At 46.8% G+C, this 189,018-nt stretch carries 173 protein-coding genes, 7 tRNA genes, 1 rRNA gene and 2 riboswitches; of the genes, 116 read left to right on the forward strand and 65 right to left on the reverse strand.

Annotated features, from left to right (window positions below; translation table 11 throughout):
- Positions 1-416 precede the first annotated feature (416 nt).
- Entirely contained in the window at positions 417-632 is a 216-nt protein-coding gene (locus C6Y45_RS02760) for a hypothetical protein (protein WP_107583507.1), read from the reverse strand.
- Between the two features lie 459 nt (positions 633-1,091).
- Positions 1,092-2,402 carry a lysine N(6)-hydroxylase/L-ornithine N(5)-oxygenase family protein gene (locus C6Y45_RS02770; protein ID WP_245922501.1) on the reverse strand — a complete coding sequence of 437 codons (1,311 nt, stop codon included), beginning with the start codon at positions 2,400-2,402 and terminating at the stop codon, positions 1,092-1,094.
- A gap of 196 nt (positions 2,403-2,598) precedes the next feature.
- Between C6Y45_RS02770 and C6Y45_RS02775 the strand changes: the two genes are divergently transcribed.
- Positions 2,599-3,528 carry an AEC family transporter gene (locus tag C6Y45_RS02775; RefSeq protein ID WP_107583510.1) on the forward strand — a complete coding sequence of 310 codons (930 nt, stop codon included), beginning with the start codon at positions 2,599-2,601 and terminating at the stop codon, positions 3,526-3,528.
- A 99-nt stretch (positions 3,529-3,627) separates the two neighbouring features.
- Here the strand turns inward: C6Y45_RS02775 and C6Y45_RS02780 are convergent, their stop codons facing one another.
- Both C6Y45_RS02780 and C6Y45_RS02790 read right to left on the reverse strand, forming a co-directional pair.
- Positions 3,628-4,248 carry a cell wall hydrolase gene (locus C6Y45_RS02780; protein WP_245922503.1) on the reverse strand — a complete coding sequence of 207 codons (621 nt, stop codon included), beginning with the start codon at positions 4,246-4,248 and terminating at the stop codon, positions 3,628-3,630.
- A gap of 638 nt (positions 4,249-4,886) precedes the next feature.
- Positions 4,887-5,861 (reverse strand): quinone oxidoreductase family protein, encoded by a 975-nt coding sequence (locus C6Y45_RS02790; protein WP_107583513.1) that lies wholly within the window; start codon positions 5,859-5,861, stop codon positions 4,887-4,889.
- A 324-nt stretch (positions 5,862-6,185) separates the two neighbouring features.
- Between C6Y45_RS02790 and C6Y45_RS02795 the strand changes: the two genes are divergently transcribed.
- The gene (locus C6Y45_RS02795) at positions 6,186-7,574 is read left to right on the forward strand and encodes an LVIVD repeat-containing protein (protein WP_107583514.1); all 1,389 of its coding nucleotides are present in this window, start codon (positions 6,186-6,188) and stop codon (positions 7,572-7,574) included.
- 136 nt (positions 7,575-7,710) lie between these two features.
- On the opposite strand, the gene C6Y45_RS02800 is transcribed toward C6Y45_RS02795, so the two are convergent.
- Entirely contained in the window at positions 7,711-8,733 is a 1,023-nt protein-coding gene (locus C6Y45_RS02800) for an AbrB family transcriptional regulator (RefSeq protein ID WP_107583515.1), read from the reverse strand.
- Between the two features lie 231 nt (positions 8,734-8,964).
- Here C6Y45_RS02800 and C6Y45_RS02805 point away from each other — a divergent pair, with 231 nt between their 5' ends.
- The 11 genes from C6Y45_RS02805 to pruA all read left to right on the forward strand — a co-directional run bounded on the left by C6Y45_RS02805 (position 8,965) and on the right by pruA (position 20,194).
- Entirely contained in the window at positions 8,965-10,026 is a 1,062-nt protein-coding gene (locus tag C6Y45_RS02805) for a hypothetical protein (RefSeq protein WP_107583516.1), read from the forward strand.
- Between the two features lie 94 nt (positions 10,027-10,120).
- Positions 10,121-11,254, forward strand: a complete 1,134-nt coding sequence (locus tag C6Y45_RS02810) for an alcohol dehydrogenase catalytic domain-containing protein (protein WP_107583517.1) — start codon at positions 10,121-10,123, stop codon at positions 11,252-11,254.
- 110 nt (positions 11,255-11,364) lie between these two features.
- Positions 11,365-11,553 carry a hypothetical protein gene (locus C6Y45_RS02815; protein ID WP_107583518.1) on the forward strand — a complete coding sequence of 63 codons (189 nt, stop codon included), beginning with the start codon at positions 11,365-11,367 and terminating at the stop codon, positions 11,551-11,553.
- A 108-nt stretch (positions 11,554-11,661) separates the two neighbouring features.
- Positions 11,662-12,222: a hypothetical protein gene (locus C6Y45_RS02820; RefSeq protein ID WP_107583519.1), complete on the forward strand. Its 561-nt coding sequence runs from the start codon at positions 11,662-11,664 to the stop codon at positions 12,220-12,222.
- A 202-nt stretch (positions 12,223-12,424) separates the two neighbouring features.
- The gene (locus C6Y45_RS02825; RefSeq protein WP_107583520.1) at positions 12,425-13,924 is read left to right on the forward strand and encodes a sensor histidine kinase; all 1,500 of its coding nucleotides are present in this window, start codon (positions 12,425-12,427) and stop codon (positions 13,922-13,924) included.
- Positions 13,925-13,926: 2 nt separating this feature from the next.
- Entirely contained in the window at positions 13,927-14,556 is a 630-nt protein-coding gene (locus tag C6Y45_RS02830) for a response regulator (RefSeq protein WP_245922505.1), read from the forward strand.
- A 15-nt stretch (positions 14,557-14,571) separates the two neighbouring features.
- Positions 14,572-15,723: an HD-GYP domain-containing protein gene (locus tag C6Y45_RS02835; RefSeq protein WP_107583521.1), complete on the forward strand. Its 1,152-nt coding sequence runs from the start codon at positions 14,572-14,574 to the stop codon at positions 15,721-15,723.
- Between the two features lie 157 nt (positions 15,724-15,880).
- Positions 15,881-17,017 (forward strand): NADH-dependent flavin oxidoreductase, encoded by a 1,137-nt coding sequence (locus C6Y45_RS02840; RefSeq protein WP_107583522.1) that lies wholly within the window; start codon positions 15,881-15,883, stop codon positions 17,015-17,017.
- A gap of 71 nt (positions 17,018-17,088) precedes the next feature.
- Positions 17,089-17,223 (forward strand): hypothetical protein, encoded by a 135-nt coding sequence (locus tag C6Y45_RS18045; RefSeq protein WP_281260574.1) that lies wholly within the window; start codon positions 17,089-17,091, stop codon positions 17,221-17,223.
- 193 nt (positions 17,224-17,416) lie between these two features.
- Positions 17,417-18,619, forward strand: a complete 1,203-nt coding sequence (locus C6Y45_RS02845; protein WP_107583523.1) for an ornithine--oxo-acid transaminase — start codon at positions 17,417-17,419, stop codon at positions 18,617-18,619.
- 27 nt (positions 18,620-18,646) lie between these two features.
- Entirely contained in the window at positions 18,647-20,194 is a 1,548-nt protein-coding gene (gene pruA, locus C6Y45_RS02850; RefSeq protein WP_107583524.1) for an L-glutamate gamma-semialdehyde dehydrogenase, read from the forward strand.
- Here the strand turns inward: pruA and C6Y45_RS17820 are convergent, their stop codons facing one another.
- The 3 genes from C6Y45_RS17820 to C6Y45_RS17290 form a co-directional block, all read right to left on the reverse strand.
- Positions 20,195-20,518 carry a hypothetical protein gene (locus C6Y45_RS17820; protein WP_107583525.1) on the reverse strand — a complete coding sequence of 108 codons (324 nt, stop codon included), beginning with the start codon at positions 20,516-20,518 and terminating at the stop codon, positions 20,195-20,197.
- 172 nt (positions 20,519-20,690) lie between these two features.
- A complete protein-coding gene (locus C6Y45_RS02860; protein ID WP_107583526.1) occupies positions 20,691-23,093 on the reverse strand; it encodes a S8 family peptidase in 2,403 nt (800 codons plus the stop codon).
- A 304-nt stretch (positions 23,094-23,397) separates the two neighbouring features.
- Positions 23,398-23,574 carry a YuzK family famiily protein gene (locus C6Y45_RS17290; protein ID WP_160058086.1) on the reverse strand — a complete coding sequence of 59 codons (177 nt, stop codon included), beginning with the start codon at positions 23,572-23,574 and terminating at the stop codon, positions 23,398-23,400.
- Between the two features lie 637 nt (positions 23,575-24,211).
- On the opposite strand from C6Y45_RS17290, the gene lepB reads away from it, so the two are divergent.
- The 3 genes from lepB (at position 24,212) to C6Y45_RS17300 (ending at position 25,250) form a co-directional block, all read left to right on the forward strand.
- Positions 24,212-24,733 (forward strand): signal peptidase I, encoded by a 522-nt coding sequence (gene lepB / locus C6Y45_RS02865; protein ID WP_245922507.1) that lies wholly within the window; start codon positions 24,212-24,214, stop codon positions 24,731-24,733.
- Between the two features lie 101 nt (positions 24,734-24,834).
- Positions 24,835-25,005: a hypothetical protein gene (locus C6Y45_RS17295; RefSeq protein WP_160058088.1), complete on the forward strand. Its 171-nt coding sequence runs from the start codon at positions 24,835-24,837 to the stop codon at positions 25,003-25,005.
- 5 nt (positions 25,006-25,010) lie between these two features.
- Positions 25,011-25,250 carry a hypothetical protein gene (locus tag C6Y45_RS17300; RefSeq protein WP_107583528.1) on the forward strand — a complete coding sequence of 80 codons (240 nt, stop codon included), beginning with the start codon at positions 25,011-25,013 and terminating at the stop codon, positions 25,248-25,250.
- 86 nt (positions 25,251-25,336) lie between these two features.
- Here the strand turns inward: C6Y45_RS17300 and tatC are convergent, their stop codons facing one another.
- Genes tatC through C6Y45_RS02890 form a run of 4 tightly spaced genes read right to left on the reverse strand, consistent with a single transcriptional unit; the run spans position 25,337 to position 28,878 of the window.
- Complete coding sequence (gene tatC, locus C6Y45_RS02875; RefSeq protein ID WP_107583663.1) at positions 25,337-26,080, reverse strand: twin-arginine translocase subunit TatC; 744 nt, start codon at positions 26,078-26,080, stop codon at positions 25,337-25,339.
- Positions 26,067-26,312 (reverse strand): twin-arginine translocase TatA/TatE family subunit, encoded by a 246-nt coding sequence (gene tatA / locus C6Y45_RS02880; RefSeq protein ID WP_107583529.1) that lies wholly within the window; start codon positions 26,310-26,312, stop codon positions 26,067-26,069. Before tatA ends, tatC begins: the two co-directional genes overlap by 14 nt.
- Positions 26,313-26,334: 22 nt before the next feature.
- On the reverse strand, positions 26,335-28,083 hold the full coding sequence (locus C6Y45_RS02885) for a GMC family oxidoreductase (protein ID WP_107583530.1): 1,749 nt from the start codon (positions 28,081-28,083) through the stop codon (positions 26,335-26,337).
- A 15-nt stretch (positions 28,084-28,098) separates the two neighbouring features.
- The gene (locus C6Y45_RS02890; RefSeq protein ID WP_107583531.1) at positions 28,099-28,878 is read right to left on the reverse strand and encodes a gluconate 2-dehydrogenase subunit 3 family protein; all 780 of its coding nucleotides are present in this window, start codon (positions 28,876-28,878) and stop codon (positions 28,099-28,101) included.
- Positions 28,879-29,275: 397 nt separating this feature from the next.
- Here C6Y45_RS02890 and C6Y45_RS02895 point away from each other — a divergent pair, with 397 nt between their 5' ends.
- The 9 genes from C6Y45_RS02895 (at position 29,276) to C6Y45_RS02935 (ending at position 33,620) form a co-directional block, all read left to right on the forward strand.
- On the forward strand, positions 29,276-30,325 hold the full coding sequence (locus C6Y45_RS02895) for a P-loop NTPase (protein ID WP_107583532.1): 1,050 nt from the start codon (positions 29,276-29,278) through the stop codon (positions 30,323-30,325).
- 229 nt (positions 30,326-30,554) lie between these two features.
- A complete protein-coding gene (locus C6Y45_RS02900) occupies positions 30,555-31,247 on the forward strand; it encodes a KinB-signaling pathway activation protein (RefSeq protein ID WP_107583533.1) in 693 nt (230 codons plus the stop codon).
- Between the two features lie 203 nt (positions 31,248-31,450).
- Positions 31,451-31,567 (forward strand): 5S ribosomal RNA (rrf, locus tag C6Y45_RS02905).
- A gap of 56 nt (positions 31,568-31,623) precedes the next feature.
- Positions 31,624-31,698: transfer RNA gene (locus tag C6Y45_RS02910), tRNA-Asn, on the forward strand.
- Positions 31,699-31,701: 3 nt separating this feature from the next.
- Positions 31,702-31,777: transfer RNA gene (locus C6Y45_RS02915), tRNA-Thr, on the forward strand.
- 290 nt (positions 31,778-32,067) lie between these two features.
- Positions 32,068-32,325: a DUF1883 domain-containing protein gene (locus C6Y45_RS02920; protein ID WP_160058090.1), complete on the forward strand. Its 258-nt coding sequence runs from the start codon at positions 32,068-32,070 to the stop codon at positions 32,323-32,325.
- Between the two features lie 1,022 nt (positions 32,326-33,347).
- Positions 33,348-33,422, forward strand: a tRNA-Glu gene (locus C6Y45_RS02925).
- 42 nt (positions 33,423-33,464) lie between these two features.
- Positions 33,465-33,540 (forward strand) — tRNA-Thr (locus C6Y45_RS02930).
- A gap of 5 nt (positions 33,541-33,545) precedes the next feature.
- A tRNA-Gln gene (locus tag C6Y45_RS02935) sits at positions 33,546-33,620 on the forward strand.
- Here C6Y45_RS02935 and C6Y45_RS17180 read toward each other — a convergent pair.
- Positions 33,609-33,902, reverse strand: a complete 294-nt coding sequence (locus C6Y45_RS17180; protein ID WP_146159143.1) for a hypothetical protein — start codon at positions 33,900-33,902, stop codon at positions 33,609-33,611. The two genes, C6Y45_RS02935 and C6Y45_RS17180, sit on opposite strands and share 12 nt — an antisense overlap.
- A gap of 8 nt (positions 33,903-33,910) precedes the next feature.
- Here C6Y45_RS17180 and C6Y45_RS02940 point away from each other — a divergent pair.
- From C6Y45_RS02940 to glmM, 7 genes are all read left to right on the forward strand, one after another.
- Positions 33,911-33,986, forward strand: a tRNA-Lys gene (locus tag C6Y45_RS02940).
- A gap of 22 nt (positions 33,987-34,008) precedes the next feature.
- Positions 34,009-34,084: transfer RNA gene (locus C6Y45_RS02945), tRNA-Ala, on the forward strand.
- A gap of 194 nt (positions 34,085-34,278) precedes the next feature.
- Entirely contained in the window at positions 34,279-34,842 is a 564-nt protein-coding gene (sigW, locus tag C6Y45_RS02950; protein WP_107583535.1) for an RNA polymerase sigma factor SigW, read from the forward strand.
- A 26-nt stretch (positions 34,843-34,868) separates the two neighbouring features.
- On the forward strand, positions 34,869-35,501 hold the full coding sequence (locus tag C6Y45_RS02955) for a zf-HC2 domain-containing protein (protein ID WP_107583536.1): 633 nt from the start codon (positions 34,869-34,871) through the stop codon (positions 35,499-35,501).
- A 799-nt stretch (positions 35,502-36,300) separates the two neighbouring features.
- Positions 36,301-37,119: a diadenylate cyclase CdaA gene (gene cdaA, locus C6Y45_RS02960; RefSeq protein ID WP_107583537.1), complete on the forward strand. Its 819-nt coding sequence runs from the start codon at positions 36,301-36,303 to the stop codon at positions 37,117-37,119.
- Positions 37,112-38,620, forward strand: coding sequence for a CdaR family protein (locus tag C6Y45_RS02965; RefSeq protein ID WP_160058092.1), 1,509 nt, complete (start codon positions 37,112-37,114; stop codon positions 38,618-38,620). The genes cdaA and C6Y45_RS02965 overlap by 8 nt, the downstream gene beginning before the upstream one ends.
- A gap of 12 nt (positions 38,621-38,632) precedes the next feature.
- Positions 38,633-40,000, forward strand: coding sequence for a phosphoglucosamine mutase (gene glmM / locus C6Y45_RS02970; RefSeq protein ID WP_107583539.1), 1,368 nt, complete (start codon positions 38,633-38,635; stop codon positions 39,998-40,000).
- Positions 40,001-40,701: 701 nt separating this feature from the next.
- On the opposite strand, the gene C6Y45_RS02980 is transcribed toward glmM, so the two are convergent.
- The 4 genes from C6Y45_RS02980 to C6Y45_RS02995 are packed head-to-tail and all read right to left on the reverse strand — an operon-like array spanning position 40,702 to position 45,834.
- Positions 40,702-41,841, reverse strand: coding sequence for a mannitol-1-phosphate 5-dehydrogenase (locus C6Y45_RS02980; protein WP_245922509.1), 1,140 nt, complete (start codon positions 41,839-41,841; stop codon positions 40,702-40,704).
- Positions 41,841-42,278 carry a PTS mannitol transporter subunit IIA gene (locus C6Y45_RS02985; protein ID WP_107583541.1) on the reverse strand — a complete coding sequence of 146 codons (438 nt, stop codon included), beginning with the start codon at positions 42,276-42,278 and terminating at the stop codon, positions 41,841-41,843. Before C6Y45_RS02985 ends, C6Y45_RS02980 begins: the two co-directional genes overlap by 1 nt.
- A 21-nt stretch (positions 42,279-42,299) precedes the next feature.
- On the reverse strand, positions 42,300-44,369 hold the full coding sequence (locus tag C6Y45_RS02990; protein ID WP_107583542.1) for a BglG family transcription antiterminator: 2,070 nt from the start codon (positions 44,367-44,369) through the stop codon (positions 42,300-42,302).
- Positions 44,370-44,397: 28 nt separating this feature from the next.
- A complete protein-coding gene (locus C6Y45_RS02995; protein WP_107583543.1) occupies positions 44,398-45,834 on the reverse strand; it encodes a PTS mannitol transporter subunit IIBC in 1,437 nt (478 codons plus the stop codon).
- Positions 45,835-46,692: 858 nt separating this feature from the next.
- Between C6Y45_RS02995 and glmS the strand changes: the two genes are divergently transcribed.
- Complete coding sequence (gene glmS / locus C6Y45_RS03000) at positions 46,693-48,495, forward strand: glutamine--fructose-6-phosphate transaminase (isomerizing) (RefSeq protein ID WP_107583544.1); 1,803 nt, start codon at positions 46,693-46,695, stop codon at positions 48,493-48,495.
- A gap of 558 nt (positions 48,496-49,053) precedes the next feature.
- Positions 49,054-49,488 (forward strand): RDD family protein, encoded by a 435-nt coding sequence (locus C6Y45_RS03005; RefSeq protein ID WP_107583545.1) that lies wholly within the window; start codon positions 49,054-49,056, stop codon positions 49,486-49,488.
- A gap of 80 nt (positions 49,489-49,568) precedes the next feature.
- Here the strand turns inward: C6Y45_RS03005 and katG are convergent, their stop codons facing one another.
- Positions 49,569-51,752 (reverse strand): catalase/peroxidase HPI, encoded by a 2,184-nt coding sequence (katG, locus tag C6Y45_RS03010; protein ID WP_107583546.1) that lies wholly within the window; start codon positions 51,750-51,752, stop codon positions 49,569-49,571.
- Between the two features lie 430 nt (positions 51,753-52,182).
- Here katG and zupT point away from each other — a divergent pair, with 430 nt between their 5' ends.
- From zupT to C6Y45_RS03025, 3 genes are all read left to right on the forward strand, one after another.
- Complete coding sequence (gene zupT / locus C6Y45_RS03015; protein WP_107583547.1) at positions 52,183-52,986, forward strand: zinc transporter ZupT; 804 nt, start codon at positions 52,183-52,185, stop codon at positions 52,984-52,986.
- Positions 52,987-53,105: 119 nt separating this feature from the next.
- On the forward strand, positions 53,106-53,741 hold the full coding sequence (locus tag C6Y45_RS03020) for a uracil-DNA glycosylase (protein ID WP_107583548.1): 636 nt from the start codon (positions 53,106-53,108) through the stop codon (positions 53,739-53,741).
- Positions 53,742-54,128: 387 nt separating this feature from the next.
- On the forward strand, positions 54,129-55,148 hold the full coding sequence (locus tag C6Y45_RS03025) for an STAS domain-containing protein (protein ID WP_107583549.1): 1,020 nt from the start codon (positions 54,129-54,131) through the stop codon (positions 55,146-55,148).
- Positions 55,149-55,154: 6 nt separating this feature from the next.
- Here C6Y45_RS03025 and C6Y45_RS03030 read toward each other — a convergent pair whose 3' ends face one another.
- A complete protein-coding gene (locus tag C6Y45_RS03030) occupies positions 55,155-55,694 on the reverse strand; it encodes a hydrolase (protein ID WP_107583550.1) in 540 nt (179 codons plus the stop codon).
- Positions 55,695-55,945: 251 nt separating this feature from the next.
- Here C6Y45_RS03030 and C6Y45_RS03035 point away from each other — a divergent pair, with 251 nt between their 5' ends.
- The 6 genes from C6Y45_RS03035 (at position 55,946) to C6Y45_RS03060 (ending at position 63,480) form a co-directional block, all read left to right on the forward strand.
- A complete protein-coding gene (locus C6Y45_RS03035) occupies positions 55,946-56,185 on the forward strand; it encodes a hypothetical protein (protein ID WP_107583551.1) in 240 nt (79 codons plus the stop codon).
- A 217-nt stretch (positions 56,186-56,402) separates the two neighbouring features.
- Entirely contained in the window at positions 56,403-58,058 is a 1,656-nt protein-coding gene (locus C6Y45_RS03040; RefSeq protein WP_425427845.1) for an SLC13 family permease, read from the forward strand.
- A gap of 174 nt (positions 58,059-58,232) precedes the next feature.
- On the forward strand, positions 58,233-58,751 hold the full coding sequence (locus C6Y45_RS03045) for a hypothetical protein (protein ID WP_107583553.1): 519 nt from the start codon (positions 58,233-58,235) through the stop codon (positions 58,749-58,751).
- Positions 58,752-59,031: 280 nt separating this feature from the next.
- Positions 59,032-60,534, forward strand: a complete 1,503-nt coding sequence (locus C6Y45_RS03050; protein ID WP_245922511.1) for an alkaline phosphatase — start codon at positions 59,032-59,034, stop codon at positions 60,532-60,534.
- A gap of 107 nt (positions 60,535-60,641) precedes the next feature.
- A complete protein-coding gene (locus C6Y45_RS03055; RefSeq protein WP_107583554.1) occupies positions 60,642-61,880 on the forward strand; it encodes an Nramp family divalent metal transporter in 1,239 nt (412 codons plus the stop codon).
- Between the two features lie 76 nt (positions 61,881-61,956).
- The gene (locus C6Y45_RS03060) at positions 61,957-63,480 is read left to right on the forward strand and encodes an NAD(P)H-hydrate dehydratase (RefSeq protein ID WP_107583555.1); all 1,524 of its coding nucleotides are present in this window, start codon (positions 61,957-61,959) and stop codon (positions 63,478-63,480) included.
- A 94-nt stretch (positions 63,481-63,574) separates the two neighbouring features.
- On the opposite strand, the gene C6Y45_RS03065 is transcribed toward C6Y45_RS03060, so the two are convergent.
- Both C6Y45_RS03065 and C6Y45_RS03070 read right to left on the reverse strand, forming a co-directional pair.
- Complete coding sequence (locus C6Y45_RS03065) at positions 63,575-64,366, reverse strand: SDR family oxidoreductase (protein ID WP_107583556.1); 792 nt, start codon at positions 64,364-64,366, stop codon at positions 63,575-63,577.
- A gap of 95 nt (positions 64,367-64,461) precedes the next feature.
- Positions 64,462-66,009 carry a BCCT family transporter gene (locus tag C6Y45_RS03070; protein WP_107583557.1) on the reverse strand — a complete coding sequence of 516 codons (1,548 nt, stop codon included), beginning with the start codon at positions 66,007-66,009 and terminating at the stop codon, positions 64,462-64,464.
- Positions 66,010-66,232: 223 nt separating this feature from the next.
- Here C6Y45_RS03070 and C6Y45_RS03075 point away from each other — a divergent pair, with 223 nt between their 5' ends.
- Positions 66,233-67,069 carry a YihY/virulence factor BrkB family protein gene (locus C6Y45_RS03075; protein ID WP_107583558.1) on the forward strand — a complete coding sequence of 279 codons (837 nt, stop codon included), beginning with the start codon at positions 66,233-66,235 and terminating at the stop codon, positions 67,067-67,069.
- A gap of 244 nt (positions 67,070-67,313) precedes the next feature.
- Here the strand turns inward: C6Y45_RS03075 and C6Y45_RS03085 are convergent, their stop codons facing one another.
- Entirely contained in the window at positions 67,314-68,402 is a 1,089-nt protein-coding gene (locus C6Y45_RS03085) for a YsnF/AvaK domain-containing protein (RefSeq protein WP_107583560.1), read from the reverse strand.
- Positions 68,403-68,640: 238 nt separating this feature from the next.
- Between C6Y45_RS03085 and C6Y45_RS17775 the strand changes: the two genes are divergently transcribed.
- From C6Y45_RS17775 to asnB, 5 genes are all read left to right on the forward strand, one after another.
- Positions 68,641-68,817 (forward strand): hypothetical protein, encoded by a 177-nt coding sequence (locus C6Y45_RS17775; protein WP_170098705.1) that lies wholly within the window; start codon positions 68,641-68,643, stop codon positions 68,815-68,817.
- Positions 68,818-69,106: 289 nt separating this feature from the next.
- Positions 69,107-71,680 carry a penicillin acylase family protein gene (locus tag C6Y45_RS03090; protein WP_107583561.1) on the forward strand — a complete coding sequence of 858 codons (2,574 nt, stop codon included), beginning with the start codon at positions 69,107-69,109 and terminating at the stop codon, positions 71,678-71,680.
- A gap of 59 nt (positions 71,681-71,739) precedes the next feature.
- Positions 71,740-72,948 carry a DUF418 domain-containing protein gene (locus C6Y45_RS03095; RefSeq protein ID WP_107583562.1) on the forward strand — a complete coding sequence of 403 codons (1,209 nt, stop codon included), beginning with the start codon at positions 71,740-71,742 and terminating at the stop codon, positions 72,946-72,948.
- Between the two features lie 199 nt (positions 72,949-73,147).
- Entirely contained in the window at positions 73,148-74,497 is a 1,350-nt protein-coding gene (locus C6Y45_RS03100) for a sodium/glutamate symporter (protein ID WP_107583666.1), read from the forward strand.
- Between the two features lie 161 nt (positions 74,498-74,658).
- Positions 74,659-76,164: an asparagine synthase B gene (asnB, locus tag C6Y45_RS03105; RefSeq protein ID WP_107583563.1), complete on the forward strand. Its 1,506-nt coding sequence runs from the start codon at positions 74,659-74,661 to the stop codon at positions 76,162-76,164.
- A gap of 64 nt (positions 76,165-76,228) precedes the next feature.
- Here the strand turns inward: asnB and C6Y45_RS03110 are convergent, their stop codons facing one another.
- The gene (locus C6Y45_RS03110) at positions 76,229-76,471 is read right to left on the reverse strand and encodes a helix-turn-helix domain-containing protein (RefSeq protein WP_107583564.1); all 243 of its coding nucleotides are present in this window, start codon (positions 76,469-76,471) and stop codon (positions 76,229-76,231) included.
- 253 nt (positions 76,472-76,724) lie between these two features.
- On the opposite strand from C6Y45_RS03110, the gene C6Y45_RS03115 reads away from it, so the two are divergent.
- The 3 genes from C6Y45_RS03115 (at position 76,725) to C6Y45_RS03130 (ending at position 79,655) form a co-directional block, all read left to right on the forward strand.
- The gene (locus C6Y45_RS03115; RefSeq protein ID WP_160058096.1) at positions 76,725-77,117 is read left to right on the forward strand and encodes a GerW family sporulation protein; all 393 of its coding nucleotides are present in this window, start codon (positions 76,725-76,727) and stop codon (positions 77,115-77,117) included.
- 363 nt (positions 77,118-77,480) lie between these two features.
- The gene (locus tag C6Y45_RS03120; protein ID WP_107583566.1) at positions 77,481-78,521 is read left to right on the forward strand and encodes a metal ABC transporter solute-binding protein, Zn/Mn family; all 1,041 of its coding nucleotides are present in this window, start codon (positions 77,481-77,483) and stop codon (positions 78,519-78,521) included.
- Positions 78,522-79,328: 807 nt separating this feature from the next.
- Positions 79,329-79,655, forward strand: coding sequence for a hypothetical protein (locus C6Y45_RS03130; RefSeq protein ID WP_107583568.1), 327 nt, complete (start codon positions 79,329-79,331; stop codon positions 79,653-79,655).
- 135 nt (positions 79,656-79,790) lie between these two features.
- Here C6Y45_RS03130 and C6Y45_RS03135 read toward each other — a convergent pair whose 3' ends face one another.
- On the reverse strand, positions 79,791-81,197 hold the full coding sequence (locus C6Y45_RS03135; protein ID WP_107583569.1) for a sodium/glutamate symporter: 1,407 nt from the start codon (positions 81,195-81,197) through the stop codon (positions 79,791-79,793).
- A gap of 316 nt (positions 81,198-81,513) precedes the next feature.
- Between C6Y45_RS03135 and C6Y45_RS03140 the strand changes: the two genes are divergently transcribed.
- The 5 genes from C6Y45_RS03140 to C6Y45_RS03160 all read left to right on the forward strand — a co-directional run bounded on the left by C6Y45_RS03140 (position 81,514) and on the right by C6Y45_RS03160 (position 85,992).
- On the forward strand, positions 81,514-82,224 hold the full coding sequence (locus C6Y45_RS03140) for a hypothetical protein (RefSeq protein WP_107583570.1): 711 nt from the start codon (positions 81,514-81,516) through the stop codon (positions 82,222-82,224).
- Positions 82,225-82,464: 240 nt separating this feature from the next.
- On the forward strand, positions 82,465-83,652 hold the full coding sequence (locus C6Y45_RS03145) for an NRAMP family divalent metal transporter (RefSeq protein ID WP_107583667.1): 1,188 nt from the start codon (positions 82,465-82,467) through the stop codon (positions 83,650-83,652).
- 69 nt (positions 83,653-83,721) lie between these two features.
- Positions 83,722-83,901 (forward strand): CsbD family protein, encoded by a 180-nt coding sequence (locus C6Y45_RS03150; RefSeq protein ID WP_107583571.1) that lies wholly within the window; start codon positions 83,722-83,724, stop codon positions 83,899-83,901.
- Positions 83,902-84,150: 249 nt separating this feature from the next.
- The gene (locus tag C6Y45_RS03155; protein WP_245922513.1) at positions 84,151-85,185 is read left to right on the forward strand and encodes a zinc-binding alcohol dehydrogenase family protein; all 1,035 of its coding nucleotides are present in this window, start codon (positions 84,151-84,153) and stop codon (positions 85,183-85,185) included.
- Between the two features lie 135 nt (positions 85,186-85,320).
- Complete coding sequence (locus tag C6Y45_RS03160) at positions 85,321-85,992, forward strand: lytic transglycosylase domain-containing protein (protein ID WP_107583572.1); 672 nt, start codon at positions 85,321-85,323, stop codon at positions 85,990-85,992.
- Positions 85,993-86,064: 72 nt separating this feature from the next.
- Here C6Y45_RS03160 and C6Y45_RS03165 read toward each other — a convergent pair whose 3' ends face one another.
- The gene (locus tag C6Y45_RS03165; RefSeq protein ID WP_107583573.1) at positions 86,065-86,481 is read right to left on the reverse strand and encodes a hypothetical protein; all 417 of its coding nucleotides are present in this window, start codon (positions 86,479-86,481) and stop codon (positions 86,065-86,067) included.
- Positions 86,482-86,797: 316 nt separating this feature from the next.
- On the opposite strand from C6Y45_RS03165, the gene pepF reads away from it, so the two are divergent.
- From pepF to C6Y45_RS03180, 3 genes are all read left to right on the forward strand, one after another.
- Positions 86,798-88,594, forward strand: a complete 1,797-nt coding sequence (gene pepF, locus C6Y45_RS03170; RefSeq protein ID WP_245922515.1) for an oligoendopeptidase F — start codon at positions 86,798-86,800, stop codon at positions 88,592-88,594.
- 271 nt (positions 88,595-88,865) lie between these two features.
- Positions 88,866-90,044, forward strand: coding sequence for a YbfB/YjiJ family MFS transporter (locus tag C6Y45_RS03175; protein ID WP_160058098.1), 1,179 nt, complete (start codon positions 88,866-88,868; stop codon positions 90,042-90,044).
- Positions 90,031-90,240 carry a 2-hydroxymuconate tautomerase family protein gene (locus tag C6Y45_RS03180; RefSeq protein WP_107583576.1) on the forward strand — a complete coding sequence of 70 codons (210 nt, stop codon included), beginning with the start codon at positions 90,031-90,033 and terminating at the stop codon, positions 90,238-90,240. Before C6Y45_RS03175 ends, C6Y45_RS03180 begins: the two co-directional genes overlap by 14 nt.
- A gap of 359 nt (positions 90,241-90,599) precedes the next feature.
- Here the strand turns inward: C6Y45_RS03180 and thpD are convergent, their stop codons facing one another.
- Positions 90,600-91,532, reverse strand: a complete 933-nt coding sequence (gene thpD, locus C6Y45_RS03190; protein WP_107583578.1) for an ectoine hydroxylase — start codon at positions 91,530-91,532, stop codon at positions 90,600-90,602.
- Positions 91,533-92,087: 555 nt separating this feature from the next.
- Here thpD and C6Y45_RS03195 point away from each other — a divergent pair.
- Entirely contained in the window at positions 92,088-92,987 is a 900-nt protein-coding gene (locus C6Y45_RS03195; protein ID WP_107583579.1) for a hypothetical protein, read from the forward strand.
- A gap of 147 nt (positions 92,988-93,134) precedes the next feature.
- On the opposite strand, the gene C6Y45_RS03200 is transcribed toward C6Y45_RS03195, so the two are convergent.
- Both C6Y45_RS03200 and C6Y45_RS03205 read right to left on the reverse strand, forming a co-directional pair.
- A complete protein-coding gene (locus C6Y45_RS03200) occupies positions 93,135-93,839 on the reverse strand; it encodes a hypothetical protein (RefSeq protein ID WP_107583580.1) in 705 nt (234 codons plus the stop codon).
- Positions 93,826-94,713, reverse strand: a complete 888-nt coding sequence (locus C6Y45_RS03205; protein ID WP_107583581.1) for an ATP-binding cassette domain-containing protein — start codon at positions 94,711-94,713, stop codon at positions 93,826-93,828. The genes C6Y45_RS03200 and C6Y45_RS03205 overlap by 14 nt, the downstream gene beginning before the upstream one ends.
- Before the next feature lie 173 nt (positions 94,714-94,886).
- Here C6Y45_RS03205 and C6Y45_RS03210 point away from each other — a divergent pair, with 173 nt between their 5' ends.
- On the forward strand, positions 94,887-95,216 hold the full coding sequence (locus tag C6Y45_RS03210; protein WP_160058100.1) for a hypothetical protein: 330 nt from the start codon (positions 94,887-94,889) through the stop codon (positions 95,214-95,216).
- A 231-nt stretch (positions 95,217-95,447) separates the two neighbouring features.
- The gene (gene arcA, locus C6Y45_RS03215) at positions 95,448-96,671 is read left to right on the forward strand and encodes an arginine deiminase (RefSeq protein WP_107583583.1); all 1,224 of its coding nucleotides are present in this window, start codon (positions 95,448-95,450) and stop codon (positions 96,669-96,671) included.
- Positions 96,672-96,846: 175 nt separating this feature from the next.
- Here arcA and C6Y45_RS03220 read toward each other — a convergent pair whose 3' ends face one another.
- The gene (locus tag C6Y45_RS03220; protein ID WP_107583584.1) at positions 96,847-97,986 is read right to left on the reverse strand and encodes a S8 family peptidase; all 1,140 of its coding nucleotides are present in this window, start codon (positions 97,984-97,986) and stop codon (positions 96,847-96,849) included.
- 213 nt (positions 97,987-98,199) lie between these two features.
- Between C6Y45_RS03220 and C6Y45_RS03225 the strand changes: the two genes are divergently transcribed.
- Entirely contained in the window at positions 98,200-99,090 is an 891-nt protein-coding gene (locus C6Y45_RS03225; protein WP_160058102.1) for a helix-turn-helix domain-containing protein, read from the forward strand.
- Positions 99,091-99,416: 326 nt separating this feature from the next.
- Here C6Y45_RS03225 and C6Y45_RS03230 read toward each other — a convergent pair whose 3' ends face one another.
- Positions 99,417-100,130, reverse strand: coding sequence for a 3-ketoacyl-ACP reductase (locus C6Y45_RS03230; protein WP_107583586.1), 714 nt, complete (start codon positions 100,128-100,130; stop codon positions 99,417-99,419).
- Between the two features lie 215 nt (positions 100,131-100,345).
- Here C6Y45_RS03230 and C6Y45_RS03235 point away from each other — a divergent pair, with 215 nt between their 5' ends.
- Both C6Y45_RS03235 and htpX read left to right on the forward strand, forming a co-directional pair.
- Complete coding sequence (locus C6Y45_RS03235) at positions 100,346-101,749, forward strand: MBL fold metallo-hydrolase (protein ID WP_107583587.1); 1,404 nt, start codon at positions 100,346-100,348, stop codon at positions 101,747-101,749.
- A gap of 925 nt (positions 101,750-102,674) precedes the next feature.
- A complete protein-coding gene (gene htpX / locus C6Y45_RS03245; RefSeq protein ID WP_107583589.1) occupies positions 102,675-103,592 on the forward strand; it encodes a protease HtpX in 918 nt (305 codons plus the stop codon).
- Between the two features lie 83 nt (positions 103,593-103,675).
- On the opposite strand, the gene C6Y45_RS03250 is transcribed toward htpX, so the two are convergent.
- Both C6Y45_RS03250 and C6Y45_RS03255 read right to left on the reverse strand, forming a co-directional pair.
- Complete coding sequence (locus C6Y45_RS03250) at positions 103,676-105,316, reverse strand: thiamine pyrophosphate-binding protein (protein ID WP_107583590.1); 1,641 nt, start codon at positions 105,314-105,316, stop codon at positions 103,676-103,678.
- 192 nt (positions 105,317-105,508) lie between these two features.
- Positions 105,509-107,752, reverse strand: a complete 2,244-nt coding sequence (locus C6Y45_RS03255) for an EAL domain-containing protein (RefSeq protein ID WP_107583591.1) — start codon at positions 107,750-107,752, stop codon at positions 105,509-105,511.
- 113 nt (positions 107,753-107,865) lie between these two features.
- Here C6Y45_RS03255 and C6Y45_RS03260 point away from each other — a divergent pair, with 113 nt between their 5' ends.
- From C6Y45_RS03260 to C6Y45_RS17310, 4 genes are all read left to right on the forward strand, one after another.
- Positions 107,866-108,276, forward strand: coding sequence for a hypothetical protein (locus tag C6Y45_RS03260; RefSeq protein ID WP_107583592.1), 411 nt, complete (start codon positions 107,866-107,868; stop codon positions 108,274-108,276).
- 25 nt (positions 108,277-108,301) lie between these two features.
- Positions 108,302-108,787 (forward strand): GNAT family N-acetyltransferase, encoded by a 486-nt coding sequence (locus C6Y45_RS03265; protein WP_342752414.1) that lies wholly within the window; start codon positions 108,302-108,304, stop codon positions 108,785-108,787.
- Positions 108,788-108,871: 84 nt separating this feature from the next.
- Positions 108,872-109,549 carry a haloacid dehalogenase type II gene (locus C6Y45_RS03270; protein ID WP_107583593.1) on the forward strand — a complete coding sequence of 226 codons (678 nt, stop codon included), beginning with the start codon at positions 108,872-108,874 and terminating at the stop codon, positions 109,547-109,549.
- A gap of 39 nt (positions 109,550-109,588) precedes the next feature.
- A complete protein-coding gene (locus tag C6Y45_RS17310; RefSeq protein WP_107583594.1) occupies positions 109,589-110,014 on the forward strand; it encodes a hypothetical protein in 426 nt (141 codons plus the stop codon).
- Positions 110,015-110,048: 34 nt separating this feature from the next.
- Here the strand turns inward: C6Y45_RS17310 and C6Y45_RS03280 are convergent, their stop codons facing one another.
- From C6Y45_RS03280 to C6Y45_RS03315, 8 genes are all read right to left on the reverse strand, one after another.
- Positions 110,049-110,702 (reverse strand): YesL family protein, encoded by a 654-nt coding sequence (locus tag C6Y45_RS03280; protein WP_107583595.1) that lies wholly within the window; start codon positions 110,700-110,702, stop codon positions 110,049-110,051.
- Between the two features lie 2 nt (positions 110,703-110,704).
- On the reverse strand, positions 110,705-112,288 hold the full coding sequence (locus C6Y45_RS03285) for a glycoside hydrolase family 43 protein (protein ID WP_107583596.1): 1,584 nt from the start codon (positions 112,286-112,288) through the stop codon (positions 110,705-110,707).
- Positions 112,289-112,337: 49 nt separating this feature from the next.
- Entirely contained in the window at positions 112,338-113,159 is an 822-nt protein-coding gene (locus C6Y45_RS03290; protein ID WP_245922531.1) for a carbohydrate ABC transporter permease, read from the reverse strand.
- 73 nt (positions 113,160-113,232) lie between these two features.
- Positions 113,233-114,114 carry a carbohydrate ABC transporter permease gene (locus C6Y45_RS03295; RefSeq protein ID WP_107583598.1) on the reverse strand — a complete coding sequence of 294 codons (882 nt, stop codon included), beginning with the start codon at positions 114,112-114,114 and terminating at the stop codon, positions 113,233-113,235.
- A 78-nt stretch (positions 114,115-114,192) separates the two neighbouring features.
- Positions 114,193-115,533 (reverse strand): extracellular solute-binding protein, encoded by a 1,341-nt coding sequence (locus tag C6Y45_RS03300; protein ID WP_174703865.1) that lies wholly within the window; start codon positions 115,531-115,533, stop codon positions 114,193-114,195.
- Positions 115,534-115,662: 129 nt separating this feature from the next.
- Positions 115,663-116,436, reverse strand: coding sequence for a response regulator transcription factor (locus tag C6Y45_RS03305; RefSeq protein WP_107583600.1), 774 nt, complete (start codon positions 116,434-116,436; stop codon positions 115,663-115,665).
- Positions 116,408-118,186, reverse strand: coding sequence for a cache domain-containing sensor histidine kinase (locus tag C6Y45_RS03310; RefSeq protein WP_107583601.1), 1,779 nt, complete (start codon positions 118,184-118,186; stop codon positions 116,408-116,410). Before C6Y45_RS03310 ends, C6Y45_RS03305 begins: the two co-directional genes overlap by 29 nt.
- 23 nt (positions 118,187-118,209) lie before the next feature.
- On the reverse strand, positions 118,210-119,379 hold the full coding sequence (locus C6Y45_RS03315) for an ROK family transcriptional regulator (protein ID WP_107583602.1): 1,170 nt from the start codon (positions 119,377-119,379) through the stop codon (positions 118,210-118,212).
- A 238-nt stretch (positions 119,380-119,617) separates the two neighbouring features.
- Here C6Y45_RS03315 and xylA point away from each other — a divergent pair, with 238 nt between their 5' ends.
- From xylA to C6Y45_RS03340, 5 genes are all read left to right on the forward strand, one after another.
- Positions 119,618-120,955, forward strand: a complete 1,338-nt coding sequence (xylA, locus tag C6Y45_RS03320; RefSeq protein WP_107583603.1) for a xylose isomerase — start codon at positions 119,618-119,620, stop codon at positions 120,953-120,955.
- Between the two features lie 255 nt (positions 120,956-121,210).
- Positions 121,211-122,704, forward strand: coding sequence for a xylulokinase (gene xylB / locus C6Y45_RS03325; RefSeq protein WP_107583604.1), 1,494 nt, complete (start codon positions 121,211-121,213; stop codon positions 122,702-122,704).
- A gap of 140 nt (positions 122,705-122,844) precedes the next feature.
- Positions 122,845-123,198, forward strand: coding sequence for a PH domain-containing protein (locus tag C6Y45_RS03330; RefSeq protein ID WP_107583605.1), 354 nt, complete (start codon positions 122,845-122,847; stop codon positions 123,196-123,198).
- 30 nt (positions 123,199-123,228) lie between these two features.
- Positions 123,229-123,753, forward strand: coding sequence for a GrpB family protein (locus tag C6Y45_RS03335; RefSeq protein ID WP_107583606.1), 525 nt, complete (start codon positions 123,229-123,231; stop codon positions 123,751-123,753).
- 23 nt (positions 123,754-123,776) lie between these two features.
- Complete coding sequence (locus C6Y45_RS03340) at positions 123,777-124,421, forward strand: SDR family oxidoreductase (RefSeq protein ID WP_107583607.1); 645 nt, start codon at positions 123,777-123,779, stop codon at positions 124,419-124,421.
- Positions 124,422-124,743: 322 nt separating this feature from the next.
- Here C6Y45_RS03340 and C6Y45_RS03345 read toward each other — a convergent pair whose 3' ends face one another.
- The gene (locus tag C6Y45_RS03345; RefSeq protein ID WP_107583608.1) at positions 124,744-126,048 is read right to left on the reverse strand and encodes a Na+/H+ antiporter NhaC family protein; all 1,305 of its coding nucleotides are present in this window, start codon (positions 126,046-126,048) and stop codon (positions 124,744-124,746) included.
- A 139-nt stretch (positions 126,049-126,187) separates the two neighbouring features.
- A complete protein-coding gene (locus C6Y45_RS03350) occupies positions 126,188-126,634 on the reverse strand; it encodes a DUF4385 domain-containing protein (protein ID WP_107583670.1) in 447 nt (148 codons plus the stop codon).
- 245 nt (positions 126,635-126,879) lie between these two features.
- On the opposite strand from C6Y45_RS03350, the gene C6Y45_RS03355 reads away from it, so the two are divergent.
- Positions 126,880-127,749 carry a methyltransferase domain-containing protein gene (locus C6Y45_RS03355; RefSeq protein WP_160058104.1) on the forward strand — a complete coding sequence of 290 codons (870 nt, stop codon included), beginning with the start codon at positions 126,880-126,882 and terminating at the stop codon, positions 127,747-127,749.
- 74 nt (positions 127,750-127,823) lie between these two features.
- On the opposite strand, the gene C6Y45_RS03360 is transcribed toward C6Y45_RS03355, so the two are convergent.
- Together C6Y45_RS03360 and hmpA are read right to left on the reverse strand one after the other, a co-directional pair.
- Positions 127,824-128,306 carry a glutathione peroxidase gene (locus tag C6Y45_RS03360; RefSeq protein WP_107583610.1) on the reverse strand — a complete coding sequence of 161 codons (483 nt, stop codon included), beginning with the start codon at positions 128,304-128,306 and terminating at the stop codon, positions 127,824-127,826.
- A gap of 205 nt (positions 128,307-128,511) precedes the next feature.
- The gene (hmpA, locus tag C6Y45_RS03365; protein ID WP_107583611.1) at positions 128,512-129,693 is read right to left on the reverse strand and encodes an NO-inducible flavohemoprotein; all 1,182 of its coding nucleotides are present in this window, start codon (positions 129,691-129,693) and stop codon (positions 128,512-128,514) included.
- Between the two features lie 154 nt (positions 129,694-129,847).
- Here hmpA and C6Y45_RS03370 point away from each other — a divergent pair, with 154 nt between their 5' ends.
- The 19 genes from C6Y45_RS03370 (at position 129,848) to C6Y45_RS03460 (ending at position 148,138) form a co-directional block, all read left to right on the forward strand.
- Entirely contained in the window at positions 129,848-130,276 is a 429-nt protein-coding gene (locus tag C6Y45_RS03370; RefSeq protein ID WP_107583612.1) for an RrF2 family transcriptional regulator, read from the forward strand.
- Between the two features lie 66 nt (positions 130,277-130,342).
- The gene (locus C6Y45_RS03375; RefSeq protein WP_425427846.1) at positions 130,343-131,854 is read left to right on the forward strand and encodes a potassium/proton antiporter; all 1,512 of its coding nucleotides are present in this window, start codon (positions 130,343-130,345) and stop codon (positions 131,852-131,854) included.
- 153 nt (positions 131,855-132,007) lie between these two features.
- Positions 132,008-132,547, forward strand: a complete 540-nt coding sequence (gene cobO / locus C6Y45_RS03380; protein ID WP_107583672.1) for a cob(I)yrinic acid a,c-diamide adenosyltransferase — start codon at positions 132,008-132,010, stop codon at positions 132,545-132,547.
- Positions 132,547-134,082, forward strand: a complete 1,536-nt coding sequence (locus C6Y45_RS03385) for a cobyric acid synthase (RefSeq protein WP_245922517.1) — start codon at positions 132,547-132,549, stop codon at positions 134,080-134,082. Before cobO ends, C6Y45_RS03385 begins: the two co-directional genes overlap by 1 nt.
- The gene (gene cobT, locus C6Y45_RS03390; protein ID WP_107583614.1) at positions 134,036-135,064 is read left to right on the forward strand and encodes a nicotinate-nucleotide--dimethylbenzimidazole phosphoribosyltransferase; all 1,029 of its coding nucleotides are present in this window, start codon (positions 134,036-134,038) and stop codon (positions 135,062-135,064) included. The genes C6Y45_RS03385 and cobT overlap by 47 nt, the downstream gene beginning before the upstream one ends.
- 60 nt (positions 135,065-135,124) lie before the next feature.
- A riboswitch (cobalamin riboswitch) is annotated at positions 135,125-135,311 on the forward strand.
- A 155-nt stretch (positions 135,312-135,466) separates the two neighbouring features.
- A complete protein-coding gene (locus tag C6Y45_RS03395; protein WP_107583615.1) occupies positions 135,467-136,501 on the forward strand; it encodes an ABC transporter substrate-binding protein in 1,035 nt (344 codons plus the stop codon).
- A complete protein-coding gene (locus C6Y45_RS03400) occupies positions 136,488-137,534 on the forward strand; it encodes a FecCD family ABC transporter permease (RefSeq protein ID WP_107583616.1) in 1,047 nt (348 codons plus the stop codon). The genes C6Y45_RS03395 and C6Y45_RS03400 overlap by 14 nt, the downstream gene beginning before the upstream one ends.
- The gene (locus C6Y45_RS03405) at positions 137,531-139,003 is read left to right on the forward strand and encodes an adenosylcobinamide amidohydrolase (RefSeq protein ID WP_107583617.1); all 1,473 of its coding nucleotides are present in this window, start codon (positions 137,531-137,533) and stop codon (positions 139,001-139,003) included. Before C6Y45_RS03400 ends, C6Y45_RS03405 begins: the two co-directional genes overlap by 4 nt.
- Positions 139,000-139,989, forward strand: a complete 990-nt coding sequence (gene cbiB, locus C6Y45_RS03410) for an adenosylcobinamide-phosphate synthase CbiB (RefSeq protein ID WP_245922521.1) — start codon at positions 139,000-139,002, stop codon at positions 139,987-139,989. Before C6Y45_RS03405 ends, cbiB begins: the two co-directional genes overlap by 4 nt.
- A 68-nt stretch (positions 139,990-140,057) precedes the next feature.
- Positions 140,058-141,125, forward strand: coding sequence for a pyridoxal phosphate-dependent aminotransferase (locus C6Y45_RS03415; RefSeq protein ID WP_160058106.1), 1,068 nt, complete (start codon positions 140,058-140,060; stop codon positions 141,123-141,125).
- A complete protein-coding gene (locus C6Y45_RS03420; RefSeq protein ID WP_160058108.1) occupies positions 141,125-141,652 on the forward strand; it encodes a bifunctional adenosylcobinamide kinase/adenosylcobinamide-phosphate guanylyltransferase in 528 nt (175 codons plus the stop codon). The genes C6Y45_RS03415 and C6Y45_RS03420 overlap by 1 nt, the downstream gene beginning before the upstream one ends.
- Positions 141,649-142,410, forward strand: coding sequence for an adenosylcobinamide-GDP ribazoletransferase (gene cobS / locus C6Y45_RS03425; protein WP_107583620.1), 762 nt, complete (start codon positions 141,649-141,651; stop codon positions 142,408-142,410). Before C6Y45_RS03420 ends, cobS begins: the two co-directional genes overlap by 4 nt.
- Positions 142,362-143,012 (forward strand): alpha-ribazole phosphatase, encoded by a 651-nt coding sequence (gene cobC / locus C6Y45_RS03430; RefSeq protein ID WP_107583621.1) that lies wholly within the window; start codon positions 142,362-142,364, stop codon positions 143,010-143,012. Before cobS ends, cobC begins: the two co-directional genes overlap by 49 nt.
- Positions 142,934-143,329: a P-loop NTPase family protein gene (locus C6Y45_RS03435; RefSeq protein WP_107583622.1), complete on the forward strand. Its 396-nt coding sequence runs from the start codon at positions 142,934-142,936 to the stop codon at positions 143,327-143,329. Before cobC ends, C6Y45_RS03435 begins: the two co-directional genes overlap by 79 nt.
- Before the next feature lie 81 nt (positions 143,330-143,410).
- On the forward strand, positions 143,411-143,878 hold the full coding sequence (locus C6Y45_RS03440) for an S-ribosylhomocysteine lyase (RefSeq protein ID WP_174703866.1): 468 nt from the start codon (positions 143,411-143,413) through the stop codon (positions 143,876-143,878).
- A 283-nt stretch (positions 143,879-144,161) separates the two neighbouring features.
- Positions 144,162-144,872: a GntR family transcriptional regulator gene (locus C6Y45_RS03445; RefSeq protein ID WP_107583624.1), complete on the forward strand. Its 711-nt coding sequence runs from the start codon at positions 144,162-144,164 to the stop codon at positions 144,870-144,872.
- Between the two features lie 162 nt (positions 144,873-145,034).
- Positions 145,035-146,027: a YndJ family transporter gene (locus tag C6Y45_RS03450; RefSeq protein ID WP_107583625.1), complete on the forward strand. Its 993-nt coding sequence runs from the start codon at positions 145,035-145,037 to the stop codon at positions 146,025-146,027.
- Entirely contained in the window at positions 146,024-146,584 is a 561-nt protein-coding gene (locus C6Y45_RS03455) for a UbiX family flavin prenyltransferase (protein WP_107583626.1), read from the forward strand. Before C6Y45_RS03450 ends, C6Y45_RS03455 begins: the two co-directional genes overlap by 4 nt.
- Before the next feature lie 150 nt (positions 146,585-146,734).
- On the forward strand, positions 146,735-148,138 hold the full coding sequence (locus tag C6Y45_RS03460; RefSeq protein ID WP_107583627.1) for a Glu/Leu/Phe/Val family dehydrogenase: 1,404 nt from the start codon (positions 146,735-146,737) through the stop codon (positions 148,136-148,138).
- A gap of 509 nt (positions 148,139-148,647) precedes the next feature.
- Here the strand turns inward: C6Y45_RS03460 and C6Y45_RS03470 are convergent.
- Entirely contained in the window at positions 148,648-149,052 is a 405-nt protein-coding gene (locus C6Y45_RS03470) for a VOC family protein (RefSeq protein WP_107583629.1), read from the reverse strand.
- An 88-nt stretch (positions 149,053-149,140) separates the two neighbouring features.
- Between C6Y45_RS03470 and C6Y45_RS17315 the strand changes: the two genes are divergently transcribed.
- The 5 genes from C6Y45_RS17315 (at position 149,141) to C6Y45_RS03490 (ending at position 152,779) form a co-directional block, all read left to right on the forward strand.
- Positions 149,141-149,290, forward strand: coding sequence for a hypothetical protein (locus tag C6Y45_RS17315; RefSeq protein WP_160058110.1), 150 nt, complete (start codon positions 149,141-149,143; stop codon positions 149,288-149,290).
- 72 nt (positions 149,291-149,362) lie between these two features.
- Entirely contained in the window at positions 149,363-149,872 is a 510-nt protein-coding gene (locus C6Y45_RS03475; RefSeq protein ID WP_107583630.1) for a type 1 glutamine amidotransferase domain-containing protein, read from the forward strand.
- A gap of 44 nt (positions 149,873-149,916) precedes the next feature.
- Complete coding sequence (locus C6Y45_RS17320) at positions 149,917-150,135, forward strand: hypothetical protein (RefSeq protein WP_107583631.1); 219 nt, start codon at positions 149,917-149,919, stop codon at positions 150,133-150,135.
- 286 nt (positions 150,136-150,421) lie between these two features.
- The gene (locus C6Y45_RS03485) at positions 150,422-151,810 is read left to right on the forward strand and encodes an amidohydrolase family protein (RefSeq protein WP_245922523.1); all 1,389 of its coding nucleotides are present in this window, start codon (positions 150,422-150,424) and stop codon (positions 151,808-151,810) included.
- A 360-nt stretch (positions 151,811-152,170) separates the two neighbouring features.
- Positions 152,171-152,779 carry a trimeric intracellular cation channel family protein gene (locus tag C6Y45_RS03490; RefSeq protein ID WP_107583632.1) on the forward strand — a complete coding sequence of 203 codons (609 nt, stop codon included), beginning with the start codon at positions 152,171-152,173 and terminating at the stop codon, positions 152,777-152,779.
- 45 nt (positions 152,780-152,824) lie between these two features.
- Here C6Y45_RS03490 and C6Y45_RS03495 read toward each other — a convergent pair whose 3' ends face one another.
- Both C6Y45_RS03495 and C6Y45_RS03500 read right to left on the reverse strand, forming a co-directional pair.
- Positions 152,825-153,175: a YflT domain-containing protein gene (locus C6Y45_RS03495; RefSeq protein ID WP_342752415.1), complete on the reverse strand. Its 351-nt coding sequence runs from the start codon at positions 153,173-153,175 to the stop codon at positions 152,825-152,827.
- Between the two features lie 121 nt (positions 153,176-153,296).
- Positions 153,297-153,851 carry a DUF1836 domain-containing protein gene (locus tag C6Y45_RS03500; protein WP_160058112.1) on the reverse strand — a complete coding sequence of 185 codons (555 nt, stop codon included), beginning with the start codon at positions 153,849-153,851 and terminating at the stop codon, positions 153,297-153,299.
- 128 nt (positions 153,852-153,979) lie between these two features.
- Between C6Y45_RS03500 and trhA the strand changes: the two genes are divergently transcribed.
- Positions 153,980-154,618 carry a PAQR family membrane homeostasis protein TrhA gene (gene trhA, locus C6Y45_RS03505; protein ID WP_107583634.1) on the forward strand — a complete coding sequence of 213 codons (639 nt, stop codon included), beginning with the start codon at positions 153,980-153,982 and terminating at the stop codon, positions 154,616-154,618.
- 276 nt (positions 154,619-154,894) lie between these two features.
- Here trhA and C6Y45_RS03510 read toward each other — a convergent pair whose 3' ends face one another.
- Positions 154,895-155,698 (reverse strand): YihY/virulence factor BrkB family protein, encoded by an 804-nt coding sequence (locus tag C6Y45_RS03510; RefSeq protein WP_107583635.1) that lies wholly within the window; start codon positions 155,696-155,698, stop codon positions 154,895-154,897.
- A 21-nt stretch (positions 155,699-155,719) separates the two neighbouring features.
- A complete protein-coding gene (locus C6Y45_RS03515) occupies positions 155,720-156,892 on the reverse strand; it encodes a MalY/PatB family protein (RefSeq protein WP_218017793.1) in 1,173 nt (390 codons plus the stop codon).
- A 139-nt stretch (positions 156,893-157,031) separates the two neighbouring features.
- Between C6Y45_RS03515 and C6Y45_RS03520 the strand changes: the two genes are divergently transcribed.
- Both C6Y45_RS03520 and C6Y45_RS17325 read left to right on the forward strand, forming a co-directional pair.
- A complete protein-coding gene (locus C6Y45_RS03520) occupies positions 157,032-157,373 on the forward strand; it encodes a hypothetical protein (protein ID WP_107583636.1) in 342 nt (113 codons plus the stop codon).
- On the forward strand, positions 157,351-157,770 hold the full coding sequence (locus tag C6Y45_RS17325) for a hypothetical protein (protein ID WP_160058114.1): 420 nt from the start codon (positions 157,351-157,353) through the stop codon (positions 157,768-157,770). Before C6Y45_RS03520 ends, C6Y45_RS17325 begins: the two co-directional genes overlap by 23 nt.
- A gap of 3 nt (positions 157,771-157,773) precedes the next feature.
- On the opposite strand, the gene C6Y45_RS03525 is transcribed toward C6Y45_RS17325, so the two are convergent.
- The 4 genes from C6Y45_RS03525 to pgsB form a co-directional block, all read right to left on the reverse strand.
- Positions 157,774-159,576, reverse strand: coding sequence for a gamma-glutamyltransferase family protein (locus C6Y45_RS03525; protein ID WP_107583637.1), 1,803 nt, complete (start codon positions 159,574-159,576; stop codon positions 157,774-157,776).
- Complete coding sequence (locus C6Y45_RS03530) at positions 159,573-160,919, reverse strand: CapA family protein (RefSeq protein WP_107583638.1); 1,347 nt, start codon at positions 160,917-160,919, stop codon at positions 159,573-159,575. The genes C6Y45_RS03525 and C6Y45_RS03530 overlap by 4 nt, the downstream gene beginning before the upstream one ends.
- 19 nt (positions 160,920-160,938) lie before the next feature.
- Positions 160,939-161,388: a poly-gamma-glutamate biosynthesis protein PgsC gene (gene pgsC, locus C6Y45_RS03535; protein ID WP_107583639.1), complete on the reverse strand. Its 450-nt coding sequence runs from the start codon at positions 161,386-161,388 to the stop codon at positions 160,939-160,941.
- Between the two features lie 117 nt (positions 161,389-161,505).
- On the reverse strand, positions 161,506-162,771 hold the full coding sequence (gene pgsB, locus C6Y45_RS03540; RefSeq protein WP_107583640.1) for a poly-gamma-glutamate synthase PgsB: 1,266 nt from the start codon (positions 162,769-162,771) through the stop codon (positions 161,506-161,508).
- Between the two features lie 275 nt (positions 162,772-163,046).
- Here pgsB and C6Y45_RS03545 point away from each other — a divergent pair, with 275 nt between their 5' ends.
- From C6Y45_RS03545 to C6Y45_RS03555, 3 genes are all read left to right on the forward strand, one after another.
- Positions 163,047-163,679, forward strand: coding sequence for a futalosine hydrolase (locus C6Y45_RS03545; protein WP_107583641.1), 633 nt, complete (start codon positions 163,047-163,049; stop codon positions 163,677-163,679).
- Positions 163,676-164,539 (forward strand): 1,4-dihydroxy-6-naphtoate synthase, encoded by an 864-nt coding sequence (locus tag C6Y45_RS03550; RefSeq protein WP_107583642.1) that lies wholly within the window; start codon positions 163,676-163,678, stop codon positions 164,537-164,539. Before C6Y45_RS03545 ends, C6Y45_RS03550 begins: the two co-directional genes overlap by 4 nt.
- 88 nt (positions 164,540-164,627) lie before the next feature.
- Entirely contained in the window at positions 164,628-164,960 is a 333-nt protein-coding gene (locus C6Y45_RS03555; protein ID WP_107583643.1) for a four-helix bundle copper-binding protein, read from the forward strand.
- A 187-nt stretch (positions 164,961-165,147) separates the two neighbouring features.
- Here C6Y45_RS03555 and thiW read toward each other — a convergent pair whose 3' ends face one another.
- The 3 genes from thiW to C6Y45_RS03570 form a co-directional block, all read right to left on the reverse strand.
- Positions 165,148-165,639 carry an energy coupling factor transporter S component ThiW gene (gene thiW, locus C6Y45_RS03560; RefSeq protein ID WP_107583644.1) on the reverse strand — a complete coding sequence of 164 codons (492 nt, stop codon included), beginning with the start codon at positions 165,637-165,639 and terminating at the stop codon, positions 165,148-165,150.
- An 88-nt stretch (positions 165,640-165,727) separates the two neighbouring features.
- A complete protein-coding gene (locus C6Y45_RS03565; protein WP_146159146.1) occupies positions 165,728-166,324 on the reverse strand; it encodes a class F sortase in 597 nt (198 codons plus the stop codon).
- 64 nt (positions 166,325-166,388) lie between these two features.
- The gene (locus C6Y45_RS03570) at positions 166,389-167,204 is read right to left on the reverse strand and encodes a DUF4397 domain-containing protein (RefSeq protein WP_245922525.1); all 816 of its coding nucleotides are present in this window, start codon (positions 167,202-167,204) and stop codon (positions 166,389-166,391) included.
- A gap of 488 nt (positions 167,205-167,692) precedes the next feature.
- Positions 167,693-167,791, forward strand: a riboswitch (SAM riboswitch).
- Positions 167,792-167,910: 119 nt separating this feature from the next.
- Between C6Y45_RS03570 and C6Y45_RS03575 the strand changes: the two genes are divergently transcribed.
- From C6Y45_RS03575 to metH, 4 genes are read left to right on the forward strand one after another with little or no spacing between them, the layout of a single operon-like run.
- On the forward strand, positions 167,911-169,041 hold the full coding sequence (locus C6Y45_RS03575) for a methionine biosynthesis PLP-dependent protein (protein ID WP_107583646.1): 1,131 nt from the start codon (positions 167,911-167,913) through the stop codon (positions 169,039-169,041).
- Positions 169,038-170,204: a cystathionine beta-lyase gene (gene metC, locus C6Y45_RS03580; RefSeq protein ID WP_107583647.1), complete on the forward strand. Its 1,167-nt coding sequence runs from the start codon at positions 169,038-169,040 to the stop codon at positions 170,202-170,204. Before C6Y45_RS03575 ends, metC begins: the two co-directional genes overlap by 4 nt.
- Entirely contained in the window at positions 170,201-172,039 is a 1,839-nt protein-coding gene (locus C6Y45_RS03585) for a bifunctional homocysteine S-methyltransferase/methylenetetrahydrofolate reductase (RefSeq protein WP_107583648.1), read from the forward strand. Before metC ends, C6Y45_RS03585 begins: the two co-directional genes overlap by 4 nt.
- Before the next feature lie 22 nt (positions 172,040-172,061).
- Positions 172,062-175,517, forward strand: coding sequence for a methionine synthase (metH, locus tag C6Y45_RS03590; protein WP_107583649.1), 3,456 nt, complete (start codon positions 172,062-172,064; stop codon positions 175,515-175,517).
- 118 nt (positions 175,518-175,635) lie between these two features.
- Here metH and C6Y45_RS03595 read toward each other — a convergent pair whose 3' ends face one another.
- The 4 genes from C6Y45_RS03595 to C6Y45_RS03610 all read right to left on the reverse strand — a co-directional run bounded on the left by C6Y45_RS03595 (position 175,636) and on the right by C6Y45_RS03610 (position 178,664).
- Positions 175,636-176,508 carry a VOC family protein gene (locus C6Y45_RS03595; RefSeq protein WP_107583650.1) on the reverse strand — a complete coding sequence of 291 codons (873 nt, stop codon included), beginning with the start codon at positions 176,506-176,508 and terminating at the stop codon, positions 175,636-175,638.
- A gap of 207 nt (positions 176,509-176,715) precedes the next feature.
- The gene (locus C6Y45_RS03600; RefSeq protein ID WP_107583651.1) at positions 176,716-177,330 is read right to left on the reverse strand and encodes a flavodoxin family protein; all 615 of its coding nucleotides are present in this window, start codon (positions 177,328-177,330) and stop codon (positions 176,716-176,718) included.
- Positions 177,331-177,364: 34 nt separating this feature from the next.
- Positions 177,365-177,805: an OsmC family protein gene (locus C6Y45_RS03605; RefSeq protein ID WP_107583652.1), complete on the reverse strand. Its 441-nt coding sequence runs from the start codon at positions 177,803-177,805 to the stop codon at positions 177,365-177,367.
- A gap of 199 nt (positions 177,806-178,004) precedes the next feature.
- A complete protein-coding gene (locus tag C6Y45_RS03610; protein WP_107583653.1) occupies positions 178,005-178,664 on the reverse strand; it encodes a class D sortase in 660 nt (219 codons plus the stop codon).
- 513 nt (positions 178,665-179,177) lie between these two features.
- Between C6Y45_RS03610 and C6Y45_RS03615 the strand changes: the two genes are divergently transcribed.
- Positions 179,178-180,110: a manganese-dependent inorganic pyrophosphatase gene (locus C6Y45_RS03615; RefSeq protein WP_107583654.1), complete on the forward strand. Its 933-nt coding sequence runs from the start codon at positions 179,178-179,180 to the stop codon at positions 180,108-180,110.
- A 140-nt stretch (positions 180,111-180,250) separates the two neighbouring features.
- Here C6Y45_RS03615 and C6Y45_RS03620 read toward each other — a convergent pair whose 3' ends face one another.
- A complete protein-coding gene (locus C6Y45_RS03620) occupies positions 180,251-180,934 on the reverse strand; it encodes an amino acid ABC transporter permease (RefSeq protein ID WP_107583655.1) in 684 nt (227 codons plus the stop codon).
- A 557-nt stretch (positions 180,935-181,491) separates the two neighbouring features.
- Positions 181,492-182,334: a transporter substrate-binding domain-containing protein gene (locus C6Y45_RS03625; protein WP_107583656.1), complete on the reverse strand. Its 843-nt coding sequence runs from the start codon at positions 182,332-182,334 to the stop codon at positions 181,492-181,494.
- 216 nt (positions 182,335-182,550) lie between these two features.
- On the opposite strand from C6Y45_RS03625, the gene C6Y45_RS03630 reads away from it, so the two are divergent.
- The 3 genes from C6Y45_RS03630 to C6Y45_RS18050 all read left to right on the forward strand — a co-directional run bounded on the left by C6Y45_RS03630 (position 182,551) and on the right by C6Y45_RS18050 (position 186,556).
- Positions 182,551-183,108 carry a TetR/AcrR family transcriptional regulator gene (locus C6Y45_RS03630; protein WP_107583657.1) on the forward strand — a complete coding sequence of 186 codons (558 nt, stop codon included), beginning with the start codon at positions 182,551-182,553 and terminating at the stop codon, positions 183,106-183,108.
- 67 nt (positions 183,109-183,175) lie between these two features.
- Positions 183,176-186,253 carry an efflux RND transporter permease subunit gene (locus C6Y45_RS03635; RefSeq protein ID WP_107583658.1) on the forward strand — a complete coding sequence of 1,026 codons (3,078 nt, stop codon included), beginning with the start codon at positions 183,176-183,178 and terminating at the stop codon, positions 186,251-186,253.
- A gap of 174 nt (positions 186,254-186,427) precedes the next feature.
- On the forward strand, positions 186,428-186,556 hold the full coding sequence (locus C6Y45_RS18050) for a hypothetical protein (RefSeq protein WP_281260577.1): 129 nt from the start codon (positions 186,428-186,430) through the stop codon (positions 186,554-186,556).
- Positions 186,557-186,609: 53 nt separating this feature from the next.
- Here the strand turns inward: C6Y45_RS18050 and C6Y45_RS03640 are convergent, their stop codons facing one another.
- Together C6Y45_RS03640 and C6Y45_RS03645 are read right to left on the reverse strand one after the other, a co-directional pair.
- Positions 186,610-186,960, reverse strand: a complete 351-nt coding sequence (locus C6Y45_RS03640) for a hypothetical protein (protein ID WP_107583659.1) — start codon at positions 186,958-186,960, stop codon at positions 186,610-186,612.
- Positions 186,957-187,262, reverse strand: coding sequence for an antibiotic biosynthesis monooxygenase family protein (locus tag C6Y45_RS03645; protein WP_107583660.1), 306 nt, complete (start codon positions 187,260-187,262; stop codon positions 186,957-186,959). Before C6Y45_RS03645 ends, C6Y45_RS03640 begins: the two co-directional genes overlap by 4 nt.
- A gap of 382 nt (positions 187,263-187,644) precedes the next feature.
- Between C6Y45_RS03645 and murB the strand changes: the two genes are divergently transcribed.
- Entirely contained in the window at positions 187,645-188,571 is a 927-nt protein-coding gene (gene murB / locus C6Y45_RS03650) for a UDP-N-acetylmuramate dehydrogenase (RefSeq protein ID WP_107583661.1), read from the forward strand.
- Positions 188,572-188,635: 64 nt separating this feature from the next.
- A complete protein-coding gene (locus C6Y45_RS17330; RefSeq protein ID WP_160058116.1) occupies positions 188,636-188,908 on the forward strand; it encodes a hypothetical protein in 273 nt (90 codons plus the stop codon).
- A 19-nt stretch (positions 188,909-188,927) separates the two neighbouring features.
- On the opposite strand, the gene C6Y45_RS18170 is transcribed toward C6Y45_RS17330, so the two are convergent.
- On the reverse strand, positions 188,928-189,017 hold the full coding sequence (locus C6Y45_RS18170; protein ID WP_425427847.1) for an IS3 family transposase: 90 nt from the start codon (positions 189,015-189,017) through the stop codon (positions 188,928-188,930).
- Position 189,018 lies beyond the last annotated feature (1 nt).

Here is a 189,018-nt window from a genome sequence, read left to right on the forward strand (position 1 = left end):
TCAGGGACCTTTCTCATCTCTCTTTGCAGGCTTCGTAACCCAGTCCGGCTTCATCCCTTGATTTCGTAAGAAAACAATACAGGCAGAGAGAACCGGCAAAAAGGCGACGTTCGACGGCTAATCCTTTGGTCAGTCCATCTCGGAGTAAACGTCCGGCTCTGCATCAGGGTAGATCCAACGAAGGAATGTGGGCACACGATGCCAAGAGACATGGGAGGGTGCGTTCCCCTGATACCAGGAGAGATACCTCCTGCGAATACAGGAAGAATTGGAAGTATTTTAACAGACTTCCTACGCAGCGCGTCTCTGACTTATCCATTATTTTCATCAAATGGTTATTTGTGTTCTGCTTCATAAAGGAGGAAAGCTCAAAAAAATTTTTTGAATAGAAAAAATAGGTCTTAAACCCTGCCATATCAATCTTTCCCGAGGGAGTAGACCCCCGTGGCTTCAAAGACAAGGTGCGGCTCCCGGCCGTCCTGGTGGGTGACCGCCTCGATCTGTTTCTTCAAGAACCGGAACCCGGCCGGTGTATGCGTGACTTCGCCTTCCCACACACAGTGCTGGTGCCGGTCGTAGATCACCATGGCACTTTTGCCCATACTGACATCGAATGCGATGACGTGGTTCATCGATTTCCTCCTTTGTTCTTTTTTTTTCGTAGAAGACCTTCCCAGCGCCTTAGCGATTCTACTTTCTTAAACACGGTCTCGAAGACCCAACATACTAAACAGATTCTCCTAAGGGTGGGAAGGGAGCCGGTTTCCATTTGCGGATTCAACGATCCAGGCGTCCCGACGACTTCCCTTCCCTTCTACAAAAAAAAGCGTAGCACAAACCATGGCCTTGGTTTGTGCTACTAATGTTAGTATGTTTCCGGGCGGGCGGGCTTCAGCTCCAGCAGGAAAATAAAAAGAAGGTTTCTCTTCTGAAAAACGTGTTGATTCCGCCGGGGAGTGTAGGAGAAAGCTATACATTCAGAATAATTAAGTTCCTGCTGCGCCGAGCAACGGGGCTTAGCGTCAGCTGTTTGGCCTCCGGATTTTAAAAAGGATTTGCCGACATCACAGCTGGCTGATGCAGGGAAAATTCTATTTCGGAGGGCTGAACTGCTGAAAGACTGTATTACGCGGATCTTTGTAAATTTCCTTATCTGCAGCTGTGTTAATAATCGTGACGTTTCGGTGAACGGCGAGTGCCAGATTGGTAGCTCCGGCACCGTGGGAGTGCACGAGGTCAGTCAAAGAATATAAGTTTTCTTTCCGATCGTCCGGGAAGGCAATGGAGAAATCTCTGTTAACTTTCAAGTAGTCTTTTTCCCGCAGTGCTTCACTCGTAAGAGCGGAAAACCATTCCGGTATTTCGGGCTTATAACCGGTACCGAGAATCACTTTATCCACCTCGACTGTAAAAAAGGTATCTTCCTGGTGCTGACGGCAGGTCACCCGGTAGCTTCCGTCCTCCAGCTGAGCAATATCCTCCACCTCGGTATTCGCCTGAATAACGGCTCCTTTTTCCACACCTCCAACCGTACGGTGGTACAGAAGTTCGTAAATTTTATGAAGAGTCGCTTCTTCCACACCATTTCGAAGCTGCGTCAGGCTGGGGAGTTCCTCGAGCCTTTTTTCAAGCGGCAGACGGTGAAAGTAGTCAATGTAGTCCGGCGAAAATATTTCCTGACCGAGCTTGCCGGATTCCAGCTGAAAAAAGCCAGGGGAACGGGTGAACCAGTGAATTTCCGGCCGGCCGCCCCGCTGCATCTGGAGCTGTTCCAGGAAGATTTCGGCGGCACTCTGCCCGGAACCGACGACTAGTATCCGTTCTGCGTCGAGAACAAATTTTTCCTGATACAAGTACTGGCTCGTATGAAGAATGTCTTCCGGAGGATAGCCGGTTAAGGATTCCGGTATAAGTGGTTTCGTACCGGTACCGACAACGAGATAGCGGCACGTATAAATAGTTTCTGTTTTTGTTTCCTGATCGAGCACGGTAACCCGGTAATACGGTTCTTCTTCTTTTATGTAGTCGGCATCAATGACTTTTTTGCCGAAAAGGCAGTTTTCAAGGGAATCGGCTGCCCAGCGTGCGTAGTTGTTGTATTCACGTCTCGGAATATCAAAGCGGTTAAAAAAGAAAAACTGATGCAGACGATCCTGGGATGCAAGGTAATTTAAAAAAGAATATGTACTTGTCGGATCAGCCAGAGTTACCAGATCGGCCAGGAAAGGAACCTGAAGATCCGCTCCTTCGATCAGCATCCCCGGATGCCACTGAAATTCAGAATTTTCATCAAAAAAGACCGCTCTAAGCGGCTGTGCTTTTTCCAGAAGGGCGGCAAGTCCGAGATTCGCCGGGCCGATACCGACTCCGATCAAATCATATTGAATGCTTGATGTCATCATTTCTACCTCATTTCGTCAAATGTGTTACTTATCCTATACAAAACTTCTTCTTTCATTGTACCGTTTATTTTATTGTCAGCAATCAAAGTGTCTCATTTTATCGAAGAAAGTACCGGATAAAGGAAAGGAAGGAGGAGCTTGTTTCCCGCAGGGAGTAAAGGTACGATAGGAAAAGAAAGGAAGAAGGGGGGATTTGATGGGGGAGTTTCTGGCCATTGTGCAGAGCATTATCCTGCCGGTATTCGTTATTATGGCCATCGGATACGTCATGCAGATAAAATTTCAGATGAATCTGCAGACACTTGCAAAGCTGAATATTTATTTTCTCGTGCCTGGTTTTATTTTCGTACAGCTTTACGAAACAGAGGTTGCAGCATCGCTATTTGGTTATGTACTGCTGTTTTTTATTGTGTACAGTCTGCTTCTCTATGGACTCGGTGAAGGAATCGCCAGGGCACTTGGACTGAAAAAAGAAAAGAAGACGACCTTTACGAACAGTCTGATGTTTTTCAATTCCGGCAATTACGGTGTGCCGGTGAACGATCTCGTTTTCCGCGGGGATCCTTTCGCGATGTCCATCCAGGTTATTATGCTGACACTTCAAAACGTATTTTTGTTTTCCTACGGCATTTTTTCTCTTCAGGCCGCAAATATCGGACGATGGAAAGCGGCAGCCGGCTATTTTAAAATGCCGGTGCTCTATGCGATGCTTCTTGGGGTCACGTTGAACTACGGAAACGTCGGTATTCCGGAATTTATCTGGATTCCTGCAAACTACACAGCTGATGCTATGATTGCGATGGCACTGATTACGCTCGGAGCCCAGGTGGCTCAGTTTAAAATTACTACATATCTTGCTTCTATTTACTGGAGCATTGGTTCGCGTCTTATTGTTGGACCGGCCGCTGCCTTCGTTATTATCTGGCTGCTTCCGGTGGAAGGAGTGATGGCCCAGGCGCTGTTTATTGCTTCGGCAATGCCGACTTCGGTCAACAGTGCAGTCATCGCCCAGGAATATAAAATTCATCCGGAATACGCTTCCCAGGTCGTTCTGTTTTCCACGCTGTTCAGTGCGCTGACTGTTTCAGTAGTTATTTATCTGTCCGGAATCTTTTTTGGAGGGTAGGCATCCATTAAAACAACGCAGCTGTTTTATTAGAAGGAGATAATTCTGGTCATACAAAAAAGACTGCTGCTTCTTTTAAAGAAGAGCAGTCTTTTTAGGCTAATCGGCAAATGTGTGTTTTCCAATCGAAAATTTCACAGGGCGGGTGAAGATCCATTCTGATGTGGCAGTGGCAGCATTGTAGTAGTAAAGCGCTCCCTGAGAAGGATCCCATCCCTGCCAGGCTTCCTTGACAGCCTGGTAGGAAGAAGCATCAGGCTGAAGATAATACTGCCCGTCATCCACAGCTGTAAACTGGCGCTGCTGATGAACGACTTCGCTGATAGCAGAAGGAAACTCAGAGGAGTTCACACGGTTTTTAATTACCCCGGCTACGGCTACCTGGCCTTCAAACGATTCACCGCGTGCTTCACCATGCACGGTTCTTGCAGCGGCTTCAACTTCATTCAGTTTATGCATTGTTGCAGGGCCGGCTACTCCGTCAGCGGCGAGGTTAAAATCCCGTTGGAAATTTTGTACTGCCTCGTTAGTAAGGGGACCATAATATCCTGTTGCCTCACTATGTAAGTAATCCATTTTGATCAATTTCTGCTGCAGTTCCACAACAGCTTCTCCGCGGTCCTCCTGCTGCAGGGCAGCTTCTGCGGACTGTGGCTGAGCGGCTGTCAGGATAACAGCTGTACATAAAGCAGCGATAAGCGTCAAGAGCGATTTCAACAATACCTACCTCCTTTTCCTTTATAATACAATTTCTTTATAGTGAATTAAATCACCTTAGTGAACTTCAGGAAAGAAGTTGTGAAAATTCACGCAAATGATTTGGATTCATGAGTCTTTTGTTGGCAATTACCAAAGCTGCCCCGGAGATTTATTCCGGGGCAGCTTTATTTTGTTGATTAAATGATCGATAAAGAATATGTATTCCAGTTGTTGTATAAGCTCTTTCTCTTACCGACCTTGCCGTGGCGCTGGTCTGCAGCTGTTAGGCCTGCGCCGTGGTCTGACTGCGCTTATCCCCACCGGTGTCTCCGCCGTTACGGAGGAAAACCGTTTTTTTATTGGAGAAAACGGCTTGAAAAGAAAGATTTTTTATAGCGAAAACCTTTTTTTACTTTCCCTGCAGCAGCCGCAGGGACGACTCCTGGGCGATCAAGGACGAGGCGAAGATCCATTCCTTTCAACCTATGGGCGAAAGGAATTAGCAGAGGCCGGCCCGCCCGGAAAGCGTCCCGGAAGGCGAATGCAGGGCAGCGTATACCTATACAAATAAAAATACTTTATCAACAGCATCAAGCTGCCCCAAAGTTTTATTCCGGGGCAGCTTTGTTTTCATTTATTTTATTTTCTGCAGAAGGCTGTTAAGGGGTAAGAATGAGTTTCCCGCTCGTCTTTCGGTTTTCCATGTCTTCGTGAAGGCGGGCAGCTTCCTCCAGACGATAGACACCGCCGATTTCAAGTTTCAGCTCTCCACGGGCAGCTAGTGTCATGATTTCTTCCAGGCTTTGTTGGAAAAGCTCCGGTTTGGCCATCATCTGTGGCAGGAAGAAGCCGATGACCGACTGATTTTTCTCCATAAGGCGGAACGGCGTCAATTCCGGCAGTTCCCCGCTTGCTGCACCATAAACGACAAGGCGGCCGAAAGGAGCAAGGCAGTCGAGCGTCTGCTCGAAAATTTTTCCGCCGGCCATTTCAAGGGCAACGTCCACGCCGTGACCGTCTGTTAACGCTGTTACTTCTTTCTCCCAGCCGTCTTTCGTGTAATCCACTGTTTGGTCGGCACCAAATTTAAGCGCAAGTTCCCGTTTTTCCGGGGTGCTCGCCGTAGCAATAATGTTTCCGGCACCAAAGTGTTTTGCAAGCTGGACAGCAAGGGTTCCGACACCACCCGCAGCAGCATGAATAAGAATAGATTCTCCCTTTTCCATACGGCCCATCGTTTTAATAATGTGGTAGGCACTTAATCCCTGAAGCGGAAGCGCCGCTGCTTCCTGATCGCTCATGCTTTCCGGGATGGGAATAAGGTTGTCTGCTTTTACGCTTACGTATTCTGCGTAGCCTTTTTCTCCGACGAGCGCGACGACACGATCCCCTTTGCTGAGGCCGTTCGTATTTTCTCCGAGGGCCTCCACTGTACCGGCAACTTCCGATCCCGGTATAAACGGAAGAGGGGTGGGAACGACATAGTGATCCTGGCGCCGCATCGTATCGGCATAGTTTGCGCCGATTGCCGTTACTTTGACAAGCGCTTCTCCATTTTCAGGGTTCGGGGTTTCCACATCTTCGTAGGACAGCACTTCCGGCCCGCCGAACTGGTGAATCTGCACAGCTTTCATAGTAATAAAACCTCCTTCAAAATGCGTACTGATTTTATCCTAACACAGGAAACATGCTGGAAAATAACGAAGCGTTTCATGGAGTTTAGAGACGTTAAAATATGGGATATCGGGTACATAGACTCAATTTACAAATTTAGAACGCTATATTCGAGTAAATATTACAAATATCGACATAGAAATAAGTAATTAAATAAGTATATAAACCTAATCCTGCACCAAATATTTCGAATTATCTAAATTTAGTATGGCGAAAGGGTTCACTATGTTTTATACTTTGAAAAGGAATAATTAACAAAAAATAACAAAGGGAGGCGTTTTTATTTGAAGAAAAAAACGTTTTTAACTTCTGTACTGGCAGGAAGTCTCATATTGACCGCGGTAGCACCAACAAGTTTTGCCCATGATGCGATGGAGGGCGGCTCCAAAGAATCCGGACTGCCATTTGATCACGACGCACTGGAAGATCTTGGTGAACCAGAGATAGATGGAAACAAAAACCTGAAGTTCCTTCACGAGGCTGCATCAGAGCAGATTCAGGAAATCGACGGGGTGCAGAATAATACTGCAGACGTTTACGCCCACAAAGGTTTTGCCTACTTAGGAACACATACAGCTAACGGAGCAAACGGCGGGGTGAGAATATTTGATCTGAAGGATCCGGAAAACCCGCAGGAAATCGGACAGATCGCAGAGGATATTCCTCAGACCTGGCAGGAAAAAGTAATCGTTAAAAGGGTGAATACTCCGGAATTCAAAGGAGATCTTGCAGTTGTCAGCCTTCAGCAGACAGATAGAAGCAACGAAGATACGAAAGGGGGAGCTCTTCTCTACGATGTGAGTGATCCTTATAACCCGGAACGCCTCGGTTTTTATGAACTGGACCAGAGAATCACCGGCACGCACGAGCTGTACTTAACGACGCAGGGGAACAGAGCGCTGATGCTTCTTTCCAATCCATACGCTGATTTCTACACGGGCGGGGAGCAGAAAGATTTTGAAATAGTGGATGTGAGTGATCCGGCTAATCCTGAGAAACTGTCGGATTTTGATCCGAGAATACTCGATGAGGTAGCAGACGACTTTAACGGCTATCACTGGGACTCCCCGGACGGGAAAACACGCCCGGTATTTAACCACAGCGTAATTACAGATAATAACGCCCAGTATGCCTATGTTTCCATGTGGGATCTCGGAACAGTTATTCTTGATATCCGCAATCCGGAAGATCCGAAGTACGTCGGCCGCACAGATTTTGCGGATGATCAAAAAGGAGCTGCCCACTCTGCCGCGCTGGCAAGAGGAGGCAACGTGCTGATTGAAACAAGGGAAGTTGCCAACCCTCATGGAGAAGGCTACGAAGATGCCTACGGTTACACGCGCATTTTTGATATTTCCGATAAATCCAATCCGGAGCTTCTCAGCGAGTTTACAACAGACCTGACGTATGACTTTATCGGCCCTACTTTTGCGAATACCGTTCATGACCCGAAAGTACGCGGAAATACGCTGTATCTTTCTTATTATTCCGGAGGGGTGATTTCGGTGGACATTACCGATCCGTCCAACCCGCAGGAAATCAGCCGCTATACGCCGGATGAGTCAGACGTATGGGGTGTATTCGTAGACCGCAACTACATTCTCGCTTCCGATATGGGGCAGGGACTGAAAGTTCTTTTGAAAAATAACAGCAATAACGGAAACAACAACTAATAAAGGAATAAAACCGCAGGAGCCCGTCATGACTATTTTGTCGTGACGGGCTCCTGTTTGTTGGCCAAGTTCTACTATGAGGCTGATTATTCTATTAATTGGATACATACCGCCTGGCAGTAAGGGTTTGAGGATGTTAACCGATTTTCTGAATAAACTTCAGGAGAAACGGAAGAGCCAGGAAAATGCAGATGACCCGGAGAATTTGAATGCTTGCGACGAGCGTCGGTTCCAGTCCGAGTCCAAAGGCTGTCGCCGCCATTTCTGCAGCACCGGCCGGTACGATGCTGAGCAGGCTGACGGCGTAGGGAGCACCGCTTAATAAAGCAAAGACGAGAGCAAGAAGAAAGCCCATGACAAGAAAAAGAAAAATGATGCGGGCACTGATAAACCCGACCGCCCGCAGCCTCAGAAAGGTACTTTTATCAAAACGGACACCGACCATTACTCCAATCAGACCCTGACCGATGCCGCCTATATAAGAAGGTACCTCCTCCACGTAAAAAACGAACTCTCCGAGAATAAATCCGAAAAGAATAGAATATAAAAGCGCTCCTGCAGGAATTTTGAGCCGGCTGTTCAATAAAAGCGCAGCAGTAATTACGATAACAAAAACGAAAAGCTGCTCGATGGTCGGCAGAATATTTCCTGCGGCGTGGGGAAGTGCCTCTGCTTCCCGGCCGAAACCGGCTGCAAGTGGTATAAGCAGGACAAAAAAAGTAATTCTTGCCGTGTGGAAGGCGGCGACAATCCGCCGGTCAGCCCCGTATTCTCCACTCACGCTGATAATTTCCGACGCTCCTCCCGGTATGCAGCAGAAAAAGGCGGTTTTTTTATCAAGTTCCGGAGCCCACCTGTAAAGGAGCCACCCTAAAAAAAGACTGCCGGCAAACGTCAGCAGCAGGCTGATAAGGAGCGGAAAAAAATATAAGCCGAGTACGTTGAACAGCTCCCGGTCCATCAGAAGTCCAATGTTTGTGCCGACAAGTGTCAGGGCCAGCTTGAACGGCCAGCCGTCGTAGGAAAGACCGGTGCCAAAAAGCCCGTAAAATATACCGAACAGCAGGGAGCCGAGGAGCCAGCCTGCAGGTACATTGAGCAGGTCAAATAATAAACCGGCTGATAAACCTCCTATAAGAATCACGAGTGCGCGGACCATAGTATCGACTCCGTTTCGAAAAGGGTGCCGGACAGAAGAAAGAAACTGAAGCGTTTTTCTGCTCAGTAGGAAAAGCAAGGTAATTTACACATTATGCCACAACCGTGGTAACTTATAAATAACAAAACATTTTCATTAAGGCCTGAAGGCACTATTACATGCTCCCGGAGGAAATGAATACGTTTATCAGAAGCCGGTGCTTTGGAACGAGACATTTAAGGAGGGTTCGTGATGATGAAAACAGGTGAGACAGTCGTACTTCCTTTTCCAATCGCTTATATTCCGATTAAAAAGCTCGCACTGATTAATTTTGAGAAGGAGCCGGATAAAGAGTACACGGGTCTGGAACTTCAATATTTATCCGGAGAAGCCTTCGGCAGCGGCTACCGTATTATCGCCTGGCGCATAGACGGATATGTAGATGTGTATGATGAATTCACTTTAACAAAGCCGGATCCAAAAAGTTTTCAGGTCGCAGGGCGGGGACTGAAGGAATATTATCAGGTGGCCATACAGAAGGTCAGATTTGAAAAAGGGAAGCTGTCTTTTAAGTTTACGGATAAACGAGGACGAAGGATCAGTGTTTTCATTGAGGAGCATACATCCAGGAAAACAAAAGGGATTTCTCTTCTGGCCCCGGTGGGCAGCTCCTCTGAAAACCCGGTTTATCTGCCGCTTATTTATTTAGTTGAATTTGACTTTCTGCGGAAAAAAGGAACAGAAGCGGAGGTGAAGATTGCCGGAAAGAAAATGAAGCTGGATTCCTTTCCGTTTCCATCCCCTAAAGACTGGCAGTGGCGGTTTTATACCCGTTGGACGATGGAAAGTTTTATTATTGAATTCGCAGAGGAAAAAGAAGCAGTACTGAAAGAATGGTCACTGAACTCTTCAGGGAAAGTAGTGGATGGAAGCTTTATCTACCACTTTCATGAAAACAAACTGACGGAAATCAGTTTTCAGGAAGATCACCCACTGCACGTACAGTTTCAAGAAGGTATACCGGACATCCGGACGATGCAGCCGGGAACTTCTGCACATGGCGTGTTTTCTATTACGGCTGGAGATGGAATGGGGAAGATCGAAGGAACCTATTCTGTAGAACGACACGAAGAAACTGTGGAACTGGAAATGGTTCCGGACGGCGGATGGGTACCGGAACCAAAGACACTGCTTACAAAAATTCTTTTTCACAAAAAATCCATGTTCTGCAGCTGGCCAAAGACTTACCGGTACAGGCAGACCGTCCATTTATCCTCTCTTTTTTCCAAAAGCGTCTGGAAAAGAATTACGTAGGGCGAAATAATCATTGTTGCTGTAAAACGTTTACTCACCCGTCTTATGGTCTATCTAGTAATAAAAGGATGATCTAAAAAGAAAGGGTGAAAGCATGAAAGCAGTAACGTATCAAGGCAAAGAAAACATGCAGGTGAAAGATGTTCAGGCTCCTTCCATTGAAAAAGACACGGATATGATTGTCAAAATTACGGCAACCGGTATATGCGGATCGGATCTCCATTTGTATAAAGGAGGGATTCCGGCACCGGAAGACTATATTATTGGACATGAACCGATGGGAATTGTAGAAGAAACCGGTCCAGGAGTTAAGCATTTGAAGAAAGGCGACCGGGTGGTTATTCCATTTAACATCGGGTGCGGTGACTGTCATTTCTGTAACAATAAGATGGAGAGCCAGTGTGATAATTCCAATCCCCACGCAGAAATGGGAGGACTATTCGGCTTCTCAGAAGACTTCGGCAGCTACCCGGGAGGCCAGGCAGAATACCTGCGGGTGCCATATGCTGACTTTACATCGTTCAAAGTCCCGGAAAACAGTGAACTGGATGATGAGAGTGTTTTATTTCTCTCTGACGTGATTCCAACAGCTTTCTGGAGCGTGGAAAACAGCGGGGTAACCTACGGAGATACGGTTATTGTTCTCGGGTGCGGACCAATCGGTCTCATGACGCAGAAATTTGCATGGATGAAAGGTGCCGAGAGAGTCATTGCAGTGGACCATCTTCCATACCGGCTGGAACATGCCCGCCGTACAAACAACGTCGAAACGTATAATTTTGAAAATAATCCGGAAATCGGAAAGCTGCTTCACGAAGATACAAAAGGCCGGGCACGGGTTGTTATTGACTGTGTCGGCATGGACGGTACGGTGCCTTCGAACGAAGAATTTGGTTCAGAAGGAGATAATCAATTTGGTACGATTCATCCTATCGTTACTGCCGCCCAGGCAGTACAGAAGTTCGGTGTCGTACAGCTGACCGGAGTTTACGGTACAGAAGCTAACAATTTCCCAATCGGAGATTTCTTCACCCGTAACGTAGCGCTTACGATGGGGCAGGCTCCAGTCATTCATATGATGCCGGCTCTTTATAAAATGGTGGAAAACAAGCAGATCGATCCGACAGATATCATTACTCATCCAATGAAATTGGATGACGCAGCGAAAGCTTACAGTATGTTTGATAAAAAAGAAGAGGAAAGCATTAAATTCGTTCTAAAACCATAAACCATCAGGGCAGCACTGATCGCTGCCTCTGAAGCTCTCACTGAAAGTAAAAAACAGCTTTCAGCAGAGAGCTTTTCTGCCTCTTAATGAGATGGAAAGGAGGAAAGCACATGGCTGAGAAAATTCTTCATTCCTATATCGGGCAGCAGTGTAAAATCACAACGCTTTTAGGTGAAAAGGTGTCAGGGGAAATTAAATCCATCGAAGGAAAATGGATTGAGCTCCAGGTAGGGAAAGCAAAAGAGTTTGTTAATACAGAATACGTGGAACGGATAAAACTGACAGACCCGGACGCCTGAAGGAGCCGGCATTTCCTCTGCAGAAGCTGGAAGAGCAGCGGATGTAAAGAAGCATAGTCTGCACAAAAAACGTTAATAAAATAATAAAGGACATCTGAGGAGGTTTTTATGAAACGAGGGCTTTTTTTAACGGCAGGTGCCGGTCTGCTGTTTGCTGCAGGATGCGGCGATGGTAACGTAAACCCGGACAATGAAAACATGGAGTGGGAGGACGAAGCTTCTGATGAACTCGGAGCGGACGTGTTCATTCCTGAATCCGAAAATTATCCTATTACGCTCGCTTACCTTGAAGACAGCGGGGGCGGGGACGATCATGATACAGTAGTTGTTCATTACCATGAAGGCTTCGATGGCGGAGAAGAAGCGATGACAGAGGAAGCGCAGGAAGCATGGGAAGAAGAAAATGATGCCCAGCTTCTCTATGAACGGGGCGCCGACGGAAATCAAGTCATCGACTTGACTTTCACAACCGCTGAAGCCGTTTCTTCTGAAGGTGAAGAAGTGGAGATTAATGGAGAAGAAGTGATGAGAGAAGAAGATAACGACATCCTTCATTATATGATTCCGGTGGAAGAAGGAACGTATATTGTATCCTATATGCCGGGACCTGATGCGGGAGAAGAAGAAGCTGAAAGCTTTGTTGGAGATATAATCGATGAAACAGGCTGATAAATAAAAGTCCTAAAATATATCCTGCCGGGCTCACATGTCCGGCAGTTTTTTTGTGGATGCGCAGTTATAAAGTAGCGGTGTTTTCATTTTTTGAGCGGGACTATCCCCTCTCTCGCAGTCCGGCGGTTGTGGTTTCCTTCTTTTGCCGATAAAATAGGATAAAGAATGACAATTGCAGGTAAATGAAAGGGTTAAGTAGATGCAGCGCTGGATGAATTATTTAATAGGAGCAGGCATCGGTCTGTCTGCGGGTTACATAGTAGTTCACGGAATATCGCTTCACCATGCATGGCTTCCGATGTTACAGCTGCTGCTTCTCGGCAGTGCCGCCTTTTTCGGAAAACGGTATGCACTGAGGTGGATTTCTTTTCTGTTTCACCTCGGGCTTTTTATATTCCTTCTTTATCAAGGAATGCCTGCGGATTATACATTTATTTATCTGCTTCTTCATACGGCCGCAGTCGGGCTGAAACAGAAAAGTTCCAGGACGGACAAAAAATTCAATTTAGTGGAAAAATGGAGTCTGAGATTAATTTTTCTTCTCACTTTACTTCTTTTAATGTTCCAGGCGGGTGCTTCGATGCTGATCTTCTCTTTTTATGCTTTCCTGGGGGCAGTTTTAGTATGGCCTGCAGAAACATATTTCAGATGGAAAAAACAGATGAAAAAAAAGGCAGACGAAGCGGTAAAAGAGATGGAGAAAATGGAAGAACCCCAAGAACTTCGGAGGATTTTCCTGAATTATCTGCACACCGTATTTCAGGAAAATACAGTCTGGCTTTTTATGCCGTCCAACTTTCCGCAGGGAACTTCGCAGGAGCATCGGTACATGAAAGAACAGCTGGAGAAACTAAGCCCTGCAAAGAAAAAGGAAGGGCCGTTTTTTTATACATCGATGGAAGGCGTGATCAAACAGGCCCAGGCGGTAGAGGCCGGGGAATGTTTTATTCTTCTGGAAAAACCGGTTTTACCGTATGTAGTAAAAGCAAAAAAAGCTTATATTAAATATGTTTTATGGCATATGCAGTTTATTCACAAATTTCTTGAACGCCGTATGGAGAGAGAAAAAGAAGTGAGGGCAGGTCTTTCCCGTCATATTTCCCAGGGGATACATGACAGTCTCGCTCAGCAGCTGTTTTTTCTTTCCGCCCAGACGTTCGGCTTGAAGATGGCGCTGCCTTCAGCAGCAAAGGCTGATCAAAAATTTATGAAACAGCTTGAAAAAATGGAAGAAGCGGTGCAGGAAGTGCAGACAGATACGAGGAATTACATTGCTTACCTCCGGGGGGACAGGCAGGAAAGAGAACTGCACGAGTCACTGCGGGAAATGCTTTCGCGTCGGCTCGATCCACAGGGGATTCAATGGGAATTCCGGACGAAAGGCGAGGTTGTCAAAGAGAAGCTGCAGGTGGAAGAAACTATTTATCACGTGGTGGAAGAACTTGTGAGCAATGCGTTGAAACACGGCCGAATCTCCAGTCTGGAACTGGATCTGGATGTTAATACAGTACAGTGGGAAATTAAAATGAGTGATGACAGCAAAAATGTTCCTAAAGAAATAAATGCCAAGAAACACAGCTACGGAATCGAAGGCATCAGACAGAGAACAGCCGAAGTAAACGGCGACATTTCATTTCATCCGGACGAAGGAAAAGGTCTGCTTGTGAAATGTGTGATACCAAGAGGAGGAGAAGGATAATTATGATACGAATTTTACTTGCAGATGATCACCAGATTGTCAGAGATGGGCTGCGGATTATTTTTCAGACTATCGATTCCATGGAAATAATAGATGAAGCGGAAAACGGGGACGAACTGCTTGAAAAAGCACTGCATACGAAACCGGATTTGATACTTTCAGATTTGAAAATGCCTGGTATCTCTATTGTAGACAGCACGTTGAAGATTAAGGCTGCTTCTCCCGAAACACGTATTATCGTACTGACAGCCTACGACGATCATGGGGACATTTACCGTGCCATGAAAAACAATATCGACGGATATATTATGAAGGACACTCCTCCAGAGCAGGTGATGGAAGCAATCCGGACGGTAATGAGCGGAGAGGTTTATTACCAGCAGGATGTTAAAAAACAGCTGGAGGAAGCGCTGGAAGCAGTGAGACTTACTCCGAGGGAACAGGAAGTATTTGATTGCATGGGAGAAGAACTGAGTAATCAGGAAATTGCAGACCGCCTCCATGTTTCAGAAACAACGGTTAAAAGTCATGTCAGTCAAATACTCCGAAAGACGAGTCAGCCGAACCGTACGCAGGCAGTGCTTTACGGAGTGGATCACGGACTGCTGAATAAAGATAATGTTCCGAAATAAGGAGGAGCGGAGCGGATGCTGGATATTGAAAAAGTAACACTCCGGGAAGGAACAATTTTTTGGGCGGCGGTGACAACTACCGCTGCTGCTTTCCTTCTTCTTGCAGAAAGATGGTTTATGGAGGGAGCGGCGGAACAGGCGGCCGCGGCTTCTGCCGTTTTTGTCGGTGCCTGCTGGACAGTTTACGGAATTTACAGGCTGGTAAGCCGCTATTCCAAGTATTCCATGCACATGTACGCTCCGGCGCTTGCTGCTTTTTTTCTGCTTTTAATATTGATAAATCCTTTCTCGGGGGAAAATATTCATATATATATGCTGTTGTTTCCCCCGGCTCTCGCTCTTGGTGTGACACTTCTTCTTTATTCCGTGTGGACGGGGATATTTTTAATGGCGTATACCGCCTGCATAGTAAGCAGTCCCGGCTTTCAGGAGGCAGCAGGAGAAAGTCTTTTAACTTATTTTCTTCTGCCGGGACTGAGTGTCTTTATTGGGGGACTGATCGTCATTCACCTCAGGTCACTGCTTCAGAAGTTTCATACAGATATTATATACGAAAAAAACGCATACCTGCTGCAGGTTTTCCGCACGCTGATTCCGACGGTTGAAGCCCGTACCCAGATCAAGAAAAATGAAATAGATGACATGAGCATTCTGATGAGCCGGACGGAAAAGTATATGGAGAAACCTCTGTTTGAAAAATGGGAAATAGAGCTTATCTCTATGGCTCATTACGTCAGCCGTATTCAGCTGCCGGACTACCTTTATGAAAAAAAAGGGGAACTGAGCAAGTACGAACAGCGGACAGTCCAGGAGCACTGCCGCTTTGCAGCTGATCTTATCCCACAGGACGAAGAAATGAAGCGTATAAAACAGACACTGGAACAGCATCATGAGCGGAAAGATGGAAGCGGCTATCCTCATGGACTGCAGGGTAAGGCGATTACTCCGGGGGCCCAGCTTCTTGGACTGACGGAGTCCTATCTCTCCTTAACTCAGGACCGGATTTACCGGGGAGCTTTTTCACCGGAGGATGCAGCAGCGAAGCTGGAAGAGGAGGCTGAAAGCCTGTTCGAGAAAAATCTCGTGGACGCTTTCCTGCAATGCCTGAAGACAGAAAAATACCTGCAGTCTTCCGGAGAAAATCAAAACAGCACTGGGAATTTTTAAGGTGGAAGAGCAGCTGGGTACCGGCCGGAAATAACTGATGAAACTTTTCTGAAAGATGCTTTCGGAAAGTATTTACGCTGATTTGAGCAGTTTAGTAGCTCCTGAGAAGAATATTTTCTACACTGGAAAAGCAGGAAATAAACTCAGGAGGCAAAAAATGCGAAAATTTCTCGAACCATATACATTTGCAAATGGAATGAATGTAAAAAACAGAATTATGCTCGCTCCGATGACAAACTTTTCTTCAGATGAAAAAGGACAAGTGACGCCGGAAGAGCTTGCTTACTACCGGGAAAGATCCCGTGGAGCCGGAACCGTTATTACAGCATGTGCGAACGTAACAGCCGGTGGAAAAGGATTTCCGGGACAGATAGGAATTGACAGGGACGAACTGGACAGCAGTCTGCGGGAGCTCGCTTCAACAATACAGGAAGAAGGAGCGAAAGCAGTAGTCCAGATCTATCATGGAGGAAGAATGTCTCCGCCTGACCTGCTCCCGGACAAGCAGCCGGTCAGTGCCAGTGCTGTAGCTCCTGTACGGGAGGGAGCTGTCACTCCGCGTGAGCTGACCGAAGAAGAAATCGCACATATTATTAAAGCTTTTGGACAGGCTGCTCAAAGAGCTGTCCGCGCAGGATTTGACGGTGTGGAAATTCACGGAGCGAACACGTATTTAATACAGCAGTTCTTTTCTCCACATTCCAACCGCCGTACGGATAAATGGGGAGGCTCTGTAGAAGATCGCATGCGTTTTCCGCTGGCCGTTGTGAAAGAAGTACTCCAGTCGGTAAAAGAAGCAGGCGCAGATGAAACGTTTCTCATCGGTTACCGGTTTTCCCCGGAAGAAAAAGAAGAGCCGGGTATTACGATGGAAGATACGATGAAGCTGATAAATCGCCTGGCAGAAGAAAAGCTGGATTATCTCCACGTATCGGTGCAGGATTTTTCTGCAGGGTCCATGAGGAATAAAGAGGACGAACGTTCACGTGTGGAGATCGTGCAGGAGGCCGTGGGAGAGAAGATTCCGGTTGTCGGCGTTGGTTCCCTGTATACTCCAGATGAAGCAGAAAAGGCAATGGAAAGCGGTGTGCCGTTCCTTGCTCTCGGGAGAGAACTTATTGTTGACCCGCAGTGGGTCGAAAAAGTAGAGTCCGGCCGGGAAGCGGAAATCCGCACTGAACTTTCCACCGAAGACCGTGAAAAACTCGTTGTACCAAAGCCTCTCTGGAAAGCAATCGTCAATACACCGGGATGGTTCCCGGTGGCAGAGCATAAGCAAAAATCTGCAGAATAGCGGGACCTTATCAGAAATTTAAATGGTCCCCGGAAGTTGGACAAGCTGGTCTGACTTCCGGGGCATTTTTTATGTACAAACTTATGAGAAATAACCTCTACGTTTTAGAAGCATTGCCGGAAAGCTTTTCTGGAAACGCTGAAAAGCAGAACGGAATAGTTATAGAAGAACTGCTGACGGGTAAAGGAGCAGTAGAGGCGATGTAAGGGCATGTTTAAACAAAAGGATTGTATTTATAGTGAAAGGTGCAAAAAATTCAAGCCAAATAATTTTTCTGGTGACAAATTATTTGGCACACAGTTTGTTGAAAACCTTTTCATGAAGCTTTTTAATAATTGGCATCATTTTTGCATTTCTAGATAGTGGAGCAGAAATTGTAATTGTAAAGGAGGAAAAGCAATGGCGATAAAGCAGAAAACTTCATCTATTATCGAGCAGACGGAAAAGCACGGCGCAAGAAATTATCATCCGCTGCCGATTGTTATTTCCAAAGCCGAAGGTGTTTGGGTGGAAGATCCGGAAGGAAACCGCTATGTTGATATGCTGAGCGCTTATTCAGCACTGAACCAGGGCCACCGTCATCCAAAGATCGTCCAGGCTTTAAAAGATCAGGCTGATAAAGTAACATTAACATCAAGAGCCTTTCATAACGACCAGCTTGGAATCTTTTATGATAAAGTAAGCAATCTCACCGGCAAGGACCTTGTCCTTCCGATGAACACCGGAGCGGAAGCGGTGGAAACAGCAGTAAAAGCCGCCAGAAGATGGGCCTACCATCGTAAAGGTGTTGAAAAAAACCGGGCGGAAATTATCGGCTGCCACGGTAACTTTCACGGACGGACGATGACAGCTGTTTCCCTTGCAGAAGGAGAAAATGATACAAGCGGCTTTGGTCCAATGCTCCCGGGAATTAAAACGATTCCTTACGGGGATGCAGAAGCTTTGAAACAGGCGATTACGCCTGAGACCGCAGCATTTCTTTTTGAGCCGATCCAGGGAGAAGGCGGCGTAGTAATGCCTCCGGAAGGATTCCTCCGTGAAGCGCAGCAAATATGCCGGGATAACAACGTTCTCTTTATTGCCGACGAAATTCAGACCGGCCTCTGCCGAACGGGGCACACGTTTGCCTGTGACTGGGAGGACGTGGTACCTGACATGTATATTCTCGGAAAGGCACTCGGAGGCGGAGTGTTCCCAATTTCCTGCGTAGCTGCAGACGAAGATGTTCTCGGAGTGTTTGATCCGGGATCGCACGGCTCCACATTCGGTGGAAATCCACTTGGAGCAGCTGTAGCTGTGGCCGCTCTGGAAGTACTCGAAGAAGAAAAGCTGGCCGACCGGTCGCACCGTCTCGGAGAGTATTTCCGTGACCGCCTTAGAAAAATTGAGAACGACAAAATTAAAGAAATCCGCGGCAAAGGGTTATTTATCGGTGTGGAACTGACTGTCCCTGCCCGTTCCTACTGTGAACAGCTGAAAGAAGAAGGGCTGCTCTGCAAGGAAACGAGGGAGAATGTTATCCGTTTTGCTCCTCCGCTCATTATTTCTGAAGAGGATCTTGACTGGGCACTGAATAAGATCGACAAGGTACTTTCCAAATAATTTTACTAATTTAAAGGAGTGACATGAATGTATACAGTTTACCAGCATGAAAAATTCACTGATTTCACAAAGGAAGAAAACAGAAAAGAATTTCTCGAAGCTCTGCAGATTGTAAAAAAAGATATTGGAAAAGAATACCCGCTCGTTATCGACGGGAAGGAAGTAACAACAAAGGATAAGCTTGTCAGCTATAATCCGTGCAATACGTCTGAAGTAATTGGCAGTGTTTCCAAAGCGACACCGAAGCACATTGACGATGCGTTTGAAGCAGCACAGCGTGCTTTCCCGGCGTGGAGCCAGACGGACGCTGTCGCCCGGGCGGAAGTGCTTTTCCGTGGTGCGGCTATTATGCGCCGCCGCAAGCATGAGCTTTCTGCAACGGTTGTGAAAGAAGCAGGGAAGCCATGGAAGGAAGCGGACATTGAAGTTGCTGAAGCAATCGACTTCCTTGAATACTACGGCCGTCAGATGGTCGAGCTGAAAGACGGGAAGAAAATCGAAAGCCGCGACGGTGAATCCAACCAGTACATTTATCAGGGTGTTGGTGTAGCGGTTACGATTCCACCGTGGAACTTCTCGGCAGCCATTATGGCAGGAACAACGGTGGCACCGCTTGTGGCAGGAAACACAGTGCTGCTGAAGCCGGCAGAGCCTACACCAATTATCGCTGCAAAATTTGTAGACATTATGCGTGAAGCAGGAGTGCCGGACGGCGTACTGAACTTCGTTCCCGGTGAGCCGCACGAAATCGGTGACTATCTTGTGGATCATCCAACAACAGCGCTCATTACCTTCACTGGTTCAAAAGCGACAGGTCTTCGTATTCTTGAGCGTGCAGCAAAAGTGCAGGAAGGCCAGCAGCACCTGAAAACGGTCCTTGCAGAAATGGGCGGTAAAGATACAGTAGTCGTCGATAAAGAAGCGGACGTACAGACAGCGATAGAAGCGATCGTGCAGGGAGCGTTCAACTTCTCCGGTCAGAAATGTTCCGCCGGTTCCCGTGCGGTCATCCACGAAGATCTTTACGATGAAGTAGTGGAAGGCGTCACAGCGGAAACGAAAAAGCTGACGCTCGGCGATTCCGAGTACTACGAAAACTATCTCGGACCGGTTATTAACCAGAAAGCATTTGATAAAATCACCGGATATATCGACATCGGTAAAAAAGAAGGCCGTCTCATGACGGGCGGCGGATCCGACAGCTCAAAAGGTTACTTTATTGAGCCGACTGTGTTTGCAGATGTGGATCCGGAAGCGGTTATCAACAAAGAAGAAATTTTCGGACCGGTACTTGCCCTGACTAAAGTTAAGAGCTACAAAGAAGCAATCGATGTAGCCAACAACACGGAATACGGTTTGACAGGCGCAGTAATTTCCAGAAACGTAGAAAACCTGGAATACGCCAAAAAGAATTTCCACGTCGGAAATCTGTACTTCAACCGTAACTGTACAGGAGCGATCGTCGGATACCACCCATTCGGCGGATTCAAACTTTCCGGAACAGACTCCAAAGCGGGCGGACCGGATTACCTTCTGCAGTACCTCCAGCCTAAGTCCATCAGCCAGTGGCTGTAATTAGTAAATAAAGGATGAAGAAAGCCCGGCGGATTTTCCGTCGGGCTTTTCAGTCTGTTTATGAAGTGTTTTTGTGCATAGGTAGGCAATTCCCTGCTTGCGCCTCCGTGGAACTCTTTCCGGGGGGCCCTCAGCTAATTTCTTCCTAAACGGATCTTCGGCTCGTCCTCTTTCGCCCAGGAGTAGTCCCCTGCGGCTCCTGCAGGGGTATAAAAATGAAAATCTCTTTTTTAAAACTATTTTTTTCGATAAAGAGAGGGTTTTTTCTCCGAAACGTCGGAGGCGCCGGTGGGAATTGCGCTTAGTCAGAAGATCCTTTTCCAAGGCGCAGACCAAAACAGCTGCTGGCCAGCCCCCTGGCTCGGTATGAGAAGGAACTCATTCAACGACTGAAATAACTATTCTTCAGCGATCATTTAATCAGCAAACGGAGAGCCCGGCAGAATTTTTCCGCCGGGCTCTCCGTATAATTTTAAGCGATACTGTCTTCGTACAATCAGTCTTCCTCGATAGTTAAGACGCCGCCTGAAAGTTCGAATTCCTGATCACCTAGGGAAGCATAGGCGTTGATTTGGTAACCTCCTGAAGTCAGTGGTTCTCCATCAATTGTCATGTCCCATGAGAAGGCATGCAGACCGCTGTCGAGGTTTTCTGCTTCTGCAGTTTCTTCGAGCAGGTCTCCAGTAGCTGCATCACGGATGCGGAGGCTGAACTGATCCGCGCCGCCCGGGATATTAACGGTCCCTACAAGGTTGCCATCTGCCAGTCCGAGAGAAAGAGAAGAAAGAAGTGGGAAGTCCGGATCCTGAACGAATAGAATAGTCGGCACTTCGATTGTGCTGTCGCCTTCGCTCAGAAGGAAAGTTCCTTCGTAGTATCCCGGTTCAACACTGGAAGCATCCACCTGTACTCCAAAATTCAGCTCCTTCGTACTGCCCGGCTGTACCTGCAGGCTGTTGCTTGTCTGCACTCTAATACCATCGTGACCGGTAAAGTCAATCGAGTAGCGCTTGCGTTCGTCAGACAGGTTGTGCACCGTAAACTTCTGGCGCTGCACTTCTCTTCCGTTATCTTTATCGAAAATACCGAAGGAATGACTGCCCGGTACGGCGAGAACATCGGCATTAATAGCATCAAGAACGCGGATGCTACCGGCTCCCTGCGTGTTATGCGGATAGAGGTTTCCGTCGGCATCGTAAAGCGTTTCTGCAGTGTTCATGAGTGCTGATTTCACAAAGTCGACATTCCAGTCAGGGTTTGCTTCCAGAATTAAAGCAGCAGCCCCTGCAACGTGCGGAGCAGACATGCTTGTGCCCTGCATAGAAGCGTAGTCATGCGGGTCATCAGAGTTGTGTGTTGGCACTGTACTTACAATTCCGACACCCGGTGCGGAAACGTCCGGCTTGATCATCCACGTGTCCATTGCAGGACCTCTGGAAGAAAAGTCAGCGACTGTTTCACCGATTTCCCGGTCGAATTCGATATCAAAGGAAATAGTATTGTTCCCTTCTTCCAGCTCCTCAAGAAGCTGCTGCCCATCTGACTGATCAGTCATAATAGTAGGGACAGACATACCTGGAATTACCGGCATGGATCCCTCGACGTTATTGTAGAGAACGGCACCTTCTGCTCCTGCTGCTGCGACATTTGCTGCTTTATCAACAAAAGCAAATTCGCCCCGTTCGATCAGAGCAATCTGACCTTCCAGGTCTTCATCGCGTACTTCTTCTCCGGCCAGTCCAACGTCAACAAACTCATGTTCTTCATCATTTAAAGCGAGAAGGTCATCCACCTCAGGGAATCCCATTACCTCGGCTGATGGGTAGTCAAAATCGCCCGGCGTTGAAATTTCTGCGCTGTAGGCGTCATATGGAAGCTGTGTAGCACCGACAGAGATTGCATCGCGGGAAGTTCCCGGGGATCCTACTGTCCAGTTGGCCGGTCCGCTGTTTCCGTTGGAGCTGACAGCTACGACACCGTCTTCCATCGCTGTATCCAGTGCAAGACTCGTAGCGAAATCCGGGTCGTTCGTCGCGTTGCCGAGAGACAGGTTCATTACGTCCGCGCCGTCTTCCACGGCGCGTTCAATACCGGCAATCACATTTTCCGTTGTGCCGCTGCCGCCCGGCCCGAGTACACGGTAGGCAAGCAGGTCAGCGTCCGGTGCTACGCCTTTAATTTCACCGTTGGCAGCGACTGTACCTGCTACGTGCGTTCCGTGGTTAGTGGAGTCACCGCGCGGATCATCAGTAGGCGTTTCCTGGGGGTCTTCATTGTTGTCTACAAAATCATAACCTTTATAGTTGCCGAATGCGTGCTCCAGGTCAGGATGGGTGTAATCCACGCCTGTATCAAGCACGGCTACTGTCACTCCTTCGCCCGTATAGCCGCTTTCCCATGCGTCATCGGCACCGATAAACGGCGCACTTTCCATCATGGCGGGGCTGAATGATTCCTCATCGATCAGTTCAGCTTCGTTGTCAAAAGTATTTACTTCGTATGTTTCATCCGGGTAAACAGCCTTAATGCCGGGAACCTTGAGAAGTTCCGGGATATTATTCTGAGCTACTTCAGCTGAAAAACCGGAAAACACATAGTCGTATTCCTGGTTTGCTGATACCCCTGCCGCTTCTTCTGCAGCCTGGATCACTTCATTTCGAATTTGTTCGAGTTCTCCTTGGGACTGACTATCTCCGGCGTGTTCTGCTGCCAGAATGGAGGCTTCCTCCAGTTCAACAATAACGGTTATTTTCTCTGTAGAGGACGAATCGAAATCAACATGTACTTCTGACAGCTGGGCGGACTGGTTACTTTCGGCAAAACCGGTGCCGGTGAAACCGCTGAACGCCAGAACAGCTGTCAAAGAAAAGATAAAAGGCGATTTAACTTTCTGCTGCATAAAAAAGCTCCTTTGAGTTAAGTATTTTTTAAGTACCAGGTGTAATAGAGCAGCTAAATGGTATGTATTTCACCTCCTGGAAAGTTTTTCTGCTCTGATATTAGAATTTTACAATTTTTTTGACATTATTGCCATTCAACTTGAAAAAATAAGTCGATATCCCCATATATTCCGATAGGCGAAATATTTCGCTCATAAATCATTAAAAGACTCATTAATATTTTCGCGACCAGTCACTTACGATAGAGACGGCAGCTTTTACAGCACAATAAAACCGGCCCCGAGAGTTCGGGACCGGTTCAGTTTACTTATGCACTTGGGAGTTGGCTTCCTTGGATACTTCTTTTGATTTTTCGTACTCCTTTTCCCTTTTCTTTTCTACGGTGATTTTCTTGTCCAGAGATCGTTCATAGCCTTCCATACTATATCCGTGGTTATTGTGCATGCTTTTTTCAATAATCTCGTTCGATTTCGAACCCAATGCTGTGTCCTCCTTAGGATATTTGTTAATTGATGGTGTTATCCTCCGTAATCCCCGCTGATTAAGTAGTTAAAACGTTACCAGTAGAATTTGAGTCTATTGACTTACGATAGTAATGAATGCTGAGAAATTTGTCCTTCTAATCATTCGGGTCTCTTTTCCTAAAAAAAGAAAAATCAGCTGAGTGGAAGTGAAATCTATTAATAAAAGCAGTTCAATGAAAAGAATTAATATTCAAGATAGAGGTTTATTGAAGAACAAAAAGAGGAACTGAAATACATAATACTAAAGAGAGGGGGCATTCTTCATGCTTCGGACAATTTTAATGGTGATCGGCGCGCTCGTAGTGATTAGTTTAATCATTAGCCTGCTATAATATATTTTAATTTTCAGGGTGTTCCTCAACAGGAGGGACATCCTTTATTCGTTTCCGGGGTAAACTTATACAGGCTCCTTTATCAATGAGATGAAATGATTTTTCTACTTTATCTGCAGGTGGAGTTTCTGTGGATTTTCAAACCTATGCTTCAGCCGGAAGTACACCGGTCTGCGAAAAGTAAGTTATGCGGTGAATCCTCATGGAAGATATGCTATGATAGCATGGAAGTACAAGGGTAGAATCAAAGGAGGATGCCGGGTGGCAGAAGAACAAAAGAAAAAGAAAGGCTCATGGCTGGTCCCTATCATTGCAGCAGTCGCAGTAGCTTTCATTGTACGTTCATTTATTGCGGCGCCTTATGTAGTCGAGGGAGCCTCTATGGAACCTTCCCTATATGATAACGACAGAATACTGGTGAACAAAACAACTTCCTGGATGGGAGAGTTTGATCGCGGGGACGTTGTAATTATTGAAGGTGAGAACAACAGGCACTACGTTAAACGTATAATCGGTCTTCCAGGTGAAACGGTTGAAATGCAGGAAGGCGAATTGTATATAGATGGAGAACAGATTGAAGAGCCATACGTCAACGAACTGGCAGACTACGCGGAACAGATTGAGGAAACATCTGTAGAAGAGGAAGAGTACTATGTGATGGGAGATAACCGGGGGAACAGTCTGGACAGCCGAAATGGACTCGGCCACATCCCGGAAGAGTACATTGTAGGCCGCTCTATGGTTGTATTTTTCCCTTTCGGCAATATGCAGATTACCAATTAAATGCTGTTCCTTGAACTATTATAAATATCAGAAAAAGCTGAAAGCCCCGCTTTAAATTATAAAGCGGGGCTTCAGGCTGTTTATAAAGTGTTTTTTTATACATGCCTATGCAATTTCCTGCTTTCGCCTCCTCAGGACGCTTTCCGGGCGGGCCGGCTTCAGCTAATTTCTTCCTCCCACTGTTCGGAAGAAATGGATCTTCTGCTCGTCCTATCTCGCCTCTCGCCTGCTGCAGCTCCAGCAGGAAAATAAAAAGAAGGTTCTTCTTCTAAAAAATGTGTTAATTCCGCCCTTTCTTCCATTCAGGAGAGGCTTTTTCCTCCGGAACGACCGGCGGGGACGCCGGTGGGATAAAGCGAAGTCGGAAGATCCTTTTCCATGGCCGAAGGGCTGGAAAATAGCTGATGACGAGCCCCACGGCAAGCTTCCGCCGGGGAGTGTAGGAGAAAGCTATACGCTCAGAAGAATAATTATTCTGAAACCAAGACTTAATCAACACTCTGAAGCCCCGCTTTAAATTATAAAGCGGGGCTTCTTGAGTGTGTACAGGATATTTTAAAATAACTGAATTGCTGCTTCGTTTTGAAAACGGCCTGTTCATTTTCAGGCAGAATCGGCCAGCTCTTTTTCTTCCCGTTTATTGTGGGCTCTTTTGGATAAAACCACACCGATTTCGTATAATGCTACAAGCGGTACAATCAATAATATGTCCGACACGAAATCAGGAGGAGTAATCACTACGGAAATAACAATAAGCATAAAATAGGCATAGCGCCGGGATTTTTTTAATATTTCCGGAGTCAGCACACCGAGAGTAGTCAAAAACATAATAACGAGCGGCAGTTCAAAGATAAAACCGATCGGAAGGGTAGACATCAATAGGAAATGAAAATACTCCCGGGCGGTTATCATCATGTCAAAATGAATATTTCCGATACCGAGCAGGAATTGATAGGCGAGAGGGAAAATAACCATATAGCCGAATGTAATACCTATAATAAAGCAGAGAAACACGGCTGGAATGTAGGTGAGTGTGACTTTACTTTCCCGCTCCGTCAGGCCCGGCCTGACAAAACGCCAGATTTCAAAAGCAAGGTAAGGGACGGATAAACCAAGCGCAATAGAAAAAGCAACAATAAAATAAATACCGAGGACGTCCATCGGCCCGAGCATTACGAGCCGATCGTCCACGATTAATGAAGGGATAAGCTGATGTACAAAAACGAGTGTTACAAGAAATAAAACGCCGAACACGGAAAGTGAACGGATAATCATGCTGCGCAGAGCAGTGTAATGCTCCAGAGCTGACTGCTGGGGCAGCTCTTCAACAGTTTTAGGCCCCGGCATTTTTGTCACTTCTTTCCTCCGTTTTCTTATCCTTCGGTTCCGTTGTTTCTTTTGTGTCCGTTGTTTCTTCAGAGTCGTCACTCATAATTTCTTTTGTCGACTTCTTGAATTCTGCAAGTGTCTGGCCGAAAGCTGATCCGATTTCCGGAAGCTTTTTCGGGCCGAAAATAATCAGGGCAATGACGAGAATCAATATTAGTCCCGGAATGCCGATAGAGCCGATAGAACCCATGTTTTTTTCCTCCCTTCCTTAATTACGTACGCATTTTCCGTGATGGTTTTTTTGCTTCTACAAGCTGTCCGCCGCCGTTGTCGAGGAATTCCTGAATTCCTTCGGCACAGCGGTAGGCAAGTGCTCCCACTGTTCCGGTCGGATTATAGCCGCTGTTGTGGGCGAACGCAGATGCGCCTGTTACGAAGAGGTTATCATAATCCCACATCTGATTGTAGTTATTGACCGCGGATGTTTCCGGATCTTCTCCCATAATAACCCCGCCGGTATTGTGCGTGGTCTGGTAAGGGACGATATCGTAGTTGCCGATTTCGTTATCGACATCCACGTGGTCGGCCCCCATCTCTTCCAGCATCTCTCCCAGTACCTGACCGCAGTATTGTGCCATGTTGCGGTCCTGGTCGGTGAAGTCGTAAGTCATGCGGAGGAGCGGGTCTCCATAACGGTCGGTGTAGGTTGGATCCAAATCCAGATAGTTATTTTGGGAAGGAAGGGAAGACCCCTGCAGACGAAGGTTCAGGGAACGGTTGAAGTATTTTAAAGACTGTTCCTTGAATTCGCTACCCCAGGATGCGGTGCCGTCCGGTACAGGATTGCTGTTGATCGGCCGACGCCCGGTCTGGGTAATGGCAATTTCTCCGCCGTGGAGAAAATCGAGATCGCTGTGATCAAAATTGTCCCCATTGTAGTCGTCAAAAGCAGCGCCAAGCGCTCCGGCTCCCATAAACGTATTAAATTTCTCGTCTTCGAAAAATCCGTTGGCAGAGCCCATCACCTGATAGCAGTAATTTTTGCCGATCACACCTTCTCCGGTTTCCGGGTCATACGGTGTTCCGACTTCCGAAGTCAGAAGAAGACGCACATTATTCAATACGTAACTGGTCACTGCGACGACATCCGCCGGCTGAATGAATTCCTCCCCGGTTTTTGTATCCACAAAAAGAACACCTGTAGCTTCACCGTTCTCTGTTAAAATCCGTGTGACATTGGAATTAGTGCGAATTTCAAAGTTACCTGTTTCCTGGGCTGTCGGGAGTACAGTGACGATCGGATCGGCCTTGGCGCCGTAGTCACAGCCAAAACGCTCACAAAAAGCACAGTACTGGCACTCATAAAGCTGCTGGCCGTCCGGATTCTCGTAATTTTCCGTCAGGTTGGCGGAGGGCATGTGGAAAGGGTGATAGCCAAGATTTGTAGCGGCTTCCTTAAACATACGGATCATTTTTGTTTCTGCCATTGGAGGAAGAGGGTAGCTGTCAGATCTTGGTCCTCCAAGGGGGTTTTCTTCTCCTGCAATACCGCACGTTTTTTCAAAGCGGTCATAATAGGGTTCGAGCTCATCGTACGTAATGCCCCAGTCCTGAAGGGTCATGTAGTCGGGAATTTTGTCCTCTCCGTAGCGTTCTTCCGTCTGGGAGCGGATTTCAAAGTCGTAGGGAAGGAAACGGTAAGTCTGTCCGTTCCAGTGCACCCCGGAGCCTCCCAGGTCCGTCCCGAGAAGGAAGGAGCCGTGTCTTCTCATCGGCAGCGCATTCATATCGCTGTTGTTTCTGAAAGTAATAGTTTCTTTGGAAAGGTCCTGCATCATTTCATAACGGAGAGCATAACGGAGTTCATCTTTTTGGTGAAGATAATCTTCCAGCGTTTTTTCTTCTCCCCGCTCCAGGCCTTTCACTGTGTACCCGGCTTTTGTCAGCTCTGCAGCGATGATCCCTGCTGTCCAGCCGACACCGACGGTTACTACATCCACGCGATCTAATTCTGTAGGCATATATTATTCATCTCCTTAACTGCTGTGGTGGTCATGAAGGCTCACAGGGTCCATTTCATGAAATTCCTCGTCTTCGATTACATCGGCATAAGCCATCTGGGCTCCCGGAAATTCTTTCATCTGCCATCCGCGCATACCACGGTTTCCGCCGTAAACAGGATCGCAGTAAGCCCCTTCCATCGTTGCCACCACAAGCGTGGAGAAAAATTCACTGGAGGAGAAGCCGTTCATATTTACATCGTCATTTTCGAGTGCGCTAAGTATTTCGTTCTGCTGACCGGTATCTTCTAAGTCAAAAAAGTTTTCGCCGAACTGATCCTGGCTGATAGCATTGACTCTGCGGACGCCCTGAAGGAACATGTCGCCGCGCGGTACGCGTGTCTGTGATCCCTGGGTATCTGCCCCTTCTTCAAATGGTCCGTCCATGTATTCTTTTGCGTTCATCCCCCACGGGCCTGCAAGCTGCCGGTCGATATAATATGGGACGCCGAGCTCGATGGCTCCGGGGCCATTGTCATCCTCCGGGAAAATGCGCTCAGTCATAGACCGCAGTACATTAAAGTCCTGCTGCCGCTTAAAAAATACACGGGCTTCCATTCTGTTTTCCGTGTCACCATTCGTCCCATTGGTATTTTCGGCGTTCTGCTGGTTAGTATTGGCTGTTTCATCACCCGTCTGATTACCAATCACACCGCCCAGGAGACCGCCGCCTAAAGCACCAGCTGCAACAAGGCCGGTATTTTGAATAAATTTCCGCCTCGTCATGCCATCCTGATTATTGGAATCCTCTGCCATTTTCACTCCCCCTTTTCAAAAGTTAATGATTGAAAAATAAAAAATAGGGTAGTACCCTATTTCCTAATACCATTTCCTTTATAAGTCCTTAGTAAACGTAAAAATGAAATAATGTAACAAAATCTCTATTTTTATGAGGAGGTTAACGGGTGTATGGCAGTGAAAAAGCAGAAAGTCTCAAAAAATTCAGCTCCACTCTCGTTTGAATTAATCAAAATTTTAAAAGTGAAGAAACAGAAACAATTTTAACTGTGGAAAAAACGAAAGTTGAGGAAGAAAATCTTCGTTGAAACACTTGATCAAAATCCACCTGTTCTAATCCCTCTTAACAGCCGGGGATGTGTGTTATAATTACAATCGTTGTAATCGAATTCACTTGTTAAAGGACGGTGTCAGAATGATCACGGAAGAACAAGTAAAGAAAGTACTCGAGGACATTAACGATCCTCATTTGCATACATCGCTGACAGATCTTGACGCGATTAAAGAAGTGAAAATCAAAGAAAATCTTCTCAGCCTGAAGCTCGCTATTGCCCAGCCGGGAACGGCGGAGCAGATGCAGCTGCAGCAGGAAGTCGTGACTGCACTGAAAGAAGCAGGGGCGGAATCAGTCGGTCTCCGTTTTGAGAAGCTGCCGGACAGTGTCATTGCAGAACACGGATCTGCCGAAGAGGAAGAGGGAGGATCTCTTCTTGACCGGACAGATAAGACGACGTTCATCTCCGTTACGAGTGGTAAAGGTGGTGTAGGTAAATCAACAGTGTCGGTTAACCTGGCTATTTCCCTTGCGCGCCAGGGAAAAAAGGTAGGTATTATCGATGCAGATATCTACGGCTTCAGCGTGCCGGATATGATGGGAATCGAAGAGCGGCCGCGTGTAGTCGGAGAGCGCATTTACCCTGTAGACCGCTTCGGCGTTCAGGTAATTTCCATGGGCTTTTTCGTAGAAGACAACTCACCTATTATCTGGCGCGGCCCGATGCTCGGTAAAATGCTCAACAACTTCTTCAATGAAGTCGAGTGGGACGATCTTGACTATCTCATTCTTGACCTTCCTCCGGGAACAGGGGACGTCGCGCTTGATATTCACTCCATGCTTCCGCATTCCAAAGAAATTATCGTAACGACTCCTCACGCTACGGCTGCTTTCGTTGCGGCGCGTGCCGGAGCGATGGCTCTGAAAACAGAACATGAAATTCTCGGGGTTATTGAAAACATGGCCTACTTTGAAAGTGAAGTGACAGGCGAAAAAGAGTATGTATTCGGTAAAGGAGGCGGCCAGAAGCTTGCAGAAGAGCTTAAAACAGAAGTGCTAGCGCAGGTGCCGCTCGGTCAGCCGGATTATGACGAAGAAGTGTTTGCGCCTTCCGTATACGCCGAAGATCATAAAATCGGTAAAATCTATACGGATATTGCTTCAAAAGTCATCGAGAAAACTAAAAAGTAATTATGGGAAGGCAGGGGCCCCGGTATAGATTACCGGGGCACTTTTTTTAGGTTCTTTAGTAGAAATAACCTTCTGTATAATATTTCATCGGAAACACGGTGCTGGCATTTGGAAAAATCCTCTCCGGGTTCAGAAAAGGAGTTGTGACAGGGCGGTGAAAACAGTAGCCTCAAAGAGGACCGCTCTGCTACAATGGAGAATGGATAAATGCGTGTTAGGAGGAAAAAGCGTGAACACTAGAAAAGTTGTTTTTTTGTTTAATTCCACGCTGCTGATTGGAACAACATTCGGTTTCATTATGGGATTCGTTCTTGATCTGCAGACACATATAAATGACCTTGCCAACCTGCGCTTCGGCGGGGTCGCTATGATTGCAATTACTGCGGCAATTTGGACAGTTATCGCTCAAATGGGATTTTTCGCCTATTTGACAATACACCGGTTCGGTCTCGGGATGTTTAAGAGTGTATCTCTATGGAATAAAGTTCAGATTGTACTTATCGCCTTTGCCTTATTTGACTTAATGTTTTTCCGCTACCTGCTGTTTGCTGAAGATGGAGAAACAATACTGCACTTTGCGGTCATGCCGGCAATGCTGCTTATTTACGGATGGATCGTAGCTAAAATAAAAGCAAAAGATACAAATCAATCTGCTTTTGTTCCGGCACTCTTTTTTATGATCGTCGTGACGACAATCGAATGGATTCCGGCACTCCGGGAAAATGATTTGACGTTTATTTTGAATGCCATTGTTCCACTGCTTGTAGCAAATACGTGGCAGATCCTTGTGCTTCACCGGCTTCACGCTCAGCCTAACGGAAGACAGCCGACGGTGGAAATGGAACAGAAGCGGGATAAGCAGACAACAAAACGTACTAATGAGCAGAGAAATAAACAGGGAAAGAAGAAGAAAGCAAAATAGTCTTCTATGGGGGAGTACAACCCCGCCTCTGGAAGGCCGCCGGTTCCTGCATGCCAGGTGGAGGGAGCGGCGGGCTCTTCAATAAGGTCACCCGATTTCAAGAGGTTACAAAAAAATAAAAAGAAATTTGGGTTTTCCTCTTGTCAAAAGGCAGAATGATATAGTAGTATATAAAATGTCTTCAAAAGACGGAAATAACATAACCTAGTGACGAAAGCGGAGAGGTCACACCCGTTCCCATGCCGAACACGGAAGTTAAGCTCTCCAGCGCCAATGATAGTTGGGGGCTCTCCCCCTGCAAAAGTAGGACGTCGCTGGGTTATTTTTTCTTTTATGCACTTTACTCTGTCAAAGCGGACAGGAGATTTGAAACTATTCCACAGTAGCTCAGTGGTAGAGCAATCGGCTGTTAACCGATCGGTCGTAGGTTCGAATCCTACCTGTGGAGCCATATGCTTCCTTAGCTCAGCTGGTAGAGCGCATCCATGGTAAGGATGAGGTCAGCGGTTCAAGCCCGCTAGGAAGCTCCATCATACAATTACGTTTAAGCCCTCTGCATCTGCAGAGGGCTTTTTTGCTTTAAAACGATGAAATTAAGAAGGCGGACTTAAGGAGTTACAGGATTCACTGAAAGGGAAACGAGTTACGGAATAGGGGATTTGGGGTATTCTGGTAATAAACGTATTCGTCAGCTGGATCTCTTTGGCGAAAGGTAAAAAAAGGATTACAGGTGGGAGCTGTAGAAGTTTTATTGTACAGGCAGACAGGACGTTCTTTCATACTGCACGATGTAGTCATAGCATAAGAAAGGAGTATGATCATGAAGTATCGTTACGTTGAGCGCTACCTGTACAAAGGGCAGCGTGTGGAAGTTTACCTGGACGGTGAAGCAAAAGTACTGATGATGGATATTACGAATTTCAGAAAGTACCGTGAGGAAAAGCCGTGCGATTACTATGGCGGGAAGGTGAAAATTTCACCGGCTCATTTGAAAGTGCCTCACAACGGGTTCTGGTATATCGTCGTGGAAAGTCCGGTGAAGAAGGAAACTATTCATTACACAGTCAGTATTTATTAAACCCGGTTAAATATCGTTTGAAAAAGATTGAAATAGAGGAAATAGGATAAATTAAACTTCTATTAGTTTTTCAGAGAGGAGGAGCTGTTTCTTGAATAGGAAGGGATATTGGTACTGTTATTAATGCTGTTCATCGAATGGAGAAGATAACTAAGGCATCAGTAAATGAACCAGCCGGTCGAGTCGGGGTCGTTCCTCCTATCAGACTGCTCTGAAAAGTTTTTAATATTAAACACTTTCTGTACTGGGGAGAAATTTGCTCCTGCAGAGAGTGTTTTTTATTTAGAGAAGTTAATGATCTGATTACTGGAAGAGTTTTCGTTTATTATGAAACAATTTTATAGTATATTTTTTAAGTTATTTTAGCGAACGTTTTGTCAATTTATAACGTAACTATTCATATGTATATAATCAGATGATTGAAACGGCAGACGGTGACTCCGGCGGGATGAAGTGAAGTCTGAAAATCCATTCTTCCAGGGTTCTACACTGGAAGAATTAGTTGAAGACGAGCCCCGCGGAAAGCGTCCGTCTGAAGTGGAAATCATTCACAACGTTCGGAAATCCCTGTTTTAAAGCGATTTATGAAATTGATTCTTATAAGTGAATTTTAACAGTCATCAAACGGGCATGTCCCATAAGGGATGGAGCACGGCTTCGAATGGACCAAACCCTGTCAGATAAATCGCGGTCTGACAGGGTTTTAAAACTTCGGGCCGGCTCCAATCGTACTTTTCAGGCGGTCTCTATGAACCTTTTGAGTCAGCCTCTTAACATCATTTCAGCAACATTCAGGAAGTACGTGAACCAATGAAGTGCAGATGGACTGTGAAAAGAATAACCAACGGAAAATTCGTAATTGAAAGACTTTATTTTTGAAGGGAAAATCTTTAAAAAACCTATTGTCAAAGCGAAGTCTTTTTGATAATATCTATTCTTGTTGAAGGTTGCTGATGCAGGCAGAACCCTTGAAAAAAGGTGAAAAATACATTACCTTATAAGTAAGTAAAATCCTTTTGCACGGCCCGTTGGTCAAGTGGTTAAGACACCGCCCTTTCACGGCGGTAACACGGGTTCGAATCCCGTACGGGTCACCATTTGCAGACTGCTGCTTTCAGGCAGTTTTATATAGATGATGTGCTGGCCTAGCTCAATTGGTAGAGCAACTGACTTGTAATCAGTAGGTTGGGGGTTCAAGTCCTCTGGCCAGCACCATAGATAGGGCTATAGCCAAGCGGTAAGGCATCGGATTTTGATTCCGTGACTCGCAGGTTCGAATCCTGCTAGCCCTGCCATTTTTTCTCGTCACTTAAAAGGAAAGCGCCGTTTATCCAGTCGGTTGATTGGGGAGAAACAAGCAGTTCGAGGATGCGGCGGAAAGAACGAGTGAGCGTACAAAAGTACGTGACAGGAGAGAAGGACGGAAGCAGACGAAGAAAAGCGCGGTTTATCCAGTCGGTTGATTGGAGAGAAACAAGCAGTTCGAGGATGCGACGGAAAGAACGAGTGAGCGTACAAAAGTACGTGACAGGAGAGAAGGACGGAAGCAGACGAAGAAAAGCGCCGTTTATCTCCAATCAAACAGGAGCCATTAGCTCAGCTGGCAGAGCATCTGACTTTTAATCAGAGGGTCGGAGGTTCGAATCCTCCATGGCTCACCATTTTCAAAGAAACAAAGGCAAAGGGGCCTTAGCTCAGCTGGGAGAGCGCCTGCTTTGCACGCAGGAGGTCAGCGGTTCGATCCCGCTAGGCTCCACCATACATAAGTGCTGCACTCCGGATATGTTCCGGGGTGTTTTTTGCTGCAGCGGGAATTTTCACTGAAAATCATCTGAATAAAGGTTGTATCCTGTTTTTTCCTCTGTGGAATGCTAAAATAAATCCAGAAGAGTTGAAACCTTGAAGGAAGCGGCTGCGTATAGAAAATAACCGCAGTGAAGCGGGGGGAAAGCCATGGATGCTGTAGTGAAAAGAATAGTCCGTGAAGTGAAGCGGGGCAACCAGGAGGCTTTTGCGGAGCTGGTGGAGCTGTATAAAGACAAAGTCTACCATATTGCCTACCGGATGCTCGGTAATGCGCACGAAGCTCAGGATGTATCCCAGGAAGCTTTTCTTCGGGCTTATACGAATATTCATTCCTATGATGAAAACCGGAAATTTTCTACTTGGATTTTCCGGATTGCAACAAATCTTGCTATTGACCGGCTGCGTAAAAAAAAGCCGGATTTTCACCTGGAGGATAAAGTTGGAGGGACAGAGAATCTCGATTATTATTCCCAGTTCGCTTCAGAGGAAGCGCTGCCTGAAGAGCAGGTTGTTAAACTGGAAATGCAGGAGTGGATACAGCAGGAGATTATGCAGCTTCCGCCTAAATATCGCTCTGCAGTTATTTTGAAATATCTGGAAGACCTTTCACTGAAAGAAATCAGTGAGATTCTGAACCTCCCTGTGCCTACTGTGAAAACAAGGATTCACCGGGGAAGAGAAGCATTGAGAAAAAAGCTCGGGGACGTGTAGCGTTGAGAGAAAGGAGTCACGGGATAATGGCATGCTCACATGAATATTATAAATTAATGCATGAATACCTGGATGAAAACATGCCGCTCACTGAAGCAAAAAAGTTTGAAGCGCACATGCAGGAATGCCCTGCGTGTGAGCAGCATCTGAAAGAACTGAAAAAAACAGTTGCTATTGTCCAGAGTGCTTCCCATTTTGAGGCTCCGGAAGGATTGACGAGGGAAGTGATGAATCAGCTTCCTAAGCAGAATCAATCGCAGAAATGGCAGAATTGGCTCCGCCGTCATCCATTTTTGGTTACAGCAGCTGCCTTTTTTCTCGTCTTTCTTCTCAGCCTGTCAGCGGGTTTTGACGGCGAAGAAGAAATTATGGTGAAAGGCGACGGTCATTTTATTGTGGATGAATCGAGAAAAGTTGTCATTATTCCGGAGGACAGCACGATTCAGGGAGATCTTCTGATCCGGAATGGAAACGTGGAAGTGAATGGGGAAATTGAAGGAGATATTACAGTGATCCACGGAGAACATCTGCAGGCCTCGACTGCCAGAATAGCCGGAGATATAGAAGAAGTTAACAATACGATGGAATGGATATGGTATGAAATAAAAGAATTCAGCCGGGAAGTCCTCCCTTTTTCCTCTAATGGAGAAGAGGAGTAGTAAAACGGATATTTTAATATAAAGTTACCTTGAAAATAGCTCGTTTATGAGATGGACATAACGCTGATGCGCTGGCGGGGCTTACCCGAGGGCTTGTCCCCGCCTTTGTTACACAGCGTTGGATATTTTCATGGTGTAGTTTTTAACTGCATCAGTGTCTCCGTTAAAGAATTCCTGTAGAGTGTTAATTTCCACTTTGAAAAACAAGAGCCCCTCGCTAAGATAATAATAGAGACACGACTCTGCTATTTTAAACCTTAAGGAGGGACCCTGCTGGGAAGTTTAAAATGCAGGACTGCTGCCCTTGATGGATGAAAATAACTTTCTCTCCAGATGGAACGCAGCCTATTATATAAGGTGCTTCTTACTAAGCAGAAGGCTGAAAAAAACCTTTCCAGAAAGTCTGAAGGGCTAGAGGGCGGCTCCGGAAGACCCACTCCGACAGACCAAAGTCTGAGGCCCATCGGCCCGGAAAGCATCCCCATGGAAACAAAGGCGCTCCTCTTACCCACATTTTATTTTCAGGGGAGTCAAATATAAAGACTGTTTCCTCGCAGGAAAACCGTTCCTGGAAAAGCCTCTTAAACTGCATTGACCCCAAAAAAAGTTAGAATAACTAATCTAACTTTCCGGGGCCGGTTCAGGGTGAGAGGTTTTTTGATGACGTTACTTCTTCTTTCATTTTTTGAGAGAAATTACTCACTGATTTACTCAATGAGTAGTAAACAACTGTGATATAATTGGGACGTTGGTAAAAGCAAAATGATATCCGCCAAATATATACTATGGGGGAACAAGTATGTTTCAAGATATGAGCTTATTAAGAGCAATAGCGATCGTAGTTGATATTTCGCTCGTTGCTTTCGTCATTTATAAATTAATTATGGTTATACGCGGTACCCGGGCAGTGCAGCTCGTCAAAGGGATCACCGTCATTCTTGCTGTCTGGTTCGTGAGTGGTTATCTTGGACTGAATACACTGCAGTGGATTATGCAGCAGGCAGTTACATACGGGCTCCTCGCTATTATTATTATTTTTCAGCCGGAGCTTCGACGGGCGCTGGAACAGCTTGGAAGGGGACGTTTTTTTCAGTCCACTTCCATGGAAAACGAAGATGAGGTACAGGAAGTCATCGCAGCTATTGTGAAATCCACCCAGTATATGAGCAAGCGCCGGATCGGTGCACTCATTTCTCTAGAGCGGGGGACGGGGATGACTGATTATATTGAAACAGGAGTACCTATGAATGCGCGTCTCACATCTGAGCTTTTAACAAATATTTTTATACCGAATGCCCCACTTCACGACGGGGCAGTAATCATTAAGCATAACGAAATTATGGCAGCGGGATGCTACCTGCCGCTTTCAGAAAATCCATTCATATCGAAGGAACTTGGTACAAGGCATCGGGCAGCTCTCGGTGTGAGTGAGGTGACGGATGCTGTAACCATTGCTGTCTCGGAAGAAACCGGAGCTGTTTCTGTAACGAAAAATGGGGAACTGCACCGCAGTCTGGACGAGGAAGCACTTCGCAGGATGCTGGAAAAGGAACTGCTGTCGAGCGAGAAAAATGGTTCTTCTTCACGCTGGCAGTGGGGAGGGAAGAAAGATGGATAAGCTTTTTAATAAAGGTTGGTTCATTAAGCTCATCTCGATACTTATTGCGGTGATGCTTTTCCTCATGGTGAATGTTGGAAATCAGCCGAACCAGGCTGGAGGAATCCCCGGTATTACAGACGGCAGCCGGGTACTGGAGGATGTGCCGCTGAACGTATATTACGATGAAGAAAACTATGTGCTGACAGAAGCCCCCGAAACGGTCCAGGTGACAATGCGGGGCCCGCAGAATGTACTGACTCTTTCCCAGATCACAAGTGGACAGCAGGAAGTGTATGTAGATCTGGAAGAAATGGAAGCCGGTTCCCACTATGAAAGAGTGCAGCACCGCGGTTTTCCCAGCGATCTAAATATTTCTATTGCACCAATGACAGTAAGCCTCACGCTCGAAGAAAGAGCGACGGCTTCTTTTCCAGTGGAAGTAAATCTGGAAAATGTGGAAGAAGGAATGGATGCAGGACAACCTGTAGTTGAACCTTCTTCAGTGACAGTAACGTCCGGCGGCGAAACCGTGGAAGAAATTGATTCTGCGCAGGTTACGATAGACATGTCCGGTCGTACAGAAGGCTTCACAGAAACAGCTGATGTGGTACTATATGATGAGTCTGGAAATGCTCTGGACATTGTTCCCGACCCGGGCGAAGTGGAAGTGCGGGTGCCTCTCGACAGTCCGCATACTGAAGTACCGCTCCAGGTAAATCCTCCGGATGAAACAGGAAGCGGAAGAGTGATCAGCTCAGTTACCTTGATTCCGGACACAGCTGCTGTATATGGAGCGCCTGATGTTCTGGATGGAATTTCGTCTATTGAAATTGAAGATATAAACTGGAGCGACATGGACGGTGATACTACTGTGGAGCTTGAAGTGCCGGTCCCGGAAGGCGCTGACCGTGTAGAGCCGGGGAGTGTAACGATGGAAGTAAACACCGAAAATGGTGAGGCTTCGCAAAGAGAATTCAGTGGATTTTCAATAGAAGTGCAGGGGCTTGCTTCAGGACTGAATGCAGAGTTCCCGACACTTGAAAATAATCAATTTACGCTTGAACTGCAGGGGGAAGAAGAGGTAGTCGAATCGGTCTCCCGGTCAGATATACGCGCCGTTGTTAACTTGTCCGGACTCAGTGCCGGGGAACATCAGGCAGCTCTTCAGATCACCGGGCCTTCAGGGATACAGTTCCCGCAAAATGGCACGGAACTTCCGGTCGAGCTGACAGACGGAACGAGACCTTCGGAAGAACCAGAAGAGGAAGACGACGAGGAACCGGAAAACGGCCAGGAACCGGAAAACGACCAGGAACCGGAAAATGAACCGGCAGAGGAACCACAGCAGAACGGGGAAGACGAAAACAACGAAGAACTGCCGGAACCGGATCCTCAGGAAGAGCAGGAAAATAATGAGGAGCCGGAAGAGAATATGGACGAACCTGATGAGGAAAACGAAAACGAGCTCGAAGATCAAAATAACCTCGACGAAGACAATAACAATGAGGAAAGTGCTTAAGGAGAGATTATGATGGGGAAATTTTTTGGGACAGACGGTGTACGGGGAATTGCAAACAAAGAGCTGACACCGGAACTGGCATTTAAGCTCGGACGCTTCGGCGGATACGTGCTGACAAAATCTACAGAAAAAGACAAACCGAAAATTCTGATCGGGCGTGATACAAGAATATCCGGAACAATGCTGGAAAGCGCTCTGGTAGCCGGACTTCTTTCAATGGGAGCGGAAGTAATGCGTCTCGGTGTTATTACTACTCCGGGTGTCGCCTATTTAACCAGAGCTCTCAGTGCAGACGCAGGCGTAATGATTTCAGCTTCCCACAACCCGGTGGAAGATAACGGTATTAAGTTTTTTGGGTCAGATGGGTATAAACTTCTGGACAAACAGGAAGAAGAAATTGAAGAACTCCTCAAGACAGAAGATGATATGGAAGATGATCTTCCGAGGCCGACAGGGGGGCAGATCGGTACTGTCAATGATTACTTTGAAGGTGGACAGAAATACCTGCGCTATCTTAAGCAGACAGTAGAAAACGATTTTTCCGGTCTTCATATCGCTCTCGACTGTGCACACGGGGCAGCCTCTCCGCTGGCTAACCACCTTTTTGCCGATCTGGAAGCCGATAACATTTCGTGTATTGGATCGTCACCGGACGGGGTGAATATTAATAAAAACGTAGGATCTACTCATCCGGAAGCGCTTGTGGAGCTCGTAAAAGATAAAGGAGCCGATGTTGGTCTTGCATTCGACGGGGACGCAGACCGTCTGATTGCAGTAGATGAAAAAGGAGAAATTGTGGACGGAGACCAGATCATGTATATATGCGCCAAATACATGAAAGAAAAAGGGAATCTTAACTATAAAACACTCGTAACCACGGTCATGAGCAACCTCGGACTGTATAAAGCTCTCGAAAGAGAAGGAATCGACACAAAGCAGACAGGCGTCGGTGACCGCTACGTAATGGAAGAAATGCGTAAAGGAAATTACAATCTTGGCGGAGAGCAGTCCGGACACATTATTTTTCTGGATTACAATACAACAGGAGATGGACTGCTCTCAGCACTGCAGCTCGTGCAGATTGTTAAAGAAAGCGGCAGAAAGCTTTCCGAGCTTGCAGGCGAAGTTCCGAAATATCCCCAAAAGCTTGTCAATGTGCGGGTGCAGGATAAGCATCAGCTGCACACGAGCGAAGCTATTTCCCGGGAAATTGAGTCAGTGGAAGAAGAAATGCAGGGCGAAGGGCGCATTCTTGTCCGTCCGTCCGGCACAGAGCCTCTTGTCCGCGTAATGGCAGAAGCACCGACGAGAGAAATCTGCGACAAGTACGTTGGAAAAGTAGTAGATATTGTGAAGCAGGAGCTCGGTTCTCTTAATTAGCAGTACTGATGCTCCAGGGAAGGCGGAAATTAATACTACCCGTCTCCCTGATATATACGTAAAAATAGTGAAAGGCTCATGGCTCCTGCCATGAGCCTTTCAGGCTGTTTATAAAGTCTTTTTTATACAGGTGTATATATCTCCCTGCTTTCGCCTCCACAGGAAGCTTTCCGGGCGGGCCGGCTTCAGCTAATTTCTTCCTCTCCATGCTCGGAAGAAATGGATCTTCTGCTCGTCCTATCTCGCCCCGGAGTCGCCTGCTGCAGCTCCAGCAGGAAAATAGAAAGAAGGTTTCTCTTCTAAAAACGTGTTGATTCCGCCCTTTCTTCCATTCAGGAGAGGCTTTTTCCTCCGGAACGACCGGCGGGGACGCCGGTGGGAGAAAGCGAAGTCGGAAGATCCTTTTCAACGCCGGCAGGCATTGAAAATAGCTGACGACGAGCCCCACGGCAAGCTTCCGCCGGGGAGTGGAGGAGAAAGCTATACGTTTAGAAGAATAATTATTCTTAAATCAAGACTTAATCAACACACTGAAAGGCTCATGGCTCCTGCCCTGAGCTTTTCAGTGTTCTATCTTAAACACAGCTGGATGGTTTCTTTCCTACCCATCTTTATTTTCAGAGATACGGAATAAAAATCCCTTCTGCACCATCATAATATGCAGAAGGGGATATCAATTGGAAGGTTGTTTCAAACCTTTATTATGAGGAAAAAACTGCTGCAATTTTCTGATGCAGAAGGTGATTCGCAGGAAGCCCGGTGATCTGGTGGAGAGCTTCTTTAATCGGATGCTTGTGCAGCAGCTTTTGGAGCTGTACAGCTTCTTCGTCGGAATCCTCATCATAGCGGAGGGCGGAAGCGATGACTCCGGTGAGGCCGGGAGCTTCCTTACCCTGGGAAAGGAGCTGCAGGGCCGGGCTGATGAGACGTTCCCCGGCTCCAAGTTTTTTCAGCGGTTGCCGGGCAACACGGGTAATCTGATCTGTCAGCATAGGATTTTGAAAACGGCTGAGTGTAGTATCGATATATGCTTCGTGCTCCTGTACATCAAAACCATACTTTTCTATAAGGAGATCTCCGGTTTCCTGGAGTACCTGCTTCAGATCTATACGGATTTTCTCGTCCGCCATAGCTTCCTGTACAGTTTTGTACCCTTTTTCATATCCATAATAAGCCGCAGCTGCATGACCGGTGTTGACAGTAAAAAGCTTACGTTCAATATAGGCATCCAGGTTATCCACGTAGTGCGCTTCTTTAATAGCAGGAATGTCTCCCACAAACCCCGTACGGTCAATCGTCCATTCATAAAATGGTTCTACGAGCACGTCCAGTGGATTTTCCAGTGATTGAACGGGGACGATACGGTCCACAGCAGCATTAGGAAAGCTTACAAACGAAGTGATTGTTTTCCATTCGTCTTCTGAAAAGAACGCCTCTATATGAGATTTCAGCTGATCTGTTCCATTCACAGCATTTTCACAGGCAATGACAGCTGCTGGTTTTTTTGAATTGAGCCGCCGGCGGAGTCCTTCGGCAATTGCAGGAGCTATATGTTTTAATACCGGGGCACCGACGGCTGTTGTAATGATATCAGCGTCCGCCAGCTCTTTTTCCAGAGCCTCTTTTTCTTCCAGAGAATGAAGGCCGGTGTATCCGCTGATTTCCTCTGACCGCTGCGGCTCTTCTGCATAGTGGATATGATAGCTTCCGCTGCGTTTCAAAAGATCAATAATATCCTTGTTTACATCTGCAAAGATAAGTTCGAAACCGGAATGGAAGAGAAGCTGGCCGATAAATCCCCGACCTATGTTCCCGGCTCCAAAGTGTACGGCTTTCATCATTATTCCACCTCTTGGAACATATCGAGGAGTTCCTGCTTGGAGGAAGCGTTGATCATGCGGTCTACGTTTTCTTCTTCTGAGCAGAGAATCGCGATTTTGGATAGAATTTCCAGATGTTCGTTGTTTTTACCGGCAATCCCGAAAATCAGTTTAGCTGTGTTGCCATCACCGTAATCCACTCCCTCCGGTGCCTGGATAACAGAGAGGCCGGAATAGTGGACGCTGTCTTTAGCGTCATCGGTGCCGTGGGGGATCGCTACGAAGTTCCCCATGAAGGTCGTAGTAATTTCTTCCCGTTCAAACATTTTGTCGATGTAGGAAGCATCTGTATATCCTCCATCAACGAGAAGCTGACCTGCGCGGCGGATAGCTTCCTCCTGGTTATTCAGGCTGACGTTCAGTTCAATATTTTCTTCCGGTAAAATTGCTTTTGACATATAGATCACTCCTTAAATAATTTAACTTCGGTAAAGAGATAAAAATTCTTCACTCATAAATTGTTTTATTTGTTCTTCGGTACCTTCAGCAAACAGCTTTTTACTTTTTTCATCTTTGACCATCATGCCGCTGATATGACTCAGCATTACTGCTTCCTGCTCGTTCATATTTTCGGGGGCGAGCATAATGCAGATGCGTCGGGCCTGAATGACAGAACCGTCCATAGCGGCTGCCGGCTCGGCGTTCCGGCGTTCCAGAATGAGAAAGAGTGGTTCATTAACAGCGGGGCTTCTTGCATGATGAAGGGTAAAGGTCGTACCAGGAATTCCCACTCCGGAAAGCTTTTCCCGTTTGTGAAGCTCCTCTGCTGTTTTTCCGGCATCGGTAATCAAATTTTCCCCTTCAAGAAACTTCATCGTATTATACATGCTTGTCCGGAAATCACTGCTCGTCGTTTCCTGAACGATAGTGACATGCTGCATCAGGCGGATCGTTGTTTCCAGCTGGGACTGTAAAGACTCAAGCGTCGTTTTTTCCGGATGGTTCCCGGAAGAAGGTCTGGAAACATGAACAGATGCCGCGGTTTTTAATCCGATATAATGTTCAATTTTCTTTGTGTCTTCTGCTGTCAAAAAAGGATTGACCTGAATGTAGTCGAGGCCCGGGTTATCGAGCGCAATAGTCGACAGGACTAAATCGTCCGCTGCGGGGGCAGTTTCTGTGAGCTCAAAAAGAGAGAGCTGGTGAATTTCCTTGATCTGCGGAAACTCTTTTCTCAGTCTTGTACTCATCATTTTGGAGGAGCCTATCCCGCTGGAGCAAATGACGAATGCCCTGAAGGTTTTGTGTTCGTTCCCGGTTTCCAGTGCCGAACCGAAATGCATCACTAGAAAGCCGATTTCGTCTTCCGGAACGTCAAGATCTTCAAATATATGCCCGGCAGCTTCCTGGACAGCTGCAAAAAGATCCGGGAAATTTTCTTTGACGGCGGAGGCGAGAGGGTTATGAATTTTCATCTGCTGTTCAAGCCTGTAAAGGGCGGGGCTGATATGGGCTGTCAGCCCCTGTTCAAGCGATGGATTGCTGGAAAAATCAATGCCGTAGTTAAGGCTTACGTGTCTGACGAGACGCTTAACGAGAAGTACAGCGTCCATGTGATCGGCGGTCTGAAGAAGTTCTTCCGATTGCAGCTTCGCTCCGCGGAGGTGCATCGTAATATAACCGATTTCAGCTTCTGGAATATCTGCCTGGAAGATACGTGCGAGCTGCCTGGCAAGTTCGGCTGCTTTTTTATATTCTGGTGTCGGGCGCAGACGGTCCAGCAGTTCTTCTTTCATCTGTACGTTTTCTCCCTGCTGGATTCTTTCCATAGCGAGAGCGAGGTGAACGACGAGTGCAATGTAGGAAGAATCAGCTATCGGACGTGTCAGCGTATGATTCAACTTTTCCACAGCCGTTTCAATCTGCTCCAGCCGCTCTGTCTGGACAAAACCGAGAAGCTGGTCGGAGATGGACTGGGTTCGGGGAGTCCCCCCCGGTACCGTATGCCTGCGAATAAAGCGGAGAAGCTCCGTTTCACCGAGGTGGTCGGAGAGAAGACCGCGGATTGCCCGTCGTTTTGCTGCTTCATCCCCGGCTATCTGAATACCTGAACCCCGGCGGCGGAGCAGGGAAAGCTGATAGCTTTCCAGCCACTCCGCTGCTTTATCAAGGTCTGTACTGACAGTTGCATTTGTAACGTGCAGATCGGATGCAAGCGCCTGCAGTTTCACGGGCTCCGTTGCTGTGAGAAGCTTATGGGTAAGCAGAAGCTGGCGCTGTTCCGGAAGAAAATCAAAGTGCTTTGCCTGTTCCAGGTCTTCCCGGAACTGCTGCAGCCGGGTTTTTGATCCTGTCAGCCGGAGACCGCGTCCGGCTTTTTTTTCGAGAAACAGTTCGTAAGGGTGCAGCAGATTGTCAAATGAGGCAAGGTCCCGGTGTATCGTTCTTTCACTGACGTCGAGCACTTCTGCTAGATGTCCGATCGTCACGCCTTCCGGATAAGCTAACAGCTCATCCAGAATGCGCCGGTCCCTGGCAGATACATACAAAGCGGTCCCCTCCTTTTCAAGAAGACTGTTATGACTTCAGTCTCTCCACAAGCTTGTCGTATTCCGGGCTGTTCAGGAAATTTTCTACGGAAATATGTTCCGCATCCGGACGTTTTTCTTTCGCCCGCGGCGTAAGATCTTTATGCGTGATAATAATGTCTACGTCGTCGGGAAGGTTACTAATGGAAGTATTCGATACATCAATATCGAGTCCTGCTTTTTTAACTTTATTCTTTAAAATCGAAGAGCCCATCGCGCTGGAGCCCATTCCTGCATCACAGGCGAAAATGATCTTGTTGACTTCCGCAGCGTCCTTCGTTGTTTCATCATCTGCTGCAGCTCCGGTACTTCCTGCTGCAAAAGCAGAAGAGACACTGCTCTTTTTACCTTTCATTTCTTCCATCTTTGTTGCTGCTCCTTCAAGGTCTTCCTCCGCTGGAGCTTTCGTCGTTTTCAGGATAAGTCCGCCGACAAGGAAGGAAACAAGTGCTGCGATAAATACTCCGCCGAATACACCGACATAATCCGTCGCAGGGGTCATCGCTGCATAGGCAAAAATACTACCAGGTGCAGGAGTGGCACGAAGACCGACGTCGAATAAAGTGAATGTGAAAATTCCGCTCATACCGCCGGCAATGGCTGCAAGAATAAGCATCGGTCTCATAAGAATATACGGGAAGTAAATTTCGTGAATACCTCCGAAGAATTGAATGATAATCGCACCCGGTGCCGTACGTTTAGCTGTACCGCTGCCAAAAATCATTACTGCAAGCAGTACTCCAAGTCCGGGACCTGGGTTTGTTTCAAGCATAAACAGGATCGATTTACCCTGCTCGGCCGCCTGATCCAGACCAATAGGGCTGAGAATACCGTGGTTAATCGCGTTGTTTAAGAAAAGCACTTTCGCCGGTTCAATGATGATACTTGCAAATGGAAGAAGTCCGGCGGAAACAATTACTTCAACTCCTGCTGCAAGCGTCTGGTTCAATCCTTCCACTACCGGACCGATACCAACCAAAGCGAGCAGCGTCAGAATCATAGCGAGAATACCTGCTGTAAAGTTGTTGACGAGCATTTCGAATCCGGGTTTGATCTTACCGTCGAGGGATTCGTCAATCTTTTTAATAAGAAAGCCGCCGAGAGGACCCATGATCATCGCTCCGATGAACATCGGGATATCGGCTCCGACAATGACACCCATCGTTGCAGTGGCACCTACGACACCGCCTCGTCCGCCGTAGACAATTTTACCGCCGGTATAACCGATAAGCAGCGGCAGCAGGAAGAGAATCATCGGGTCCACAAGCTGTACAAAATTTTCGTTAGGAATCCACCCATCCGGAATGAATAATGCTGTAATCAGCCCCCAGGCAATAAAAGCCCCGATGTTCGGCATAATCATACCGCTCAAAAAAGTACCGAATCGCTGAATTTTCGTGCGGAACGATGATTTTTGTTCTGCCATAGTTATTTCCTCCTTTAAATTTGGCCGCTTCGAAGCGGCTTGTTAACTTTAATAGTAAAGCGCTCTCATCGTTGTCACAATACAATCTAAATCCAAATAAGTCAGAAGCATTCCTGACATTATTGTGTTTGAAGGAAAAGATATTATATAGAAGAAACATGACCCTGCATAGAAAGAAAGCTGAGCAGCTGATTTGTAGGAACACCCGACTTTTTTGAACCGATAAAGTCGTTTCAGAAAGAAACGTAATTTGGCTTTCGTTTACTTATGCAAGACCAAAAGTACCTGATGTGCGAGTATCGGCAGAAAATTGTTTTCGTGACGATGGCAAAGCAAAAATAGTGACGCAACCGTTCCACCGGCACTAAAAATCTGTTATTATCAATAGTTGCTGCTGTTTTTCTGTAACGTTGTTGATGAAGTTGGCGACAAGTACAGGGGAAGGAGGAAGGCATGGAACAGGAAGGCAGGTTAGTGCAACAGACGAAGCGGGAGCCCCGTGACAGAAATTTTAATTTATTTTCCAAATATGGGAAAATAGATTGACCAAGAAAGGTCCTATGTAGTATGATAGTGCTATTCAAATACATGAAAGGAGGATAGTGGAAACGACTGATTTTAAAGCGCCTGAACTGCCTGCGGGGCAGTTGACGAGGAGGAGGTTATCGAGCAAGTCGGCGGATGCCTCCCGGCTGACGGTCACAGCCGCAAAGAAGTGCTAAAACAGTGAGGCGACTCCCTGGACAAAAGCTCTTCTGATGGCCGCTGAATCCAACAAAAATACAAGTAAATGATAAAGAGTGGGGCAGAGCATGCCCCTTGTGTGTTCCTGCCCCATTCAAGGGAGGATATTTAATTATGTGCGGAATTGTAGGTTATATCGGAACAGAGGATGCAAAAGAGATTCTTTTACGAGGCCTGGAAAAGCTCGAATACCGGGGTTATGATTCAGCAGGGATTGCTGTAGCCAACGAACGGGGTGTGCACGTCTATAAAGAGAAAGGGCGTATTGCCGAGCTTCGGGACGCGGTGGACGAAACGGAAAACAGCGTGGTCGGAATCGGTCATACACGCTGGGCTACGCACGGCGTACCGAGCCGTTTAAACGCGCACCCGCATCAGAGTGAAACATCCCGCTTCACCATCGTCCATAATGGAGTTATAGAGAACTACGAGCAGCTCCGCCGGGAACACCTGCCGAATGCCGCAATGGTTTCTGATACGGATACAGAAATCATCGTACAGCTTGTTGACACGTTCGTAAAACAGGGTATGTCGACAGAAGAAGCATTCAGCAGAACTCTCAGCCTGCTTGAAGGTTCCTACGCTACGGCTCTTCTGGACAACGAGGACCGGGAGACGATTTACGTCGGTAAAAATAAAAGCCCGCTTCTGATCGGACTTTCTGACGGCGTTAATGTAATCGCAAGTGACGCGATGGCGATGCTTCAGGTAACGAATGAATTTATGGAGATTGAAGACGAAGAAGTCGTCATCGTCACCCGGGACAGTGTGCAGGTGAAAAAGCTGGACGGAGAAGAAATTGTCCGCGGCTCCTACATTGCAGAGCTCGATTCCACAGACATTGAAAAAGGGACGTACCCGCATTTCATGCTGAAGGAAATCGATGAGCAGCCTTTCGTTATGCGGAATATCATCACGAAGTACAAGGACGATAATGACAACATTAAGCTGGAGGAACCTATCCGTCAGGCAGTAACGGATGCCGACCGCATTTATATTATCGCTGCAGGTACAAGCTATCATTCCGGTCTCGTCGGAAAAGAACTCATCGAAAAAATCGCACAGATTCCAGTGGAAACCCACATTGCCAGTGAGTTTCTGTACAATATGCCATTACTAAGCAAAAAACCACTCTTTATATTTATTTCACAGAGCGGGGAAACCGCTGATCTCCGCGGAGTACTTGTGAACGTGAAAAAACTGGGTCATACATCCTTGACGATTACTAACGTACCGGGCTCCACGCTTTCCCGTGAAGCGGACTATACACTTCATACTTACGGAGGTCCGGAAATCGCTGTCGCTTCCACAAAAGCGTATACAGCCCAGATGGCAGTCATGGCTATTCTGGCTGTGGATGCCGCCCGTGCCGGAGGAGTGGAAATCGATTTCGATCCACTGCAGGAGCTTGGAATTGTAGCAAACGCGATGGAAATTTTCACAAACAAAAAAGAAGAGCTGGAGGAAGTTGCCCGCAACTATCTCAGCGTTTCCCGCAACTGCTTCTTTATCGGCCGCTCAATGGACTACTACGTCTGTCTGGAAGGCGCGCTGAAGCTGAAAGAAATTTCCTACATTCAGGCGGAAGGATTTGCCGGCGGCGAACTGAAGCACGGCACCATCGCTTTGATTGAAGAAGGGACGCCGGTTATCGGACTTGCTACACAGAAGGATGTCAATCTGAACATCCGCGGAAACATGAAAGAAGTGGTAGCACGTGGTGCTAACCCTTGCTTTATCAGCATGGAAGGGTGCGAGCACGAAGAAGATAAAATTGTTATGCCGGCTGTGCATGAATATTTAACGCCGCTTGTAAGCGTTCTGCCGATGCAGCTCATTTCCTACTACGCAGCACTGCACCGCGGCTGTGATGTAGACAAGCCGAGAAACCTGGCGAAAAGTGTAACAGTAGAGTAAAACCTGTGCTCTCATTTAAAACAAAATTGATAAAAACACACGCTGCTAATTACGATTCAGGTAATTCAGCGTGTGTTTTTTAATAAGTAGAGGATGTTCTTCAATAACGGAGTAACAGCTCCGGATAAAATGAAACCCGGCACTGCATCGAACGTATTTTTCATGGAGGAGAGAAAAATGACAAAATCGGATCTGATTTTATCTCTCATAATGTTAGTTGTAAGCATTACCTTTTTAATTCTTTCAATCTTCTTCCCGGACGACATACAAATTGGGGCCTTTACCGCTTCTTTATTTATCTCTCTATTTTTCTATGGCAGACATAAAAAAAGTGATGACAATAATTAAATTACCCGGAAGTATTGTGTCAGAAGGATAACTTTATGAAAAATACTTTTTTATCCTGGCAGCGTCGAATGTTAGTATGAAGGAAGTGAGCGGTTCCCTGCTGTTTCCACTGAAACGAATGAGAGTTTTAAAAAGAAGTTTTTTAGGGTACATACCGATGAAGGAATATTACTGAACATAAAGTATAAACAAGAGAAAGAGGTGGGGGTTTTGACTAATCCTGGAGGTTTCTGGAGAAGATTTTTCAGCCTTTTCCTGGACGGGCTTCTTATAAGTGCCATCGTGTCGGCCGCTATTTTTATTTTCGGTCTCGATACATCTGAAAGGACCGTACAGGCTGGAGAAGGAATTGCGAGTCTTCTGTATTTTGTTCTCGTACCGGTCTTCTGGTATGGCTATACAGTCGGCAAGAAGCTGCTTGGAGTGCGTATCGTAAAAACAGATAACACGAACGTAACGCTTTTGACAATGATTCTGCGCTACATAGTGGGAGGTCTCATTTATGCTTTTTCTTTCGGGCTCGCCTTTATCGCGTCAGTATTAATGGTAATCTTTCGCAAAGATAAGCGTTCTGTCCACGATTTTGTTGCAGGCACTTATGTTACGAGGAATACACCGGACACGAACGGTAAAGCTTATCAATAGCAGCGCATATAAAAACCATCCAGCGACCGTAACGGACGCTGGATGGTTTTTTTGTACCGGAAAAAACCCGGTTCTTTTACTTATTTCACGTCAAAGCGGTCTGCATCCATAACTTTTACCCATGCAGAAACGAAGTCGTTGACGAACTTCTCTTTGCTGTCATCCTGTGCATACACTTCGGAAAGGGCACGGAGAACGGAGTGGGAACCGAATACGAGGTCCACTCTTGAAGCTTTCCGGACAACGTTTCCGGACTGACGGTCACGTGCTTCATAAAGGTTGTGATCGACAGGCTGCCATTCAACGCCCATATCCAGAAGGTTTACGAAGAAGTCGTTCGTAAGTGCACCTGGACGGTTTGTGAAGACACCATGATCAGTACCACCGTGGTTAGCGCCGAGTACGCGCATACCACCGACAAGAACGGTCATTTCAGGTGGTGTCAGATTGAGCAGCTGTGCTTTATCCACGAGCAGCTCTTCCGGGCTTACAGAAAATTCCTGCTTCAAGTAGTTGCGGAAACCGTCTGCCTGAGGCTCCAGTACTTCGAAGCTTTCCTCATCCGTCTGCTCCTGGGAAGCGTCCCCGCGTCCTGGAGTAAATGGAACTTTCACCTCAACGCCTGCGTCTTTAGCTGCTTTTTCTACAGCGGCGCTTCCGCCGAGAACAATCAGGTCGGCCAGGCTTACTTCTTTACTGTAGTTTTCTTTAATTTCCTCGAGCTTGGAAAGAACTTTCTGCAGTTCCTGAGGCTCGTTTGCTTCCCAGTCTTTCTGAGGCGAAAGACGGACGCGCGCTCCGTTGGCACCGCCGCGCATGTCCGAGCCGCGGAATGTGTTTGCAGAAGCCCATGCAGCTTTTACTAGTTCGCTTACTGTCAGACCGGAATCAAGAATTTCGGCCTTCAGGTCAGCAATGTCGGATGCCATCAGGTCATAGTTGCCCTGTGGAACCGGATCCTGCCATACAAACTCTTCATCCGGTACTTCTGGACCGAGGTAGCGTTCACGAGGGCCCATGTCACGGTGAAGAAGTTTGAACCATGCACGTGCAAATGCATCTTTAAATTCTTCCGGATTTTCGTGGAAACGCTTGGAGATCTTCGCGTATTCCGGATCCATTTTCATTGCCATGTCAGCGGTAGTCATCATAAGCTTCCGCTTCTTGGATGGATCACCTGCATCCGGCGCGTGATCTTCTTCCTTCAGATCTTTTGCTTCCCACTGGTAAGCACCGGCAGGGCTCTTCGTAAGTTCCCATTCATAGCCGAAAAGAACGTCAAAGTAAGTCATATCCCACTTTGTAGGAGTCGGTGTCCAGGCACCTTCAAGTCCGCTTGTAATGGTGTAAGGGCCGTGGCCTGTTTCATAGGAGCTCTTCCAGCCTAACCCCTGTGATTCAATTGGAGAACCTTCAGGCTCCGTGCTGACGTGTTCTGCATCTCCTGCACCGTGCGTCTTACCGAACGTGTGGCCGCCGGCTGTCAAAGCTACTGTTTCTTCATCGTTCATTCCCATACGTTTGAAAGTTTCGCGGATATCCCGTCCACTTCCGAGTGGATCAGGTTCGCCGTCCGGACCTTCCGGATTAACGTAGATAAGACCCATCTGAACGGCTGCAAGCGGATTTTCCAGCTCGCGGTCACCGGAATAACGGCGGTTATCAAGCCATTCTGTTTCCGGTCCCCAGTTAACGTCCGCTTCCGGATGCCAGATATCTTCGCGTCCTGCACCGAATCCGATCGTTTTACCGCCCATAGATTCAATTGCTACGTTTCCTGCGAGCACGATCAGGTCGGCCCAGGAAATTTTATTGCCGTATTTCTGCTTTACCGGCCATAGAAGACGGCGGGCTTTATCAAGGTTTCCGTTATCCGGCCAGCTGTTAAGTGGTGCAAAGCGCTGGGAACCGCTTCCGCCGCCTCCGCGGCCGTCGCCGATACGGTATGTTCCTGCAGCGTGCCAGGACATACGGATAAAGAACGGACCGTAATGACCGTAGTCTGCAGGCCACCAGTCCTGGCTTTCTGTCATGACCTTGTGAAGATCTTCTTTCATTGCGTCGTAATCAAGCTTCTGGAATTCTTCCTTGTAGTCAAAATCGGACCCGAGCGGGTTCGTTTTTGTGTCGTGCTGGGCAAGAATGTCCAGATTCAGCAGGCCTGGCCACCAATCTTCATTAGTAGGGCCTTTGTTTGACTGGCTCGGCATCCCTTGGTGAGTTACCGGGCATTTGTCCATGTTTTCGTTTCCGTTGCTAGACATGTGTTATTCCCCTTTCCGTTTGTAAAAAGAGTAAAGAGCAGACAAATATTACTTTCATTACCGCAGAGCGGAATAAAAGTGATATTTATTCTCACTTTGTAATTATAATAAATAATTACGAAAACCAAAAGCAAAACGCAGTGAATAATTAAAATTTTTATCTTTAAGTACTAAAAAAGCACACTGATTTTATGCTGAGGCCTATTTTACGAGCTTCTCTCCTGCCAAAATTAGTCGAGAACAATGTCCCTATGAAAATGCAGCAGCGTTATGTTCGTTTCATAAACGAGCTGTTTTCAAGGGAGCCTTTATTTTTAATCCTGAACTGTTGCAGCTTCTGCATGTAGGAATTGTTTCTTCGTAGGGCTCTGCCGGGCGAATTTAGTAAGTCATGTGGTAAAATATAGAAAAAACGGTGGAGGAAAGGGACATGGAAGAAAATGTGATACTTGCCTTCGGACTGACACTTTTCGCAGGGCTTGCCACCGGAATCGGAAGCCTCCTGGCGTTCTTCACTTCTCAGACTAATACCAAATTTTTGTCGGGTGCTCTCGGATTTTCAGCAGGAGTAATGATTTATGTTTCCATGGTGGAAATATTCCCGAAATCTCAGGAAGCTCTGGTGGAGGCTCTCGGAAAAAATGCAGGGAGCTGGGCGACAGCAGGAGGTTTTTTTGGAGGAATCTTATTCATTGCGCTGATCGACCGGCTTCTGCCAAAAGATAAAAATCCACATGAAGTAAAAAAAGTGGAGGAAATGGATAAGGACCCTTCCAGAGATCCGGCGCTTTTGAAAATGGGAACTTTCACAGCCGCAGCCATTGCAATTCACAATTTCCCGGAAGGAATTGCAACTTTTACAGCTGTACTTTATGATCCGGCTGTCGGGGTGGCGGTCGCTGTAGCAGTGGCGATTCATAACATACCCGAAGGAATTGCTGTTTCTGTACCGGTTTACTATGCAACCGGGAGCAGGTGGAAAGCGCTGAAACTTTCTTTTTTATCCGGGCTCGCCGAACCGCTCGGAGCGGTCGCAGCTTTCTTGATTTTGATGCCTTATTTAAATGACGTTATGTTTGGCCTTGTTTTTTCTTCGGTAGCTGGAATTATGATGTTTATTTCGCTGGATGAGCTGCTTCCTGCCGCAAAAAAATACGACCAGGCCCATGCCTCGATCTATGGATTGATTGCCGGCATGGCAGTTATGGCACTCAGCCTGCTTCTTTTTATTTAGCTTTTCCTGCGCGGAGAGAATTGTGTTTTAATTCGTTTTGCCTTCTGAAAAAAAGCGTTTGGAGTAGTACGGGGGGAAGGAAATAATACAGCAGAGGAAGAAAGGGGAGGGGTACATTTATGAAATTACCGGATGAATTGGCAGAAGAAGGGAAAAAGCGGGTAGAGGGGTTCCCATTGGAAGGATTCGTCTACGGCAGCGGTCCGCAGTCTCCGGCACTCATGCTTGTGGGAGAAGCACCGGGTGAAACAGAAATTCATAATGGGATACCTTTCAGCGGCAGAGCAGGAAAAGAGCTGATGAAATTTCTTGAAAAACTCGGCCTCTCAAGAGAAGAAGTGTATATTACGGCTGCAGTTAGAAGCAGGCCCTACCGCTGGGGAGAAAAAAAGGAACGGGACGGAACTGTAACGAAAAGAAAGTATAACCGTCCGCCGACAAAAAAAGAAATCATGGCTCATGCTCTTCTCCTGGATTATGAAATCGAACATGTAACAACCCCTGTTATTGTCACACTCGGAAATATTGGACTTAAACGGCTCGCCGGTAACGGATATAAAATTACAGATTACCATGGAACATTTATAAAAGGACCCATACAGAAATTTGATAATGATACTTATTCCTGGACGGAGAAAGAATATTTAATATTTCCTACTTTTCATCCAGCCTCTATTTTCTATAATCCCCGTCTCGCAGAATTGATTGAAGAAGATATAAGTACATTAAAGAAATTTTTGAAAGAGCACCAGTAAACTTCTACGCTTTGTTTCAAATGCAGCAGCGGGACATCTGCAAAAACATATTAAACTATGCAGCCATCAGAATACATGAAGGGCAGAACAATAATCCGCTAAAACAAAGCATTTTGAAAAGCACAGAAGTCTTGTAACGTGTGAAAATCCGGACTTTTTCCTGAATGAAGTCCTGGGAAAAAAGCGAAAGCGGTTTACAGGGCTTTTATGTATAATAATAAGTGCTTTGATTACTACGGAAGCACCAGCTTTAAAATCTAAGCGGTACTGTTTGTTAGAAATTCTGCAGCAGTTATTTTTCACTGCAGGAAACGACCGTTTACAGCAGTGCGAGTCGTCAATTAAGTACTTAAATAAAAGAGATAACTATTATAAGGAGAAGTGGATATGGACAATAAATCGTCGATTAATGTGGGCGGATTGAATTTTGGATGGGATTTGGAGGAAGGAAGATTTTCCTTTGAAGGAAGAGATGCGGTACTGTTTTGGATAGATACTGCCATGAAGGAATTTTTTGATACGATTGAAGAAATTTCCGGCCATGAAGCAGCCGAAGTTGTCATGGAAACCGCCGGATTCCGCCAGGGGCTGGTGGTCGGGGAGTATTTTATGGGACTGAAAGAGGTTTCTGCGGAAGAAGCGTCCAGACTTATTACTAATACATATGCTTCGGCGGGGTGGGGGCTTGCAGAAATTCGGCATCTGAACCTCGAGAAAAAAACCTTGGAAGTGCATTTAAAAGACAGCTGGGAGCATAAAATTAATCAGGCGCAGGAGAAGAAGCATGGAGGAGATTTTCTTTCCGCTCACTATGCCGGTATTTTCACCGGACTGTTTGAACAAAACATCTGGTATGAAGTAAAACATTACCAGGTGGAGGGACACGATGCCACGGTGATCCGTTATTTTCCATCGGAGGAAACGGTAGAAAAAAATATTCACCGGATGGTCCGGCTGAAAGAACGGCAGGAAATCGAAAAGCTTGAACGGCTTGTGGAAGAACAGACAGCGGAATTAAATGAAATGATCCGTGAAATTTCCACACCTATTATCCCCGTACTCGAAGATATTGTCGTTATGCCTCTGCTTGGCAGTTATGATGAGAACCGGACAAAGGAGCTTTTAGAGAAAACACTGGAAAACCTGCCGAAACATAAAGCTGAATATTTGATTCTTGATCTGACGGGACTGAACGATAACTTTTCGGAGCACGCAGCCCTGCTTATCGAGCAGCTTGGAGCAGCTTCTGCTCTTATAGGAACTGAAACAATTCTCGTAGGTATTACGCCAAAAGTAAGTATGACAATTACCTCCACAGGAATCAATCTTTCTTCCTTCAATTGTTTTCAGACCCTTCAGCACGGCATTCATTACGCATTAGCTCAAAATGGAAGGAGCATCACGTAACAAAATTTACTTTAGAAGCTGAATAACCTTTTTAAATTCCCGGCTTTCGGCCGTTTCCAGCAGTTCAAATACAGCAGTTTCCACGCCGGTGATTATAATGCCGGCGTTTTTCATACGTTCGAGACCGATATTTTTATTTTCCGGGGTACGGGAAGAGACGGCATCTACAGGAACGTGAACTTCATAGCCGGCTTTTTTTAAACCAAGAGATGTCTGGCAGACACAGACGTGGGCTTCAATTCCGCCGACGATTATCTGCTGACGCCCCTGATCCTCTGTTTTTTTCATGAATTCGGGATTATAACAACCGTTGAAAGTCATTTTTTTAATCGGTTCGAGTCCGTTTAAATGGACAGCGACAGCCGGAGAAGTTGGTCCAAGGCCCTCTGGATACTGTTCCAGCCATACAATCGGTACGTCAAGAATTTTCAATGCCCGGATTAGTTTCACCAGGTTCTGCTCCATCCGGCTGCTTTCGTGGACAATTTCAGCGAGTCTGCCCTGAACGTCCACAAGCACAAACGTTGACTGATGTTTGTTCAGCATACATTTCCCTCCGTTTCTATTGAACAAGTTTTCTTTTTCATTATATGTGCTGGAAAATAAAATGAAAACAGATTATTCTGAATAATATAGGGGTATAGAATAACAAAACAAAAACTCCATTCCATGATGCCTGAAGGGCGACTGCTCCGAAAAGGTTACAAAACTGCAGACGAGCTTTACACGGGGAATGAAAGTTGGCAGCTGATAATTCAACTGGTCAGTATGAAAAAACTTTCCGGGAGGGGAACACCTTGAACAGGGAGACGAAGTTTACAACAGCTCTTGTCTTTAGTTTTCTGTTTTTGATGATTGGCGCACTTCATATGTTCCGTGCTGGTACAGAGGCTGAATACCTCTTTTATTACCTTCTTACCGTCAGCAGTGCTGTCATTTCCATTATACTGATTCATCGGATGCGGATGGGAAAAAATGAAAAAATGAAAGAGGCAGTAAATAATGGCCTGGAATATCGGGACAGCAGGAAACTGTGATCGTGTAAAACAGGAGCAGGAAAAGACACATAGTGAAAAGGCTTTCTTGTGTGTGAGGAAAAATCATGCAATAATGGGCTTGGCTCCTTGGGAGGGGGGGCAGAGCCCGGCTCTGGTATTTTTCTTTATTATAACTTTTTATTCCTGCCCCCCCCCCCCCCGTTGATAAGCTTTCGTACCATACCAAAACTAAATAGAGAGGAGAAAAAATGTGACTATACTTAAAAATTTCTGGGAGACTGCGTGGCAGAGCCACGACCGGATTAAGTCAATGATTGCTTTTATGGCATTTCAGCCTGGAGGAGGACCTCCCAGTGATGATAGTGGAAGAATGGAAAAAGCCTCAGGGAAAATGACCGGTACATACCGAAAGCCGTCACCGGACGGCCGTGATTATACACCGAAGCAGGTCGTAGGTTTATTTCTGGGTCCGCTTTTATTTTTTTCAGTTCTGCTTTTCTTCCAGCCGGAAGGACTGAATCCGGAAGCACGCGGCGTACTTGCAGCTACACTCTGGATCGCTGCGTGGTGGATTACAGAAGCGATTCCGATACCGGTGACTTCGCTCCTCCCGATTATTTTATTTCCGCTCGTTACACAGCTCGAGGCAGGGGAAGTAACGCCGAATTATGGAGACGGAATTGTTTTCCTCTTTCTTGGGGGCTTTATTATTGCTCTGGCTCTTGAAAGGTGGAACCTGCACCGGAGGATTGCCTTATTCATTATTAATATGGTTGGAACAAGTACGAAGCGTCTGATGCTTGGATTTATGATCGCTACCGGTTTTCTTTCCATGTGGATTTCGAATACGGCGACCGCGATGATGATGGTGCCAATCGGAACAGCGATTATCTTTCAGTTTTCCGAGCTGCTTCAGGACAGTGATATAGACGATATCGAAGGGCAGAAAAAGCAGTTTTCCAAAGGCCTGATGATAGCGATTGCATTTTCCGCGTCGATCGGCGGTCTGGGAACAATTATTGGAACGCCGCCTAATACGATTCTCGCCGGTCAGCTTGGGGAAATATTTGATTATGATCTTTCCTTTGCCCAATGGATGATGTTCGGAGTTCCACTGGCAGTCGTATTAATTTTTATCGCCTGGATTTATTTAGTAACATTCGCCTTCCCGATGAAGTTGAAAGAAATTCCGGGAAGCAAACGCATTATCTCTGACGAACGGTCTGCCCTCGGGAAAATGAGTCCGGAGGAGAAACTTGTAATGACCGTTTTTTCCATGACAGCTATTGCTTGGATACTCCGGTCTTTTGTCCTCCAGGAGTATGTTCATCCACGGATTGATGATACGATGATTGCGATAACCGGGGCAGCAGTGCTTTTCCTTATCCCATCGGTCCGCTATCAGGGGACAAAGCTGATGAACTGGGATACAGCAAGAAACGTCCCTTGGGGTATACTCATACTGTTCGGGGGCGGGCTTGCGATTGCCGGAGCCTTCGGAGATACCGGCCTTGATGTATGGATCGGTGAACAGCTGACGGTTCTTGTCGGCGTTCAGTTCCTGTTGATTGTACTCGCTGTGGCAGTGCTTGTGGTTTTCCTGACAGAGATTACTTCCAACACCGCTTCTGCGACGATGCTGATGCCGATTATGGCCGCCTTGTCGAGTGCCATCGACGTTCATCCATTTGCAATGATGGTACCTGCAGCTGTAGCGGCCTCGTGTGCCTTTATGCTTCCGGTTGCCACACCGCCAAACGCCGTTGTATTCGGTTCCGGTTACTTAAGGATGGGGGACATGATTAAAGCCGGTTTCTGGATGAACCTCATAGCAATTGCAGCACTCGTCACCTTCGTGATGCTTCTGCTTCCGGTAGTATTTGGAATTGACCTGACAAGCTTTCCGGGATAAACTTTAATACGGGAGCTGTTCCTCCTGAGTGGCAGGAACAGCTCCGCCTTTATTAATCCTCCAATGTTCAAGGAAGGACTAATTAAAGAAATTGAGGGTATAGAATGAAAAGAGCACTTTGAAAAGCACGGAGCACATAAAGAAACGGAATATTATTAACAGGGAGGGATGCTCATGCCTTTAACCGTCACATCGCTGATATTCGTATTAATTTTAGGCGGGATTATTCTGTTTATTGCCTCCCGCGGGCTGCCGGAACCACAGGGCCCCCCGGAGGATGCTTCTTCAAAGAAACGTAAAACAGAAGAAGAGGATACTGCTGATAGAGAAACGTTCCTCCCGGAAGACAAAGAGCTCAATGCGCTGGGGAAAATAGTGAAAGCTTTGGAAACAGCTGTTTTTGTGCTCATAATCAATCCACTCAGGAAGCTCAGTAAAAAACTCCGCTATAAAAAACTTAGCACCGAACAGCTGAAAGCAGGGAAGGATACGTATGAACTCGATATTTATATGCTTAGAAACTATAAGTATGCAGAGGAATCGGCCAAGCTGAAAACGGTGATAAAACCGATACAGGCAGTAGTACGTGCGGACACGTATCAGGATCTGAAAGAAGTAGCTTTATCGGAAATCCGCCTGCATGAAAATCGTAAAACGGAAAAAGATGTCTTTAAAAAAACATCAGACGTGTAAAACGTTAAGCTGCCCCGGGTCTTTGACTCCAGATTCCGGGCAGCTTTTTTATTTGAAGAACGAGGGAGAGATTGGATGGGGAGCGGAACAAAATGATTGGATTTTTTAATGAAAGGAAGGGTGTCTAAATACATATTAAATTTCAAAATTTAAGAAAAAACAAGTTCTGTAGTTCGAATTAGTGAAAAAATTATCCTCCAATTGGTGAAATAAGATATAGTCCGTGCTACAATGAAACCGCTTTACTATACATAAGCAGCCTAATTGAGGGGGAAACAGAATGAAAAAATCACGGATGATAAAATCAACGGCAATTATCAGCATGGCTGCCGTTTTAATGACAGCCTGCAGCGAAGCGGAAGGCAGTGAAACGGCGCCGGGTGGGAACGACACCGAAAACAATGAGAGCAATGAAGAAGAAAACGAGGAAAATAATTCGGAAGAAACTGTAAAAGGCGGGAGTGAAGTGCCGGACAGCGACGCACCGAAAAACGTAATTATGATGATCGGTGACGGAATGGGAGTCGGGCAGATTGAAATAGCACGGCTGCTTGAACATGGGAAAGAAGGTATTTTAAACATGGAAGAGCTGGAACATACCGCTCTGATGCGTACATATTCTGCAAATAACTGGGTAACAGATTCCGGGGCTGCAGGGACCGGAATAGCGACTTCAACGAAAACCGACAACGGTATGATAAGCGTTACACCGGACGGGGAAGAACTGGACAGCATTCTGGAGCTTTTCCAGGCACACGATAAAAAAGTCGGGGTAGTTTCCAACAATACTGTAACTGATGCTACGCCGGCGGCCTTTGTATCAAGTGTTGAAAACCGTTCCGATTCGGAGGAAATAGCCCGTCAGATGTACGAAGCAGAATATGATGTGATGCTCGGAGGTGGAGAAGATGATTTTCTGCCGGAAGCACAGGATGGAAATAATCTGATGGAAATGTTTGAAGAGAAAGGGTATCCAGTCGTGACAGACCGGGACGAACTTCTCGATGCCGGTACGCCGGATAAACTGCTCGGCCTGTTTCATCCTTCCTATATGAATTACAAAGTGGATTATGATCTCTATGACTCAAATGAACCGTCCTTGAATGAAATGTCCGAAGCTGCTATTGATGTCCTTTCACAGGACGATGATGGGTTCTTCCTAATGGTGGAAGGCGCACGTATCGATCACGTGTCCCATGCGGCGGACTTCACAGGGATCTGGCAGGAAACGATTGAGTTTGACAATACGGTATCAGACGTAATGGAATGGGCGGACGACCGGGATGACACACTTGTCGTAGTCCTTGCTGACCACGAAACGATGGGGGTAGCAGCTTCTGAAGTAATGGATAAAGAAGGCCTTCGCAATGTCACTGCTTCTCCGGAATATATGGTAACTCAGTTTGAGTTTGATGAAGGTGAAGGAGTTTATACTACAGAATCGGTACAAAGCGTTTTTGAAGAACATACAGGTATTGCACTGACTGAAGAAGAAGTAGATATGTTTAACGAATATATTTACGATGATGAAGGAGAGCTTCTTGCGACTCATCGCCAGGGGTGGGAAGTAGGAAGCGTGATAGCTTCTCATTTTGGGGCGGGGATCATGGATCGTGAAATCCGTTCCGAAGGTGAAACCGGCGGACATACCGGCAATATGGTACCGGTATTTGCAGAAGGTGTTGGTGCAGAACGTTTTAACGGTACGCTGGACAACACAGACATAACACAGATTATAGCCGAACTCGCAGAAATGGATTACGAGCCGGGTGAAATTCAATAAACGAAAAAACGTCCGGCTTTATGCCGGACGTTTTTTAACGTAAGATCCAGGGAAGTCCTCCTGTAAATAAGGAAATATATTTCCAATGTAAAAGGGGGCCATCATTTATGGGAGAGGGGACGCCTTGGCAGCAGGTGAAAAATAAACTAAGGGTAATTGGGCCAGGAGCAATTATAGCTGCTTCATTTATCGGCCCCGGGACGATATCCACCGCAACAGAGGCGGGGGCTTCGTTTGGTTATTCACTCGTATGGGCTATCGTTTTTGCAGTCATTACGACAATGATTCTCCAGGAGATGGCCTCGCGTTTAGGTGTTGTCACCGGCGGAGGGCTCGGTGAAGCAATCAGGGAACAGTTTCAAAAACCGTTTCTGAAATACAGTATCATGTCTCTGATCGGTTTTTCTATTGCTCTTGGCTGTGCTGCCTATATGGCAGGGGATTTAACAGGCGGAGCACTCGGGATTTCTCTTCTGACAGGTATTCCCCAAAACTATATAGCCCCGGTGATCGGGGGGATTATACTTACTATCGGACTGCTCGGAACGTATAAAAAACTGGAAAAGATTTTTATTACTCTTGTAGTAATTATGAGTATTACGTTCATAACGACCATGATAGTAGTGCAGCCGGACGTGACAGAAGTGTTTGCAGGGGCTTTTGTTCCTTCAATACCTGCCGGGTCCATCGTTGTGATCGTGGCACTGATAGGGACAACGGTCGTTCCATATAATCTTTTCCTGCATGCGTCCAGTGCCGGGGAAAGGTGGAAAGATCCCGCCAATTTAAAACAGGCGCGGCTGGACATTATCTTGACGATCGGAGTCGGTGGTTTGATTACCGCTGCGGTGATTATTACCGCAGGAACAGTCATTCGCGGATATGACGTCACCGGGGCGGAAGAACTGGCTCTCGCACTTGAGCCTACACTTGGAGAATGGGCAGCTGTCTTTATCAGTATCGGGCTTCTGGCAGCCGGCTTTTCTTCAGCAATGGCCGCCCCCATGGGAGCAGCGTATACTATTGGAGGCCTGACCGGATGGGCACGAGGTTTTTCTGATAAAAAGTTTAAAATTATTTTCTCAGTGATTATCAGCATCGGCATCGTGACTTCTGCCGTCGGGTTTGAACCACTCGAACTGATTTTATTCGCCCAGGCTCTTAACGGACTTATTCTTCCGATTATCGCTGTGTTTCTGCTCGTTGTATTAAATAACAAAAACAAGCTGGGAGAGTATGTGAATTCGCTGAAGCTCAATATAATCGGAGGCCTCATCGTACTTATCACGAGCGGCCTCGGAATATACAGTCTGATAGAAGCCGTTATGGGATTTATTGAAGGATAATATTAAGCTGGTATAAAAGAAGCTGCAACTCTTTTTTCTTCCACATCTGGTAAAATAAAAGAAAAAGGAGGGCGCTATGTATATTCTGACGAGCAGTGAAATGAGAGCAGTGGACGCTTACACAATCGATGAAATCGGGATCCCGGGACTCGTTCTGATGGAAAACGCAGGCAGGGCTGCAGCAGAAGAAACGGCAGCTTTCGCAGGGAACAGGAAACGCTGGGCCGTGCTCGCGGGTAAAGGAAATAACGGGGCGGACGGTGTAGTAGCTGCGCGGCATCTTTTTGAGTGGGGGTATGCCCCATTTATTATTTATGCAAGCGACCCGGCGACCTTCCACGGAAAAGCTGCAAAGCAGAGAGATATCGCCGAAAAAATGGGGATTTCTTCCATGTTTTTTGAGCGCGGGAAAGTAGACTGGAGTCAGTTTGACGGCATTCTGGATGCGCTGCTCGGCACCGGCAGTAAAGGGGCCCCAAGGGGACGGTACACAGAAATTATTAAAGAAGCAGGCCGGAGCGGCCATCCAGTGATTGCTCTTGATATGCCGAGCGGAATTGACGCTGATACCGGATACGTGCACGAGCCGTGCATTCATGCTGTTAAAACTGTTGCCCTTGCTTATTCCAAATGTGGGCTCGAACAGTACCCGGCGCTGGAGAAGGCAGGAGAGATAGTAGTACGTGCCATCGGTATTCCACCCGGTCTTGAAAAGGCTCATGGAGTCCGTACGTACTTAACGGGAGACAAAATGCTGAAAAGAAGGTTTAAACTGGATCCTTCCGACCGCTCAAGAAAAGCGGATACGAACAAAGGCACATACGGGCATACAGTGGTTGCAGCGGGGACGAGGAATATGGCAGGGGCAGGAGTTATGGCTTCGAAAGCGGCCCTCCGCACCGGAAGTGGACTGGTGACGTGGGCCGTCCCGGACCGGCTTATAGATACGATTGCCGGAAGGCAGCCGGAAATTATGCTTCACGGTCTGATGGATGAAGGAAAAGGAGACTGGGGCAGTGTGTCACCCGGAGCTGTAACGGATTTTCTGGAAGGTAAAACGGCAGCTGTGCTGGGGCCCGGTATGGGGAGATGGCTGCAGGACGGCGAGTGGATGCGGCACCTGTGGGAAAAAACGACCTGTCCACTCGTTCTTGATGCAGACGCTCTGAACATTCTTTCGGAATGCCGATGGCAGGAGTGGGAAACGCGTTCTGCCCCGGTTATTCTGACGCCCCATCCGGGAGAAATGGCCCGTCTATGTGGAATATCTGTGGAAGACGTGCAGAAAAACCGCTTGCAGACGGCCCGTGATTTTGCAGAGGAGCGGGGGGTGTACCTCGTACTGAAAGGAGCCCGGACTATCACCGCTTCTCCGGAAGGTATGGTCAGTATTAATCCGACAGGGAACCCAAAGATGGCGACTGGAGGAGCGGGAGATGTACTTTCCGGTGTCGTCGGCGCACTTCTTGCTCAGGGAATGGACCCGGAAGCGGCAGCCGTTTATGGAGTTTATCTTCACGGGCAGGCAGGAGACCGCGCAGCAGCAGCCCGGGAACTTTCCGCCGCAGTGACTGCCGGAGATATTATAGAAGAGCTGTAAACAGAGGAAAACGGGTTCTTATCCGGCTGATACGAAAGAAAAGGTGCAGGAGGTAGTTTCCTGCACCTTTTCATATGATGTACTGCTGAGCGTTTTAAAGAAGGGACGATCCTCCGTCGATAAACAGCTCAGTTCCTGTAATATGGCTGGAAGCATCGGAAGCGAGGAACGAAACAAGGTCTGCCACCTGATCGGGATGACCGGGCCCTCCTTCCAGAGGCTGATCACCTTCAGGGAACTCTACAGGAATCTCGATTTTCTCGAGTTTTTCATCTTTAGGAAACGTGTTGTCTCCAATATTGGTATCTATAAAACCGGGGCAGATAGTGTTTACACGTATACGGTAGTTGGACAGTTCCAGTGCAGCCATTCTGCCGAAAGCCACCTGTGCAGCTTTGGAACTGCTGTAGGCGGACATGCCGAAGTTGGAGAAAACCCGTGTGCCGTTAACGGAGCTCGTCAGAATAATACTTCCGCCGTTCTTTTTCATATGGGGAACAGCGTATTTCACTGTCAGGAAAGTTCCTTTCAGATTGGTCTGAATCGTCTGATCCCACTCGTCCGGATCCAGATCTTCGATTGGGGCAACAGTACCATTAATGCCGGCATTGGCAAAAATAATATCAATACCATTTAACTGCTCCGCTGCTTTATCCAGTGCTTCTTTTATTTGATCCGGATTGGATGTATCAGCCGCTGTGACAAGAGCCTCTCCGCCTTTTTCTTCAATTTCCTTTTTCGTATCTTCGCATTCTTCTTCATTGATATCAAGAAGAGAGACGCGGACGCCCTGTTCGGCCAGCTGCAGAGCGGCGGCCTTTCCCATTCCGGATCCACCGCCGGTTATGAAAGCTGTCTTTCCTTTGAGTGACGAAAACTTTTCCATAATGACCTCCTCTAATTAATGAGCTTGCTAATGTTTTCATACCCTTTTCCACTGCTTTCTAATGAAACAATTTGATTACAATAAATCTTAAAAGCTTAATGCTGGTTTCCGGAAGCATCTTCTGCTTCTTCTTCGCTGACTCCGATCGGATCCGCTCTGTACCCTTCTTTCAGAGCCCGGTGAATAGATACCATCATAAAAATCATCAGCAGGGTAAACGGCAGTGCAATCGTAATCGCCATTGCCTGAAGTCCTTCTATACCGCCGCTGAGAAGCAGGGCAGCAGCAATAGAGGAAATCATCAGCCCCCACACGAGAAGGTACTTACGGGGAGGGTTAAGGTCACCTCCGGAGGAAAACACACCAAGAACATACGTCGCCGAGTTGGCGGATGTGATAAAGAAAACGGTAATTAAAAGAAGTCCCATTAAACTGAAAAGCAGTCCGGCAGGAAACGTTTCGAGCACTATAAATAAACCTGCCTCCGGTGTTTCTCTTATCATCGGGGAGAGTCCGGTATCGGTCGTTAAGTCAAGATGGAGACCGGTGCCGCCGAAAGTAACGAACCATAGAGCTGAAACAGCCGTTGGTACCATCAGTACCCCGAAAATAAATTCCTGAACGGTCCTTCCCTTGGAAACGCGGGCGATAAATGTTCCAACGAACGGACTCCAGGAAATCAGCCACGCCCAGTAAAAGAAAGTCCATTCACCGACCCATTCGTTATCACTGTAGGGTGTGGTATAGAAAGAAAGGGAAACGAAGCTGCTGATATAAGCTCCAACGGTTTTCGTGAAATGTTCCATAATAAACAAAGTAGGGCCGAGCAGGATGGCTCCGGTCAAAAGAATTCCGGCGAGGGAAAGGTTTCCGATACTTAAATACTTCATTCCTTTATTAATACCGGTCAGTACAGAAGTCAGAAAGATGACTGTCACAACCGCTATAATAACCATATGAAGAAAATCGTTATTATCCCAGCCGAAAACCTGGGAAAGCCCGCCGCCTACCTGCATGGTACTGAGACCGAGGGACGTGGCTATTCCGATCACGGTACTTACCACAGCAATAATATCAATCCAGCGGCCGGCGGGACCGCGTACTTTTTCACTAAGGAGTGGATAAAATGTGGAGCTGATCAATCCCGGAAGATCTTTTCGGAATTTCGCAATGGCAAGCGCGAGCGCGATAGCTGCGTAGATCGACCACGGGTGAATCCCCCAGTGAAAAACTCCGTAAAGAAGGCCTGTTTCCGCCGCCGCCTGCGTGCCGGGTTCTATGCCGTCCGGCGGGTGGACGAAGTGTGACATCGGTTCCGCTACGCCCCAAAAAACGAGTCCTACCCCCATGCCGGCAGCGAAGAGCATACCGATCCAGGCATAGTATGAATACTCAGGTTTATCATTTTTCTTACCCAGTTTTACATGGCGGTAGGGGCCAAACCCAAGGTAAAGACAAAAAGCGACAAGGGCAGCAGTTGTCATAACATAAAACCAGCCGAAGGTATCAATAACAGTTTCCAGAGCGGAGGACATGACTGCCTCCATATTTTCCGGCAGGAGAAATCCCCATAGAGTAATAACAGATGTAATGACCACGGAAACGATGAATACAAGGTTGGTAGTATGATTTTTTCTGCTCACTGCTCCCCCTCCTAGACGTAAACAGGATTCTTCTTTTTTCTATCCAATTCTGAGCTGGATTAAACGTCATTAATGAAAAATAGGATTTGAAAGCTGTCCGGCTAATCATCAGAAAGACAGGCTGAAGCTTCTTAAAATACGGCCTTCGATTTCCAGAAGCAGATTAAACCAGCAGCTGGAAGGGTATAGTAGGAAGAAAAAGTCAAGCAGGGAGGATGGAAGAATGAAAAAGTTTCTTACTTATGTGAAAGCACTGGGACAGGAGTTTTCGAACGACAACGTTCCACTGCTTGCAGCAGCACAGGCATACTACTATATGCTGTCTCTGGTGCCGATGCTCGTTCTGGCAATTTCCATACTGCCATATTTGAACATAGATCCCGATGCAGCCATGAGCACGATCCAAGGATTGATGCCGGGAGGCGTTTCGGAGGTGTTTGAAGATCAGATCGCGGACATACTTACAGAACAGCGCGGCGGGCTTCTTACAGTAGGTATAATCGGTACATTATGGTCAGCATCAAACGGAATGAATACGTTTATAAAAGCCCAGAACGAAGCTTACAATGTGAAGCAGGAAAGATCTTTTATTATGGCACGTCTTGTTTCCATCGCTCTGACACTTGGGCTGATTCTTGCACTGATCGTAGCACTTATACTTCCCGTTTTTGGGAATACGATTATTAATTCCATAGCAGCTCTCGGAATCATTCCTGGAGAACTCGAATTTTTGTTTAATGTTCTTCGATGGGTGATCAGTATTACAGTAACCGCTGTTATTTTTGCGGTGCTGTACCATGTTGCTCCGAACATTAAAATTCCATTCAAGAATGCCCTGCCTGGGGCAATTTTTGCAACATTTGCCTGGCAGCTCGTTTCTTTCGGTTTCTCCATCTATATTAATAACTTTAATAACTATGCTGAAACTTACGGAAGCCTTGGAGGTATTTTCATTCTGATGCTGTGGCTCTTTATTATCGGGATCATCCTGGTAGTCGGGGCCGAAATCAATGCTATTCTTTACCGTCGTCGTCAGGGGAAAGCACTTGTAGAAGAATAACTTATAATCAGCCAAAAAAACTGTTCCGGATGGAACAGTTTTTTTGTGGCTGTTGATAAAGTATTTTTATGTGTATAGACGCTGCCCTGTGGAAACGAAAGCAGCTGTTTGAAGAAGCGGCTGTTAAAAAATCAAGTTCAGGATATAAAGCAGGAAAAAACCAGCCCTTTGTTTTTTCCTGAGGGCTGGCTTTTTTATCCAGTGGATAAAAATGTTTGGAAATTCTCAAATCGTTAAGGGGATATTACTTTCGTTCATCGGATTCCCGGTCAACGTTAATGTCCTCCCGTTTCACGGTTTCTGAGACTTCCTCCGTGTCTTCTACTTTCTTCTTTCCGACTTTTACTTCCTCTGTAACCACCGGTTTTTTCTTAACATCTACTTTTTCTTCTTTGAGAGGGACGTTAATAGTTTCGTCTTCCATTTTGCCGCCGGCATCAGCGCTTTCCTGATCTGTGACTGGTTTTCTTTCAACGTAGGCTTCTTCCCGTGTTACCGGAACATCCACTTTTTTCGTTTCTTCATGAACTTCCTTCTGTACTTCCACTTCACCAGTCTGAACCTCTTCTTTATTTACTTCAAGTTCTTCTTTGCGCAGACGGATTTTACGTTCTTCTTCTGTCTCGCCGGCAGAAGAAGTGCTTTCGTTCTTTAATGAATCGCCGGCGCGTTTGGTACCTTCGACGTTCGGAGGTGTATCGTGAACCAGCCGGTCACTGGAAGCTTCTTCGTCATCTTTTAACGGATCGCCGGCGCGTTTGGTGCCTTCCACGTTCGGAGGCGTATCGTGAATCGTCCGGTCTGCGGAAGCCTCATTTTCATCCTTTAACGGATCGCCGGCACGTTTCGTGCCCTCTACATTTGGCGGGGCGTCTTTAATGCGGCGTTCACCTGAATTATCGGCTAAATTATCTGTGAAAGTACCTGCTTCGGAAGAAGTACCTGTTTCTCCCGGTGTACCTGCTGGTGTTTCCGGTGCGAGAACAACAATTCTTCCGTTTTTAACATCATCTTCATATTCGGCTGCCTGGTCATCTGTCAGACCAAGATCCGTAAATTTACTTTTATGATTGCCGGAACCAGGGTGCTCCGCATCTTCTCCAGTAAAAGCTGCTTTCACTTTTTCCCAGAAGCTCGGCTCTTCGCGGGTGGTATCTTCGTTATCGAGTCTTTCAGTTTGTAAGTCCGTTTCAGAATTTATCCATGACGTTTCTTCGCTGTCATTTGCGATTAAAGAAATGTCTTCCGGTTGATGTCCTTCTTTCTGCAGTTGTTCTACTGTATCTCGTACTTCCTGTTCAGAATGATAGATTCCTACGACACGCTTTGCCATTGTATAACCTCCTTGTAATTTTGGAAATATTCATCCAATGCGGTGATACACGAGGTATTCCCGGTAGAATTTATTTCAAACACTTGTCCTGCTGTTGAAAAAAGCCAGCAGTGAAAGTAGATGTAGGTATAAAAGATCAGGTTTCGAGTTTTAAAACTGCGGGAAGAAAATTAACAAAAGTCTTGAACGGGATGATGGAATCATAAATCAATTATCTATATGGAAAGGAGAAGGACAAATGGCTCAAAAGCATCAAAAAGTAAAAGATCATGCCGGAAAAATTAAAGGAGTGTCTAAAGAAAAAGTTGGCGGTCTTACAAACAATGAAAGAATGCGGAGAGAAGGAAAAGAAGAAAAAGAGCATAAAGGAAAACCAAAAAAGGGAGACTTACTTTTCAAGAAAGATAAATCGTAGCAGACACAGGAGTATAATTACCTGTGCAATAAAAAAGATCGAAAAAAGTTAATTCTCCGCCCTCTTCAGGCTGTCTCAACTGAGCCAGTCTTTTTTTGCGGTGCAGCTTACTGTTAACCATTTCTTTGTGCACGTTTTTAAAACGGAATCATTTAAAGTGGTGATGTATGGATCTGGACGTAAAACCCCATAGAACCGCAGGCAGGGTATTCATCTTATCTATATTGTATTTTCGAAGCTGCCTCTCTGCCTTCGCTTTTGAACATTGTACCGGGTGCTGCATTCCTTTATGATGAAAAGAACAGCTTTACAGATGTTTACATATAAAGAGGGGGAGACAGTTATGGCGGATACGCCGGTTCCGCGCCGTGAAAAATTACCATTCTTTCAGAGGACATGGATTAAAAGAAGCCTGATTTTTCTGCTCGTTATTATCCTTTTATTAATTGTGGTTATGGGGGCAGTGTGGTGGTTTGCAGTAAAAAACCACCCTTCCCTGGATGGGGAAGTGCTGGAGACCGGGGTGGGAAGTGAAGTGGAAGTGCTGCGGGACGAACAGGGGACAGCTAAAGTTACCGCATCGAATCTGGAAGATCTTTTTTACACACAGGGCTACGTGATGGCGCAGGATCGTCTGTTTCAGATGGACATGACGAGACGTCTTGCCGGCGGAAGACTTTCGGAAGTGATCGGAAGGGATGCTCTTGAGAGTGATAAATATTTCCGCAGTTACGGAATGCACCGGGCCGCCGAAACGGAAGCACAAAATTTCGAAGACGAAACGGAAAGGATGGTCACTTCCTTTTCAGAAGGAGTAACGGCTTATATCGAAGATGCTTTCGCTGCTGGAGAGCAGCCGCTGGAATTCCGGATTCTCGGATATGAACCGGAACCGTGGACACCAGAGGATACAGCTATTGCAGTGAAATACATGGGATATACGCTGACAGGAAATTTCCGTGAGGAGCTCGAAAATTATGAGCTGATAAGAAGAATCGGACCGGAAGCAGCTGCTTTGTTTCCTGATTATACCGAATATGATGAATTTCCGGTCATTACAGAAAGCTCCGGTCAATCGACAGAAGAGACAGAAAGAGTATACGCTTCCGAAAATTATTATGAAGATTCCATTCTGGATCTGGAAGAAGTAAAAAAACTCGTTGAATTTACCCCGGAATCCTGGAATGGAAGCAATAACTGGGTTATCAGTGGAGATCATACAGAAAGTGGAATGCCGCTGATCGGAAACGATCCTCATCTCGGCCTGGCTGTACCGAGCGTATGGTACCAGACACACCTGGAACTGGAAGAGGATTTTCATTCCATCGGAGTGACAGTTCCCGGGATTCCGGGGGTAGTGCTTGGTCACAATGGCAGTGTCAGCTGGGGAGTGACGTCGCTGTCAGCGGATTATGAAGATGTGTTCCTGGAACAGGTAAATCCGGACAATCCGAACGAATACTTATATGACGGGGAGTGGGAAGAAGCAGAAGCTGTCGAAGAAGAGATACACATTGACGACGAGGATCTTCCTTATATGCACCGGGTGGAAATTACCCGGAACGGGCCGGTGATGAACAAGGTAATGGAGGAAGGACCTTATCAGGCCTTTTCTATGCGGTGGAGCGGACTGGAACAGGGACGGGAACTCGATGATATTTTAAACGTCAGCCGGGCTGAGGACGACTACGAGTTTATGGATAGTCTCGATGGTTTTGTGACCCCTGGATTAAGCTGGGTTTTCGCCGACACGGAAAATAACATAGGGTACAGGGGACAGGCGCTGCTTCCGGAACGCGGAGCGGGTGACGGCCGCTTCCCTGTACCCGGCTGGGACCCTGATTACCAGTGGGAAGGTTTTATTCCTTCTGATGAAATGCCGGAAATGATGAATGCGGAAGAAGGCTATATTATGACAGCGAATAATATGCCTGTCGGAGAAGATTATGAATATGAAATCGGCCGCAGCTATTTTCCATACCGGGCCCTTCGTCTGGAAGAAATGATTGAGGAAAAGCTTGACTCCGGTGAAAAATTTTCGCTGGAGGACATGGGGGCAATGCAGCTGGACTTAACGAATACACAGGCCCGGATGCTTCTGCCGGACATGCTTGACGCCCTGGAAGAATGGACGCCGGATGAGACGGCCGAAAGCCTGGAAGGAGAGGAGCTTGGTCCTCTGTCCGAATTGGAAGAAAGCGTATTGAACATGATGAGGGAATGGGATTACGTGGAGTCGAAAGACAGTCCGGAAGCTCTCGTCTGGCAGATCTGGTATGAGTCCCTGCCTCAAAATTTATTTGAACGCTATCTTCACGTGGAAGTAACGAATCATCTGACGCGTCATCATGTCATTACACAGGCAGCAGCTGATGAAGAAAGCCTGCTGTTTTCCTATCTGGACGAAAGGTGGCACGTATCTTTTCCAAAGGCAGCGAGAGAAACGTTCCATGAAGCGGTGAAAGAAGCTGAAGAGATGCAGGGGAGTGATCCGGAAGACTGGGAATGGGGGAAGTGGCACAAACTGCATATTGAACATCCGCTTGGAGCAGTACGCCCGCTCGATCTGCTTTTTAATATCGGCGGCTGGGAAACGGGCGGAAGCGGTGCAACCCCGGGAGCCGTCAGTTATAATGTGGAAACAGGAGCGGCCGACCACGCCGCCGGATGGCGCTTTATCGGAGACCTGTCTTCAACAGATGCTTTTTATGATGTGAATATTCCCGGCCAGTCGGGACAGTGGCTTTCTCCCCACTACGATGATCAGATGGACGCCTGGGTCGACGGAGAGTATTATCCAATGGAATATAATAAAGAAGCCGGCGGTGGAACGGGAAGAGTGGAGTTTGTTCCGGAGCAGTGATTAGGGCGCCCGCCGGTCGGCAAAATAGAAATAAGGCGCCTTGAAGGAGGATGTAAGCAGTGAAACTGGAACCATCAACAGGGACAGAACGGATTATGACACTGGACGTCATCAGAGGATTTGCCCTTCTCGGCATTCTTCTTGCCAACATGGCTTTTTTTAAAACACCTGCGATACAGGAATCAGGTTTTTTTATGAACAGCGTGCCGCTTGACGGAGGGGTGTGGGATGTATCTGCCTCTCTCTTTATCGACACATTCATTCTCGGAAAATTTTATCCAATGTTTTCTCTTTTGTTCGGTCTCGGCTTTTATTTGTTTTATGAAAGAGCAAGAGTCCGGGAACTGGACGGGAAAAAATTGTTTCAAAGGCGGCTCGTTTTCCTGCTCAGTATAGGGCTCATTCATCTCGTTCTGATCTGGTCGGGAGATATATTGTTTACTTATGCTATTGCCGGCTTTGCGCTTCTTTTGTTCGTAAACCGGACGCCGAAAGTTATTCTTGCGTGGGGGATATCTCTTATTGCAGGAATGACGCTGCTTCTCGGGCTTTTCGTTACCGGCGGTAACTTTGTACTTCAGTCGAAAATGGGAGGCTCTCTGCAGGAGGAAACCCAGACTGGAATTGAAGAAGCCTACCGGGTGATGTCGGAAGGCGGATTCATAGAAATTTTACTGCACCGGCTGGATAATGAAGTGTTTCTTATTTTATCCAACAGCCCCTTTTCCGCGTTGAATGTACTGGGCATCTTTCTTATAGGATTATATATGGGTAAAAAAGGGTGGTTCCGTGACGTGGAAGCGCACGTGTCGAACTGGAAAAAACTCCGCCTTCACGCGGGGTGGAGCGGTATTATCCTGACGGCTCTGTTCATCGGCCTGACCTACGATTTCCTGCCGGTGCCTTACTGGCTCGGTTCGGCTCTGGGACAGGGGTTGAATATAACTGCCGGACCGCTTCTGATGCTGTTTTATGTTTCAGCGGCTGTACTGTACCTGCATAACAAACAGCCGGGTTTCTTTACTGTATCCCTTGCAGCTGTAGGAAGGATGGCTCTTACAAATTATCTTCTGCAGTCTGTCATTGCCGTCATCCTGTTTTTCGGATATGGGTTTGGTCTTTTCGGATCTGTCGGAGCCTTTGCCGGCATGCTTACAGCACTTGGTATTTACGTGCTGCAGGTAGTGGGAAGCCGTATGTGGCTGCAGCATTTTCGTCAGGGGCCGATGGAAGCTCTCTGGAGAAAGTGGACGTACAGCAGAACTTAGATATACACAGGATAACTGCTGTACGATAAAGATTCGGGACGTGAAGGACTTTTCATCTTCACAGATAAGTGGTAAAGTAAGCAGAATACAGAACAGAGCAATGGAAGCCTGGTGTGACGAAGAAGCCCTCTTAGGAGAGCTTCTTTTTTATGCTGGAGTAACAGCTTCTATATGTCTTGACTTTACAGGAGGTTATGTCATGAGTATTGAATCTTTAACAATTGATCTTGGTCTTATCTCGTTACTTCTTTTGGTTGGCATGGTGCTCCGTGCCAAAGTACAATTTCTGCAGAAACTTTTTATCCCGGCGAGTTTTATTGCGGGAATTCTCGGGCTGACGTTCGGACCGAACGGACTCGGATTTCTCCCTTTTTCGGACATGATTGCAGATTATCCGACTGTGCTCATTGCTGTCGTTTTTGCAGCCATTCCAATAGGCGCAGCTAAAATCAAATGGAAAGAAAAGTTTTCGAAAGTACGGAACATGTGGTTTTATTCTATGACGCTGACGCTTTTGATGTGGCCGGCAGGACTTCTATTTACGTACCTTCTTCTGGATCACATCTGGACGCTGCCGACCGGATTCGGTTTTGCACTCGGTGCAGGTTTTCTTGGTGGTCACGGGACGGCAGCAGCCGTCGGTGAAGTGTTTAACGCCCAGGGGTGGGAGGAAATCACAGACATCGGCTATACAGCGGCCACGGTAGGTCTTCTCGCAGCAGTAGTCGGGGGGCTTGCGATTATTAAACGTAACACCCGCCGCGAACAGACGAGTTTTCTAAGCGACTTTGACAACCTTCCGGAGGATCTGCGCACCGGCCTTATCAAAAAAGAGGACCGTACTTCTTCGGGGACAGATACGGTTTCCAGCAGTACGGTGGATCCCCTGTTTTTCCACGCGGCTATTATCGGTGGAGCGGTTGTAATAAGTTACTTCCTGCAGCAGCTGCTTTCCGGCTGGTTCCCTGATCTCTCCTTTCCACTCTTGAGCCTTGCGTTTATTATCGGCCTCCTCGTACAGTTCGGTCTCCGCCGGACACAGACGGATTATTACGTAGATAAGCGGGTCGTTACGAGAATCGGCGGGACAGCTACCGATTTGATTGTTGTATTCGGTATTACCTCAATAAATCTTGCGATCGTAGCAGACTACGCAGTTCCATTGATTGTAATGTTTGTTTTAGGGGTACTATGGGCATATGCGATCTTTCATTTTATTGCTCCGCGTGTCTTTCACCAGAACTGGTTTGAAAACGGAATATTCGGCTTCGGCTGGTCTACTGGTACCGTAGCGATGGGGGTTGCCCTTCTCCGTATTGTCGATCCCGATAGTGAAAGTACGACGCTCGATGATTATGCTCTCGGGTATGCCGGTATGGTGCCGGTAGAGGTCGCGATTATTACTTTCGGGCCGGTATTAATTATCGCGGGAATGGGTATGCCATTTATGGCGGCACTGTTTATTTTATGGATTGTACTTTTCCTCGGCAGTGCGAGAGCCGGCTGGCTGATGCCTAAAGGAGCTCTGAAAAGAAGATTTAACAAATAGTTTCGTTCAGTCACGGACGTGTTCGGTCCGAAATAAAAACAGACCATGGTATAATATTAAGAAAAAATCAGACTGTAAAGTAAGCTTTTTCAAAGAGTAAGAATGAAAGCCTGTTTCTTCTGAAGAAAAGACAGGTCTGAAATCAAAAGGAGGAAAAAGGAATGTGCGGCATTTTTGCCATGACTGGAACATTGGACAGCAGTAAGATGGATCAGGTGTTAAATTCTATGACTCACCGCGGACCGGATGAAGGATCAGACAAAAAAATGGATTCTTTTCATCTTGGGCACCAGCGGCTTTCCATTGTCGGTGTTAATCACGGAAAGCAGCCTATCAGTAATGAAAACGAAACGAAATGGATCGTTGTCAACGGAGAGATATACAATTACCGTGACCTGCAGAAGGCCCTGCCTTCAGAAACGGTGCATTTGACACGTTCAGACAGTGAAGTCGCCCTTAAGTGGTACGAACAGGAAGGGGCTTCTTCGGTGGCCCGTATGGATGGAATGTTCAGTTACGTCGTAGTGGATAACGAAAATGAAACGTTCATGGCGGCAAGGGATACGCTTGGCATTAAGCCGCTATACTATGGACGGGACGAAAAAGGCAACATGGTTTTTGCGTCGGAAGTAAAGACACTGTATGTTGTCACAGATGACGTAAACGAATTTCCGGCCGGTCATTATTACACACCGGAAGAAGGTTTTGTGGCCTACCGTAAAATTCAGCTGCCTTCCGATGAAGAAATTTTTGGTGAGGAAGAAGTTCCTGCAATGATTGAAGGAATCCGCCGTGAGCTCGGATCGGCAGTGGAAAAAAGACTGATGGCAGATGTTGAAGTCGGAGTACTTCTGAGCGGGGGACTGGACAGCAGTCTGATTGCGAAAATAGCACACGAAAATAGAAAGATGAAACAGCCGATGAAATCTTTCTGTGTCGGCAGTGAAGGAAGCGAGGATGTTCTGCGGGCGAGAGAAGTAGCTGCAGAAATCGGAACAGAGCACTATGAATATATTTATACGGAAGAAGAGCTGATTCAGGCACTCCCGGAAGTTATTTATCATCTCGAATCCTATGATTCCTCCCTCGTACGAAGTGCTATTCCAAGCTACTTTGTGTCAAAGCTTGCTGCAGAGCACGTGAAGGTGATTCTTTCCGGTGAAGGAGCAGACGAATTATTTTCCGGCTACCAGTACCTAAAAGGTATTAAAGATACAAAAGAACTGAATGTGGAACTGCTCCGCATTATTAATACACTCCATAACATTAATCTCCAGCGTGCAGACCGGATGAGCATGGCTCATTCCCTGGAACTGCGGGTGCCGTTTCTGGATCTGGAGATGATTGAATACGCGCTGAAGATTCCGGCAGAGCTGAAACTTGGAGAAAACCAGATCGAAAAATGGATTCTGCGCAAAGCATATGATGCGGAGCTTGCAGATAATATTATCTGGCGGGATAAAGCCGAATTCTCCGAAGGAAGCGGTGCGCTGGATATTCTGGATAAATATGCTGAAACCCAGTATTCAGAGGAAGACGTAGCACGTGTGAATAAAGAAAATGAGTGGGTGCGGTCCAAGCAGGAACTGCTTTATTATGAAATCTTTAAACAGCACTTTCCTCATGACTCTATTTTATCGACAGTAGGGCACTGGGCCACGAGCTGATCAATCGATAAGAATTTATTTTAATATGAAACGAGCCGGCCACATGGGCCGGCTCGTTTTATGTTCAGAAGCATTCTTCCGCTTCCGGATGAAGCATATCATTTTCCACTGCCTTTATTAACTTTTCCATTGGAATATCAAGCGAGGTGCTCAGTCTCTGGAGTACCCGGATAGACGGATTCTTTTTTTTGCCATTTTCTAAATAGGATAGGTAGCTTTTGGAGATAGAGGCTTTCGCAGCAGCGTCTCCTAACGTCATCTGCATTGTTAAGCGGTGATTTTTAACGATTTGGTCCAGTGTTTCCATTGTATGCCTTCTTTCTTTTTAACAAGATTAGTCGGATAAAACTATTCGACTTCTGTAGGTAGTTACTAAAAATAAATATACCCGGTTAGTTGAGGGGTTAATCTTTTAAGTTGCTTCAAACGTGAAAATATTTGTGAACTCTTTTTGAAGGTCCAGAGCCTGGTTCAATAAAGAGGACACTTTTTTCTTACATAAAAAGGATATTAAAGATTAACAGAGAATAAGAAGGATAAACGAGAAGGAGGTTTTATTTGTGGATGAGAAAAAAGCATTTGAAAATTCACCGATTCGATCCATTTTTGAGAAATTCTCAGTAAAAAGAGATGTAACGCTTGTATACGGTGATCCGATTAAGCTTGAACACCGCACAATACTCCCGGTTGCGAAAGTGAAGTACGGGGTGGGGGCCGGTTCAGGTGCAGGCGATCAGGACGACAACGAGGCAGGGAAGACAGAACCTCAGAAATCCTCAGGACGCGGTGAAGGAGCCGGGGGGAGTTTTTCGATTAAGCCGGTGGGCGTGTATGATATTACGGAAGAAAAAACGACCTATAAGCCGATAGTTCCAGTGGAAATGATACTGATGATACCAGTAATAGTGACGGTGCTTACTTTAATAATTTCGGCGTTATCATCGGAAGATTAACACGAAAAAGGCTGTAACCGGGTAAATTCTTTCCCGGTTACAGCCTTTTTCAGTTTGTTGATTAAATGATCGGTGCAGAATATTTATTACAGTCGTTGTATAAGCTCCTTCTCTGGTTAAAAGCGTCCGTCTAAAGTGGAAATCATTCACAATGCTCGGAAATTCTTTCCTGAAGCGACTTATGAATTTGATTCAAGTACATGGTTATAGAAATCAACAAAATAATCCTGCCGCTGTTTTATGAGCAGGTATGCCGGCAGAATCAAAAAGTGATTTTTTAAATCGTAAAGCTTACTGTTTACAAATCGTAACTGTTACGATAGAATTTCCATAGAACATAATCAAAAAGGAGATAGTACAGCTATGAAAAAAGCAACCATATCTTTTGCCATTCTTGCCGCAGCGTTTTTAACTGCGTGCGGTGCAGAAAACGAAGAAAACAATCAGCCGGAAAATAATGCAGCCAATAATGAATCGGAAGAAAACGCAGCACAGGGTGCCAGTGAAGATCTTGTGACGATAAAAACGACTCTTTTTCCATTGGAGGATTTCGCTGAAAAAATTGGTGGAGACGCAGTTGAAGTAGAGAATATTGTCCCTCTTGGAGCCGATGCTCATACTTTTGAGCCTTCTTCCAATCAGGTTATCGAAATATCAGAAGCTGATCTGTTTATTTACAATGGAGCAGGATATGAAGGGTTCGTAGAGCAGATAAAGGATACAGCATCTTCGCAGGATGTTGAAATGCTCGAAGGTTCTGAAGGTATCGATCTGATCAGCTACGACCACGGCCACGATGACAACAATCATGGAAACGACGATAACGACGACCATGGCCACTCCAACAATGAGAATGACCACGGACATGAGGATAGTCAGGGGGAAGGTGATCCCCACGTGTGGCTGGATCCGGAACGTGCCGGTGAACTGGCAGAAAACATAAAGGAAGCCCTTATTGACCTGCGTCCGGAAGAAGAAGAGCAGTTTACTGCAAATTATGAAGAGCTTGTCAGCGAGCTGGAAGATCTTCACGAGCAGTACAGCGAAACTTTAGCAGATACGAACAAAGATACAATTGTTGTTTCCCACGCTGGATATGGCTATTGGGAAGAGCAGTACGACATTCAACAGCACGGAATAGCCGGTCTGTCACCTGAAAATGAGCCTTCCATTCAGCAGTTGGAAGAAACTATTCAGCTCATGGAAGATCAGGATTTGAACTACGTTTTATTTGAGCAGAATATTCCCGCTAATATCGCAGAAACCGTAAGAGATGAGGCAGGGGCAGAAGCTTTGGAACTTCACAATCTGGAAGCATTGACAGAAGAAGACGTGGAAAATGGGGAAGATTATTTCAGTTTAATGGAGAAAAACCTGGAAACACTGACTACTGCACTGCAATAGTTTTTTCAGCTCTCTCTTTTCCAGCAGTCAAGTAATGAAAAAAGAAAAATCATTGAAGAAAGTGTTTTTTTATACATGCCTATGCATTTTCCTGCTTTCGCCTCCGCAGGACGCTTCCGGGCGGGCCGGCTTCAGCTAATTTCTTCCTCTCCATGCTCGGAAGAAATGGATCTTCCGCTCGTCCTATCTCGCCTCAGAGTCACCTGCTGCAGCTCCAGCAGGAAAATAAAAAGAAGGTTTCTCTTCTAAAAAATGTGTTGATTCCGTCCTTTCTCCCATTCAGGAGAGGCTTTTTCCTCCGGAACGTCCGCCGGGGAGTGCAGGAGAAAGCTATACATTCAGAAGAATAATTATTCTGCAATCAAGACTTAATCAACACTCTGAAGAAACTGTCCTGTTTGTCAGGACAGTTTCTTTTTTGTCGACTTTTATATTTGGCTCTGTTAAAGCTCCGGGTTGTTTGTGAAGGCTGCCTGCGGCTCTTTACACCTGCCGCGGAGAAAAGCATGCGGCTGTCCTTCCGTCCGGGAGGATCTGGGCGCTTCCATAGGCGTTTCTGCCCGGGCCTCGGTTTAAAAAAAGCAGAAGTTTTTCTCCAGCCGTCAACAGCGAACTTTAACATAGCTGCAGTAGAAATGAGAGCTCCAGGTCATCTTCTGCAGGGAATTCATTTATAGGGACGAAAGCGGCTGTGTGCAGAAATTCATTATCAAGTTCAACTTATATAAATCAGAACTTTTTCGAAAACAAGCAGGATTGTTAATAAGGTGATAAAATTACTGTATCAACAAAAAGGAGGGCTTATTTATGGCACATCACACGCATGATAATCATAAGCACGAGCATTCTCTTTCCTGCGGACATACGAAAATCCGCCACGGCGACCATATTGACTATATTCACGACGGACATCTTCATCACAAACATGAGGATCATTGGGATGAGTGTAAAATTGAAGTGACAGATAAAAATCCAGCAAGCTGCACACCTGTACAGTCAGACTGCAGTCATAATGAAGACTGCGGTCATGAAATGGTGCCGCATGGCGATCACTATGATTACGTGGTTAACGGACGTCTTCACCACGTTCACGGCGATCATATCGACGATCACGGACCGGTTGAAATTATTTAATGTAAAGAAGCCTTCTCAAGAGTATCAGGGAAGGTCTTATAAGTTGGTATACAGAAAAAAAGGTGCAGGACATAATCATTTGTCCTGCACCTTTTTCGTCTGTAAAAAGAAGCTTCTTTCTAAAAATAAACGGTGTTATTTTTTTCCGAAGTAAAAAATACCGAATAAAAGCCAGGCGAGTGTTACTGCTGCACTGCCTATAAGGAATGGTACAGCTCCAAACTGAAAAATAAGCGGCATCGCAGCAGCTGTAACAAGGCCGCCGCCGACGAACGGTTCAAACAGGATCTGTTTGTATCCAAAACCTTCAAGTGCCGGTGTTTCGTTGTTCGGGTCAGCTACTTTCATGAGAAGAAGACCTGTAGCTGCAATACCTGTCGCCTGACCGAAATCACCGAGCCCCCTCTCAAACCAGTAGGTAGGAATCATTTTCGGAGCAAGGTAGAGAAAAGCGAAAACGTTCCATAAAATACCAACAGCAGCAAGAGACAGGAAAGTAACGAGGTTTTCCCCGATGACCGCAATCGAAATAGTCGCAAGCGCACTGACGATGAGGACATCCAAGGACAGCCCGCCGATTCGGTTTACAGTTTTGCGGTCAATAACTCGAAAACGGTCGTATCGTTCGGATAAAGCCTGAACAATGATGCCTCCGACCATTGCAAGAGGGAAGAGCGGTACATATTCAAAAAGATAAACATCTGTGGCTGCACCGTATGTGACGTCTTCCAGCCAGACGAAAATTTCAAGCAGTACCCACCCGATACCAATGGCAAGACCGACGTAGGCGAGGTGGAGGGAAAGCGGATCAACCGATTCCGGACGGGTTGTCATATCTGAACCTGCATCACGGTTATCAAGATCTACGATACCGTGCTTTCCTTTGCTGGAAAAAGATGCCTTCCCGCCGACATGTTTGGCTCTGCCTGTGCGGGCACCGATATTAATAAGGATGATACCGATAATAACACCACTTAAAATACCGATAGTAGCGAGACCGACAGACAGGTCATACCCTTCCGCAAAACCGAGATCACTGAAAGTTTCCCCTAGACCGGCTGCGGTTCCGTGACCGCCTACAAAGCTGATTTCAATCAGTGCCCCTGCGAGCGGGTTCGTGCCGAAAAAGGGAGTAAGTATAAGAAGGACGAGCAGCATACCAAGCGCATACTGACCCCAGGAAACCATCTGCCCCATCGCTACCTGCGGACCACCGACAATCCATACTTTTCGCAGACTGGGTAGACTGGTTCCTAAAAAAAGTGAAGCGAAAACGATGTTAATAAACAGCCCGGGGAGTTCGGCCCATACTCCGAGAATAAATTCAGGAAGAAGACCCTGAGAAAGGGTATGGTCCGGTGCGAATGTTCCAACGATCGCACCGAGCACTCCCGGTCCAAGAGCGAGAGCAAGAACCCCGGCTATGATGGAAGAGGGAAGAAACAGCTGCTGCATCGTGGAGGAATAAACGCGAAGCCATTTCCCCAGGATGAGGAAAGCTCCAAGAATAATAAAACTGAAGCCTATTTCGTTTGGAGACATAGTACCAGCTCCTTTCTAAATATTTAAATATGTACTGCTCCTTAACATTTCATACCCTTAACCGCTGGAAGGGAATCCAATATTTTCTATAACAATATGTAGAGAAATATCAGAAAGAGATAAATGGACCGGACAATTGAGGTGCAGGTGGATGAAATACTCTGCACAAGGAGAAAGAATAGAGAAAAGAAAACAAAATCAGGTATTTTTTTAATTTTTTAATAGATTATTTGATGTTGTTTTAGATTTTAAGCTCTTTCCATGCTTTAGAATAAGAGAAAGAAACCAAATATAACAAATAAAGGGTGTTGAATTGATGAAAAAGTATGCTGGATTAACAGCACTAGTGACAGTACCGTTTTTTATTGCGGCCTGCGGTGCAGAAAACAACGAAAACGAAGCTGGGAATAACACAGAACCTGCAGAGGAAAATGCAGCGGGAAATAACAATGAAGAAGAAACGAACGAAGAGAATAACGAAGCTGCGGAAGGAGGAGAAGTAGAGGAACTGGCAGACGAGTACGGATTGTCTGTGACAGTGGAAGAAGGAGAAGGAGATGCTCCGGAAGCTTCTCTTGAAGAGCTGGAACAGGCCTTTGAACTGATTTCTACAGCTAAAGAAGCCGATATGCTGGAATTCCAGGAGTCTCCGGAAGCCGGTGAGATTGAGGAATCCGGAACAGCGGTTGGTGAATATGGCGTTCCTGGTGTCGAAGCGGACGGTCATGTTGCTGTCAGCTTCTCTTACGAAATGGGCGGTGATATCGAAGATGAAAGCCGAATTCCTTCTTTTGAAGATATTTCGGATGTCGAGACCGCTTTTGAAGGAGCAGAATTTCTGGACTGGCAGGAAGAGACAACTGAATCCGATATAACTGGAGCAGGAACAATAGCAGAATTCACTTCTGAAGGCACTTGGGAGCTCCTCGCTTCCTACGAAGATTCTGAAGTCTCACTTTCAGAAGACGACACGTGGATGGCAGAATTTTCTTCAGATACTCTGGCTGGTGTGGAAGAAGAAGAATAACTGAAAAGGTAAAAAGAGGCCGGCTCAATTTATTTGCGCCGGTCTCTTTATTATAGGTGCTTTGAAGTATTATTAATTATTAGAGGAAATTCCGCTTTCACTCGGTCCGCGGTGCTTTAAAAATTAAGCCGTGATCAATTTTTTCTGTTATAAATACTGAAAAACGTGTTCAATATAAAAGTGGTTCCTTTAACCGGACTGGAGGAAAAAGTGAAAAATCAAGTACTGACAAAAGAAAATATGACACCAAAAGAAAGACTGAATGCCCTGGCTGGAGCTGCTTTCCTTATGGCTACTTCGGCAGTAGGTCCCGGTTTTTTAACACAGACGGCTGTGTTTACAGAACAGCTTCTTGCAAGCTTCGCTTTTGTTATCCTTGCGTCGATTATTTTAGACGTAGGAGCCCAGGTGAATATATGGAGGATTATAGCTGTCGCAGAAAAAAGAGGGCAGGATATAGCCAATGATGTATTTCCCGGTCTTGGTTACCTTGTAGCTTTTTTCGTCGTACTCGGCGGTCTGGCTTTTAACATAGGAAACTTGGCTGGAGGAGGGCTTGGAGTTAATGCTCTCTTCGGTTTTGATCCGGTGACAGGGGCTGTGATGACCAGCATTATTTGTATTACGATTTTTCTTTTCAGGCGGGCAAATATGGCAATGGATAAAGTAGTAAGATACCTCGGAGCACTGATGATTCTGCTGACGGGGTATGTGATGATTGTCAGCCAGCCGCCTTATCAGGAGGCTGTACTTCGGACAGTTGCACCGCTCGAGCTGGATATTCTGGCCATTATAACAATCGTTGGGGGGACTGTCGGAGGCTACATAACTTTTGCCGGGGGGCACCGTCTTCTTGATGCAGGAATTACCGGGAAAGAAAATTTAAGATATGTAACCAACACAGCAGTCGGTGGCATAATAACTGCTTCCGTCATGAGATATCTGCTGTTTCTGGCTATTCTCGGGGTGGTGACAGCAGGATCTTCGCTGGATCCGGAAAACCCGACGGCTTCGGCTTTCCAGATTGCCGCCGGTGAAATCGGCTTCCGTATGTTTGGACTCATTCTCTGGGCGGCAGGCATTACCTCAGTTATTGGAGCGGCCTATACGTCGGTGACTTTTCTTGCTTCTTTTCACTCATCCATTGATACATTCCGGAATTACTGGGTAATAGGCTTTATTGTTTTTTCTACCAGTATTTTCGCGGTTGTAGGTGAACCGGTAACGCTGCTTGTCCTTGCTGGAGCTTTCAATGGGCTGATCCTTCCTCTTACACTTGGATCCATACTTCTTGCAGCCCATAACCGAAAAATTGTCGGAAGTTACAATCATCCACTCTGGCTGACCATTTTCGGATTTATTATTGTTGTTTTGACTGCTTACCTCGGTGTAAGAACTTTGATCATTTCCATTCCGCAGCTGTTTTAATCGAAAAAGTTTATAAACGTAAAAAACGGGAACACTTTTCGTAACAAATAAAACAAATGAGGTGAAAACATGGGTGATAATAACGGTATGAGCGACAAAGTAAAAAGTAAAGTAAGTAAAGTAAAAGGAGAGGCAAAGGAACAGTACGGAAACGCCGCAGGAGATAAAGAAAAGGAACAGGAAGGAAAACAGGATAAAGTAAAGAGTGACTTCCAAAAGAAAAAAGGCGAATTCAAAGACAAACTGTAGGATCTCTGACACAGCAGAATTTTCATTTTTCATATAGGCGTCGTAACGATTACCGTTGCGGCGCTTTTCAACTGCTTTGGAAGCCGGGCTGCAAAAAAGTGATATAATTTTTTTAAAGGGCTTTGCTTCATCATTTAAGTGAATTCCTTCACCGAAGATTTTATGACGGCAGCTAAAACACCCTAAGCTTATAAAAGGTATGTTATCGTCAGCAGACAGTATTAATTATGAGAGCAGAGGAGAGATAAAATGGCCGAGAAAATGAAAGCAGTAGGATTATACGAGTACCTTCCAGCAGACAACCCGAAAAGCCTGCAGGACGTGGAAGTGGATAAGCCTTCTGCTGCAGGAAGAGACCTTCTCGTAGAAATTAAAGCAGTTTCCGTAAACCCTGTGGATACAAAAGTAAGAGCTCCTAAAGAAGGACAGGAGGATGAACCGAAAATCTTAGGGTGGGATGCTTCCGGCATCGTCCGGGAAACCGGAAGTGAAGTAACGATGTTCCAGCCGGGAGACGAAGTTTATTATGCGGGAGCTGTAAACCGTCCGGGAAGCAACAGTGAATACCACCTGGTGGATGAACGAATTGTCGGCAGGAAACCGAGCGCACTGAGTTTTTCGGAAGCTGCTGCTGTTCCGCTCACAACGATAACAGCCTGGGAAGCTTTATTTGAAAGGATGAATATTCCAAGGGATAAAGAAGAAAATAAAGACCGGAGTATTTTGATGATCGGTGCTGCCGGGGGTGTCGGATCCATAGCTGTTCAGCTGGCTGCTGAAGCAGGTCTTACAGTAATCGGAACAGCTTCCCGTAAAGAAACGGAAGAATGGACGCGCAGCCACGGAGCAGATTACGTTATCAATCATTATGAAAACTTCCGGGAGCAGCTTGAAAAGCATGGATTTCAGGATGTGGATTATATATTCTGTATGAATGCGACGGAAACCCACTGGGAAAGTATGAGTGATGTCATTAAACCGCAGGGTAAAATATGTACGATCGTCGAAGCGAAAGAAAATTTGAACATGAATCTCATAAAAAATAAAAGCGTCTCTTTTCTATGGGAATTTATGTTTACAAGACCTGTTTACGAAACTGAAGATATGATCAGGCAGCATGAACTTCTGCAGGAGGCTTCGCAGATGTTCGATGACGGCACCCTGAAAACAACGGTGACTAAAAAACTCAGTGGCCTGCACGGAGAAAACATGCGCAAAGCCCACCAGATACTTGAAGAAGGCCGGATGATCGGAAAACTTGTAGTGGAAGTACAGACCCAGTAATTTCTACTGGCTTAAAACCTTTTCAGCTTCCGGTTCAGGACGTGTGTTTGAGCCTCGAAGCAGGGAAATGCGATTCTCCCGTTTAAAGGAATACCACTGCAGAGAACATGAACAGACAGGAAACGGGGAACCCTCATGAAAAAGAAAACAAACACGGCCTCCAGGGCAGCTGTATTGATCAGCACGACTGTTCTACTGCTGCTGGGCTTGTATTTATTAATCTCCTATTATTCAGAAGGTTCTTTTACAGGGGAGGATTCTTCAATCAGCTCGAGCCGGGAAGTCGGGGAAGATGAAATACCTTCCAGATTTATACCGGTTTATCAGGAAGCAGCGGCGGAGTATGATGTCCCGTGGAAGCTGCTCGCAGCTGTTCACCGGGTGGAAACGGTATTTTCTACGATGGACACCCTGGTCAGTCCGGTGGGAGCAGAAGGACACCTTCAATTTATGCCATGTACGTGGACAGGCTGGAATCATCCAAGCTGTGAAGGCCAGGGGGAAGGAGAAATATCTGAGGAAGAAAAAACCGATCCGGAGGCCATTGCGGAATATGGAGGATACGGGGTGGACGGAAGCGGCAGCGGCGAAGCCGATCCCTATGATATCGAAGATGCTGTTTACAGCGCCGCGCATTATCTCGCCCGGTCCGGAGCTTCAGAGGGCCGCATTGAAGACGCGGTATATGCCTATAACCGGGCAGACTGGTACGTTGAGGATGTGCTTTCGTATATGTACCGGTATGAAGAAGGGTATGAAGAAGTCGAGCTGGATACAACGGCCGTGGACCATATTTCATCGGAGTAATAACAATACGGTGAAAAGTAAAAAGAAAAAGGCTGTCTACCGGATCCAACCGGAGACAGCCTTTTGTGGATATTATGTTTCTTCGCTCCGTTTCGGGAGAATTTCTTCTCTTTCACTAGTGAACTTGTTCACCTCAGAGTAAAGCTTCTGTTGAATAAAATCGAAAGGATTACTCCCCTCTATTTTCAGACGCACGTCCTCTTTTTCTATAAGAACAAGACTTGGATAGGATTCCACTTGAAAGTGTTCGGCGGCTGCCTCGTTTTCACCAGCCGGCATGACGTGTGTTTCCATCGACGAAGGAGCATTTATAGCAAGAAGGGCGTCAAAATAAGCATGATTTGCTTCGTCATCAATATCTTCAATAAACACTACGGCATGCAGATTATCCGAATCAGCAAGCTCCGGCAGTGAATCATAAATATTTTCCGAGCCGCACCCAGACGTGCAGACAATCATAAAAAGAAAACTGATAAAGATGATTTTCATGCAGATCTGCTCCTCCTTTCGTTATCTTTTCTATTCTTATCATAACTGCTGTGTATTGAAATAGGGGGAATGTCATACAACTATTATTACAATGTTATACATCTGCAAAGAAACGTAAAAATCTTTGAATTTTCTTTGCGTTCCTATAACTCTTTGGAGAGGGAATCTGATCGTATTTTCGGGCCGGAAAGGCTGTATACCTGTAATAAAAGTGCAAATAACAAAAGTATATTTCCATACAGGAACAAGTCGGATATAATGAAAGTTGATTCGTAAATCTAAATATTCATAAAATTCCGGAAGGGTGGCCACATCATTGAAAACGCGCATACGTAAAGATATACCAGCGGAAGAAACATGGAATCTGGATGACTTGTTTGAATCACGGGAAAGCTGGATACAGGCAGAAGAGGAAATAAAAAGTAAGCTGGAAGAAATCGCGTCCTGGAAAGGAAACGTGGCAGAGAGTGCATCCGCACTGCTGCAGAGCCTGGAAGCAAGGGATCGTCTGCAGGAAGCAGTCATGAGGTTTGCCTCCTATGCCAATCTTAAGGAAACAGCTGACGGGACGGATCCCGATAATCAAAAAGACAGTGCCCGGGCAGCAGGTCTTGGAGCCCGGGTGGAAAAAGATACAGCGTTTATTCCTTCAGAAGTTATGGAAATACCGGCAGAAAGAATTGAGCTGTTCATCAGGGAAGAGCCGCGGCTGGAAGATTTCCGCAGAATTTTAATGAGGCTCCTCGAAAAAAAACCTCACAGGCTGTCTCCTGAAACGGAAGAAGTACTGGCAGCTTTCGGAGAAGTACATAAAGCACCTTACATGATTTTTGAAAGAAGCAGAACTTCCGATATGCGTTTCCCGGCTTTTCAAACGAGTGACGGGAAAGAGCATGATCTGACCTTTAATAATTTTTCCAACTACGAAACCTCCCCGGATACAGAATTAAGAAGAAAAGCTTACGAAGCTTTCACCGGAGTCCTGCAGCAGTATAAAAATACATATGCGGCGGCGCTGTCGGTAGAAATCCGCAAACAGGTTATTGAATCCCGTTTGAGGGGGTACAGCTCTGTCACGAGCATGCTTCTTGATGAGCAGCAGGTTACGCTGGAAATGTATCACCGCCAGCTGGATACAATTCAGGAAACAATTGCACCTCATATGAGACGGTTTGCTGCGCTGAAAAAAAGAATGCTCGGGCTGGATAAAATGACTTTCAGCGATTTAAAAGCTCCTATCGATCCGGAATTTGACCCTGGGACTACCTACGAGGAAGCCGGCGGGATGATTCTTGAAGCGCTGCAGGTGATGGGACCCGAGTATATGGAAGTAATGAAGGCCGGTCTTGAGAACCGCTGGGTTGACCGGGCGGATAATGTTGGTAAAAGATCCGGAGCATTTTGTGCCAGTCCTTACGGGGTCCACCCTTATATTTTAATGACCTGGAGCGATGCGATGAGAAATGCGTTTACGCTGGCCCACGAACTCGGTCATGCAGGCCATTTCCGATTGGCAGGACAGTGTCAGCGCATTTCAAGCACGCGGGCATCCCTTTATTTTATTGAAGCACCTTCGACGATGAATGAAATGCTTCTGAGCCGGCACATTCTCCAGAATTCAGAAGATGAACGGATGCACCGCTGGGTGATTCTTCAGTCTCTCGGCACCTATTACCACAATTTTGTAACGCACATTCTGGAAGGGGAACTTCAGCGCCGGATTTACGAAGCAGCTGATCAGGACATTCCAGTAACGGCAGACCTTTTAACCGAAGAAAAACAAAAAGTCCTGAAAGACTTCTGGGGTGAGGACGTGGAGATTGATGAAGGAGCGGGACTTACCTGGATGCGTCAGCCGCACTATTATATGGGGTTGTATCCTTACACCTACTCTGCAGGACTGACAGCCTCGACAGCAGCTGCAGGAAAAATAATTGAAGACGGACAGCCGGCTGTGGACCGGTGGATCCAGGCGTTAAAAGACGGAGGCACTAAAACACCGCTTGAACTGATGCAGACTGCTGGCGTGGATATGTCGACGGATGAGCCGATCAGACAGGCAGCAGCCTACGTAGGGCATCTCGTTGATGAACTCATAAAAAGCTGTGAATAAAGAAGGCTTGGATTACTCCAGGAGATCTTGATAATAAGCTGTGTTAAAGTTCGCTGTTGACGGCCGGAGAGAAACTTCACTTCTAACCGGCCCGCTCGGAAAGCCTCTCCATGGAAACGAAAGCGGACGTTCATTTTTTATTTTCAAGGCAGCCTAATAAAAAAATCATGTAAAAACAGCGGGGCAGACCTCCTCTTCTTCCTTTCATTTCAGTGGGACTGGTAAAATGATAAAATAAAGCTTGTAAACTTTAATGATGGGAGGGAGAGGCATGCACGAACGAAAAATGCTTCTGGTCCTTACTTTTACAGGATTTCTTGCCCTGGCTGTCGTGATGGGGATCGGGAGGTTTGCGTATACGCCGATTCTCCCTTACATGGAGGAATCCCACCTGACAACGTTTCAGGCAGGACTTCTGGCTTCTGCCAATTACGCCGGTTACCTTGCAGGGGCATTCGCCGCAGCGAAAATGAACAAAAGTGTACTGCTGCTGCATGTTATGATATTAATCAGCATCGTCACAACAGCGGCGATGGGCTTTACATATTCGCAATCCTGGTGGTTCGGTCTGCGGTTTGTTTCCGGAGCGGCAGGGGGGATAGCCTTTGTGCTTGTTTCCAGTCTCGTACTGTCCCAGGTGCGGAGAAAAAGCTCAAGTCCTTACTACGCGGCGTTTTTATACGGAGGAGTAGGTTTTGGTATCTTTCTTTCCGGTATGTTTCTTCCACCGGTACTCGCACTCTTCGGCGGATGGGAATATGCGTGGATTATTCTTGGCGTAGTAAGCGCTCTGTTTTTTATTTTGATACTGCTCGGGTTTCGTCCGCAATACACGAATAAAGACAAGCAGGAAGGCCGGATCAGACGGATGACGAGGCACGAAAAACAGCAGCTTCAGAGACTTTATATCTCCTATTTCTGTCAGGGATTCGGTTATATCATTTTTGCGACGTTTATTATCGCGATGGTAGTTTCCACAACAGATATGGGATGGTCCTCACCGTACGTATGGGCAGCTGCAGGGCTTGGTGCTCTGCCTTCCGCTCTTTTCTGGGCGTGGCTAGGTAAAATAACATCGCTTTTAACGTCACTGCGTGCAGCGTACATAGTACAGCTGGCAGGACTGCTGATACCGGTGTTTACATCGCAGGAAATCTGGATTCTTGTCAGTGCTTTCTGTTTTGGGGGAACGTTTATGGGAATTACGATGATGACTCTTTCATTTGCAGATCAATCTTTCCCAAGACAGAGCCAGAGAGCTATAGGAAATCTGACCGGTCTTTACGGTATCGGTCAGCTCCTCGGGCCGATTGCGGCAGCAGCGCTTCTTATTTTTGCTCCATTTGCCGTCGTTTTTCTCCTGGCAGCCGTATTTATCGGGGCAGGACTGTACCAGCTGCAACGGCTTGCTTCCAAGCAGAAGGAGGTGAAAACACGTGCCGTACGTTAATATTAAAGTAACGAAGGAAGACGGAGGACTCTCCAAAGAAAAAAAAGCAGAGCTTATCGATGGGGTAACTTCCCTTCTCGAAACAAGCCTCGGAAAAAACAGAGCTTCCACGGTAGTGATTATCGATGAAATTGATACTGACAGCTATGGCCTTGGCGGAGAACAGATCACGGAAGTAAGAAAAAGAGGAAAGTGAAAATCAGGCAGACCGGAAAATATCAGGGAATCAGTAAGCTGCTCCAGCAGATGGGGCAGCTTTTTTTATGCTGCATCGAAGGGCAGCCACTTAGTCAGCGTGAAGTTTTATACAAAAGCTGCTTTGAAAATAAAAAGAAATATTCGATTTTTTCCATGGAAAGGCTTTTCGGACAGGCCGGTTCCGCTTCGCTGTTTCTTCTATGAAATCAACAACATTTTTCAATAAGTAAAAAAACGCAGCTCCTTTAATAAAAACCCGGAGATTTATCAGAGCCAATTGAAAAAACCCTGCCGGACACAGGTTCGGCAGGGTTTCACTTCTATGGAGTCGTACTCCATCAATCATTTTATCCGGACTTACTTTTTCTGAGCAGTAGGCTTTAAGTCAGCCACCGGTGTAATCGGCTGGATATTTTCACGGTTTGCCAGGAATTCAGGACGAGGTGCTTTATCACTGAACGGTTCTACGAGCTTGTTTTCAATTGAATTGTATACAAAAAATACGTTGCTGCGCGGGTAAGGAGATATATTACCGGCAGACCCGTGCATTGTGTTGCAGTCGAAAAGAAGAACAGAACCTGCCGGACCGGTAGCGCGGTCGATACGTCCACCGGCCTGTTCTACAAGCCACTCCATGCTTCCTTCGTCCGGAACACCGACTTCCTGCTTCTGAAGAGAGGACTTGTAGTTGTCTTCCGGTGTTTCCCCTGCTGTGGATACGTACCAGTTCTGTGAACCGGGAACGAGCATGAGCGGACCGTTGTATTCATAGTTATCTGTCAGGACAATGGAGCAGCTCAACGCTCTCATGCGTGGCATACCGTCCTCTACGTGCCACGTTTCAAAGTCTGAGTGCCAGTAGAATTCCTTCCCTTTAAATCCAGGCTTGAAATTGATACGGGACTGGTTAATATAAACTTTGCTGCCAAGAATCTGCTCCACTACTTTTACAAGACGTTCATTTCTGGAAAGCCTTTCAAAAAAGTCACCGTCTTTATGGACCTCGAATATTGAGCGGATTTCGTTACTGTTCGGCTCTTTAATGACGTCGGGACCATCTTTATCTTCGTGAGCCTTCATCGTCGACTGCAGTTCATCCTTCAGCAGTTCCAAATCTTCATTGTCAAAAAATTTCTCCAGCATAATGTAACCGTTCTCTTCGTAAAAATTGACCTGTTCCTTGGATAAAGGGCCGTTTTCTGCTGCTTTGCTGTCGTGGACAACTGGATCCTTCCGTTCCATAATTTCAGGCTTGCTGTTTACTCGTGATGGATAAATATCTTTGACCATTTTGTAATCCTCCTTGAAATTTTAAATAAAATTTTTCGTGAAATAAGCGAATATATCACCTATTTACTTAGCGGAGAAGCGAATAAAAACATCACACCTTTCCTTATTTTTCCATAAAAGGTTCATTCACCTATTGTGGCTTGTACCCTTACAACTATTAAATAAACAAAATTAAAATTAATTAGGAGGAAAGACTACAAAAAACAAGTTTATTAGATCTAAAAACCTATTAATTATTACAGTAAATAGCGTATCATAGGCATTAAGGATTAAATAGAAAGTTTGCGTATAGTTATATCAAGAAAAAATTGAGAAAAAATGTCATTCCGCATAAAGCCAGGAAAAATAAACAGGAAGCCCTTACGGGACATAATTTCATTATTAGGTAAATGGAAAACCGGGGTTTAAGTAATCAAAAACAGGGTGTAATAGTATTAATAATAAAGACGTTATTTAGAAAAGTTCATGGCTGCCAAAAAATTACTGGATCATTTACAGAAGCTGAATATTAAGACAAATTGATAACTGCCGCAGGCAGGTAGAGGAGAGAATCAAATGCGGAAACGGGTAATTACTTTCTTCATGTTTCTTTTTATCGCTTTTTTAATTCTTCTGCTGGTAAGCAGAAGACAGTCAAAAAAAACACCGGGTGAAAATATTGATACGTTTTCCTCCTCAAGGAGGTTCAGCAGAAGGAAATTCGATAAAAAAATTATCACAGCCGTAAAAAAAAGTGTGGAAAATTCAGGCGGTTCTCAAGAGTTGGATCCTTTTATTTCTGCACTGCCATTGAAAGAAGTAATGGATAAGTACTTTCAGGGAAGCGGGAAGCAGCTGACTGGACCTGAGGTGCGGAAAGCGGTAGAACGAATTTATCAAATTGATGTAAACTACGTTTCGAAAATGAATTATGGAAGCTCGCTTTTCATTTATGAATTGGAAATTATGCAGCCGGTGAGAAGGTCGCTCGGTCTTCCAATTCACAGCCACGAGAGGGACGAAGAAATTATGGGGATGAGTAAAAATGAAGTGCTGGACCGGGTGCTTGAGGCTTCCGGGTTTCAATTGACGGGATGGGAAGTCCGGAGAGTTATTAATCATATTTACGGTATTAATCTGGACGGGATTTCAGCACTCGAAAATTCCGGGATTGGTATATTTTCCAAAGGTCAGTGGATTATCCGGAGCAGCCAGGATTTGTTTACAATAGCCTCAAGCCCGGACGATGTTGAAATTTATGTGTGGGCAGCCCCTTTTTACTATAAACAATTCGGAAAAAGGAATATTTCGGAAACACTGGCTCAGGATCTTGAAAAACTGGAATTTGTATATGAGAAGGAACATGGGCATTACAAGTGGGTCAATCCGACCGGAGAATCAGCTCCTGATGTTTTTAAAACAGAGGCCATTTCCTCCGTGCTAAAAGAAATAAAGAATATGCATGAACGAAAGTAAATTAAGTCAGGGCTGCCAGGGATAATCCTTATGGCAGCCCTTTATTTATTGACCCAGTTAAAAACGCCGTTTTTTTCGGGATGTCCCCGCATCAGAGCAGTTGTCGTGATAAAAGACTCTATCTTAACAGTGCCGGTTTATTAAAGGTCACTTCGTTTTTATGCGGATATCTTTCAAAATGAAGAAGGCGGCGATCAGCATTATAAAAGCTGTACCGGTAACAAGAATCAGAATAATGCCTGCTGGCAGATTAAGTGGCTGAAAGCCAGTTAAAAATGTATCCGAAGCCCATAGATAGTTTTCAGCAAATAAAAGAGCTGCCCCACAAACTACAAAGACGGCACCAATAGCTCCGCCGAACCGGTAAAAAGCACCGGCAATAAGTAATCCTGTGATGTAATAAAACCAGATCGTCAAAGCGAATACAAAAAAACCTGTTATCCGGGCGGCTTCTCCTTCAAATGGAAAAGAAGCTGTTAAAACAGTCTGGAGGTCAAAAAGAGAAAGTAGAAAATAGCCTATTCCTGTCATTATATAAACCACAGCTGCGAGCAGTCCGGAGATGAAAAAGGAAACGGCTGCACTTCCTGTAACAAAAAGCCTTCTCGTCTGTCCGTGTCTGACAAATAACTCCAAAAAGATAAAGACAGTAAGAATACCGGTGATCAGCATGTAAATTTTTGCAGGTTGATGAGAAGCTTCCACAAACGGGCTGAGCATCAGCTCTGCATCCGGCAGCAGAAAGTAAAGAAGGTAATGACCTGCCCGGAGAAAAAGCAGGATAAGCAGCAGCCAGGAGGCCCATTTTAACTGTTCTCTGAACATATTTTTAATGGCTCTATTTCTCCCCATATTTATCCTCCTCCCTCGTCAGCTGCGTAAATATTTTCTGCAGGGAAAGAGACTGCACCTGAAGACCCTTTTCTTCAGCTTTTTTTATAAAATCATCAGTAATGGTTCCGTATACTTCCACAGTCATCGTACCGGCGCTCAGCTTTTCACCGGCCGTAGGGTAATCCTGCGTAAATGCTTCAACCTCTACAGCAGGCCCTGTAAGCAGCACCCCCTGGGATACAAGATGATGATAAGGCGTATTTAATATAATCTCTTTGTGATGAAGAATGATTACGTCGTCAAATAAATGCTCTGACTCGGAAATTAGATGGGAAGAGAGAATAAACAGACGCGGGTGCTTATTCTGCTCATTCAGAAGTTCCGCATAAAAAAATTCCCGTGCCGGGGCATCCATATTAGGAAATACTTCATCAATTAAAGTGACAGGCGCTCTTGATGCAAGGCCGAGAAGAAGCTGCAGTGCTGCAGCTTTTCCGCGGGAGTATTTCTTGACAGAGCGGGAGAGCTGCAGATTCATTCTGTCTGCCAGATGGAATGCATAATCCATATCGAAGTAGGGGCGGTAGGCAGCGGCCTCTCTAATTTTCTTTTCGCCCGTCTGGTAATCATCATGATAATCTTCCCAGTATACGAAATAAATCAGCGGCATTAGAGAAGCATTTTCAAAAAGCGGTTCCTCTCCGTACAAGACTTTACCGCGGGAAGGTTTTTGAAAGGAGGCCAGCAGCTCCAAAATAGTAGTTTTACCCATTCCATCACGTCCAAGAAGCCCGTAAATGCGTGGAGATTCAAATTGCAGGGTGATCTGCCGGAGGATTTCCTCTCTGTCATATTTTACGTCCACCTGATCCAGTTTTAAAGGTCTGCTCATACGTACTCCCTCCTTAGCTATCGCTAATTTCAGTATAAAGGAGGCGGCTGAGAAATCAAGAAATTGGAGGAACAGGGAATAAAAAGGCTGTAACTGGGTATTGCACGGGAATTCTTATAAGATTGTTTAAAAATAAGGCTGTCTTAAAAGTAAAGCTATGTTAAAGTTCGCTGTTGATGGCCGAAGAAACACTTCGCTTCCAACCGGCAGGCTTGCCGTGGAGGAGATCTCCAGTTTCCTCGGCAAGCCTGCGGGATCTTCCAATCTCCTTCTTCCACGGGCCGGTTTCCGCTTCGTTTTTTCACAGAAAAAGAAAAATTCTGCTTTTCATAAACACTGCTCTTTATGCTGTAAAACTAATGCCAAGACGATTTTTCGAGACGCCTGCGAAAAAAGAAAGCGTGAAGATCCTCCCGGACGGAAGCGACAGCCGCAGGCTTTCTCCGCGGCAAGCGAAGAAAAAAGAGCTGCAGGCAACCTTAAATAACACCCCGGAGCTTTAACAGAGCCAAAAGTAAAGACCGCCCGGCTTCCTTCCTATAGGGGCACAGGTCGGATCTGAACCCAATTGGAGCCGCCCGTGAAACGAAGGGTTCCTCGAAGTATCCCGGGAGCTTTGGGTAAGATATAATAGGGAGAAAGGAAAAGTGTTTTCGGACAGCTTTTTATGGGAAAGAATTCTAAAATGACCTCCGGGCCACAAGGAGAGAAGCTACGAAGAATGAGGGGATAAAATCATGAGACCACTGCACGTTCATTCAGAGATAGGAAAACTAAAAACAGTCCTCCTGCACCGGCCGGGAAAAGAAATCGAAAACCTGACACCGGAAACGATGGAACAGCTGTTATTTGATGATATACCTTACCTTCCTGCTATGCAGAAAGAACATGATTATTTCGCGGAGGAGCTGCAGGCCCGGGATATTGAAACTCTTTATTTGGATAAACTTGCCGCAGAAGTGCTGGAAGAGAAAAACATGAAAAAAGCATTTATTCAAAAGATGATGAAAGAATCCCACATGGAGGGCAATGGTTCATCTGAAGCGCTGGAAGAATACTTAATGGATATGTCTCCTGATGGACTGGTGGAAAAAATGATCGCCGGAGTACAAAAAGAGGAACTTCCCGAAAGCAGAAAAGAGCATTTGTATGAACTTATGGACAGGCACTATCCCTTCTATCTTGATCCGATGCCGAACCTTTATTTTACAAGAGACCCGGCTGCAGTGATTGGGGAAGGCATTTCGATTAATCCAATGAGCCAGGAGGCGAGACGGAGAGAATCGCTCTTCATTGAACACATTCTTGAGAATCATCCGCGTTTTATGAATGAAAGCATCCCCCGCTGGATGCACCGGGATTATCCATTTCCGATCGAAGGTGGAGACGAGCTGATCCTCAGCAGGAGCGTTATTGCAGTAGGGGTCAGTGAAAGGACATCTGCCCGTGCAGTGGAGCAGCTTGCGCATAACCTGTTTGCAGCAGGAAGTGCGGTGGAAAAAATCGTAGCGGTGGAAATCCCTAAAAAACGGTCTTCGATGCATCTTGATACGGTATTTACGATGGTGGATAAAGATCAGTTTACGACTCATGCCCAGGTAGTGGATAAAGACGGCAGAATGAATATTTTTATTTTGGAGAGGGGAAACCCCGTACGTATTTCCAAGAGAAGCAGTCTGAGAAAAACATTGATGGAAGTACTGGACCTCCCGGAAATTAATCTTATCCCCTGCGGAGGTGAAGATAAAATAGCTTCGGCAAGAGAACAGTGGAACGACGGATCCAATACACTGGCGCTGGCGCCAGGAACTGTCGTTACTTACGAACGGAACTATGTTTCAAACGACCTTCTCCGCCGGAACGGACTGGAGGTTGTCGAAGTTCCGAGTTCCGAGCTTGTAAGAGGAAGAGGAGGTCCCCGCTGTATGAGTATGCCTCTTTACAGGGAAGAAGTGTAAGCAGGCAGAAAAAACCGGGGCTAAAATCAATTCACTTGAGAATCTACTTAAAGATGCTTCCTGATTTCGGAAAACCTCTGTTGTATGCTTAAATTACTTTATTAACAGCACAAAAATACCGTCCGGGAACATCGGACGGTATTTTTGATGTGCATATGTTCATTGTGACTTTTTATTATTTTTTTACAGCGTCCAAAGTCTGAACGAGTCCGTTTCCATACTGATGAGACGCTCCGAGTCCCTGTGCGGTATCATTCAGCAAGCTGCGAAGCTCACTGCTTCCGAGGTCAGGTTTTGCCTCGAGCACTTGTGCAGCTGCCCCGGCAACATGAGGGGCTGCCATCGATGTGCCGTTAAACGCATCGTAAGTATCCCCTGGTGTTGTACTGAGGACGTTCACTCCTGGAGCAGAAATTTCTACGGCCGGTCCTGTACTGGAAAAAGAAGCACGGTCGTTGTTCTCATCGACTGCAGCTACTGCCATGGCTGACTCGTAATTGGCAGGGTAGCCGACCGTATCGTTGTTTCCTCCTCGGTTGCCGGAGTTCCCGGCTGCAGCAACGACAAGGCTTCCTTCTTCGTAGGCCAGATCGGTAAAGTCTTCAAGAATCGAAGAACCTGAGGAACCTCCAAGACTCATGTTAATAATATCAATATCATTGTCAATGGACCATTCCAGTCCTTCCGCGATACCGGCAAGGGACCCGCTTCCTTCATTGCTTAACACTTTCACTGCGTAAAGATCCGCTTCCGGAGCGGCACCGATAACGCCAAGATCGTTGTCCACAGCACCAATCGTTCCTGCAACATGGGTGCCGTGACCGTTGGCATCGTAAAATGGATCAGCATTTTCTGCATCTGTGAAGACCGAATAGCCGCCGGCAAGGTTATCGACGAGATCTTCATGGGATCCATCGATTCCAGTATCCAGCACGGCCACACTGACACCCTCACCTGTAAATCCTTCCTGCTGCGTTTCTATACTCTGGATTTGTGGTATTCCGTAAGGAACCGTCTGACCGTAGGCTTCCACTTCAGCGTTTTTATCGAGTGCTGCAACATGCGGATGATTCGCAAGGCCCTGTGCCTGGCTCTCTGTCATTTCCGCCAGATATACAGGCAGATGATTGTATTCATGAAGAATTTCTTCCTCTGCCACCCCAAAAGCCTGAAGCAGGCCTTTTTCTGCACTGCCTTCAAACTGAATTAAATACTCCCCGGTGTCTGAGCTCGTTCCGGCACCGGGAGCAGCACCTGCTGTGAATGGGACGGCAAATAGTGAAGCGGCAAGAATACCTGCAGATAATTTCTTCAAAATAACATCTCCTTTATGTAAGTTTTTTAGGGGGCTTACCACTCGTAAGGAAGGTCATGCTGAGTTTTAACATTGTCAGAAACATCAGCGGAAACAGGTGTGGTGAAACTGATGACTGCAGAGAGGGCTATAAAAACAATGAATATTTTTTTCATGGTGCACCTCCTTTTCGTAGTATAATTTTCCTAAGTCGTAACTTTGCGGGTGGTTATTTTGAATAAACAACAGCTTGGAAAAGAAATTGCAGCACTGCGAAAAAGGAAAAAGTTTTCCCAGGGACAGCTTGCTGAAGGAATATGCACGCAGTCGGCAGTCTCCCAGATCGAAAAAGGACTCGTCTATCCTAAAGTTGACACGCTGTATTATCTGGCGGCAAAGCTTGATACTTCATTCAGCCATTTTGTAAATCTTCTTCTGGAAGAAAACCTTTCCTGGGAAGAAGAAGTTCAGCATTTGGAAAATTTAATTGCTGAACAGAAACATAAAGATATTTGTTCATACGTACAGAAGCTGCGTGAAAAAAACGGACAGCTTGAAGATTGGATAAGAAGCTTCACCTCATGGGCTTTTAGTCTCAGCCAATATTACTGTGGTGATATTTCACTAAAGAGAACAATTCAGGAACTAAAACAGTTGTACCGTACGTCTGGTTCCATTGTTCTCAAAAACGGAAGCCTCGATGTGCGAATACTGAATTCGATTGCTTTTCTCTATGCTATGAACAAAGATTACTCCCAGAGCCTGTATTATTACGATAAAATTCTTAAGGGCGGAGGGAGCGCGGAAGAAAAAATCAGCGGGCACGAACGTACCATCCATCAGATCCGCGTTATGTATAATAAAGCCAAAACGCTTTACGACATGAAGGAAACTATCCAATCACTCCAGGTAATTGAAGAGGGGATCCGTCTCTCTCTGCAGAATGAAAACATGTCTCTTCTCGGCCAGTTTTTTTATTATAAGGGCCAGTGTCTGGAGCATCTTCAGATGGATCCGGAAGAAACAGCCGAATGCTATAAAAAGGCTTTATTTCTTTTCGAATTACTTAATAAAAAACTTTACAGCCGGCTCGTGTGGGAACATAAAAGCCGTTACATTACTTAAAATAATAAAATATTCTTAATATTGTAAGTATTATCGTAAGAGCTGAATCATTAAAATACAATAGCCAAAGAAAAGGAAAATATAAGTATACTTATATTTTTGCCTGTATTTTTGCAGCTGGAAAGCTTCGGTCGGAGAAATTTCCGTACCAGCAAAAGGTATTTATCAACAAGCTAAAAAGACTGTTCAGGAAGACAGATATACACCAGCACGTAGAAAAGCCCTGCCGGAGTAAAGTTTTTCCGGCAGGGCTTATAAACTGTGTTTGGATACGGGGACCTCGTTGCAGCGGCCTATTTTTTACAGAAAAAGAGCTCAGCTGCTGTTTAAAATGGATTGGTTCCCCATAGGGCAGCTGTCTTTACGAAGGTCCGCTGTTCCAGTTTCAGCTGGGAGGTCATAAATTCGGCCAGATCCTCCGGCTGTGTAAATTTATCCGGCCGCCGTTCCATTCCATCTCTCGTCATTTCCGTTTCCACCAGACTTGGTGTGAGTACACTGACGCGAATATTATGCTGCCTGACTTCCTGCATCAAAGATTCGCTCATTCCAATTACCGCAAATTTAGATGCGCTGTAGGCGCTGGAACCTTTCGTACCTTTTAAGCCGGACATGGAAGAAATATTAATGATGTCACCTTTGTTTTTCTCAATCATACCGGGAAGGGCAGCCTGGGTAATGTGAACAATCCCCATAACATTCGTCTGAAAAACCCGCTGCCATTCTTCAGAAGGAATATCCATAAAATCTCCCCGGGTTCCGACTCCTGCATTATTGATAACAATATCGAATGTCCCAAGTTCTTCCTCCAGCGATTTCACGGCAGAAGAGGCTTCTTCCTCGGAAGCTACATCTGCAGCGACTGCAGCGAAAACAGCTTCTTTTTCTTCCAGTTCCCTCGTAATACCTTCGAGACTTTTTTCAGAAGTGGCTGTAAGACCGAGGTGCACACCCTCCGCAGCAAGTGCAAGCGCGGCTGCCCTTCCGATCCCACGACTGGCACCGGTTATGAGTGCTTTTTTACCTGATAGATTCTGCATGTTTTTCACCCTTTCCAGTTTCTTTTTCCTTCTCCTATCTATTAACGTAATAATCCAATTAAAAACTTCTTTCTAAGATGAGGAAACCGGGACTGTTAAAAAAGAAGAGCAGCAGTTTTTATTTTTTGTAGTAAAAAAACCCCCGCCCCTATGTTTAAATTCATAGTAAACAGGCAAAAGAAAGGATAGAAATAAAATATAAGGAGAGATAATTTATGTATTTAAAGTACTTTTACGATAAGCAGCTGGCTCAGGCTTCTTATATGGTAGGGTGCCAAAAAACAGGTGAAGCTGCTGTAATTGATCCATCGCGGCAGGTGCAGGAATATTTGAACATTGCAGAGGAGCAGGGTTTTAAAATAACGTCTGCTCTGGAGACGCATATTCATGCGGACTATGTATCAGGAAGCCGCGAGCTTCAGGATCGCACCGGAGCAGTAGTTTATCATTCCGCCGAAGGAGCTGAAAACGGAGGCTACGAATTTCCTTCCGGCGTGAAAACGAAGGGGGTAAAAGAAGGGGACCGGATTGACGTCGGTAATACGTGGATGGAAGTTCTTCACACGCCGGGGCACACTCCGGAACATATTGCCTTCCAGCTTACCGATGGAGCAAATCCGGATAAGCCGATCGGTATCTTTACCGGTGACTTTGTGTTTGTTGGAGATGTCGGCCGGCCGGATCTTCTTGAAAAATCAGCAGGCGTAAAAGATTCTGCTGAAACGGGAGCAAAGCAGATGTTTGCTTCACTTGAGAAGTTTAAGCAGAAAGACGACTATCTCCAGATCTGGCCGGGACACGGTGCCGGCAGTTCATGCGGGAAGGCGCTCGGTGCAGTCCCTACTTCGACTGTGGGCTATGAAAAAATGTTCAACCCGGCGCTCCAGTATGACAAGGAAAAAGACTTTATTGAATTCCTTCTGGACGGTCAGCCGGAACCGCCTTCCTACTTCGGAAACATGAAGGAAATTAATAAAGGAAAAGTTCCTCTTTTATCAACGCTTGATACGCCGGTCCGCTATTCCTTGAAGCCGGAACAGATAGAGGATCTTGCTTCCCGGAAAAAGACAATGGTTATAGATACAAGAGCGCCTGCTGTCTACGCTGGCGGAAGCGTGGAAGGAACACTGAACATCGCTTTAAGCGGCCCGTTTCTTGAATGGATGGGGTGGCTCGCAGATTACGAAGCAGAGCTTTATTTTATAGCTGATGAAGCAGATCACGAAGAAATATTTGAAAATGTAACCCGGATCGGTCTGGACAATGTAAAAGGATTTATTACACCGGACGCGCTGAAAGGAAGCTCCAGGCTGCGTAAATACGAAAATGTTTCTGCAGATGAACTGGACAGCGAAGACGATATTCAAATAGCCGACGTGCGCTTTGATGATGAGTGGAATGAAAAGCATATCCCGGGTGCCGCCCACATTAAATTAAACGAACTGGCCGAACGGGCAGGAGACGAACTCAAAAAAGACAAACCTGTAGCGGTGCACTGTGAAACAGGAGTACGGTCCGCTATTGGAGCAAGTATTCTCCTAAATGAAGGATTCGAAGTGAAAAACCTGCAGTACGGCTTTCAGGAATGGAAGCAGGAAAAGAAAAAAGTGACGTCCTAAAACGAATAAACAGTGTTAAACCAATTGCGTGGAAGAATTTTTATTCTGAAATTCGCAAAAGCTTGGAAAGATTCACGAAAGCAGGGAGCTCCCCGGTAGAAACGGGGGAGCTTCCTGCTTTTTTAGTATTAAAATTGATGGAGAATCTGCCCAATGAATTAATCTATCAGTTTCTTGTCATAAAACTCCATAAAACAGCACTATAACTAATGCAATGACAGTTTTTACTGAAATTCGATGAAAACAATCACAGGACTTGATGTTTCGAATGTAAACACTTCTCTCATCAAGTTTCCAAAGCCGTTGTACAGTACGGCGACAACACTCAGCTTACCTGCCTTGTTATAAAGTCAGCCCAGTATAACAAAGGCGCCTGTTTACAGAAACTAATTATTAGGCTCTGTTAAAGCTACGGGTTGTTATTTAAGGTTGCCTGCAGCTCTTTACACATGCCGTGGAGAAAGCATACGGCTGTTCTTCCGTCCGTGAGGATCTGTGCGCTTCCGCAGGCGACTCTGCCCGGGCATCGGTTTTAGAGAAGAAAGAACAGTGTTTATGTAAAGCATAACTTTTCTATGGAAAAACGAAGAGGAAACCGGCCCGTGAGAGAAGGAGATTGGAGGATAGGGCGCAGCCCACTCGAAAATCTCTTCCACGGCAGGCCGGTTGGAAGCGAAGTGTTTCTCCAGCCGTCAGCGAGCTCTAACATAGCTAATTATTAAGTTCAAATTATATATTCCGATTATTTTTACCAGTTTCAGGTATGAACCTTGAACATAATTACAGCTGATTTTTAGAGGGACGATGAGAGTAAGACCGGTTTAGTAAGAACCGAAAAAAAGCTCGGCTTTCCTGAAACCTCCGTGGAAGGTGCAGCGTATATAATGTATACTGAGTAGGGAAATCAGAAATTGGAGGCAGAAGAATGGGCAAAAGACTTATGCTGTTTGTACTGACAAACATACTTGTAATTACTACCATCATTATCGTCTGGTCGATAATAACGCACTTTACAGATATTGGACAGGGAGGGTTTGATACTGGAGAAGGACTTCTCGGTATCGATATGGTTGCCCTCGGCGTGTTCAGTCTGATCGTCGGTTTTGCCGGCTCTTTCATATCACTGGCCATGTCACGGTGGATAGCCAAAAAAATGATGAAGGTCAAAGTACTGGACCCATCGGAAAACCTTTCTGCCCATGAGCAGCGGATTGTAGACAAAGTCCATCGTTTTTCGCGCAGTGCAGGACTCATGCACATGCCGGAAGTAGGGATTTATCAGTCGAAGGAAGTCAACGCTTTTGCGACGGGCCCGTCTAAAAAGCGTTCTCTCGTAGCTGTTTCTCAAGGTCTTCTTGACAGCATGGACGACGATGCAGTGGAAGGGGTTATCGCCCACGAAGTTGCCCACGTGGCAAATGGAGACATGGTCACCATGACTCTGCTGCAGGGAATCGTCAACACGTTCGTTGTGTTTTTCTCCCGGGTCGCAGCGATTATCGTTTCCCGTCTGGTGCGGTCTGAACTGCAGTACGTAGTTCGTTTTGGAGCTATTATTATATTTCAGATTCTATTTTCGATTCTCGGAAGCCTCGTCGTCATGGCGTTCTCACGCTACAGGGAATTCCATGCGGACCGCGGCGGAGCCGATTTGGCCGGGAAAGATAAAATGGCCCACGCCCTCCGCTCACTTAAAGCGCACGTGGAACGTGCAAACGTGAACGACGGCCGGGACGATTCGGCTGTGCAGACGATGAAAATCAACGGAAAAAGCGGCATGGCAAAACTGTTTTCCTCCCACCCGGATCTTGATGAACGTATTGCCCGGCTGGAAGAAAGATAATACAGCATGTCAGTAAAAAAGAGGATGCCCCGTAAGTCTATCCAATAGACGCGGGTCATCCTCTTTTTATTATGAAAAATATATCAGCCGCGGCGCATTGTTGGAGGAATTTCCTCCGGATCGACAAGGACTTCAATAACGTAAGGATGGGAAAGAGGAAATACACCGGCCAGTGCCTGTTCCAGTTCCTCTGTTGAACGTACAGTAACAGCATCCGCTCCGAGAGAAGAAGCAAATTCTTTCACCTGAAGCGGGGAGGAGTACCGGGTGCCGATCGAGCGGCCGAGATGAACTTTCATCCCTTTGTCCACCATATCCAGCGCCTGGTTATTCAATACAATGAAAAGAACTCCTGCACCTGATTCGACAGCTGTACCGATTTCAGCCCCGTGCATAAACAGACAGCCATCCCCTGTGAGACAGGCAATAGGTTGATCCGGTGCGGCCGTTTTAGCACCAATCGCATATCCTATACCGTGTCCCATAGCTCCGAACACGTCATCGAAATAAAATCCGCCGTGTTTTTTAATTTCGTAATGTTTAATGGCATAAAAAGTATGGCTTCCATCGTCTCCAAACAATGTTGTATTTTCCGGAAGCATATAGTTGAGGGTTTTAACCGCGTCGACTGAGGAGAGCCATTTTCCTGGAGAAGTTTCTGAAGTATCGGAAGAAGCAGCTTCTTCTCCTGAATAAACGGGCTGCCGACGGGCGGTATCTCCCAGGTAGTCGGTTTTTTGCAGCAGCTCGGCAAGATTTGCTTTCAAATCACCTATTACCGGCATGGTAGGGACAGAAATGGCTCTGCCGACAAAGGAAGCGTTTAAATCAAAATGAATCACGTGCTCCGGATAGTCTTCTTTTTTCCAGCCTGGAATACTCATGTCACTCAGCGAGGAACCGCAGACGATCAGTGTATCCACCCCGTTTTTTACATAGTCATGAGCAGCATCGGTACCTCCGAGTCCGAAAGCCCCAAGGGAAAGCGGGTGGCGGGAAAGAAAAGTTCCTTTTCCTCCCGGTGTAGTAATGACAGGAATCTGGAATCGTTCGGCAAATTGCTCTACTTCTTTATAAGCTCCGGCGGAATGAACCCCTTTTCCGAGGAGAAGCAGAGGACGTTCGGCATGCTGAATCTGTCCTGCAGCCTCGTCCAGGCGGCTGGAAAGCAGAGGCTCTTCTTCCGGCAGGGAAAACGTAAACGGCTCTGTCTGATCAACAAGAACATCGGCCGGAATCGAAAGGTGAACCGGGCCCTTCACCCCCCGGAACGCTTCTTCCACAGCGTGTCTGAATATCGGTTCTGCGAGATCAGGGCGCTCAATGCGGGCACTGTATTTCGTAACAGAAGCAAACATATCCGTAACGTCCGTTCCGAAAGGAGAGGAGTCCTGACTCAGCGGCTGCCCGGCAGCTTTTACAGCCGGGTGGCCGGTGAAAATAATCATCGGAATGTTTGAAGCCTTCGCCTGTGCGGCAGCTGTGAGAAGGTTAGTAGCTCCTGGACCGGAGGTGCCAATAGCTACCCCAATTTTTTTCGACATCAATGAGTATCCGGCAGCTTCGTAACCTGCTGCTCCTTCGTGCTTGCTCAGGACAAAGGAAATTCCTTCGTTATCCGCAGCCAGAATGAGTGGTACTACGGCTTTGCCCGGGATTCCAAACGCATGGGTCACCCCCCATTCTTTAAGCTGTTTCGCTAATATAGCTGCTACTGTCTGCATATGTGAATCATCCTTTGCATGTTTTTGACTGCTTTGAAAAGGAAGCTGTTCCGACAGTCGGTGTCCTGCACGGGATCTTACACAGCTCTTCCTTTAAGAAATGAGTGACAAACATTCTGGAAATGAGCCGTCTTTTACTATCCGGCAGGAAAAAGCTCATTGCCGGGGTTCACAACAAAAACAATTACGGAGTTATTTTTTTTCAAACACAGATCGTATCAAATCGTAGTAGCCGCATCGGAGGTCATCACCTGACATCGGCTTCATAAAGTAGTAGCCCTGGATGGTGTGACATCCAAGTCTCACCAGCTCGTCCAGCTGTTCCCGGGTTTCTACGCCTTCGCCGATTACTCCAAGTCCAAGGTTATCTGCTAAGACAATCATTGTATTAATTAGTTCAGCGTCGTTTTTATCGCCGCTTAAATCATCTATAAACGATTTATCGATTTTCAGTGCATCAATATCAAATCTCTTCAAGTAGTAAAGAGAACTGTAGCCTGTTCCGAAGTCATCTATACTGATTCGGATACCGAGTTTTTTCAGTTCGTGAAGAGCTTTTTCAGCGTAGTTAAAGTCCATGGCCATCGATTCTGTAATTTCGAATTCCAAAAACTCAGGCGGCATACCCGTTTCCTGCAGAGTGGCAGCTACGGAGGCAGTAAAGCTTTGATTCAGAAACTGCTGGGCCGACAAATTAACGCTGATTTTAATAGGTGGGAGTCCGGACTCTTTCCAAAGGTGGTGCTGACGGCATGCCTGACGAATAATCCAGTCTCCTATTGGTACTATAAGCCCTGTTTTTTCGGCTAGCGGAATAAATGTTCCAGGGGACAATCTTCCTTTTTCCGGATGGTTCCACCTTACGAGTGCTTCCACTCCAATAATAGCTCCGGTGTTTGCATTAATCTGACCCTGGTATTCAAGTTCCAGCTCTTCCTTTTTCAAAGCCTGCCGAAGGTCGTTTTCCAGCAGCAGTTCTTCGCCGGCATTTACATACATTTCCGGAGAAAACAGCATGTAATCATTTTTGCCGAGATTTTTTGCTTTATACATGGCGGCATCCACATGCACCATGTAATCTTCGAGGTTAGGCAGTGTATCTTCATATAGAGCTGCCCCTATACTCGCCGTTGTGTAAAAACTCCGTTCATCAATAATGAAAGGATCTTTAAACTGGCGAAGCAGCGTTTCGGCTGTTTCTTTTACTTCTTCTTCATCGTTTATTTCAGGCAGCAGGACCATGAATTCGTCTCCGCTGATCCGGGCAAGAATTCCTTTTTCGGTACAGCATACAGACAGGCGTCTGGCAACGGACTGAAGAATTTTATCCCCGTTGCTGTGGCCGAAAGTATCGTTAATATTTTTAAATCCGTCCAGGTCAATCAGCAGCAGGGCTGCTTTCCGGTGCTGATCCTGAAGCAGATTTTTCAGCTCTCTCTGGAAAAACCGCCTGTTTGGCAGTCCGGTCAGTTCGTCATGGTAAGCAAGGTAATTATATTGTTCCTGAAGCCGGTATCTTTCGGTTATATCCCTGAATTGGGCAAAGGCTCCGACCAGTGACCCCTTTTGAGGATCATAGATCGGCTGGGCATCAAAAAGACATATAATTTCCTCGTCATTATTGTTGCTGAATTTCATTTCTACATCTTTAAAATTCTGCTGAGTGTGAAGCACCTGATGAAAGTAACTGCCGGTAATAGGGGATTTAAAAATATCCCTCCCGATAATTTCCTCGCTTTTGAAGCCGGATATTTTTTCAGCAAAAGAATTGAAATCTGTAACCGTTCCTTCTGCATCCGTAACTATAATTGCATTCTGCGTCCTTCTCAGCATAATTTGATTCAAAATGTCCAGTTTCCGGTTCTGTTTTCTGAGAAGAAGCTCCCGTTCAATGGAATCGACGACGTTGGACAGCATGTTCAGAAACAAGCTGTTTTCCAGCTCTAAAGATGTCATAATAGAGATACTTCCCAGCAGGTTATCCAGGTCCGTATAGTGGAATGGGGCACTGTAGCAGGCGGTTCCGTGAAGGAACTCAAAAAAGTGATCATCCCCGATAAGATTTACGGGATGGCGCTGCTGGAGAGCAAGAGAAATCACGTTAGTTCCAAGATCCTCCTGTGTAAAACGGACGCCGGCCTCAATGCCAAGCTTCTGGATCATGTCTTTAATTGTTTCGTCCCCGACAATATCCAGAATGTAGCCTTCTTCGTCTGAAATGACAATGAGTATGGGCGTTCCTGCAAGAGACTGAAGAACTTTATCAGAGAAAAAACTGACCACCTCAAGTATTTCATTGTATTCATTTCTTTTGGCAAGCAGTTCCTCCCGGGTCATCCGCTGACTCGGCACTCTTACTTCCGCAGGATTCATACCGGCATTGATGCATTGTCGCCTGGAAGCTTTCACAAAATCTGGCATGCCTTTTCCTGTCATTCGTCGTCACCTTCCTTTCATTAACATTATAACTGTTCTACAGGGAGAACGTAAGTAATTACCAGTGAACTTATGTAAAAATTTGATTAAATTTCTTGAAAGGAGTGCTGTCAATGTTTTGGATTTTTATGATAGTCACCATCACGTTCGTTTTTATTTTAACAGCTGTAGTTATAGACAAAAGTGATGGGAAAAAATCTCCTGACCATAAAAAAGCTGCTTCAAAAAAAGAAGTTAAAGGCCGGACTGGCACATACGATGTCAAACTTTTTGAAGTGCCCAGTCCCTACGACGATGAGTGTTTCCGGGTCGAGTTTTACCAGAAAAGCCGTCTTGTTCATAAAAATATAGATTATCTTCCGGAAGGAACTTCCTACACGGAGGCTATTAAACATTTTACGAAAAAACTGGATGAAACGATAGAGAAAGAGCAGGGAAGAGCCGCTTCCAGGAAGTTCGATCTTGAAACCTGGGACGGAGATGTATACGAGGATGAAGCGGTTGATCTTCCGAAAAAACCATAGTCTTCAGGTAAAGGAGGTCATATCGTTGTTTATAATACGAAAGATGCAGTATGCGGACTGGGAAGCAGCAGCTTCTATTTATGCAGAAGGCATTGAAACCGGCCTGGCAACATTTGAAGAGAAAGTGCCTTCCTGGGAAGAATGGGATCAAAACCACATGAAAAACTGCCGGTTTGTCATTGAAAAAAATAGTGAAATGGCCGGGTGGGCAGCTCTCAGTCCGGTTTCTGCAAGATCAGCTTATCGGGGTGCAGCAGAAGTAAGCATTTATGTAAGCAGCCGCTTCCGGGGCCTGGGCGGGGGAGAAAGGCTTCTCACCCGTTTAATAACAGAAAGCGAAGCGGAAGGGATCTGGACACTGCAGTCTGTCGTCTTCCGGGAAAACAGAAGCAGTCTCCGGCTGCATGAAAAAACAGGCTTCCGGACAGTCGGCTACAGGGAGAAAATTGCCTGCCTCCACGGCGTATGGCAGGATACTGTACTAATGGAAAAAAGGTCGCAATTGATTTAAAGTGAACTGCAGCCGGAAGTATGTAGATTCCCAAGGGCCTGTTAATATGAAGTGTAATCTGCAGGAGAGAAAGGAGCAGAACCAATGTATAAAGTAATCATGTATGACGTTTACGGAACATTATTTGATCCTTCTTCTGCCGGAAAAGCAGTGCGGGAAGCTTTTCCGGAAAAAGAAGCAGAGGTTGCCTCCCTATGGCGCAGAAAGCAGCTGGACTACGCTTTCCTCTGCCAGATGACAGGGACGTACCGTCCTTTTTCTCTTCTGACAAAAGAAGCGTTTATACACGCGCTGGAAGCTTACGGTATAGAACCGGATGACCGGCTGCTGCAAGGAGCAGTAGAAGCTTACAAAACGCTGGACATATACGATGAAACAGAAGAAGTTCTTTCCCGGCAGAAAGGAGTCGTTCATGCAGTAGTCTCCAACGGATCCAGAGATATGCTGGAACCGCTGATCCATGATTCTGGAGCCGCTCCATTTATCGACGAAATTCTCAGTATGGACGAGGTGAAGCAGTATAAACCTTCGCCGGCTGCCTATCAATATGCACTGCGGTATTTCGGAGTAAACCGAAAGGAAGTTCTTTTTGTGTCTTCCAACACGTGGGATGTTATTGGGGCAGGGACATTTGGTTTTGATACGCTCTGGCTGAATCGAAGCGGCAGTATATTTGAAACAGGCCACCACCACCCGGACTACACAGGAAAAAGCCTGTATGACCTCGAGTCCATTTTGGAGTCCAGCAGGTCAGAAAAATAAATTCACCTTTTCAGGCTGTTTATAAAGTATTTTTTAAACATGCGTAGACATTTCCCTGCTTTCGCCTCCTCAGGACGCTTTCCGGGCGGGCCGGCTTCAGCTAATTTCTTCCTCTCAAACGGATCTTCTGCTCGTCCTATCTCGCCTCGGAGTCACCTGCTGCAGCTCCAGCAGGAAAAGAAAAAGAAGGTTTCTCTTCTGAAAAACGTGTTGATTCCGCCCTTTCTTCCATTCAGGAAAAGCTTTTTCCTCCGGAACGTCCGGCGGGGACGCCGGTGGGATAAAGCGAAGTCGGAAGATCCTTTTCCATGGCCGAAGGGCAAACAGCTGATGACGAGCCCCACGGCAAGGCTGAGCGCAGGAGAAAGCTATACGCTCAGAAGAATAATTATTCTGAAATCAAGACTTAATCAACACTCTCAAAAGGCAGCAGAGCCTCCGCTCTGCTGCCTTTTAGTATCTTAATAGTTTCTCTGCTTCAATCATTCTGTAAGTTTTCTTATTTTCCGGAAAGAGCGATGCTGGTTTCATCTGTTTTAAAATCTTTCCGGGTGTGGAGCGCTTTTTCTGCGGCCCGGCTCCATATGAGGGCAGGGCCGGTAATTCCCCAGAACGTCAGAAGAACCGGGAATAGAAACAGCAGCATGGTGACGCCGAGAGTGCCTCCTGCTGCAAGGAGAGCCGTACCGGGGGTGGAAAAAGGAAGGAAGAGAGCAGCCCCGGCTGTTCTGAAAAAAGAAAGTTCCGGCATGGAAATATATACAGGGAAAAAGAAAGCTGATGTTATGAAAAAAAGAAAGATGGTGAAAATCATGCCTGACATCATCACTACAAGCAGCGTACCGCTGAACTGTGTTAACAGAAGCATATTTACTGTTAGAACAGCTCCAGCCGCGAGAAAAACAAGCCCATATTTACCGGATCGAAAAAACTCTTTTTTGTAAACGGAGGCATAGTTTTGAAAAATTTCGTTTAATGTTTCTCCATGTACGAGTTTTCTAAGAAGAGTAAATAAAGCGGCAGTCGATGGGGCAAAGCCGAATACAATACCGCCGGCGAGTGTGAAAAGCACCCATAAAAAATTCAGATAAGCCAGCTTAACGAGCCAGTCACAGGCTGCATATACCGGGTTTGCCATCCATCGTACAAGCATAATTACCGCTCCTTTTCCTCATACATAAAGTAGTCAAAATCTGCTGCTTTCTTTGTGCCGCTGTAGTCCTGACTTGCCATACCGACAAATGTACCTGTAAAACGGACTTCCGGGGCTGAATCATCCGACATGTGCAGCGTACTGAGCTCCGGACCTATTTTCTGCCACTGCGGGGTTTCTTCATCCCGGTAGAACAGGTGCAGAGTGTCCTCATGAATCTCTCCGCGCAGAAAAATGCTTCCCTGCTGGGCGATACGGACCGGAGGAAGAAGAATTTCTTCATAGGCGCCGTTTACTGTACGCAGAATCTGGAGCACCCGTCCTTTCAGTTCATGATGAGTTACGTGCAGATACACGTGATCCTCCGTGTCGTAATAAACAACGAGTCCGGCTTTATGCTGGAAAAATTCCGGTTCATAGTCGAGTTTTGTTTCAAAGCTGCAGTAAAAAGAAGTCTGCCGGCGGGCTATCAGGCTCTGGTGATGTACCGAGGAAAGGGATTCCCGCCCGTAAAGACGAAGCCAGCCTGGTCTGTCTGTGAGGGAGCACCAGGAAGAATCAGCAGGAACACGCAGCGAGTTCCAGCACCCGCGAAGTTCTTCTGCATCAAAATCGTCTTTCGGCTCCTCCGGCTCAAACGGGTGCTCCGGAAGATCCGGGGCTTTTGTTTCCGCATGAGGGAAATGACTGCCATGGGCTAGACGGGGCCAGCCGCCTTCTGTCCATTCGACTTTTTGAATGGATGTTTCCCGTCCCAGCGTGCAGTACTTATCCTGCAGCGGACGTCCCCCGAGATGAACGAAATACCATTCTCCGGCAGGTGTATCAACAAGGCTGCCGTGACCTGCTTTTTGAATCGTCAACGCTGGATTGGCCCGTGAACTGATGAGCGGGTAGTCCGGATCGGTTTCGTACGGTCCGTGAAGGCTGCGGGAGCGCGCAGCGGTTTCCGCATGCTCATACTCTGTCCCGCCTTCTGCAGCGAGCAGATAGTACCAGCCGTCCTTTTTGTAAATGTGCGGTCCTTCCGTCAATTTTATGTCTGTTCCTTCATAGATGTTCTGTACCGGTCCAATCAGCTTCTGCTCTTTTTCCGAAAATTCCTGAATGATAATCCCGGCAAACGGATGGTTTCCGGAGCGGTAGTCCCAGATCATGTTTACGAGCCATTTTTTACCGTCTTCGTCGTGAAACAGGGAAGGGTCAAAGCCGCTGCTGTTTAAATAGACCGGCTCAGACCACGGGCCTTCGATAGCAGGAGCTGTAACGAGATAGTTATGGGCATCTTTGTAGGCGCCGTGCCACTGTTTTACATCTGTATAAATTAAGTAAAATGTACCGTTATGATGGGTGAGGCATGGGGCCCAGACCCCGCCGGAATTCATATTTCCCTTCATATCGAGCTGGGATGTTCTCGTTAAAGGACTGGAGACAAAGCGCCAGTTTTTCAAATCTTTAGAGTGATGAATACGGACTCCGGGAAACCATTCAAAGGTGGATGTAGCAATATAAAAATCTTCTCCGACCCGGACGATGGAAGGATCGGCATGAAAACCTGGGAGGATGGGGTTCTGAATCATAGACATTGGATGGACACGCTCCTTCTTTAAAAAATGATACTGTAATGTGGATATGCTAGCCCTTCACAGAACCGGAAGTCATTCCTTCAACAATACGGTTGCTTAAAATGAGGAAGGCCAGGAGGATTGGCAGCATGCTGATAACGAGCGTCGCTCCAATAGCTCCCCAGTCCGTGGAGTACTGGCCGATAAAGTTCTGAATACCGACCGTCAGTGTTTTCAGGCTGTCAGAACTGATGAACGTATTAACAAATACGAATTCGTTCCAGTTGTAAATCATGTTAATAATTGCCGTTGTCGCAACCACCGGAGCAGTAATCGGCAGAATGATCCGGAAAAACATCCGGTGGATGGAACATCCGTCCATGACGGCTGCCTCTTCGAGTTCACGCGGCAGCGTATAGTAAAAACCGAGCAGGATCATCATCGTAAGCGGCAGGTTGAAAGCCGTGTACGTAAGGATAATGGATAAGTGATGATCCATCAGACCGACAGAGCTGAAAAAGCTGAACAGTGGAATAAGTGTAGAATGAACAGGGATCATAAGGCCTACCATAAACAGGCCGAGGACCAATTTGTTCAGCTTCCAGTTCATCCGGGTGATCGCAAAAGTAACGAGACTTGCGAGCAGAACGGTGAGAATAACAGATGTACCGGTCACGATGACACTGTTAAAGAAATATAAACCGATGTTTCCTTCCGTCCATACTCTGGCGTAGTTGCCCCACTGGGGATCGGAAGGCAGGGCGAGCGGCGGCAGATTAAACACTTCCTGATTATCCTTCAAGGAAAAAAGAAACAGCCAAATTAACGGCAGAATCTGCACAACCGCTACGATGCCAAGAATGATGTAGAGAATCAGCTTGGAAATGCTCATCCGCAGAAAACCTGTCTTCACCTCTTCTGCGGGACTCGCAGCTGCAGTGTTGGAAGCCATAAAAAATTCCTCCTTAATATTGAATACTGTCGTCTTTGGAAGTGGTCGCTTTCCGGATCAAGTAAGTAACAATCAGAATAAGGACAAGCAGGAAGAATCCAACGGCACTTCCGTACCCGAAGTCGTTCGTACGGAAGGCAAGCTTGTACATGTAGGAAGCCATAACCTCACTCGCGCCATTAGGGCCTCCATCCGTCATGACATAGATCAGGTCAAAGTATTTGAGAGAACCGATCACAGCAAGAACGATCGTCACTTTAATTACTCCGGAGATAAGCGGAAGTTTAATTTTATAAGCGATCTGCAGGGGAGAGGCCCCATCAATTCTTGCAGCTTCAACAAGCTCTTTCGGTATGTTTTTCAAAGCAGCGTAATAAATGATGATATAAAATCCTGCGTACTGCCATATGATTGGTATAAAAATAGCAAAAAGCACAATGCTCGTGTCAGAAAGCCATAATGGTGGATTTTCGATGCCGATGCTTGCCAGGAAACGATTCATAACACCGTTTGTAGGATGATAAATACGCATCCAAAGCTGGGCGATGGCCACAGAGGAAAGAAGCATCGGGATCAGGAAAATTTTGCGGAAAAGGTCTGCCCCTTTAATGTTTCCTGCAAGAACCACGGAAACAGCCAGGTAAAGCACGAGACTTCCGACAGAAAATAAGGCAAGCAGCAGGGAGTGATAGGCACTCGACCAGAACATGCCGTCTGTAATGAGCGCGGCGTAGTTTTCGAGACCAATAAATGTCATCGAGCCGATTCCATCCCAGTCCATCAGGCCATAATATCCGGTGAGTACAAGCGGCACATAGATCAGAACGGAAATAAGAAGCAGGGCAGGAAGGGTATATAAAGCGATCACACGCTTATCGGACATAATTTGATTCATGCTGAAAAACTCCTTTCGGCGGGAAATAAAAAATGTCCCATAAATCCACGAGGAACTTATGGGACGAGTGAAGAAATATTATTCGTCTTCTTCCAGAGCTTCCTCGTGTCTTTCAACAAATTCTTCCGGTGTGATTTCTTCTCCGAAAAGGGACTGGATCATGTTCAGGTGCGTTTCCGCTACGCTGGAACTCATCTGTACATCAGCAAAGAGAGTAATATCAGAAGCATTGTTCAGATCGTCGAGAACATCGATAAAGAGATCCGGCAGATCTACTTCATCTGTATTCACCTGAGTACCTGGAATAACCCCGGCATCTTCTACAGAACGCTTGCCCCACTCTTCTGTGAAGTGTTTGACGAATGCTTTCGACTCGTCTTTTACGTCTGAGTTTTCAGCTACAAAAAGTCCGACTCCAGGGCCGCCGACCCAGTTATCAATGTTTCCTTCGCCGCCGTCCACTTCAGGAAATTTAAAGAAGTCGATGTTGTCACGGAATTCCTGCGGGATTTCTTCGTTCGTTGTGTAGTTCGGCAGGTCCCACGATCCGATCAGATACATAGCAGCGTTGCTGTTCATAAATTCGGCTTTTGCTTCCTGGTCGGAAAGGCCGTTGAATCCGGAGATAAAGGCATCGTGATCTACCATCTCCTGAATACGGGAAGCTGCTTCTTCCAGGCGCTCGTCTTCAAAAGATCCGCTGCGGTCGATTGCAGAGTTCAAAGCATCCGAACCGCCGATCCGGTCAGCGAGGTACATGTACCAGAGGGACCCGGTCCAGCGGTCGCGGTTCCCGAGAGCAATAGGTGTCACGCCGTTGTCCGCAAGCGTATCGATAACTTCAAGGAATTCATCGTATGTTTCGGGAACTTCCACACCGTTTTCTTCAAAAATAGCTTCATTGTAGAATACAGGTGCGATATTAAGTTCAAGCGGCATCGCATAGGCCTGCTCATCCACTGAATAGGCTTCCAGAGTTCCTGCTACGAAATCGTCACGCATATTATCTTCTTCAAGTACGTCATCGAGAGGGGCAAAAAGCTCTCCGTTTACGTAAGGCTCCAGAAAGCCGGCCGGCCATGTCATACCAACATCGGGAAGCTGGTTCGAAGAAGAGACAACCTGAAGCTTGTTTTTATATTGTTCGTTCTCAAGCACTTCAAGTTCTACCGTTACATGAGGATGCATTTCTTCAAAATCGCTGATAATGTCTTCTACAATACGGTGATGGTCCGGAGAGCTTCCCTGCGGCCAAAGATGCATAAAATCGATCGTTACATCTTCCTGGGCTGCTTCGCCATTATCGTTGTTCCCTGCTCCGGCACTGGCTTCCTCGGAATCGTTGCCTCCACAGGCAGCGAGTGTAAACACAGCAGCAGTGGAAAGGGCGGCTAATGAAATAAAGGATTTTTTCTTCATAATGATGGTTCCCCCTCAGCAATTTAGTGTAAGCCAAGTATAGCAACGATGTAAGCGCTTTATAAGGTAACAACGATTAGGCAAAATACCATAATAATTAGATGATTGAACTAAGTTCTGCTGCATAATTCAGCCGCTGCTTTTAGCTTCCTTCCGGTATCTGCTTGGAGTTTTTCCTTCCAGTTCCTTAAAAATTTGAATAAAATACTTAGCTGTCTGGTAACCAGTTTTTTCTGCAATATCGGCTACTGGAAGGTCCGTCGTCAGCAGAAGGTTTCTTGCTTCCTGCATTCTTCTGCGTGTAACAAAGTCGCTGAATGTCATGCCTGTATGCTCTTTAAACAGGACGCTGAAATAGCTTGGATTCAAATGAACTTCTCCGGCAATATCTTTCAGACTGAATTTTTCCCCGATTTTATTGTCGATAAGGGCAACCGCTGTCTGAAGTGTTTCCGGAAGTAAATGTTTATTTTTCAGTACAGGGTCTTCTTCTTTTACTTCTGTCTGTTTCCAGCGTTGAAGCTTTACTCTTTCTTCGAGAGCCTTATGAACCGCATCCAGGAAGGCTTCTTTCTTTACTGGTTTCAGTAAATAGTTGATGACACCCATTTTCAGAGCGTGCTGGGCGTATTCGAATTCAGAGTAGGCGGAAATCACGAGAAAAACCGGCTGGTCCTGCAGTTCTTTCGCTTTTTCGATCAGTTCCAGGCCGGTCATCTCAGGCATGCGTATGTCGGTGATGAGCAGATCCACTGCTGTTTCCTCCAGAAAGTGAAGCGCTTCTTTTCCGGTAGCGGCAGTGTAAACGTTCAGGGAATACTGTTCCCAGGAGTCAAGCCGGCGTTTGAGCCCGGACCGGGAGCGGGGTTCATCATCAACGATCAGAATAGTAGGGAGTGGCATTTTTATCAGCTCCTTTTATCGGCAAAATGATCATGACAGAGGTGCCTTCACCTGGAGTGCTTTCAATGTAGAGACCGGCGTGGGGATCGTCCTGATAGGACAGAGCGATCCGCTGATAAAGATTCCGCATCGCCAGTCCCGTCCCTTTTGACTCCATAACCTGTTTTTCATGAATGGATGCGCGTATTTTTTCCAGCTGTTCTGTTCGTATGCCTTGGCCGTTGTCTTTTACAGTGATCTGCATATATCCCGGGATCAATGCGTTTTCAACATTGACATCAACTACTCCCCCGGAAACTCTTTCCCCAATCCCATGCACAAGGGCATTTTCGATGACCGGTTGAATAAGCAGTTTCGGAAGCCGCTGCTGGAGAAGTGTTTCATTATAAGAAATATGCCATGTGAGTCTGTCGGCAAAACGCAGCTTCATAATCTGCAGGTAACGTTCAACCTGATCAAGCTCTTCCTTCAGGGAGACCCGGTCGTCATCGTCCACATCAGAAATCGTATAACGGAAGAGAGAGGACAAAGAGATGATAACGTCTGCTGTTTCCTCGTCTTTTTCCTCGAGTGTCCAATAAATCGCTTCGAGTGTGTTAAAAAGAAAATGGGGATTGATCTGAGCCTGAAGCGCCTTCAGTTCCGCTCTTGTTTTAAGCAGTTCTTCTTCGTATACAGCTTTAATTAAATGGTTCGTTTTCTCGACCATTTTATTATAAGTTTCATTCAGTTCGGTAATTTCTGCCGTGGAGGAAATACGCTGGCTTTTTCGAAGGGCACCGATTGTCCCAAAACGCATTGCGTGCGTCAACTGTCTGATCGGACGGGATATATAGCTGGAAACGAGCCACGAAGCTGCGATAAATATAGCAAGTCCGGTGAGTCCGGCCACTGCAACTGCCGTGCCGATCCCTGCAATCCCCTGAAGCAGATTGTTAACCGGGGTGAAAATGACAATGCTCCAGCCTGTATAACTGGATTCAGCGGCTACCCGGACGAATTCCTCTCCATCAATTTCAGCAGATTCCTCTCCTGTATAAATCAACGAACGATCGATGTTTTCCGGAAGATTTCCCGCCACTTCACTGTTTTCCCCATCAAGAACAATTGCATAGGCCTCCTGATCGTTTAAAGAACCGGCAGCGTTGGAAAGATCAAAAAAGTTTTCATTTACTTTTGTGATTAAATAACCGCCGGAATCAAAGTCTTCATCAATAAGGTTGATTTGATTCACCGCAAGGTAGGAACGGGAATCGAAAGGGTCGGCTCCTGCCCAGACAAGCCTGCCGTTTTCCTCCTGCACTTCTTCAATCCAGGACTGGGCGAGACGGGCTCCGAGAGGCAGCTCACTCAAAGGAAAAAGACGTCTTCCGTCCCGGAAATACAGCTCAAAAGAAGTGAGGCCGGTCGTATAGGCCTGGTAACTGTTAATGATTTCATTCATCGACTGGCGTTCGGCAAAGGTTGCCTCTTCATCCCTCATTTCCTGTATCAGCAGATTCTGAACAGAAGGGTTTGTAGCAATCTGACTCGCAATCATTTCAATCGTTTCAAACTGGGAATCTATACGGCCGAGACTTTGAGCAGCCGTCTGTTCGATTTGATTTTTGGCATTGTCCTTAATAATTTCCGTAACAAGGTTAAAGGTTAAAAAGCCTACTACGGAAAGAACAATAACCATCACCAGGGCGAAAGTGGATAACATCTGTCCGCGGAGTGTGTTCCATTTCATCGAAAACAATTTTTTCATCCGATCACCTTTCTGCGGCAGTTTTATACGCTGATGGAAGCATGAGAGCTGAACTGTTTTTCCAGGAAGTGTTCAACACTGAAAGCAGCAAGGCCACGGATGGAGGCATACTGGTATCTTTCATTGAAAATAATTTCTGTGTTTTCACGGAGTGCAGGAAGAGTTCTTTCATTTACCACTTCCTGTACTTTAGGTTCCAGGTAGGCTCTGGCTTTGACGAGGCGGTTGCCAATGATAATTCTTTCAGGGTTAAACGTGTGAATGATATTCGTCACTCCCACCCCGAGATAATGGCCGATCCGTTCGAAAGCCTGCTCCGCTGTTTTGTCGGAAGCTGCTTTTTCAATTAATTTTTCAAGATCCCCGGGGAGAAGAGTGCTTCCTGAGGAAGAGAGGAGAGCCATTTCGGAGGCGTACATTTCCCAGCAGCCGGAGTTTCCGCAGCGGCATTTCAGCCCGTCCTCTACAATAGCTGTATGACCAATTTCCCCGGAAAAGCCGGAAGCTCCGCGGATGAGTTTCCCGTCGAGGACGATTCCTGCCCCGATTCCTATTCCGGCACTGATATAAATAAAAGATTCATCCGTACCGGCAGAGCCATGTATTTTTTCGCCATACGCGCCGGCATTCGCTTCGTTTTCCACAATAATCGGTGTTTCGTACTGGTCGGTAAAAATGTCCTTCAAGTTGGACTGGTGCCAGTCCAGGTTAGGGGTGTTGACGATTGTTCCGTTCCGGGTAACCAGTCCGGGGACGCCAAAACCTATACCTACTAAGCCAAAAGGAGAGTCAGGCATATGTTTCAGGCAGTCGTCGATCATCACTTTTATTTCCATGACGGTTCTAGTAAAGTCGTTTGTATCAAAAGACCGGTACAGCTCGTGAATAACTGTTCCACGAAGATCTGTTAAAGTAGTGAAAATGTAGTTGACGCCGATGTCACAGCTGACCGCAAAACCGGCCTTTTCATTGAACTGAAGCATGAGAGGCCTTCTTCCGCCGCTCGATTTCCCAGGGCCTGTCTGATAGCAGTATTTTTCAGCGATCAGCTCCTCGACCAGGGAGGAAACCGTCGCCTTCGTTAAATGAAGCAGCTGCGCGAGGCCCGCTCTGGAAACCGGCTCCCGGGTCCGGATTGTTTCAAGAATAAGTGATTTATTTGTCATTTTTACAGCCTGCTGGTAGTTAGCCATAAACTTCGCTCCTTACATAGTTTATTCATTTGTGCATTAAACAATAATTTCATTATACTGTTGAATTAGTTTTTGCTGCATAACAAGAACTGTTCTTATTTTAACGTACCCGGAAAGGCTGAAACAGAAGAATAAAAAAATAATTACATGTAGTTAGTTAATTCAATGGACAAACTAAGTTTACGCTGATACAATAAATTTATCAACTACTAATACTATGAAGATGGAGGCGTTATAAATGACGAAAAAAACAGCTTCTTATTTTGACCAGGTACCTGAAATTAAGTACGAAGGGGCGGCTTCCGGGAACCCCTACGCTTTTAAATATTACAATCCCGAAGAAAAAGTAGGCGGAAAATCAATGGAGGAGCAGCTTCGTTTTTCCATTGCCTACTGGCACACGCTCACTCAGGACGCCTCCGATCCGTTCGGTCAGGGCACAGCAGAGAGACCCTGGGATCATCTGCAGGGAATGGATAAAGCAAAAGCACGTGTGGAAGCAGCTTTTGAATTCATCGAAAAAATCAAGGCTCCTTATTTCTGCTTTCACGACATAGATATTGCCCCTGAAGGAAACTCTTTGAAAGAGACGAACCAAAACCTCGACGAAATTACTGCAATGATTAAAGAATATATGAAAACATCCGACGTGAAACTCCTCTGGAACACGGCGAACATGTTTACGCACCCGCGTTTTGTCCACGGAGCAGCAACTTCAAGCAACGCGGATGTATATGCCTACGCTGCGGCTAAAGTGAAAAAGGGTCTGGAAACAGGAAAAGAACTCGGTGCAGAAAATTACGTATTCTGGGGAGGCCGGGAAGGCTATGAAACACTCCTGAATACTGATATGAAACTGGAAATGGACAACCTTGGACATTTTTACAACATGGCTGTAGACTACGCCAAGGAGATTGACTTTGCCCCGCAGTTTCTGATTGAGCCGAAGCCGAAAGAGCCGACCACCCACCAGTATGACTTTGATGTAGCGACAGCGACTTCGTTCCTTTACCAGTACGGTCTTCAGGATCATTTTAAATTTAATATCGAAGCCAACCACGCAACCCTTGCCGGACACACGTTTGAACACGAACTTCGCACAGCAAGAATCAGCGGGATGCTCGGGTCCGTCGATGCGAATCAGGGCGACCCGCTCCTTGGCTGGGACACGGATGAATTTCCAACCGACCTTTATTCGGCGACACTTGCGATGTATGAAATTCTTAAAAACGGTGGTCTGGGACGTGGAGGACTCAATTTCGACGCGAAAATCCGCCGCGGATCGTTCAAGCCGGAAGATCTTTTCCATGCCCACATTGCCGGGATGGACAGCTTTGCTATCGGACTGAAAGTGGCGAACAAAATGATTGAAGATAATTTCTTCGAAAATATTACGAAAGATCGTTACCGTACATTCAGCAGCGGTATTGGAGAAAAGATCACCCGGGGAGCGACAAGTTTCCACGAACTTGAAAAACACGCCATGGGTCTTGGGCGCATCGAGCAGGACTCCGGTCAGCTGGAAAAGATTAAAGCCGGCATTAATCAGTATCTGCTGCGGGTTAACGACCTGTAAAAACTGTCAGGCGGAACTGTCCATAAGGGATGGAGCACGGCTTCGCACGGGCCGAACCCTGTCAGATAAATCTGATCTGACAACCTTGGTCCGGCTCCACTCGTGCTTTTCAGGCTGTCTCTGGGAATCTTTTGAGACAGCCTCGTCTGCCTAGTACCAGTAAAAAAACTTTCTGCAGGACGGAAGGCTTGATTTTTCACAAGTTGTTTTTACCAGCCGGAAATCCGTGAACTGCGGAGTAAAGGTGGAATATAAATGAATTATGTTATAGGAGTGGACCTTGGAACAAGTGCGGTAAAAGCGCTTCTCGTCAGCCGGGAGGAAGGCGCTGTTACAGCTGAAGCAAGCAGGGAGTACCCGTTGTATCATGACTACGCCGGGTGGAGCGAACAGGAACCGGAAGACTGGGTACAGGCGACGCTCGAAGCGGTCCGGGAAGTGGCAGCTGAAGCCGGCAATCCGTCAGAAATAAAGGGTCTCAGCTTTTCCGGACAGATGCACGGCCTGGTCCTTCTCAATAAAGATAAACAGCCGCTGCGCCGGGCTATTCTCTGGAACGATACGAGAACGACGAAGCAGTGCCGCCGCATTGAAGAAATGGTCGGGGAGGAGAGACTTCTGTCGATCACTAAAAATCCTGCTCTGGAAGGTTTTACTCTTCCAAAACTGCTCTGGGTTAAAGAAGAGCAGCCGGAGCTTTTTGCAGAAGCAGATTCTTTTATGCTTCCGAAAGACTACGTGAGGCTGCGCCTTACCGGAGATGCAGCAATGGAGTATTCCGATGCTGCCGGCACTCTGCTTTTGGACGTGGGTAGAAAAGAATGGAGCAGGGAAATTTGTGAAGCAGTTGGTCTTCCGTTTTCTCTCTGCCCGAAACTTCTTGCTTCCCATGAAGAAGCTGGCACACTTCAGGAAGACATCAGAAACGCGACGGGACTCGAGGAGATAAAAGTTTTTGCCGGAGGTGCGGATAACGCGTGCGGCGCTGTAGGAACCGGAATTCTTGAAGAAGGAACGGTGCTGAGCAGCACAGGGACTTCCGGTGTCGTTCTTGCTTATGAAAAGGACGCGGAAAAGGATTTCCAGGGGAAGGTGCATTATTTTAATCACGCAGAGTCAGACGGCTATTACAGCATGGGGGTAACCCTTGCTGCCGGTCACAGCTTCAGCTGGTTTAAAAACACGTTTGCCCCGGACAAATCGTTTGAAGAGCTCGTCAAACTGGCAGAGAGTTCTCCCCCAGGGGCGAAAGGTCTCCTTTTCACTCCTTATATTTCCGGGGAAAGAACCCCCCACGCCGATGCGGATGTCCGTGGAAGCTTTATAGGAATGCACGCTTCCCATACGCTCGGGGATTTTGTACGGGCGGTTATGGAAGGCATTACTTTTTCACTTCAGGAATCCTTGTCTGCATTTAAAGCACAGGGGAAGAACGTTCAGAAGGTTGTAGCGACCGGCGGCGGTGCGAAAAGCAGTTTCTGGCTTCAAATGCAGGCTGATATTTATAATACACCGGTCGTAAAGCTGAAAAGTGAACAGGGCCCGGGACTTGGTGCAGCACTGCTGGCAGCTTACGGGCTCGGCTGGTATGCTTCCCTTCAGGAAGCAGCAGGTGAATTTGCAGAGGAGGCAGAACGTTTTGAGCCTGAAACAGAAAATGTTCTCACTTACAGCCGGCTGTTCCCGCTGTATCAGGAGGTTTATGCTTCCACAAGCAGTCTCAGTACTGCCTTGAAAGATTTCCGATAGCACTTATAATAATATAGTTCAGCTTCGTCACGGCGCTGCCTCGTTTATTCGGATGTTTCCGGTTTAGAAGGCTGCGAATTTACAACAGGACAAAACTCCCTTATTCTTAAAGTAATTAAAAAGAAAGGGAGTTTTTTGCTGTGGGACTTTTCAGCCGGGGAGATAATAAAAAGAAACATATAGAACAGGCCGAGGAATTTCTTTTTGAAGGAGAGGAGCTGGTCAGCACGTACGGCCTGATGGTCGATTTCGTTGCTTTTACATCGCACCGGATGCTCTTTGTTGACCGTTCGTTCATGACAAAATCCAAATCCGTAGTAGTGACGATTCCCTATCAGAAAATCGAAGAGATTGCGATTGAAAAAACCGGCTTTTTCTCGTTTGCCAATACGATTGAGATTGCGACAAAGACGGAAACTCACGCTCTTCAGTTTTTGAAGGACACGGATATTATGGAAGTTTACCGGGAGCTGTCGAGAAGGATCTGCGAATAAAAATTAAATAGGAAAAAGGGGGCGGCGGATATGCGCAGAGTGGAAGTGACCGATTACGATCCGCGCTGGCCATTGTTGTTTGAGCAGGAAGCAGAGCTGCTGCGTGGAATACTCGGGGAAAATCTCCGGGATATTTACCATATAGGCAGCACGGCGGTCCCCGGTTTTACGGCTAAACCTATTATCGATATTATGCCGGTAGTTGAAAGCTTGTCAGAAACAGATTGTCTGGAAGAGATATTTCGGCAGAATGGCTACTATACGCACGGAGAGTCCGGTATCCCGGATAGACTTTTTTACACAAAAAATGTAGAAGGGGTCCGGAAGTTTCACCTGCACATTGTAGAAGCTGGGAGCCCTCACATTATCCGTCACCTTGCTGTAAGAGACTATTTGAGAGAGCATCCCGGGGCGCGCAGGGAGTATAAAGGTTTGAAGCAGTCGCTCGCCTGGGAATACCCTTATAATATAAAGGCTTATATTGAAGGAAAACACGAATATGTCACCGGCCTGGAGTGCCGGGCACTGCGCTGGTATAGAAAAAGACAATCGTGAAAAAGCAGGGAGGAAGTGTTTACATGAAAGTACTTGTAGTAGGAGCCAATGGACAGATCGGCAGCCAGCTTGTTGAAAAACTTCACAGCGGCCAAAAACACGAAGTTCGTGCCATGGTGCGTAAAGAAGAACAGGCGGAAAAGTTCCGCGGAGACGGAGTCGAAACTGTACTGGCAGACCTTGAAGGAAGCGTAGAGGACATTGCTGCGGCAGCAAAAGGCTGTGACGCTGTCGTATTCACAGCCGGCTCCGGTCCGAATACCGGCATGGATAAAACGATTCTCGTGGATCTTGACGGAGCGGTAAAAACAGTGGAAGCGGCGGAGAAGGCAGGTGTCAGCCGCTATATCCAGGTGAGCGCTATCCAGGCAAACAACAGGGAAAACTGGAGCGAAAAAATCCGGCCGTATTTTGCAGCGAAGCATTACGCTGACCGCGAGCTTATTCGGAGCAGTCTGAATTACACGATCATCCGGCCGGGAGGTCTTTTAAACGAGCCTGGCACCGGTAAAGTGAAGGCGGCAGAGAACCTCGAACGTGCTTCTATTCCGCGTGAGGACGTAGCATCTGTCATTGCAGCGGCACTGGACGAAGAAAAAACGTACAAAAAGAGCTTTGACCTTGTTTCCGGAGATTTGTCACCGGAAGAAGCACTCCGTGAGCTCTAATAAAGCGGGAACATTGAAAAAAGCTGTCCAAAACTGGACAGCTTTTTTTGCGGGTTTGGGGGGGACGGTGGCTTTTAATCATTATAAAAGTCGTTTTAATCAGTATAAAAAATTTTTAGTCATTACAGCCGGTTCTTTTGTCATTACAAGGGTTATTAATCATTATAAACAATATTTAATCAGTATAAGTATCTCTGCGAAATCGATTAATCATTATAAGGCTGTTTTTAATCGTTATCAGGCCCGTGAAAGATGCCATTTTATTCCCATACTTTCTTTTTGCAGTGGACAGCCCCTGTCACCCAGGGCACAGGGAATGCTGCTATCTGTAACTGGAACCTTTACGGGAAATGATCCAGCTGAAAACAATGGTGACAAACGGAGATAACAGCAGAAAGAAAGCAAAAGGAACATACTGAATAACAGGAACGCCGACAATCGCACTGCATAAAATAGCGAGCAGGCTCCAGGGGACGAGTCCTGCAAAAACGACGGTCGAATCAGCCAGTGTACGCGCGAGAACCCGCTTATGGAAATGATTTTTCCAGTGCGGCAGAAGCGCCCGGCCGGTCAGAAGAATCGGAAATGACTGATTGGGAGACAAAAGGGAAACGCCGGCGGCGGCAGTAACCGTCTGTGCGGTGTTTTTAGTCAAAGATACAGTATCCGTGAATATTTTTTCGAGGAACGGCTGGAGCATCGCGGTGTCCTCGATAATCTGACAGAAAGCTCCAACGATAAGTATGAAGACGACAAAAGGCAGCATATCCAGCAGGCCGTTTAACGAAGCTGTACCGGAAATTGCTCCTGAAATCCACTCAGATGGGGCGGTACCCCGGAAAAGCAGAACGAGACCTCCTGCAGCAATAGCAGACAAAAAGCAGACTTTCATATCTTTTCCGAGCAGAATAAGTAACAGCAGGAGCAGCGGCGGTACGAACGATACGACACGATTCCATGCAAGCGGTTCGGTTTCCAGAGGAGTGCCGGTGCTCGTTAAGACGGTATCCATACCAAAAAACAGTCCGGCTGTCAGAAGTGCTGTGGTTGCCATGGTAGGTAAAATCGCCCTGAAGTGCCGGCTGACGCTTAATTCCGTTGAGAATGCGAGCAGTTGAAAGGAGCTGGAAAGAGGAGACGTCCGATCGCCGACGAATGCACCGGAGACAAGTGCCCCGGCGATGACTGCCTGCGGCAGATTCAGCGCGAGACCCGCGCTCATTAAAGGAATACCGACGATACTGAGACTTCCAACGGCGGAGCCGACGGTAAGAGACATGAAAACAGTAATAAGAAAAGCAATCGTAAGAAAGTAATCCGGTGAAATAAATTGAAGAAATAATGTATTCAAATCTTCAATGGTGCCGGCAAGTGCCCAAGTCGGCAGAATAAGACCTATGAATACGAGCAGCCAGGCTACATTCCGGTTCCGGTACAGTCCTTTTTTGACAGAAGCGGTAAGAGCGCCGGCGGGGACCTGTTTTTTATATGCCAAATAAATAAGGGTAAAAAATCCGGGCAGCATGGCAGCGGCCAGTGAAAAATCGAAAAATACCGCTGCCATCAGCGGAAACAGGGTCAATGTAAAGACGATAATAATTTCGTACAGGTAAAAAGAACGTTTCATAGCAATCACTCCGCAGATATTGTAGCACAATTAGTCCGTGGAGGAGGAAAACAGGGCGGCAGATATGTAAAAGGACGGCTGTCTTATATTTGTTTTAATTTCAGGATAGTCCAAAAAAAATAAGCCGTATGGTGCAGGCTTATCCGTATTTTTTCTGATGTTCTTTTTTTCTTTTTAAATAGTCTTCATCTTCCCGGATTTCGATCCATTTTTCTTCAAAAATGGAGGCGGATTCTGCTTTTTCGTCGTCTATCCGGCGTTCATTAATGTTTCCATCACTGTCGTATTTTTTGCCGCCCTTATAGTTGGCATAACGGCGGGAGCGCGTATAGCCCATTTGAATAAATTTCCGGGCCATATCCATTCCGACAAAATCGTCAGTTTTCCTGTACTCTTCAAACATCTCGTAGATTTTTTCAGAGGATTCTTTTGCTATCTCCGGTGTCTTGAAGCGCCAGTGAGGGAGAATCTCGCTCTTATATGGTTCAACGAGCAGGACTCCCTGCTCTCCCCGGCCGACTCTGTACTTTTCCGGTTCTTTCCGGAAGTCTGTATTTTTAAAATCTTCCTCATAGTTAAAAGCCAGTGCAGCCACATCCTTTCCGTTGATATTCGTTAGTATAGGCAGTCTGAAGACCATCCCAGCGAAAACAGTTTCCACTGCAGAATACAGTTTTTTTAACTGCTGCGCCTGGTTTTCCTGCAGCAGGCAGAGTTTGTTTTGTATTATACCCGTTCATTCGAGGCGCTCAAACTGGTAGGCGGGTGGAGTATGAAACAAATACGTGACATAATACACCGTAAAGGATGAAAGATAAAGGAGATTTGAACATGCAGTCCAAAAAAGAAAAGAGGACGGCTCTAATGCAGAAGCTGTCACCAATTTTCCGGTGTCCGAAGTGCGGAGAGGAGCTTTGGGTGGATGAAGGCAGCCGTCTCAAGTGCATCCGGAGCCACAGCTTTGACCTTGCCAGACAGGGGCACGTGCATTTAACAAAAAAACCGGCAGTTTCGAACTACAGCAGTGAACTTTTTGCTGCACGGAGAGAAGTGATTGAGGGAGGACTTTACGAAAAAATGCATGAGGCACTGGGGGAACTGCTGGACTGGGAGGGGAAAACAATACTCGATGCAGGCAGCGGGGAAGGATCCCACCTGATGGCTTTGAAAAAAAAGAAAGACTTCACCGGTATAGGGACGGATCTGGCGAAATCAGGTATTGAAATGGCTGCAAAAGGGGAGGATGAATTACTCTGGGTAGTAGCAGATCTTGCTGAAGCGCCTTTTTTGGACAGCAGCTTTGACACTGTGCTGAACATTTTTTCTCCGGCCAACTACGAGGAATTCCACCGTATTACAAAAAACGGAGGAGCAGTTCTTAAAGTGGTCCCCGGCAGCAGGTATCTGCAGGAGCTGAGGAAACTAGCCGGCGAATCAGCCTATTCCAACGAAGACGTCGTGGAAGGTTTTTACCGTCAGTTCCCGGAAGCAGAAAGCATTAAAGTGAGTTTTACGGCAGCTGTTCCGGAAAACCTGCGCCTGCCGCTTCTAAAAATGACTCCTCTCACCTGGAAGCATACAGATGACAAGGATTTTCAGGAAAAAGCCCGGAGCATAAAAGAAATCACAATCGATGTGCTCATTTTAAAAGGAAGAATACAAAAGCAGCACCGCTCTCAGTCCGGGGCGGATCCTTCATAAACTGCAGCCGGTGTAAAAAGAACCGACTATAAAAAAGCGGCACCCGTTTTTCCGGGGAGCCGCTTTTTACTGCTTTACTTTTTCAGAAGTTCATCAATATCATTGCGGATGTTGTCCGGGGAAGTCTGCGGGCTGTAGCGTTTTACTACGTTCCCCTCCTGATCCACAAGGAATTTTGTGAAATTCCACTTAATCTCCGAACCGAGTTTTCCGCCCTGCTCTGACTTCAGGTGTTTGTAGAGAGGGTGAGCTTCGTCCCCATTTACTTTAATTTTTTTAGTCAACGGAAAGGTCACGCCGAAGTTCAGTTCGCAGGTAGCTGTCATTTCATCATCAGCCACCGGTTCCTGACTCATAAACTGGTTGCTCGGAAAACCGAGAACTTCGACCCCTTCCCCATTATAATCCTGATAAAGAGCTTCAAGCTTTTTAAACTGCGGAGCGAGTCCGCATTTTGTTGCTGTGTTGACAATAAGGAGAATTTTCCCCCGGTAGTCCTCCATAGAGACTTCTTTCCCATCGGGCGCTTCAATTGTGAAATCATGTACTGTTGTCAAAGTAATCCCCTCCTTGTACCTTTCTTAATTATATTATAAGCAAGTGCTGCAGAAAATCCAAAAGATACTGCCTGGTTTGAAAGTTTTCGCCCCGCTGTATCGTCCGATCAATTTTTTAGAAAGCATAAGAATGAGCCTGAATCAGCAAACGAAAAACCCCCGGGGAGATCCAACTCCGGGGGTCTGTTCTGCCATTTAATTGGCTTCAGGCATTTTCAACAAGTGTCATCGTCGGACCGAAAAACTCGTAGGAAATACGTTCAGCAGGAATGCCTGCTTCCCGGAGCATATCGTAGACAGCCTGCATAAACAGTTCCGGTCCGCATAAATAGTATTCCGCTTCCTCATCCGGTAGAAACGAAAGGAGGGCATCCGGTGTCAGCCGGCCCTGAAAATCACCGGCATCTGCTTTTTCAGGTTCTTCATAAACAGTAATATGTCGGACGTGGTCATCCTGTTTCAGCTCAGCAATTTCTTCAGCAAGGCCGTGGACGTTTTCGTTTCGTACTGCCTGGACAAAGGTTACCGGGCGCGACGGCTGGGATTCTCTCACAAGCTTGTACATACTGAGAAGAGGAGTTACTCCGACGCCGCCGCTTAAAAGAACGAGCGGAGCTTCGGTTTCCTGAACAGTAAAATCACCGGCCGGGGCGCTGAAAAGCAGCGTATCCCCGACTTCCACATGGTCATGGAGGTAGTTGGATACAAGGCCTTCCGGCTGCTTTTCACGCTTGACGCTGATCCGGTAATGACCTCGTCCGGGAGCGTCCGATAAGGAATACTGACGGATGTGCTGATACTTTTCTCCGGGGATTTCCGCTTTTATACTGATATACTGACCTGGTGCAAATGACGGAAGCGGTTCGTCGTTTTCCGTCCCCAGATAAAACGACATTATTTCTTCACTTTCTGCTTCTTTCTTTTTCACCTTCAGCGGGCGGAAGTCGTCCCAGGCAGCTGCTTCGTACATTTCCTGCTCCACTTGAATAAAAATATCGGCAATAATTCCGTAGGCCGCTCCCCAGGCTTCTATAACCGGATCGTTTTCATTCAGGTCGAGTATCTCCTGCATCGCTTTAAGAAGGTACTCTCCAACGATTGGATAATGCTCTGCCTGAACACCGATACTCCGGTGTTTGTGGGCAATCTGCTTGACGACCGGCAGGATGGCTTCCAGCTGTTCAATATGCACCGCCGACTGATAAAGAGAATAAGCAAGCGCTTTCGGCTGATTGCCGGTTTCCTGATTTACGTGGTTAAAAAGATTAAGAAGCTCCGGATGATCGGCAAACATTTTTTTGTAAAAATGAGTCGTTACCGTCGTTCCGTGCTCTTCCAGTACAGGAATAGTGGCCTTGATAGTCGAGATCTGCTGATCAGTTAACATATTATCCCTCCTCTTAAGTCTAGTTCTATTGAAGCACAGGGAGAAAATTAAAGCAATATTTTATATGAATCTTTAACGAATCGGACACAATTGCTCTTTCAGGACTGCGGTGAAGAATGTGTGATAAAATATTAGAAAAGGGAGGGGAACCTGTATGCATTTAACCCAGTACACGGACTATTCCCTGCGGGTGCTGATGTATCTTGCTGTAAAAGACGATAAACAGCTTTTTCAGATCAAAGAAATATCGGATTCGTATGGAATTTCCAAAACACATTTAATGAAAGTAGTATACAAACTTGGGAAGCTGGGTTATATCGAAACCGTCAGAGGAAGAAACGGCGGGATGCGCCTGCTGAAAAAGCCGGAGGATATAAACATTGGGGCGGTAGTCCGCCATACCGAAGAAAACTTTCATATGGTGGAATGCTTCGACAGGGAACACGATACGTGTCCTATTACCGCGGCCTGCCGGCTTCAGCACGCTATCGGGGATGCGCTGCAGGCGTATTTTGAGGTGCTTGATCAGTATACACTTGCTGATATTACAAAAAACAGACAGGCTCTGGCTTCACTGTTATAAGCCCCTTTCCATCAACAAGTGAAAGAATGAGCAATCGATGAATCGACAAAGGGGGACGGATAGTTGATCAGCACTGTTCAAACGGATTCTTTTTTACTTCTAATAGCTCTTATATTAATAAGCGGCGTACTTGCAGCAAAGTTCTCCAACCGGATAGGACTTCCTTCTCTCATCCTTTTCATTCTTGTAGGAATGCTGGCCGGCAGTGACGGCATCGGATTTATTTATTTTGATAATCCGGAATTTGCCCAGTTGGTCGGGATTTTTGCGCTTGTTATGATTTTGTTTGAAGGGGGACTTCAGACAAAGTTTGCAACGGTGCGCTCTGTAATTATACCGGCTGTGTCCCTGGCAACGGCGGGGGTTCTTTTAACGTCGGCAATCGTCGCTATGGCAGCCTTTCTTATTTTTGATATTACTTTGCTCCAGGCTTTTCTTGTCGGAGCGATCGTAGGTTCCACGGACGCGGCTGCAGTTTTTGCCACGCTTAAAGAGAGAAATATTAAGGCGAAAATGGGGGCCACGCTGGAAGCGGAGTCCGGAACGAACGATCCGATGGCGGTGTTTTTAACGGTAGGAATTATCGAGCTGATCATGATTCCGGAAACAGCAGTGCTGTCACTGGTACCGACTTTTTTCTGGCAGATGGGAGCAGGATTGATTATAGGGATCGTTATCGGTAAGGTTGCTTCTTTCTCCATTAACAGAATCAATTTGGATTCCAGCGGTCTTTACCCGATTTTTTCAGTTGCTTTTGCACTGCTTACATACGGCACTGCTTCTTTCGTGGAAGCGAGCGGTTTTCTCGCCGTGTACGTTGCGGCACTTGTCATTGGCAATACGGAGCTGACTTACAGGTATTCCATTTTTCAGTTTAACGAAGGCTTTGCCTGGATGTCCCAGATTTTAATGTTCATTCTTCTTGGTCTTCTCGTCTTTCCGGCAGAGCTGTTTACATGGGAAGTTATTTCGGGAGGTCTGCTCCTCTCGTTTGTATTGATTCTTATTGCACGTCCCGTAGCAGTACTTCTTTCAACGATTGGAATGAAATATACGTGGAAGGAAAAGACGTTTATTTCCTGGGCTGGTCTTCGGGGGGCTGTGCCGATCGTGCTTGCCACGTTTCCTATTGTAGCCGGGGTCGAGGACGGAGAATTCTTTTTCAACGTTGTTTTCTTTATCGTGCTGACGTCAGCGCTCGTCCAGGGAACGAGCATTTCCTGGGTAGCGAGAAAGCTCCATCTGACCGGGCCGAAAAAAGATATTCCGCACCACTCCATTGAATTAATTTCCATGGGGAAAGCCAATGCAGAGATGATGCAGTTTAAAGTGGATGAAGACTTGAAAATTGTCGGCGAGAAGCTGAAGGACGTCGAATTTCCAAATAAAGCGAATATCAGCGCCATTGTGCGTGATGAAACATTGATTACGCCTTACGGGGAAACAGAAATAAAAGCGGGCGACTTCTTGTACATCCTCGTGTCCACAAAATACGAAAAAGAACTTAAAAGAGCTCTGGAAGCAAAACGAGCGGACTTGAAGAAGGAAAAATCCAAAAAAGTTTCACGTGAAAAATAACGCAATAAATTTAGTTCGTTGAAGCTGTGCTCTGTAAAGAGGCAGCTTTTTTCTTTTGAAACGACAGCAGAAGTAAAGAAGGCGTTTTACTTTTATATAATAAGTGCTATATACTCAACGCGAAGAAAGCCGATAAAAAGGAGTGGATAAATGATGGCAAAATCCCGGGGAATGGTACTGGTTCACACAGGGAACGGAAAAGGCAAAACAACCTCTGCACTGGGGGCGGCTCTGCGCAGCCGGGGACATGGAATGAGTGTACATATTCTTCAGTTCATTAAATCTCCGGAGCGTGAATACGGGGAGCAGAAAGCGCTGAAGCAGCTTGGCGTGGAAATGGATCAGCTCGGCATCGGTTTTACGTGGACAAAAACTCCTGAAGAACACCGGGAAGCCCTCCGAAAGGGCTGGCCAAAAGCAAAGGAAGCTCTTTTGAGCGGTAAATACGATGTAGTTATCTGGGACGAACTGAATAATGCGCTGGCAATAAACAAATTCCCGATTGATGACGTGCTGCCCCTGGAAGATGTAGTGGGTACTATCCATCGTAAACCGGAGCATGTTCACCTCATTATTACCGGAAGAGATGCCAGACAGGAAATCAAAGATGCGGCGGATCTCGTATCAGTGATTGATGTGGAAAAACATTATTATGACGAAGGAATTCCGGCGATTAAAGGAATCGAGTTTTAATGCGCGCTCTTCCCATCATGATTCAGGGGACCCAGTCGGATGCCGGGAAAAGCCTCGCCGCTGCCGCTTTATGCAGAATATTTGCAGAGGAAGGTTGGAAAACCGCCCCGTTTAAATCGCAGAATATGGCGCTTAATTCCTTCATTACAGCCGACGGAAAAGAAATCGGCCGGGCGCAGGGACTCCAGGCAGAGGCGGCGGGTATTGAAGCGGATACGAATATGAATCCTATTTTGATTAAACCTTCCGGAGAATCAAGCGCCCAGATCGTTGTACATGGAAAACCGCTGAAAACGATGAAGGCCGGAGAATACCGGGAGGATTATTACGAGACGGGTCTGCACGTAATAACAGAAGCGTGGAAAAGGCTGGAGAGCAGCTATGAAAGAGTAGTGATCGAAGGAGCGGGGAGCCCGGCGGAAATCAATTTGAACGACCGGGAGCTCGTCAACATGAAAGTAGCATCCATCACCGGCGCCCCGGTTGTGCTCGTGGCAGATATCGACCGGGGAGGCGTTTTTGCCAACGTGGTCGGAACCCTTCAGTTATTAAGTGAAGAAGACAAAGAGCGCGTGATCGGTATTATTATCAATAAATTCCGCGGGGATATTACTCTTTTACAGCCGGGACTGGACTGGCTGGAAAACTATACAGGGGTGCCGGTGCTCGGCGTGCTTCCCTATATAGAGGGGCTGGCTCTTGAAGAAGAAGACTCGCTCGGACTCGGTAAATACAGCGGGGAAAGGGAAGAAGCGGATATCGATATCGCCGTGATCAGCCTGCCGAGAATGTCGAATTACACAGATATAGATCCTTTTGTACACGAACCGGACTGCCGGGTAAGATTCGTAAAGAAACGGGAGGAAATGGGAGAACCTGACATAATTATTCTGCCGGGAAGCAAAGCTGTAATGGCTGATCTCGCTTACCTGAAGGAAAACGGGTTTGACGAGGTGCTTCAATCAGCAGCCGGTAAAACGAGAATTATCGGTATCTGCGGTGGATTCCAGATGATGGGGGAGTCTGTAACCGATGAACATCACGTGGAATCAGAAGTACCTTCAGCTGAAGGGCTGGGGCTTTTCTCATCACTTTCCACGAAGCTGACCACAGATAAAGTAACAGTGCGATCCTCTGGAACACTGCACTGGAAAGATCGGAATCTGCCTGTAACAGGCTATGAGATACATATGGGTATTTCAAGCCATTCAGAAAATTCATGGATTAAGAAGGCTGATGGAGGAGTGGATGGTGCTGTAAAAGGAAAAACAGCCGGAACTTATTTTCATGGGCTGTTCCATTCCGACGAATGGCGCTTTTATTTTTTAAACGATATCCGGAAGGAGAAAGGTCTGCCTCCGGTCGAAAGAAAAAAATTCCAGGACATACGGGAATCTTCTTTTCAGCGTTTATCAAAAGTTTTCCGGGAGCATATCGATCTGGAAAAAATCGAAAAAAAGATGATGGATTTTCAGAAGGGAGTACAGCATGGGAAACTGGAGAAAAAGTGCTGCGGGAATACAGCCCCGGAATAAAAAAGCAGAATCAGATATGGAAATGCATCTGAATAATCTGACGAAGCCGGCAGGAAGTCTCGGCAGGCTGGAGGAACTGGCGGTGAAGCTTGCCGGTATGCAGGGGATACCCGACGTTTCACATCCTGCAGTTCTCGTTTTTGCAGGGGATCATGGCGTAACGGAAGAAGGCGTCTCTCTTTACGGACAGGAACTGACTTCCCTGATGGTAAAGAATTTCGTGCAGGGAGGGGCGGCTATTAACGTCCTGGCAAAAGAAATCGGTGCTTCGGTCACAGTGACCGATATCGGTGTGAAAGGTGAGACGCCGGGAGCGGAGTCCAAAAAAGTTAAAAACGGGACGGGAAATATTGCGGTGGAAGCTGCTATGTCTTTGGAAGAAGCTGAACAGGCTTTGAATGCTGGGGCCGATACGGCAGCAGAAGCGATAGAAAAAGGAGCGAAACTCATTATTCCAGGAGACATGGGGATAGGAAACACGACAGTGAGCAGCGCTTTGATCGCAGCGTGGACAGGAGCCGGTGTTAACGACATATCGGGAAACGGTACCGGTGTGACCGGAACTCAGCTGCGTCTGAAACAGGATGTCATCCGCCGGGCGGTCAGGCGTATTTCGTGCACTGAGCCGCTTGATATCCTGGCTGAACTCGGCGGTCTGGAACACGCCGCAATGGCTGGTGCAATGATTGAAGCTGCCGGGAGGAAAACACCGATTCTCGTGGACGGGTTTATCGCTTCCGCTGCAGCACTGGCTGCTGAAAAGCTGGCGCCTTTGTCGAAGGAATATTTCATTTTCGGCCACCGGTCAGCAGAAGCCGGTCACGGACGGGCGCTCGAAATGATGGGAGGCGAGCCGCTGCTTGACCTGCAGCTGCGGCTTGGGGAAGGAACAGGCGCAGCTGCAGCATATCCGCTCGTTTCGATGGCAGCGGCAGTTGTCCGCGAAATGGCAGTGTTTTCCGATCTTGGAATAGATGCGTAATTCAGAAAGCCCTTCCCTTTCTTCAAGGGGTGTATTATAATTGAGCTAACAATAAAGCGTAACACTCGTCAGCAAACAGGTGTCGGCACTGCCGATGAAAAGGGAAGCCGGTGAAAATCCGGCACGGACCCGCCACTGTAAACGCAGAGAGGCCTTCATGTTTCCACTGTGCTTTTTTAAGGCATGGGAAGGGGCAAGGCATCGATGAAGCGTGAGTCAGGAGACCTGCCTGTTTGTCTTTAAACACCTTCGGGACCAAAGGGATGTTTAAAATGCAGGTACCGGGTTTCATTTTCCTTTTTTGGCGGATGATTTTTCCAGAATGCATTTTAACAAAGCGCAGTCCTTTTCGAAGGGTGGCGCTTTTTTGTTGTTATACATTTTGGAGGGGGAGAAAAGATAATGAAAAAATACAAAGGACTTATGGCGCTCTCAGCGGTAATGGTGCTGGCAGCGTGCGGTAATGAAAACGCGGAAGAAACAGAAGATCCACAGGAAGAGAACGCAGCGGAAGAAACAGAGGAAAATGAGGGAGAACCTGAAAACATAGAAGAAGAAAACGCTGAAAACAATAGCGGAGAAGAAGCTTCCGGCGAATTTCCTGTTACGGTCACAGATCACGCAGGAGAGGAAGTAACAATTGATGAGCAGCCGGAATCGATTATTACACTCCAGCCAAGCGATACAGAAACACTCTTCGCAATTGGAGCAGGGGACCGTCTTGTTGGAGTATCCGAGTTCTGCAACTATCCAGAGGAGGCGTTGGAAATTGAAAACGTCGGCGCGCAGGATATGGATGTCGAAAGAATTCTTGAACTGGAGCCGGACCTGGCGTTTGTTTCCGGATATCACCATTCGAGCCACTCCGATATACTCGATCAGTACCGCGAGGCAGGAATCGATGTCGTCGTCGTGGACGGACCGGAATCGTTTGATGCCACCTACGACACAATTTCGATGATTGGGGAAGTATCCGGTAACACGGAAGAGGCAGACGAAGTTATTGAAGAGATGGAAGAGGGCATGGCAGACCTTGCAGAGCAGGCAGAAGCGGTGGACGAAGACGACCGCAAATCTGTCTGGGTGGAAGTAGCTCCTTCCCCGGATATCTTCACGACCGGTGAAGGCACGTTCATGCATGAAATGCTGGAAACGATTAACGCGGAAAACGCAGCGGCAGAATTTGAAGGCTGGGCGAATCTCAGTGAAGAAGAGATCGTAACGCTCGAGCCTGATACCATTATTACTACTTACGGGGACTTTGTGGAGGATCCGGAAGGTGACATTATGGCGAGAGACGGCTGGAGCAGCGTGCCGGCAGTAGAAAATGAAGATATTCATGATGTGGAAGGCGACAAGGTTACGCGTTCCGGGCCACGGCTTGTAGAAGGTGCAGAAGCGATCGCAGAGGCAGTCTACCCGGATGTTTTCGAGTAAAACCTGGATTTATTATTCGGTAAGTCTGCTGCTGCTTTTCGGTGCGGTGACGTTCGGCCTGTTTTATTCGAGCGTTACGGTGCCGGTAAGCCACATTCTGCATATTATTTTGGAAGAGACTGCCGGATGGGGCTTTTTGGATGAGCCGCCGGGAAACACGACGGCGATCATATGGGAAATCCGTCTGCCGAGAGTACTGCTCGCCCTGTTTGTCGGGGCATCCCTCGCGCTTGCCGGCGCTGCTTTTCAGGGACTGCTTCGCAACCCGCTGGCAGATCCGTTTACGATCGGGGTGTCGTCCGGTGCGGCCCTGGGCGCGGTATTTGTTATTTTTTTTCAAATTACTATTGTGGGACTCGGGGCGTTTACGCTTCCTGCAGTGTCCATAGTCAGCGGATTCATTACTTTAATGATCGTATTCGGGCTCGTACGTCTGAGCAGCCGCAGCATGGCGATTGAGACAATTATTCTCGCTGGAATTATTACGAGTGCCTTTATCGGCTCTATCGTTTCTTTAATAATTTCTCTCGGTGATCAAAACGAAATGACGCAGATCATTTACTGGCTCTATGGGAGCGTCGGGATGAGGGGGTGGAGCTATGTACAGCTGATCGTGCCATTTGCTGTTGTCGGTTCTCTTCTCCTTCTCACCCGCTATCGTGAACTGAATGCTCTTGCTCTTGGTGAGGAAGCAGCGGGCCATATCGGTGTGAACGTCCAAAGAGGAAAAGTGTTTATCCTTGGCGGGGCATCCCTGCTGACTGGAGCTGCCGTCGCCGTTTCCGGCACGATTGGTTTTGTAGGACTTGTTATCCCGCACCTTGTCCGTCTCGTGACAGGACCCGACCATCGGCACGTGCTTCCTATTTCCATGATCATCGGTGGAGCTTTTCTAATTTCTGCCGACATTTTTGCCAGAACAATTATTGCCCCGAAAGAGCTGCCGATCGGTGTTATCACTGCACTGATCGGAGCACCGCTGTTTGCCGTGCTGCTGATTCGAAACCGTGTAGGAAAGGGGAAAGCGATATGATTGAAATCGAAAATCTGAGCGGAGGCTACAGCAGAGTGCCTGTCGTTGAAAACGTATCGCTTCACGTGGAAGCAGGGGAATTTTTTGGACTGCTTGGACCAAATGGAAGCGGGAAAACGACTCTCTTCAAGCTGATGAGCGGCGGCCTGCCTGTCATGGATGGCAAAGTACTGCTGAACGGCGACTCGGTCCTTGATATGAATCAGATGCAGCGGGCAAGGCACATTGCTGTTCTTTCCCAGGAGACGAATGTTTCCTTCGATTTCACGGTGGAAGAAATTGTCCAGCTCGGCCGCTATGCTTTTCAAAAAGGTATTTTTAAAGCGTTGAGTCCGTATGATAAAAAGCTGATGGAAGAAGTGATGGAAATTACGTCGGTGACAAAGTACCGTCATACGTCTTTTCATATGCTCAGCGGCGGGGAAAAGCAGCGTGTGCTACTCGCTAAAGCACTCGTTCAGGAGCCGGAAGTGCTTCTGCTGGATGAGCCGACGAACCATTTGGATATTAAGCACACTTTTGACATTCTTGATGTGCTGAAAAAGTGGCAGGAAGAGCGCAGTCTGACGATTTTTGCGATTCTGCACGACTTAAATATTGCAGCACTTTACTGTGATCGTGTCGGGCTTCTTCATGAAGGGACCCTCACGAATATCGGATCGGTGGACGTATTAAGAAACAAAAATAAGCTCGCTGAAATTTATGGGGTAGAAACGTGGAGTCAGCCCCATCCGACGCTTGCCCGCCCCCAGCTGCTTATGAATCCGCGTAAAAAAGAGGAACGGCCTGTTTCTTTGTTCGATAACTGCACTGTGGAGCAGGATGAAAAAGCAGTATCTGTGTCCTTCCAGCAGCCGCTCCGGACCATTTCCAACGGCGTGGCAGGAGAAGGAATCCAGTGGATAAAACATTTTGCGAATTTTCATGTGGATAAAAATTATGACAGCTGGACGCCGAAGAATGACGTGGAAAACTGGCTGGATGAAAAAGGATTCCCTGTAGAACAGTCGGTCGGAATGATGACTGCGGTAAAAACAGAACACGCGGTTATAAAAAGAGAAGTGCTTAACGGCATCGCATTCCTCGTTGTTGTTACAGCAGGAACCGGCAACGCAGTGGATATTACTCATCGGGAAACAGAAATACACCGTGAAAAAATCGGTACGATTAATACGCTCGTTTTCGCTGATGCACATTTAACAGATGGGGCGCTCGTTAATGCCTGCATGTCAGCAGCGGAAGCAAAAGTGAAAGCTCTCCACGACGGGGAAGTAAAGGATCCTCTGAGTGGATCCCTCGCTACAGGGACTTCCACAGACAGCCTTGTTATCGGTGTGACACAGCAGGGCGAGCGGACGTCCTACGCCGGTTCCGGCACGTTTATCGGCCGGGGAATTGGATACATGGTTTATGAGGCGACGATGGAAGCGCTTGCTGTCTACCGCAGCTGGAAGGAAGCTCATTCGTGATTATTTACACGACGGGCTTTCTTCTCGTTTCAGCCCTTATCATGGATTTTATTTTTGGCGATCCCCGGCGGTTTCCACATCCAACAGCCGGTATCGGGTGGTGTATATCCCGGATGATAAAGCGTTGGAATCTTGGATCAGCAGCAGAGCGGAAAAGACGGGGGATATGGATGGCTGTCTGTATTACCGGGGGAGTGTGGGCTGCCGGGGCACTCATAATCAGTCTGCTGACGTTACTGCATCCGCTGCTTGGTCTCGGCGGAAGCGTATGGATGACCTATTCTGCTGTTGCAGCGAAGGGATTGAAGGAAGCTGCAGAAGCAGTGAAAAAACCGCTTGAAGCAGATAATCTTCAGGAAGCAGAAAAGGCGCTTTCCATGATCGTCGGGCGAGACACGGCAGGACTGTCAGAATCAGAAATCGTTCGTGGAACAGTGGAAACAGTGGCAGAAAACACGGTCGATGGAGTAACCTCCCCCATTTTCTGGGCGCTCATTGGAGGAGGTCCCGCAGCTATGGCTTACCGGGCGGTTAACACGCTGGATTCTATGGCAGGATATAAAAACGACAATTTTTCTTCGTTTGGATGGGCTTCCGCCCGTCTGGACGATGCAGCCAACTGGCTTCCGGCCCGTCTGACGTCCGCAGCGATCTGGGTGGCAGCTTTGGCTGTGCCGGGGTCCCGTAAAAGAGCCGCTCTTACTGTCCTGCGTCGGGATGCCCGAAAACATCCAAGCCCGAACAGCGGATGGTCGGAAGCACTGGTGGCTGGGCTGCTTGGAGTAACACTCGGGGGAACGAATTACTACAACGGGATACGCTCACAGCGTGCGCTTATGGGAGACGGCAAAAGACAGCTGCATGCGCAGGATATTACGCGCTCCATTTATTATTTATATGGTGGAGCGGTCGTTTTTACTATCTTCTGCGTAGCGGTATGGTGGATTCTCGGCGGCTGGGGCGTCCCGTTTGTAGACAAAAGCTGAACATAAAAACCATTTCGGCAGCTTCCTGTACAAAACAAAAACTGTCGTATTCCGGGAGGAGGAATCACATGAAATGGCCTGATCACGGCGGGCAGCCTCACAAGCTGCGCAGCGATTTACAAATAGAATTTTCGGGTATGCTCGATTTCAGTGCCAACATCAATCCGCTCGGGCCCCCGGGCTGGCTTCTGAAAAAAGCGGAAGAAGCGTTAAAAAACATGTCGGTGTATCCTGATCCGGAATATCCGGAAGCGGTAAGAAGTGTTTCAGAAGCTGAAGGAGTGGAAAACGGCCAGGTGCTTATTACGAATGGAGGAGCGGAAGCTGTTTACCTTGCTGCCCGCCTTGTTTCCGGAGGAACAGCCCTGCTTATAGAACCTTCTTTTAAAGAATACAGCCGGGCCTGCCGCCATTATAATATCCGTATGGAATACATTCCTTACAGGGCGGACTTCACTTTTCCCTACGAAGAAACGAAGGAAAAACTTTCAGAAGTGGACGCCCTGTTTATCTGCCGCCCCCATAATCCGTCCGGCACAGTCATTCCATATGAAATGATCTGCCGGCTGGCGGAAGACACCGCCCGTCACAACGTCCGGCTCTTTATCGACGAGGCGTTTATCGATTTTCTGCCGGCAGAAAAAAAGCTGACAGGACTGATCCAGAAGTATTCCCATATCGTCCTGCTTCGTTCGTTAACAAAAATCTTTTCGGTTCCCGGTCTCCGGTCCGGGTATCTTATCGGAGGAAAAAACGATACAGCTTTTTTGAAAAAAGAGCAGATAGCGTGGAGTGTCAATACAGTCAGTGCTGCGCTTATCCCACCGATGATGCAGGACGAAGACTTTGTCAGCCGCACAGTTTTGTGGCTTCACCAGGAAATAAAGTGGATCGAAAGCAGACTGGATCACGACCGGTGGCATATGAGCAGAACGCATACTAATTTTTACCTTTTATCCGACCGACGGATGGAAGACCAGGAACCGCTCATTCACTTTCTGCTGAAGGAAGGGATTGCTGTAAGACATACATATAATTTTTCCGGAATCGACGGGAAAGCTGTAAGAGCAGCAGTCCGCAGCCGCAGTGAAAACGAAAAGCTGATGAAGGCTTTGGAAAAGTGGGAGGGACGGTAGTGATTACGTTTATTTCAGGCGGGGCACGTTCCGGTAAAAGCAGTATTGCTGAGGCGGATGTTCTTTCCCGGACATCCAATGCGGTCTACATAGCGTCCAGCCGGTATACGGATGAAGAAATGTCCGAAAGAATCCGGCATCACAGACGGACCCGTTCGGACTGTTTTACGACTGTGGAAGCCGGTTTCCGTGTAAAGGAAGCTTTAGCTGGTATGGAAGAAGAAGCAGCCGGTGTTCTGGACTGCCTGACTGTCTGGCTGAGCGAGGCTCTTTTTACGGAAAAACTCGACGAACAAAAAATCATGAAGGAAGCGACAGCGTGGGTTGATATTATTGAAAAACGCAGGCTTTACGTGACGATCGTATCCAATGACGTGAACGAAGCCGGTCTTCCTTCGAATGATAGCGTCTATTTTTACGTGCATATTCTCGAAAAGCTTCACCGATTTTTTATTCAGCACGCAGAAAACGTTATCCAGGTGCGTGCCGGCTTTCCGAAAGTATGGAAAGGGGGCATCGGACAATGAAAAATGCCTTCCATGGATTTATACTAGCCGTACAGTTTTTAACACGGCTTCCGGTTCCGATTGAGGCCCCCTGGAACGCAGTTTCGAGCCGCTGGGCTGTTCGGATGTATCCTCTGACAGGAATACTTATCGGAGTGCTGCCCGCATTATTCGTATGGCTCCAGCTTCCGGTATCCCTCTTCATGCAGTCGGTCATTATAGTGACTTTTTTCGTATGGATGAGCGGAGGGCTTCATCTTGACGGGTGGATGGATACGTTTGATGCGGTCGGTGCGAATGTTTCTTTAGAAAAGAAATGGGCAATCATGAAAGATCCTCACGTAGGCTCCTTCGGCATTCTCGCACTCGTGTTTCTGCTCGGATGGAAAACGCTTCTTATTTATGAACTGCTCAGCTCAGGCGTTTCTCCGTGGTTTTTCCTTCTTATCCCTGCCGCGGCAAGATGGACGGCCGTATATCTTCTGACAGAAGTTCCTGCGGCGAAGCCTCAAGGACTGGCCTGGAGCTGGCAGCAGCATGTAACGAAAAAAGATCTGGGACTGTCTTTACTTCCGGTTCTTCTGCTTCTGCCGGCTGCCGGAACCGCCCTTTTCCTATGGACAGCTGTATTTACGGGGATGTTTGTGATCTTTTACCGCTCGTGGATTCTCAGGCATTTCCATGGCGTCAGCGGCGATCTCGCCGGAGCTTCCATCGAAGGAGGGGAATTATGGGCACTTACCGCTGTCTGGATCTTTATCTCGTTCGTCACGGTATAACTAAAGCAAATATGGAAAAGCGTTACGTCGGGCAGACCGATGTTTCGCTGGCAGCAGACTCCCGTCCCCAGCTTGAGGAGCTGAAAAATGCGTTACAGTCCGTTTCCTTTAACCGTGTTATCAGCAGTGATCTCAGACGCTGCACGGAAACGCTGCATGTAATATGTCCAGGAACGCAGTACGAGGTGGAGACGGCGCTCAGGGAAATGCATTTTGGACTGTGGGAAATGAAAACGTATGAAGACCTTAAACATAAACAGCGTTATAGAAAATGGGTAGAAGATCCTGAAACCGTATTTCCGGAAGAAGGGGAGAAATATCAGGAATTTTCGAAAAGGGTAGAAGCCTGGCTTCGTGAGTTTCTCAGAAATTCTTCCAGTGGGAATTATCTTATCGTTACGCATGGCGGAGTCATCAGGCAGCTTTTAATGCACGTGCAGGCAGTGGCCTGTTTTTGGGAAGCGCCGGCCCCGCACGGTAAAGCAGTCGCAGTAAGACTGGAATACAGAGAGGAGTGCTGGTCATGCACGTCGTTATCGGTGGTGCCTTTGCCGGAAAGTCAGCCTACGTTCAACAAGCGTACCCAAAAGCACAATGGGTGACCCCGGAAGAGTATCCTGATCAAGTAAAAGAAAAAACTATCATTGTTTCCGGCATTTCTTCCTGGCTGCAGGCGGGAGGAACCGAAGAGAAATTCTGGAACTGGTTCAGCCTCATCCGGAAAGATTTGTATCCGGTACTCATTCTTCAGGAGATGGGGCAGGGACTCGTGCCAATGGATGCGGAAGACCGTCGTGTCCGGGATGAAAACGGAAGAATAGCGCAAAGAGCTGTGAAGGAAGCTGTAAAAGCAGAATATGTGTGGCACGGGCTGATAGAATGCTGGAAAAATATTTCGGAAGAAAACACGTATTCATAAGCAGAAGTTCTTTGCGCTTCATGCAGCAGGGATTTCCATGTTAGGATAGTAACTAATGAATCCCTTGAAGGAGGAATAACTATGGCTCAGAAAATGAATGTGGAAAGCTTTAACCTGGATCATACGAAAGTTGACGCTCCCTACATCCGGCTTGCCGGGAAAGTGGAAGGAACAAAAGATACGATTTATAAGTACGATATCCGGATCTGTCAGCCGAATGAGGAGCATATGGACATGCCAGGCCTCCATTCCCTGGAGCATATGATGGCGGAATTCAGCCGAAACCATCATGAACGCGTCGTGGATATCTCCCCGATGGGGTGCCAGACAGGCTTTTATTTAAGCCTGATCAACGATGACGATTATGAAGGTGTCCTTGACCTGGTGGAAAAAACACTCCGTGACGTTCTTGATGCCACGGAAGTTCCAGCCTGCAACGTGGTGCAGTGCGGATGGGCTGCCTCCCATTCACTCGCAGGAGCGAAGGAAATTGCCGCAGCGATGCTCGAAAACCGGTCGGAATGGGAAAAGATTTTTAAAGAAGAATAAATACTTGAGCTTTTTCTGTAGTGACTATCAAAATAATTTTGGAAAGCCGCCCTCTTTTAAAAGGGCGGTTTTTCAGATTATTGAAAAGTGATCTTTATGTATAAATAGTCGGTTCTCTGCTTTCGCAACCGTAGAGGTGTCTGGGGATGGAACCTGCGGCTTTTTTTCTTTAGGTGATGCGGAATAGATTTTCGGTATCCCACAGAGCTTTTCTCCTGTGTCCATTGGAAAAAAGACATATGATATACTTGAAAAAATGTGATGCTTTTGGAGGAGTTTTTGTATGTTGAAAAAAGATTCGCCGATTCCAATATATTATCAATTGGAACAAATAATAAGAGAAAACATCGATTCCGGAAAGTGGGAGGAAGGGGACGTTATCCCTTCTGAACGGCTTCTCGCAGAAGAGTACGAGGTGAGCCGGATGACGATCCGTCAGGCAGTGACGAACCTTGTGCAGGACGGCCTGCTTGAACGGCAGAAAGGAAGGGGAACATTTGTCAGACGCAAAAAACTGGAAATGCCGCTGATGCAGATGACGAGCTTTTCGGAGGAAATGTATCAAAGAGGCATGAGACCTGGAGCGGAAGTCGTTTCCTTTGAAGAAATAGAAATGAATGAACAGGAACAGGAAATTTTTAATGATCGAAGAGGGCGGCGTCTCTGCCGAATACGTCTTGCTGATAATCAGCCTATGGCCTACGAAGTTATGACTGTGCCATCCGGGATGTTTCCCGAGATGCCTGAAGAAGTTCTCAGCAGATCGTTTTACGAGTACGCTGAAAAGGCCGGTATGAAAGTCAGTGGAGCTTCTCAGAGCATGGAAGCTGTTATTGCTGACGAAAAACTGGCAGAGCTTCTGAAAGTTAAGACCGGGGACCCGCTGCTTTTGATCAGGCGGAAAAGTCTGCTCGAAGATGGCCGGTGCTTTGAGATAACGAGCTCTTATTTCCGCGGGGACCGCTATATTTTTATGACTCATCTGAGCCGGTAGCTCAAGCTGATTTTCAAAGAATAACTCCGCAGACCTTGAAAACTCTTTGAAAGATCGTCTGCCGTGTATGAACACTGAAACAAAGCAGGAGAAAAACTGCTTAGAGCTTTTCAAAAGCGGGAAAGGGTAAGAGCAAAGCAAGTTAGCAGAGGAGGCGCCGGGATGACACCAGAGAAAAATACAGCAGCAGGAACTATTATTTACGTTGTTTGGCTCTACGTTACCGGCGGAAGTATTGTAGAGATGGCACTTGGACTTTCTTTTATGGTGCTTTTTCCCATGCTTCTGTACATAGCCGTTCCAAAAAATCCCGATCTTCTTTCTGAAAAATGGCTCGGCCAACTGTCCCGATTCTCTGTTTTTCCCGGAGTTTTCGGTCTGGCAGCTGTTACCGTGGACAGCGTTCTTTTATCTGTGGCCGCAGCCTTCGTGTGGTTTATTTTCACCATGCTGCTCGCGTTCTGTGGTGTATTTCGTACATATAAGCGTGGGCTATATCCAGCAGAAGAAACAATTATTGATACGGGTCTTGTTTTTACAGCCGCCGGAGGTTTCTGGCTTGTTCTTTCGGAAGCAGGCATCCACCGCCTGCTTCCTTATTCTGAACTGACAATAGCACTGACAGCTGTTCATTATCACTACTCTGCTGTGGTAGTTCCTGTACTGACGGGAGCTTTTGGGCGGATGACAGCAGGGTTTGGCAGGGCAGGAGGGATTCCTTTTAGAGTTCTTGCAATTGGAACAGCCGCCGGATCACCGCTGATCGCTCTCGGAGTTATTCAAGGGCCTCCCATGAATATTTTTTATACGCTCACGTATGCAATTTTACTTTCCTGGCTTGGTGTATGGTGGCTGAAACATCTTTCAGTCATGCCGGTTCGTGCCGGTTTTTTTATTGTTATTTCTGCCGGATCCCTTTTTGTGTCGATGGGGGCTACCACGCTTTACGTCATGGGAAGAGTAACGGGAAGCGAAATTGTTACTCCGGAGATGATGTTCAGCTGGCACGGGGGAATTAATGCTCTCGGTTTTTCTTTATTTGGGGTTCTCGGATGGTACCTGCTCAGCCCTCTGCCGAAAAGACAGCGGATAGGGGCAGATACTGTTCCCCCACCGGAAGAATCAATAAATGAGGAGAAAGGAAGATCTTTATGACGCAGCGGATTATTATAGGTATTTCCGGTGCCACCGGACCAATATACGGAATACGTCTTTTGGAGGCACTTCAGCATACTCCGGTGGAAACCCACCTGATCGTAAGCGAGTGGGCAGAAAAAACGATTCAAATAGAGACTGATTATAAACCATCAGACGTGAAGAAGCTGGCAGATTACGTATATCCTTCAGGAAACCAGGCAGCCAGAATTTCCAGCGGTTCTTTTGTAACTGACGCAATGGTTATCGTGCCGTGCAGCATGAAAACACTCAGCTCGGTGGCCCACGGGTTTGCTGATAACTTAATTGCACGGGCAGCAGATGTTATTTTGAAAGAGCGCAGAAAGCTTCTGCTCATTCCGAGAGAAACTCCGCTGCACGAAATTCATCTCGAAAATATGCTCCGGCTGTCCCGGATGGGGGTAACAGTTATGCCGCCGATGCCGGCCTTTTATAACAATCCGGAAACGATCGATGACATGGTAAATCATACAGTTTCCCGTATTCTTGATCAGCTGCATATTGAAAACGACCTGACAAAGCGATGGCTTGAATAAGGAGAAGCAGGATTAGTTTTGAATGACATGTGGAATAGGTCAACTATACTATAAAGTTGTTATTGCGAGGAAATAATTCTCCTGGTAAGAATCAGCAGGGGAGAATATAAGCAGAGAGCATATATGAACATAAGAAAGGATGATGGCGTTATGAGTGTACAGGAAACCCAGGACTTAATAGAGAAAATTATGGAACGGCTGTACGAAGATAAGGAATTTATTACAGAAGAGACAGGAGAGGCCCGTAAGCGCTTTTTTCAGTCGGGAACGGAAATATTAACGACAACAGACAAAATCATCAAAAGCTACATTCGGGTGTCCCGGGATAACAGAGAAATTGAACGAATTCCTGCCTACCGGATCCAGCATAATAATATTGCCGGCTTTTATAAAGGTGGTATCCGGTTCAGTGAAGTGGTGAATGAAGAAGAAGTAGAAAATCTGGCAATACTCATGACCCTGAAAAATGCACTTCATGAGCTGCCTTACGGTGGAGCCAAGGGTGGAGTTGCGATTCATCCGAATCATTATTCCAACCGGGAACTGAATCTTATTGCAAAAAAATACGTTCAGCGATTCGCACCGGACATCGGGCCTACTCATGATATTCCCGCACCTGATATGGGGACAAACGAACAGATAATGGACTGGATGATCGGAGAATTTAAAACGATCAATCCCGGGGAAAACTATCTGGGAGCCTTTACGGGAAAAAGTGTCGTAAACGGTGGAGCAAAAGGACGCAGGGAAGCTACCGGCCGTGGAGTATATCAAAGTTATAAATGGCTGCTTCACAACTGGGCAAAAAATACGAGCAAAGATGCGGTGGCTGAAGGACTTCACCGGAAACAGTGGGAAACGCTCCGCAGCCTGCTTGCAAAGAACGAGCAGGGTGAAGCGATTGACGTCGCAGTCCAGGGTTTTGGTAACGTCGGCGGGGTTGCTGCTGAAATGGCCTACAAGAGTACAGATTTGAAACACCGTATTACGGCAGTAAGTGATCATCAGGTAACTCTCCGCGGTAAGGAAGGACTGGACATTGAAGCGCTTCTCCATTATCAGGAAAAACATGGGGAACTGCCGTCTACAGAACAAAAGCTGGAGAATGCCGGTGTGAAGGCAGAGCTGCTCGACCGGGATGCTATCATAACAGAAGAAGTGGACGTCCTTATTTTAGTGGCTGTCGAAGATCAGATTGTGGACGAAAACAAAGAAAAAGTGTCCGCGAAAGTGTTTGTGGAAGGAGCAAATGCCCCTATATCCACGAAAGCAGACCGTTATCTTCATGACCAGGGCAGAGTGGTAATCCCAGACGTTCTGGCCAACGCAGGCGGTGTTATGGTTTCCTACATCGAGTGGAAACAGGATCGTGTGACCTATTTATACACAGAAGACGAAGTACTTGAAGATATGCTGAATCATATGAGCCGCAGCTGCGAGAAGGTTTTTGATTCCTACTTTAAAGAAGGTCTCTCAGGTATTAGAAACACATGCTACGTGCATGCATTGAAAAAGCTTTTCACGCTTCTGTACCGCCACGGAAAACTATTTTAAAGTACGTTCTTCAGGGCATTTAAGCGGTATAAGAAGCGTCTCCTCCGGCTGTTGATAAAGTATATTTCCATGTATAGATAGACACTGCCCTGCTTTCGCCTTTCGGGACGCTTTCCGGGCGGGCCGGGCTCAGCTAATTCCTTCCATCCATAGGTTGGAAGGAATGGATCTTCGCCTCGTCCTTGATCGCCCAGGAGTCGTCCCTGCGGCTGTTGCAGGGAAATCAAAAAAGGTTTCTGCTATGAAAAATATCTCTTTTAAAGCCATTTTCTTCGATAAAGGGATGGTTTTCCCTCCGAAACGGCGGAGGCACAGCGCAGTCAGACCACGGCACAGGCTAAACAGCTGAAGACCAGCCACATGGCAGGTAAGAGAAGGAGCTTATGCAACGATTGGAATAACTATTCTGCACTGACAATTTAATCAACAAAAAGAAGCGACTCCTCCAGCTTTTCCGGAGGAGTCGCTTCTTTTTTCTGCTGTATTTCCGTACAGATATTAAAATACATTTACTGATTATGAGGGGAGGCGGGGTCCGGGGCAAGGAGTTCAATCTTGTTTCCGTCAGGATCGCGGAGCCAGCACTGAGTGTTTTTACCAATTCCTCTTTTAGGCTCTGTGTCTAGATCAACTCCTCTTGATTTCAGCTGTTCCGCTGTTTTTTCCACATCATCAACAAGCAGACAGAGGTGGTGGGGACCGGCCTCATCCGGACTGCGGCCGGAAGACGGCGTCCCACCGTGGAACAGTTCAATGTACTGACGGGGGGCGGCTTTAACGTATTCGATCCACGGTTCTCCATTGTCTTTCTGCACATTAAAAGCGTGTTCCAGTCCGAGTACGTTACAGTAAAAATGCAGGGAGGCTTCCATATCTTCAACTATAAAAGCTGTATGGGCAATTCCTTTGATCATTTTTATTCCTCCTTCATTTATTCATGATGATAATTATACGTTTTCCGGAACGGTGCTTCAAATACCTCCGGCGAAGAATTATCCCGGGATGGTTTTTAAACTTTTCTATCCGGGTAAAAGATTAAATGTACAGGAAGTAATAGAGAGGGTGACTAAAGTGTCCAAGCTTAAAAGGCTTATTGTTGTCGGACAGCTTATTGTTGTAGGGTGGAGGCTGATTCAGCGCCTTCGGAAATAACGTAGATGTCCCTGAACACTGGGGCTGCAAGCATAACGTATAACTAATTTATTAAAGGAGTGTCGTGTTTCTATGAGTAAAATTGCATGCGTAATGACGGATATGTTTGAAGATGTGGAATTTACTTCCCCGAAAGAAGCATTCGAAAAAGAAGGACATGAACTGACGGTTATCAGTGATGAAAAAGGAAAAGAGTCGACCGGTAAACAAGGGGAGGAAAAAGTTACTGCAGACCTTGGTGTCGATGACGCAAAGCCCGAAGATTATGATGCCCTGTTTATTCCAGGCGGGTTTTCTCCAGACCTTCTCCGGGGAAATGAAAAATTTGTGGAGTTTTCCAAACATTTTATTCTTCACGATAAGCCCGTTTTTGCGATCTGTCACGGACCGCAGCTCCTGATCACTGCAGATGTCCTGCATGGCCGTAATATCACAGGGTTCAAATCGATACTTCAGGATCTTCGTCATGCCGGCGCTAACGTATTTGATGAAGAAGTGGTTGTTTGCGGCAGTCTTGTTACGAGCCGGACACCAAATGATCTGGAAGCATTCAACCGTGAAAGCCTGGCTCAGCTGAAATAAGAGATCTGGCAGGCTGTATATTATTTTCACAGCTTCCGAAAAAAATGAAAATTCATCAGGACCCCATCAGAAAGCTTGTCTGGTGGGGCCTGTTTTTTTATTTAGCTATGCTAAAGCATTCGCTGACGGTTGAAGAAACACTTCGTTTCCAACCGGCAGGCTTGCCGTGGAGGAGATTCTCAGCTTCCTCGGGCTGCGCCCTGCGGGATCTTCCAATCTCCGCGGCAAGAGAAGAAAAAAGAGCTGCAGGCAACCTTAAATAATAACACGGAGCTTCAACAGAGCCTTTTATTTAAGCTATGTTAAAGCATTCGCTGACGGCTGGAGCAAAACTTCGCTTCCAACCGGCCTGCCTTGGTTGAGATTTTCGGTTAGGCTGCGCCCAGCGGTATGTTCATCGCATAGCTGCTTTCAAGGCAGCCTATTTAACACATCTGTGATCTACATATGCCAGATCACCTGATTATATTTTCAGCCAGTAACCAGCTGGTATACTGAAATATGGAGCAGCGAAAGAAAATTACTTAAAAATACAGAGGGGGCAGACGGATGCTGAAAGCAGATAAAATGTGGACAAACGCTTATGTTTTACCTATGACAGGCGAAAACGGGGGGCTTTTCGAAGGTGGTGCTGTAGCTGTAAAAGGTAATAAAATTATAAAAGTAGGAAAAACAGCAGATGTAAAAAACGAGGTAGCAGCAGAAGAAGAAATTGATGCTTCGGGAATGCTTTTAATGCCGGGTCTGATTGACGCTCACATTCACTCGGGTCTTGCCATTGTCAGAGGGGTGGCTCAGGATATGGACCACTGGATGCAGAAAGGACTCTGGCCATGGATGAAGCATATGACAGTCGAAGATCGGAAGGCGGGGTCGGTAATGAATATTATGGAAGGAATCCGGGCAGGAACGACAACGTTCAACGATTACGACAGCCACATGGGAGAACTTTTAAAAAGTTATGCAAAAACAGGTGTACGTGTGATGGCTTCGGAAATGATTAATGAACTCCCCGATGATATTGGTGATCTGCCCGTCGAAGAAGTCTATCCGTTCGATTCTGTGATCGGGGAGAAAAAGCTTCAGGCGGCAGTTGATCTTTACCACGACTGGCATCAGGCGGAAGAAGGAAGAATCCGGGTGATGTTCGGTCCGCAGGGAGCTGATATGATGAGCCTGGAGCTTCTGAAGCAGGTACAGAAGGAAGCGGAACGTTTCGACACAAAAATTCATATGCATGTCTGCCAGGGGGACCGGGAAGTATACCAGATGGAAAAACGAACGGGGATGCGTCCGATAAAATTTTTAGAGAAACATGGCTTGTTAAATAATCGGCTCCTTGCTGTGCATTTGACAGAAGCTGACCACGAAGAGACGATTCAGGCGGCGGAAAGTGGAGCAGGTATGATAAACTGCTCCGGAAGTATCGGGATTATTGATGGGATTGTTCCTCCCGTTGAATTGTTTACGAGCGCAGGTGGAACGGCAGCTCTAGGTTCTGATCAGGCTCCGGGAAACAATGGAAACAATATGTTCAATGAGATGAAATTTGCAGCCATATTAAATAAAGTAAAAGCGAAGGATCCGAAAGTATTTCCAGCCTTAAAAGTACTGCGGATGGCTACGACAGACGCTGCAGCAGTGCTTGGTATGGAATCGGACATCGGATCGCTGGAAGAAGGTAAAAAAGCAGATATGATTGTTCTGGATACCCGGAAGCAGACACTGAGTCCCGTACTGCTTCATCCGTTGGAAAACGTAACCGCAAACCTGGTATATGCTGCACGCGGAGAGGAAGTTCAGGATGTCATTGTGGACGGCAGATTTATTATGAAAAACAGAAAGCTGCTGTTTATTGATGAAGAAGAGGCCATGGCAGAAGCACAGAATCGTGCAGAAAAACTTGCAGAAAAAATCACATTTTCCAAAGAGGGTTGAGTTATTCCAGATTCTCCCTTAAAATGAGAAAGGCTTTATCATTCAGTTTTTTTAAGAGAGTGAGCCGCAGGTCTCCGTATCAATTTAAAGCATTAAAAGAGAAATGGATGCAGTTAAAACTGCCCCATGAAAACGAAAATATCTAACGCTGTGTAACAAAGGCGGGGACACCGAGAGGATCAGCGCCGTTCGAGAATCCATTTTGGCGGAGGGTTTCCTGCCAGGATTAGTCGAGAACAAGCCCTCGGATAAGCCCCGCCGAGAGTGCAGCAGCGTTATGCCCATCTGATAAACGAGCTGTTTTCAGGGCAGCCTCAGAAAAGAGCTTAGGAGCTTAGTTCATAAAAGAAAGTTGGAAGGATTGTGTGGGAAACGCTGAACGTTATTGGGACGATTGCTTTTGCTATGAGCGGTGTCAATGTGGCACTGGAAGAAAGATACGATTTAATGGGGGTCTACATTCTTGGATTTATAACCGCTTTTGGCGGAGGAGCCGTAAGAAATCTGCTTATTGGAGTTCCGGTATCTGAGCTGTGGGATCAGGGAGCGCTTTTCACCGTCGCTTTTCTCGTCATGACTCTCGCCTTTGTCTTCCCGACGATGGTAAGGTGGACACTTCTGCGGCGCGGAATTTTCTTTGATTCCATCGGACTTGGTGCTTTTTCCGTCCAGGGAGCACTTTATGCCTACTCCATGGGGCATCCGCTCAGTGCCTGTATTGCGGCAGCGGCTTTGACAGGAACCGGAGGAGGGATGATCCGGGATATCCTTGCAGGAAGAAAACCGATGTTTCTTCAAAAAGAAATATACATTGCGTGGACGTTGATTCCGGGGGTCGTAGTAGGGCTTGGATGGCTTACCGGTCCGCTGGAGCTTCTGCTTGTCGTGACAGCCGTTGTAGTGCTCCGTCTATGCTCTGTCTATTACGAGTGGTCCCTGCCGAGCCGGCTTCCGGACCGCGCCATATAGCACAAAAAAGAGGTTCTGCACAGCTGCAGAACCTCTTTTGCGTATTTACAGCGCCATACCGTCCGGAGCGTCCGGCACAACAACAATAACTTTTCCTTCGTCGAGCTTTTCTTCGAGTTCATTAGCCATGTCTTTGGAGAATCCAAGCTCTTCAAACTTGGCACGGAGCTCGTCACCTTTTTTACGGAAAACGTTTTTCGCTGCTGTACCGAAGTTCATGTCAGCAGTACCTACCGTGTTGGCGTCTGCATTATCAGCTACTCGTTTCGTACGTTCCTCATCGTGTGTCAGGATATAAACGTTATCCTCTGATACACCTTTTTCTTTAATCTCTGTTACAGCATCTACTACTTCCTGATCGTTTTGAAATTCTTTGTACAATGGATGCATTATCATTCATTCCTCCAGTTAAGGTATTTGATAATTGGTGCTTCAGTCTTTTATGACTGCTTCACTATTGTAATTACCATTTACTTTCCCAGATAAAACTTCAAAAAGTAAAAAGGGGAAAATATACCTACGGAAGGGTATCAATCAATTTTTCTGCTGCCCGTCTGTACAAATTACTCTGATGGACGAAGGTGAGAATCAGCAGTACCTGCTGCACATACGGATCGTTGATTTTTTCTGAAAATTCTTCCTCAAGCGCAGCGGCTTGTTCCTTCATGCGCTGTTTCACTTCTTCAGTATTTGAGAGTGCAGATTTCAAGTAGTCTTCGTACAGTGATCTGACAGCGTGAGGATCCTGAAATTCTGTAATTTCCGCCTGGGAAAGGGTTTTCTGTATGTCTTTAAGGGAAAGAGCCCCTTTCATTTCATAAATCAGGCTGATTACCATAACGTGCGCTTTCGTGTAGCGTTTATTCCGGCTCGGCGACAGCAGGCCGCCTTTAGCGTAGTTATTAATCATCGTCTTTGTCATAATTTTTTCTTTTTCTTCACGTTTTAAATCGTTAAAGGTCATTTCAAAAAGCTGAATGACCTGATCCATATATAATTCAATTTCCGGAAGCTGTTCAATCTGTACATGTTTATCGATCGTCATATCTTCAATTAAATCTTTTAAGGCCATATCAATCTCCTCCCATTCCAAGTATAACCGGTTTTCCAAACGTAAGTAAGGAGGAACTGGCATATGTTTTATTAATATGTTAATATGTAGTTATCGAAACTACGTTATAAAGTTCATAAGGAGGGGTTATGAGTACACATACATTCACTAAAGAAGAAGAAGTAGTCAATGCAGCTACTCATGGAGTCGGAATTGTTATAAGTATCGTAACGCTGGTAATGCTGACTGTGCATGCTTCAGTTGCTGGAAGCACTGTTCATATGGTTAGTTTTTCGCTCTTCGGAGTTTCTATGCTGCTTTTATATACATCGTCAACTCTGCTTCACGCACTGCCGTCCGGCAAAATAAAAGACATATTTGAGATTATGGATCACGCTTCCATCTACTTTTTTATTGCCGGAACGTATACACCGTTTTTATTTATTGCAGTACAGGGATGGCTTGGATGGACACTTTTCGGAGTCGTATGGGGATTTGCCATTATCGGAACAGTACTGAAGTGTTTCTTCGTAAAAAAATATATGTTTATTTCCACCATCGGGTATATCATTCTCGGCTGGCAGATGGTTTTCGCATGGAGTGCAATTACCGAAGTTCTTTCACCTCATGGACTGACATTTTTGATTGCAGGAGGACTATTCTATACGATCGGCGCTGTGTTTTACATGTGGCGTGGATTTAAGTATCATCACGCCGTCTGGCATATTTTCGTGCTGGCGGGTACAGTCTCTCATATTATTTCTGTCTTCACGCTGTTAAACATATAGCAGGGGAAGCTTTCTGAAGCCAGGCCGGATAACAGCCGTGTGAAAAATTAAATTGAATTTTAAAAGCAACAGACGTTGTTATGAGCCTCTATTTACACGTTTCGCCTGCTTTGATTGCAGGAGAGCCTGTCTGCGGAAAAACTCCGCTGACAGGCTCTATTTGTTGAAAACGTGATTTTTTATAAAAGGAAATGCTTTCAGATGACCGAACTTGCAACAGCTGAAGATAAGCCCACGGCAGGCTCTGTTGCATAATGCTGGATATTTCAAATGTTTTTATTGAACGTTCAGCCGTTTTATTTTTCTTTCTTTAAGCATAGCGTTAATTTCGCCCCCGATAAGAAGAATGAGGGAGGTGAGGTGAAACCAGACCATCAGACCGATGACGGTTCCAATCGTCCCGTACGTAGCGGTGAAATCCGCAAAACGGCTGACGTAGGAAGAAAAGAGAAAAGATATGAGCTGCCATCCGGCCGTTGCGGTCAGCGCTCCAATATAGACTTCCCGGAATCGAAGCTTCATACTCGGTCCTATCCAGTACAGCATCAGGAAGACGGCAAAGATAATAACGGAGCTGAAAAGCCAGCGGAGCAGATCAACGTTAAATACGACCACATCAAGCTGCAGCCAGTCCCGGATGTGTACACCGACTACCTGCAGAACCAGTGCCAGAATCACGACAAAAAACATCGCAATCGTCAGGCCGATGGCAATCAGCCTCTCAATGATCAGTCCGCGTGCCTCGGTGACATTGTAGGCCAGATTCAATGAGCTGAGTATGGCATTAAGTGCCAGAGAAGCCGTCCATAGAGTAAATAATGCCCCGAACGAAAGCAGCCCTACCTGGCCGTCTGCCGTAATTACATTCCACTGGTCTTCAATAACCTGGAGCGCTCCGGGAGGGACGTACGTATCCTGGAGCAGCATGAACACATCGGCGAAGGTGAACGGAAGAAACGACAGAAGACTTACGATAAAAAGCATAAAGGGGAAAATAGACAACAGAAGAAAATAAGCGCACTGCGCTCCAAGGTTAATCAACTCATGATCCCGGAACCGTCTCCCGAATTCTTTTAGCATCTCCTGCCTCCTGTCTGACTTTTAAATATCTTTAAATGCTTTTTTGATTCGGTTGAGACCTTCTTTCACCGTATCCCTCGGGCAGGCCGCATTCATGCGCATAAAGCCGCTCCCGCCCTCACCGAAGCTTACCCCCGGATTCATGGCGATTTTTCCTGTTTCAAGAAGTCGTTTGTTTATTTCAGCATCGGTCAGGCCGGTTTCGCGGAAATCCAGCCAGAGAAGATATGTCGACTCCGGCTGCCGGAGTTTAATTTGAGGAACTTCTGCCTGAAGGAAAGAGTCCACAAGTTTTATGTTGTCCTCCAGGTACTCAAGCAGCTCTTCAAGCCACGCTTCTCCTTTGGAATAAGCCGCTTCCATTGCGAGTATGCCGAAAGTATTCAGTGTAAAAAAACCATTCTTTTTATCTATCTTTTCCATAGCTTTACGGTATTCACTGTTTTCTGTTATGGCAGCGGAAGCCTGCAGGCCGGCAAGATTGAAAGTTTTGCTAGGAGCGATCAGTGTAATCGTCCGGTTGGAAATTTCCGTTGAAAGAGAAGCGATAGGGATTTGTCTGTTCGGTTTATACACAAGGTCTCCGTGTATTTCATCGGAAACGATAATGACGTCGTGTTTCACGCACAGATTGCCGATCCGGCGCAGCTCTTCTTCTGTCCAGACCCGACCTACAGGGTTATGGGGATGACAGAGCAGCATCATTTTTACTCCACTGGATAAAGCTTTTTCAAGTTCGGTGAAATCGATGGAATAAAAACCGTTTTCTTCTTTCAGCGGAGCATTAACGAGTTCGCGGTCATTGTCTTTTACCATGGAAAAGAAGGGAGGATAGACAGGGGATTGTACAAGTACTTTGTCACCCGGTTCCGTAAGAGCCTGAACAGCTTTCCCGATGGAAGGAACAACCCCGTGACTGAACTGGATCCACTCCTGATCAATTTTCCAGTGCTGCCGCCGCAGGAGCCATTCCTGTATTTGTATTTTTACATGGTCGTCGATATACGTATAACCATAAATCCCGTGTTCCACCCGCTCGCGGACAGCTTCTGTAACAGCTTCGGGAGGATGAAAATCCATGTCTGCGACCCACATAGGGAGGACAGGTGTTTCAGTTTTGAACACTTCTTTTGTCCTGTCCCATTTGACAGAGTATGTATCTTTTCGATTAATATATTCCTGGAAAAAATTCAAAATAAACGCCACCTTCACAATAAAATCTGTAGACGCCTCCTATTATACAGAAACAAGGGAAGACTTGCGCAGTTCAAGCTTTTCTATGATAAACTGAATGTTGCCTGCAGAATGAAAGAAATAACTGGGGAAAAGAGGAATGACAGTGCAGTGGCTTATTGAATTTATAAAACTCGTCGGTATATTATTTATAATGCTTCTTGCCTACAGTATTATCAACGTGCTGATTCTGGAAGCGGCAGGAGGCTTTGAAGTTTTTGGAGAATCAGGTCTGATGACAGTATTTTTTCTCCTGCAGACAGGTGGAATCCTCGCTTTGGTTACCGTGTATTACCGTAACAAAATGCTTCTTAATCCGAAGCTGAAACTTCCTGATCAGGAGCCTCTTTCACGAAAGTGGACAAGAATACTTCTGTTTACCGGGGCAGGGGCTGTAGCAGCTTCTTACGCCGTACTGATTGGGGCGATGGTCACCAGTTAGACAATTATTGGAAACAAAAAAGAGCCCTCTCATAAGGGACTCAACCATACTTTCAAGTTCCCGCTTCCCTGAAATAAAAAGCACTATGCTCGCTTTGAATCGTTGGAACGGAACGGTGAAAGTTTCATATCCGTGTTGGATAACGGAAGTTGCTCAACGCATCATCTTCTGCTTCAAAACGTGGTGGATAGGGCATCACGTTCTGGTGGCACGGACGTTTATGGCTGAGCCTCTTATGAAGGGCTCTACTTATCTATACCCGATGACGGGTAAATTAAACCGCTTTCAAGAAGGGGGTTTTACTTATTCCAGGGGGTTTGAAGCAGCCTGGAAACTAAGAAAAGCTGTAATAAAAAAGACTGTGACGCCTTTTGTCGGCATCACAGTCTTTTTTTGACGATCAGTCTGCTGATTCGATCTGCCAGGAGCCGTTTCGGCGCTGGTCACCGCCGCCGTACATTCCTGTTACGTTACCATTGTCATCGAGAACAATCCCGAGTCCCTGGATACCTCCATAGAACAGATCGGAATCATTTCCTACAACAGAGTACCCCATGTTTCGCAGATCCTCTACAGTTTCGTCCGGGAAGTCCGTATCTTCCACGTACGTCACGTCGTTTTCGTTATAAAAACGAGGGTGTTGAATAGCTTCCTGAAGAGACAGAGGTTCTCCATCGTCAGTCAGGCCGTGCTGGTAACGCATGGCTGTCTGGAACAGCATTGCCGGAATGCGTCGTCCACCCGGTGAACCGAGACCAAGTACAGGTTTACCCTGTTCCTCAAAAATCATCGGAGAAACGAATGTACGCGGACGTTTACCCGGCTCATAGCGGTTCATGTCCGTATCGCTGTCGCTGAAGTTTGTCATCTGGTTGTTCATGAAAATCCCATCCACGTGGATACCAGATCCGTAAAACTCCCCGAGAGAATGAGTGGCAGAAACCATGCGTCCTTCTGTATCCGTAACAACGAAATGAGTTGTATGCCGGCTGTCTGCTTCTTCTGCCGGTGTATTGAAAAGTTCTTCATCCGCGCCCGTGATCGTTTCAGTGTCGACTCTTGTGAGCATTGTTTCCAGAGCGTCCGCTCCCGTCAGCCGCTGGTGGTCAATGTTATCAAACCCGGGGTCACCAAGCGTATCGAGACGATAGGAATAGGCCGAGCGTGTTATTTCATTTATAAGATGCATGTAGGCTGCTTCGTTTTCCGGCTCATTCACGAGCGCTTCCATCGAAGCTTCGCCTTCTGTTATTTGCTCAAGGTCCGGGCTGTTGGCAATTGCGTCTGCCATCTGCAGTGCCTGAACAACAACTGCACCGGAGGAAGGGGAAGGACCGCCGTGAACGATCTGGTCGCCAATTTCGGCACTGACCGGATCACGAACATCCGACTCATATGCTGCAAAGTCTTCCATCGTAAAATCAGTCTGTGACGTAATGGATTCTGCAACCGAACCGGTGTAGAACGTGTCCGCTCCTTCTTCCTGAATCGCACGGAGCGTTTCAGCCAGTTCCGGCTGTTCGAGCGTTTCATTTACTTCCAGCGTCTGGCCATCCGGGAAAAAGCGCTCCTGGTTTTCACCGCTCAGCTCAAGACGGCGTACAGCGTTACCTGTCTGGCGGTTGAAAATATTACCTACCTGGAAACCTTCCTCCGCTGTTTGTACAGCGTCTTCCATCAAGTCTTCCCAAGGCAGCGACGCATAGTCGGTGTGAATATGTTCCATCCCTTTAACCAGACCCGGTACAGCTGCTCCACGGGCCGGCCATGAACCGCTCGTAGGGGCCGACTCGCGGTAATCGTAGCTTGCAATACCGTCTTCCGGATCGTGAACGAGCATAACACCGCCGCCGCCGATACCGGAACCGTAAGGCTCCACAACGTTAAGCATAAAGGAAACTGCGATGGCTGCGTCCACCGCGTTGCCGCCGTTTTCCATCACTTCCATACCTACATCGGCTGCAAGAGGATGGATCGCACTCACGCCGTAAACATCGACAGACGCTTCGCCGGTTTCATTATTACCCCCAGCTGCAGGATCCACATCGACAGAGTCTACCTGCCTGTCCTGAAAGTCCGCTCCGGAGTACGGCTCACGAAACGGATCGAATTCGTCTACAAAGTAGACATTCCAGGCAAGAAGACCGACAAAAATAATAGAAGCGGAGATATATGTCCACCTTAAATAAGGTTTGTAATTCATGTTGTGTCACCTACTCCTTCTAAAATACCGGCTGCGTCAAGGTCTATTTTCAGACGTCCGTCTTCTACAGTCCAGTAGTCATTATCAAGATCTTTTCGGAGCGTCTGGAAAATTCGGAAGTCTCTGTAAGGTTTCAGAATGCCGGATGTTTCTCTCGGCATCGTATCAAGAACAGCCATCGGGACGAACGACACTTCTTTGGAACCGTCATCGAGAAAATCAAGCTGGGCCATCGTGGATTCCTTCGTCCGGCTCCAGCCCTGGTCAAATACAAAGTTCCCAAGGCTGTTAATCACAAGAGCGCGGTGTCCATCGCGGCCTTCCCGCACTGTGATTGGCTCCAGTACGTGGGAGTGGTGACCGATAATAATATCAGCCCCGTAGTTGGTCATATACTGGGCAAGTTCTTCCTGGCGGTCACTGTAGCCTACCTGGTATTCTTCCCCCCAGTGTGTCTGGACCATGACAACATCGACGCCAAGGCCTCCATCTTCAACAGGCGCTTTCGCATCAAGCAGGCGCTGCCTAAGTTCCGGCAGGTGAACGTCACTTGTGAACACTCCGCCTACGTAATCAGAGGCACTGAAGCCCTGAACGAAGACATCCGTAAAGCCGATAATACCGAAGCGGAGGCCGTCTTCGTTTTCAAACGTGTGTACGCGGGAAGCATCTAGTGCTTCTCTCTCCGAACCGTCGAAGTTTTCGACCGGATCCGGTATCTCCGGGGCTTCTTCAGATCCTTCCGGTAAGAGTGCTCTCCGATCCGGATAGGGATCAATCCCAAGAGCGTCTCCGATACCGAGAAGCTCAAGGTTTGTTTCGGCTCCGTACTCCAGCGTCTGCTGCAAAGAAAGGTCGCCGTAGTCAAGCGCGTGGTTATTAGCTGCGGAAATAGAATCAAAGCCGGCCCGCTCTATAGCACCGAGCGAATCCGGATGGGCATAAAAGTGGATTCCCTTGTTATGAAGTTCGGCATCGTCGATCTGTTCTTCTATTTCCGGAATATCATCATTAATGACCGGTGACTCAAAGTTACCTGTCGTATGATCGGACTCCTCGAAGTAAGGGGTGACATAGTCGAACACGCGGTCGATTGGTTCGCCGCTCTGTTCTGCCGCTTCCCGAACGTGCCGGCCCGTCATTATGTCCCCGACCATGGATATGCGGTACTCCACATTATCCGGGCGGGTTTCTTCCGGTTCTTCACCCGGCGTGAACATGCTGTGTGCAAAAAAAGGAATCGCCAGCACACCGAGAACAATTAATGAATCACGCAGAGCTGTTTTTTTATGTTTGATCTGCATGAGCTTCATGCGTTCTTGAAACGTGAATTCTCGCTCCATAGTTTAGTTTCACCTGCTTTTAGAATAAATGATAGACAGTAATAATAACGAACGTGGCAAAGGCGATAATGAAAGTGGATGAGAAAGTAGGGAGGATGCCCTGCTTCTGGATCGAGTTAGCGATTAATCCGGGCACGATAACACCGATCCCTCTCAGCTCGAATATCTCAAACCCTACCAGAGGATAAGAAAAATCCGTAGCCATCTTCAGGAGTATACCGACGGCCAGCATGGCGCCGAATTTCCTCCGTCCATAAAGCACCGTGAGACGTCCAATCACCTGTGTAACAATCAAATAAGTCAGTATACTAATGGCAGCAACGACGACAAGATACATAATCTGGTCGAATACGAGCGCAAGATATCCCGGCACTACAAGGCCGGCCGGTACAATACCGGTTTTTTCTGCATAAAGCAGTGACAATAAAACCCCAATAACAATCGCAATGTATAAATCAGTACCAAACAAGCTCAGCCAGCTCCTTTTTTAAAATGTTTAATTCTGCTCTTAATTCCAATTCAATGAAAAACCTATGTAAGGTGAGCAGGCTGTTCCAGGTAGAAGGAACAGCCTGTAGTTGCCTTTTTAATTCTGCTCGGCGAGAAGCCGGGCCCGGCTAGCTGAAATGGATTTCTCAGCTTTTTTCTTTTCTTTTTCAGGAAACTTCCGGCGGCGCTTTTCATCGAGCTCTTCGATCGCATCCGCAATTTCCTGTCCACCTCCGTGAATATTTCCTATTCCGTAAAGCAGTGTCTGCTCTGGGAGGTCTTTAATAGTCCGGATAATTTTATCCGTGCTTTCCTTTTCCAGGTTGATCAGTCTGGAAGCGGGAAGCTCTCCCCGCTCATGGGCCTGAACAATCGGGCTTACGCTTTTTCCGACAAGAATAAGTGTATCCATTTCAAGGTTTGGAAGTACTTCTTCCGCGAACTGGATCGTGCGGTCCACCCGGTCATCACGGCAGTTCATAATAACGGCTTTATGCTGGGAAGGGTAGTTGGAACTAAGCACCTTATTCCAGATATTCATCGTCGATGTGGCATCGTTGGCAGCAAACCCATTAAAGAAGTAGCTGGGTTCTTCTGCTTCGCCAAACGTATGAATCCTCATCGCTCCCGGATCGACTGGGGCATTCAGCATACCTCGGAGAGCCGTTTCCCGGTCAATATCGAGAATGTCTGCCACGGCCAGGCCGATCGCGGCGTTCTCAGCAAACATCATGTAAGGAAACTGCTGCAGATATTCTTCTTCGATGCCTTCTGTGGAAAAAAAGACAACTTCTGAATTTTTAGATGCTGCAACCCGCCGGAAAAACCGGGAATATTTTGTTTCGGGCATGACGACGTAGCCGTTTCTTGGAATCGTACGGGAAAAAGCTTCCGCGATCTGATCAAGCGTAGGTCCCATAACGTCCAGGTGGTCTTCGATGATATTTGTAATAACCGTAATATGAGGTTTTACAAAATTCTCTTCGAACACCCTCTGATACTCAGGGTTTACAGCCATACATTCTGCCGTGAATGTTTCAACATTCCGTCGGGCCACCTGATTGTTGATAATTTTCTGCTCGGAAATATTAGCCCCCTGCAGACTCCGCATGATCGGCTCTTCTTCTTCCTGATCCGAGTAGAAAAGGCGCGGCGACGTACCTGTCGTTTTCCCGGCAGCCCGGTGGCCGGCTTCCGTCGTGATTCCCATGATCAGGCGGGTTACTGTCGATTTCCCGCGGACACCATTTACAAGTATCCGGTTCGGAATCCGGTCGATGTGGCGGTCCATTTTACGACGTTCCTTGAATCCTACGTAAAAAACCGCCACCGCAAACAGGCTTAAATAAAATAATTCGTGCATATTCAGTTACCTCCCGTTGTATCTTTCAGCTGACGATGGCTCTGCCGGACAAAAATCTGCTCTATATAAATCCCTCTTGTTTTCCAATATGGATAGTTTTACACCGAATAACATTATATCAGAAACGGGGGTGGAAAGTAAGAAGAGTTTTGTCTTTTACACATGGAGCCGGAGCGGGCATTTCAATTATACATTCTTCCTGCTAAACTGAAACCAGTTTATTATTAAGAACCTTAAAAAAATAACAAAAAACTGAAAGGACATCAACAGCTTATATGAAAAACATATTAATTTTAACCGCTGTGGAAAAAGAAAGAAAAGCTGTCCAGGATGGAATTGGAACAGATCCGTCCTGGCAGACAGCTCTGTGCGGATTTGGGCCGGTGGAAGCGGCAGTAAGGACGGCTGTACTTCTCGGAACAAACAAACCGGATATCGTTATTAATGCGGGAGTAGCAGGAGGGTTTGCCGGAAGAAGTTCTATAGGCGATACAGTTCTCGGCTCCGAAAGTATTCTTGCGGATCTCGGGGCAGAGTCGCCGGATGGATTTATCAACGCAGAGGATCTCGGTTTCGGTAAAAATACGTGGCACACAAACATAGCTGAATCGGTCCTGCCGGCTTTTCCTGCCGAAACAACCCACGTTGGCCAGATTCTGACGGTTTCTACGGCTACCGGTACCGACAGCGGCGAACGGAACCTTCGTATAAGATATCCGGAAGCCTTCGCAGAAGCGATGGAGGGAGCAGGAGTCGCCTCTGCCGCCGACGCCGCGGGTATTCCTTATCTCGAACTGCGGACGATATCCAACAAAGTCGGTCCGCGTGATCTGGGAGGATGGGAGCTTTCAAGAGCACTTACCGCCCTGACAGATTCGCTACGTCTATTAAAGGAGGCATTAAAATGAAAATAGCATTTTCTCCCTGTCCGAATGACACGTTTATTTTTCACGGGCTTGTCCATGACAGCGTGCCGGGGGCAGAAAAAGTCGAAGTTACCTATGCGGATATTGATAAAACAAATACGTGGGCTGCAGAGCAGACGGGCCCGGAAGTAATGAAAATTTCCTACGCGGCTTTTCCCTATGCCGCAGAAAATTATCAGCTGATCCAGTGCGGAGGGGCACTGGGAAGAGGATGCGGCCCGCTCGTGCTGACAAAAGAAGCAAAGCAGCCAGACGATTTAAAAGGTAAAACAGTCGCTGTCCCAAGTGAACGATCCACGGCTTATATGCTTTTCCGTCTCTGGCAGGCCCAGAAGCTTCCGGAGGAAAAAGCAGAAATTATCGTTCTGCCGTTTGATGAAATTATGCCGGCAGTACAGAGCGGAAGCGTAGATGCCGGACTGGTCATTCACGAGGCGCGCTTCACGTACAAAAACTACGGCCTGTCAATGCTTGTGGACCTTGGAGAATGGTGGGAGGAAGATACGGGAGCGCCGATCCCTCTCGGAGCAATTATTGCCCGTAAAGGAGTGGACAGCGAAAAACTGGCTGCATCCATCAGAACTTCTCTGCATCAGGCCTGGGAGACCCCCGATAATACGATGGACTACGTGATGGAGCATGCTCAGGAAATGTCGCGGGAAGTTGCTCAGTCCCACATTGATCTCTATGTCAATGAATATTCCATGGCTCTTGGCAGCCAGGGGAGATATGCGGTGGAGACTCTTTTACGCCGTGCAGCAGAAGAAGGGCTTGTGCCCGAAGTGGAATGGGAAAAAGTCTGGAATACCGGCAATTCTCCTGAAAAGGTTCAGAAGCAGTAAATTCTGATTTTTTTTCTGAATAGTGGTTTAATTAACCTCCGGATAGGGAAACGGAAGGTTAAAGACATTATTCAAGGAGGAATTGTTTATGAACGATCTGCAGAAAGAGGAACTCACAAAAATTCTTCACGAATGTATGGAAGCCTGTAACCACTGCTATGACGCGTGTCTTCAAGAAGAAGACGTGAACATGATGGCTAACTGTATCCGCCTCGACCGGGAATGCGCAGACATCTGCGGCTTTACGGAACAGGCGCTGCAAAGGGATACGCCGTTTTTAGAAGAACTGCTTAAAGTCTGCGAAACGGTGTGTAAAGCATGTGCAGACGAATGCCGTCAGCACAGCCACGACCACTGCAGACACTGTGCAGAGATGTGTGACCGGTGCGCAGAAGCATGCCGTAGCTATCAGGGCATGTAATAAACGGGCAGCAACATAATCCTTTAAAAGAAACACTGTTCCGAATATAAAGAGGTAACACTTCAGTTCTAAAAAAGAGGCTGATGCTCCAGGAGATTGGAGCATCAGCCTCTTTTCAGCTTGTTTATCTTTCTAATACTGTCAATCAGCTCCCGCTCTTATCAGGAGAGGGGGGAGTAACAGAACCTTACTTTTTTCCTTCCGATGCCCAATCCGGCTTCCACCGGCTGAGAATAAGGAGAGCAATGGCAGCTCCGGCCCCGCTGCTTATAAGAAAGCCGGGAACAAAGGCAAGTACAGCTGCCGGCTGGCCTAGAAAAAAGGTCACGATCGGTACGGCAAGCAGCGAACCGAGCACAGCTGTACCAATAATTTCACCAATGGCAGCCATCCAGGTTTTTTGTTTCCAGCGGTAAAACAGCCCTGCAAGCAGAGCGCCGATCATACCGCCGGGGAAGGCGAGTATCGTTCCCAGCCCCATCAGATTCCGGAGAAGACCGATAACAAAAGCAATCATCACGGCGGGCCCGGGGCCTAGAAGTACTGCCGCCATGACGTTGACAGCATGCTGCACAGGGTAGGCCCGGGCGACACCGGTCGGAAACCAGATGAAAGCAGCACCTACAATTCCAACAGCCGTAAACATCGCCATAATCGTCAGTTTTTTCGTGTTATTCATAGGCTACCTCCCGATAATTTTAGTTGTCACTTATTGTAACTTAAGCAGCACATAAAAAAACACCCCGACAAAGTCAGGGTGAAAAAATTCAGGAAACAAGCTCGGTAAAAACAACAAGCCGTTCACGATGGGTTCCTGCATCCCGATCAAATTCACCGGTGCAGGTTATTAAATTGAGATTTCTGGAAGCAGAGGGCCCGAAAACAGTCTGAATCGGGGCGTCATCATAAGGATAAACTTCCATATTCGTAACTTGAAATACGTTCGTTTCCCCACTTTCATCGTGTACTTTAATCTCGTCACCGATTTCAAGATCCTTCAGGTCATAGAAAACCGCGGGACCCTCCCGATCATCAACGTGTCCGGCAAGGACAGAATTACCTTGTGCTCCCGGCTTTGGTCCGCGGCTGAACCATCCGATTAATTCACCTTCCTCCGGAACTTCCATCGCGCCTGCTTCGTCGAGACCGACATCTTCGACGGGGGCATCCACTCCGATAGCCGGTATTTCCAGCCTCCCCGGATCAATCCCCTGGGAAGTGCTTCCCGGAACTGCTTCCACCGGTTTGGAATCAGCGGTGCTGTTTATGACAGCTTCTTCATCCGGAGGTGGTGTTTCCGGAGCTGTTTCTTTCTCCTCTTCAGCAGGAACGGCAGCGCCGGCCTGCTGTAAAGGAGCTTCCATGCTTTCTTCTGTTTCGGAAGTGCAGGCGCTTAGAAGCAGGAGAAGAGGAAGAATTAATATAAGACTATGCCTGAGGGAGAATCTTTTTACGAAAAAGAAAAGCTGCACCAAGGCCCCCGGCAAGTATTGTCAAGGCGAGCGGCAGGTAATTAGCAGACTGGGAAGCGCCTCCCATACCAGTAGCCGGCATTTCGGAAGGTGCTGCGTGTGCTTCATCAGCTACAAGCACTACTTCAAGTTCATCGGCATCCGCACCGACAGCATAGGCGGAGTATACAGTATCGGCTTCCAATTCAGTTCCTGAAAGATCTAATACTGCATCTTCAGTACCGGCTGCACGGATTTCCAGATCGTACGTGTCCGGGTCAAGCTCCAGGTAATCAGTTACAGCGAAAAATTCAGCACCTTCAAACAAGGAATCTCCATCCACAAGCCCGACGTCTACAGCCGGTGCTCCAGGTGACATATGGCCGACGCGGATTTTAGTCATACCTTCTTCCACCGTGTTATCATCAGCAAAAGCTTCAAGGGTCAGGTTATCCAGTGTATCCACTGCTGCGGCTGTATAATTCATACCGCCTTCTACTGTAAGCGTTTCTTCAATAACAGGGTCACCTTCTCCGCCTTCCCCTGCAGGGAAAATAGCTACTTCATGATCTCCGGCAGGCAGTTCAAGGTAATCAGTAATGTCCTGGAAGGCGGCACCTTCAACGGCAGCATCTCCATTAACGTAAACGTCCACTTCCGGTGCATCAGGGGAGGCGTGCAGCACACGCACCATCGCGTTTTCGTCTCCGTGACTGTCAGCTAAAGCTGGTGTGGCCATTCCCGCAACTAATAAAGCAGGCAGGGTATAAAGAACAATTTTTGATTTTTGCAACTTAACCATCTCCTTGTAATTTTTGGTTATAAATATAAACAAAACTTCGACAAAAGTTGTACAAAGACAGCGACAGTTATCTTTACCTCCATATTGACAAAATGAAACATTTATTTTTAAAATTTTAAAAAAATTCACTTTATAGTAATATTCCACCTCTGTAAAAGCTTGTTAATAAACATTTTTAGTATTAAAGTCCTTAATAAAAATAAATATATTTACCTATGTTCAGTAAATGGAAAATTTTACTGCAATTCAGTTTGTATAGAAGGTGTTGTTTAAGTCTTGTATAACGCCGGAACCGAAAAATCGTCTCTTATGAAATTTATCGGTATTCAAATTATCAGACAAAGTCTTCTGTTCATTAGAAAATGAAACAGAAGCAAGTAAAGTGATAATTATGAAGATTTTTAATACCAGCGTTGCAAAGACACTCTTTTTTCGTTAGAATGATTAATTATCAAGCTAAACAAATATAACGATATAAATTCTTATCAAGAGAGACCGAGGGAAAGGCCTGATGACGTCTCAGCAACCAGCCGGAAGGCAAGGTGCTAATTCCTGCAGGGAATCCTGCAAGATAAGAAGACAGATACAGCATCTTCTTCTTTATCTTTTACAGATGAGGGAGAAGTTTTTTTATATCCACATTTATAAAATCTGTTACCACATCACGACAACTGAGAAGAAAAGGAAGGGATTTGTCATGGCAGAGGAAAAACGCACACTGGAAACACAGCTCGTACAGGCAGGAAACCGGAGGGATCATGTGACAGGCGCTGTTAATACACCTGTTTATTTTTCCACCGCATACCGTCATGAAGGAATCGGCCAGTCAACGGGATTCGATTATTCCCGCACGGGAAATCCGACGAGAACTGTTCTTGAAGAAACGATTGCAGACCTCGAAGGAGGTGCCAGAGGGCTTGCCTGTGCTTCCGGAATGGCTGCTGTGCAGACGGTTCTTTCCTTATTTGAGCAGGGAGACGAAATCATAGCTACAAGTGACCTTTACGGCGGAACGTACCGTCTTTTCGAAAATGGATGGACGCGCTGGGGAGTAAACTTTCATTACGCAGAACCGGAGGACATCAGCACGTTCCGGGATAAAATTAATGAAAATACGAAGGCACTTTTCATTGAAACGCCGACAAACCCACTTATGCAGGAAGCGGATCTTGATGCCTACGGAAAGCTTGCCGATGAGCACGGACTGCTTCTTATTGTAGATAATACGTTTTACACACCGGTTATACAGCGTCCGTTTGACTACGGGGCCGACATTGTCATCCACAGTGCTTCCAAGTATCTTTCCGGTCATAATGATGTTATCGCCGGGCTGGTCGTAGCAAGGGAAGAAAAAGTTGGAGAAGATTTGTTTTATTATCACAACAGTATAGGTGCTGTGCTTTCCCCTATGGATTCCTGGCTCGTACTGCGCGGAATGAAAACACTGCAGCTCCGGATGGACAAGCATACAGAAAACGCCCAAGCTGTAGTGGAATATCTGGAGAGTCAGCCTCTCTGCCGGGAAGTTATCTATCCCGGAAAAGGCGGCATGCTTTCTTTTAGGGTGGAGGAAGAAGAAATGGTCAACCCTATCCTGCAGGCACTGAAAGTTATTTCCTTTGCGGAAAGCCTGGGAGGAGTGGAGAGCCTGATGACTTATCCGGCTACCCAGACTCATGCAGATGTCCCGGAGGAAATCCGTTTTAAACTTGGGGTTTGTAACCGGCTGCTCCGTTTTTCCGTAGGAATCGAATCAGCTGAAGATTTAATAAAAGATCTGGATGAAGCTTTTCAATATGCAGCAAAAGAAAGGAAGGCACGCACATGACATTTTCCAAACAGACTTCACTCATTCATTCCAAACATAAAACAGACCCGCACACCGGTGCGGTGAGTGTGCCGATTCAGCACGCTTCCACGTTTGACCAGCCGGACATCGAGCAGTTCGGTGACTACGACTACGCCCGTTCCGGTAACCCGACGAGAGAAGCACTGGAAGATACGATAGCCGATTTGGAGAATGGAACACACGGTTTTGCTTTTGCGTCCGGCATGGCGGCAATCTCCACGACTTTTATGATGCTTTCTTCAGGGGATCATCTTGTAATTACGGACGATGTTTACGGAGGGACGTTCCGCCTGACAACGAAAGTACTTCAGCGTCAGGGAATTGAGCACACGTTTGTTGATATGACAGACCCGGAAGCGGTAGCCCGGGCGGTACAGCCGAATACAAAGATGATATTTATGGAAACTCCTTCTAATCCGACCATGAAGATTACGCCTATTAAAGAGATCGTGAAAATCGCGGAAAAGCAGGGATGCCTGACAGTGCTGGATAACACCTTCATGACTCCGGTACTGCAGCGGCCGCTCGATCTCGGCGTCGACGTCGTCGTTCACAGCGCCACCAAATTTATCGGCGGGCACAGTGATGTGGTGGCCGGCCTGACAATCGTAAAAGATGAGGCGCTGGCAGGAGAACTGAAGTTTCTCCAGAACAGCTTCGGAGCCATTCTCGGACCGCAGGACTGCTGGCTCGTTCTCCGCGGGCTGAAGACACTTCATACACGGATGGAAGCTTCCTCGCTTGCAGCTGCAAAAATTGCCGATTGGCTTCTTGAACAGCCGGAAGTAGAACACGTTTATTACCCGGGTCTGAAAGATCATCCCGGTTACGATATTAATCAGGAACAGGCAGAAGGAGCCGGAGCGGTGCTGTCTTTCCGTCTCGCAGATAAAGAAGCAGTACGAAAAGTAGTACAGGCAGTGGAAATTCCAGTATTTGCTGTCAGCCTCGGGGCCGTGGAATCCATTCTTTCCTACCCTCCAACGATGTCGCATGCGGCAATGTCCGATGAAGAAAGAAATGCGCGCGGAATAACGGACGGACTGCTTCGTCTATCTGTAGGACTGGAAAAACCGGAAGATCTAATGAATGATTTTGCGCAGGCTTTTAAAAAGATCGGAGTAAAGGAGAGCTGGAGATGAGTCTGAAAGCAAGGTTAAAAGAAGGTATTATAGTCGGGGACGGAGCGATGGGGACGCTCCTTTACCAGGAAGGGATCCACGGCTGCTTTGAGGAGCTGAATATCACAGCTCCGGAAAAAATCAGCCGTGTACATCAGGCATATATTGAAGCCGGCGCAGAAATTATTCAGACAAACACCTATGCAGCGAACAGACATAAACTGGCCCGCTATCAGCAGGAAAACAACGTGAAGGAGCTCAATGAGGCGGCTGTCGCAATTGCCGTAAAAGCAGCTGCAGGAAAAGCCTACACAGCGGCTACGATCGGCGGTGTAGCGACGATGCACCAGGAGAAAGAGCCTCTGGAAGAAAGAGTGGCAAGCCTGAAGGAACAGGCTGATATTCTTCTTGATACCAATGTGGACGGATTTCTTCTCGAGACGTTTTACGACTTTCAGGAATTGATCGAGCTGCTGAAGTACCTTCGGCCGCTCACAGAAAAGCCGATCATTGCCCAGGCGACACTTGGGGATATCGGCGTACTTCATACAGGCAGACACCTGCAGGAAGCACTGGAAGAGCTCGAAGCTCTGGGGGCTGATGTTGCAGGTGTTAACTGCCGGATGGGACCGTACCATATGCTGCAGTCCCTGGAAGAAATTTCTCTCCTTAAAACAGCTGGTATCAGCGTCTATCCAAATGCCAGCCTGCCAAATGTTCGGGATGGGCGTTTTTCCTATCAGTCAAACCCGACATATTTCGGGGATATGACAAAAGCGCTCGTGGAAGAGGGGGTTGTTCTTCTCGGCGGGTGCTGCGGGACGACACCTGATCACATACGGGCTATCCGTGAAGCGGTAGAACGAGACAACCTCGTACCGGTAAAAAGCAAGCAGGTAAAAGAACGGACTGCCCAGACGTTTATGGATGCAGAGCCGCAGCTTCCGAAACTGACGGATATACCGGAAGGAAAAACCTCAGTCATTGTGGAGCTCGATCCTCCGAAGGCTCTTTCCGGAGTGCCGGCCTTTATGGACGGGGCAAAAGCTCTTACGAATGCCGGGGTGGATGCAGTGACACTGGCAGACAATTCACTGGCTTCCTCCCGGATTGATAATCTTGCACTTGGAACAAAGATCAAGAGTGAAGGAACGCGTCCTCTTCTCCACGTCGCATGCCGTGACAGGAACATCATCGGACTGCAGTCCCACCTGCTCGGGCTCCACGAACTGGGGGTAAGAGATATTCTCGCTATTACAGGAGACCCTGCTAAAGTCGGGGATTTCCCAGGGGCGACTTCTGTTTACGATATGTCTTCCATGGATTTGATCCGGCTTATTAAACAGCTGAACGAAGGGACCTCTTTTTCCGGGAAGGATCTCGGAGCGAAAACTTCTTTCACTATCGGAGCAGCTTTTAATGCCAATGCGAGAAGGCTGGACCGGGAAGTACAGCGTCTGGAAAAGAAAATTGAAGTGGGTGCTGACTACTTTATGAGTCAGCCGGTTTACAGTACGGAGCGTATTAAGGAAATTGCCGAAGCTGTAGCACACCTCCCAGTACCTGTCTATATCGGTATTATGCCGCTCGTCAGCAGCAGAAATGCTGAATTTCTGCACCATGAGGTTCCGGGCATTAAACTGACAGATGAAGTGAGGGAACAGATGAAAGCTCTTTCCGGTGACCGGGAGGCAAGTGAGAAAGAGGGGATCCGTCTGGCTAAGGAGCTGGTGGATGAAGCGATGAAACATTTCTCCACACTGTATCTCATTACGCCGTTTCTCCGATACAATATTACAGAAACGTTGACACAGCATATTCGCGAACAGGAACGACTAACTGCGGGAAGCCGCTGAGAAGCGCAGATAAGAAGGGACGATTAGTATGACTACATTTGAAAAAGAGCTTCAGTCACGCATCCTGCTGCTGGATGGGGCGATGGGCACGATGCTTCAGAACGCGGATCTTTCAGCAGAGGATTTCGGCGGGGAGGAATATGAAGGATGCAATGAATATTTAAACCTCGTGTCTCCAGGCGTCATCCGCCGCATTTACCGGGAGTATCTGGAGGCAGGGTCGGATATTATCGAAACGAACACGTTTGGGGCGACGTCCATCGTCCTTGCAGACTATGACCTCCAGGAAGAAGCGTATGAAATAAACGTGGAGGCGGCGAGAATTGCCAGGGAGGAAGCCGATCACTTTTCGACACCGGAAAAGCCGAGATTTGTTGCCGGGGCAATGGGTCCTACTACAAAATCCCTTTCTGTTACCGGCGGGACCACGTTTGAAGAACTGGCTGACAGCTATTACGAACAGGTTATAGGCCTGTATGACGGCGGAGCGGATCTGCTTCTCCTCGAAACGAGTCAGGACATGCGTAATGTAAAAGCTGCCTATGTGGCGATTGAGCGGGCAGAGAAGGAAAAAGGCCGGAAGCTTCCGCTTATTATTTCCGGAACGATCGAACCGATGGGGACAACGCTTGCCGGGCAGAGTATCGAAGCATTTTATATTTCCCTGGAGCATATGAAGCCGGCCGTTGTTGGACTTAACTGCGCGACTGGTCCGGAATTTATGCAGGATCATCTCCGTTCTTTGTCTGAGCTCTCTACTACGTACGTGCACTGCTATCCAAACGCAGGACTTCCTGACGAAGAAGGGCATTACCATGAATCGCCGGCCATGCTTGCGCAGAAGCTGGCGAATTTTGCGGAAAAGGGCTGGCTGAATGTTGTAGGCGGCTGCTGTGGAACAACACCGGAGCATATCCGGGTCATGAACGAAACATTGAAGGGCTATCAGCCCCGCCGGCCGCAGGAAAGTCTCCCTCATACTGTTTCCGGTATTGAACCGCTCGTCTATGATGAATCAATGAGACCGCTGCTTGTCGGAGAACGGACAAACGTTATCGGTTCCAAAAAGTTTAAGCGGCTGATTGCTGAAGAAAAATTTGAAGAAGCTTCCGAAATTGCCCGTGCGCAGGTGAAAAAAGGAGCTCACATAATCGATGTATGTCTGGCGGATCCGGACCGGGATGAAATGGAGGACATGGAAAAATTCCTTAATCAGGTCATTAACAAAGTAAAAGTGCCGCTCATGATTGACTCCACGGATGAACATGTTATTGAAAGGGCATTAACCTATTCTCAGGGTAAAGCTGTTATCAATTCCATCAACCTGGAAGACGGGGAAGAACGTTTTGAAGCCGTAGCCCCCCTCGCACGGAGGTTTGGTGCTGCTCTCGTCGTTGGAACAATAGATGAGGAGGGGATGGGCGTTACAGCGGCAAGAAAGCTGGATATTGCCCGCCGCTCTTATCAGCTGCTTACCGGGAAATATGGTATTCCAGCGAGAAACATTATTTTCGATCCGCTTGTATTCCCGGTAGGAACCGGTGATGAGCAGTATATCGGTTCTGCGGAAGCGACAGTGGACGGCATCCGTATGATTAAAGAAGAAATGCCGGAATGTATGACCATTCTAGGAGTCAGTAACGTGTCTTTCGGTCTGCCGCCGCTCGGCAGGGAAGTGCTTAATGCTGCTTTTACCTATCACTGTACAAGAGCAGGTCTTGATTATGCCATCGTAAACACCGAGAAGCTGGAACGCTATGGATCAGTTTCTGAGGAAGAAAAACAGCTGGCAGACTCCCTCCTTTTTCAGACGGACGATGAAACACTTGCTTCCTTTACGGCATTTTACAGAAAGAAAAAGCCAAAAGCCGAACAGGCCCAGGAGACGATGACGCTTGAAGAGCGGCTGGCCGGCTACATTGTGGAAGGCACGAAAGAAGGGCTCTACCCGGATCTTGACAAAGCGCTGGAGGCATATGATGAACCTCTCGGCATTATTAACGGACCGCTTATGACCGGGATGGATAAGGTCGGAAAACTGTTTAATGATAACGAGCTGATTGTTGCAGAAGTACTGCAGAGTGCAGAGGCGATGAAAGCAGCGGTAGCCCATCTGGAACCTCATATGGAAGAGAAAAAGGATGACCGCGGCAAAGGTAAAGTGATCCTTGCAACCGTTAAAGGGGACGTACATGATATCGGAAAAAACCTTGTTGAGATCATATTGAAAAACAATGGTTTTCAAATTGTTAATCTCGGTATTAAAGTCGCCCCGAATGAACTGATTGAAGCAGTAGAAAAAGAGCAGCCTGATATGATCGGACTTTCCGGTCTGCTCGTAAAATCGACCCAGCAGATGGTCATCACCGCCAACGACCTCCGGGAAAAAGGCATCAATGTTCCGATTCTTGTAGGAGGAGCTGCATTGACCCGCCGCTTTACAGACACAAAAATCGCCCGGGAATACGAGGGGATGGTGCTGTATTCCAAAGATGCGATGAACGGTCTGGAAATTGCCAACCGGCTCGTAAAGCCGGAAGAACGGCAGGAACTGGCCCGTACCACAGTGGAGAAGCAGGAAAAAGCCCAGCAGCGGGCAGCGGACGATCTGAGCCGCAAGCAGAGTGAAACAGCGACGGCAACAATGGAAGCGCCTGTTTCCACAGTGGACCGGGAAGCACCTCTGTTTGTGCCGGAAGATTACAAGCAGCATATTCTTCGTGATTACAAGCTCACTCATTTGTACCCTTACGTGAATATGCAGACACTGCTCGGCTCCCACCTTGGTCTTCAGGGGAATGTAAAAAGAAAGCTGGAGCGGCAGGACGAAAAGACCATCGGGCTGAAACAGCGTGTCGACGACTTTCTCGCACGGGCTGACCGGGAGAAACTGCTGCGGGCAGACGGAATGTACCAGTTCTACCCGGCCCAGTCAGACGGAGATTCGGTTATTATTTATGACCCGGCTGACCAGACGAAAGTGGTGGAAACTTTTACTTTCCCACGGCAGAAAGAAGCTCCGTACCTCTGCCTTGCAGACTTTTTACGGTCGAAGGAAAGCGGTGTGATGGACCACGTAGGCTTCCTTGCTGTAACAGCCGGAAAAGGTATCCGTGTCCTGGCGGAAGAAGCGAAAGAAGCCGGGGAGTATATGGACAGCCATCTTATTCAGGCAGCCGCCCTCGAGCTGGCTGAAGGACTTGCAGAAAGAGTGCACCAGCTGATGCGGGATAAGTGGGGTTTCCCTGATCTTCCGGACTTTACGATGCAGGAGCGCTTCTCTGCAAAGTATCAGGGCGTTCGTGTATCATTCGGTTACCCTGCCTGTCCTGATCTGGAAGACCAGAAGAAACTGTTCCGCCTGATCGAACCGGAAAACATCGGCATTCAGCTGACGGAAGGCTGCATGATGGAGCCGGAAGCAAGCGTTACAGCGATGGTCTTTGCCCATCCGGAAGGAAGATATTTCAGCGTGTAAATAAAGTATAAAAGACAGCATTTAAAAAAGGTTCAGGGCCAATGTCCTGAACCTTTTCATTTGCTTATCGGGGAAAATACTTCTTTATTAACGTACTTTGTGAAGAGTTATAAAGAAGTTACTGATACGAGTTTGATCCGCCGTTATAGACTGTTAACTCCACTGTGATACCGAAAGGGTCCACCGTCTGGAGTTCGTTTTCAGTACCGGTTACCGCAGCTCCGGCTTCCTGAAGAGACTTTTCAACGTTAAGAAGGCTGTTTCTGTCAGGATAAACGATTTGAAAAGAGGCGAGTCCGGTTTCATCTTTGGAGAGTGCCTTCTTATGCCGGCCGCTCCATGTGTTCATCGCAATATGATGGTGGTAGGCATCTGTGGAAATGAACAGGGCATGGTCTCCGATCGTAGAAACTCTATCGAAATTAAGGGAATCGATGTAAAAACTTTCTCCTTCTCTTATGTCATTCACCTGCAGATGAATATGTCCGAGAATGGTTTCTGCAGGCATTCCTTCAAACACAGAGGCTTCTGCCAGCAGTCCTTCCGCATCGAGCGCCTGGGTAGTCATCTGCACTTGATCCCCCTTCCATTTCCAGGAAGAAGCAGGACGATCACAGTAAAGTTCAATCCCGTTTCCTTCAGGATCAGCGAGGTACAAAGCTTCACTTACTCCGTGGTCCGATGCACCTTGAAGCGGGTAGTTACGCTCAACAAGATGTTTCAGGACGGCTCCAAGAGAAGGCCTGTCGGGGAGCAGAAAGGCAAGGTGAAAGAGACCGTTTTTCGGAACTGCAGGGCGTTTGAAATAAGGATCCGCCTGAAGGGTCAGCAGGATATTTTTTCTGTCAGCTGAGATAAGGGCGGAGGACTCAGAAGGCTTTTCGACATGAAAGCCCAGAGTTTCCTTATAAAATTCAATGCTTTTTTCTAAATTTTTCACACGTAGAACAGCACTGGAAACAAATGCTGCCGGTGGTTGATGGTAGCTCATTACGACTATCCCCTTTATAAAAAGTAGTTATATACTAATTGTAAGTGAGGGGGGGAGAGGAAGCAACTTTTTCCTCATTTTTCAAACTGGGAAATAACCGGTTATAAAAAGAGGATGTCCCTTACGTCTGTGAGGCTGACGCAGGAGACATCCTTGTCCGATGGATTCGCGGATCTGCCGTTTCACTCGGAAGGGCTGCTGTAAAATTTACTCTCTTACGTTTCCTTCTGCGGGGATAGGAGCGGACTGGAACATTCGTGCAAAGTGCACAAGATTATAAGACATAATTCGGGTGTTGCGCAGTGTAAATGCATTGTCACGCTCTGTGTCGAGGTAGGAGGGACCGGGACCGGCTTCTCCGACCCAGTAGGCATCGACATTCGGAGGTACGGTAAAGCCGATGTGAGAAAGTCCATAAAGAATGGATTTCGCTGATTCCTTCGCCCCGTCTTCATTACCAGTTATAACAGCACCGCCGACTTTGTTGTAATAAATGGACTGGCCGGAATCGTTCAGTTCCCCGCTGGAAGCATAAAGACGCTCCATCGCAAGGGTTGCGACACTGCTTTTCTCCCCGATCCAGACAGGCGTTCCCACAATCAGAATTTCTGCCTGCATTACTTTTTTCATAATATCCGGCCACTGATCACCGTTCCCCATGTCCGGTTTCATTCCCGGGAGGATCCTATAGTCAGCGAGTCGGATTTCTTCCGTTTCGATACCAAGCTTTTCAAACCAGGCTGCTGCTTCCTCGAGAAGCCCGGAAGTATGAGAAAGTTCCGGACTTTGTTTCAAGGAGCCGTTCAGAAAAAGGGCTTTCATCAGCTTCCTCCTTTATTGTGGCAGCGGCAGTCGACTAGGCTTTGTTCCATTCTGCACGAATCGGTATACCTGCGGCTTCCAGTGTCGTATATACCGGACATCTGGCATCTGTCTTCTGCTTGAGCTCTTCAATACGGTCTTCGGATTCCGAGGTTTTTACCTCAGCTTCGATTGACACGTCATAAAAATAAGGCTTAACGTCTGCCTGGCCCATCAATCCACGTGGATCAAGTTCTCCGGTTACGCGGAAATCTATTCCCTGCAGATCAAAATCGATTTCCTTAGCTACCATATTTGCAATCACATTTTCGCATCCGGCAAGAGAAGCGAGAAGGTTGGAGAGTGGATCCTGTCCTTTGTCCGCGCCTCCCATGCTTTCCGGCTCATCAATAACGATTCTGTGATTTTTTGAGTCGAGTTCCGTTGTCATTCCGTTTGTTGTTCCAGTTACTTCAAAAGACATTTTCTGGCTCATTCAATTACCTCCTAATATATTCTGCTTCACTTACTACCATACCCTTATTTATGAAAATAAAAAGTAAGGCAGCTTACACAAAGCAAAATACGTGAATAGAATATTCGAAAACGACACTCATGAACGGGTAACGACATTCAAAAAAACTGCCCCGGAAAAAGCGGGACAGCCTATGAGTGAATAATGTAATGTTATAACGTCAGTCCATTTCGGTAACATTGACGAGTGGAGCTTCGATAATGTATCTGTCCGGTGCAGGGCCGATGAAAGAGAATGGATAGCAGGTCGTCAATGTCAGTGTAGGATCATCCTTATCGACGATAACCGAACGGTCTTCTGCATCGGTAATCCACGTTTTCTGGATTTCGTATTCGTACTGTACTCCTTCAAACTGCATATACATTTTTGTACCGTCCTCCAGATCACCGAGTTCACTGAAGACAGTATCGCGGTGGCCGGATAATACGGTATGTCTTTTCCCGTCAGGAGGGGTAGTGAAATCCCCTTCGTGATAGCCGACTCCCTGGGAAAGTGTGTCGTCGTCCGTACCCCAGTAGACAGGATACTTCATGTCAATATCAGGAATCAGCAGTACTCCTGCTTCATCCCCTTTGTCATATTCGTCATAGTCACGGGAGGGAGCTTCTTCCTCTTCAGGAGGGAGTTCTGTCTCTGGAGCGTTACCAGCCGATAATTCCGGAACTTCTTCTGGAGTGTTCTCCTCGTCGGAAGCAACGATTATATCATCTGCTTCCATCGTCTGTTTGCCGGCGGAAGCTTCTGAAATCCAGGCGTATCCATTCCAGCCCGCCAGGACAAGTCCTGCCATGATAAAAAAGACTGCGAGTTTATTTTTCACGAGTAACTCTCCTTTCCTGACGGATGTTTTAAAACATCGATAACTCCGGGGGAGAATATCAGCTCCTCTCCTGGAAACGATCCGGGGTTATCGCGGCGGAGCAGTGAATAGTCGAAGAGCAAATAATTTCTGACGGACTTTACGATCCGTTGTATTAGACCGGTTTAAACCTCAGATTCTTTTTCACGTTATCATGACTGCTGTTAGAAATATTATAGCCTTTAGTGCAGTTACTGTCATTATTCCAGTTTTTGCCTTACTCTTCAAGAGATCCGTTTAAACAATTCCAGAAACAGCACACAGGGAAGGCCAAAGCTTTCTTTTGTTGATTGTGTACGTGGACCTTTTCAGTCTGAAAAAACTGAACGTTCCCGACTTTAGTTTTAAAACTTTTTGAACATGAATAAATCTGGATGATTTGAACAACATTTTATTATGGGTGAAGCTGGAAGGTTTTTCTGCTGCGTGATAAAATGAGGCGGGATAAAAAAAGCTGCAAAGGAGCGATAATTTATGAGCGAAAACAAATTACTGGTATTCGGACACAAAAATCCGGATACGGATACTATCTGCTCGGCTCTCGTTTATGCCGATCTTAAAAAACAGCTCGGTGAAAACATCGAAGCAGTAAGACTTGGGGAAGTAGGGGCGGAAACACAGTACGCCCTCGATCACTTTGGCGTAGACGCACCCCGTCTTATTGAAAAAGCAGCAGACGAAGTGGAAGAAGTTGTACTTGTAGACCATAATGAGTTTCAGCAGAGCGTGGATGATATTAAGGAAGTGCAGATCAAAGAGGTCATCGATCACCACCGCATTGCCAATTTTGAAACAGATGGTCCGCTTTATTACCGTGCAGAACCAGTAGGCTGTACAGCTACGATTTTAAACAAAATGTACAAAGAAAATGGGGTTACTCCAAGCAAAGAAATCGCCGGGCTGATGGTATCGGCTATTATTTCCGATTCCCTTCTTTTTAAATCGCCGACGTGTACGGAAGAAGATGTGCAGGCGGCAAAAGAACTGGCGGAAAAAGCAGCTCTTGATCTGGATAAATACGGGCTCGAAATGCTTAAAGCCGGTGCGGATATGAGCAGTAAAACGATCGAGCAGCTCCTTACCATGGACGCGAAAGAATTTACGATGGGAAGCCACAAAGTGAAAATTGCCCAGGTGAACGTCGTGGATGCAGATGACGTGCTCGGCCGGAAAGAAGAAGTGCTGAAGGCGATGGAAGAAGAAGTGCAGAGTAACGGCTACGTGCTGTTCGGTCTTGCTGTTACAGATATTTTGTCCAACGATTCTGTATTCCTCACAGCAGGGGAAAAGGAAGAAGCAGTGCACAGTGCGTTTAACGTGAAAGTTGAAAATCATGAAGCCGTACTGGAAGGCGTTGTTTCCAGGAAAAAACAAATAGTGCCTCCGTTGACGAGCGCCTTGTCCTAAAAATTTTATTAAAAGCCTTCCGGTCAGTAAAAATGAGAAAAGCCGGAAGAGCATAAAAAGCAGAAAAAGAGGCTCTCTTCGTCGGTGGGCGGGAGAACCTCTTTATGATTTTTCAGCAGAATGAACGACCGTAGCAGGTATCACGTCTGCCCGAATTTTTCATACCGTTTTTCGAGGTAGTTCTGGAATATTGTCATCACTGTACATACTCCCCAGTAAATCAAAGCTACGAGAATGAACATTGTCATGTAATCCATTTCTCTTCCGGCAACGACACGGGACAGCTGAAAGATTTCCGGAACAGTTATCATGGCAGCAAGGGAGGAAGCTTTGATTAAATCAAGCAGAATGTTGGCAAGCGGCGGTACTGCAATCCTGGAAGCCTGGGGAAGAATGATACGCCCCATCATTTTAGGATAGCTGAAACCAAGGGAGCGGGCAGATTCCCACTGGCCCTTCGGGATAGCAGCAATAGCCGAACGGTTAATTTCAGCCATGTAAGCAGCGCTGTTCAGGCTGAAGCCGATGATAGCAGCCGTAACGGCCGCGAACTCAATGCCGATGAATGGAAAACCGAAATAAAGAAGAAAAAGAATGATTAAGATCGGCACGCCGCGCATAAAAGATATATACACGCGGGAGGGCCATCGCAGCCAGAATCTGCTGCTTGCCCTTCCGAGAGCAAGAAAGAGGCTGATAACGAGACCAATAACCATACTTACAAGTGAAATCAGGAGAGTGAGACCGAGACCGGAAAGAATATACGGCAGAGAATCCCATGCCAGATGAATATCAAAAATATGTTCCCACTGTATGTTACCCATAGTTTGCTCCTTTCAATTTGGATTAAAATGCTTATTAAAGCAGGGCTCAGCATGAAGAATAGCAAAGGAGCCTGAATTTTTTCAGCACAGCTTACCTTAAAGAAAGCCGGAGTGTGCAGATTACAGCACTCCGGCTTTCTTAGCTATATGACTTGTTAAAGTCGGGTTCTGCCATAAATTATGGAAAAGAAGTTTCTTTTTTGGAGAGTCAGTCCAATGCCGGCGCAGCTTAACGGTCAGCTCCGCTTTTCTTTGTCCAGCTTCGGCGGGGTGGAGCTGGGAAACTTCCCGCTGCCCTCTTACGATAAGTCATCTACAAAAAGGAAAAGCACCTTTTTGAGATTCCTTTATCTCGAGGACCTTAGTCCAGTTTCGGCGCCCCAGAACCCCCGCCTCCGCTTTTCTATTGTCCAGCTGCAGAGAGCTGGGACTGGGCCGCTTCCCTTGCCCCGCTTACGATAAGTCAACCAGTGAAAAGAACTACGCTTTTCACGGTTTCCTTTATCTCGCAGGGCGCAGTCCACCGGCTGCGTCCCAAAGCGCTCTCTTCCGCTTTTCTATTCAAATGTGAATGTTTCGTCGTCGGCGAAGTCTACGTCGGGTTCTTCGGAAACGTCCTGGCCGCCGAAGAACTGTTCGGACAGTTCACGGATCGTTCCGTCTTCGTGCATTTCTTCAAGCACTTCGTTCAGGTTGTCCCGCAGTTCGGTGTTTTCCTGGTCCATAATCATCGCCTGATTGTTCGGATGGTAGAACAGGTCAGGGTGAACGGTCACGTCAATTTCAGGCAGTGCTTCCACCGCCATTGTCTGCAGGTAATAGTCATTCAGTACGGTGTCGGTCCGCCCGTTTTCCACGTCCCGCAGATAGGTGTCGTTCGTCACATTTTCATAAGTGACGCCTTCTGCTCCGTAGTGCTCTGAAATCTGCATATAAATAGTCGTAGCTGCACCGCCTGCACGCTTTCCTTCCAGGTCGTCAAGAGTTTCAATGCCGGAAAGGTCATCTTCTCTTACAACCATACTTCCGTAGGAAAATTTATATGGATCGGTAAAAAGGAAGTCTTCTTCCCGCTGTGGGTTAACGTCGATATCGTTAACTGCCAGATCCACCTGCCCGTTGTTAATGGACGTCAGCATTCCATCGAATCCCATTTCGGAAAACTCTACTTCCAGATCAAGTCTTTCAGCGGCTTCTCTGGCAATTTCCACTTCGAAGCCGGTCAATTCATCGGTCTCCTCGTCGTGAAAAGAGGTAGGAAAGAGTGTTCCGGACGTAGCGATGGTCAGTACTCCCTCTTCCTCGATTTCCTCCCAGGCAGACATTTCTTCTGTATTATTTCCACACGCAGTCAGCACGAAAATAATTCCTGCAGCTGCTGTCAGTTTAAAAGCTTTCATTCTTTCATTCCCCCTGTATACTTATATCCTTTCAAACAATAGCACGATCTGTCCGTTAAAGGCAATCAGACAGCTGCAGGATGACGGATAAAGCAGGCTGTTATAAAAAAGTTATACAAACATTGAAAAATTTATTGTTTATTTCTTGAATAAAGGTTAATTTGAAAAAAGAAAAGGGTACAGTAGATTACTGTGATAAGAAAGGGAGTCAGACGTATGGGGCGTGCGAGAACGATTGACAAAGGGAGGCTGTTTCACGAAACAGAACAGCTTATTTTATCATCCGGCTACGCAGGTTTTCACTTCAAAGCGCTCGCCGGGCGTCTCGGTGTAGCCCGGAGTACGATATATAATTATTACTCTAAAAAAGAAGAGCTGCTGACTGACTTTATGGTGCATCTGCTGGAGCAGGTGGTGGAAAAAATTGATAAGGTTTCCCGGCAGGACGATGCCGTTGAGGGACTGATCCGTCTCTGGGGGCAGTATGCCTATATGCACCAGATGATGCAGGTCATGCCCTACATCGACAAAAAGGCAACAAAGCAGGTGGAAAAAAGTGCGGAGAAAATGGCAGCACTTCTTGCAGAGATGCGGGGAAAAGTAAAAGTTATTTTACAGCAGGAACAGCAGGCTGGAAGAATAAGAGAAGATATCCACATCGATACAATGGTCGGTTATGTGATGGCTTCGGTGCAGATTCCGGTCCGCCAGCATTCAGAAGAAAGCTGGGTGGAAGAAGTGACTTTACTCGTAAAAGGGGGACTGCAGAAGTAAAAATTTTGATTTAAAATGACACTTCTGTCATTATAATATACTTATGTTGAAACAGGGGGAGAAGACTATGTTTGATAAAGTGATTCAATGGCCGAAGATTACCATCATGTTTGTATTTATACTTGTTGCCGTCGGGGTGCTGACACTCTTTCAGCTGCCGCAGCGGGAGGTACCGGAAATAGCGGTAGATATCGGGAACATTTCCACATCATATCCCGGAGGAGCTCCGGAAGAGGTGGAGCAGCAGGTGACCGTGCCGCTGGAAAACGCAGTAGAAGGGATCGACGGAATAGAAAGTATCAGTTCCATATCAACTTCCGGATTTTCCAACATCACTGTGGAACTGGAAGACAACGTGAATCAAAATGAAGTATTCACTGAAATTCAACAGGCTGTAAATGGAACAGAGGGAGATCTTCCGGAAGAGGCTTCGCCGGACTTCTCGGAAGGCGACGGATTGGGCGGTCTATCCAGCTACCATATCCTTGGAGATACATACGAGGATCTTTATGAGCTGCGGGATATGGTCGAGAACTGGCAGGGAGAAATTGAATCCATCGCCGGTGTTTCGAGGACAACGGTGAAAGGCTTTCCGGATCAGCAGTTTCTTATTGATGTAGATTCAGAAGAACTCTTTGAAGCAGGTCTGGAAATCCCGGACATTCTGGATGGTCTGGAAGAAGAACTGCAGACGCCGCCGCTTGGCATTCATGAATTTGAAGGAGAAAATATTCAGCTGGAGCTTTCAACGCTTACTTCACCTGAGGAAATCGGAGGTATCTTCGTAGGGCAGAGTTTCGATGGAGAAAGTGTTTATCTGGAGGATATCGCGGAAGTCGGCATTGATCTTGAGACTCCGGAAGACAGAATAACTTACGAAGAAGAACCTGCAGTATCTTTCACTGTGATGCCGGAACGGGGAGTCAGTATTCCGGATCTTCACAGTGAAGTAAATGAAGAAATGGAAACTCTGGCACAGGAGCTGCCGGAAGAAGCCGAGCTTGATTTATTTTATACGCAGCAGACGATTGTAGACGAAATTTTTGGGGATCTTGCCTACTCCTTTGCTTTTGCTGCAGCCTCCGTTATTATTGTGACGCTGCTCGGACTCAATGTTTCTTCAGCAGTAATTGTAGCTCTCGCGATCCCGACATCTGTGTTTATCGGATTGATTCCACTGCCGTTCGCCGGAGTCGACCTGAATCAGATTTCGATTATCGGCCTCATTGTCGCACTCGGGATTCTTGTCGATGATGCGATCGTTGTCGGCGATAACATAAGGAATAAATATCGTCAGGGAATGGAGCCGCTGGAGGGAGCCATCGCCGGAAGCCGGGAAGTCCGGGTTTCGATTATCGTTTCCACGTTAACCATTGTCTTCACCTTTCTTCCGCTTGTATTTATTTCCGGAGCAAATGGAGACTTTATTCGGGCGCTGCCGACGGTGCTCGTCACTACAATTCTTGTCTCCACGATCGTAGCTCTGACGTTTGTGCCGATCTTTTTAATCTGGCGCCGTAAAAAGCAGATAGCCAAAAATGGACGGAGCCGCAGATTGGAGGATGGACTGCTCGGAAACCAGTTTACGAAGCTTGCCGACTGGTACGCTGATTCCATTCTGCGCCGGGTGGTCCGTCATCCTTGGAAAACAGCCATTACCGGACTCGTGGTCACGACGGCTTTATATGGGCTGATTCCTTTTATACCGGTCGAATTTTTTCCGGATACGGATCGAGATGAAGTGACAGTGGAAGTAAGAATGCCTGCAGGCACTACGCTTGAATCAACAGAAACCGTCCTTGAGGATATGCGTGATTTTGTCCTCGATGAAGATACCCATGTTTACGAAACGGCTGTTTACGCCGGAGATGGACTGCCACCTATTTTCGGGCAGGGCATGGATAATACGAGTGAGGAAACTGGAAACCTTCTTCTGCGTGTAAACAGAGAGGAGCAGTCCGCACAGGAAACGATTTCCCGGTGGACAGAGCCGCTTCAGGAAGAGTTTCCGGACGCGGAGGTCGAGTTAACAACGATTGAAGCCGGACCGCCTGTCGGTGCCCCGATCGCAGTGACACTGCAGGGACCGGACGTCGAAACACTCATGGACATGAGTGAGGAGATGCAGGATCGGATCGCTGACATTCCGGAAAGCGGTACCGTTCTGGACGATCTTGGTCCACGCCGGCCGACTCTCAGTTATGAACCCGACAGAGAAGCTCTCGAAGAATATAATTTAACTCCGGGAGCCGTGAGTGAACAGATCGGTCTGCGTACGGAAGGAATCCCGGTACTTACTTTCCGCACGGCAGAAGAAACGCTCGACCTGCAGATGACGCTGGACCGGATCGAAAGCGGGGAAACGATCGACCTCTCAGAAATTGAAATACCATCTGAAGCAGAAACCGGGGAGGAAGGAGCTCCGGAACTCATAACACTGGACACGCTTCTTGCCGAAGAGGAAACCGAAGAAATTCCGCGTATCCTGCGTGATGATGGAACCCGTACTGTGACGGTCCGCGTTTATCCCGGTGACAATGACGAAGAAGCACTTACAGCCCAGATTGAAGACATTGCAGCAGATGCAGAAGAAACCGCCGGATCCTCCTATACGGCATCCGTCGGGGGAGAAGAAGAGGAGCGGACTGATTTCATTCTGGAACTCGCTACGCTGTTCATTGTCGTACTTTTCCTGATCTACATTGTTATCGCGATTCAATTTTACTCGCTTGCTGTACCGCTGCTCGTATTTTCCACGATACACATTGCAGCATCAGGAGCAGTGGTCGGGCTGTTTGTCACTCAGACAGGACTTGGATTTACGGCACTTCTTGGTATCGTGTCACTGGCCGGGATTGTTGTAAGAAATTCCATTGTTCTGCTGGAGTTTATTAAACAGCGCCGTGAAGAGGGGATGGGTATTCATGAAGCCGTGGTGGAAGCAGGACGGGTGAGGCTCCGGCCGATTCTCCTGACAGCTTTTACAGCTATTGGTGCATTAACACCCGTGGCACTGAGTGGAGACGTTCTTTTCGTACCGCTTGCTATTTCGATTATAGCCGGACTGATTTTCTCCGCACTGCTGACTATCATTATCGTACCAGCACTGTATACTGCCTTCACCGGAAAGTTCGGAAAAACGTAGGGAGTACAGCATAATAAAAGTCCTGCATCCCCGTGAAAACGGGAGGTGCAGGACTTTTCAGGCTTTTGATAAAGTATTTTTATTTGGAGAGATAGACGCTGCCCTGCTTTCGTCCTTAATCACCCAGGAGCATTCCTGCGGCTGCTGCAGGGAAATCAAAAAAAGTTTTCTGTCATGAGAAATCGCTCTTTTCAAGCCGCTTTCTCCAATAAAGAAACGGTTTACCTCCGTAACGGTGGGGGACGCCGGTGGGAAAAAGCGCAGTCAGAAGATCCTTTTCCATCGCGCAGGCCAAACAGCTGACAACAAGCCTTACGGCTCGGTAAGAGAAGGAGCTTATACAACGAAAGGACTCACTATTCACCCAGCTTCTCAGCAGCGGCTTGCAGATATCTCTTATAACAGGCACTCTGTTCATCGGGATATTTCCCGAGAGCTTCTGAGAGAAAGAGGAAATTGTCTGTAAGGTGTTTTGTGTTCATTCCATGCCGCTGAAGTATACCATCGAGCCAGAGGGCATAATCTACGAACATTTTCTCATCTTTAATTGTATAGGCTGCCGAGAGCTGACGGAGATGATGTTCATTATCTTCACGGCATTTCTCCACCCCGCGTTCGCCATACCTGTCTATAAGAGACGGATCTTCTTTATATATACGTTCAGTAACTTCACGTATAACCATTTCTGTAGAAAATGACCGGTTCATCTTGCCACGACCTTATGCTGAGACACCGAAGGTATAATGGAAGCGAGCTCCTGATCCGGATATTTTTTCTCCAGTTCATGAATTTTTTTGAAATCGCCGCTTCTTACCCAGTTTAAATAGTCGCTTTTTGATTCGAAAAAAAGCTGGACCGTTATTTCTCCAGGACGCTTTTCGTTCTGAAGCAGGAGAAAATCGAGAAATCCGGGGGCTGTATCGACGATGCGCGACCGGTTTTGATAAATGCCAATAACTTCGTCCGCTTTTTCGGGCGGCACATCAAACGTGGAAAAAACAGTATACATAACTAGCTCCTTTTAAAAACAAAATTTTCCGGCTGGAAGCAGAATGAGTTTATCATAAATCATTGTATGTAAAAACTACAGCAGTCCGGGTGGTGGAGGATGCTTTTTTGCAGCTCTTAGTAGAATGATTTATCCGTTTTCTGCTGTAATCAACGGTAGACACAGTTTTCTTTTACGTAAATTACAGTAGATAAATACCCTTCCTGCGTGATATAAGAAACATCAGATAATAGAGCAGCGATGAAAAATTAACAGAACTGTAAAAGAAAGCAGATATTATTCCCCACAGACCATTTGCAAATGCTTTATAATTGTATAGAATGAAAAAGATGCAGAAACTATAATGAATATATGGGACTTTGAATGTAATGAGGGATAAAAAATGAATGTCAGTGAAATTTATGAGCGCTTAAAAGAAGTGTGTGGAGAAGGTCTGGTTAAACAAGATGAACCAATGAGCCGTCATACGTTGACCAAAATGGGTGGCACGGCGGATTTATTTGTGACCCCGGAGACGTTTGAACAGACGGCGGAAATTATCAAAATCCAGAAAGAGTATGCGATCCCATTTATGCTGCTCGGCAACGGCTCGAATCTCATTGTGCGTGATGGCGGCGTGCGCGGCCTTGTCATGCACTTCAAACATCTTTCTTCCGTAACAGCTGATGGATCACGGGTTACAGCTCAAGGGGGAGCCGATATTAAGGAGGCCTCCCGTTGCGCGCTTGACTACAGCCTTACTGGTCTGGAATTTGCCTGTGGGATTCCGGGTACTATCGGAGGCGCTATGGTCATGAACGCTGGAGCCTACGGAGGAGAAGTAAAAGATGTCATAGACTATGTGACAGTAGTTACGCCGGAAGCAGAAATACTTAAAGTGGAAAAAGAAGATTTGGAACTCGGGTACCGCAGAAGTATTATCGGAAGAAAAAACTATATCGTACTGGAAGCTGTTTTTCAGCTGGCACCGGGAGAAAAAGAGACGATACAGGAAAAAATGGACGAGCTTACTTTCCAGCGGGAATCCAAGCAGCCTTTGGAATATCCCTCTGTAGGAAGCGTGTTCAAAAGGCCGCCGGGGTATTTTGCCGGCAAGCTGATTCAGGACAGCGGTCTTCAGGGGAAAGGGTTTGGAGACGTAGAAGTTTCCACGAAGCATGCTGGATTTATTGTTAACAAAGGTAAAGCTACAGCTTCTGATTATTTGAAAACAATCGATCTCGTAAAAAACACGGTAAAAGAAAATTTCGGAGTGGAACTGGAACTCGAAGCAAAAGTTGTCGGGGAAGAGGAGCATTCTGAAGTATAACCTGAGAAGCTGTCCTGAGAATCAGGACAGCTTCTTCAGGCTGTTTATAAAGTGTTTTTTATACATGCCTATGCATTTCCCTGCTTTCACCTCCGCAGGACGCTTTCCGGGCGGGCCGGCTTCAGCTAATTTCTTCCTCCCAATGCTCGGAAGAAATGGATCTTCTGCTCGTCCTTCATCGCCCCGGAGTCGCCTGCTGCAGCTCCAGCAGGAAAATAAAAAGAAGGTTTCTCTTCTAAAAAATGTGTTGATTCCGTCCTTTCTTCCATTCAGGAGAGGCTTTTTTCCTCCGGAACGACCGGCGGAGACGCCGGTGGGATATGATGTGCACCCCTGAAATTAGACACCAAAATTTGTCAAATAATCGCTGGCTCATGATGCAGGCGGTATTGTACCGGGCTTACTTTTAAACGGGATTTTATGCGATCGTGATTATAGTAATGGATA

The organism is Alkalicoccus saliphilus (assembly GCF_003044065.1).
Taxonomy (GTDB): domain Bacteria; phylum Bacillota; class Bacilli; order Bacillales; family Salisediminibacteriaceae; genus Alkalicoccus; species Alkalicoccus saliphilus.

Bases quoted from the DNA above. Each gene is read 5' to 3' on its own strand.
- C6Y45_RS02760 (WP_107583507.1), bottom strand. From the start codon at position 632: ATGAACCACGTCATCGCATTCGATGTCAGTATGGGCAAAAGTGCCATG.
- C6Y45_RS02770 (WP_245922501.1), bottom strand. From the start codon at position 2,402: ATGATGACATCAAGCATTCAATATGATTTGATCGGAGTCGGTATCGGC.
- C6Y45_RS02775 (WP_107583510.1), top strand. From the start codon at position 2,599: ATGGGGGAGTTTCTGGCCATTGTGCAGAGCATTATCCTGCCGGTATTC.
- C6Y45_RS02790 (WP_107583513.1), bottom strand. From the start codon at position 5,861: ATGAAAGCTGTGCAGATTCACCAGTTCGGCGGGCCGGAAGTGCTGTCC.
- C6Y45_RS02800 (WP_107583515.1), bottom strand. From the start codon at position 8,733: ATGGTCCGCGCACTCGTGATTCTTATAGGAGGTTTATCAGCCGGTTTA.
- C6Y45_RS02805 (WP_107583516.1), top strand. From the start codon at position 8,965: ATGATGAAAACAGGTGAGACAGTCGTACTTCCTTTTCCAATCGCTTAT.
- C6Y45_RS02810 (WP_107583517.1), top strand. From the start codon at position 10,121: ATGAAAGCAGTAACGTATCAAGGCAAAGAAAACATGCAGGTGAAAGAT.
- C6Y45_RS02815 (WP_107583518.1), top strand. From the start codon at position 11,365: ATGGCTGAGAAAATTCTTCATTCCTATATCGGGCAGCAGTGTAAAATC.
- C6Y45_RS02820 (WP_107583519.1), top strand. From the start codon at position 11,662: ATGAAACGAGGGCTTTTTTTAACGGCAGGTGCCGGTCTGCTGTTTGCT.
- C6Y45_RS02825 (WP_107583520.1), top strand. From the start codon at position 12,425: ATGCAGCGCTGGATGAATTATTTAATAGGAGCAGGCATCGGTCTGTCT.
- C6Y45_RS02830 (WP_245922505.1), top strand. From the start codon at position 13,927: ATGATACGAATTTTACTTGCAGATGATCACCAGATTGTCAGAGATGGG.
- C6Y45_RS02835 (WP_107583521.1), top strand. From the start codon at position 14,572: ATGCTGGATATTGAAAAAGTAACACTCCGGGAAGGAACAATTTTTTGG.
- C6Y45_RS02840 (WP_107583522.1), top strand. From the start codon at position 15,881: ATGCGAAAATTTCTCGAACCATATACATTTGCAAATGGAATGAATGTA.
- C6Y45_RS18045 (WP_281260574.1), top strand. From the start codon at position 17,089: ATGTACAAACTTATGAGAAATAACCTCTACGTTTTAGAAGCATTGCCG.
- C6Y45_RS02845 (WP_107583523.1), top strand. From the start codon at position 17,417: ATGGCGATAAAGCAGAAAACTTCATCTATTATCGAGCAGACGGAAAAG.
- pruA (WP_107583524.1), top strand. From the start codon at position 18,647: ATGTATACAGTTTACCAGCATGAAAAATTCACTGATTTCACAAAGGAA.
- C6Y45_RS02860 (WP_107583526.1), bottom strand. From the start codon at position 23,093: ATGCAGCAGAAAGTTAAATCGCCTTTTATCTTTTCTTTGACAGCTGTT.
- C6Y45_RS17295 (WP_160058088.1), top strand. From the start codon at position 24,835: ATGCCTATGCAATTTCCTGCTTTCGCCTCCTCAGGACGCTTTCCGGGC.
- tatC (WP_107583663.1), bottom strand. From the start codon at position 26,080: ATGCCGGGGCCTAAAACTGTTGAAGAGCTGCCCCAGCAGTCAGCTCTG.
- tatA (WP_107583529.1), bottom strand. From the start codon at position 26,312: ATGGGTTCTATCGGCTCTATCGGCATTCCGGGACTAATATTGATTCTC.
- C6Y45_RS02885 (WP_107583530.1), bottom strand. From the start codon at position 28,083: ATGCCTACAGAATTAGATCGCGTGGATGTAGTAACCGTCGGTGTCGGC.
- C6Y45_RS02890 (WP_107583531.1), bottom strand. From the start codon at position 28,878: ATGGCAGAGGATTCCAATAATCAGGATGGCATGACGAGGCGGAAATTT.
- C6Y45_RS02895 (WP_107583532.1), top strand. From the start codon at position 29,276: ATGATCACGGAAGAACAAGTAAAGAAAGTACTCGAGGACATTAACGAT.
- C6Y45_RS02920 (WP_160058090.1), top strand. From the start codon at position 32,068: ATGAAGTATCGTTACGTTGAGCGCTACCTGTACAAAGGGCAGCGTGTG.
- sigW (WP_107583535.1), top strand. From the start codon at position 34,279: ATGGATGCTGTAGTGAAAAGAATAGTCCGTGAAGTGAAGCGGGGCAAC.
- C6Y45_RS02955 (WP_107583536.1), top strand. From the start codon at position 34,869: ATGGCATGCTCACATGAATATTATAAATTAATGCATGAATACCTGGAT.
- cdaA (WP_107583537.1), top strand. From the start codon at position 36,301: ATGTTTCAAGATATGAGCTTATTAAGAGCAATAGCGATCGTAGTTGAT.
- C6Y45_RS02965 (WP_160058092.1), top strand. From the start codon at position 37,112: ATGGATAAGCTTTTTAATAAAGGTTGGTTCATTAAGCTCATCTCGATA.
- glmM (WP_107583539.1), top strand. From the start codon at position 38,633: ATGGGGAAATTTTTTGGGACAGACGGTGTACGGGGAATTGCAAACAAA.
- C6Y45_RS02980 (WP_245922509.1), bottom strand. From the start codon at position 41,841: ATGATGAAAGCCGTACACTTTGGAGCCGGGAACATAGGTCGGGGATTT.
- C6Y45_RS02985 (WP_107583541.1), bottom strand. From the start codon at position 42,278: ATGTCAAAAGCAATTTTACCGGAAGAAAATATTGAACTGAACGTCAGC.
- C6Y45_RS02995 (WP_107583543.1), bottom strand. From the start codon at position 45,834: ATGGCAGAACAAAAATCATCGTTCCGCACGAAAATTCAGCGATTCGGT.
- glmS (WP_107583544.1), top strand. From the start codon at position 46,693: ATGTGCGGAATTGTAGGTTATATCGGAACAGAGGATGCAAAAGAGATT.
- katG (WP_107583546.1), bottom strand. From the start codon at position 51,752: ATGTCTAGCAACGGAAACGAAAACATGGACAAATGCCCGGTAACTCAC.
- zupT (WP_107583547.1), top strand. From the start codon at position 52,183: ATGGAAGAAAATGTGATACTTGCCTTCGGACTGACACTTTTCGCAGGG.
- C6Y45_RS03020 (WP_107583548.1), top strand. From the start codon at position 53,106: ATGAAATTACCGGATGAATTGGCAGAAGAAGGGAAAAAGCGGGTAGAG.
- C6Y45_RS03025 (WP_107583549.1), top strand. From the start codon at position 54,129: ATGGACAATAAATCGTCGATTAATGTGGGCGGATTGAATTTTGGATGG.
- C6Y45_RS03030 (WP_107583550.1), bottom strand. From the start codon at position 55,694: ATGCTGAACAAACATCAGTCAACGTTTGTGCTTGTGGACGTTCAGGGC.
- C6Y45_RS03045 (WP_107583553.1), top strand. From the start codon at position 58,233: ATGCCTTTAACCGTCACATCGCTGATATTCGTATTAATTTTAGGCGGG.
- C6Y45_RS03050 (WP_245922511.1), top strand. From the start codon at position 59,032: ATGAAAAAATCACGGATGATAAAATCAACGGCAATTATCAGCATGGCT.
- C6Y45_RS03055 (WP_107583554.1), top strand. From the start codon at position 60,642: ATGGGAGAGGGGACGCCTTGGCAGCAGGTGAAAAATAAACTAAGGGTA.
- C6Y45_RS03060 (WP_107583555.1), top strand. From the start codon at position 61,957: ATGTATATTCTGACGAGCAGTGAAATGAGAGCAGTGGACGCTTACACA.
- C6Y45_RS03065 (WP_107583556.1), bottom strand. From the start codon at position 64,366: ATGGAAAAGTTTTCGTCACTCAAAGGAAAGACAGCTTTCATAACCGGC.
- C6Y45_RS03075 (WP_107583558.1), top strand. From the start codon at position 66,233: ATGAAAAAGTTTCTTACTTATGTGAAAGCACTGGGACAGGAGTTTTCG.
- C6Y45_RS03085 (WP_107583560.1), bottom strand. From the start codon at position 68,402: ATGGCAAAGCGTGTCGTAGGAATCTATCATTCTGAACAGGAAGTACGA.
- C6Y45_RS17775 (WP_170098705.1), top strand. From the start codon at position 68,641: ATGGCTCAAAAGCATCAAAAAGTAAAAGATCATGCCGGAAAAATTAAA.
- C6Y45_RS03090 (WP_107583561.1), top strand. From the start codon at position 69,107: ATGATGAAAAGAACAGCTTTACAGATGTTTACATATAAAGAGGGGGAG.
- C6Y45_RS03100 (WP_107583666.1), top strand. From the start codon at position 73,148: ATGAGTATTGAATCTTTAACAATTGATCTTGGTCTTATCTCGTTACTT.
- asnB (WP_107583563.1), top strand. From the start codon at position 74,659: ATGTGCGGCATTTTTGCCATGACTGGAACATTGGACAGCAGTAAGATG.
- C6Y45_RS03110 (WP_107583564.1), bottom strand. From the start codon at position 76,471: ATGGAAACACTGGACCAAATCGTTAAAAATCACCGCTTAACAATGCAG.
- C6Y45_RS03120 (WP_107583566.1), top strand. From the start codon at position 77,481: ATGAAAAAAGCAACCATATCTTTTGCCATTCTTGCCGCAGCGTTTTTA.
- C6Y45_RS03130 (WP_107583568.1), top strand. From the start codon at position 79,329: ATGGCACATCACACGCATGATAATCATAAGCACGAGCATTCTCTTTCC.
- C6Y45_RS03135 (WP_107583569.1), bottom strand. From the start codon at position 81,197: ATGTCTCCAAACGAAATAGGCTTCAGTTTTATTATTCTTGGAGCTTTC.
- C6Y45_RS03140 (WP_107583570.1), top strand. From the start codon at position 81,514: ATGAAAAAGTATGCTGGATTAACAGCACTAGTGACAGTACCGTTTTTT.
- C6Y45_RS03145 (WP_107583667.1), top strand. From the start codon at position 82,465: ATGACACCAAAAGAAAGACTGAATGCCCTGGCTGGAGCTGCTTTCCTT.
- C6Y45_RS03150 (WP_107583571.1), top strand. From the start codon at position 83,722: ATGGGTGATAATAACGGTATGAGCGACAAAGTAAAAAGTAAAGTAAGT.
- C6Y45_RS03155 (WP_245922513.1), top strand. From the start codon at position 84,151: ATGGCCGAGAAAATGAAAGCAGTAGGATTATACGAGTACCTTCCAGCA.
- C6Y45_RS03160 (WP_107583572.1), top strand. From the start codon at position 85,321: ATGAAAAAGAAAACAAACACGGCCTCCAGGGCAGCTGTATTGATCAGC.
- C6Y45_RS03165 (WP_107583573.1), bottom strand. From the start codon at position 86,481: ATGAAAATCATCTTTATCAGTTTTCTTTTTATGATTGTCTGCACGTCT.
- C6Y45_RS03175 (WP_160058098.1), top strand. From the start codon at position 88,866: ATGCACGAACGAAAAATGCTTCTGGTCCTTACTTTTACAGGATTTCTT.
- thpD (WP_107583578.1), bottom strand. From the start codon at position 91,532: ATGGTCAAAGATATTTATCCATCACGAGTAAACAGCAAGCCTGAAATT.
- C6Y45_RS03195 (WP_107583579.1), top strand. From the start codon at position 92,088: ATGCGGAAACGGGTAATTACTTTCTTCATGTTTCTTTTTATCGCTTTT.
- C6Y45_RS03200 (WP_107583580.1), bottom strand. From the start codon at position 93,839: ATGGGGAGAAATAGAGCCATTAAAAATATGTTCAGAGAACAGTTAAAA.
- C6Y45_RS03205 (WP_107583581.1), bottom strand. From the start codon at position 94,713: ATGAGCAGACCTTTAAAACTGGATCAGGTGGACGTAAAATATGACAGA.
- C6Y45_RS03230 (WP_107583586.1), bottom strand. From the start codon at position 100,130: ATGCAGAATCTATCAGGTAAAAAAGCACTCATAACCGGTGCCAGTCGT.
- C6Y45_RS03235 (WP_107583587.1), top strand. From the start codon at position 100,346: ATGTATTTAAAGTACTTTTACGATAAGCAGCTGGCTCAGGCTTCTTAT.
- htpX (WP_107583589.1), top strand. From the start codon at position 102,675: ATGGGCAAAAGACTTATGCTGTTTGTACTGACAAACATACTTGTAATT.
- C6Y45_RS03250 (WP_107583590.1), bottom strand. From the start codon at position 105,316: ATGCAGACAGTAGCAGCTATATTAGCGAAACAGCTTAAAGAATGGGGG.
- C6Y45_RS03255 (WP_107583591.1), bottom strand. From the start codon at position 107,752: ATGACAGGAAAAGGCATGCCAGATTTTGTGAAAGCTTCCAGGCGACAA.
- C6Y45_RS03260 (WP_107583592.1), top strand. From the start codon at position 107,866: ATGTTTTGGATTTTTATGATAGTCACCATCACGTTCGTTTTTATTTTA.
- C6Y45_RS03270 (WP_107583593.1), top strand. From the start codon at position 108,872: ATGTATAAAGTAATCATGTATGACGTTTACGGAACATTATTTGATCCT.
- C6Y45_RS17310 (WP_107583594.1), top strand. From the start codon at position 109,589: ATGCGTAGACATTTCCCTGCTTTCGCCTCCTCAGGACGCTTTCCGGGC.
- C6Y45_RS03280 (WP_107583595.1), bottom strand. From the start codon at position 110,702: ATGCTTGTACGATGGATGGCAAACCCGGTATATGCAGCCTGTGACTGG.
- C6Y45_RS03285 (WP_107583596.1), bottom strand. From the start codon at position 112,288: ATGTCTATGATTCAGAACCCCATCCTCCCAGGTTTTCATGCCGATCCT.
- C6Y45_RS03290 (WP_245922531.1), bottom strand. From the start codon at position 113,159: ATGAGCATTTCCAAGCTGATTCTCTACATCATTCTTGGCATCGTAGCG.
- C6Y45_RS03295 (WP_107583598.1), bottom strand. From the start codon at position 114,114: ATGAATCAAATTATGTCCGATAAGCGTGTGATCGCTTTATATACCCTT.
- C6Y45_RS03300 (WP_174703865.1), bottom strand. From the start codon at position 115,533: ATGAAGAAAAAATCCTTTATTTCATTAGCCGCCCTTTCCACTGCTGCT.
- C6Y45_RS03305 (WP_107583600.1), bottom strand. From the start codon at position 116,436: ATGCCACTCCCTACTATTCTGATCGTTGATGATGAACCCCGCTCCCGG.
- C6Y45_RS03310 (WP_107583601.1), bottom strand. From the start codon at position 118,186: ATGAAAAAATTGTTTTCGATGAAATGGAACACACTCCGCGGACAGATG.
- C6Y45_RS03315 (WP_107583602.1), bottom strand. From the start codon at position 119,379: ATGGCTAACTACCAGCAGGCTGTAAAAATGACAAATAAATCACTTATT.
- xylA (WP_107583603.1), top strand. From the start codon at position 119,618: ATGACGAAAAAAACAGCTTCTTATTTTGACCAGGTACCTGAAATTAAG.
- xylB (WP_107583604.1), top strand. From the start codon at position 121,211: ATGAATTATGTTATAGGAGTGGACCTTGGAACAAGTGCGGTAAAAGCG.
- C6Y45_RS03335 (WP_107583606.1), top strand. From the start codon at position 123,229: ATGCGCAGAGTGGAAGTGACCGATTACGATCCGCGCTGGCCATTGTTG.
- C6Y45_RS03340 (WP_107583607.1), top strand. From the start codon at position 123,777: ATGAAAGTACTTGTAGTAGGAGCCAATGGACAGATCGGCAGCCAGCTT.
- C6Y45_RS03345 (WP_107583608.1), bottom strand. From the start codon at position 126,048: ATGAAACGTTCTTTTTACCTGTACGAAATTATTATCGTCTTTACATTG.
- C6Y45_RS03355 (WP_160058104.1), top strand. From the start codon at position 126,880: ATGCAGTCCAAAAAAGAAAAGAGGACGGCTCTAATGCAGAAGCTGTCA.
- hmpA (WP_107583611.1), bottom strand. From the start codon at position 129,693: ATGTTAACTGATCAGCAGATCTCGACTATCAAGGCCACTATTCCTGTA.
- C6Y45_RS03370 (WP_107583612.1), top strand. From the start codon at position 129,848: ATGCATTTAACCCAGTACACGGACTATTCCCTGCGGGTGCTGATGTAT.
- cobO (WP_107583672.1), top strand. From the start codon at position 132,008: ATGGCAAAATCCCGGGGAATGGTACTGGTTCACACAGGGAACGGAAAA.
- C6Y45_RS03385 (WP_245922517.1), top strand. From the start codon at position 132,547: ATGCGCGCTCTTCCCATCATGATTCAGGGGACCCAGTCGGATGCCGGG.
- cobT (WP_107583614.1), top strand. From the start codon at position 134,036: ATGGGAAACTGGAGAAAAAGTGCTGCGGGAATACAGCCCCGGAATAAA.
- C6Y45_RS03395 (WP_107583615.1), top strand. From the start codon at position 135,467: ATGAAAAAATACAAAGGACTTATGGCGCTCTCAGCGGTAATGGTGCTG.
- C6Y45_RS03400 (WP_107583616.1), top strand. From the start codon at position 136,488: ATGTTTTCGAGTAAAACCTGGATTTATTATTCGGTAAGTCTGCTGCTG.
- C6Y45_RS03405 (WP_107583617.1), top strand. From the start codon at position 137,531: ATGATTGAAATCGAAAATCTGAGCGGAGGCTACAGCAGAGTGCCTGTC.
- C6Y45_RS03415 (WP_160058106.1), top strand. From the start codon at position 140,058: ATGAAATGGCCTGATCACGGCGGGCAGCCTCACAAGCTGCGCAGCGAT.
- cobS (WP_107583620.1), top strand. From the start codon at position 141,649: ATGAAAAATGCCTTCCATGGATTTATACTAGCCGTACAGTTTTTAACA.
- cobC (WP_107583621.1), top strand. From the start codon at position 142,362: ATGGGCACTTACCGCTGTCTGGATCTTTATCTCGTTCGTCACGGTATA.
- C6Y45_RS03435 (WP_107583622.1), top strand. From the start codon at position 142,934: ATGCACGTCGTTATCGGTGGTGCCTTTGCCGGAAAGTCAGCCTACGTT.
- C6Y45_RS03440 (WP_174703866.1), top strand. From the start codon at position 143,411: ATGGCTCAGAAAATGAATGTGGAAAGCTTTAACCTGGATCATACGAAA.
- C6Y45_RS03445 (WP_107583624.1), top strand. From the start codon at position 144,162: ATGTTGAAAAAAGATTCGCCGATTCCAATATATTATCAATTGGAACAA.
- C6Y45_RS03450 (WP_107583625.1), top strand. From the start codon at position 145,035: ATGACACCAGAGAAAAATACAGCAGCAGGAACTATTATTTACGTTGTT.
- C6Y45_RS03455 (WP_107583626.1), top strand. From the start codon at position 146,024: ATGACGCAGCGGATTATTATAGGTATTTCCGGTGCCACCGGACCAATA.
- C6Y45_RS03460 (WP_107583627.1), top strand. From the start codon at position 146,735: ATGAGTGTACAGGAAACCCAGGACTTAATAGAGAAAATTATGGAACGG.
- C6Y45_RS03470 (WP_107583629.1), bottom strand. From the start codon at position 149,052: ATGATCAAAGGAATTGCCCATACAGCTTTTATAGTTGAAGATATGGAA.
- C6Y45_RS17315 (WP_160058110.1), top strand. From the start codon at position 149,141: ATGGTTTTTAAACTTTTCTATCCGGGTAAAAGATTAAATGTACAGGAA.
- C6Y45_RS03475 (WP_107583630.1), top strand. From the start codon at position 149,363: ATGAGTAAAATTGCATGCGTAATGACGGATATGTTTGAAGATGTGGAA.
- C6Y45_RS17320 (WP_107583631.1), top strand. From the start codon at position 149,917: ATGAAAATTCATCAGGACCCCATCAGAAAGCTTGTCTGGTGGGGCCTG.
- C6Y45_RS03485 (WP_245922523.1), top strand. From the start codon at position 150,422: ATGCTGAAAGCAGATAAAATGTGGACAAACGCTTATGTTTTACCTATG.
- C6Y45_RS03495 (WP_342752415.1), bottom strand. From the start codon at position 153,175: ATGATAATGCATCCATTGTACAAAGAATTTCAAAACGATCAGGAAGTA.
- C6Y45_RS03500 (WP_160058112.1), bottom strand. From the start codon at position 153,851: ATGGCCTTAAAAGATTTAATTGAAGATATGACGATCGATAAACATGTA.
- trhA (WP_107583634.1), top strand. From the start codon at position 153,980: ATGAGTACACATACATTCACTAAAGAAGAAGAAGTAGTCAATGCAGCT.
- C6Y45_RS03510 (WP_107583635.1), bottom strand. From the start codon at position 155,698: ATGCTAAAAGAATTCGGGAGACGGTTCCGGGATCATGAGTTGATTAAC.
- C6Y45_RS03520 (WP_107583636.1), top strand. From the start codon at position 157,032: ATGACAGTGCAGTGGCTTATTGAATTTATAAAACTCGTCGGTATATTA.
- C6Y45_RS03525 (WP_107583637.1), bottom strand. From the start codon at position 159,576: ATGAATTACAAACCTTATTTAAGGTGGACATATATCTCCGCTTCTATT.
- C6Y45_RS03530 (WP_107583638.1), bottom strand. From the start codon at position 160,919: ATGGAGCGAGAATTCACGTTTCAAGAACGCATGAAGCTCATGCAGATC.
- pgsB (WP_107583640.1), bottom strand. From the start codon at position 162,771: ATGCACGAATTATTTTATTTAAGCCTGTTTGCGGTGGCGGTTTTTTAC.
- C6Y45_RS03545 (WP_107583641.1), top strand. From the start codon at position 163,047: ATGAAAAACATATTAATTTTAACCGCTGTGGAAAAAGAAAGAAAAGCT.
- C6Y45_RS03550 (WP_107583642.1), top strand. From the start codon at position 163,676: ATGAAAATAGCATTTTCTCCCTGTCCGAATGACACGTTTATTTTTCAC.
- C6Y45_RS03555 (WP_107583643.1), top strand. From the start codon at position 164,628: ATGAACGATCTGCAGAAAGAGGAACTCACAAAAATTCTTCACGAATGT.
- thiW (WP_107583644.1), bottom strand. From the start codon at position 165,639: ATGAATAACACGAAAAAACTGACGATTATGGCGATGTTTACGGCTGTT.
- C6Y45_RS03565 (WP_146159146.1), bottom strand. From the start codon at position 166,324: ATGGAAGCTCCTTTACAGCAGGCCGGCGCTGCCGTTCCTGCTGAAGAG.
- C6Y45_RS03575 (WP_107583646.1), top strand. From the start codon at position 167,911: ATGGCAGAGGAAAAACGCACACTGGAAACACAGCTCGTACAGGCAGGA.
- metC (WP_107583647.1), top strand. From the start codon at position 169,038: ATGACATTTTCCAAACAGACTTCACTCATTCATTCCAAACATAAAACA.
- C6Y45_RS03585 (WP_107583648.1), top strand. From the start codon at position 170,201: ATGAGTCTGAAAGCAAGGTTAAAAGAAGGTATTATAGTCGGGGACGGA.
- C6Y45_RS03595 (WP_107583650.1), bottom strand. From the start codon at position 176,508: ATGAGCTACCATCAACCACCGGCAGCATTTGTTTCCAGTGCTGTTCTA.
- C6Y45_RS03600 (WP_107583651.1), bottom strand. From the start codon at position 177,330: ATGAAAGCCCTTTTTCTGAACGGCTCCTTGAAACAAAGTCCGGAACTT.
- C6Y45_RS03605 (WP_107583652.1), bottom strand. From the start codon at position 177,805: ATGAGCCAGAAAATGTCTTTTGAAGTAACTGGAACAACAAACGGAATG.
- C6Y45_RS03615 (WP_107583654.1), top strand. From the start codon at position 179,178: ATGAGCGAAAACAAATTACTGGTATTCGGACACAAAAATCCGGATACG.
- C6Y45_RS03620 (WP_107583655.1), bottom strand. From the start codon at position 180,934: ATGGGTAACATACAGTGGGAACATATTTTTGATATTCATCTGGCATGG.
- C6Y45_RS03625 (WP_107583656.1), bottom strand. From the start codon at position 182,334: ATGAAAGCTTTTAAACTGACAGCAGCTGCAGGAATTATTTTCGTGCTG.
- C6Y45_RS03630 (WP_107583657.1), top strand. From the start codon at position 182,551: ATGGGGCGTGCGAGAACGATTGACAAAGGGAGGCTGTTTCACGAAACA.
- C6Y45_RS03635 (WP_107583658.1), top strand. From the start codon at position 183,176: ATGTTTGATAAAGTGATTCAATGGCCGAAGATTACCATCATGTTTGTA.
- C6Y45_RS18050 (WP_281260577.1), top strand. From the start codon at position 186,428: ATGAGAAATCGCTCTTTTCAAGCCGCTTTCTCCAATAAAGAAACGGTT.
- C6Y45_RS03640 (WP_107583659.1), bottom strand. From the start codon at position 186,960: ATGAACCGGTCATTTTCTACAGAAATGGTTATACGTGAAGTTACTGAA.
- C6Y45_RS03645 (WP_107583660.1), bottom strand. From the start codon at position 187,262: ATGTATACTGTTTTTTCCACGTTTGATGTGCCGCCCGAAAAAGCGGAC.
- murB (WP_107583661.1), top strand. From the start codon at position 187,645: ATGAATGTCAGTGAAATTTATGAGCGCTTAAAAGAAGTGTGTGGAGAA.
- C6Y45_RS17330 (WP_160058116.1), top strand. From the start codon at position 188,636: ATGCCTATGCATTTCCCTGCTTTCACCTCCGCAGGACGCTTTCCGGGC.